This window comes from Streptomyces fumanus (assembly GCF_014655295.1).
Taxonomy (GTDB): Bacteria; Actinomycetota; Actinomycetes; order Streptomycetales; family Streptomycetaceae; genus Streptomyces; species Streptomyces fumanus.
The window spans coordinates 113,818-344,503 of the sequence record NZ_BNBI01000007.1 but is presented as its reverse complement, the minus strand read 5'-3'; the positions used below and the strand labels follow the sequence as shown (position 1 = coordinate 344,503).

The window sequence follows — 230,686 nt, the reverse complement described above, 5'->3', positions numbered from 1 at the left end:
GAGGGTGCGCAGGGTGCAGCCGAAGGCCGGGGAGTACTCGGCGAGCAGTTCCAGGGTGGGCCGGGAGGCGGCGGAGAGCCGGATGATGTTGTCCTTGTTCTGCCGCAGGAACGCGGTCAGGTCCTCGGCCGTCCTGGTGGTGGCGCCGAGCGTGCCGGCCAGTTCGCTCTCCTGCTCGGCCAGGGTGCCGCTGGTGGTGGTGAAGTCGGTGAGGGCGGTGAGGATGTCCGGGGCGGCGTCGGCGTAGATCCGGCCGACCTTCACGAGCTGTTTCAGGTCGCGGTTGAGGGTGGGCAGGTGGGGGTTGAACTCGCGCAGGTGGCCGTCGAGGAGGGCGAGGGTCTCGCCGAGCCGGTCGCCGCGTCCCTCCAGGGCCCGGGAGACGGCGGAGAGGGTGGCGGCGAGCTTCTGCGGCTGCACGGCGGTGAGCATGGGCAGCACGTTGTCCAGCACCTGCTGGAGTTCGACGGCGCCGGCCGAGCGGTCCTGCGGGACGACCGACCCGGCGGCCAGGGGGCGCGAGGAGGGCGCGGCGGGCGGGACGAGGGCGACGAAGCGTTCGCCTAACAGGGTGGTCGGCAGCATCTGGGCGCGCACATCGGCCGGTATGTCGCGCAGCGCGCCGGGCCGCAGGGCCAGGGTGAGCCGGACGCCGTCGCCGGCCGGATGGATCTCGCGGACCTCGCCGACGACGACGCCGCGCAGCTTCACCTCGGCGCCCGGCCGCATCTCGTTGCCGACGCTGCCGGTCTCCACGTACACCGGGTCGGAGTCGGTGAACCGCTTGTCGTAGACGGCGACCGCCAGCCACACCAGCAGGGCGGGGACCACCAGGAAGACCACTCCGGCGAGCCGGCGGCGCACGGTCGCGCCGCGGGCCGGGTGCGCTGCGCTCATGTCACCCCGCCACCTTCACGGTCGTGGTGGCGCCCCACAGGGCCAGCGACAGGAAGAAGTCGGTGACGCTGATCAGCACGATCGCGTTGCGCACCGACCGGCCGACGGCCACACCGACACCGGCCGGGCCGCCGGAGGCGCGGTAGCCGTAGTAGCAGTGGGCGACGATCACCATGACGCTGAAGATCAGCACCTTCAGGACGGAGAGCAGGACGTCCGTCGGGGACAGGAACAGGTTGAAGTAGTGGTCGTAGGTGCCCCGGGACTGGCCGTTGAACAGGACCGTGACGTAGCGGGAGGCCAGGTAGGAGGAGAGCAGCCCGATCGCGTACAACGGGACGATGGCGACGACCCCGGCGATGATGCGGGTGGTGACCAGGTAGGGCAGGGAGCGGATGCCCATGCCTTCGAGGGCGTCGACCTCCTCGTTGATGCGCATGGCGCCGAGCTGGGCGGTGAAGCCGGCGCCGACGGTCGCGGAGAGGGCGAGCCCGGAGACCAGCGGGGCGATCTCGCGGGTGTTGAAGTACGCGGAGACGAACCCGGTGAAGGCGGCGGTGCCGATCTGGTCCAGCGCCGCGTACCCCTGGAGTCCGACGACGGTCCCGGTGAACAGGGTCATCGCGATCATCACGCCGATGGTGCCGCCGACCACCCCGAGGCCGCCGGTGCCGAAGGCGACCTCGGCGAGCAGGCGCTGCACTTCTCTGAGGTACCGGTGCAGGGTGCGCGGGACCCACAGCAGGGAGCGTACGTAGAACAGGAGCTGGTCGCCGGAGCGGTCGAGCCAGACGAGCGGGGAGGCCACGGACCTCAGCCTCCCTTCGGGGGTACGAGCTGGAGGTAGACGCCCGTCATCACCATGTTGACGAAGAAGAGCAGGAGGAAGGTGATGACGACGGACTGGTTGACGGCGTCGCCGACGCCCTTGGGGCCGCCGCGCGGGTTGAGGCCCCGGTAGGCGGCGACCACACCGGCGATGAACCCGAAGACCAGCGCCTTGAGTTCGCTGACGTACAGGTCGGGAAGCTGGGCGAGGGCGGAGAAGCTGGAGAGGTAGGCGCCGGGGGTGCCGTCCTGGAGGAAGACGTTGAAGGCGTAGCCGCCGAGGATGCCGACCACCGAGATCAGGCCGTTGAGGAGGACCGCGACGCCCATGGTGGCCAGGACCCGGGGCACCACCAGGCGCTGCACGGGTGAGACGCCCATGACCTCCATGGCGTCCAGTTCCTCGCGGATGGTGCGCGAGCCGAGGTCGGCGCAGATCGCGGAGCCGGCCGCGCCCGCGATCAGCAGGGCGACGATGAGCGGGCTGGCCTGCTGGACGACGGCCAGGACGCTGGCGCCGCCGGTGAAGGACTGGGCGCCGAGCTGCTGGGTGAGCGAGCCGACCTGGAGGGCGATCACGGCGCCGAACGGGATCGAGACCAGGGCGGCGGGCAGGATGGTGACGCTGGCGATGAACCAGAACTGCTCGACGAACTCCCGGAACTGGAACGGGCGCCGGAAGATCGCGCGGGCCACCTCGGCGGCGAGCGCGAAGAGCCGGCCGGTCTGCCGCAGGGCACCGGTGATCATGCGCCGCCCCTGGGGGACGGCAGGGGGAGCGTGTCGGTGGGGGTGCCGGGGGTGCCGGGCGCGCCCGAAGTGCCGGAAGCTCCCGTGGCGTTCGGCGCACCCGGCGTGCCCGACGTGGCGTACGTGCGCTCGATGGCCGCGCGGGCGGCGGCGGGCAGCCGGTCGAGCATGCCCAGGACCCGCTCCCGGCGCCGGGCGACGGCGCGGCGCGGCGGAAGCCCGGGGGACGGCTCCAACTGCGGGACGATCTCCCGCGGCCGGTCGGCGTCCGCGCCCCCCGGTGCCGCGGCCTCGGCGGCGAGCGTGGCGGCGTCCTTCTCCTCCGACATCCCGATCGGGCCCTCGCGGCGGCCGGCCAGGAACTGCGCCACGACCGGTTCCTCGCTGGTGAGCAGCACCTCGCGCGGGCCGAAGGTGACCAGTTCGCGCCGGAAGAGCATGCCCATGTTGTCGGGGACGGTGGCGGCGATGTCGAGGTTGTGGGTGACGATCAGCATCGTCGCGTCGATCTGCGCGTTCAGGTCGATCAGCAACTGGGAGAGGTAGGCGGTGCGGACGGGGTCGAGCCCGGAGTCGGGTTCGTCGCAGAGGATGATCTGCGGGTCGAGCACCAGCGCGCGGGCGAGTCCGGCCCGCTTGCGCATGCCGCCGCTGATCTCCCCCGGCAGTTTGCCCTCGGCGCCCAGCAACCCGACGACCTCGATCCGCTCCATGACGATACGGCGGATCTCGGACTCCTTCTTCCGGGTGTGCTCGCGCAGCGGAAAGGCGATGTTGTCGAAGAGGGACATGGAACCGAAAAGGGCGCCGTCCTGGAACATGAGCCCGAACTTTTTCCGGGTCTCGTAAATATCCCGCTCCGGGCTGTTCACCATGTCGACGCCGTCGATGAGGACCCGGCCGTGCTCCGGCTTCAGCAGTCCGATGAGCGACTTGAGGAACACGGTCTTTCCGGTGCCGGACGGACCGAGCATGACGCTGACCTCTCCGGCCGGCAGCGTAAGGCTCACGTCCCGCCAGATCTGCTGCCTGCCGAACGACTTGGTGAGCCCCTCGACCACCACTTCGATTCCCATATCACCTCCAAAGAGAGCGAGGCCGGTGCGCATCGCGCGGCGCACGTCGAGCCGGTGCCCGGTCCACTGACAACAGACGGGCGCCGGGCCCCGCCGCCCTCTTCGTTCCTCACCGGTTCTTTGTCACCGCGCAGACACCTCCGGTCGCGGACTTTGTCCGCGCGGTGCGGGGCGGGGCCGCACCGCTCCCCGGGAGGCGGGGAGCCGCGCGGTTCCGCCGGCGGATGTCCGGCCCGCAGGAGGGCAGGGCCGGAATCCGTCCGTCGCGCCTCCTCGGCTCGGGGGCACCCACCAGGAGATCAGCGCCGCAGTCGGCACGCTACGACCGAGTAACCTGAGGGGGCAAGAGAAGGGCCGGAGTTTCCCGAAGGATTGGGCGCGGCCACCGCGACTTTGTCAGCGCGGCGACAAACAGCGCTCCTCCCTTTGTCATCCGGTGAGCAATACGGGCCCGCGCACCGGCCGGGGAACACGCTCCGGCCGCCGCCGGCCGGCCCGGCGCCGGCCCCGGCGGTGGCGCCTTCCTTAGCACCGGGTGACTAAGCCGGAGATCGGACTGCTCACCTCGGGAACAGGTATTCCGACCTCTTCAAAGAATCATGGTCGGCGCCATTGTTCGGCTAAGTTTCCCGCAAGTAACGTCATGGCTCGCGGTCGAGTCGTCACGGGCCGCGGACCGCCCGTTCTCCCACCCCACGGTCACGGGCGCGATCCCCTTCCGCCGGTCAATTCACAAGGGAGTCCCCACCCATGAAGAAACACCTGACCAGAATCGCCGTCGTGGCGGGCGCGGGCGCCGCCGCCTTCGGCATGGCCGTCGCCCCCGCCTCGGCGGTCCCCTCCACGGTCTGGACCGTCACCCCGTCACCGGCCAACTTCACGGCGAACAACAGCGGCAACATCGTGCTGACCGCCAACATCCCGATGACGTGTACGACGTCCAGCGCCTCGGGCACGATGTCCAGCGCGACCGGCAACCCCGCGACGGTGGCCAGCATCAACGCCATCAACTTCGGCACCAGCACCTCGCCGTGCACCAGTGTCCTGGGCAACGTCACGACCGTGGCGACCACGCCCTGGACCGTCGTCGCCCAGGACTACACCGCCTCCACCGGGGTGACCAAGGGCTACGTCGGCAACGTCAAGGCGAAGGTGACCGCCGGGGCCTGCGTGTTCAACGTGCAGGGCAAGGCCACCGCCACCTACACCAACTCCACCGGCATCCTCTCGGTCAACAGTGTGAGCGGCGATCTGACCGTCACCTCCGCCTCGGGCTGCGGCACCGTGGTCACCACCTCCACCAAGCCCACCTTCAAGGGCAACTACGCGGTCAAGGTGTCGGGCACCAGCACCATCCCGACGATCGTCGGGTCCAACCCGTAAGCGGCGCACGGCTCGCCGCCGCCCGGCCGGTGACACCGGCCGGGCGCGCGGGCCGTCCCGCCCCCGGCCGTGGCACGATCCGAGCGGAGTTGACAGATGACAGGCCCCCGCAGCGCCGTCCGACGGACGGCCCGCAGCCGCGCCCGGAGCGCGGTGATCGCCGCGTTCGTCGTGCTGGCCGCCACCGTGCCGGTGGCGGCCGGGGCGACCGGTACGCAGGAGATCGACGCCGCGCTGCCGTACGTATGCCTGTTCCCGTCCGGGGAGCAGTCGGCGACGGTCCGGGTGGCGGCGGGCCTGCCGGAGCGGGTGGCGGCCGGTGAGCCGATCGAACCGTCCGGGGTGAGCACCACCGTCGAGCTGCCCGAGCCGGCGGTGGCGGACCTCGCGGCGCTGGGCGCGGCCGGTGTCCGCGCGGCGACCCGGCTCACGGTCGGCGTCACCCAGGGCGAGGCCACCGCCGAGGCGGTCTGGCGCGGCGGCACCGAGCCCACTGCCCTGCCCGCGACCGGGCCGCTGGAGCTGACCGCGACGGGGGACGTCCCCTCCGTGACCGGCCAGGGCTCGGGCGAACTGACCCTGACCGCGGGCGGCTTCGCGCTGGACCTGGCCCTGACCACCGCGGACGGCACCGCCACCGACCCCGCTTCGGTGACCGTGGACTGCGCACTCGCCGAGGACGCCCCGGACGGGGGCCGGCTGGCCGGCGTACAGGTCGGCACCGGCGAGGACGGCGGCGGCACCCAGACCCCGGGCGACGACGCGACGTCCGCGGCGCCCTCCGCCACCGGCACGCCGGGTGAGCCCGCGCCGGAGACCCCCGGGGACGGCCCGGCGGACCGGCAGGGCGAGCGCGCCCCGAAGGCCGGTGAGCCCGCGCCGGGCGGTGCGACCGCCGAGCGCACCGCGCCGACCTGCAAGTACGACGAGAAGTACCCGGCCGGTCCGATGTCGCTGGACGCCTACATCACCGGCTACTCCAACGTGAACAAGCTGGACGGCGCCGCCCTGATTCCGCCGTTCTGCACGCTCATCACCCAGGGCGAGCCGCAGTTCGAGTTCTTCCCGGACTTCAGCGGTGCCACCATCACCCAGCACTCCACCGCCGACCTGTGGTACCAGCAGCGCAAGCAGACACCGCCGTTCAAGGGGACCTTCCTCGCCTTCGACTTCACCCCGACGACGGCCACCATGGTGCTGGAGCAGACGGGCCCGATGACCATCGACTCGCACGGCACCACCGACTTCGCGTTCACCAGCACGGACACCTACGTCCGGGCACCGATCGTGCTCCGGGTGACCGCCCTGGAGGTCAACGGCACCCCGCTGGACGTGGGGACCAAGTGCCGGACCAGGACCTCCCTCGCCTCCGAGGACCCGGAGCCGGAGAAGTACCCCGGTGACCACCTGGTCCTGCACGGCCGGGGCGAACAGGTCACCGGCCAGCCCGCCACCGGCTATCTGCTGCTGTCCGGCGGCCCGCTGACCGGTGAGGTCGACATCCCGGCCTTCACCGGCTGCGTCACGGCCGACGGCGAGAACCTGGACCGCCTGCTCACCGCCTCGGTCTCCGGCCCCGGCAACTACGTCAAGATGATCCAGGGGCAGGCGTGCTTCGTCTCCGCCGACGTGCTCAACCCGGACGAATGCACCGAGGACGGCCAGCCCAAGAAGGTCCCCGTAGCCGAACGCTGATCTCTTCCTCCCTCTCCCCCGATCCGGAAGGCCACATGATGCGGTTCCCCCTAGGCGCCAGAGTCGCCACCACCGCCACCGCTGTCGGCACCGCCCTGGGCGCGTTCGCCGCCATGGGCACCGCCACCGCGGCGGCGGCCGTACCGAACGGCGAGTGGGCGCCCTTCACCCGCTGTCCCGTGGACGCCCCGGCCATGCTCGCCGCCGACGGCCTGGCCCGCACCCCGCAGTGCGTGGTGTCCACCTCGCCGAGCGGCTCGATCAAACTGGGCAAGACCACCGTGACCACGGGCCGGACCAACCTCCAGATCGGCGTCGTGCAGAACTCCGACGGCACCAGTACGGTGGTGGCCCCCTCCGGCGGTGCCCTCGTCGCCGACTCCGCGACCGTCCCCGGCGGACTGCTGGGGCTGATGTGCCCGAGCAACGTGCCCGCGATCACCGCCATCTGCGAGCAGCTCAACAACAGCACCCTCAACAAGATCACCGCGACGGTGGAGTCCGTCGGCACCCCCTACGCCTTCGACCAGACCGCCGGCATCCTCACCGACCAGCCGATCGTGGCCATACCGGTCCGCATCCACCTGGAGAACCCCTTCCTCGGCAGCAAGTGCTACATCGGCACCGCGGCCAACCCGGTCGTCCTGCGCCCGGAGAACCGGCAGTTCCCCGAGTTCGGCATGTCGTTCTTCCGGGGTGACGGCACGGTCGCCGAGGACGGCGAGATGAGCCGCATCAACCTCACCGGGGCCACGCAGAACGACAGCACCTTCGCCGTGCCCGGCGCCAGCGGCTGCGGACTGGGCCTGCTCGGCCTGATCGACGCGGCGGTCAACGCCAAGACCGGGCTGCCCTCCCCCGCCGGGAACAACAGCCTGACCCTCAACGACACCCGGACCCACCTCGCCGGTCTCACCGCCCCCGGCACCTTCGCCCCCGACGCCGGCAAGCGCCTCTCGCAGAACTGGCACTCCGCCGTCGGCTAGCCGGCCGGGGACGGCGATTCTCGGCCGTCCCGGCAGCGTTGTCACGCCGCCCGGCACCGAAATGTGCACGGACTGTGTACGTCGCACCGAAGTTGTCTTAGCTTCAGCAGCCGAGACACGCGTACCTCAGGTCCGGTCGTGTGTCCCTTCCGTGAAGACCCGGGACACACGACCGGTGCACCGTGGGCACCGGAGAGCAAGGGACGGCACTCATGGCTTCAAGCACGCGACCGCCGGACGTCGGTGAACCGCTCGAACCCCTTCCCAAGGAGTTCGCCGCCTTCATGAGACCCGAGTTACCCGGGCTCCTGCAGGAGATCGGCGCCGAGGTCACCAGGGCCTACCCGGTGTACGGGCGGTTGCTCAACGGCCCCTACGCCGCCGCCATCCGGCAGGGCGTCGAGCAGGCCCTGTACGCCTTCGTGGACCGCGTCGCCGACCCCGGCAAGAACGCGGTGCTCCGCGACGAACTGCTGCGCAAGTTCGGCCGCGTGGAAGCCTACGAGGGCCGCGAACTGGACACCCTGCAGGGCGCGTACCGGCTCGGCGCCCGCATCGCCCTGCGCCGCGCGAAGGCGCTGGGCCAGCAGTACCAGCTCTCCCCCGCCCTGATCCTCGCCTTCGCCGACGCGCTGTTCGCCTACGTCGACGAACTGGAGCGGATCTCCCGCGAGGGCTACGTCGAAGTGCAGTCGCGGGCCTTCTCCGAGGTGCCGGCGCGGCGCCGGCGGCTGCTCCACCTCATCCTGGCCGCTCCCCCGCTGCCCCAGACCCTCACCGGGCTCTGCGAGGCCGCCGCCTGGCACCTGCCCGCCGAGGTCACCCTGGTCGCCCTGCGCTCCCCGGTCCCCGAACACCTGGAGGCGGGGCTGGCCGACGACGTGCTGTTCGACCTGGACGTCCCGCAGCCGCACCTGCTGGTGCCCGGCGGCCTCACCCCGGAGCGCCTGGCCATGCTGGACGCCGCGCTGGGCGACTGCCACGCCGTGCTGGGGCTGACCGTGCCCCTGGCGCAGGCGGCCGACTCCCTGCGCTGGGCGCGCCGCGTGCTGAACCTGATCGACGAGGGAGTGGTGGCCGACGCCCCCGTGGTGCGCTGCGCGGACCACCTGGTGACGCTGTGGCTGCTGTCGGACCCGGCGCTGGTGTCGCACATCGCGGCCGGGGAGCTGGCCCCGATCGACGACCTCCCGGCCAGCCGCCGCGACCGGCTCGTGGAGACCCTGCGGGTGCACGTCTCCACGCGGGCCCCGGCGGAACAGGTCGGCGAACTGCTGGGGGTGCACGCGCAGACCGTCCGGTACCGCCTGCGCAACCTGGACGCCCTGCTGGGCGACCGCCTCGCCGACCCCGACCACCGCTTCGCCCTGGAAGCCTCGCTGCGCGCCCTGCACCTGCTCTCCCGCGGCGCCGGCGAGTAAAGGGGCTTTCACGTCCCGCCGGTGTCGTCCGGGGCGGGGGCCCGCGGAAGGCGCAGCTCGAAGCAGGCCCCCAGGGTGCGGGGGGTGAGGGTGAGGGTGCCGCCGTGGCGGTGGGCCAGGTCGCGGGCGATGGCCAGGCCCAGGCCGGTGCCGCCGTGGTCGCGGGAGCGGGCGTCGTCGAGCCGGACGAAGCGTTCGAAGACGCGCTCGGCGTCCTCGGGGGGCACGCCCGGCCCGTCGTCGTGCACGGTGAGGACGGTCCGGTCGTCCTCGTCGCGGACGGTGAGCTGGACGCGGTGGGCGGCGTGCCGGACGGCGTTGTCGACGAGGTTGCGCAGCAGCCGTTCCAGCTCGTCCGGGTTCCCCCGGACGTACGCGGGGGCGGCGCCGTCGCAGGTGAGGGTCAACGGCCGGTCGGCAGGCGGGTACTGCTCGGTCAGCCGGGCGGCCAGGGCGGCGAGGTCGACGGCTGCGGCGCCCGCCCCGGGGGCGCGGGTGTCGAGGCGGGCGAGGAGCAGCAGGTCCTCGGCGAGGGCCTGGAGGCGGCGGGTCTGCCGGGCGGCGGTGGTGGCCGTGGCGGGCCAGTCGGTGCGGTCCGGGTAGGCGAGGGCGACCTCCAGGCTGGCCAGCAGGGTGGCGAGCGGGCTGCGCAGTTCGTGGGCGGCGTCCGCGACGAAGCGGCGCTGCTGCGCGGCGGCCTGCTCCAGACGGTGCAGGGTGGTGTTGATGGTGGTGGCCAGGGCGGTGATCTCGTGTCCCGTGGCGGGGACGGTGACGCGTTCGCGGGGGTCGCTCGGGGTGACCGAGGCGGTGAGGACCCGGATGGCCTCGACCGGCCGCAGCGCGATCCGTACGGCGAAGTAGGCGACGGCGGCGGTCAGGACGAGGCCGGCCAGCCCGGCGGGCAGCAGCAGCCGGTCGATGGTCCTGGTGAGCGCCTCGGCCGTGTCCGGGAGCACCACCACGTAGACGCGCAGGGTGGCGCCGGCGGGGACGCCGAGCGCGGCGGCCTCCTCGCCGGTCAGGTCGTCGGCGCCGAGGTCGGTGAACATGACCAGGTAGGTGCCGCCCGCCCGGCCGAACCGGTCGCCGGGTTGCTCGTCGCGGCGCTCCGGCAGCCGCAGGGGCCGGGTGGTCGTCAGCCCGGGGTCCCCGGCCCCCGACGGGGCGGGCAGCACGTGCCGGGTGCCGGGGTCGTAGGACTCCATGCCCCCGCCGTAGGCGACGGCGGAGCGCCGGCCGGCGGCGACCACCTCGTACGGCACGGCGTTGCGGCGCACCGGGACCACCCCCTCGGCGACCTGGTCGACGAGGGTCCGGAGCTGTGTCTCGGCCTGCTTGCGGGCGATGTTCGCGGCCTCGCGGGAGACATCGTGGTGGATCCACCAGCCGACGGCGACCAGGGCGACGGCGGTGGCGAGGGCGGCGGCCAGCGCCGCCCGGGCCCGTACCGAACGCGGCCACCGGCGGCGCCGCGGCTCAGTCGCGTTCACGGTCGTCCACCAGCCGGTAGCCGATGCCCCGTACGGTCTGCAGGGACCGCCGCCGGAACGCGGCGTCCACCTTCTTGCGCAGGGCGCTGACGCGCGCCTCCACCAGGTTGGGGTCCTCGGCCTCGTCGGGCCACGCGTGGTAGAGCAGGTCCGCTTTGGAGACCGCCTGGCCCGCCCGGCGGGCCAGCAGCTCCAGCACGGCGAACTCCCTGGGGGTGAGGTCCACCCGGGTGCCGGCCCGGCGGCAGACCCGGGCGGCGACGTCCAGCGAGAGGTCGCCCACCGCGAGGACCGGCGGGGCGACCGCGGCGGCCCGCCGGACCAGGGCCCGCAGCCGGGCGACGAGCACCAGGTAGGAGAAGGGTTTGACCAGGTAGTCGTCGGCGCCCGTGTCCAGGGCCTCGGCCTGGTCCCAGTCGCCGTCCTTGGCGGTGAGGATCAGGATGGGAGTGGCGATCCCCTCCCGGCGCAACTGGGCGCAGACCTTGTAGCCGTTGAGCCCGGGCAGCATCAAGTCCAGGACGATCAGGGCGTATTCGCCGGTCCGGGCCATCCACAGCCCCTGCCGGCCGTCGTGCGAGAGGTCGACGCTGTACCCCTCGGCGGTCAGGCCGGTGTGCAGGGTGCGGGCCAGGTCCACCTCGTCTTCGACCACCAGAATGCGCATGCGGTGCAGCCTCGCACAGCGCCGGGCCGCCTTCCTGATCGGCCGGTCAGGTCGGGTCAGCGGCCGGTCAACGAGGTCCGGGCAGGCTGCGGGGGCATTCCGGCCCACCGTGGAAAGGCCCGTCGCCGATGTCCCTCGACACCCGTGTCCCCGCCGTGCCCGGCACGGTCCTCCCCGCCGTACCGGCCCGGCGGCCGGCGCGCCCCGCCACGGCCGTCGTCGTCGCCGCGCCCGTGTCGCTCTCCGTCGCCCTGGGGCTCTGGGGCATCCGCCGGCAGAACACCCTGTGGGGGGACGAGGTCGTCACCCGGCAGTTCGCGCACCGCGATCTGTCCCAGATATGGCAGACCGTCCAGCACATCGACCTGGTCCACGCCCTGTACTACGTCGTGATGCACGGGGTGTTCGGTCTCTTCGGCGGCGGGCTGCTGCCGTTGCGGCTGCCGTCCGTGCTGGCCATGTCGGTGGCGGCGGGCGGGGTCGGGCTGCTGGCGCTGCGCCTGGCCGGACCCCGGGCCGGGCTGCTGGCCGGGCTGGTGTTCGCGGTGCTGCCGCAGGTGCAGAAGTACGCGCAGGAGGGCCGCTCGTACGCCATGGTCTGCGCGCTGGTCACCTGGGCCACGTACGCGCTCGTGGCGGGCGTCGCGCGGCGCGGCCGGTGGCGGTGGGCGGTCTACGGCTCGCTGATGCTGACCGCCTGTCTCCTGCACGAGTTCGCGGTGCTGGCCCTGGTCGCGCACGGGGTCACCCTGGCCGTCTCCCGGGTGACCCGGCCGGTGCTGCGGGCGTGGAGCGCCGCTGCCGCGGGCGTGCTGGCCGGGCTGTCGCCGCTGGTGGTGCTCAGTGCGCGGCAGGCGGAGCAGGTGTCCTGGATCGGCGGGCCGGTGCGGATGCGCTACTTCCTGGTGGTGGCGGCCCTGGGCCTGGCGTGCGCCCTGGTGCCGCTGGGGACCCGGGGGCCGGTACGGCTCACCGCGCTGGCCGTGCCGATCCTGGTGCTCCCGGGCCTTGTGCTGCTGCTCGCCACACCGGTCAAGCCCCTGTTCGTCGACCGGTACGTGCTCTACGCCAACATCGGGGCCGCCCTGCTGCTGGGCGCCTGGACGGACCGGTTCCTGCGGCGGCGGTCCACCCGCACGGCGTGCGTCGCGGCGGTCGCCGTGCTGGCCGCGCTGGTCCCGCCGAGCCTCGCGCTGCGCACGCCCGGCAGCCGCAGCAACGACGCCACCGCCATCGGCGCCGCCGTCCGCGCGGCCGGCCGCCCCGGCGACGGGCTGCTCCACCTCCCCGGCCAGTACCGGTTCCTGGCCTCGGCCGACCCCGAGGACACCCGGTTCCTGACCGACCTGGCCCTGGCCCGGGACGCCGTCTCGTCCGACACCCTCGCCGGCGTCGAACTCCCCGCCCGGCGGATCGCGGCACGGATGCTGGCCTTCGACCGGATCGTGGTGGTCCAGGCGACGGGTGCGCACTCCCTGGCCGGCCCCCGGGAGCGGGCGAAGACGGGCACCCTGCGGCGCCACTTCCGCGCGGCCGGAACGGTCCGGGTCAGCGGGGCGCGCGTCACCGTCTACGTCCGCCACCGCGGACCGGCTCCCCGCCCCGCGGCCTGCCCGGAAGCACACCGGTCGCCCGGGTGCGCGGTGAGGACAGAGCGCGTGCGCGGGGACGCAAGACCGCCGGCGTGACCGCCGTAGCGTGGCCGGTGCCCCCTGGACCCACGCGTCCGGTGGGACGCACCGCCGGCCGGTCCGGCCCGTTCACGACCTCTCAGGAGTTCCCATGTCTCACGCCTTCGAGCCGGTCACGCCGGTCCTGGAACCGGCCGCCGCCGCGTTCGCCGAGGCCACCGACACCCCGCCCTACCTGGCCGACCTGGGCCCGGTCGAGGGACGCAAGACGGTGGACCAGGTGCAGTCCGGGGAGGTCGCCAAGCCCGCGGTGGACGAGGAGTGGGTCACCGTCGAGGGCGGCCCCACCGGTTCCGTACGGGCCCGGATCGTCCGGCCCGCGGGCGCCGAGGGCACCCTGCCGGTGGTCCTCTACATCCACGGGGCCGGCTGGGTCTTCGGCAACGCCCACACCCACGACCGCCTGGTCCGCGAACTCGCCGTCGGCGCCGGGGCGGCCGTGGTCTTCCCCGAGTACGACCTCTCGCCCGAGGTCCGCTACCCGGTGGCGATCGAGCAGAACTACGCCGTCGCCCGGTGGATCGTGCGGGAGGGTGCCGCCAAGGGCCTGGACGCCTCGCGCCTGGCGGTGGCCGGCGACTCGGTCGGCGGCAACATGAGCGCGGCGCTGACCCTGATGGCCAAGGAACGCGGCGATGTCCCCCTGGTGCAGCAGGTGCTGTTCTACCCGGTCACCGACGCCAGCTTCGACACCGGCTCCTACCACCAGTTCGCGGAAGGGTACTTCCTGCGCCGCGACGGCATGCAGTGGTTCTGGGACCAGTACACGACCGACGAGGCCCAGCGCGCCGAGATCACCGCCTCCCCGCTGCGCGCCACCACCGAGCAGCTCACCGGGCTGCCCCCGGCGCTGGTCATCACCGCCGAGGCCGACGTGCTGCGCGACGAGGGCGAGGCGTACGCCGCGAAGCTGCGCGGGGCCGGGGTCGCCGTCACCGCCCTGCGGGTCGGGGGCGTCATCCACGACTTCGTGATGCTCAACGCCCTGCGCGAGACGTACGGCGCCGAGCTGGCGATCACCACGGCGACCCGCACCCTGCGCGACGCGCTGCACGCCTGACCTCGCGGGCCCGCACGGCGGAAGGCGGTCGGCCGACCGGTCGGCCGGCCGCCTTCCGCGCGTCGTGGCCGAGCACCTTCCTCCGTCTTCGAAGAGAAACGAGTCCGATCATGTCCCGTTCCGAGCAGCCCACCGTCGTCCTGGTGCACGGGGCGTTCGCCGACGCCTCCAGCTACGCCGCCGTCATCCCCGGGCTGCTGAAGCGCGGCCTGAAGGTGGTCGCACCGGCCGTCCCCAATCGCAGCCTCCTCGGCGACGCGGCCTACATCGCCTCCGTCGTACGGCAGATCGACGGCCCGGTCGTCCTGGTGGGCCACTCCTACGGCGGCGCCGTGATCACGGTGGCCGGTGTGGAGGACAACGTCCGCGCCCTGGTGTACCTGTCGGGTTACGCCCTGGAGGTCGGCGAGAGCCTGGGCGAGCTGCAGGGCCGGTTCCCCGACTCCGACCTGGCGGCGGCCCTGGTCTACACCCCGTTCCCGGTCGAGGGCTCGGACACCCCGGGCACCGATGTGTCGGTCGAGCCGGACAAGTTCCCCGCGATCTTCGCCGCGGATGTCGACCCGGACCTCGCCAGGGTGCTCGCGGTCTCCCAGCGGCCCCTCGCCGCGCAGGCGTTCGCCGAGGCCGCCCCGGCCGCCGCGTGGAAGACCAAGCCGTCCTTCGGCGTCGTGTCGTCCGCGGACCGCACGATCAACCCGGACGTGGAGCGCTTCGGCTACCGGCGGGCCGGCATGACCACCATCGAGGTCGACTCCTCCCACCTGGTGATGCTCGCCCACCCGGGACGCGTCGTCGCCTTCATCGGGGAAGCCGTCGAGGCCGCCTCCGCGTGACACCGCCCCGCCTTTCGCCGCGCCTCAAGAGAGAGCCAACGATGAACACACCCGTCTCCCGTCGCACCGTGACCGCGTCCGTGCTCGCCGGTGCCGCCGCCCTGGGCACCTCCGGCGTCGCGCACGCGGCACCGGCCGAGCGCCCGGCGGACGCCCCCGCGTCCCGGGGCGAGCACTCCCCGCCCACCGTCGTCCTGGTTCACGGCGCCTTCACCGACGCGTCGAGCTGGTCCGCCGTCATCACGAGACTGCACCAGCGGGGACACCGCGTGGTGGCCCCGCCCGTCCCGCTGCGCGGGCTGGCGAGCGACGCCGCCTACCTCCGCAGCGTCCTGGACGGCATCGACGGGCCCGTCCTGCTGGTCGGCCACTCCTACGGCGGTTCCGTCATCAGCCGGGCCGCGGTCGGCGCCGCCCGGGTCAAGGGGCTGGTCTACATCGCGGCCTTCGTCCCGGAGCCCGGCGAGAGCGCCGCGGAGCTGAGCGCCAAGTACCCGGGCAGTTCCCTGGCCGACACCACCGTCGTACAGAAGTACCCGCTCCCCGGCGGCGGCACGGGCGACGAACTGCTCATCCGGCAGGACCTGTTCCACCGGCAGTTCGCGGCCGGGGTGCCCGGCACCACCGCGCGGACGCTCGCGGCGGGGCAGCGCCCCGTCACGGTGGCGGCGCTGAACGAGAAGGCCACCGCGGCCGCCTGGAAGACGCTGCCCACCTGGTACCTCATCGCCACCGAGGACCGCAACATCCCGCCGCGGGCGCAGCGCTGGATGGCCTCGCGCGCCCGGGCCCGCACCGTCTCCGTGCAGGCCCCGCACGCCGTCTCGGTGAGCGACCCCCGCCCGGTGAGCGACCTGATCCACGACGCGGCGCTCGCGGTGCGCGCCGGTCACTGAGCGGCTCCGGCGCCACCCGTCCGTGTCCACCGCCCCGCAGGTGTTCCGCCTCCCCACCGGCCGATGCTCCGGCGCCGTACTTCGTACGACATGCGTGCGATAGTTGACCTCCGGCGCGCCTCGCGTGCCGGGTCGGCATGGATGGACCCCGGTTCCGGCCGGGTGCTGGTGGACGGAAGGAACGCTTGTGGCGGCGGATCGAGCGCTGTCCAGAAGCGGTCTGCGCGGCCGGGAGGCCGAGCTGGAGAGGCTTCGGGCGCTGGTCGGCTCGGTGGCGCGGCCCTGGCGCTGATCGGGGGCGAGGCGGGCATCGGCAAGACGGCCCTGCTCGGTGACCTCGCCGAGCGGGCCGGGGAAGCCGGTTTCTCCGTCGGTCTGGGCAAGGCCGACGAACTGCACCACCTGGTGCCGCTCTCCTCGCTGACGGCCTGTCTCACGTACGGCGAGCGGCCGCTGCTGTCCGAGGACGCGCTCGCTCCTCTGTCCCGCGGGCACGACCAGCGGATCTGGCTGGTGCAGCACCTGGCGGAGCGGATCGAGGCGCGGGCCGCCCTGGCCCCGGTCCTCATCGGCCTGGACGACGTGCAGTGGGCCGATCCGCTGAGCCGGTTCGTCCTGAAGCACCTCCCGGCGAGACTGCGTACCTCCCCGGTGCTGTGGCTGCTGGCCGGCCGGCAGGGCCCGGCCCAGGCGGCGGACGAGATCCTCACCGTGGCGGCCCCGGCCCCGCCGACGGTGACCGTGCGGCTGGGCCCGCTGTCGGACACCGCCATCGGGGAGCTGGCCGGTGACGTCCTGGGCGGGAGGGCCGACGCCCGGGTGCGGGAACTGCTCGAAGGCGCCGGGGGGAATCCGTTCCTCGCCGTCGAGATGCTCTCGGGGCTGCGGGCCGGGGACCCCGGGCGGCGCGCGGTACCCCCGGGGCTGGTGGTCGGCGTGCGCGGCCGACTCGCCCCGCTCTCCCCCGGAACACTGGGCTTCCTCCAGGTGGGCGCCGTGCTGGGGCGCAGGTTCCGGTTCCAGGACGCCGCCGCGCTGAGCGACCGGTCCCCGGCCGCCCTGGTCGAGGTGCTGGGCGAGGCGGTGCGTGCCGGGCTGCTCGCCGACGAGGGGGACTTCCTGGTCTTCCGGCACGACCTGCTCCGGCAGGCGGTCTACGCCGACATGCCGCCCTCGGCCCGCCGGGCCCTGCACCGCGAGGCCGCCCGGCACCTGGTCGCCACCGGCCACCGGCCCATCGACGCCGTCGCCCACCTGCTCACCGGCGCGCTCCCCGGCGACGAGGAGGCGGGCCTGCTGCTGGCGCGGGCCGCCGACGACGTGCTGCCCGTGACGCCCGCCCTCGCGGCCGACCTGCTCGTCCGGGCGCTGGAGCTGACGCCCCCGCAGCGGCCCGCCGCGTTCGACGTGGGTGAGCGGGCGATCCTCGCCCTGGCCCGGGCGGGCCGTGACCGGGAGGCCCTGGAGACCGGGGAACGGCTGCTGGCGCGGCAGCCGCCGCTGGACGTGTTCGGCCGCCTCCAGGCGGCCATCGGCACCACCCTGTGGAACCTGGACCGGGCCGAGGAGCTGCGCCGGCGGATCGAGGCCGCGCTCGCCGTCGGCGGCGCCGCCCCGGAGACCAGGGCACGGCTGACGGCCCTGCGGGCGCTGGCCCTGTCCCGCGGCGACGACCTGGCCGCGGCGCGGGCGGCGGGCGGGACCGCGCTGCGGGAGGCCACCGCGACCGGCGACCGGCAGGCCCATGTGCAGGCCCTCTTCGGGCTCGGTGAGACCGCGCTCAACGCGGGCGACACCACCGAGGCGCTGAAACGTTTCGCTGCTCTCGGTGCGGTGGACCCCGCCTACCTCCCCGAGGAGATCGTGGCCCACCAGCACCTGGACGACTTCGCGTCCGCCGAGCGGCTTCTGCTGCGGGCCACCGCCCAGGACGGCGCGTACCGCCAGGCCATGCTGATGTGGGCCCAGGGGCAGCAGCACCTGGGGCTCGGGCGGCTCGACGACGCGGAGGCCGACCTGGTCACCATGGAGCGCCTGGAGGACGAGGTGGAGGTCCCCGTCCAGCAGGTGAACGGCCGGGTGGTCCGTTCGCGGATCGGCCTGCTGCGCGGCGACCCGCCGGCGGCGCGGCGCGATCTGGCGGCGGCGCGGGAACGGCTGGCGGTGAAGCCCAACCCCGGGAACACGGCGGTCGTGGACTACCTGGAAGCGCTGCACGCGGACGCCTCGGGAGAGCGCGCACGGGCCGCCGAGCGACTGCGGCGGGTCCAGCGGCACGACGGGTTCATGCGCTGGCGTCTGCTGCGCTCCTGGGTGGACGAGGCGGTCCGCATCGCCCTGCACAGCGGCGACCGGGACCTGGCGGCGGAGCTCGCCGGGCAGGCCGAGGCGTACGCCGCCCGCAATCCGGGGGTGCCCACGGCCACCGGTCTGGCCGCGCAGGCCCGCGGGCTGGTCGCCGGCGACGTGGCGGCGCTGCGGCGTGCCGTGGCCCTCCTCCAGGACGGTCCCCGGCCGCTGAACCTGGCCTCGGCCCGCACCGACCTGGGTGCCGCGCTGCTGGCGGCCGGGGCGCGGGCGGAGGCGGTGGACGCCCTGACCCGGGCGCGGGCCGCATTCGCCGAGGCGGGCGCGCACGGCGCGGCGGCGCGGGTCCAGAACCTGCTGCGGCGCGCGGGCGGGCAGGCCCGCCGGGCGCCCGGCGGGCCGCGTCCGGCGCACGGCTGGGAGGCGCTCACGGCCTCGGAGCGCAAGGTCGCGCGGCTGATCGCCGAGGGTCACACCAACCGGTCGGCGGCCGATCTGCTCGTGGTGTCGCCGCACACCGTCAACACCCATCTGTCGTCCGTCTTCCGCAAGCTGTCGGTCAACTCCCGGGTGCAGCTCGCCCACGTGGTCCTCGCCTCCGGCGACGACTGACCCGCCGGCACGCGGGGGCGTGCGGTCCCGGCGGCGACCGCAGGGAGTCCTACGGTTCGCCCCCTCGGGCCGCGATGCGCCGGCCCTCCGCCAGGGCCTGCTCGGGGGTCTCCCGGCCGGTCAGGGCGAGCTGGATCGCGGTGTAGATACCGGTGGCGGTGCGCGGCCAGCGTGCGCCGGTGCGCTCGGTGCGCGGCCGGGCCGTCCGGACGCTGTCGACGAAGGCGGCCAGCTCCGGCGACCGTCGCGCATAGGTCCGGGCGACCTCGGTCCGGGCCGGGACGGTGTGGTACTGCTCGGCGACGGTGAGCGAGTGCCGGGGACCGGTCAGGCAGCCGAGCACCTGGGCGGCCTTCTCCTGCCGGGCCTCGGACGCGGTCCTCGGGACGGTCCACAGCTCTCCGCCGAGCGGGGTGACCAGGGTCTGCCCCGGTGCGCGCACCGGCACGGGGGCCACGCCCCAGCGCAGGCCGCGCACCCGTTCCAGCGCGGAGATCCGCCACGGACCGTTGATCATCATGGCGGTCCGGCCGGACGCGAACCGGTCGTGCAGGTCGGCCTGGTTCCAGGTGAGCACCGACCGCGACATGGAGCCGTCGCGCAGCAGGTCGGTCCAGAGCCGCAGCGCCTGGGCGGCCTCGGGGCTGGTCAGCTCCGTCTCCGTACCGCCGTTGGACCACAGGAACGGCAGGAACTGCCAACTGCTCTCGAAGGTGGCGTCGGCGTCGACCGCCATGCCGTAGCGGCCGGGACGGGTCAGCTCGGCCGCCGCCTTCCTCAGCTCGTCCCAGGTGCGCGGCACCGTGACCCCGGCCTCGTCGAGCATGTCCTTGTTGTAGAAGAGGGCGACGGTGTTGACGGCGGGTGTCACGCCGTACACCTCTCCCTGGTAGGTGCCCGCGGACAGGATGCCCTCGGCGTACCCGTCGAGGTCCACGCCGTACTGCCGCAGCGGGGTCAGGGCGCCGGTCGCGGCGATCCGCTGGACGTCGGGGTTGTCCAGCATCAGCAGGTCGGGAAGGGTGCGGGAGGACGCCTGCCGCAGGACGGTGGTGACCAGCGAGGGCCCCGGGACGCTGCGGTGCTCGATCCGTACCCCGGCCTGCTCGCCGCACTCCTGGAGCAGCGCGCCCCACTGGGCGTGTTCGGTGGCGTCGGTGTAGTAGTCCAGCACGGTCAGGGTGGGGGAGCCGGAGTCCTCGGTGTCCGCGCACCCGGACGCGGTCACGGCGAGGGCGAGGGCGGCGAGGAGCGCGGCCGTCCGCCGCCGCGCCGAGGACCTGGCTGCTGCGCCCATGGTGGTGCCTTCCGGGGGTTGTGCGAGAGGTCAGCATCCTAAACCGCAGGTGGGGGGCGGTGCGGGGGCGGGCGGGTGCTCATCGGTGCGGCCGGTGGGTGTCCTCGTCCCCGGTGGCCCGGGCGGTGGCCTCGCGGATCATGGCCGCCACGGCGGCGGGCCGGGACAGCGGCACCGCGTGGGAGGCGTCCAGCACGTGTTCGGTGGCCGCCATGCGCTGCGCCATGAAGCGCTGGGCGGTGGGGTTGAGCAGCCGGTCGGCACCGGCGATGGCGTACCAGGCGGGCAGGCCCGCCCAGGCCGGCTCCCCCGGGGTGTCGGTGAGCGCGCCCAAGGTGATCGGGCGCTGCCGGGCGAGCAGTGCCGCGCGGACGGCGTCCGGCAGGTCGGCGGCGTACGCCGGGCCGAACCGCTCGGCGCGCAGGAGCAGTTCGCGCTCCCGGCCGGCGGGGTCCCGCCCGAGGGCGGCCGGGTCGGCGGTGAGGGACGAGCCCAGCAGCGGCATCGCCGGGAACCGGCCGGTGACGTCGAGCACGCACTCCCCGGCGTCCAGTCCGAACCCGGCCACGTAGCACAGGGCCACGACCTCGTCGGTGCCGGTCGCGGCCTGGGTGACCACCGCGCCGCCGTAGCCGTGCCCGACCAGCACCACGGGGGCGCCCGCCCGGCGCACGGCGTCCTGCAGGCGGGCGGCGTCCTGCGCCAGCCCGCGCAAGTGGAGGTCCGGCGCGTGCACGGCCAGGCCGCCGGCGGTGAGCAGGCCGGTGACCGCCGTCCAGACCGAGGCGTCGGCGAACGCCCCGTGCGCGAGCACCACGGCCGGCCGGGCCGGCCGCCTCACGCGACCGTACCGAGCGGGCCGCCCAGCCGGCCGCGGACACCGGACGGCGGGGCGAGGCGCGGGCGCACCGGCCACACCTCCGCCGGCGGTCCGGCGACCGGCTCCGGACGGGCGGCACCGCCGCCTTCCAGAGCCGAGCGCCGCCACTCCGCCGGGGACATGCCGTACATGGCGCGGAAGGCGCGGCTGAAGTGGGCGGGGCTGGTGAAGCCCCACTGGCGGGCCACGGCGGAGACGGTCCGGCCCGCCGCCTGCCGGCGGGCCAGCTCGCGGCGGCACTCCTGGAGCCGGCGGCGCCGCACCCAGCGGCTCACGGTGGTGTCCTCGTGCTCGAACAGCCGGTGCAGATAGCGGACGGAGATCCGGTGCGCCCGCGCGATGGACTCCGGGGTCAGGTCCGGGTCGCCGAGGTGGCGGTCGATGTGCTCCCGGATCCGGGCCAGCAGGTCCCGCGCGGTGTCCGGTACGTCCGCCGCCCCGTCGTGCAGCCGCTCCTGGGCCAGTACGGAGATCAGGTCGACGACATGCCGTACCAGCGCCTCGCCCGTGCCGCGGGCCAGGGCCGGGGCGGTGTCCACCATCTGGGTCAGCAGCGGCCGCAGCAGTGCCCCGGAGGGGGTGCCGGGCAGTGCCGGGGCGGTCGTCAGCCGGCGCAGGTCGCCCTCGGCCAGGCCGAGGAGCCGGCGGGGCACCACGAGGCACTTGACGTGGTAGCCGCGCAGGAAGTCGATGCGCGTGGGCCGGGCCAGGTCGCAGAAGCCGGTCGCCCCCGGGACCAGATGGGTGCTCCCCTCCCCCTGGTCGACGACCAGGAGTCCCTCGACCGGTGTCACGACGACCAGCGGCCGGTCCCCGTGGGGGGCGTCCGGACGGGCGGCGGGCCAGCGCAGGCGCATCCGTCCGCCGCGCACGGTGGCGGCCCGTACCCGGCCGAGCCGGGAGGTGCTCAGGGTTCCCTCGCCCTCGCCGCGCGGGACGGACACCTCCGCGGCGGCGAAGGTGTCCGACACGGCGTCGTGCCAGCAGGCCGTCCCGCGGTGTTCGGGGACGGCTTCGGTGGTGGGGAAGGCTCCCATCGGCGGTTCTCCTCGTTCCCGGGGTCGCGACGCGCGGCGCCGTGTGTCGGTGCCGCTCGGCCGGTGTGCCTGCGGACACCGTGCCGCGTCCACCGGGTCCGGCGCCTCACGTGAACGTGCCAACTACCGAGGGTGAGGGCCGGTCACCGCGGTGCCGGTCACTCCTCCAGGGTGCGCAGCCGCACCGCGTACCGTTCGTGGACGTCCGCCACGAACTCCGGGCCCCCGGCGGCGGGGATCCGCCGTTCCCACCAGTGGTCGCTGCCGGGGCGGACCAGCGGGCCCTCGCCGATCAGCGCGCGGAACCGGTCGTCGACGAGCCCGACCCGCCGGGCGAACGGCTCGTACACCGGGCCGTGCCGCGCCTCGGGGTCGCCGAGGACCTTGTGCAGCAGGGTGCGGACGGAGAGGTCGTCGAGGTACTCGGAGAAGTCGAGCGCGTATCCCTCCTCGCACTCCTCCACGAACCCCTCCCACTGGGCGAGGGCCTGCGCCGGGCGGGGCGGGGAGGCCCAGCCCGCGGCGCGGGCGATCCGCTGGAACGTCTCGGTGAAACCGGGGTCGGCGAAGGTCACTTGAACTGGCTCCAGAAGTACTCGACCGGGTCGCCCTTGGGCCGGAAGAAGGTGGAGATGGTGCCCGAGGAGTTCATGTAGCCGAAGTATCCGGTCTTCGGGTCGACCCGGAACATCCCGCCGCTCGAACTCGGCAGGGAGATCGATCCCTCCGGTCCGGCTCCGGACATGAACTGCTGGGCGGCCTCACGGTAGCGCGTACGGCCGTTGGGGCCCTTGAACTCCGGCATGTTGCCGCCCCCGTCGACCGCCTTCACCTTGCCCTTGTTGCCGGCCTGCACGCCCAGGACGTGCTTGGCGTAGTGCCGGTTGGCCGACTGCACGGAGTTGAAGTTGGGCCGGCGGGCCGGGGCGCTCACGCCCTTGCGCAGCTCGTTGTGCCCGAAGATGGCGGCCAGCGCCGAGGGCACCTGGTACTCGTCGCTGTAGACGTTGTACCCGTGCTTGGCCACCCAGATGTCGAACTGGTTGCCGTAGTCGCAGCCCTCGGTTCCGGGGCCCCCGTTCCAGCAGTCGTCGTCCCAGATCCAGCCGGCGTACTCGACGGCGTGCGGGACGTTGCTGATGGCGCCGTAGAAGACCTCGCCGACCCCGCGGCAGACCTTGGACAGGAAGCCCCAGTCCTTGCAGCCGTCGTCGATGTGGACGGCCTTCTTCTGCGAGGAGCCGCCGCCCCCGCCGCCGGAGTAGCCGGACCCGCCGCCGCTGTGGCCGCCGCCCCCGCCGCCGCCGCTCGCGGTGCCGCCGGTGTACTCCGGGCACTGCGGGTTGATCAGGCTCGGGCAGGCGTACACCGGCTTGACGGCCTCGCCGGGGCGGCCGTTGCCGGGGGTGCCGTCGGGGCGGGTCGGGCAGGCCACGCCGAACTGCGGGCCGCAGGCCAGGCCCATACCGCTGGCGTCGGCCTGGGTGACCGGGTTCTGCGAGGCGTAGCTGTAGCCGTTGAGGGTCTGCGGGATGTCGGTCTGCAGCAGCGGGTCGACGCTGAGGAACTGGCCGATGGACGGGTCGTACTCGCGGGCGCCGAGGTGGGTGAGGCCGGTGCCGGTGTCGGTGCTCCTGCCGAGGAACCCCTTGTCGTCCGGCCAGTCCGCCGGGCCGCTGCCGCGTTCGGTGCCGAAGGGGGTGAGGTAGCGCTTGGTCAGCGCCTGGGTGTCGGCGGTGATGGCCGCCGTGGCGGTGTCGTGCTGGTCGCCCGCCAGGTAGGTGGTCTTCTCCGTGCCGGACTCGTTGCTGCGCAGGGCGACCGTGGTGTCCCCGTGCGTGTAGTAGCGGTTGGCCCAGGTCCTGCCGCCCTTGACGTGGACCTCGGTGGCGCCGAGGTACAGGACGGTCTCGCCGCCGGCGGAGGTGTCGCGGCGGATCAGCAGGTTGCCGTCGGCCCCGTAGAGGTAGTCGGTGGCGCGGGCGGCGCCGGTGGGGTCCTCGGTCAGCCGGGTGAGCCGGCCCTCGCTGTCCCAGTCGAGCTTCTGGGTGGTGGTGCCGTCGGGGCGCCGGGTGGTGTTGCCGTCGGCGTCGTAGCCGTACTCGGCGCTCGCTCCGGCGCAGGTGCCGGTGGTGGTGGCGAGGAGGGTGTGCGGCTGGACGGTGCCTTCCCGGTAGCAGTAGGTGGTGGTCGCCGCGCCGTCGGTGCCGTGGGTGGTCTCGGTGCTGCGCTGCCCGGCGGAGTCGTAGGTGTAGCTCGTCCAGTAGGGGGCCGCGCCGCCGAGACCGGCGGTGCTGCGTCCGCCGGGCGCGCAGTCGCCGGAGGCGGGCGTCCACGCCTCGGTCAGGCGCTGGTAGCCGTCGTGCTCGAAGCACTGGGTGTCGGCCTTGCCGGTGCCCGCGAGGGTGGTGGTGTCGGAGATCTTGGTGACGTTGCCGGCGTCGTCGTAGGTGTAGCGCAGGTTGAGCGCGTCGTAGGCGTGGGTCTGGGCGCGTACCTGGGTGCGCAGCAGGCGGTGGGTGCCGTCCTCGTAGTCGTTGACGACGTCGACCTTGTCGCTGCCGGTGGCGTCGGAGACGCCGAGCCGCAGGGTGGAGACCTGGCCCAGGTCGGTGTAGGTGGTGCCCAGGACGATGCCCTTGCCGCCGGCGGTGAGGGTGGTGGGCAGGCCCTGCGCGGAGTAGTCGTACTCGACGGTCTCGGCCGAAAGGCCGCCGGCCGCGGGTTCGGTGGTCTGCTCCAGGGTGCCGTCGGTCTTGTAGTGGGCGGTGGACTCCAGCACGTTGGAGGGCACCGCCTTGCCGGTCACCAGGGCGTCGTCGGCGGGCAGGGTGAGCTTGGAGCCGGTGATGTGGTAGCGGCTGTCGTACTCGGTGACGGCCTGGGTGTACGCCTTGCCGCCGGCCCCGCCGACGTACCGCGTGGAGGTGGCGGGCTTGCCCTTGCCCGAGGCCACCGTGTCGTAGGTGAAGTGGGTGAGCTTGTTGGCGTCCGTCTTCTGGGCGGCCAGCACCGACGCGCTGGTCAGGTCGGCGCCGGGGGCCGACTTCCAGGTGTCGGTGACCCGGCCGAGCACGTCGTACCCGGTGATCACGGCCTGGCCGCCGGCCGACTTCGACCACGCCTCCTGGTCGAGGGCCGTGTACCCGGTGGTGGTGGTGCCCTTGTCGGGGTCGGTGGCGGAGACCTCGCGGCCGTACAGGTCGTAGCCGTAGGACCAGACCGCGCCGTCCGGGCCGGTGATCGTCTTCTGCTTGCCGCCGGGGGTGTACGTGAACCGGGTCCGCGCGTACACGGCGCCCACCCCGCCGCCGTACTCGCTGTCGGCGGGCGAGGTGCTCGCGTACTGGCGGGTCTCGACGGTGCGGCCGAGGGCGTCGGTGACGGTGCGGTTCGCCGAGCCGCCGGGGGCGGCGCTGGTGGCGGTGGAGTCACCGGTGTAGGTGGTGGTGGTCTGCCACTTCTGCACGCCGCCGACCAGGAAGGTGGTCGTGGCCGGGCGGCCGGCGGCGTCGTAGCCGGTGCGGGTGAGGCTGGGTGCCTCGCCGTACTCGGCCTGGGTGTACGTCCCGGAGGGCGCGGCGCTGTCGAAGATGTCGGCGTACGCCTCGTAGGCCAGGCCCCGGCTGTCGTACCGGGTGTCGGTGAGGATCCGGCCGCCGGTGGCGCCGGGCTGCTGGGTCTGCAGGGTGCGCAGCAGCGAGTCGTAGATGGTGTACGTCGTGGAGTAGGTGGTGCCGTCCGCGCGCAGGGTGCCCATGGAGGTCCAGGACGGGGCGGTGCGGGAGACGGAGTAGCCGAAGACGTAGCTGGCGCTCTGGCCGCCGGAGCGGTTGCGGTTGGGCAGCCACACCGAGGTGGTGCGGCCCAGCGCGTCGTAGGCGGTCTCGGTGATCCGGTTGTTGGGGTCGAAGGTCTTGGTGGTCAGGCCCCGGGCCGGGTCGATGTAGGCGTAGGTGCTGTAGAGCTTGGCGTCCTTGGTCTGGGTGCGGGTGAGCGGGCCGGTGTCGGCGGGGGTGTAGGTGACGGTGGTCGGGTTGCCGGCCGGGTCGGTGGTGGTGAGCGGGCGGCCGAGGGCGTCGTAGGTGATGCGGCTGACGGTCGCCCAGGACGACGGGGCGCGCTCGCCGCCGGTGACCGCGGCCGGGTAGGCGGCGGCGCGGCCGTTCCAGGTGGCCTCGCCCTTGGTGGGGGTCTGGGCGGCGGTCCACGCGGTGGCGTCGGCCTTGTCGAAGACGGTGGCCGTGTCGGTGACCACGTCGCCGGGGGTCGCCGCGCTCGTGGGCAGGGACAGGTCGGCCTCGGCGACCGAGCAGGCCCGGCCGACGGTGCGGGTGCGTGAGGTGAGGGAGTTGATGCCCAGGCTGTCGTTGCGGGCGTACCAGGTGCGGGTGCAGGTCTCGTCGCCGGTCCTGGCGGTGTCGCCGGTGTCGTCGGACTTCACGGCCATGCCGTAGTCGTCGTAGGTGGTGGTGACGGCGGCGGAGCGCCACTTCTGGGTGGCGGTGAGGTAGGTGTGCGCGGTGGCCCGGCCGGTGCGCACGTAGTACGCCTCGGTGTCGGCGTAGGACTTGTGCTGGGTGGCGGTGCGCTTCGACCAGGGGTCGTTGACGGTGACCGTGATCGGGGTCGCGCCGTTGTAGGTGATCTCCTGGCGGAGGAACCCGGCGTACTGCTCGCTGTCGGTCTGGTCGGGCACGTCCAGGCCGGTGAGGTCCTTGCCGGGCACGGTGGCGGTGCGGCGGGCGTCGGGGTCCGGTGTGCCGTCGGCGGCCAGCAGGCGGTCGCCGTTCATGCCCTGGAGGTAGACGGAGGTCTTCTTCGACAGGTCGGTGCCGGAGCCCTGGGTGACGGTGACGGTGCGGTAGCCGCGCCAGACCGACCAGGTGCGCTCGTCGGCGGGGGTGAACGGCGAGTCGTTGTAGTGCCAGGCCGGGCCGTCGTAGCTGTAGTGGCTCTCCATGGTGGCGCCGTGGCCGGTGGGGTCGCTGGTGACCACGTCGGTGACGCGGTACTTGTGGAACCAGTCGAGGGAGGCTTCCTCGGCGCCGTTGACGTGCCAGTACTGCGGGTAGCAGGAGGACGTGTTCCGGTCCTCGGCGGCGGGCATGGCGCTGCCCCGGACGCACTCCTGGCCGGAGAGGGTGACGTCGGTGATGGCGCCGGTCTCGGTGGTGACGGTGCGGATCCGGGGCCGGGTCAGCGGCAGGACGTCGTCCCGGTCGCCGTCGACCCGGTTGGGCCGCATGTCGTAGGTGAAGGTGACCGGGTCCAGGGTGATGTCGGTGCCGTTCCGGCCGGTGCGCCGGAGGCTCTTGAGGGTGAGGGTCTGGTCGGTGGTGTCGCCGATGTCGCCGCCGTCCAGGTACTGCTGGGTCAGCTCCCAGGTGTCGACGGGGGTGAAGGCGCCGGTGGCGGCGGACCAGACGGAGGTGTCGATCTTCGTGAGCCGTTTGCGGGTGAAGAACGCCGGTCCGGTCGCCGGGCAGTCCTTGCCGGCCGCGCAGATCGCGTCGAAGGGGACGTCCGGCCAGTTGGGGGCGGTGGAGTCGGTCAGCTCGGAGCAGTCGGCGGCGGTGCAGCGCTCGGCGTACCCGAAGTCGACCTTGCCGGAGGTGACCCCGGTGAACAGGGCGTCGGCCCGCTGCCCGTAGAGGATCTTGTCGAGGCGGCCGCCCCGGGTGTAGGAGGCGGTGGCGGTGCTCGCGCCGTTCTTGGCGTAGGAGTTGGTCTCCTTGGTGTACCAGTACGACATGGCGTTGTCGTGCAGGTCCTCGACGTAGTCCAGGTTCCACCGCCATGCCTGGGTGAGCGAGCGGTCGGCGAACGTGCCGCCCTGGCTGTAGCCGGGCTCCCCGGAGTCGTCGCCGAAGACCGGGACCGTCCATACCGAGTTGGTGCGCTCGGTGCCGGCGCCGGGCAGCTTGTTCAGGCCGAAGACGTACCGGGTGCCGTCGCCGGTGGTGACGGTCCAGTGCTCGCCGTTGTCGTCGCCGTTGTCGGCGCCGGTGGCCAGGGTGACCGTGGAGGCGTCGTCGTTCTTCAGCCGCCACGTGCCCGTGGTGTCGTCCTTGACCAGTTCGGAGGACTTGCCGTTGAGGACCAGGCTGGCGTTGTCGAACTTCCAGCACAGGTCGAACTTGTCCTTCTGCCCGTCCTCGTCGCAGGAGCCGTAGGTGCGCTCGATGTAGGAGTGGGCGGAGGTGTTGAAGCCCTCGCCGATCGGGGTGGTCTGGTTGTTGGTGGACGCCGTGCGGCCGTCCACCGACCCGGAGTCGTAGGCCAGGGACAGGTCGGGTGAGGGGCCCGGCGCCGGGGGGACCTCCAGGGGGTAGGACCAGGTGAAGGCGCCGGAGGAGCCGCCGGCCTCCCAGGTGGCCGAGGGCGACAACGGGGTGGCCGCGTAGGTGCCGGACCCGGACGCGGACTCGCCCGAGGTGGTCGCCGCCAGGGCCAGCACGGTGGGCGCGCCGGCCGGCAGGGCGACCGTGCCGGTGACGGTCCGCCGGGCGATGTCGTTGGCCGACGCCACCTCGATGGTGGTGCGGCACTCGGTCCTCGCCGGTGTGGTCAGCGCGCAGCGCGGCAACTTCACCAGGCCGAGCCGTCCGGACCAGCCGCCGCCGTACGCGGAGGCGAAGGCGCCGTAGTCCACGCTGATGTCGGCGGTGCCGGCCCCGGTGGCCTCGGCGGTGAGCAGCACGCCCCGGACACCGGCGTCGGCGGCGGCCCGGTGACCGAGCACCCGCACCCGCGCCGTGCCCTCGGCGGGCGCGCCGCCGCTCCCGGCCGCCGTGACGGCGACGGGCAGGTCACCGACCGGCGTCGTGGCGACGGCCCCGGCCTTGGTCCTGGCCCCAGGACCGCCCCGGGGGGTGACGGGCACCCGGCCGGTCGCGGCGCGGGGCCAGACGGCCCGCTGCTCGGAGCGGGCCCGCTCGGCCTGCGCCGTGTTCCGGGCACGGACGGTCTCGGCCCGGCGGCGTTCCGCGCGGGCGCCGAGTCCGGTCACCGCCTCGGTGTCGGTGATCTCCCGCTGCCACAGGGGCTTCAGGTGGTCCGGGGCTTGCGCGGCCTGTGCCACCGGTGTGAGACCGAGCCCGGTCACCGCCACCGTCACCGCCAGGAACAGCCCGTGGGCGGCGCGGGCGGACCGGCGGCCGCCGCGGGACGTACGTCGTGCGAACACCAACAACCCCCATCAGGGTCACGGATCGACTGAGGAAGCGAGCGGCCGGGTGCGGGCGCCGCGCGGTGCGGTACGAGGGAGAGCGGTACGGGAGGGGGCGGCCGGCGCCCCGGGGGCGCCGGCCGCGGGGTGCCGGGTCAGCCGGACACGTCGTCGTTCTCGTCGTCCTGGGCGACGCCGACCATGTCGCCGACCTGGTCGCCGTCGGCGGCGGCGCCGGCCCAGACCCGGATGTCGGTGATCCGGCCGGGCAGGTAGTGCCCCCAGGTCTTGTTCACGAAGCCCTTGCCGCCGGCCAGTTCACCGGAGCCCACGACCGCGGTGTACGGGGTGTCCACCCCGTTGCGGGTGCCGGCGAGGTAGAGCCGGATGGTGCCCTCCTGGGCGTCGTACACCCCGGTCAGGCGGACCGCGCCACCGGCCGCCGCCTCCTCGGAGTCGACCGCGGTGAACGAGCCGTCGGCGTTGAGCCGGCCGAACCGCCAGAACCCGACGGGCCGGGTCAGCAGGTCGCCGGTCTCCTCGTCGATGTACTCCTCGGCGCCGGTGCGCTGGTACCACAGGCCCCAGGCCGAGCCGTCGGCGGTGCGCTGGCCGAGGATCTGGGCGGTGTAGCCGTCCGCCTTGCCGTTGAGGGCCGTCTGGTTCAGCTCGACCTCGGTGGTGACGGTGAAGGACTCGCGGTCGTCGACGACCGGGCCCGGCGCGGTGACCGCGTCGTCGGTGCCGTCCAGCACGATCGCGTCGTCGGTGACCGCGGCGCCGCCGGTCATCCGCAGGGTGCGGCCGTAGCCGCTGACCGTGTCGGTGAGGTCGGCGGTGCCGGTGCTGCCGCGCGGCTGCCAGGAGGCCATGAGTTCCACGGCCCGGGCGCTGCCGTCCGGGGTGAGCAGCTTGGCCGTCTTGGCGACCTCCGCGTCCGGCAGCGCGGTCTGGTAGGCGGCGACCTCGTCGACGCGGCCCTTCCAGTAGTTCATGTACGTGCCGTTGTAGCCGCCGGCCCGGCCGACCTGGAAGGCGCCGTCCACCACGGTGGCCCGGCCGGCCTCGGGGACCGGTACGGGGTCGCCCTGCCGCCTGCCGTTGACGAAGAGGCTCAGGGTGTGCGCCTCGCCGTCGTAGACGCCGGCCAGGTGGGTCCAGGTCTTCAGGGTGAGGCCCGGGGTGGCGTCGGCGTTGGCGCCGATGTACTTGCGGGTGCCGTTCTCCCACCAGTGCATGAGGAACACCCAGCGGCCGACGCCCGGCGAGTAGTACAGCGAGAAGCCCTTGTTGTCGCTGCCGGTCTGGGAGAGCACCGTGCGGAAGGCGGTGTCGTCGGTCGGGTAGGCCCAGGCCGACACCGTGAAGGAGGACTGGGTGTTGACCACCGGCCCGGCGGAGTCGGCGTACCCGGTCTGCTGGGCGGTGTTGGCGGTGTCGTTCAGCCACAGGGAGCGGCCGTTGTCGCCGGTGCGGGAGTACGAGGACCAGCCCGCCCCGGAGGTGCGCAGGGTGAGGGGGTGCCGGCTGCCCGGCGCGGTGCCGGTGTCGGCCGCGGCGGTCGCGCCCGAGCCGGGGGCGGCGTCGTCGAAGTGCCAGAGCCCGGTGGGGCCTTCGCCCTCGGCGACGTTGAAGCGGACCGCGGTGGTCTCCCCCGACTGGCCGCTGCCGACGCTGTCGACGGCGCGGACGTAGAGGACCTGGACGCCGGAGAGGGCCGGTTTGACCGAGCGGGTGAGGGTGCCGGTGGCGGACGCCTTGGTCCAGGACCGGTCGGTGGCGAGCTTGTACTCGAAGGCGACGACGTTGTTGTCGGCGGAGTTCTTGGTGAAGGTGAACTGGCCCGCGATCCCCGGTCCGCCGGTCGCCGCGCCGCAGCCGTCCCCGTCGTCGGGGCACACCGCGTACACCGCCCCGGCGGGGGTGGTGACGGCCGGTGCCTTCGGACGGGTGGAGTCGACGGTGAAGTAGCACCAGCCCTTGGTGGTCACCGTGCTGTGGCTCTCGATCTGGGCGGCGCCGTTGTCGTAGTAGGAGCGGGTGAACACCGCCATGCGGTACGCGGTGTTCTGGGCGAGGGTGACCGGGGAGTCCACGCTGACCGTGGCGTTGTCGCCGACGTAGCCGCTGGACGGGCGGACCGGCTCGGTGGCCACCGCGGTCCAGCCGTCGGCCGTCCGGCGCTGCACGTAGAAGTGGGCGCGCAGGCTCGCCCCGCCCTCGCCGCCGGGGGCGGCCTGCACCCGGGCGCTGAACCGGGGGGTGGGGTCGGAGATCCACGCCGGGTCCGCGGCGTCGGTCTCGCAGGAGGACGCCACCGTGGGCACGGTGGGTACGTCCGGCAGGCCCACGTAGGTGACGGCGAGCACCGCGTCGTTGCGGAACCGCTTCCACGCGGAGGCGTCCGTCTCGTCCTTGGCCTTGAGCATCAGCGTCAGCCGGGAGAACTTGCCGTCGGCGAAGCCGCGGACCGTCGGGGTGAGGTTCTCGTAGCTCTCCTTCGGGTCGTCGTTGAACTCGATGGGAGCCGCGGGGGTGTCGGGGTCGCAGGAGGAGCCGCGGCCCGCGGAGACGTTCCGGTCGCCCAGCAGGTCCAGTGCGCTGGGGCGCGAGGCCCAGGTGGTGGACGAGGAGATGTTGTCGGTCCGGTAGAGCTGCACCCACCTGGGGTCGCACTGGAACGCCCACGGCTCGGTCACCCGGAAGGTGGCGTCCAGCACCCGCTTGCCCTTGAGGTTCGCCGGGGAGAACTCGAAGTAGAGGCGCTGGGTGTAGCCCGGACCGCAGTAGTAGCCGCCCCAGGTGCCGCACTTGCCGACGCCCTTGCCCAGGTCGTCCTCGCCGTTGCCCCACCCGTAGGAGGCGTAGCCGTCCGACCGCAGCAGGGTGCGCTCGGCCTCGCCCCAGCTCACCGTGGGGTCGATGTAGAGCGGGTAGTGCCCGGCCTCGGTGCCGGCCAGCAGGGCGGGGTCGGGGGTGACGGTGAGCGAGTCGGCGTCGACCTGGACGTCCATCGGCCTGACGGTGTCACCGGCCAGCGGTTCGGTGCCGCGCTCGGCGCCGTCGCCGCCCTCGCCGGGGGCGGGGGGTGTGTCGGCGGTGCGGTACGACGACTGCAGTGCCGTGGACGGCTTCGCGGGGGCGGTGCCGGCGGAGTCCCACATCTGGGCCCGGGGGGCGCGGAACACCCAGTTGCCGTCGGCGTCCACGGCGTCGTAGCCGCCGCTGTTGTTCTCGACGACGCTCAGCCCGGAGGTGCGCAGCGCGTACTCGATCCGCTTGAGTCCGGGCTGTGCGGCGGCCTGCGGGGTCTTGACGACCAGGACGTGGCGGAAGCCCTCGGTGGAGGCCGTCACCTTGAGGTCGACGTCCTTGAGGACCTCGCGGTAGACCGCGCTGGTCCCGTCCAGTTCGGGTGCGGGCAGGGTGCCGGGCCAGCCCAGGGCGAGGGACCGGCCGCCGTCCTCGATGCGGGCCAGTGGCGCGTCGGCGCCGCCGCCGGAGAACTCCATGCCGACCGCGGCGGCCCGGGGCGCCACCGTGCCGTCCGCCCGGCGCTCCAGGGTCGGATCCGGGGTCCGCCAGCCGCCGTCGGCCGTGGCCACCCGGACCGGTACCGCCGACTGCTCCAGCGTGAACGTCTCGCCGTCCGGGTTGGCGTACACGGTGGTGTCCGGGGACCGTTCGCCCACCACCTCGACGCGTTCGCCCGTCTCGCCGGCCCGTGCCAGTGCCCGCGCGGCCTCGTCGCGCGGGGTGCCGGCGGTGGGGGCGGGGTCCGCCCCGGTGGTCGCCGTGGCCGTGGCGGGCAGCGGGCCCAGCAGCAGCGCGGCAGTGGTCAGGATCAGTAGTCCACGACGCGGTCCACCGCGTCTTCGGGAACGCCTCCGCACCGGGCCCCATCCCTTCGTCCGTATGCCACGCCGTGGCACCCCAGCCCTTGATCGCCGTCACATAGAACATCAACTTCCTGCACATGACAAGCACAGTTTTGAGGGGGGTAAACAGGGTCTGACCTGCGTAAACATCGGGAGATCACCGGGTGAACACCGGGGGGCGGGGCGGCCCCGGGAAGCCGGAAGCGGGCCGCCGGTCAGGCCGGCGGGCCGCTTCTCGGGGAGTGGGCCGGATCGGGGAGCGGGTCAGACGGCCCTGCGGCGCACGCCCGCCGCGGCCACCACCGCGCCCAGCACGCAGAGCACGCCGGCGACCAGGACGGAGGTGTGGACGCCGTTCATGAACGCCTGGTGGCTGCCGTCGGCGACGGCCGCCTTGAGCTGGGCCGGCATGGAGTCGGAGACCGGCGCGACACCCATCGCCACCGCGTCCTTCGCCTCCGCCAGCCCCGTGGCCGCCGTCGCCGGCACCCCGGCGGAGGTCAGCTCGCCGGTGAGGGTGGTGCCGACGCGGCTGCTGATCAGCGACACCAGCACGGAGGTGCCGAGCGCGCCGCCGATCTGCAGAGCGGTCGCCTGCAGGCCGCCCGCGACCCCGCCGTCCCTGACCGGGGCGTTGCCGACGATGGCGTCCGAGGAGGACGACATCACCATGCCGACGCCGAGGCCGAGCGCGATGAACGGCGGCCACATCGTGGCGTACGAGGAGTCGGCGCTCCAGGTGAGCATGGTGAAGCAGGCGGCGGCCTGGAGGACCATGCCGAGCGGCATGGTCAGCCGGGGCCCGAACCGGTCGGTGAGCGCCGCGCCCAGCGGGGAGGCGACGACCGAGGCGAGGCTGAGCGGCAGGGTGCGCACACCGGCCTCGACGGGGGTGAAGCCGCGCACGTTCTGCAGGTAGAGCATGACGAAGAAGATCACGCCGAGCAGGACGAAGAAGTTCAGCGCGGTGATGACCGTGCCGATGGTCAGCGCCGGGTTGCGGAACAGGCGCATCGGCAGCAGCGGGGCGGCCACCCGGGTCTCGTAGTAGCCGAAGACCAGCAGGATCACCACGCCGGCCGCGATGGCGCCGAGGGTGCCGCCGGAGGTCCAGCCCCAGGTCTCGCCCTTGACCACGCCGAAGACGACGGCGAGCAGCCCGAGGGCGAGCAGGACGACGCCGGGGATGTCGAACTTCTCGTCCTTGGCGGCGCCGTTCTTGCTCTGCGGCAGGACCAGGGCGCTGAACAGGATCGCGATGACGCCGATGGGGGCGTTGATGTAGAAGACGGACTCCCAGTCGACGTGCTGGACGAGCAGCCCGCCGACGATGGGCCCGAGGGCGGTGGAGACGGAGGAGACCATGGCCCAGATGCCGACCGCCATGCCGAACTTCTTCGGCGGGAAGACGGCCCGCAGCATGCCGAGGGTGTTGGGCATCAGCAGCGCGCCGAAGAAGCCCTGGACGGCGCGGAAGGCGATGACGCCCTCGATGGAGCCGGACAGGCCGATGGCGACGGAGGCCAGGGTGAAGCCGGCGACGCCGATCAGGTAGAAGGTGCGGCGGCCGAAGCGGTCGCCGAGCTTGCCGCCGAGGATCAGGGCGGCGGCGAGGGCCAGCAGATAGGCGTTGGTGACCCACTGCAGGTCGGCGGTGGAGGCGTTCAGGTCGCGGCCGATCTCCGGGTTGGCGATGGAGACGACCGAGCCGTCCAAGCCGACCATGAACAGGCCGAAGGCGACGGCGACCAGGGTGAGCCAGGGGTTGCCGCGCCGGCCGGCCGGCCGGTCCTGGGGCGGGTCCTGCCGCGGCGGGGCGGCGGAGTGGGCGGGAGCGGAGGGCATGACGGTGCCTGTCCTTCACGGGTGTGGGTACGGAACGCGGACGGGACGGAGGGGCCCGTGCGCGAGGCAGAGGAGAAACCGGTGGCCGGGGCGCGGCGGACGCGCCGGCCCGCCACCGCGCGCACCGGTCCGGGCAGGGACCGGCGCGCGGGGTCAGCGGCGGGGGCTCAGGTGCCGGTCGAGTGAGTCGAGCGCGCCCAGGGCGGAGCCGAGGGCGTCCAGCTCACCGTCGGTCAGGGCGCGCAGCGCCCGGCTGAGGTGGGCGCTGATCAGGCCCTCGACCTCGGTGAGCGCCTGCCGGGAGGCCGGCGTGAGGTGCAGGTGCGCGACCCGCTTGTCGGACGGGTCCGGTCGGCGCTGGAGGAGACCCTGCTCGGTCAACTGGGTGACCAGCGCGCTGACGTTGTTCGGCTTCATCAGCAGGGCCTCGGCGGCGGCACGAACGGTCACGCCGTCGTGTTCCTCGACGTGCCGCAGCAGCGCCAACTGCGCCTCGGGCGGCTTGGGGTGCGGGTAGTGCCGCGACACCTGCCGCTCCAGGGCCCGGGCGAGCGACGGCAGGGACGACCCGAGGCGGGCGGCCACGTGGTCGATGTCCTGCGCGGACGCGGTGTGCTCGGGCATACCCGACAATGTACGTATGACTCGATACCTATGTCAAAGTAGGTACCACCGGGGGCGAGCAAGCGGGCAGAGCGGGGGCCGGGCCCGTCTGGGCTAAGCTGTAAGCGGAACATCGCTCCTGTTACCCGGGGCGCCCCCGACCGGAAGGAGAACGCGGTGGTGACCGCGGACGAGGCCGGCGGCCGGCCGCCGGGCCGGAGCAAGCGGGCCGACGCGCAGCGCAACCAGCGCAAGCTGCTGACCGCCGCCGCCGAGGTGTTCGCCGTCTCGGGGGTCGACGCGCCGATCCGGGAGATCGCGGCCCGCGCGGGCGTCGGCATGGGCACCATCTACCGCCACTTCCCCACCCGGGCCGATCTCGTCGTCGCCGTCTACCGCCACCAGGTGGAGGCGTGCGCGGAGGCCGGCCCCCGGCTGCTCGCCGAGGCCGGCTCGCCGTACGCCGCGCTGCGGCAGTGGATCGACCTCTTCGTGGACTTCCTGGTCACCAAGCACGGCCTCGCCAACGCGCTGATGCCGGACGCCGAGGGCTTCGCGACCCTGCACACCTACTTCGTCGACCGTCTGCTGCCGGTCGCCGAGCGGCTGCTCGACGCCGCGGCCGAGGCCGGCGAGATCGAACCCGGTACGGACCCGTACCACCTGATGCGCGGCGTCGGGAACCTCTGCGTCGGCCGGGACAGCGACCCCCGCTACGACCCCCGCCCGCTGATCGCCCTCCTGCTGCGCGGGCTCCGGCGGGCGCCCCGGGCCTGACCGCCGACGCCCGTGCGGCCGAGGACCGGTCGCTGTCCGCCCGTAAGCCGCCGTCCGCACGTCCGCCACCCGCCGTTGGGCCGGGGCGGGGAGGCTCCCGGGATGTGACGGAAGCCGTGACTGCCCCGACAGCCGTACGACGTCTGCCCGACGCTCCCCCCGCCGCCGGAGCCCCGCCGCGGCGGTCCCGGCGCCGGGTGCCGGTCCGCCCGGTGCTCTGTCTGCTGCCGCCGCTGCTCGTCGCCGTGGTGGCGGTGCGGCACCGGTCGGTGCTCACCGAGGGGTTCGGCCACCTCGCCGGCGCCCGCTGGCCGTGGCTGCTGGCCGCGGCCGGCGTGACCTGTCTGACCTGGGTCGCCGCCGCCTGCACCCGGCAGGGGGCGGTGGTGCGGCGGCTGCCCCGGCGGCAACTGCTGGCCGTCCAGTTCGCGGCGGGCGCGGCCAACCACCTGCTGCCCACCGGGCTGGGCGCGAGCGCGGTCAACCTGCGGTTCCTGACGGTGTGCGGGGTGCCGCCGGCCCGTTCCTCGGCGGCGCTCGCCCTGTATCTGCTGGCCGAGAGCGTCGGCCGGGTCGCCCTGCTGGGCGGGCTGCTGCTCGCGTTCCCCGGGGCGCTGCGCCCGGCGGCGCTGCTGCCCGAGGGGGCGCTCGGGCCGCTGCTGCTCGCCGGGGCGGCGGCGCTGGCGGTGGCGGCGGGCGTACCGGCGCTGGTCCCCCGGGTGCGCGTGGCTCTGGTGTCGTTCCTGCGCACGGCGCTCGGCGAGGCGCGTTCGGTGCACGCCCGTCCGGCCCGGGCGCTGGCCCTGTGGGGCGGGGCGCTGGCCTTCCCGGCGCTGCAGGCGGCCGGGCTGGTGCTGGTGGGGCGGGCCCTGGCGCTGCCGGTGCCGGCCGCGCACCTGGCGGTGGCGTACCTCGCGGCGACGGTCGCGGTCGCGCTGGTGCCGACCCCGGGCGGCCTCGGCTCGGTCGAGACGGCGCTGGTGGTGGCCCTGGTCGCGGCGGGCGGCCCGGCGGCGCTGTCGACGGCGGTGGTGCTGGCCTACCGGACCGTCACCGTCTGGCTGCCGCTGCTGCCCGGCGCGCTGACCCTGGGGGCGCTGGTCCGCCTGAAGGTGATCTGACCCGTCGGCACCGGACCGGCCGGCGTGAGGACATACGGGCGTACGGGCTACAGGGGCACGGAAGGACGGACGCGGTACGGCCCGCCCGCCGGGATGCGGCAGGATGAGCGGTCGCGTCACTCGAACAGCGTGCCGAACGCCTGTCGAGCGGCGTGCAAGTCCCCCCGGAATCGAGCAGGTGACGACGTGACGAGACTTCACATCCGGCCGTCGGCGGGCACTTCCGCCGCCGTTCCCGTCCCCGGAGGTGACCGGTGATCCGTGACCTCACCGTGGACCACCTGGTGTTCGCCGGCATCGCGCTGGCCGCCGGGCTGATCGGCGCCTTCCTGGCGCGGATGCTGCTGCGCTGGCTCGGCAAGCACGCCGGCCGCACCCGCTGGAGCGGCGACGACGTGATCGTGGACGCGCTGCGCTCGGTGGTGCCGTGGGCCGCCGTGCTGAGCGGCGCGGCGGGCGCCGCGGCGGCGCTGCCGCTGACCCGGACGGTGCAGCACAACGTCAACCAGGGGCTGACGGTGCTGTTCATCGCCGTGGTGACGGTGTCGGCGGCCCGGGTCGTGGCCGGCCTGGTGCGGACGGTGACGACGTCCCGCTCCGGGGTCGCCGGATCGGCCACGATCTTCGTCAACATCACCCGGGTCCTGGTGCTGGCCATCGGCTTCCTGGTGATGCTGCAGACCCTCGGCATCTCCATCGCGCCGATGCTGACCGCGCTGGGCGTGGGCGGTCTGGCGGTCGCCCTGGCGTTGCAGGACACCCTCGCCAACCTCTTCGCGGGCCTCCACATCCTCGCCTCCAAGACCGTGCAGCCCGGTGACTACATCCGGCTCAGCAGCGGCGAGGAGGGCTATGTGGAGGACATCAACTGGCGGCAGACCACCGTCAGCGACCTGTCCAACAACCTGATCGTGATCCCCAACGGGCAGCTCGCCAAGACCAACATGACCAACTTCATGCGGCCCGAGCAGCGGCTGACCATCACGGTCCAGGTCGGGGTGGCGTACGACAGCGATCTGGAGCAGGTGGAGCGGGTGACCGCCGAGGTGGTCACCGAGGTGATGACGGAGATCACCGGGGCCGTCCCGGAGCACGAGCCGGCCGTCCGCTTCCACACCTTCGGCGACTCCCGGATCGGCTTCACGGTGGTCCTGGGCGTGGGCGAGTTCAGCGACCAGTACCGGATCAAGCACGAGTTCATCAAGAAGCTGCACCGGCGCTACCGCGAGGAGGGCATCCGCATCCCCTCGCCGGCCCGGACCGTCGCCCTCCAGCAGGGCGCCGTGGTCTTCCCGCACCAGCGCAGCGGCGAGGAGATCACCGCGCACTGAGCCGGACCCCGAACCGGCGGGGGCCGTCCGGAATCTCCCGGCGGCCCCTGTCGAGTCAGGGTCGATCACGAGATATCTTGATGTCGAGCAATGTTGCAGACGTGGAGCGGAGCACCCGGTGACTGACTCGACCATCATCTATACGCACACTGACGAGGCCCCGGCCCTGGCGACGTATTCCTTCCTGCCGGTGATCCGGGCCTACGCCGCGCAGGCGGGCGTCGCGGTGGAGACCCGCGACATCTCGCTGGCCGGGCGCATCATCGCCGTGTTCCCGGAGTACCTCACCGAGGACCAGCGCATCCCGGACGCCCTGGCGGAGCTGGGCGAGCTGGCCAAGACGCCCGCGGCCAACATCATCAAGCTGCCGAACATCTCGGCGTCGATCCCCCAGCTCAAGGCCGCCGTCGCCGAGCTGCAGGGCCAGGGCTACGCGCTGCCGGACTACCCGGACGACCCGAAGACCGACGAGGAGCGCGAGATCCGCGCCCGCTACGACAAGGTCAAGGGCTCCGCGGTCAACCCGGTGCTGCGCGAGGGCAACTCCGACCGGCGCGCCCCGGCCTCGGTGAAGAACTACGCCAAGGCCCACCCGCACCGCATGGGCGCCTGGACCCCCGAGTCCAAGACCAATGTCGCGACCATGGGCGAGAACGACTTCCGCTCCACCGAGAAGTCCGTGGTCATCGCCGAGGACGGCACCCTGCGCATCGAGCTGGTCGGCGACGACGGCTCCACCACCGTGCTGCGCGAGTCGGTACCGGTCAAGCAGGGCGAGGTCGTCGACGCCTCGGTGCTGCGGGTGGCCGCGCTGCGCGAGTTCCTCACCGCGCAGGTCGCCCGCGCCAAGCAGGAGGGCGTGCTGTTCTCCGTGCATCTGAAGGCCACGATGATGAAGGTCTCCGACCCGATCATCTTCGGTCACGTGGTGCGCGCCTTCTTCCCGAAGACGTTCGCGCAGTACGGCGAGACGCTCGCCAAGGCCGGGCTCACCCCGAACGACGGCCTGGGCGGCATCTACAAGGGCCTGGAGTCGCTGCCCGAGGGCGCCGAGATCAAGGCGTCCTTCGACGCCGAGCTGGCCGAGGGCCCGGAGCTGGCGATGGTCGACTCCGACAAGGGCATCACCAACCTGCACGTCCCCTCGGACGTCATCATCGACGCCTCGATGCCGGCGATGATCCGCACCTCCGGCCACATGTGGGGCCCGGACGGGCAGGAGCACGACGCCCTCGCGGTCATCCCGGACTCCTCCTACGCCGGCGTGTACCAGGCCGTCATCGAGGACTGCCGGGCCAACGGCGCCTACGACCCGTCCACCATGGGCTCGGTGCCGAACGTGGGCCTGATGGCGCAGAAGGCCGAGGAGTACGGCAGCCACGACAAGACCTTCGAGATCCCGGTCACCGGCACCGTCCGCCTGGTCGACGGCGACGGCACCGCCCTCATCGAGCAGACCGTCTCCGCCGGTGACATCTTCCGCGCCTGCCAGACCAAGGACGCCCCGATCCGGGACTGGGTCAAGCTGGCCGTCACCCGCGCCCGCGCCACCGGCGACCCGGCCGTGTTCTGGCTGGACGAGACCCGCGCCCACGACGCCAACCTGATCGCCAAGGTGAAGCAGTACCTGCCGGAGCACGACACCGAGGGCCTGGACATCCGGATCCTCGACCCGGTCGCGGCGACCAAGCTGTCGGTGGAGCGCATCCGCCGCGGCGAGAACACCATCTCGGTCACCGGCAACGTGCTGCGCGACTACCTCACCGACCTCTTCCCCATCCTGGAGCTGGGCACCAGCGCCAAGATGCTCTCGGTGGTCCCGCTGATGGCGGGCGGCGGCCTGTTCGAGACCGGCGCCGGCGGCTCCGCGCCCAAGCACGTCCAGCAGTTGGTCAAGGAGAACTACCTGCGCTGGGACTCCCTGGGCGAGTTCTTCGCCCTGGTGCCGTCCCTGGAGCAGTACGCCGAGGCCACCGGCAACACCCGCGCCAAGGTCCTCGCCGACGCCCTCGACCGCGCCACCGCGACCTTCCTGGAGGAGGACAAGTCCCCGACCCGGCGGGTCGGCGGCATCGACAACCGCGGCAGCCACTTCTACCTGTCCCTGTACTGGGCGCAGGAGCTGGCGCGGCAGACCGAGGACGCCGACCTGGCCAAGACCTTCGCGCCGCTGGCGGAGAAGCTCGCCGCCGACGAGGCGAAGATCGTCGAGGAGCTGAACGCCGTACAGGGCGAGCCGGCCGACATCGGCGGCTACTACCAGCCCGACCCGGCCAAGGCCGAGCGGGTGATGCGCCCGTCGGCGACCTGGAACGAGGCGCTGGCCTCCCTCGCCTGATCCCCGCCGACCCCACGGGCACCCCGTCGGCCTCCCGCGCGGAGGCGGCGGGGTGTCCGTCTTCCCGACCGACCGGAGCGGCCCCGCCGATGACCGACGCCCCGTCCTCCTTCGCGCTGCTGCCCGGCGCCCCGCACTCCCCCGTGATCCTGCACGTCCCGCACTCCGCCCGGCGGATCCCGCCCGACGTGCGGTCCGGCATCGTGCTGGACGACGCGGAACTGGAGCGGGAGCTGGACCACCTCACCGACGCGCACACCGCCGAACTGGCCGAGGCGGCGGCCGGACTCGCCGGGACCCGGCCCTGGCGGTTCGTCAACCGGCTCTCCCGGCTGGTCGTCGACCCCGAGCGGTTCCCGGACGAACGGGAGGAGATGACGGCCGTCGGCATGGGCGCGGTCTACACCCGGACCGCGCACGGTGCCGAGCTGCGGCCCGCGGACACCGACCCGGAGCCGCTGATCGAGCGGTACTTCCGGCCGTACGCGCGGGCGATGACCGAGGCGGTCGCCGGCCGGCTCGCCGCCACCGGCCGGGCGGTGATCGTCGACGTGCACTCCTACCCCGGCGAGCGGCTGCCGTACGAGCTGCACGGCGACGGCCCGCGCCCGCCGGTCTGCCTGGGCACCGACGCCTTCCACACCTCGCCCGGACTGCTCGCCGCCGCGCGGGAGGCGTTCGCCGGGTGCGGGGGGACGGGCCTGGACAGCCCGTTCGCGGGGACGTACGTACCGCTGGAGTTCTACGGCCGGCGGGCCGAGGTCGGCGCGCTGATGGTGGAGATCCGCCGGGACACCTACATGAGGGAGCCGGGCGGCCCGGCCGGCCCCGGTCTGGGCAGGCTGGCCGGGGCGCTGGCGGCGCTGGTCGACGCGGTCTCGCACTGACCGGCGGGCGCCCGCCGCGGGGACGGGCGCCCGCGGGTCAGGCGCGCAGCCACTCGGTGACGACGACCTCGCCGCCCGCCCGCAGGCGCAGCGCGAACGGGCCGGCCGGTGCCACGTCGGCGGTGAACCGGCCCAGGTCGTCCGCGGCGAGCGGACGGGCGGTCCCCGGTCCGCTCAGCACCTCGATCCGGGCCGGCTGCGGCGGCAGCACCTGGCCGATCAGCCCCTGCGCGCTCACCTCCACGTCGAGGCTCACCTCGCCCGCGTGGAAGGTCAGCATCCGCGGCGGGTCGCTCTCGCCCCGTACCGGGATGCCGTCGATCAGCGAGTCGAAGGTCAGCTCGGCCAGGCGCGCGTCCAGGTCGTGCAGCGCGAACGCCTCGACGGCGAGCCGGCTCAGCTCGGCCGGCACCGGGTCCAGGATGGCCGCCGCCCGGCGCAGCTCCTCCTCCAGCGGCGACTCCTCGAACCCGCCGTCGTCGTGCGTACCCCGCTCGTTCATACCGCCCCCCGTGATTCGAGCCGGGCCCGCAGTCGGCGCAGGCAGCGCTGGCGCGTCGGCCCGATGCTGCCCACGGCGATGCCCAGCGCCGCCGACACCTCCTGGTAACTGGGCTGCGGCGACGCGATCAGCACGCGCAGCAACTGCCGGCACCGCTCGCCCAGCGCCTCGAACTCCTGCCACAGCCTGCGGACCCGCTCGCTCTGCGCGGCGGCCTCCTCGGAGTCGAGCACCGACTCCTCCGGCGTGCGGTCCTCGCTGACCCGGTCCAGCACCTGCGGGTCGTCGGTCGGGGTCCAGCGGCGCGAGGCCCGGAACACCTTCAGGCACTCGTGCCGCGCGGTGCTCGCCAGCCAGGAGCCGGCCTTCTCCGGCTCCCGCAGCCGGCCCAGGTGCTGGGCGAAACGGAACCAGGCCGTCTGGTACACCTCGTGCGCGTCGGCGTCGGACAGCCCGTGCGCGCGCACCACCGACCAGACCAGCGGGCCCAGCCCTTCCACCAGCGCCTTCCAGGCCCCCGCGTCACCGTCGGCGGCGGACTGGACGAGCGCGCCGACATCTGTACGGTCCACGGTTCCACCCCTCGTGTACGACACGTCATCGTACGCCGTGGAGGGGGCCCTTCCGCCCGTCATGCGGCCTCGTCCGGCGGATCGACCGGCACCGGGCGCCACGTGGGCGGCAGCAGCGCCGGTACGTGCGCCCCGCGCACCTCGGCGTACTCGGCGTTGGCCGCGAGGAGCTGGGCGCGGGCCTTGCGCGGGTCGGCCTCGCCCTGGGCGGTCATGTGGGCGGCGACCAGGCCGGCCGCCACGGGGGCGGCGAAGGACGTGCCGCTCCACTGCGCGTACCCCTCGAACATCACCTGGTCCGGCTTGCCGGGGACCTCGCCCGGCTCGCTGAGCACACCGGTGTGCCGGGGCGTCCGGCAGGTGCAGGAGTAGCCGAAGCCGTACCGGCAGGTGTCGTAGGTGGAGTGCTGGTAGACGTACGGCACCGGCGTACGGAATCCGGTGAGGGCGCTGACCAGGCGCTCACCGGGGGCGTACGCCTTGACCCAGGCGCCGTGGTTGGTGAAGCAGGCGCCGTACTCGCCGTCGCCGCGCAGCGCGCCGACCGACAGCACCGCGCTCTCCCAGCCGGGCAGGTCGGCGTAGGCGGCGGGCCAGAACGGGGTGGCGCTGCCGTTGTTGCCGGCGGCGGCGACCAGCAGGGTCTCCTGGTCGCGCAGTTCCTCCATGAACGCCTGGATGCCGAGCAGGCCGTCGGTGCGGCCGTTGGAGGTGCCGGCGGAGAGGCTGAGGACGGCGGGCCAGCCGCCCTGGTCCACGGCCTCGAACAGCTTGGCGCCGAACTCGGACTCCAGGATCGCCCCGGCGTCGTTGAGGGTGTTGCGCACGGTGATGTCCGTGTTGGGCGCGACGGCCGCGAGCAGTCCGGCGATGAACGTGCCGTGGCCGACGTACTGCTGGAGCACGCCGGCCTCGTCGCACTCCTGGATCTGGGCGTCGCCGCGGGTGTGGGCCAGCAGCGGGCAGTCGCGGTGGTCGGCCATCAGGCCGGTGTCGACGACCAGGACGCCGACCGCCGTCTCCGGGTCGTACGGTGTGCCGGCCGGGGCGGGGTTGGGCTGCTCGGAGCGGGGCACGGGCACCGGCTCGTCGCCGGGGCAGGCGTTCACCGCGATGTGCACGACGTGGTTGCGGCTGACCAGTCTGCGTCCCGTGCGGCTCTCCGCCGCCCGCAGCGAGCGCAGCGCGTTGGCCACGGCCGGGTCGCCTCTGTGGTCGCCCCGAGCGGGGTCGCCGACCTGGATGCGGGTGACGCCGGTGCGGTTGGTCTCCGGGCCGGCCCGGCGCACGTGCTCGGCGGTGAGGCCGGGGGCGGCGGTGAAGTGCTCGCGGACCGTGTCCTCGACGAGGCGGGCCTCCTCGCCGTCGCGGGCCAGGACGACGCCCTTCTCGTAGAAGAACTCGGCGGAGTCGTCCGGGCCCATCGCCAGGGGGACGTCGGGCATCGAGCGCTGGATCTGGTCGAACTGCTCGCGGAATCGCTGTGGTGGCGCCATGGCGGATCCTCCTACTGAGCCGGCGGTCGTCAATCAGAGTCCGCTTGCCGTCGATTGATACAGACACGAACCTGTGGGGCGCGGTTGCGGAGCACTACCATCCATGGGGTGACAGCGGGAAGCGACTCGGTTCTCGAACTGCTGCCGATGGTGTTCGCCGCCCCGAACGAGGCACTGGCGAGGGCGGAGAAGGTGCTCGGCGCCGCTCCGCCGCCGCTGCACGCCTCGGTCGCCCACCAGGTGATCGGCATCTGGCAGCGGGACTTCGGCGACACCCGCCTGGCCCTGGACCATCTGCGGCGCGCCCGTGACCTGGCGGCCGGCGCCGACTCGGCCGACCGGGAGGCGGACGTCCTGGCCACCCTGGGGGTCGCACTGGTGCACGCGGGGCGCACCCGGGACGGGCTGGCCGCGTTCGAGCGGGGCGTGCGCCGGGGCATGGGGCACACCAGGGCGCGGGTGCTGTACCGGCGGGCGTACGTCTGGTGGGTGCTGGGCCGGCACGGCGAGGCGCTGGAGGACGTGCGCCGGGCGATTCCCGTGCTGCGGCAGGCCGACGACACGATCTGGACGGCGCGGGCGCTGACCCTGCGGGCCACCGTCCATCTGGCGCTGGGCGCGGTGGACCGGGCGGACGCCGACTTCACGGCGGCGGAGGCGCTGTGGGACACCACCGGCCAGGAGCACGACAAGGCCGACGCGGTGGAGAGCCGAGGGCTGGCCGCGTTCCGGTCCGGGGACATCCCGGCCGCGCTGAAGCTGCTGGACGAGGCCGAGGTGCGGTACGCGGCGCTGGGTACGCCGACGTTCGTGCTGAACATCCGGCGCTGCGAGGTCCTGATGGCGGCCGGGCTGGCCTCCGAGGCGCTGGCCGAGGCGGACGCCGCGATCGCCGTGCTGGACCGCATCGGCGGGCAGTCCACCCGCAAGGCGGAACTGCTGCTGGTCGCGGCGCGGGCCGCGCAGTCGGCGGGGGACGCGCAGACCGCGATAGCCCGCGCGGCGGTCGCCGTACGGCTGTTCGCGGCGCAGCGCCGCACCTGGTACGAGACGCACGCCCGGCTGGTGCTGATCGAGGCCCGGGTGGCGACCGGGCGGGCCTCGGGGCGGCTGGTCGGGGAGGCGGCGGCGGTGGCGGAGAAGCTGGCCTCGTTCGGGGCGCCGGCCGCGCCGGAGGCGTCGCTGCTGGCCGGGCGGATCGCGCTGAGCCTGGACTGGACGGCGGACGCGGAGCGGCATCTGTCGGTGGCCGCCCGCAGCCGGCACAACGGGCCGCCGCTGGCCCGGATGACCGGCTGGGCGGCGCAGGCGCTGCGGGCCCGGGCGGCCGGGTCGACGCGGGGCGTGCTGGAGGCGTGCCGGCGCGGTCTGGACGTGCTGGACGACCACCGGATGACGCTGGGCGCCTCGGAGCTGCGGGCCCGTGCCACCGCGCAGGGCGCGGAGCTGGCGGCGCTGGCGCAGAAGGCGTCGCTCGCCTCGGGCGGGCCGCGGCGGCTGCTGGTGTGGAGCGAGCGGTGGCGGGCGACGGTGCTGGCCGCGCCGCCCACCCGGCCGCCCGCCGATCCGGCGCTGCTCGGCGACCTCACCGCGTTCCGGGTCATCGCGGCCCGCGCGGAGAGCGCCCGGATGGAGGGGCGGCCGGTCGCCGCGCTGGAGCGGGAGCAGCGGCGCCTGGAGCGGGAGGTGCGCTCGCGGACCCTGCACATGCGGGGCGAGGCGCCCGGCGGCGGCGACCGGTTCGACGTCGGCCGGCTGCTGGCGGCGCTCGGCGACGACGTACGGCTGGTGGAGCTGGCCGTGCTCGACGGGCGGGTGCAGGTGCTGCTGTGCGGGCAGGGGCGGGTGCGGCGGTTCGAGGGCGGGCTGCTGGCGGAGGCGGAGCGGGAGGCCGCGCATGTGCAGGCCGGGCTGCGGCGGCTGGCCCACCCGGGCGCGGAGGCGCGGCTTCCGCTGGTGGAGGCGGCGGGGCGGCGCCTGGAGGAGCTGCTGTTCGGGCCGGCGGCGGCCCAGCTCGGCTCCGGTCCGGTGGTCGTGGTGCCGCCGGCCCGGCTGCACATGGTGCCCTGGGCGCTGCTGCCCGCGCTGCGGGACCGGGTGCTCAGCGTGTCCCCGTCGGCGAGCAGTTGGCTGCGCGCCCGGTGGACCGCGCCGCCGCCCGGGGGCCGCCATGTCCTGGTGCGCGGTCCGGGGCTGGCCAGCGGGGGCGCGGAGGTGCCGCCGCTCGCGCAGGGGTACGGCAGTGGCCGCGGCGCCGGCGGGGACGGGCGGCCGGTGGTGCTGGAGGGGGACGGGGCGCGGGTGCCGCGGGTGCTGCGGGAGCTGGACGGGGCGGCGCTGGCGCACATCGCGGCGCACGGCACGTTCCGCGCGGACAGCCCGCTGTTCTCGTCGCTGCGGATGGCGGACGGGCCGCTGATCGTCCATGACTTCGAGCGCCTGGACCGCAGCCCGTACCGGATCATCCTGTCCTGCTGCGACACCGCCCGGTTCGCGTCCGTCGGCGCGGACGAGCTGCTCGGGCTGGTCACGGCCCTGCTGCCGCTCGGCACGGCCGGGGTGGTGGCGTGCAGCGCGCCGGTCAACGACGCGGCGGTGGTGCCGCTGATGCTCGCCCTGCACAAGGGCCTGGGCGCCGGGCTCTCGCTGGCCGAGGCGCTGCGCGACGCGCGGGCGGCGCTGCCGGGCGACGCGGTGCACCAGGCGACCGGGTGGGCGTTCTCGGCGTTCGGGGCGGCCTGAGTCTCACGCGGGCTGCGCCTCGGGGAGGTCCACCAGCCAGGGCAGGGTGGCGCGGTCGCCGACGCCGAGGCGGGCGTAGGCGCTGTAGAGGTGGTTGCCGACGGTGCGCACGGAGAGGGTGAGGCGTTCGGCGATCTGCCGGTTGCTCAGGCCGGCGGCGGCCAGGGTGACGATCTGCCGCTGGCGGGCGGTGAGTTCGCCGAGGACCAGGCCGGACAGGGCCGGGGTGCGGGCGCCCTGGCAGCGCCGGGCCAGGGCGACGGCCCGGGTGCGGGCGGTGCGGGCGGCGGCCGGGTCGCGGTGCGCGGCGGCGGCCTGGGCGTGCGCCTCGGCGGCGAACAGCAGGAAGCCCCGCTGCCGCAGTTCCCCGGCCGCCCGGTCCAGGGCGGGTCCGTCGCGCCGGGCCAGGGCGTCGGCGTGCGCGGCGAACACCCCGCCCAGCCGCCCGGCGGCCCGCTCGGGCGCGCCGAGCCGTACGGCGTCGTAGGCGTCCTCGGCGACGGCCGCGACCGCCCCGGCCAGGTCTCCGCGCGCGGCGGCGGCCCAGACCGGCGCGGCGGCCGGGTCCCCGGCGCCCGGGGGCCCGCACTGGGCGGCGGCCAGGGCGAGTTCCGTACGGCAGGCGGGGTCGTCCGGGGTGCCGCGCAGGCCCTCGCGGGCCCAGGCGGCGGCCTCCTTGAGCCGGCCGCCGAGCCGGGCGAAGCGGGCCCGCACCGCCGCGTCGGGGGCGGGCAGTCCCGCGCCCTCGGCGACCAGCCACTCCCCCACCGGCGCGGCGGCCGGGCGGACGTCGTCGCGTTCGGTCCGGCGGGTCAGGGCGGCGGTCTCGGCGGCCAGGGCGGGAGCGCACCGGTCGTCGGCGGCGCGGGCCAGTCTGCGGGCGCGCAGTGTGCCGGCCGTGGCGCGCAGCACGGGGCCGTGCAGCGGGTGGGCGAGGCGGGTGCCGCCGTCGTCGTCGACGAGGACCAGTCCTGCGGCCTCCAGTCGCTCCAGGACCCGGACGTCGAGGCCGTCCAGGTCCCAGTGGAGCGGCAGGGGTTCGGCGAAGGCGAGCCGCTGGAGGGTCTCGCGCTCCTCGTCGGACCAGCGGTCGAGGTCCGGGGCGAGCCGCTCGCGCACGGCGGCGGTGACCGGCACCGGTCCCCGCCAGGCCCACTGGCCGGTCTCCGGAAGGGCGCCGGGCGGGGTCCGCTCGCGCATCGCGGCCAGCAGTTCGCGCAGCAGCCGCAGATCGCCCCGGCACAGCCGGTGCAGCCGGCCGGCGGTGAGCGGCTCGGGCGGGCCCCCGAGGGCCGCCGCGAGCAGGTCGGCGGTGTCCTCGGGGGGCAGCGCTTCGAGGGCGAGCCGGGGCAGGAGTTCGCCGGTCCACAGCCGGGAGACGGCCTCCGGTACGGCGGTGCCGTCGGCGGCGACGACCAGCAGCCGGGTGCGGCCGTGCACGGCCATCTGGTGGACCAGGGCGGCGGAGGCGTCGTCGAGCCAGTGCGCGTCGTCGACCAGCAGCAGCCGTACGCCGGTCAGCGACCGGACGGCGCGGTGCAGCGTGACCGGCTCGGGCAGCAGGTGGGCGAAGGCGGCGAAGGGCAGGTGCCGGGTCTCGGGCGTCCCGGCCACCCGGATGTGGTCGGTGCCCCGGACCGCCTCGGTGACCAGCCGGGTCTTGCCGTACCCGGCCGGGCCGGTGACCACCAGGCCGGGGCGGCCGGCGGTCAGGGACCGGCGTACCAGCTCCCGTTCTGCCACACGCCCGGTGAACGGCCAGGGCGGGGCGGGCGCCGGGGCGCCCGGGGCGGGGATCGTCGCGTCGAGAGTCGTCACGAGAACAGGAGCCGGCGTACTCATGTTTGATACAGGGTGACTTGAGTAGATCCCGACTCAGGTGCCGGGAGCGACGGGAGGGCACGCTGTCGTTCATGACCGTTCGCTACTGCTCGCTCGCGCAGCAGCCCGCTCCCGCGTATCCGCCGGGGCTGGCCGCCGAGCGGCTCGGCGCGCTCGTCGGCGGGCGGCGGATCTGGGTCAACGGCACGGTGCTGCACTACTACTTCTTCGACGCCGGCACCGACGCCTCGGTGATCACGGTCCCGGGGACCGGCCGGACCCGGCGGGTGCCCTGGGCGGGGGACGCGGCCCAGCGCGACGTGGTGCGGGACTGCTTCCGGGAGTGGCAGGACCTCGGCATCGGGCTGGTCTTCACCGAGGTCGGCGACCGTTCCGAGGCCGAGCTGCGGATCGGGTTCCAGGAGGGGGACGGCTCCTGGTCGGCGGTCGGCAAGGACGCGCTGCGGGTGGGGACGCACGAGCGCACCATGAACTTCGGCTGGGACCTGACCGCGCCCGGGGAGCGCGGCACGGCCCTGCACCAGATCGGGCACGTGCTCGGCATGCTGCACGAGCACCAGAGCCCGTTCGCCGGGCTGCACTGGGACGACGAGGCGGTCTACGCCGAGCTGGCCGGCCCGCCGCACCACTGGAGCCGGGAGCGGACGGACGCCAACATCCTGCGCAAGCTGGACCCGGACGAGGCCAACGGGACCGTCTGGGACCCGCAGTCGGTCATGCAGTACCCGTTCCCGCCGGGGCTGATCCTGGAGCCGGAGCAGTACCGCGGGGGCGTGCATCCGCCGGGCACGCTGTCCGCCGCCGACAAGGAGTGGGTGCTGCGCTGGTACCCGCCGGCCGACCCGTCCGGGCCGCCCGCGCTGGTGCCGTTCCGTTCCGTGCCGCTCGGTCTCGGCCCGGGCGAGCAGGCCGACTTCGTGATCGAACCGCCCCAGACCCGCGAGTACACCGTGGGCGCCTTCGGGGACGGGGACGCGGTCGTCGTGGTCTTCGAGGAGCGGGACGCCGAGCCCCGCTACCTCGCCGGACGGGACGACGGCGGCACCCCGCACAACGCCACCATCAGGGCGCGGCTCGTCAAGGGCCGCCGCTATGTCGTCCGAGTGCGCCTGTACTCCTCGTGGGGTCCGGGCGAGACCGCGGTCATGTGCTGGTGACAGCACGGCCGCGGGCCACCACAGACCGGCGCCGGGGGAGCGGCCGGCCCGTCACCTCTGGGGGAGGGAGACGGGCCGGCCGCGTCGCGCCGGGTCCGCCGTACGGGGGTCGGCGGACCGACGGGCGAAGGCGGCTCCGCACCGGGGAGCCGCCTTCGCGGGGGCCGGGCCGGCGGCCCCGGGCCGGACGGCGTTCCGCGCGTTAGCCTGGAAGGTACGTGCGCACCGGCGGGACGAGGCGCGTCATGGAACCGTGGCTGATCTGGCTGATCGCCGGGGCCGTGCTGGCCGTGGCGGAGATCCTCACGCTCACCGCCGCGCTCGGCATGCTGGGCGTCGCCGCCGTGCTCACCGCCGGGACCGCCGCGCTCGGCCTCCCGCCGCCGCTGCAGTTCGTGGTCTACGCCGTCCTCGCCACGGTCACCGTGCTGTTCGTCCGCCCGGTCGCGCTGCGTCACCTGACCCGGCCGCAGCCGGCCCGGTTCGGGATCGACGCGCTGGTCGGCAAGGCCGCGTACACCGTCACCGAGGTGACGGCCACCGGCGGCCGGGTCCGCATCGACGGAGAGGAGTGGACGGCCCGCCCCTACGACGAGACGCTGGTGATCGCGCCGGGAGCGGCCGTCGACGTCATCCGGATCAGCGGCACCACCGCCTTCGTCTACCCCCGGGACTGAAGCCATGGACGTCACCGCGCCGGTCGTCGCCGGCCTGATCGTCGCGCTGATCGCGATCTTCACCGTGGTACGGGCGGTGCGCATCGTGCCCCAGGCACGCGCCCGCAACGTCGAGCGGCTGGGCCGCTACCACCGCACCCTGACCCCGGGGCTGAGCCTGGTCATCCCCTTCATCGACCGGGTGCATCCGCTGATCGACCTGCGGGAACAGGTCGTCTCCTTCACGCCCCAGCCGGTGATCACCGAGGACAACCTGGTCGTGGAGATCGACACCGTGCTGTACTTCCAGGTCACCGATCCCCGGGCGGCGTTCTACGAGATCGCCAACTTCCTGCAGGGCGTCGAACAGCTCACCGTCACCACCCTGCGCAACGTGGTGGGCTCGATGGACCTGGAGAAGACCCTCACCTCCCGCGACACCATCAACAGCCAGCTCCGCGGCGTGCTGGACGAGGCCACCGGCAAGTGGGGGCTGCGGGTGAACCGGGTGGAGATCAAGGCGATCGACCCGCCGCAGTCCATCAAGGACGCGATGCAGAAGCAGATGCGGGCCGAGCGGGACAAGCGGGCCGCGGTGCTGGGCGCCGAGGGGCAGCGCCAGTCGCAGATCCTCACCGCCGAGGGCGACAAGCAGGCCGCCGTGCTGCGCGCCGAGGGCAACCGGACCGCCGCGATCCTCCAGGCCGAGGGCCAGTCCCGGGCGATCGACGAGGTGTTCCAGGCGGTGCACCGCAACGACCCCGACCCCAAGCTCCTCGCCTACCAGTACCTCCAGGCGCTGCCCCAGTTGGCACAGGGCGAGGGCAACAACTTCTGGGTGATCCCCAGCGAGATCACCACCGCGCTGCAGGGCGTCTCCCGGGCCTTCGGCGAGACGCTGCCGCCGTCGCCGGCCACCCGCGAGAAGCCGCCGGACGACGACATGACCGCCCGGGCCGCCGACGACTCGGCGCGGGCGGCCCAGGCCGCGGCCGAGGCGCTGGCCGACGCCGCGCGGGCCGACGCCGCCCCCTCCCCCGGCACGGCCCCGCCGCGCTGACGGCACCGGAGCGGCGGCGCGCTCACCGCGGTTCCTCGGCGAAGAAGTCCACGATCGCGGCGTTCACCTCCTCGGGCCGCTCCAGATAGCCGTAGTGGCCGCAGCCGGGGATCTCCGTGTAGCGGGCGCCGGGCACGGCGTCGGCGATCTCCCGGCACAGGTGCGGGCGGACCACCAGGTCGTCCTGGAAGCCGATCACCAGGCAGGGGCGGTCGATCGCGCGGTACTGCGGCAGCCGGTTCGGGATCAGGTCCAGGCCGAGCTGGGCGCGGACCGCCGAGCGGTCGACCATCGACAGTTCGAGGACGCCGAGCCAGTCGCGCAGCTTCTCGTCGTCGTTGAGGGTGCGCGGTGAGAGGTTCTGCAGGGCCTGGATGTAGGCCGCGTACCCGGGCGGGATCTTCGTACCGCTGTCGGCGAGTTCGATGTCGCCGGCCGTCATCGCGGCGATCAGGGCGTCGGTGCGACCGCTGCTCGCCATCAGCACCGCCCGGGTGACCAGGTCGGGCCGGGCCAGCAGGAGTTCCTGGACGACGATGCCGCCCAGCGAGTAGCCGACCACCCGGCAGGGACCGGCGCCGAGGTACTCGATCAGGCCGGCCACGTCGGCGGCCATGTCGTCCAGGGTGAAGCCCCCGGGGCCCGCGTCGGTCGGCGGGATGCCCCGGTTGTCCAGGGTGATCACCCGGTGCCCGGCCGCGGTGAGCGCCGGCACCTGGTGGGTGCGCCAGACCCGTCCGGGGGCGCCGGTGCCGGTGACCATCACCACCGGGGTGCCGGTTCCGTACACGTCGTAGCCGAGGTCGATTCCGTTGATCCGCGCGACGGGCATCGGCGTCCTTCCTTCCTGGGGGTCGGCGGGGCCGGGCCGCCGGCCGGGGGGTCCTCCCGCCGGCGGCCCGGCCGTCAGGGCCGGGTCACCGGCCGGTCCACACCGGTTCCCGGTGCTCGGCGAAGGCCCGGGGGCCCTCCACGGCGTCGCCGCTGCGCATCCGGCGCTCCTCCCAGACGTACCGGGTGGCGAACGCCTCCGGCAGCGGCTGGTCCAGGGAGCGCAGCACCGACTCCTTGACGGCCCGCACCGCCAGGGGCGCGCTGCGGACCAGGTCGTCCGTCCACTCGTCGACCCGCCGGTCCAGCTCCCCGGGCTCGGCGACCTCGTTGACCAGCCCGAACCGCAGGGCGGTCGCCGCGTCCATCCGGCGTCCGGTGAGCAGGTACCCCATGGCCTGCTTCAGGGGCATCTGGCGGGCCAGCCGGAAGGCCCCGCCCGCGCCGGGCACCAGCCCGAGCCGGACCTCCGGCAGCGCGAACACCGCGTCGTGCGCGGCGATCACCAGGTCGCAGGCGAGGACCAGTTCGAAGCCGCCGCCCAGGGCGTACCCGTTGACCCGGGCCACCACCGGCTTGGACAGGTCGAACCGCTCGGTCAGCCGGGGCCAGCCGGGCCGGTCCCGGCTACCGAACGTGGTCGGCGGCTCCCCCGCCGCGTCGAGGCGGGCCCGCTCCTTGAGGTCCTGCCCGACGGAGAAGGCCCGGTCGCCGGCGCCGGTCAGCACCACCGCCCGGACGTCGTCGTCGGCCTCCACCTCGTCCCAGACACCCGCGAGTTCCTCGTGGGTGCGCAGGTCCATCGCGTTGAGCACCTCGGGACGGTCCAGGGTGACCCGGGCGACGTGGTCCTTCTTCTCGTAGCGGACCCGGGGCCGGTCGTCGTCGCTCACGCCGGCCCCGCGGCGAACCGGCCGACCTTGTGGATCACGTCCTCGCCGTACAGCCGCAGCGCCTGCTGGAAGGCGAACTCCGCCATGTACGCGCGGAACGCGTCCTCCGGCTCCTCCGCCAGGTTGAGCATCCGGCGGTTGGCGAGGACCGCCTCGCCGTCCAGCCGGTCCAGGCTCCGCTCCACGGCGGCGTCCAGCTCGGCCGGTTCCACCACCTCGTCGACGAGCAGCCTCGCCTGGGGTTCGGTGGCCCAGATCCGGCGGCCCTCCAGGATCACCTGCCGGGACAGCCGGGGCCCGACGTACCGGCTGAACCGGAAGTTGGAGGCGCCGGGGATGATGCCCTCCTTCGCCGCGGGCAGGCTGAGGTAGGCGTCGGAGGCGGCGATCACGTGGTCGAAGGCGAGCAGCAACTGGGTGCCGCCGCCGATCGCGAAGCCGTCCACCACCGCCACCCACGGCTTCTCCACGTGCCGGACGTGCCACGCGCCCCCGTCGTCGGTGCGCAGGCCCCGGATCAGCTTGTGGATGTAGCCCAGTTCCCGGCGGAGCAGGAAGTCGACCAGGGAGATGTCGCCGGAGCTGAGGTTCTTGAGGTTGATGCCGGCGCTGAACACCCGGCGGCCCCGGTAGCGCGGGTGGCTCATCTCGCCGCCGCGCAGCAGGCCCACCCGTACGGACGGGTCGAGCAGGGCCAGGTCGACGGCGGTCTCCATGTCGTCGACCTGCTGGTTGTCCTCGGCGTTGAGGCGGTCCTCCCGGCACATGGTCAGCCGGGCCACGCCGTCCCGGCGCTCCAGGCGCACGGCCTCCATCTCCAGCACGCCGGTGCGCAGGAACTCCGGCAGCAGGCGCAGCGCACGGGCCGTCGGCCGGAGCATCGCGTCCATCAGGTGCGGGCCGGCCACGGGTGAGCGCAGGACGGCGCGCAGGAAGATGCCCTGGTCGATCTCGTGGCCGTCCTTGTCGGCCTGGGTGCGGGCGCGTTCCCGGGCGAGCAGGTCGGCGTCCGGCACCAGGCCGGGGAAGGCCGCCGCCGCGGCCTCGACCAGGTCCTCGATCCGCAGGGACCGGGAACGGCCCTCGGTGAGCCGGTCGTACACGGCGTCGGCGTGGTCGTCGAGGAACCGGGCGCGGGCCGCGCGGGCGGTGTCCTTGGCCGCTTCCGCCTCGGCCCGCTGCCCGGGGGTGCGCTCGGTCGGGGAGGGCAGCGCCGCCAGCACCGCCGTCTCCCGGCCGGCCGCCTCCGCCAGGGCCGGCCACCCGTCGAGGGCGGCCGGGTCCGCGTCCGGGGCCGCGCTCATGCGGCCTCCTCGGCGGCGGTGCGGCGCAGGCTGCGGTCGCAGGCGGCCAGGTGCGGGCCGAGCGCGTCCTCGAAGCTGGTGGTGGCCGCGTCGAACAGGAGCTGGCGGCGGATGGCGAGTTCCTTGCCGGACAGCCCGGCCAGCCGCTGTGCCGTCGCGGCGGCGGCGCCGTCCAGGTCGTCGGTCAGCTCGTCGGCCACGCCCAGCATCAGCGCCTCGGACGCCTTGACCGGCTGCCCGAACAGCACGGCCCGGCGGGTGCGGGCCGAGCCGGCGAGCTGCACCAGCCGGAACATGGCCAGCCCCGGCCAGGTCGACTCGCCGTCGAACGGCAGCAGCAGCCGGGTGTCCCGGGTGGCGATCCTGATGTCGGCGGCGAGGAAGGCGTCCAGGGCCTGCCCGCCGCAGTCCCCGGAGGCCAGCGCGACCGTCGCGGCCGGCAGCCGCTCCAGGCGGCGCAGCGCCCGCTCCCACTTGGTGACCAGGGCGACGGTCAGCCCGTCCGTCCAGTCGGGCCCGGGCGCGCCGCTGACCTTCAGGGTCACCGTGCCGGCCTCGCCCCGGTCCTCGGCCCGGTCGCACAGGCCGGTGATGTCCCGGACCGCCGCGAGCGACAGCGGCTGCGTCCCGTCGATGCTCAGCGTCAGTGCGTCGCTCATGTCCCTCACCGTGTCGTCCCCCACTGTCTGCTCCCCCGTCTTCACCACTGGACCAGCGCCGTCTCGAGCGTGGACCCCGGTCCCATGGTCATCAGCACGCCGTAGTCGCCGGGCCGGGTGACCTGCTCGTCGAGCAGCCTTTCGTACGAGAAGATGAACGATCCGCTGGACACATTGCCGTAGTCCCGCAGCACGCCGACGGTGTGCCGCAGGTCGTAGCGGGTCAGGCCCAGGTTGACGATGACCGCGTCGATGACCTTCTTGCCGCCGGAGTGCACCAGCCAGTGCCGGATGTCGCTGCGGCGCAGCCCGGTGTCGCCCAGCAGCCGGTCGACCACGATCTCGGCGTGCGCGCCGACGACGTACGGGATCTGCGGGTCGAGGTAGAAGCTGAAGCGGTCCAGCTCGCGGTCCCAGTCGTAGCGCATCGCGTCGACCGCTTCGGGGATGATGCAACTGGCCAGCTTGAGGATGGTCGGCCCCTCCGAGGTGCCGGACGCCTCGTCGCCGGGCCCGGACATCAGGGCGATGGCGCCGGCGCCGTCGCCGAAGAGGCTGTTGACGACCGCGGTGCGCATCGAGGAGTCCATCGCGTACGCGGCGGAGCACGCCTCGGTGCAGAGCACCACGGCGAGTTCGCCCGGGTGGGCGGCGGACCAGCCGGAGACGACGTTGAGCGCGTTGAGTCCGGCGTTGCAGCCCATGCCGACGATGTCGCTGCGGCTGCAGTGCCGGTCGATGCCCAGCTCGCGGATCATCAGGGCGCTCAGGCCCGGGGTGAGGAAGCCGGTGGAGGAGACGCAGCACAGGTGGCGCAGGTCGGAGAGTTCGGCGCCGGCCCGCTTCAGGCAGGCGTTCAGGGCGTCGACGCCCATCCGCACGGCCATCGACTTGTGCTTGTCCAGCAGGTCGCCCTGCGGCTCGGGGTTGCGGACACCGTCGGCGTCCGGGTCGGGCAGGGTCAGGTGGCGCGTGTCGATGGCGCTGTTGACGAAGACGGAGCGGATCTTCGGATCGGTGATCCCGAAGGCGTCGAGCACCTCCGTCTGGGTGTAGATCGTGTCGGACGCCGCTGTCCCCACCCCGACGATCCGGGGCCGGTACGGCGTCTTCAGCGCGCCGTCGCCGGTCAGGACCGGGGTCTCGGCTCGGTCCATGATGATGGTCATCTGTAGGTCCACCCCCACATGCGCGGCCTGCTGCGCGGTTTTGTCGTACTGCTGCTGCCGGTCACTTGCTTCGCCTTTCCGATCGCTTCATCGATCGCTTTCCGACCACTGGACGGATCGTTCTGCCGTTCGTTTCCCGACGGCTTTCCCGGCGGATGTCCCGATGGTTTTCCGGCGGGGATACCGGCGGCTTTCCCGGTGGCTTGCCCGATTGCTTTTCCGTTGGCTTTTCCGGAATGTTCCCGGGTGTGCTCCCGGGCGTCATCCTCTATGGCTCTGCGCCTCGATGAACCGCGCGAGCCGCGCGGTTCCCTCTTCGATCTCCGCGGTCGTCAGATAACTCGTGGAGAGGCGGAGGGCGTACTGCCCGCCGCCCTGCGGATAGAAGTAACGCATCGGCGTCCAGATGACGCCGAAGTCCTGTGCGGAACGGGTCAGCGCCGCGTCGTCCGCCCGGAACGGCACGTGCACGCTGAGGAAGAATCCGCCGGCGGGCTCGTTCCAGCGCACGCCCAGCTCCGCGCGGCGGGCGGCCGGGATACGGGCGTCCAGCGCGCGCAGCGTGGTGCGCATGGCGTCGCCGTAGTAGGCGGCCGCGTCGGCGTTCAGGACGGAGAGCCGGCCCTCGGCGGCCAGCAGGGCGCCGGCCACCGCGGCCTGGCTCAGCGACGAGGTGTTCACCGTCACCATGCTCTTGATCTTGACGAGTTCGGCGGCGAGCAGCCCGGTCCGCCCCTCGTCGTCCACCACCGGCTGGTCGGCCACGGCGAAGCCGACCCGGGCGCCGGGGAAGACGGTCTTGGCGAAGGACCCCAGGTGGACCACCGAACGCGAGGTGTCCAGGGACTTCAGCGTCGGCGGCGGCGTGCCCGGGCTGACCCGGCGGTAGGGGCTGTCCTCGATGATCAGGACGCCGTAGCGCTCCGCGAGGGCGAGCAGCTCCCGGCGGGTCGCCTCGTCCAGGGTGGCGCCGGAGGGGTTGGAGTGGTCGGGGATGACGTAGAAGGCGCGGGGGCGGCGGCCGCGGGCGTGCTCGCGCAGGATCGCCGCCTCCAGGTCGGCGCTGCGGAAGCCGTCCGCGCGCTCCTCGACCGCGGTCACCGGCACGTCCAGCAGCTTCGCCGCACCGGTGATGCCGACGTAGCAGGGGCTCGCCGCGAGCAGGACGTCGTCGGGGCCGGCCATGAGGGCGCGCAGCACCAGCAGCATGGCCTCCTGCGCGCCGACCGTGACGACGATCGACTCGGGGGGTACGTCGATGCCCTCGTCGGCGCGCAGCGAGTCGGCGACGATCTCGCGGATCTGCCCGGCGGTGGGCCCGTACTGGTACATCGCGGTACGGATGTCCTGGGGCGTGCTGCCCTGGGCGGCCAGGTGGTCGAGGTAGCCGCGGACGTAGGTGAAGATCCGCTCGGTCTCGAAGAACCCGTCGTAGGGGCGGCCCGGGGCGAAGGAGATCGCGTCCGGGTAGCGGTGGGTGATCTCGTTGAGGAAGTTCATGGTGTCCAGCACGGGGTCGGACACGCTGGCGTGCAGATCGGCCCTGCGCAGGGGGCCGTCCGGGGCGGCGGGGACGGGGGCGGGCGGGGGCGCGGGGGCGGTGCCGGGCAGGGGTGTGACCGTCACCGGGTGGGGGGCGGTGCGCAGGACGGAGGGGCGGGCCTCGGTCACCGTGGGGGTGCCGGTGAAGGCCATCGCGGCCGTCAGCTCGCCGACCAGGCCGGTCAGCGCCGCGGTGACGCCGGCCTCGCCGCCGGTGAGCAGGGCGTCCAGGACCGGGCGGCCGAGGAGGACCGCGTCGGCGCCGGAGGCGAGGGCGGTCAGGACGTCGGCGCCGCGCCGGACGCCGCCCTCCAGCAGCACCGGGCGGCCCCCGGTCGTGGCGGCCGCGACCGCGGGCAGCGTCGCCAGGCGGTCGGTGACCAGGCCGTCGGCCCCGGCGTCGACGGCCCGGACGGCGTCCCGCGCGGTGCGGACCCCGGCGACCAGCAGCGGCAGCCCGCAGGCCGCGCGCAGACGCTCCAGGTCGGCCCAGTCGGCGGCGGCCCGCAGCCCGGACCCGGTGACCGGGGCGGGGGCGGCCCCGGTCTGCGGGCCCAGGGCGAGGACGAGGGCGGTGTACCCGGCGTCCTGGGCGCCGGCGGCGATCCGCCGCGCGGTGTCGTCGTCCTCGAAGGCATACGTCCGCAGCCACAGCGGTGTCTCCGGGGCCGCCGGGCCGGAGCCGGGGGTGAGGGCGCTGACCACGGCGGGCAGTCCCGCGCCGCCCGCCGCGCCGAGCACGGCGGGCAGCGCATCCGGCCGGACCAGCCCGGCGAGCGGGCCGACGGCCAGCGGCGCCGCCCAGTTGCGGCCGAGGATCTTCGCGGCGGTGTCGGGCGGGCCCGAACGGCTGGGCGCGCCCTGCTTCAGCCCCGCGCGGTCGAACGCCGCCCGGTTCGCGGCCGAGGCGTTTTCCGCCCGTGCCAGGAAATCCACGACAAGCGGATCCAGATCTTCCCGTGCCTTGTCTTCCGGACGGCTTGCGGTCATGGATTTACCCCCGTACGGAATCGGTCACGGAATCGGGCGGGAAAGCGGCTCTCGCAGGGCGATTTCGGCAGCCAGGATCACACGCCGCCGACCCCGGTCACAACGCTGTCCAACAGACCGGTATCCACGGTTGGACGGGCCCCCTCCTCACCGCCCGTTCGGTGAGCAGGGGGCTTCGCCGAGCCGGGCCAGTGACGCCGGAAGTTCACCACGGCTGCGCACTTTCAACTTCCGGTAAATTTTGGTGAGATGCTGTTCCACCGTGCTCACCGTGATGAAAAGGCGGTCGGCGATCTCCCGGTTGGTGCAGCCGGCGGCGGCCAGGGCGCCCACCCGCCGTTCGGCCTCGGTGAGTTCGGGCGGCGGCGCCTCGTCCGGGGCGGGCCGGTGCGCCGCGTGACCGCCGTGCGAGCGGGGTGCCGGGGCGGGCGGTGGCTGCGGGGCGTCCCGCGCCGCGTCGAGGTACGTCCACAGCGAGGCCACCGGGCGGGGCATCTCGGACGGCAGGTCCCGGCGTACCACGGCGGTACGCGCGGTCTCCAGGTCGGCCAGCGCGCGGCCGGTCTCCAGCCGGTCGCCGCAGGCCCTCAGGACCCGTACCGCCTCGCGCAGCAGCGGCAGCCGGTCCCGGGGCGGGCTGACCGCGGCCAGGCGGCGCAGCGCGACGCCCCGGGCGTGGCCGGGCCCCTCGCCGAGCCGGGCCAGGTGCTCCACGGTCACGGCGCGGGCCTTGTGCGGGTCGCCCAGGGTGAGCAGGGCGGCGCTCACGTCGTTGCGCCAGTCCACGAACTCCGGCGCGTCCAGCTTCCACTTGACCATGAGTTCCCCGCAGGACTCGAAGTTGCGCAGCGCCGCGCGGGGGCGGGCGATGGCCAACTGGTAGCGGCCGAACGCCTGGAGGTACGGCAGGGTGAACGGCGTCCCGAACATGGCCACCGGCACCGGCAGGTCGAGGTAGGACCGCGCGGTCTCCAGGTCGCCGAGTTCGGTCGCGGCACGGACCGCCAGGGACAGCGGCAGCCCGATCGTGATGCCCCACGCCTCCGGGGTGGCCAGGCTCAGGGCGGTCCGCGCGGCCTCGCTCGCCGTGGCCGGGTCGCCGCGCCGCAGGGCGAAGGCCGCGCGGGCCGTCTCCAGCAGCGCCCGGCGCATCGGCACACCCCGGTTCCAGGGCTCCCGGAGCAGCTTCTCCGCCCAGTCGCCGGCCTCCTCCAGGCGGTAGGTGTGGGCCAGCAGGATCAGCGCGGCCAGCACCGAGGTGACGGAGGTGTCCGCGCGGGCGGCTCCCAGCACCCGGTCGGCGAGCCGGTCCCCGTCGTCGCCGGTGAGCCCGGCGGAGAGCGCGAGGAAGGTGCGCGGCGACAGGGGGGCGGGCTCGGGCGGTTCGGCACCGGCCGGGGGGACGCCCGCGGGGCCGGCCGCGGCGGGGCGGGCGGGGCCGACCGAGGCGGACGTGCCGGACGAGGCGGACGTGCCGGACGAGGCGGACGTGCCGGTGAAGGTGTCCGGGCCGGCGGAGGTGCCCGGGTCGGCGGGGTCGAGGGAGGCGAGCGGGTCGACCGGGCCGGGTGGGGTCATGCCGGGGCGGAGGCCCGGGCAGCAGAAGGAGAGGCTGAGGCGGACCAGGGCGAGGTCGGGGCGGACCGTGGAGGAGGGCCGTCCGGTGCCGTCCCAGACGTCCGCCCCCGCGGCGGCCGCCTGCCGTTCGACGGTCCGCAGCAGCGCGTCGGCGCGGCCGAACTCGCCCCGCCAGACGAGCTGGCGGACCGGCACCAGCGCCTCGGACCCGGTGAGCAGCCCGGCCCGCACCATGCGGCTGAGCTGCGGCAGGTACCGGGACGCCTTCGCCGGGTCGATGAGCCACTGGGCCTCGGCGAGGGCGGCGGTGACCTCCGCCTCCTGCACGGCGTCCGCGCAGATGCCGGAGGCGTGCCGCAGGTACTCGACGCAGGCGGTGATGTCACCGGCGTTCAGGGCCTCGCGGGCGGCCTCGATGAGGATGCCGGGCTGCCAGGGGGCGCCGGCCGGATCACCGGCGGCGAGCAACTGGTCGGCGACCGCGGTGGCGACGGCCCCGCTCTCCAGCAGCAGTTCGGCGGCGCGGGCGCGCAGCGTGCCGAGCCGCTGGGCCGGGATGTCGCCGAGCACGGCCGGGCGGACCTGCTCGTGCCGGAACCGCAGGTCCTCCAGGAGCCCGGCGGCGCGCAGATCGGCCAGGCTGCGGCGGACGGAGGTGGCGTGGTCGCCGAGGAGCCCGGCGATCAGGGACGGGGTGGCCGACTCGCCGAGCACCGCGATGGCGCGGGCCACCGCGAGCAACGCGGGCTCGCAGCGGTGCAGACAGCGCAGCACGGCCCGCCGGAAGGCACCGCCGGGCACCGGGGCGCCGGCCTCCGGGGGTTCCGGGGCCGGCCCGCTCCTTCCCGGCCCGCCGGGGCGGGTCGCGCGTTCGGTGCCGTCCTCGATCAGCGCGTGCAGCAGCAGGGGGTTGCCCCCGCTGGTCCTGACCCACGTTTCGGCGTTCTCCCGTGCCGCCGAACCGAGGGCCGGATGCCGCGCCAGTTGCCCGGCGACCCCGTCGGGGGTGAGCGGGCCGAGGCGTATCCGGTGTGCGTGGGGAAGGTGCAGGATCTCCGCGTGGAAGTCGGCGAGGACTCTCTCGTGGCAGGAGGCTTCGGTCAGCACGATCAGGACGGCCACCGAGTCGATACGGCGTATCAGGTATCTCAGACACCGCAGGGACGCCTCGTCCGCGAAGTGCGCGTCGTCGACGCTGATGACCAGCGGCCGGCGCCGGGCGACACCGGTGACGGCGCGGTGGATGCGCTGCATCAGGCTGAGCAGCGCCCGGCCGTCCTCGCCGTCCGGCACCTCCGGGGCCGGGACGGTGCCGCCGTCCGGCGGGAACTGTTCGCCGATCAGGCCGACCGCGCGGATCGCGTCGATCAACTGGTCGACGAGGCCGAGGCGGTCGAGCCGTTCACCGGCCGAGGCGGTCAGCGGCAGGAAGTAGCCGCCCTGCTGGGTGACCCAGTCGGCGAAGGGACGGATCAGCGCCGTCTTGCCGCACCCCACCGGTCCGTCGGCCACCACGACCGCGCCCCGGCCGTTCGTACACTCTGCGTAGCGACGCTTCAGCAGTCGCAGTTCTCCGTCTCGTTCACTGAGATTCACAGGCACCCCCGTACCTTGCGCACGCCTCGCGGCGCGGTGTCCACGCTGTCGGCGCCGTTCCACCGGTGCCGGCGGCTTGCAATGTGTCCAGCAATTGAGAAGAAAAGCAATAGTGGCTTCTGACCTGCGGAGATATGGGAGGTGGGGGGCGGTCTCCGATATCGATCCGAAGAGCAGGACTCGGCCAAAAAATATAGCATCCAATTCGAGCCCGCGCGGGCCCCTCTATACCACGGCGGTCGGCGGCGAGCCGCCCGCCGCGGGCAGGAAACTGTCCTGATCCCTCTTCTTGACCGGGCGGCGGAATGGGCCCGGACCGGTGCCGCGGCACCGTCCTCGGCGCACCGCCCGCCCCCCGGCCGACCGGCCGGTTCCCGACACCCGGCGCGGAGTGCGCGGAGCGGACCCGGTGTTCGAGCGCGACGATTATTTTCGGCCACCCTGTGTGTTTCCTGTGAAGCGCGCCGGGCGCTCCGCGAAACATTCGGACCGCCATAGTTCAATCACGTACTACCGCGTCCGCCCGCCGAAAGAGGAATGATCAGCTCCATCCGGGAATGGGCATACGAGAAAACCGCCGTGAGAAAGACTTCTCACGGCGGCCGGTGCCCGGCGGTGGACCGGGCTCAGCTAATCTGTGCGACCTCCTCCTCGACCCGGACGGCGAACTCCGACCAGAGGTCGGCGAACTGCCGCGCCAGATCGGCGATGATGTTGCTGCAGTGCGGCGGAACGTTGTCGATGATGGCTTCCCACTCGTCCTTGCTCAGGGTGTGCAGAGCGAGGATGCGCAGGAGATTCCGGCCGGTGTCGGTGAACCGGAGCGCGGGATCGTCCTTCAGCCGTTTCACCAGCGCCGCCCGGTCCGGGACCGCCCTGGGCTGTCCCCGGCCGGCCGGCCGCGCGAGTCCGAGGGCCCTGAATCCCTTGCGGACCACGACGTCCCGCCCCTGCTCGGGGTCCTTCCGGCGCAGGTGCTGCCGGGGCAGCGGGTCCTCGCCGTTGCGCAGCCGGTTGCGTACGTCGCGGGCCGTCTCCGGCGAGATGCCCGCCGCGCGGGCCACCTGGCGCAGCGACAGCTCCGGGTTCTCCGTGAGGAGTTCCCCCGCGATGATGCGGCCGGCGCTGCCGTCCACGGGACGCAGCCGGCCGTCCTGACCCAGCCGGCGGCCCACCGTTTCCGGCTCCCGGCCGTCCCGCCTGCGGATGTCGCCGACGGTTCCCGGGGAGATCCCGGTGACCGAGGCGACCCTGCGGTCCGACCACTGCGGCCGGGAGGCGATGATGCGCTCCGCGGCCCGCTTGCGGTCCGCCAGCGTCAGCGGCAGACCGTGGGCGGCATTGAGCTTGACCGCCAGGACGAACGCCGCCGCCTCGTCCCCGTCGAAGAACCGGGCGGCGATCGTGCTGTCCCCGCGCGACTGGGCCGCCTTCAGCCTGTGGAAGCCGTCGATGACCCGCATGGTCGGCCGGTGCACGGTGATCGGCGGCAGCGGCTCCTGGGCCGCGGCCAGCGCCTCGATGTGCTCCGCCGACTCCCCTGCCAACCGTGGCGATCCTGCCAGGCTCAGCGAGCTGATCTCGATCTCCACGAGAGGTTGCTGATTGATTTCCTCCTCTTCGGGTTCCACCCCGGCTCCTCACCTGCCCCGTTGGTGCGGCCGACGATCGCCGTCCGCGAGAGATACTTCTGCCCCACCATGTCTTCCGCAGCGAATCAACGCTCTCTCCCCAAGAGTTGCGGAATTCATTCGGTAAATGACGTGCTGTGCAGCGGAATTGCGCTCTCCGAAGACATGCCCGAAATTATCAGGCCGGTTTCCTGGCCGAAACCCCTGTCTGCGGCGGCGACCCCTAAGGGGTTGACGCCGCGGGCGGGGCCGGTCTCCGCCCCTCCGGGACGGGTGGGGCGGCCGGGCAGCGAACCGATCTGTGACGGTGTTGTGACCGAAGTGTTGCTAGAACCATTCAGTTCCTGTCCCCACCGGAGCAACTGGAGCAGAAGCGGATGACGCATCGTTTACGCACGCTGACCGCCATCGCGGCGACCACCGCCCTGGCCTTCGTGTCCAACGCCTCGGGCACGGCGCCGGACGCACGGGCCGCGGCCACCGCCGACCCCGTCCCCGAGCTGCGGCCGGGCGACCTCGCGACCACCCCGGGCACGACGGAACCGCCGGCCGCCAACATCCTGGTGCGCCGCCCGGGGCGGGCCCACGGAGACATCTTCGTCACCCCCCAGGGCATGAACAACGCCACCCGCGGCCCGCAGATCATGGACGACCGGGGCCGGCCCATCTGGTTCCGCGAACTGCCGGAGAACTACTTCGCCACCGACCTCAGAGTCCAGGAGTACCAGGGCAAGAAGGTGCTGACCTGGTGGGAGGGGCAGGCCACCAACACCGGCAAGGGCACCGGCATCGGCTACATCGCGGACGAGAACTACAGAATCATCGCCACCGTCCAGACCCCGGACGTCCGGCAGGTGATGGACCTCCACGAGTTCACGCTGACCCCCCAGGGCACCGCGCTGATCGTCAGCTACCAGCAGAAGCCGTACGACCTGAGCCAGGCGGGCGGCGCCAAGGACGGCAGGGTCGTCGACAGCGTGGTACAGGAGATCGACATCGCCACCGGCGAGAAACTGCTGAACTGGAGCGCGCTGGAGCACGTGCCGGTCACCGACTCCGACCTGCGTACGCCCCCCGACGGCACCGCGCCGTACGACTTCCTGCACGTGAACTCCGTCGGTCTCGACACCGACGGCAACCTGCTGATCTCCGGCAACGCCGCCAGCACGGTCTACAAGGTGGACCGGAAGACCGGCGGGATCATCTGGCGGCTGGGCGGCCGGCACAGCGACTTCCGGCTCGGCATCGGCGCCCGGTTCCAGTGGCAGCACGACGTGCGGGCCGCCGGTCACCACACCTACCGGATCTACGACAACGCCACCCCCAACGGCCTGCAGGGATACGAGTCGAGGGTCGCCTGGATCAGGATCGACCCCAAGACCCGCACCGCCGAACTGGTCCGCCAACTGACCCACCCGGACAAGATGTCCACCATGCGCGAGGGCGGCAGCCAGAGCCTGCCCAACGGGAACACCTTCGTCTGCTGGGCGGCCTCCGTGCCCGGCCGGATCTCCGAGTTCTCGCGCGACGGCAGGCTGATCTTCGACGCCACCTTCACCAACTCCCGCGATACCGCCAGCTACCGCGCCTACCGCCTGGACTGGGACGGCACGTCGCTGGCCAAGCCCAAGCTGCTCACCGAGGACGCCGCCGAGGGAACGGTCAGGGCCAACTGGAACGGCGCCTCGGACGTGTCCCGCTGGCGGCTGCTGGCCGGCGGCGCCACCGGGGCCCTGAAGCCGGTCGCGACCGCGGACTGGGACGGCTTCGACACCCCGATCACCGTGCCCGCCCGGGCCCGCGACGCCGACCGGCTCCAGGTACAGGCACTCGACGCCCGCGGCCACGTGGTCGGCACCTCGGCCGTCACCCCCGCCGGCGCGGACCAGGACGGATGACCCCCATGCCGGACGCGTGTATCACCGACATCGCCTTCCGCACCCCGCCGCTGGTGAGCACGGCGGAACTCGCCGGCCACGTCGCGGCCGACCCCGGCGGTGACGCCGTCGCCCGGGTCGTCGCCAACTCCGCCATCGCCACCAAGGGCATGGCGGTCGACCCCCGCGCCGAGGACCCCCGGCAGTGGTCCACCCGGCAGCGGATGGACCGCGGTCTGACCGAGGCCACCCGGCTCGGCGCCGCGACCGTACGAGAAGTCCTCGACGCGGCCGGGCTGCGCCCGCAGGACATCGGCCTGCTGGCCACCGTCACCACCACGACCCACTCCGCTCCCGGCCTGGACGCCCTCGCGCCGCTCCTCGGCATGCGGGAGAACACGGAGATCCTCTCCCTGGGCCCGATGGGCTGCTACGCCGCCGTACCGGCCCTGACCACCTGCGCCCACTGGGTCGCGGCGCGCGGCCGGCCCGCCGTGCTGCTCGCGGTCGACCTGTTCTCCCCTCACCTCCAGCCGCCGCCCTACGACAAGGAGGCGGCGGTCGTGCTGACCCTGTTCGGCGACGGTGCCGCCGCGGTCGTGCTGCGGCCGGACACCCCGGGTACGCCCGGGGCGCGGGTGGTCGACGCCGAGCAACTGACCGTCCCCGCGCACGCCGAGGACCTCCAGGTGCACCTCGGCGACCTGGGGCTGCGGATCCGGCTGGCGCCGACCATGCCCGACGTGGTCGCCTCCGCGGTCGGCCTGCCGGCCAAGGAACTGCTCGCCCGCAACGGCCTGGCCTGGGAGGACATCGCCTGGTGGGCGGTGCACCCGGGCGGGCGGCGCATCCTGGACCGGGTCGAGGAGGCGATCGGCCTGCCGGCGGACTCGGTGGCCGTGGCCCGGTCGGTGATGCGCGAGTACGGCAACACCGCGGCTCCCGCCGTGCTGGGTGTGCTGGGACGATTGCAGCGCACCCGGCCGCTGGGCCCCGGCCGGTACGGCGTGGTCCTGGCCTTCGGTCCGGGCGCCACGATCTGGGCGGTCCTGCTGTGCGGCTCCTGAGCCGCCGCTCCCCCGCCCCCCGACCGCACGTCCGTCCCGTACGAGGAGGAACCATGGTGGAGATCTTCGGCGCCGGATTCGGCCGGACCGGAACCCTGTCGCTGAGAACCGCACTCGAGCGGCTCGGTTTCGGCCCCTGTCATCACATGCTGCATCTCCTGGAGTGTCCGGACGCCGTTCCGCTGTGGCGGGCCGCCGCCCGCGGCGAGTCGGTGGACTGGGCCCGGGTGTACCAGGGATACCGGTCCAGCGTGGACTGGCCGGGCGCCGCGTTCTGGCGCGAGATCACCGGGGCGTTCCCGGCGGCGAAGGTGATCCTGACCGTGCGGGACCCGGAGTCCTGGTACGCCAGCGCCGCGAGCAGCATCCACGCCGCGGCCACGGCCCCGGTGCCCGAGGACGCCGACCCCGGCTTCGCCGAGGTGCGGCAGATGTCGCTGGACGTGGTCTGGAACGGCGTCTTCGACGGCCGGTTCACCGACAAGGAGCACGCCATCCGGGTGTTCGAGGAGCACAACGCCGCGGTGCGCCGGGAGATCGACCCGGAGCGGCTGCTGGTCTTCGAGGTCGGCCAGGGCTGGGAGCCGCTGTGCGCGTTCCTCGGCGTGCCGGTGCCCGACGAACCGTTCCCGCGCAGCAACGACCGGGCCGCGTTCGCCCGGCTCATGGAGGACCGCCGGGCGGCCCACTGAACGACCGGAACATGAGGCGTCCCCGGCGGGAATCTCCCGCCGGGGACGTTTCACGTGCGGTGGCGCTCGCTAGGAGGGGTGCTGGCCCGGCTCCCCGTGCGGGCCGGGACCGTGGAACATCGGCCCGGGACCGGGACCGCCGGGGCCGGGGCCGTGGAACACCGGACCCGGACCGCCGGGTCCGCCGGGGCCGGGGCCACCGGGGCCGGGACCGTGGAACACCGGACCGGGACCGCCCGGACCGCCGGGGCCGGGGCCGTGGAACACCGGGCCCGGACCGCCCGGACCGCCCATGAAGTGGCCGGGGGCGCCCGCCGGTTCGGGGACGCGCTCGGGCTCCGGGGCGTCGCCGTTCAGGGCCGGCCGGCGGGAGAACTGGGTGCGGTACAGCTCGGCGTACAGGCCGTCGAGGGCGAGCAGCTCGTCGTGGGTGCCGCTCTCCACGATCCGGCCCTCGTCGACCACCAGGATCTGGTCGGCGTCCCGGATCGTGGACAGCCGGTGCGCGATGACCAGCGAGGTCCGGCCGGCGAGGGCGGTCTTCAGCGCCCGCTGCAGCGCGGCCTCCGACTCGGAGTCCAGGTGCGCGGTGGCCTCGTCGAGGACGACGACGGGCGGTGCCTTCAGCAGCAGCCGGGCCATCGCGATGCGCTGCTTCTCACCGCCGGACAGCCGGTAGCCGCGGTCACCGACCATGGTGTCCAGGCCGTTGGGCAGCGACTCCACCAGCTTCCAGATCTGCGCCGCCCGGCACGCCTCGATCAGTTGCTGCTCGGTGGCGTCGGGGCGGGCGTACAGCAGGTTCTCGCGGATGGTGGTGTGGTACAGGTGCGAGTCCTGGGTGACCATGCCGACCGTGGCGTTCAGCGACTCCAGCGTCAGGTCCCGCAGGTCGTGGCCGTCGATGCGCACCACGCCCTCGTTCGGGTCGTACAGCCGGGGCACCAGGTGGGTCAGCGTGGTCTTGCCCGCGCCGGACGGGCCGACCAGTGCGGTCAGCTTGCCGGCGGGCGCGGTGAAGCTGAGGTCGCGCAGCGTCCAGTCGTTGTCCGTGTCGCGGTCGTGCGAGGGCATCGCGATGGATTCCAGGGAGGCCAGCGAGACGTCGGCGGCCTTCGGGTAGCGGAAGGACACGCCCTGGAACTCGATCTCGGGTGCCTCGACCTGCTCGCCCTGGGCCTTCGGCAGCGCCACGGCGCCGGGCTTCTCGGCGATCAGCGGCTTGAGGTCGAGCACCTCGAACAGCCGGTCGAAGCTGACCAGCGCGGTCATCGCGTCGGCCTGGGCGTTGGACAACTGCCCGACCGGGCCCATCAGCCGGGTGAGCAGGGTGGCCATGGCGACCAGGGTGCCGATCTGGAAGGAACCGTCGATCGCCAGCTTGCCGCCGATGCCGTATACGGCCGCGGTGGCGATCGAGCCGACGAACATGGTGGTGAGGAACAGCATCTTCATGGCGACGGAGTTGCGGACGCCGATGTCGCGTCCCCGGGCGGCCAGCTTCGCGTAGCCGCGGGTCTCCTTGTCGGGCCGGCCGTACAGCTTGGCGAGCAGCGCGCCGCTGACGTTGAAGCGCTCGTGCATCATCGAGCCCATGTCGGCGTTGGCCTGCATGTGCTGACGCACCAGTGCCTGCATCCGGCGGCCGATGAGCCGGCCGGGGAGGATGAAGAACGGCACGAGCAGCAGCGAGAAGAGCGTGATCGTCCAGGACAGGTAGAACATGGTCGCCAGGACGAAGACCATGGTCAGTCCGGCGGAGACGACCGTCGACAGCAGTTGGGTGACGGCCTGCTGGGCGCCGATCACATCGGTGTTGAGCCGGCTGACCAGGGCGCCGGTCTGGGCGCGGGTGAAGAAGGCCAGCGGCTGGCGCTGCACATGGTCGAAGACCTTGGTGCGCAGATCGTAGATCAGGCCCTCGCTGACCTGGGCGGAGTACCAGGACTCGCCGAGGCCCACGAGGGCGGCGACGGCCGCGAGGACCGCGACGGCCACGGCCAGCCAGACGACGACCGAGGTGTCCCCCGCCAGGATCCCGTCGTCGATCAGGTACTTGAGCAGCAGCGGCGGGGCGACCGCGCAGCCGGCGTTGAGCGTGGTGAGGACCAGGAGACAGCCTATGCTGCGGCGGTGCGGCCTGGTGTAAGGGAGAATCCGTTTCGCCGTGCCGGGCTTGGCTCGCTGATTCTTGATCGAGGAGTCGGGCCCGTCACTTCTGATGATCATCGGCCCTGGGCCACCCATCATGGCCACAGATACCACCTCTGTCTCGTAGTCACCGTCGGGTGGCCTTGGTTAGCGGGCCGCTTCGGATTTCCGCATGGCGTCGATGAGGCTTTGCGGACGCATATCCTGCCAGTTCTCCTCGATGTACGCCATGCACTCCTTTCGGTTGCTCTCGCCGAATGCCACCCGCCAGCCGGGCGGCACTTCGGCGAATGCGGGCCAGAGCGAGTGCTGGTTCTCTTTGTTCACCAGCACCAGGAAAGATCCGTTTTCGTCGTCGAACGGATTCGCCATCACTGCTCCCGTGGGTTTTTGTGCCGGAATAGGCGTGAAACACGCTAACCGAACCCCCGAACGACCAACAAGGCGTTGCCGGTCGGGCACCGCGGGCCGCGTATTACGGGAATTCACCGCGCGCACTTCCCGCGCGGTTTCGCGTCAGGATCACATGAACCCGGGTAGGGCGACAGCGTGTCCAAGTGCTCGATCCGAGCACTTGGACAGGAGCGGTGCCCCCGCCGGCGGGGGATTGCGACGGAGGCACCGCGGTCTAGAGGGTGACGCTACGTAGTCGCCAGGGCCTCCGTCGGAGGCAGCCGGGCGGCGCGTACGGCGGGGTAGAAACCCGCCAGGCCGCCGATGACGAGGGTGGCGCCGATACCGCCGGCCATGGCCCACAGCGGCACCACCGCGGCCCAGCCCTGATAGGCGGCGAATCCGACGGTGACCCCGATGCCGAGGAGGACGCCGCCCAGGCCGCCGAGGGCGGACAGCAGCAGGGCCTCGGCGAGGAACTGGGTGCGGATCTGCCCGCGGGTGGCGCCCAGCGCCCGGCGCAGGCCGATCTCGGAGCGCCGCTCCAGCACCGAGATGACCATGGTGTTGGCCACGCCGACGCCGCCGACCAGGAGGGCGACGCCGCCCAGGCCGAGCAGCAGTCCGCTCAGCGCGTCGTCGGTGGCGTGCTTGGCCGCCAGCGCGTCCGAGGGCCGGGAGACATCGGCCTCGTTGGGGCTCTCGGGGTTGGCGGTGGCGCCCAGTACGGCCTGGACGTCCTCGACCTCGGACTCCTCGGCGCGGGTGTAGATCGTCGTCGGGTAGCCGTCGAAGCCCAGCTTCTCCTCGGCGACGGACCAGCCGACCAGCGCGGACGAGTCCAGGTCGGGGACGAGTTCGTTGGGGGCGAGGATACCGACGACGGTGAACCAGCGGTTGCCGAGCCAGATCTGCACGTCCTGCCCGGTCTGGTGCACACCGAGCTGCTCCGCGGCCGACGAACCGAGCACGACGGCCGGGTACTTGCTGGTGGCACCGTTCAGCCACTGCCCGGTGGCGAGCTCGGCCCCGGTGGTCTCGGGCAGGTCGGTGCGGGCCGCGCTCACGGTGAGCCCCTTGGACTCCTCCTTGGGGATGCGGTCGTTGCGGTAGACCTTGGCGTCCGTGCCGCCCAGGGCGGAGACCGACTCGACGGCCGGGATGTTCCCGATCATCTCCACGGCCTCCTCGGGCAGATGGGCCTCGTCACCGCTGAGCGAGGTGCCGGGGCTGACCGTGAGCAGGTTGGTGCCGAGCGCCGCCAGCTTGCGGTTGAGGTCCTCCTGCGAGGAGGTGGAGATGCCCACCACGCCGATCATCGCGGCGATGCCGATGGCGATGCCCAGGGCCGACAGGAACACCCGCATGGGCCGGGAGCGCAGTCCCCAGCCGCCGACCCGGGCCACGTCGGCGGGGCTCAGCCGGGCGGCCTTGGGCCGGGGCGGCGGCGGCAGGTCGGCCCAGGGCCGGTCGGCCGGCGTGCGTTCCCTCGTCGGGTGCGGTGCGGTCATCGTGCGGCCCCTTCCGGCAGCGCGGCGGTGGTCACCGCGGCGGAGGCGGAGTCGTGCTCGATGAGGCCGTCCTTGACCCGGACCTCGCGCGGCAGGGACGCCGCGATGTCCCGGTCGTGGGTGATGACCACCACGGTGGTCCCGGCCTCGTGCAGTTCGTGCAGCAGTTCCATCACCACCGCACCGGACCGGGAGTCCAGCGCTCCGGTCGGCTCGTCGGCCAGCAGCAGCGGCGGATCGCCCACCACCGCGCGGGCGATCGCCACCCGCTGCTTCTCACCCCCGGAGAGCTGGTGCGGCTCGTGGTAGAGCCGGTGGCCCAGACCCACCCGGCGCAGCGCCCGTTCGGCGACCCGGCGGCGCTCGCGGCGCGGTTTGCCGCTGTAGAGCAGGCCGTCGGCGACGCTGTCGATGGCCGGGACGCCGCCGGCGAGGTGGAAGTGCTGGAAGACGAAGCCGATGGTGCCGGCCCGCAGCGCGGACAGCTCCCGGTCGGTCAGTTGCTCGACGTCGTGCCCGGTGATGCGGACCGTGCCGCCCGAGGGGCGGTCCAGGGTGCCCATGATGTTGAGCATCGTGGACTTGCCCGAGCCGGACGGGCCGACCACCGCGAGGAGTTCGCCGCGCTGGATCACCAGGTCGGCCGACCGGAGCGCGACGACATCGCCGTACGTCTTCGACACCCCGGTCAGCTCGACCACCGGATGGGTCAGGCCGGTCACTTCGGGACCCCCACGACCGTGCCCTCGGTGATGCCGGCGCCGGACACCTCGACCATGCCGCCCGCGAACATGCCGAGCTCGACCGGGCGGTACTGCGACTTCCCGTTCGTCACGACCTCCACGACGTATCCGCCGTCGCGTTCGGCCAGCAGGGCGTTGACCGGGACCGCCAGCACGTTCTCCCGGGTCTGGTCCTTCAGCTCCACGTCGACCGCGGCGGCCTGGTAACGGCCCAGCTTCTTCTGGTCCTTCACCTTCAGCTCCACGGGGAGGGTGGCCTCCTTGGAGGTGTCGGTGCCGGCCGAGGCGCCGTCGCTGTCCGGGGTGGTGGGGGTGCCGACGTCCGTCACCACGGCCTCGACCTCGGTGTCGTCGGGCAGGGTCACCGTGGCCTTGGTGCCCTTCTCCACCTGGTCCTCGTAGTCGACGTCGAGGTCGAGGGTGATCATGCGTTCGGTGCCGGTCCAGGTCAGGATGTCGCCGCTGACGGCGTCTCCCGGGGCGAGCTTCGCCTTGGCCACGCGCCGGGCGCCGTCGGCGACCACCGCGTCACCGGGGCCCACCGTCCCGGTCTCGTCCCGGCCCAGGTCGTCCTGCCACTCCTCGACGGCGGCGGCGGTGGTGGAGGTGTACTCGTCGTCCACCGTGAAGCCGTCGTAGCCGAGCTCGGAGAGGTTCTCCTCCAGCATCTTCACGTCGCTGCCCTCGCTGCCGTCGCTCAGCGTCCGGTACAGGGGCGTGGAGCCGTACAGCAGGGGGACCTTCTCCTGGTCGACCTTGTAGACGGTCTCGCCGCGGTCGATGACCGTGCCGTCGTCGGGCAGCCAGGTCACGATGCCCGCGCCGGCACCGCCTGCGGAGGAGTCGCCCTGCGCGGGCTGGCCGCCGGGGCTGGACTGGCCGCTGGACCCGTCGCCCGCGGCGGGGGCCCGTACGGCGGTCTCCTCGCCGTAGCCGAGGTTGCCGTCGACCGTCTCGGTGCTGGTCAGCGTGGTGCGCTGGACCTTCGCCGTGGCCACCGGGCCGGACGGGGCGGCGCTCGAACCCTCGTCGTCACCGCCGCCGCCCAGGGCCCCGGTGGCGGCCACGCCGGCCGCGGCGGCGACCGCGATCGCGATCAGCACGAGCAGGGTCGTACGGACCGGGCGGCGCCTGCGGGTGCTCTCCTCCGGGGCGTCGGGGGTGCCGGCTCCGTCGTGGTGCGCGGCGAGGACACCCGGTGGTTCGTCCGGTGTCCCGCCGGCCACCTCGGCGGAGTGGCGCAGTTCCAGGGAGCCGGGCGGATCGCCGGTCGCCTGCCTGCCGTCGGTCTCGTCGATGCTGGTCACTGGCCACCGCCCCTGCGGAGCATGAGGGAGCCGCCGGGGTTCTTGTCCATGCACTTCTGCTGGGCCTCGTTGAAGGCCGGGTCACCCGGGGAGACGCCGGCGGCCTCGGCGTCGACGATGAGCTGGCCGCCCTCGATCTTCGGGTCCTCCATCTTGGGCACGCCGTTCTCGCGCATGCACTTGGCCCACTCGGCGACCTTCGCGGAGTCGATCTCCCCGCCGCCCCGGGCCTGCTGGCCCTGCGGCATCAGGTCACGGCAGGCGTCCATGGCCTTCTGGAAGTCCGGGTCGTTGGGGTCGACGCCCTGACCCGGGACGATCTGCACCCGGCCGTTGCCGTCCTCCTTCGGGTCCGGGTAGTCGGGCACACCGTTCTCGCGCATGCACTTGGCGTGGGCGAGGGCCTGCTCGAACCCGCTCTTGGGAGAGGCACTGGTCGAACTCGACGCGTTGTCCGAGGAGTCGTCGTCGGAGCAGCCGGTGAGCAGGGCACCGACCAGGATCGCTGACGCGGCAAGCAGGGTGTGGGCGCTGAGGCGCTTGTGTGTGATGGGCATGGGAAAAGTTCTACGCGGCTTCCGGTCACACGGCGGATACAGCGCGGGGGGTTTCCAAAGGCCCTTCCCCGACCCGGGCCGCACCCCGTCCCACCTGGGGAAACGGCAGCGGGCCGCCGCCCGGTGACCTGGTGTGTCACCGGGTGGCGGCCCGTGATGGCCGTTTCGCTCCGTTTTCAACCGTGGCTGGTCTCGGTCACCAGCAGGGTGATCGCGCCGGTGGGGCATCTGCGGGCCGCGGCCCGCACGGAAGCGGCCTGCTCCGCGGCGGGCCGGGGCTCCAGCAGCAGTACCTTCCCGTCGTCCTCCGACTGGTCGAAGACCGCGGGCAGGAACAGCGCGCACTGGCCCGTACCGGCGCACCTGTCACGGTCGACACGTAGTTCCATGGTCCGTCCTCTCGCTGTCCGTCCGTCACCGCTCGTCCGGTGCCGTCACCGCTCGTCCGGTGCCGTCATCGCCGTGGCCTTCGTCGTCGCCGGGGTCCTCGTCGTCGCCGGGTGCGGGTCACCACTCGACCGGGAGGGTCTCGATGCCGTGCTGGGGTGCCAGCAGCCGGAAGCGCAGCTCCTCGGGGGGTACGGCGAGCCGGAGGCCGGGGAAGCGGTCGAGCAGCCCCCGGTAGGCGATCCGGAGCTGCATACGGGCCAGGGCGGCGCCGAGGCAGAAGTGGATGCCGTGTCCCAGGGCCATGTGGCTGCCGGGTTCCCGGGTGATGTCGAGGGTGTCCGGCGGCTCGCCGGGCGCGGTGGCGCGGTGCGCGGCGAACAGGGAACAGCCCACCACCTCGCCCTCCTTGATCACCTGGCCGCCGATGGTGACGTCCTCCAGGGCGGTGCGGGGCGAGGCGACGGAGACCACCGAGACGTAGCGCAGGAGTTCCTCGACCGCGTTCTCCATCAGCTCGGGCCGCTCGCGGAGCCGGCCGAACTGGTCGGGGTGGACCAGCAGGGCCAGCGCGCCCAGTCCCAGCATCTCCGAGGCGTTCTCCAGCTCGCCGGCGATCACCGACGAGCAGATGCCGGCGAGTTCCTGGTCGGTCAGGCCGCTGCCGTGCCGCTGGATCAGGGTGCTGAGCAGGTCCTCGCCGGGGTCGCGGCGCTTCTGCGCGACGATCCGGTCCATGTAGGCGTTGAACGCCTTGCGGGCCGCGGTCCGCTTCGGGCTGCGCCGGGCCGCTCTGATGTCCGTCATCCGCGCCAACTGGGGCAGGTCGTCGCGCGGTATGCCGAGCACCGCGCAGCCGACCAGGCCGGAGACCGGCCGGGCGAAGTGCTTCATCAGGTCGGCCGGGCGGCCGGCCTTCTCCAGGACGTCCAGTTGCCCGGTGACGATCCGCTCGATGGCGGGTTCCAGGGCGCGCATCCGGCGGACCGTGAAGTCCGGGGTGAGTTTCTGCCGCAGCTTGGTGTGTTCGGGCAGGTCGTACATGAGCAGGTTGCCCGGCTCGGGGCGGGGGCGGGGCAGGTCGGGGTTCTCCTGCGGCGGCCGGGTGCTGAACCGCTCGGTGTCGCCGAGGATCGCGCGCACCTCGTCACGCCCGACGGCGATCCAGTCGTACACCTCGCTGCCGGTGTTGCGGTAGACCGGTGTCCGGGCGGCGAGCTGGCCCAGTTCGGCGACGGGTTCGAGTATGTCCCGGCGTTTGTACACGGGGACGTCGGGCGGGTTCGACATGCAGGGGTCCCTTTCCTCTGCTCGTGCTCACTGCGTCCTGGGGGCGGTCCGGCGGGCTACCACTCCACGGGCAGCGACTCCATGCCGAAGGTGGCCAGCCTGGGCGACCGGAACCGCAGCTCCGCCGCCGGTACGCCGAGCCGCAGCCCGGGGAACCGCTGGAGCAGCGCGGCCAGCGCGATCCGCAGTTCCAGGCGGGCCAGCGCGGCACCGACGCAGTGGTGGATGCCGTGTCCGAAGGACATGTGGCCGGGGTTCTCGCGGGTCAGGTCGAGCCGGTCGTCGGCGGTGCGGTTGACCGACAGCAGGGAGCAGGTCAGGATCTGGCCCGCCTTGATGACGTGCTCGCCGATGGTGACGTCCTCCAGGGCGGTGCGCGGGGAGGCGATCGGCACCACGGTGGTGTAGCGGATGAGTTCCTCGACGGCGTTGTCCATCAGCTCCGGTTCGGCGCGCAGCCGTTCGGTCTGCTCCGGGTGGGTCAGCAGGGCCACCACGGCCAGGCCGATGGTGCCGGCCATGTTCTCCAGGCCGGCGGCGATGACGGAGGCGCAGATGCCGACCAGTTCCTTGTCGGTGACCTCGTCGCCGTGGTCGCGGATCAGCATGCTGAGCATGTCGTCGGTCTGGTGGCGGCGCTTCTGCTTCACGAACCGGGCCAGGTAGCCGTCGAAGGCGTTGGCCGCGGTGTTGCGGGCCTTGTGGCTGCCGTCGGCGCGGCGGCTGAGGTCCAGGGTGCGGGCCAGTTCGGCCTGGTCGTCCCGGGGGACGCCGAGGAGGGCGCAGCCGACCAGGCCGGGGATCGGCCAGGCGAAGTGCCGCATCAGGTCGGCCGGCCGGCCGGCGCGTTCCATGACGTCGAGCCGGTCCGCGACGATCTTCTCGATGAGCGGTTCCATCCGGCGCATCCGCCGGACGGTGAATTCCGGGGTCAGCATCCGCCGCAGCCGGGTGTGCTCCGGCGGGTCGTACATCAGCGGGTTGCCGATCTGCACCAGGCGCCGGGAGTCCTCCAGGCTCTCCGCGGGCGGCCGGGTGGAGAACCGGGCGGAGTCGCCGAGGATGCCCCGTACCTCGTCGTGGCCGGTGACCAGCCAGTCGTGGCGGCCGGGCGAGGTGTCGGGCACGAAGGGTGCCTCGACGCTCATGCGGGTCAGTTCGGGCTGGGGGTCGAGCCCGTCCCGGCGGTGGAGATCGAAGAAGTCGCCCGAGAACGACTCCACTGGCTTCGGCATGCGAGTCCCTTTCTGCGTGGCCCCGCGCGGGGGCCGTCCTGAGCGCGGTCGGAGGGGGCGGGGCACGGCGGGCCGCAGCGGCCGTGCCCCGCCGGCGGGTCAGTCCCGGGGGCGGCCGGTGGCGGGCCCGAGCTTGCGGGCGAGGACCTCGCCGACCACCGACACGCTCGCCGACTGGAGCATGTCGTTGTGGGTGACGGCGACTTCGTGCGTCTCCACGCTGCCCGCGGTGTAAGCCTTCCAGCTCTCCTCCGCGTCCAACAGGGGCATCTCCTCGGGCCGGTCCTCGGTGGCGGCGAACAGCAGCAGGTCGCCCTGGATGCGCCGGGGCCGGTGGTCCAGCGCCAGTTCGGCGAGGTGGCGCATGACCTGTTCCATGTTCTTCAGGAACGGGCCCGCCATGGCCGGGGTGGCGCCGGCCTCGTCGGGCGAGGTGCGCAGCGCCTGCTGTTCCGGTGCGCCGCGGCCCTCCCGGTCGGTCCCGGTGGCGTCCCCGTCGTGCAGGGTCCGGCCGGCGGCTCCCGGGTAGGCGTCCAGCAGGGCCACGAGGGCGACCTCCTCGCCCTGCTCCTCCAGGTGGGCGGCGACGGCCTGGGCGACGACGCCGCCGAAGGACCAGCCGAGCAGGTGGTAGGGCCCGCTGGGCTGCACCGTGCGGATCTGTCCGGCGTAGTCGGCGGCCATCTCCTCGATGCTGCCCGGCATGGTGTCGGGGTCGGTCAGGCCGCGCGCCTGGACGCCGTAGACCGGCTGGTCGTCCGGGAGATGCCGGAGCAGGGCCGCGTAGCCCCAGCTCAGTCCGGTGTTGTGGTGGAGGCAGAACAGCGGCGGGCGGTCGCCGGCGGTCCGCAGCGGCAGCAGCACCTCCAGGTCGTCCCGCTTGCGCAGGGCGCGCGGGGAGGCCGTGACGGCCTCGTCGAGGTCCTGGGCCCTGCCGCGTACGGTCACCAGGCCGGCGGTGGTCCGTCTGGCCCGCAGGCCGGTACGGAACATGCGGGCGCCGTCGGTCGCGAACGGGCAGGCGACGAAGTGCCCGGCGGTCGCCCCGGGGGCGTCCGCGTAGCCGCGGGCGAGGGAGACACCGGCCACGTAGACGTCGCCGACGACGCCGGCCGGGACCGGCCGCAGCCGCTCGTCCAGGACGTACACCCGGGTGTTGCGCACCGGAGTGCCGGTGGGCACCTCGGACGGCAGCGCCTCCTCGGGCGTACTGCGGTGGTCCAGCCAGGTGCCGCCGGTCTCGGGGGCGCCGAGGACGCTGAGCAGGCCGGTCCGCGGGTGTGCGGAGCGCCACCGTGCCGTGTCCTCGATGCTCGTGGGCTCGGCGGTGTCGAGCACGACGACCTCCTCCAGCGGTGTGGCCGTGCCCGGGTCGGTGACGGTGGGCAGCAGTTCCCTGCTGGTGACCAGGCGGGGGGCGCCGTTCCACCGGTCGGGGTGCCAGGGCGCGGGTGCCTCGTCCGCCGGGGGCAGTCCGAAGCGGACGGCGCCGCCCGCGGTGAGCGTGGCCAGGAGCGGGACCACCAGGTCGGCCGCCGCGACCCGGGTGTCCAGGAGCAGCCCCTGCGCGGTGTCGGCGGTGTCCTGGTGGTGGGTGATCTGGTTGACCAGGGCGCGGTGGTCGACCAGGACCCGGCCGGCCGGACCGGCGTCCACGACGAGCGCGGTGTGCCCGGGCAGCGGCGCCCGGCGCGGACCGGAGGCGTCCCGCGCCGGGTCCTGTCCCGCCTCGTCGTCGACGCGGAGGACGGGAACGGCGGTGCCGTCGCCGGGCAGTGCGGGGGCCGGGTCCGTGTGCGCGTCGGTGACCAGGGCGACGGGGCGGGCCGCGTCGGCCGTGTTCCAGGGCCGGCCGGGGTCCGTGAGCAGGGGCGCGGCGCCGGTCTTGAGGATGCCGAGCAGGGCGACGGCCAGCCGGACACCGGGTGCCATGGCGACCGTGACCACGTCGTCCGGTCCGGCACCCAGGCGGTGCAGCCGGTCGGCGACGCGCTCGGCGGCGGCGTCCAGGCGGCGGTAGGTGAAGGAGTCGTCCGCGTCGCTGACGCCGAGGGCGTCGGGCGTACGGGCAATCTGCCCGGCCAGCAGGTCCACCACGGTGGTGTCCGGTACCGGGGCCGCCGTGTCGTTCCAGGCGTCGACCAGTTGCCGGTGTTCGGACTCGCCGAGCAGGATGTCCAGCCCGCTCAGGGTGATGTCGGGGTCGGCACCGGCCTGGTCGAGGACGCGGACGAGGCGCCGGGCGAACGCCTCGGCGGTGGACCGGTCGAACAGTTCGGCGGCGTAGAGCAGGGTGCCGTCGAAGCCGTCCGGGGCGCCGTCGTCCTCGTGGCGTTCGGTGAGGCTGATCGACAGGTCCAGTTCGGTGGCGAGGACCTGCGGCGGCAGGGTGTCCGTGTTCAGTCCGGGCAGTTCGGAGGTGTCCCACTTCTCCGCCGCGTCGTCCAGTACTTCGAGCATGACCTGGAAGACGGGGTGCGCGGCCGTCGACGACGACAGGGAGAGCACCTCGACCAGGCGGTCGAAGGGCACGTCCTGGTAGAGCCCGGCCTCCTGGTCGGTCTCCCGGACCCGGCCGAGCATCTCGCGGAAGGTGGGGTCGCCGCCGCTGTCGGTGCGCAGCGGCAGCTTGCCGGCGAACGGGCCGACGACGCCTTCCAGGTCGCCGTCGGCGTCCACGCGGGGCAGTACCGTGCCGAGGGTCAGGTCGGTTCCGGCGCCGAGCCGGGCGAGGAGCATCGCCAGGGCCGCGTGCACCACCATGAAGGCCGTGGCGCCGATGGGTTCGGCCGCCTTCATGAGCCGCCGGTGCGTCTCGGCCGCCACCTCCACCGGCAGCGACCCGGCGACGTGGACGGGGTGCGGGGGCCGCGCCCGGTCCAGCGGCAGCGGGGTCTCGGCCGCCGCCCCGGCCAGGGCCTGGCGCCAGTAGGCGATCTGGTCGCCGATCAGGCTCTCGTCCTGCTCTTCGCCCTTGAGCAGTTCCCGCTCCCACAGGGCGTAGTGCGGGAACTGCAGGGGCAGGGGGGCGCGTTCCGAGGCGCGGCCCTCGCGGCGTGCGCCGTAGGCCGCCGCCAGGTCGCGGACGAGCAGGTCGGACGAGGCGTCGTCCACGCCGATCCGGTGCAGGACGAGCAGCAGTACGTGCTCGGTGTCCGACAGCGCGAACAGGTACGGCGCCCACGGCGTCTCCCGCGCGAGGTCGAACCGGTGCCCGGAGTGGGTGGCGAGGAGGGCGGGCAGCTCGTCCTCGGTCGCGGGGATCACCGGCAGCGCCGGGCGGGCGTCGTCGGGGTCCAGGAGGTGCTGGTGGAGTTCGCTGCCCACCTCGCCGACGAACCGGGTCCGCAGGATGTCGTGCCGGGCCGCCACGTCACCGAGCGCGGCCTGGAGCGCCTCCCGGTCGAGGGTGCCGCCGAGCCGCAGCGCGACGGTCGTCCGCTGGGCGGCGCTGCCGGGGTTGGCCCGGGCCTTGCGCCAGGTGCTGAGCTGGCCGGCGGTGACGGGCACGTCCTGGTCGTGGTCGACGGCGCGCAGCGGCGGGCGCACCTTGGAGCCGAGGAGCCGTGCCACGCCGATCGGGGTCGGCGCGCCGAAGAAGTCCTTCATGACCAGCTCGGCGCCGAGTTCGGTGCGGATGCGTCCGGCGAGGTGCATGGCGAGCGCGGAGTTGCCGCCGAGGTCGAAGAAGTTGGAGTCCGCGCCGACCCGGTCGACCTGGAGGACCTCGGCGAACAGGTCGCAGAGGATCGCCTGCACTTCGCCGACGGGCATCAGGGCGGAGGCGCGCTCGCCGAAGTCGGGCACCGGCAGCGCGTTCCGGTCCAGTTTGCCGTTGGCGGTCAGCGGCAGCGCGTCCAGGACCATGACGGCCGCCGGGACCATGTAGTCGGGCAGGGTCTTGCCCACGTGCTCGCGCAACTGCCCTTCGTCGAGGTCCTCGGCGCCGGAGACGACGTACCCGATGAGCCGCTGGTCGCCGGGGCGGTCCTCGCGGACGACGACGGCGGCCTGGGTGACCTCGGGGTGTGCGGCGAGCACGGACTCGACCTCGCCGGGCTCGACGCGGAAGCCGCGGATCTTGACCTGCTCGTCGGCACGGCCGGCGAACTCCAGCAGCCCGTCCGGCGTCCAGCGGGCCAGGTCGCCCGAGCGGTACATACGGGTGCCCTCGGCGAACGGGCAGGCGACGAACCGCTCGGCGGTCAGATCGGGCCGGTTGTCGTAGCCCCGGGCCAGGCCCGGACCGGCCACGTACAGCTCCCCCACCGCGCCGACCGGGGCCGGCTTGAGGAAGGCGTCCAGGACGAAGACCTGGGTGTTGCCGATGGGCGAGCCGATGGCCGGGGGCGCGTCCTCCGGGGTGATCCCCTCGTCCAGCAGCGTGGCCGTCGAGATGACCGTCGCCTCGGTCGGGCCGTAGGTGTTCCACACCCGGGCCCCGGCCTGCCAGCGGGCGGCCAGGTCGGAGGTGAGGCGTTCGGCGCCCAGCACCCAGTTGCCGACGCCGGGCACATCGGCCGGGTCCAGCACACCGAGCAGGGACGGGACGACGCTGGCGACCCGCACGCCGGCCGCGCGGATCATCTCGGCCAGCGCGCCGGGCTCGGTACGCTCCTCGCTCGACGCGATGGCGAGGGTGCCACCGCCGCCCAGCGTCACCGCCACGTCCAGCACGGCGGCATCGAAGCTGAACGACGCGAACTGGAGCGCCACCGTGCCGGGTTCCACGCCGAGCACCGGACGCATCGCCCCGGCGAGGTTGGCGATGCCCCGGTGGGCGACGGCGACGCCCTTGGGGCGGCCCGTGGAGCCGGAGGTGTAGATGACGTAGGCGAGCTGGTCCGGGTCCACGGCGGTGTGCAGCGGCTCCGCCGCTCCGTCGGCCGACTCCAGCAGCACCACCTCCGCGCCGGGCGGGACCTGGTCCGCCGTCTCCGCGGTGGCCAGCACCACCGACGCGCCGCTGTCACCGACCATGTAGGCGAGCCGGTCCGCCGGGTACTGCGGGTCCAGCGGTACGTAGGCGCCCCCGGCCTTCCACACCGCCAGCAGGGCCACCACCATGTCGACGCCGCGTGGCAGGAACAGGCCGACCCGGCTCTCCCGGCCCACACCGAGACCGGCCAGGTGCCGGGCCAGGCGCCCGGCGCGGGCGTCCAGCTCCGCGTACGTCAGGGCGTCGGCGCCGCCGCGTACCGCGGTGACGCCGGGGGTCCGCTCGGTCCAGTCGCGGAACAGCTCCAGCACGGTGTCCGCCGGGACCGGCCGGGCCGTGTCGTTCCAGTCGCGGACGACCCGGGCGCGCTCGGTGTCCTGGAGGACGTCGATGTCGCTGAGGCGGATCCGCGGGTCGGCGGCGATCTGCTCCAGCACCCGGGCGAACCGCCCGGCGAGGGCCTGTGCCGTCGCGTCGTCGAACAGGTCGGCGGCGTACAGGAAGCCACCGCCGAGGCCGGCCGGGGAACCGTCCGCCGCGCGCCGCTCGTTGAGCGTCACCGACAGGTCGAAGCGGGCCGGCGGCGCGGACTGCGGGGGCACCGCCTCCACGTCGAGGCCGGGGAGTTCCCAGCGGGCCTCGGGGACGTTCTGGAGGGCCAGCATGACCTGGAACAGCGGGTTCCGGGACGAGGACCGGGCCGGGTTCAGCTCGTCCACCAGCCGCTCGAACGGCACGTCCTGATGCGCGTACGCCGCCAGATCCGTCTCCCGCACCCGCGCCAGCAGCTCCGCGAAGGTCGGATCACCGCTCAAGTCGGTCCGCAGGACGAGGGTGTTGACGAAGAAGCCGGACAACTCCTCCAGTTGCGCGTCCGAGCGGCCCGCGATCGGTGTACCGAGCGGGATGTCCTCACCGGCACCCATCCGGGACAGCAGCACCGCCAGAGCGGCGTGGACCACCATGAACATGGTCGACCGACCCCGCGCGGCCAGCTCCACCAGCTTCCCGTGCGTCTCCGCGCCGACGTCGACCGGAGCGAGACCGCTGCGGAAGGACGGCGTGGCGGGGCGGGGCCGGTCGGTGGGCAGGACGAGTTCCTGCGGCGCGCCCGAGAGCGCGGTGCGCCAGTGGTCGAGCTGCGCGCGGATCAGGCTGTCGGGGTCGTCCAGATCGCCGAGGACCTCGCGCTGCCACAGCGCGTAGTCCGCGTACTGCACGGCCAGCGGACGCCACCCCGGCTCACCGCCCGTGCGGCGGGCCGTGTACGCGGCCTCCAGATCCCGCGCCAGCACGCCCATCGACCAGCCGTCCGAGGCGATGTGGTGCGTGACCAGCAGCAGCACGTACTCGTCGGCGCCCAGCTTCAACAGGCGCACCCGCCACGGCAGATCGACGCGTACGTCGAAGCCGCGCCCGGCGTGTTCCGCCATCACCTCGCGCCAGTCCTCGGCCGCGCCGACCTCCACGGTCACCAGCGGCGGCCGGCCGACCTCGCCCTCCAGCACCCGCTGGTACGGCACGCCCTCCACGTCCGGGAAGACCGTCCGCAGGCTCTCGTGCCGGTCCGCGACATCGCCGAGGGCCGCCTCCAGCGCCTCGACGTCCAGTTCGCCGGTGATGCGCAGGGCGAGGGGGAGGTTGTAGGCGCCCGCGGCGGCGGAGCCGGGTTCGTCGGCGTCCATGCGGTTCAGCAGCCACATCCGGTGCTGGGCGAAGGACAGGGGCAGCCGTTCCGGGCGTTCCCGCCGTGCCAGCGGCACCCGTGAGCCGTCGTCGGTGGCGTCGATCACCCGTGCCACCCCGGCCACGGTCGGCGCGGTGAACAGGTCGCGGATGCTGATCTCCGCCTCCAGCACCGACCGCACCCGGGCGATCAGCCGCATCGCCAGCAGCGAGTCACCGCCGAGGTCGAAGAACGACGCCTCCGCGCCGACCCGTTCCAGTCCCAGCACCTCGCCGAACAGGCCGCTGAGGACCACTTCGGTGGGTGTCTCGGGGGCGCGGCCCTCGGCCGACGCGGTCAGCTCGGGGGCGGGCAGGGCGGCGCGGTCGAGCTTGCCGTTGGCGGTCAGCGGCAGGGCGTCGAGGACCATCACGGCCGCCGGGACCATGTAGTCGGGCAGGCGGTGTCCGGCGTACTCGCGCAGCGCCGCCGTGTCGAACTCGGTGCCGCCGCCGACGGGGACGACGTACCCGGCGAGCCGCTGGTCGCCGGGGCGGTCCTCGCGGACCACGACGGCGGCCTGGGCGACCTCGGGGTGCGCGGCGAGCACGGACTCGACCTCGCCGGGCTCGACGCGGAAGCCGCGGATCTTGACCTGCTCGTCGGCACGGCCGGCGAACTCCAGCAGCCCGTCCGGCGTCCAGCGGGCCAGGTCGCCCGACCGGTACATACGGGTGCCCTCGGTGAACGGGCAGGCCACGAACCGCTCGGCGGTCAGATCGGGCCGGTTGTCGTAGCCCCGGGCCAGGCCCGGACCGGCCACGTACAGCTCCCCCACCGCGCCGACCGGGGCCGGCTTGAGGAAGGCGTCCAGGACGAAGACCTGGGTGTTGCCGATGGGCGAGCCGATGGCCGGGGGCGCGTCCTCCGGGCCGATGCCCTCGGGGAGCAGTGTGGCCGTGGAGATGACGGTGGCCTCGGTCGGGCCGTACGTGTTCCACACCCGGGCCCCGGCGCGCCAGCGGGCGGCCAGGTCGGGGGTCAGGCGTTCGGCGCCCAGGACCCAGTTGCGTACGCCGGGTACCTCGGCCGGGTCGAGCACGCTCAGCAGGGACGGGACGACGCTGGCGACCTGGACCCCGGATCTGCGGATCATCTCGGACAGGGCGGCGGGTTCGGTACGTTCCTCGCTGGTGGCGATGGCGAGGGTGCCACCGCCGCCGAGGGTGACCGCCACGTCGAGGACCGCCGCGTCGAAGCTGAACGAGGCGAACTGGAGCGCTACCGTGCCGGGTTCGACGCCGAGGACCGGGCGCATCGCCTCGGCCAGGTTGGCGACTCCGCCGTGCGCGACCGCCACACCCTTCGGCCGGCCCGTCGAACCGGAGGTGTAGATGACGTAGGCGAGCTGGTCGGGCGTCACCTGTCGGTCCAGCGGTTCCGCCGGACCCTCGATCGACCGGTCGACCAGCACCACGTCGATGCCGGACGGAACCAGCTCGGTCGTGGCCGACTCGGCCAGCACCACCGACAGACCACTGTCGGTGATCATGTAGGCGAGCCGGTCCGCCGGGTACTGCGGGTCCAGCGGTACGTAGGCGCCCCCGGCCTTCCACACCGCCAGCAGGGCCACCACCATGTCGACGCCGCGCGGCAGGAACAGGCCGACCCGGCTCTCCGGGCCGACGCCGAGGCCGGTCAGGTGCCGGGCGAGGGTGTTCGTCCGGGCGTCCAGTTCGGCGTAGGTCAGGGTCTCGGAGCCGCCGCGCACGGCGACGGCCTCCGGGGAACGCTCCACCCAGCTCCGGATCAGCTCGGGGACCGTGTCCGACGGCACCGGTCGGCGGGTGTCGTTCCACAGCTCGGTGACGAGGGCGCGCTCGGACGCCTCCAGGACGTCGATGTCGCTGAGCCGGATCCGCGCGTTGACGGCGACCTGTTCCAGGACCCGGGCGAGGCGCCCGGCCAGGGACCGTGCCGTGGTCTCGTCGAAGAGGTCGGCGGCGTAGAGGATGCCGCCGCCGAGGCCGGCCGGGGAACCGTCCGGTGCGCGCCGCTCGTTGAGCGTCACGGACAGGTCGAAGCGGGCCGGGGGCGCGGACTGCGGGGGCACCGCCTCCACGTCGAGGCCGGGGAGTTCCCAGCGGGCCTCGGGGACGTTCTGGAGGGCCAGCATGACCTGGAACAGCGGGTTCCGGGAGGACGACCGCACCGGGTTCAGCTCGTCCACCAGCCGCTCGAACGGCACGTCCTGATGCGCGTACGCGGCCAGGTCGGTCTCCCGCACCCGGGCCAGCAGCTCCGCGAAGGTCGGGTCGCCGCTCAGGTCGGTGCGCAGGACGAGGGTGTTGACGAAGAAGCCGGACAGCTCCTCCAGTTGCGCGTCCGAGCGGCCCGCGATCGGTGTGCCCAGCGGGATGTCGTCGCCCGCGCCCATCCGGGACAGCAGCACCGCCAGGGCCGCGTGGACCACCATGAACATCGTCGACCGGCCCCGCGCGGCCAGCTCCACCAGCTTCCCGTGGGTCGCCGCGTCCACGCCGACGGGTACCGCGCCGCTGCGGAACGACGGGAGCGCCGGGCGCGGCCGGTCGGCCGGGAGCGCGATCTCCTGGGGGCTGCCGGCCAGGGTGTCCCGCCAGTGGGCGAGCTGGTCGCTGATGAGGCTCTTGGGATCGTCGAGGTCGCCGAGGACCTCGCGCTGCCACAGCGCGTAGTCCGCGTACTGCACGGCCAGCGGACGCCAGCCCGGCTCACCGCCCGTGCGGCGGGCCGTGTACGCGGCCTCCAGATCCCGCGCCAGCACGCCCATCGACCAGCCGTCCGAGGCGATGTGGTGGGCGACCAGCAGCAGCACGTGGTCGTCGGCGCCCAGCTTCAGCAGCCGGGCCCGCCACGGCAGGTCCACCCGCACGTCGAAGCCGCGCCCGGCCTGTTCGGCGAGGACCTCGCGCCAGTCCTCGGCCGGGTCCACCTCCACCGTCACCAGCGGCGGTCGGCCCGCCGGGCCCTCCAGCACCCGCTGGTAGGGCACCCCGTCCACGTCCGGGAAGACCGTCCGCAGGCTCTCGTGCCGGTCCGCGACATCGCCGAGGGCCGCCTCCAGCGCCTCGATGTCGGGTGCGCCGGTGAGGCGGAGGGCGAAGGGGAGGTTGTAGGCGCCCGCGGCGCCGGAGCCCGCTTCGGAGTCCGCCATCCGGTTGAGGAACCACATGCGCTGCTGGGCGTAGGACAGCGGCACCCGCTCGGGGCGTTCCACCGCCCGCAGCGGGACGCGCGCGGCGGAGTCGGCGGCGTCGATCAGGCGTGCCGCGGCGGCGACCGTGGGCGCGGTGAACAGGTCGCGGATGCCGATCTCCGCCTCCAGCACCGACCGCACCCGGGCGATCAGCCGCATCGCCAGCAGCGAGTCACCGCCGAGGTCGAAGAACGACGCCTCCGCGCCGACCCGTTCCAGCCCCAGCACCTCGCCGAACAGGCCGCTGAGGACCTCCTCGGTCGGGGTGGCGGGGGCGCGGCCGGTGCGGGCCGCGAGGTCGGGGGCGGGCAGGGCGGCGCGGTCGAGCTTGCCGTTGACCGTGAGCGGGAGGGCGTCCAGGGTGACGACCGCCGCGGGGACCATGTACTCGGGCAGGTGGCCGCCGGTGGACTCGCGCAGGGCCGCGGTGTCGAGGGTGCGGCCGGGGTGGGCGACGACGTAGGCGACGAGCCGCTGGTCGCCGGGGCGGTCCTCGCGGACCACGACGGCGGCCTGGGCGACCTCGGGGTGCGCGGCGAGCACGGACTCGACCTCGCCCAGTTCGACGCGGAAGCCGCGGATCTTGACCTGCTCGTCGGCACGGCCGGCGAACTCCAGCAGCCCGTCCGGCGTCCAGCGGGCCAGGTCGCCCGAGCGGTACATGCGGCCGCCGTCGGCGAACGGGCAGGCGATGAACCGCTCGGCGGTCAGGCCGGGACGCTGGTCGTAGCCCCGGGCCAGGCCCGCGCCCGCGACGTACAGCTCGCCGACCGCGCCGACCGGGACGGGGCGCAGGAAGGCGTCCAGGACGTAGACCCGGGTGTTGCCGATGGGTGAGCCGATCGGCGGCGGGGCGTCGTCGGCGCTGAGGCCCTCCTTCAGGGGGGTGGCCGTGGAGATGACGGTCGCCTCGGTGGGGCCGTAGGTGTTCCACACCCGGGCCCCGGCGCGCCAGCGGGCGGCCAGCGGGGCGCTGAGGCGTTCGGCACCGAGGACCCAGTTCTCGACGCCGGGGACGGTTTCCGGCTCCAGGACGCCGAGGAGGGACGGGACGACGCTGGCGACCTGGACGCCGGCCGTGCGGATCAGCTCGGCGAGGGCGCCGGGCTCGGTGCGTTCCTCGGCGGTGGCGATGGCGAGGGTGCCGCCGGCTCCGAGGGTGACGGCGATGTCGAGGACGGCCGCGTCGAAGCTGAACGAGGCGAACTGCAAGGCCACCGTGCCGGGTTCGACGCCGAGCACCGGGCGCATCACCTCGGCGAGGTTGGCGACCCCGCCGTGGGCGACGGCCACGCCCTTGGGGCGGCCGGTCGAGCCGGAGGTGTAGATGACGTAGGCGAGCTGGGCCGGGTCGGGGAGTGTGCCGAGCGGTTCGGCGGACTCCTCGGGCGGCTCGTGCACCAGGACCACGTCCACGCCGTCCGGGACCTGTCCGGCCGTGCCGGGGGTGGCCAGCACCAGACGGGCGCCGCTGTCGTCCACCATGTAGGCGATCCGGTCGGCCGGGTACTCCGGGTCCAGCGGTACGTACGCTCCCCCGGCCTTCCACACCGCGAGCAGGGCGGTGACCATGTCGACGCCGCGGGGCAGGCAGAGGCCGACCCGGCTCTCCGGGCCGACGCCCAGTCGGGCGAGGTGCCGGGCGAGGCGGTCGGCCCGCGCGTCGAGTTCGCCGTAGGTGAGGGCCTCGGCGCCGCCGCGTACGGCGAGTGCGTGGGGGGTGCTCGCGGCGCGTGCGGTGAACAGCTCCAGCGCGGAGCGGGCCGGTACGGGGCGTGCGGTGTCGTTCCAGCGTTCGGTGACCAGGGCGCGTTCCGCCTCGCTCAGCAGGTCCACGTCCGCGACCGTGGCGCCGGGGTCGGCGGCGATCCGGGTCAGCACCCGGACCAGGCGTTCGTGGACGGCCCGCGCGGCGTCCTCGTCGAAGACGTCCAGGCGGTGGTCGAGCTTGCACTCCATCCGGTCGTCGCCGGGGACGACCAGCAGGGTGAGCGGGTAGTGCGCGGACTCCTGGGCGCCGGCGAAGCCGATGGCGAAGCTGGTCTCGGTGGGCGGGTCGGTGGGGGTGCGCGGGTAGCTCTCGTAGACGACGAGGGTGTCGAAGGTGGCGCCGGGGCCGGCCACCCGTTGCACCTCGGGCAGCCCGAGGTGCTGGTGGGACATGAGCGCGGACTGGCGTTCCTGGAGGTCGGTGAGCAGGTCGAGGAGGGGCCTGCCGCCGTCCAGGGCGACGCGTACCGGCAGGGTGTTCATGGTCAGGCCGACCATCGACTCGACGCCGGGCAGGTCGGTGGGGCGGCCCGCCGAGGTGGCGCCGAACACCACGTCGCGGCGGCCGGTGAGCCGGGCCAGGACCAGCGCCCAGGCGCCCTGGACGACGGTGTTGACGGTGAGGTCGTGGCGGCGGGCCAGCGCGGTCAGGCCCTGGGCGACGTCCTGGGGTATCTCCGCGCTCAGGGTGCCGAAGGCGGCGGTCGTGCCGGGCGGGCCGGCCGGTGCCACCAGGGTGGGCTCGTCGGCGCCGGCCAGTTCCGCGCGCCAGGCGGCGCGGGCGGCGTCCTTGTCCTGCCGGTTCAGCCAGGCCAGGTAGTCGCGGTAGGAGGTGGTGGGGGGCAGCCCGTCGGTGGTGCCGCCGGCCTGGTAGGCGGCGTACATCTCGTTGATGAGGACGGGCAGGGACCAGCCGTCCATGAGGATGTGGTGGCTGGTGAGGACCAGGTGGTGCCGGTCGCCGGGGAGGCGGATCAGGAGCAGCCGCAGCAGGGGCGCGGTGGCCAGGTCGAAGCGGCGTTCCTGTTCCTCGGCGGCCAGCTTGTCGCGGGCGGCGCGGGCCTCGGCCTCGGGCAGGGCCGAGAGGTCGGCCTCGCGCCAGGGCAGGGTCACCTCCCGGGCGATGACCTGGACCGTCTGCCCGGAGGTGCGGCGCCGGAAGCCGGCCCGCAGCACGGCGTGCCGGGCCAGCAGGGCCTCCCACGATCTGCGCAGCCTGCCGGCGTCGACCGGTCCGGTCAGTTCGAGGGTCCGCTGGCCCTGGTAGGCGTCGGGTCCCTGGTCGTCGAAGGTGGCGTGGAACAGCATCCCCTCCTGCAACGGCGACAGCGGCCACACGTCTTCGACATGGGATCGGGTCATCGCTTGTCTTCTCCTCACAACGACTGGTTCTGCAGCGGGACTGACTGTTCTTCGGCGAACTCGGCTTCCAGGTCGTCCACTTCGTCCTGGGCCAGGGCGAGGAGGGGGAAGTCGGAGGGGGTGTGGCCGCCGGCGGCGGGGTCGGTGGTGTGGGCGGCGAGCCCGGCGAGCAGTTCGAGCCAGGTCCGGCCGAGCCGTTCCGCCCGGTCCTCGGTGAGCAGCTCGCCGGGCCAGCTCAGGGTGACGGTCAGCTCGGTCCCGTGGGGGGCGTCCCGGACGACGGCGACCGCTTCCAGGGCGTGCGCGGCGGGCCGGTCCGGGTGGCCGGACCCGCCGACCGCGTGTTCCCCGGCCGGCTGCCAGGGGCGGACGGGTCCGGAGGGGCCGCCGGCGGGGAACCGGCCCAGGTAGTTGAAGCCGATCTGCGGTGCGGGCAGCGCGGCCAGCACGGGGGCGGTCTCGGGGTTGAGGTGGCGCAGCAGGCCGTGGCCGAGTCCGTCGCCCGGCACCTTCTGGAGCTGGTCCTTGACGGTCTTGAGCAGGGCGCCGGCCGCCGCCGTCCCGGTCCTGGCCCGGGGCAGGTCCAGGCCGGTCAGGTCGAGCCGGGCCGGGTGGCCGCTGGTGAACCAGCCCACGGTGCGGGAGAGGTCGGCTCCGTCCAGCGGTTCGCGGCCGTGGCCCTCGATGTCGACCAGGACCCCGGGGTCGGTGCCCGGCCGCCAGTGGGCGACGGCACCGGCCAGCGTGGCCAGCAGCACCTCGTGGACACCGCAGTGGAAGAGGGCGGTGGTCCGTGCGGTGAGCGTGGCGGCCTGCTCCGGCGGTACCGTCCAGGAGCGGGCCCGCAGGGTGCGGGCGGTGTCCCGGGCGGGGTCCAGCGCGCGCCCGCCCAGGGTGGGTTCGGGGCGGCCCAGCAGGGCGGTCCAGTCGTCGAGTTCGGCGCGGCGCCGCTCGCCGCGGGCCTGTGCGGTGAGCAGGCCCGCCCAGCTCCGGAACGAGGTGCCCACCGGGTCCAGCTCCGGTGCCCGGCCGGCCGCCGCGGCCTCGCAGGCGGCCTGGAGGTCGGGCAGCAGGATCCGCCACGACACCCCGTCCACCGCGAGGTGGTGCACGACCAGCACCAGCCGCCCCACCCGGTCCGGTCCGGCGTCCAGCCAGACCGCCCGCAGGACCGGCCCGGTGCGGGGGTCGATCTCCTCGGCCGCCGCCCGGGCGGCGTCCCCGGCCAGTTGGTCCAGGTCGGTGTCGGCGGCGGTGGCGGCGTCGACGCGGGAGACCAGCGTCGCCGCGTCCACCGAGCCGCGCTCACCGACCGTCAGCACCGGCCCGTCCGCCCCCTCGGGGGTGACGACCCGGGCGCGCAGCATGTCGTGGGTGTCGAGTACGGCGCTCAGGGCGGCGGTCAGCGTCCGGGTGCCGAGGTCCGCCGGGGCGCCGACGACCGACCACTGGGTGAACCGGGCGGCGGTCGCCCAGGGCCCCTCGGCGCGCATCGCCGGGGTCCACGGCACCTCGCCGGTGCCCACGTCGGCGATGTCCGCGCGGTCCGCGCCGGCCGCCTCCACCACGCGGGCGAGCCGCTCGGGCGTCTTGTGCTCGAACACCTGCCGGGGGGTGATCGTCCAGCCCGCGCGCCGGGCCCGGGACGCCAACTGCATCGACATGATGGAGTCGCCGCCCAGTTCGAAGAAGGACGCGTCGGCGCCGACCCGTGCCACGCCGAGGACCTCGGCGAACAACTCGCACAGGGCCGTCTCCAGCGGCCCGCGCGGGGCCCGTCCGGCGCTGTCGCCGCCGTACTCGGGGGCGGGCAGCGCCGCCCGGTCGACCTTGCCGTTCACCGTCAGCGGCAGCGCGGCCAGCGGCACGATCGCGGACGGCACCATGTACTCGGGCAGCAGGCGGGCGGCGTGCTCGCGGAGCTGCCGGGCGTCGGTCTCCGGGACGACGTAGGCGACGAGCCGCCGGTCCCCGGGCCGGTCCTCCCGTACGACGGCGGTGGCCTGGGTGACGCCGGGGTGCGCGGCGAGCACCGACTCGACCTCACCCATCTCCACCCGGAAGCCGCGGATCTTGACCTGTTCGTCGGCGCGGCCGGCGAACTCCAGCGATCCGTCGGCCGTCCAGCGGGCCAGGTCCCCGGAGCGGTACATCCGGCCGCCCTCGGTGAACGGGCAGGCCACGAACCGCTCGGCGGTCAGGCCGGGACGCTGGTCGTAGCCGCGGGCCAGCCCGGCGCCGGCCACGTACAGCTCGCCCGTGGTACCGGGCGGGACGGGGCGCAGGGTGTCGTCCAGGACGTAGACCCGGGCGTTGCCGATGGGCGGTCCGATGGGCGGGGGCGCGTCCTCCGCGCCGATGCCGTCGGGGAGCAGGGTGGCCGTGGAGATGACGGTCGCCTCGGTGGGCCCGTAGGTGTTCCAGACCCGGGCCGTGGCCCGCCAGCGGGCGGCCAGGCCGGCGCTGAGCCGTTCGGCGCCCAGCACCCAGTTGCGCACGCCGGGCACCTCGGCCGGGTCGAGGGCGCCCAGGAGGGACGGGACGACGCTGGCGACCTGGACCCCGGTGTCGCGGATCATCCGGGTGAGCGCGGCGGGTTCGGTGCGCTCCTCGGCGGTGGCGATGGCGAGGGTGCCCCCGCCGCCGAGGGTGACCGCCACGTCGAGGACCGCCGCGTCGAAGCTGAACGAGGCGAACTGGAGGGCCACCGTGCCGGGTTCGACGCCGAGGACCGGGCGCATCACCTGGGCCAGGTTGGCCACCCCGGCGTGTTGGACGGCCACGCCCTTGGGGCGGCCCGTGGAGCCGGACGTGTAGATGACGTAGGCGAGCCGGGCCGGGTCGGCGGCGGTGTCCAGCGGCACGTCCGGCCCGTCGGCGGGCCGGTCCAGCAGGACCGACTGCACCCCGTCCGGCACCCGGGCCGCCGTCGCGGAGGTGGCCAGCACCAGGGCCGCGCCGCTGTCCTCGACCATGTAGGCGAGCCGGTCCGCCGGGTACTCCGGGTCCAGCGGCACATAGGCGCCCCCGGCCTTCCACACGGCCAGCAGCGCCACCACCATGTCGACGCCGCGCGGCAGGCACAGGCCCACCCGGCCGGCGCCCGCCAGCGACCGGGCCAGCCGGCCGGCCCGGGCGTCCAGCTCCGCGTACGTGAGCGACTCGGCGCCCGCGCGCACCGCCACCGCGTCCGGTGTGCGCGCCACCCACTGCCGGAACAGGTCCAGCACGGTCCCCGGGGCCACCGGCCGCCCGGTGTCGTTGAACCGCTCGACCACCTGGGACCGCTCGGCCGCGTCGAGCAGGTCGATGTCGGCGACCCGGGCGTCCGGGTCGGCCACCAGGTGTTCCAGGACGCGGACGAGGCGGTGCCCGATGCGGGTCGCGGCCTCCTCGTCGTACAGGTCGGGCCGGTGGGTGACCACGATCTGCAGGGCGTCCTCGGGGACGATGCCCAGGGTGAGGGGGAAGTTGGTCGCCTCGTGGGTGTCCATGCCGAAGAAGGTGAGGGCGTCCGGGTCGGGTTCCCCGGCCGGGGGGCGCGGATAGTTCTCGTACACCATGAGGGTGTCGAAGGTGGCGCCCGGTCCGGCGATCCGCTGGATCTCGGCGAGGCCGAGGTGCTGGTGGGCCAGGAGCGCGGACTGGCGGGCCTGGAGGCCGGTGAGCAGCTCCAGGACCGGGCGGGCGCTGTCGAGGGTGACGCGGACCGGCAGGGTGTTGATGAGCAGCCCGACCATCGACTCCACCCCGGGCAGTTCGGGCGGGCGGCCGGCCACGGTGGTGCCGAAGACCACGTCGTCGCGGCGGGTGAGCCGGGCCAGCACCAGCGCCCAGGCGCCCTGGACGACGGTGTTGACGGTCAGGCCGTGCCGGCGGGCCAGGTCGGTCAGCGCTCCGGTGGTGGCCGTGGAGAGCCCGACCCGGGTGTCGCGCGGGAGGACGGCGGCCCGCGCGGGGTCGGCGGGTGCCACGAGGGTCGGCTCCTCCAGGCCGGCCAGTTCGGCCCGCCAGGCGGCGCGGGCCGCGTCCTTGTCCTGGCGGTGCAGCCAGGCCAGGTACTCGCGGTAGGAGGCGACGGGCGGCAGCACGCGGACGTCGCCGCCGGCCTCGTACACGGTGGCGAGCTCGTCCAGCAGGACGGGCATCGACCAGCCGTCCATCAGGATGTGGTGGGTGGTCACGACCAGCCGGTGGCTGCGGTCGCCGAGGCGGACCAGCAGCAGCTTCAGCAGCGGGGGGACGGCCGGGTCGAGGCGCTGCGCGCGTTCGGCGGCGGCGAGTCTTCGGACCTCGGCGTCCGGGTCGGGCCCGGGGTGCCCGGAGAGGTCGGCCTCGCGCCAGGGCAGGGCGACCTCGCGGGTGATGAGCTGGACGGCCTCGCCGGTCTTGCGCTGGTGGAAGCTGGCCCGCAGGGCGGCGTGGCGGCCGAGGAGGGCTGCCCAGCAGGCGCGGTAGCGGGCGACGTCGAGGGGGCCTTCGATGCCGATGATCGACTGCATGCCGTAGACGTCGGGGCCTTCGTCGTCGTAGGCGGCGTGGAACAGCATCCCCTCCTGGAGGGGCGACAGCGGCCACACTTCCGCGAGGGCGGAGCCCTTGGCGGGTGTTGAAGACTTCACAGGGACCGTCCTCCATCGAGTTCTTCTGCTATCGCTTCGAGTTCGTCGACTTCGTCCTGTCCGAGTTCGAGGAGCGGGAAGTCGGAGGGGGTGTGGCCGCCGGCGGCCGGGTCGGTGGTGTGGTCGGCGAGGCCACCGAGCAGGTCCAGCCAGGTCCGGCCGAGGCGTTCCGCGTCGTCGTCCGTGAGCAGGGCCGCCGGCCAGCCCAGGGTGATGGTCAGTTCCGGGCCCTCGGGGGTGTCGGTGACGACGGCGGTGGCGTCCAGGGCGTGCATGGCGGGCATGGCCGGGTCGACGGCGCCGCCGAGGGCGGTGTCCCCGGCGAGCTGCCAGGGGCCGACCGGGCCGGTGCGGGTGCCGGCGGTGAACCGGCCGAGGTAGTTGAAGCCGATCTGGGGGCTGGGCAGGGCGGCCAGCACGGGGGCGGACTCGGGGTCGAGGTGGCGCAGCAGTTCGTAGCCGAGTCCGTCGCCGGGGACGGCCTGCGCCTGTTCCTTGACGGCCTTGAGCAGGTCACCGGCGGCGGGCCGGCCCGCGAGGGCGGCGTCGAGGTCGGTGTCCCCGGTGCTCAGCCGGACGGGGTGGCTGCTGGTGAACCAGCCCACCGTGCGGGAGAGGTCGACTCCTTCCATGGGTTCGCGGCCGTGTCCCTCGACGTCCACGAGGACGTCGGTCGCGGTGCCGGGCCGCCAGTGTGCGACGGCACCGGCCAGGGTGGCCAGCAGCACCTCGTGGACACCGCAGTGGAAGAGGGCCGTGGTGGCCCCGGTGAGGGTGGCGGAGCGGTCGGCGGGGACGGTCCAGGAGCGGCGGCGCAGGGTGCCGGCGGTGTCCCGGGCGGGGTCCAGCGGCCGTCGGCCGAGGGTGGGTTCGCCGTGCCGGAGCAGGGCGGTCCACGCGTCCAGTTCGGCGCGGCGCTCGCTGCCGCGGGCCTGTTCGGCGAGGAGGTTCGCCCAGCGGCGGAACGAGGTGGGCACCGGGTCGAGTTCGGGCCGCCGGCCGGCCGCCACCGCCTCGCAGGCGGCCTGGAGGTCGGGCAGCAGCACCCGCCACGACACCCCGTCCACCGCGAGGTGATGCACCACCAGCACCACCCGCCCCACCCGACCGGGACCGGCATCGAGCCACACGGCCCGCACCACCACCCCCGCCCCCGGATCGAGCAACTCCACGGCCTCCCGCGCCGCATCCCCCGCCACCCGGTCCAGCGACTCCTCCGATACGCCGGTGGCGTCGACCCGGACGACCAGCGCCCCCGCATCGACCGCACCCCGCTCCCGCACCGTCAGCACCGGCCCGTCCGCACCGGCGACCACCTGCGCCCGCAGCATGTCGTGCGCGTCCACCACCGCACCCAGCCCGGCCGCCAGCGTCCCGGTACCGAGCCCGGCCGGCGCACCGACCACGGTCCACTGCGCGAACCGGGCTCCGGCGCTCTGGGCGCCGAGGGCGCGCATCACCGGCGTCCAGGGGACCTCGCCCACGCCGATGTCCTCGGGGGCGTCCGCACCGCCGCCGGCGGCGGCCACGACCAGGGCGAGCCGCTCGGGCGTCTTCTCCTCGAAGACCTGCCGGGGCGTGAGCACCCAGCCCGCCCGCCGGGCCCGGGACGCCAACTGCATCGACATGATCGAGTCGCCGCCGAGGGTGAAGAAGTCGTCCTCCACGCCGACCCGTTCCAGGCCGAGCACCTCGGCGAACAGGGCGCACAGCGCGGCCTCGGTGTCCGTCCTCGGCTCCCGCGCGGAGACCAGTCCGCCGAAGTCCGGGGCGGGCAGCGCGGCCCGGTCGACCTTGCCGTTGACGGTCATGGGCAGGTGGTCCAGCGGCATGACGGCCGCCGGCACCATGTACTCGGGCAGGGCCGCGGCGACGTGCTCGCGCAGCTCGGTCCGCAGGGCGTCCAGCGGCTCGCCGCCGGTGGTGTCGGTGACCACGTAGGCGACCAGGCGCTTGTCGCCGGGCCCGTCACCGGAGGCGAGGACCACGGCCTGGGCGACCCGGGGGTGGGTGGCGAGGACGGACTCGATCTCGCCGGGCTCGATCCGGTAGCCGCGTACCTTCACCTGGGTGTCGGCGCGGCCCACGAACAGCAACTGGCCCCCGGTGGTCCAGCGGACCAGGTCACCGGTGCGGTACATCCGCTCGCCCGGCAGGTACGGACAGGGCACGAACCGCTCCGCGGTCAGCCCGGGGCGGCCGTGGTAGCCGCGGGCCAGGCCGGGCCCGGCGACGTACAGCTCACCGGCGGCGCCGGGCGGGACGGGCTGGAGGAACTCGTCCAGCACGTACGACCGGGTGTTGGTGACCGGGCGGCCGATGGGGACGCTGTCGCCGAGGCCGGGCGCGAGCGGCGGGCTCATCGCCGCGCAGACGGTCACCTCGGTCGGGCCGTAGGCGTTGACCAGCCGCAGCCTGGTCGACCAGCGCTCGGCGAGCGGCACCGGGCACGCCTCACCGGCGACGGCGACGGTCTCCAGGGCGTCCGGGAGGCTGTCCTCGACGGCGAGCACGCTCGGCGGGACGGTCACGTGGGTGGTGCCGGTGCGGCGGACGACGTCACCGAGGGAGGCGCGCGGCGGCAGTTCCTCGGTGCCGACCACCACCAGCGTGGCGCCGGACAGGAACGCCATGCACAGCTCGGAGACGGCCGCGTCGAAGCTGAGCGAGGCGAACTGCAGCACCCGGGCCCGGGGGTGGACGCCGAACCGGTCGATCTGGGCCTCGGCGAGGTTGGCCAGCCCGGTGTGGGAGACCACCACGCCCTTGGGGCGGCCGGTGGAGCCCGAGGTGTAGATGACGTACGCGGCGTGCGCGAGGGCCAGCGGCGCGGTCCGTTCGGCGTCGGACAGGTAGCCCGGGGTGTGCCGGGCCACGGCCGCGGCGGTCTCCGGGTCGTCCAGCGGCACGATCTGCCCGGATGTGCCCGCCGGGAGCACGTCGCGGGTGGCGCGGGTGCACAGGATCACGTCGGGACCGGCGTCGTCCAGGACGTACGCGATGCGCTCGGCCGGGTAGTTGGGGTCGACGGGCACGAAGACCCCGCCGGCCAGGGAGACCGCGAGCAGGGCGATCACGACGGCGGCCGACCGTTCGACGACGACGGCGACCCGGCGCTCCGGTCCGACGCCCGCGGCGACCAGGTGCCGGGCCAGGCGGCCCGCCTCGGCCTCCAGCGCCGCGTAGGACAGGGTGCGGCCGTCGGCGTCGAGGGCGACGGCGTCCGGGGTCAGCCGCACCTGCCGGGCGAACAGCTCGGGCAGGGTCGCGCCGGGCACCCGCGCGGCGATGTCCTGCCACTCCCGCGTCACCCGGTCCCGCCGGGTGCCGTCCAGGACGCTCACCCGGGCCACGGGCACGGTCGGGTCGGCCGCGAACTGCTCCAGCACGTGCCGGAGTTGGCCGAGGATGTCCTCGGCGCGGGCCCGGTCGTACACGTCGGGCCGGTAGTCGAGCTGGGTCTCCAGCCGGGCGCCGGGGCCGACGATCAGGCCGAGCGGGTAGTGGCTGGCGTCCCGTGACTCGCCGCCGGGGCGGATGGTCAGGGTGTCGGGGTCGGGGGCCTCCTCGGGGGTGCGCGGGTAGTTCTCGTAGACGACGAGGGTGTCGAACTCGGCGCCCGGACCGGCGATCCGGTTGATCTCGGCCAGGCCCAGGTGCTGGTGGCCGAGCAGGTCGACCTGCTGGCGCTGGAGCGCGCTCAGCATGGCCAGCACGGACTGCCCGGCCACCAGCGGCACCCGTACCGGCAGGGTGTTGATGAACAGGCCGATGGCGGTCTCCGCGCCGGGCAGCTCGGGTGGCCGGCCGGCGACCGTGGTGCCGAAGACCACGTCGGTGCGGCCGGACAGACGGGCCAGGACCAGCGCCCACGCGCCCTGGACGACGGTGGCCATGGTCAGGCCGTGCCGGCGGGCCAGCGCGTCGAGTGCGGCGGTGAGTTCCTCGTCGTACTCGGTGCGGACCATGTCGGGCCGGACCGGGGTGGCGACCGTGTCGGTGGGCACCACGAGGGTGGGTTCGTCGGCGCCCGCGAGTTCGGTCCGCCACGCGGTGTGCGCGGCCGTCCGGTCCTGTCCGCCGAGCCAGGCCAGGTAGTCCCGGTAGGAGGTGGCGGGCGGCAGCGCGCTCGGGTCGCCGCCGGCCGCGTACACCCGGGACAGGTCGTCGAGCAGCACCGGCAGCGACCAGCCGTCCACGATGATGTGGTGGGTGGTCATCAGCAGGCGGTGGCGGCGCTCGCCGAGGCGGATCAGCAGCAGCCTGAGCAGGGGCGGCCGGGTCAGGTCGAAGCCCGCGGCGAGTTCGGCGTCGCCGAGCCGCGCCGTCTCGGCCGCCGCCTCGGCCTCGTCCAGCCCGCTGAGGTCGGCCTCCCGCCAGGGCAGCGCCGGGTCGCGGACGACGACCTGGACGGCCTCGCCGCTGGTACGGCGGTGGAAGCCGGCCCGCAGGATCGGGTGCCGGGTCAGGACGGCCTGCCACGAGGCCCGCAGCCTGGCCACGTCGAGCGGTCCGTCGAGGGCGAGGGCGCGCTGCCCGGCGTACACGTCGGCGCCGGACTCGTCGTAGGCCGCGTGGAACAGCAGACCTTCCTGCAGGGGGGAGAGCGGCCATACGTCTTCCAGCCCGGTCACCGTGGCCTCCAGCTCGTCCACGGTGTCCTGGCCGAGGCCCGCCAGCGGGAAGTCGGACGGGGTGCGGCCGCCCGCGCCGGGGGTGGTGGTGTGCGCGGCGAGCCCGGCGAGCAGGTCCAGCCAGACCTGGCCGAGCCGGGTCACCTCGTCCTCGGTGAGCAGGGCGCCGGGCCAGCTCAGGGTGAGGGTCAGTTCGGGTCCGTCCGGGGTGTCCCGGACGACCGCGCCGACGTCCAGGGCGTGGGTGGCCGGCGCGTCGGGGTCGGCGGCGCCGCCGACCGCGGACTCGCCCGCCATCTGCCACGGCCCGGTCGCCCCGGCCGGGGCGCCCGCCGTGAACCGGCCCAGGTAGTTGAAGCCGATCTGCGGGACCGGCAGCGCGGCCAGCGCCGGGCCGGACTCCGGGTCGAGGTGGCGCAGCAGTCCGTGGCCGAGGCCGTCGCCGGGCACGGCCCGCAGTTGTTCCTTGACGGCCTTGAGCAGCAGCCCCGCCGCCCGGCCGCCGCGCGCCGCCTCGGCGGTGTCGGCTCCGGCGGTGTCCAGTTGGATCGGGTGCACGGTGGTGAACCAGCCGACCGTGCGGGACAGGTCGATCCCGTCCCCGGGCTCGCGGCCGTGGCCCTCGATGTCCAGCAGGGTCGTGGTGTCCTGGCCGGGCCGCCAGTCGGCGACGGCTCCGGCGAGGGTGGCCAGCAGCACGTCGTGGACTCCGCAGTGGAAGGCGCCGGGGGTGCGTCCGGTGAGGACGGCGGTGTGCGCGGCGGGCACGGTCAGGGTGTGCCGGCGCAGGGTGCGCACGGTGTCCCGGGCCGGGTCGAGGGGGCGCCGGCCCAGGACCGGCTCGGGCCGGGTGCCGATCAGGGCGGTCCAGTCGGCGAGTTCGGCGCGGCGGTCCGCGGAGCGGGCCTGCCGGGCGAGTTCCAGGGCCCAGGACCGGAAGGAGGTGGGCACCGGGTCGAGTTCGGGCCGCCGGCCGGCCGCCACCGCCTCGCAGGCGGCCTGGAGGTCGGGCAGCAGCACCCGCCACGACACCCCGTCCACCGCGAGGTGGTGCACGACCAGCACCACCCGCCCCACCCGACCGGGACCGGCATCGAGCCACACGGCCCGCACCACCACCCCCGCCCCCGGATCGAGCAACTCCACGGCCTCCCGCGCCGCATCCCCCGCCACCCGGTCCAGCGACTCCTCCGATACGCCGGTGGCGTCGACCCGGGAAACCAGCGCCCCCGCATCGACCGCACCCCGCTCCCGCACCGTCAGCACCGGCCCGTCCGCACCGGCGACCACCTGCGCCCGCAGCATGTCGTGCGCGTCCACCACCGCACCCAGCCCGGCCGCCAGCGTCTCGATGCCGAGCCCGGCCGGCGCGCCGGCCACGGTCCACTGCGCGAACCGGGACCGGGTGGCCGCCTCGCCCATCCAGCGGGTGATCGGCGTCCAGGGCACCTCGCCGGCGTCCTGCCCGGAGCGCCCGGCCGCGTCCTCGGCCCGCGCGTCGCCGCCGGCCCGCTGGGCGACCAGCGCCAGGCGTTCCGGGGTCTTCTCCTCGAAGATCTGCCGGGGTGTGAGCACCCAGCCGGCCCGCCGGGCCCGGGTCGCCAACTGCATCGACATGATGGAGTCGCCGCCCAGGGCGAAGAAGCTGTCGTCGACGCCGACCCGCTCCAGCCCCAGCACCTCGGCGAGGAGCGCGCACAGCTCCGCCTCCGCCTCCGTGCGGGGTGCGCGGCCGGTCACCAGTCCGCCGAAGTCCGGGGCGGGCAGCGCGGCCCGGTCGACCTTGCCGTTGACGGTCACCGGGAGGGCGTCGAGCACCAGCACCACCGCCGGGACCAGGTGTTCCGGCAGCACCTCGGCCAGCCCGGCGCGCAGCGCCTCCCCGTCCAGGGCACTCCCGGCGCCGGGCACGGCGTAGCCCACGAGCCGCTTCTCGCCCGGCCGGTCCTCGCGGACCAGCACCGCGGCCTGACCGACCCCGGGCCGGCCGGCCAGCACCGCCTCCACCTCGCCCGGCTCCACTCGGAAGCCGCGCAGCTTCACCTGCGCGTCCACCCGGCCGGCGAACTCCAGCACCCCGCCGTCGGTCCAGCGGGCCAGGTCACCGGTGCGGTACATCCGCTCACCGGCGGCGAACGGGCAGGCCACCAGCCGCTCGGCCGTCAGCCCCGGCCGCCCGGTGTACCCGCGGGCCAGCCCCGCGCCCGCGAGGTACAGCTCGCCCGGCACCCCGACCGGCACCGGCCGCAGGAACCCGTCGAGGACATACACCCGTACGCCGTCCAGCGGGCTGCCGATCGGTACGGCCGCCGGCACCGCGGCGTCCGGTTCCATGCGGTACGAGGTCGCGAACGTCGTCGTCTCCGTCGGCCCGTACCCGTCGACCACCACGATCCCCGGGCATGCCTCGCGCACCCGGCGCACGGCCTCCGCCCGGACCACGTCACCGCCGGTCCACACCTCGCGCAGACCGGCCAGGCTGCCCGGGTCGTCCTGCGCGAACAGGTGGAACAGGGCCGCGGTGAGCCACATCGCGGTGACGCCGTGCCGGGCCACCGTCTCGCGCAGCACCGCCGCCGTCAGCGCACCCGGGGGCGCGATGACGACCCGGCCGCCGGAGAGCAGCGGCGCCCACATCTCGTACGTCGACGCGTCGAACGTCTGCGGCGAGTGCACCAGCACGCACTCGTGGCCCCGCGCGAACCGGCTGTCCCGGGCCAGCGCCACCACATCGGCCTGGGTGATCTCCACGCCCTTCGGGACACCGGTGGAACCGGAGGTGTACATCACGTAGGCGAGGTCGTCGGGGGCCGGGCGGACCGAGGCCGGCACGGGCGCGCCGGGCCGGTCGGAGTCGGCCAGCAGGTCGCGTACGGCGGTGATCCAGGCGCCGGTCAGCTCGGGCAGGTCGCGGTCCGTGACGGTGAGCGCGGCGCCTTCGAGGACCAGCCGGGTACGGGTGACCGGCCAGTCCGGGCCGGCCGGGACGTACCCGGCGCCGGCCTTGGCGATCCCGAGCAGCACGGCGACCACCTCGGCCGACCGGTCCATCACCACACCGACCCGGTCGCCCCGGCGCACCCCCCGGTCCAGCAGCCCGCGGGCCACCCGGTCGGCGAGCCGGTCCAGTTCGGCGTACGACCACTGCCGGTCGCCGTCGACCACGGCCACGGCGTCCGGTGAACGCCGCTCCCGCTCCGCGAAGACGGCGGGCAGGGTGCCGGGCACGCGGTCGCGGCCGGTGTCGTTCCACCGCTCCAGGAGCAGCGCCCGTTCGGCGTCGCCGAGGGTGTCGATCCGGGCGAGGGGCGTGCGGGGCGCGGCCGTCATCCGCTCCAGCAGCCGCATCAGCCGGTCGGTGAGCGCCTCGGCCGCCCCGGCGGTGAGCACGTCCGACCGGTAGGTGAGCCGGACCCGCAGTCCGCCGACCGGGTCGACGACCACCCAGAGCGGGTAGTTCACCGACTCGCGCGTCCCGGCCTCGGTGACCCGCACCCCGGCGGCGCCGAACTCCCGGGTGTGCTCCGCGGTGCCGTCGGGCTCCGCCTTCGCTCCCGTGGGGAAGTTCTCGTAGGCGAGCAGGGTGTCGAAGGTGGCGCCGGGCCCGGCCAGCCGCTGGATCTCGGTGAGCCCGAGGTGCTGGTGGTCCAGCAGCGCGGCCTGCTGCGCCCGGAGCGCGGCCAGCACGTCGGCGAAGGTGTCGGCCGGGTCCAGGACGACCCGTACCGGGACGGTGTTGATGAACAGCCCCAGCATGTCCCGCATCCCCGGCAGCTCCGCCGGCCGGCCCGCCACCGTGGTGCCGAACACCACGTCGTGCCGCCCGGTCAGTTGCCCGAGCACGACGGCCCAGACCGCCTGGAACACGGTGTTCACCGTCACGTCGTGGCCCCGGGCCAGCTCGTCCAGGGCACCGAGGAGCGCGCCGCTGGCCCGGCGCTGCACGGCACCGGTGCTCTCCGTCGTGCCGTCGGTGTCGCCCGGCGCGACGAGGGTCGGCTCCTCCGCGTCGGCGAGCGCCTCCCGCCAGGCGGCACGGGCGGCGTCCTTGTCCTGCCGCTCCAGCCAGGCCAGGTAGTCCCGGTAGGGCGCCACCGCCGGCAGCCCGCTCGCGCTGCCGCCTGCCTCGTAGCAGGCCCACAGTTCGCGCATGAGGATGGGCAGGGACCAGCCGTCCAGCAGGATGTGATGCAGCGTCACCATCATGCGGTGCCGGTCGGTCCCCAGCTTGACCAGGAGGACCCGCAGCAGCGGGGGGTGCGCGAGGTCGAAGCGCCGGGCGCGTTCCTCGGCGCCGATCCGGTCCGCCTCGGCGCGTGCGGTGTCCTCGTCCAGGTGGGTGAGGTCCTCCGCGCGCCAGGGCAGCGCCACCCGCCCGTGGATCACCTGCACCGGCTCCGACACGCCCGCGAGCTGCCGGAACGCGGCCCGGAGGGTGGGGTGCCGGTCGAGCAGCGCCTGCCAGGACGCCCGCAGCCGCGCCGCGTCGACGTCCCCCTCCAGGGTGAGGACCATCTGCTCGACGTACACGTCCTCGGCCTGCTCGTCGAAGAGGGCGTGGAAGAGCAGACCCTCTTGCAGCGGCGAGACGGGCAGTACGTCGGTGAGGTCGGGGGCCGCGGCCTCCAGCTCCTCGATCTGGTCCTGGTCGAGAGCGATCAGGGGGAAGTCGGACGGGGTGTGCCCGCCGCCGCCGTGCCGGGTCGCCGCCAGGGCGGTGAGCATCTGCGCCCAGGTGTCCAGCAGGTCCTGGGCGTCGGCCTGGTCCAGCAGACGCTCGGGCCAGGCGAGGGTGAGGGTCAGCTCCGGGCCGGTGCCGGGACGGTCGTGGACCATGCCGAGGATCTCCAGGGCATGCATCACGGGGACTTGCGGGTCCCCGCTCTTCGCCGCCATCGCCTCGTCGGTGGGCTGCCAGAGGGCGGGGGTGCTGCCTGCGGGGACCCGGCCCAGGTAGTTGAAGCCGATCTGGGCGTGGGGCAGGGCGGCCAGGGTGTCGTCGGAGCTGAGGTAGCGCAGGATGCCGTACCCCAGACCGTCGCCGGGGACGGCCCGGAGCTGCTCCTTGACCCGCTTGAGGAGGCGTCCTGCGGCTGTGTCGTCGGTGCGGATGGTGTTCGGGTCGAGGTCGCCGATGTCCAGGCGCACGGGGTGCACGTTGGTGAACCAGCCCACCGTGCGGGAGAGGTCCATCTCCGGGGTCAGCGGCAGTCGGCCGTGGCCCTCGACATCGACCAGGATGCGCCGGGTTCCCCGCCAGGCGGCGACCGCCGCGGCGAGACCGGTCAGCAGTACGTCGTCCACACCCGCGTGGAAGGCCGCCGGGACCTGCGTCAGCAGGGCCGAGGTCACCTCGGCGGGAACCGTCACCGAGACATCCGTGACCGTGGACTGCACATCACGGTCGACGTCGACCGTGACCAAGGTGTCGTGCTCGCTGAGGAGGTCCGTCCACTGGGGCAGCTCGACCAGCCGGTCCGGGGCCTGCGCCTCCAGCTCGCGCGCCCAGTGCCGGAAGGAGGTCGGTACGGTGGCCAGTTCCGGGGTACGCCCCGCCGTCAGCGCCTCGTACGCCTCGGCAAGATCCGGCACCAACGCCTGCCAGGAGACGGTGTCCACCACCAAGTGGTGCACCACCAGCAACAACCGGCCGACCTCGTCCGGCCCGGCGTCCAGCCAGACGGCTTGCAGCATGACGCCGGCCGACGGGGAGATCCGGTCGATGGCCGACTCCAGTTGTTCGGCCAGGACGGTCGTCAGGTCGGCCGCGGGCACCTCGACCCGGCGCACCCAGTCCTCGACGGGCACGGCACCCGGCCCGGGCACCACCAGGTGCGTCTCCGCCTCCAGCCTGGCCCGCAGTACGTCGTGGTGCTCGACCACCGTGCGCAGGGCACCGACCAGGGCGTCGAAGTCCAGCCCGGCCGGTGTCCGCACGGCACCGGTCTGGACGACCGCGTGCAGCCGGTCGGTACCGGTGCGCTCCAGCAGCTCGCGCATGACCGGTGTCAGGGGGATCTCGCCGGTGCCGGGGAGTCCGGTGCCGGGACGGGCGCCGTCCGTGGTGGTGGCGACCGTCGCCAGTCCGGCCGGGGTGCGCTGCTCGAACACCTGCCGGGAACTGATCACCAAGCCCGCCCGGCGGGCGTTCGACACCAGCAGCATCGACATGATCGAGTCGCCGCCCAGCTCGAAGAAACTGTCCTCGACCCCGACCTCCGCCAGGCCCAGCACCTCGGCGAACAGGGCGCACAGCGTCTCTTCGGCCCCCGACACCGGTACACGGCCCCCGGCGCCGGTCTCGGTCTCGGGGGCGGGCAGTGCCTTGCGGTCCACCTTGCCGTTCACCGTCAGCGGCAGCGCCGCCAGCGGCACGATCACGGACGGGACCATGTACTCGGGCAGAAGACCGGCCGCGTGCTCCCGCATCTGCCGTGCCTCGACCTCCGGGACGACGTAGGCGACCAGCCGCTTGTCCTCCTGGACGGTCACCACCGCCTGCCGCACCTCCGGGTGTGAGGCGAGGACGGATTCGACCTCGCCCAACTCCACCCGGAAGCCCCGGATCTTGACCTGTTCGTCGGCGCGGCCGGCGAACTCCAGCAGCCCGTCCGGCGTCCACCGCGCCAGGTCACCGGAGCGGTACATGCGGGTGCCGTCGGCGAACGGGCACGCCACGAACCGCTCCGCCGTCAGGTCCGGACGGCCGTTGTACCCACGCGCCAGACCCGCGCCGGTCACGTACAACTCGCCGGTCACGCCGGGCGGTACGGGACGCAGGAAGTCGTCCAGGACGTAGACCTGGGTGTTGCGGATCGGGGAGCCGATGGCCGGGGGCGTGTCCTCCGACCCGATGCCCTCGGGGAGCAGCGTGGCCGTGGAGATGACGGTCGCCTCGGTGGGGCCGTACGTGTTCCAGACGCGGGCTGCTGCCCGCCAGCGGGCGGCGAGGTCGGAGGTGAGGCGTTCGGCGCCCAGCACCCAGTTCTCGACGCCGGGGACATCGGCCGGGTCCAGGACGCCGAGGAGGGACGGGACGACGCTGGCGACCTGGACGCCGGTGTCGCGGATCATCCGGGTGAGCGCGGCGGGTTCCGTCCGCTCCTCGGTGGTGGCGATGGCGAGGGTGCCTCCGCCGCCGAGGGTGACCGCCACGTCGAGCACGGCGGCGTCGAAGCTGAACGAGGCGAACTGGAGCGCCACCGTGCCGGGTTCGACGCCGAGCACCGGACGCATCGCCTCGGCCAGGCTGGCGACCCCGCCGTGGGCCACGGTCACGCCCTTGGGGCGGCCCGTGGAGCCGGAGGTGTAGATGACGTAGGCGAGCTGGGCCGGGTTGAGGGGCGTGTTGAAGGGTTCGGCCGATTCCTCGGTGGCTCGGTCGACCAGCACCGCGTCGATGCCGGAGGGCACCAGCTCAACCGTGGTCGACTCGGTCAGCACCACCGACGCCCCGCTGTCGGCGATCATGTAGGCCAGCCGGTCCGCCGGGTACTCCGGGTCCAGCGGCACATACGCGCCCCCGGCCTTCCACACGCCGAGCAGGGCCACCAGCATGTCGACGCCGCGCGGCAGGAGCAGCCCGACGCGGCTCTCCGTGCCGACCCCGAGGTCCACCAGGTGCCGGGCGAGCCGGTTGGCCCGCGCGTCCAGCTCCCCGTACGTCAGGGCCTCGGTGCCGCCGCGCACCGCCACCGCGTCCGGCGTACGCGCCACCCATCCGCGGAACAGGTCCAGCACCGTGCCGGCGGACACGGGCCGACGCGTGTCGTTCCAGCGCTCGATCACCAGGGCGGTCTCCGACGCGTCCAGCAGCTCTATCGTGCTGGTCCGGGCCGTCGGGTCGGCCGCGAACTGCCGCAGGACCCGCACCAGCCGTTCGACCAGGGCGTGGGCCGCCGCCTCGGTGAACAGGTCCGGCCGGTAGTCGAGCCGCAGGGCCAGATCGTCGGCCGGGTTCACACCGAGCGCCAGCGCGAAGCTGGTCGACTCGCGCATCCGGCTGTCCGTGAGGGTCAGCCCGGCGGCGGTGGGCGGTCCGGCCGGGTCCTCGGGGAAGTTCTCGTAGGCGAGCAGGGTGTCGAAGGTCGCGCCCGGACCGGCGAGCCGCTGAATGCCGTTGAGGGTGAGGTGCTGGTGGTCCAGGAGCGCGGACTGCCGGTCCTGGAGCGTGGCCAGGACATCGGCGACGGTGTGCGCCGCGTCGAAGGTGACACGCACCGGGACCGTGTTCAGGAACAGACCCAGCATCTCCTCCATGCCCGGCAGCTCCGCCGGGCGCCCGGCGACCGTGGCCCCGAAGACGACATCGCGCCGCCCGGCCAACTGCCCCACCATCAGCGCCCACGCCGCCTGCACCACCGTGTTCAGGGTCACGCCCCGGGCCCGGGCGAGGGCGTCCAGGTCTCCGGCCAGTTCGGCGCCCACCCTGCGGGACACGGCGAGGGACGTGGTGACCGTCTCCCGGTCGGCCGGCGCGACGAGGGTCGGCTCCTCCAGACCGGCGAGCGCCTGCCGCCACGCGTGACGGGCGGCGTCCTTGTCCTGCCGCTCCAGCCAGGCCAGGTAGTCCCGGTAGGGCGCCACCGCCGGCAGCCCGCTCGCGCTGCCGCCCGCCTCGTAGCAGGCCCACAGCTCCCGCATCAGCACCGGAAGCGACCAGCCGTCGAGCAGCGAGTGGTGCAGCGTGATCATCATGCGGTGCCGGTCGGTTCCCAGCTTGACCAGAAGGACCCGCAGCAGCGGAGGGTGCGCGAGGTCGAAGCGCCGGGCACGTTCCTCGATGCCGATACGGTCCGACTCGGCCCAGGCCGCGTCCGGGTCGAGCCCGGACAGATTCTCGGCACGCCAGGGCAGCGTCGCCCGGCCGTGGATCACCTGCACCGGCTGCGGCATCCCGGCCAACTGCCGGAACCCGATCCGCAGCGTCGGGTGCCGGTCGAGCAGGGCCTGCCAGGACGCCCGCAACAGGTCGGCGTCCAGCGGTCCTTCCAGGGTGTGCACGATCTGCTCGACGTACACGTCCTCGGCCTGCTCGTCGAAGAGGGCGTGGAAGAGCAGACCCTCTTGCAGCGGCGAGACGGGCAGTACTTCGGTGAGGTCGGGGGCCGCGGCCTCCAGCTCCTCGATCTGGGCCTGGTCGAGGGCGATCAGGGGGAAGTCGGACGGGGTGTGCCCACCGCCGCCGTGCGGGGCCGCCGCCAGGGCGGTGAGCATCTGCGCCCAGGTGTCCAACAGGTCTTGGGCGTCGGCCTGGTCCAGCAGACGCTCGGGCCAGGCGAGGGTGAGGGTCAGCTCCGGGCCGGTGCCGGGACGGTCGTGGACCATGCCCAGGATCTCCAGGGCATGCATCACGGGGGCTTGCGGGTCCCCGCTCTTCGCCGCCATCGCCTCGTCGGTGGGCTGCCAGGAGGCGGGGGTGCTGCCTGCGGGGACCCGGCCCAGGTAGTTGAAGCCGATCTGGGCGTGGGGCAGGGCGGCCAAAGTGTCGTCGGAGCTGAGGTAGCGCAGGATGCCGTACCCCAGACCGTCGCCGGGGACTGCCCGGAGCTGCTCCTTGACCCGCTTGAGCAGACGCCCTGCGGCTGTGTCGTCGGTGCGGATGGTGTTCGGGTCGAAATCGCCGATGTCCAGGCGCACGGGGTGCACGTTGGTGAACCAGCCGACCGTGCGGGAGAGGTCCATCTCCGGGGTCAGCGGCAGTCGGCCGTGACCCTCGACATCGACCAGGATGCGCCGGGTTCCCCGCCAGGCGGCGACCGCCGCGGCGAGACCGGTGAGCAGTACGTCGTCCACGCCCGCGTGGAAGGCGGCCGGGACCTGCGTGAGCAGGGCCGAGGTCACTTCAGCGGGCACGGTGACCGAGACATCCGTGACCGTGGACTGCACGTCACGCTCGACATCGACGGTCACCAAGGCGTGTTGCACGCTGAGGAGTTGAGACCACTCGGGCAGCTCGGCCAGCCGTTCGGAAGCCTGTGCCTCCAGCTCGCGCGCCCAGTGCCGGAAGGAGGTCGGTACGGCAGCCAACTCCGGGGTACGCCCCGCCGTCAGCGCCTCGTACGCCTCGGCAAGATCCGGCACCAACGCCTGCCACGACACCGTGTCCACCACCAAGTGGTGCACGACCAGCAGCAACCGGCCGGCCTCGTCCGGCCCGGCGTCCAGCCACACCGCCTGGAGCATCACTCCGGCGTGCGGGTCCAACCGCTCCACCGCCGCGGGAACCTGCTCGTCCAAGGCGGTCGACAGGTCCGCCGCCGACACCTCGACCCGGCGCACCCAGTCCTCGACGGGCACGGCACCCGGCTCGGGCACCACCAGGTGCGTCTCCGCCTCCAGCCTGGCCCGCAGTACGTCGTGGTGCTCGACCACCGTGCGCAGGGCACCGACCAGGGCGTCGAAGTCCAGCCCGGCCGGAACGACCACCACACCCGGCTGCACGACCCGGCCGAGGCCCTCCCGGCCGACCCGCGCCACCAACTCCCGCATGACCGGCGTCAACGGGATCTCACCGACGCCGGGCGCACCGGCACCGGGCCGTGCCCCGTCCGCCGTCGTCGCCACCGACGCCAGTCCGGCCGGCGTGCGCTGCTCGAAGACCTGCCGGGAGCTGATCACCAGCCCCGTCCGGCGGGCGTTCGACACCAGCAGCATCGACATGATCGAGTCGCCGCCCAGCTCGAAGAAACTGTCCTCGACCCCGACCTCCGCCAGGCCCAGCACCTCGGCGAACAGGGCGCACAGCGTCTCCTCGGCCGCCGACACCGGTACACGGCCCCCGGCGCCGGTCTCGGCCTCGGGGGCGGGCAGCGCCTTGCGGTCCACCTTGCCGTTCACCGTCAGCGGCAGCGCCGCCAGCGGCACGATCACGGACGGGACCATGTACTCGGGCAGAAGACCGGCCGCGTGCTCCCGCACCCGCCGGGCCTCGACCTCCGGGACGACATACGCGACCAGCCGCTTGTCCTCCTGGACGGTCACCACCGCCTGCCGCACCTCCGGATGCGAGGCCAACACCGACTCGACCTCGCCCAACTCCACCCGGAACCCACGGATCTTCACCTGCTCATCCGCCCGACCCGCGAACTCCAGCAGCCCGTCCGGCGTCCACCGCGCCAGGTCACCCGACCGGTACATCCGGCCGCCCTCGGCGAACGGGCACGCCACGAACCGCTCCGCCGTCAGGTCCGGACGGCCGTTGTACCCACGCGCCAGACCCGCACCGGTCACATACAGCTCACCCGTCACACCAGGCGGTACGGGACGCAGGTACTCGTCCAGCACGTACACCCGCGTGTTCCCGATCGGCCCACCGATGGCCGGCGGCGCGTCCTCCGACCCGATGCCCTCGGGGAGCAGCGTGGCCGTGGAGATGACGGTCGCCTCGGTCGGCCCGTACGTGTTCCACACCCGCGCCCCGTCCCGCCACCGAGCCGCCAGGTCGGCGCTGAGCCGCTCCGCACCCAGCACCCAGTTCCGTACGCCCGGCACCTCGGCCGGGTCGAGCACGCCCAGCAGCGACGGCACGACACTCGCGACCTGCACACCCGCCCTGCGGATCATCTCCACCAGCGCGCCAGGCTCCGTACGCTCCTCACTCGACGCGATGGCAAGCGTGCCACCACCGCCCAGCGTCACCGCCACATCCAGCACCGCGGCATCGAAGCTGAACGACGCGAACTGCAACGCCACCGTCCCCGGCTCCACGCCCAGCACCGGACGCATCACCTCGGCCAGGTTCGCCACCCCACCGTGCTCGACCGCCACACCCTTCGGCCGGCCCGTCGAACCCGACGTGTAGATCACGTACGCGAGCTGGTCAGGGGTGACCCGTGTGTCCAGCGGCTCCGCCGAACCCTCGACCGACCGGTCGACCAGCATCACATCGACACCGGACGGAACCAGCGCAGCCGTGGCCGACTCGGCCAACACCACCGACACACCACTGTCAGCGACCATGTACGCCAGCCGGTCCACCGGATACTCCGGGTCCAGCGGCACATACGCACCTCCGGCCCGCCACACCCCGAGTTGCGCGACGACCGAGTCGACACCCCGCGGCAGCAGCAGCCCGACGCGGCTCTCCGCGCCGACGCCCAGGCCCGTCAGGTGCCGGGCCAGCCGGTTCGCCCGCGCGTCCAGTTCGGCGTACGTGAGCGCCTCCGCGCCCGCGCGCACCGCCACCGCGTCCGGCGTACGCGCCACCCACTGCCCGAACAGGTCCAGCAGCGTGCTCGCGGAGACGGGCCGTGCGGTGTCGTTCCACCGCTCGGTGACGAGGGCGCGCTCCGCCGGCATCAGCGTGTCGAGGTCGCCCACGCGCACCTCGGGGTCGGCCGCGAACTGTTCCAGTACGCGGATCAGCCGGTCGGTCACGGCACGGACGGTGTCCTCGGTGAACACGTCGGGCCGGTAGTCCAGCCGCAGGTGGAGGCCGTCGGCCGGGTTGACGCCCAGGGCGAGGGCGAAGTTGGTCGACTCCCGCATGGCGGTGTCCGCGAGGGTGAGTCCCTCGGCGGACGGCGGGCCGGCCGGGTCGCCGGGGTAGTTCTCGTAGGCCATGAGGGTGTCGAAGGTGGCGCCCGGTCCGGCGAGCCGCTGGATCTCGGTGAGGCCGAGGTGCTGGTGGTCGAGGAGCGCGGACTGCTGGGCGTGGAGTGCGGCCAGGACGTCGGCCACCGTGCGCCCGGCGTCGAGGGCGACCCGTACCGGGACCGTGTTCAGGAACAGGCCCAGCATGTCCTCCATGCCGGGCAGCTCCGCCGGCCGACCGGCGACCGTGGCGCCGAAGACGACATCGCGCCGCCCGGCCAACTGCCCCACGACCACCGCCCACGCGGCCTGTACCACCGTGTTCAGGGTCACGCCCCGGGTCCGCGCGAGGGCGTCCAGGGCGTGGGCGAGCCGGTCGTCCGCCGTCGTGCCGACCATGCGGGTGAGGACCGGGTCGGTGCCGGTGGTCTGCCCGGCGACGAGGGTCGGCTCGTCCGCCCCGGCGAGCGCCTGCCGCCAGGCGGCACGGGCGGCGTCCTTGTCCTGCCGCGTCAACCAGGCCAGGTAGTCGCGGTAGGGCGCCACCGGCGGCAGTCCGCTCGCGCTGCCGCCTGCCTCGTAGCAAGCCCACAGTTCGCGCATGAGGATGGGCAGGGACCAGCCGTCCAGCAGGATGTGGTGAAGCGTCATCACCATGCGGTGCCGGTTCGGGCTGAGCTTGACCAGGGCGATGCGCAGCAGGGGCGGCCAGCTCACGTCGAGGCGCCGGGCGCGTTCCTCGACGCCGATGCGGTCGGATTCGGCCCAGGCGGCGTCCGCGTCCAGGTCGGACACGTCTTCCGCGCGCCAGGGGAGGTCGGCGCGGTCGTGCACGATCTGGACCGGCCGGTCGAGGCCGGCCACCTGCCGGAAGCCGACCCGGAGTGTCGGGTGGCGGTCGATCAGCGCCTGCCAGGACGTCCGCAGCCGGGCCGGGTGCAGGGGGCCGTCGAGGGTGAGGACGATCTGCTCGACGTAGACGTCCTCCGTCCGCTCGTCGAAGAGGGCGTGGAAGAGGAAGCCCTCCTGCAACGGTGACACCGGCAGCACCTCGGCGAGGTCCGGTACCGCGGCCTCCAGTTCCTCCACCTGGGTCTGGTCCAGCGTGACCAGGGGGAAGTCCGACGGGGTGCGGCCGCCGCCGCGCTGGGCCGCCAGGCCGGTGAGCATCGCGGCCCAGGTGTCCAGCAGGGCTTGCGCGTCGGCCGGGTCGAGCAGCCGTTCCGGCCAGGCCAGTCGCAGCGTCAGCTCGGGGCCGCCGGGGCGGTCGTGCACCATGCCGAGGACTTCGAGGGCGTGCATCACCGGGGCCTGCGGGTCACCGCCCTTGCCGAGCACCTCGTCGGTGGGCTGCCATACGCCGCCACCGCTCGCCGGGACACGGCCCAGGTAGTTGAAGCCGATCTGGGCGTGCGGGAGGTCGGCGCCGGCGAGGTGGCGGAGCATCCCGTAGCCCAGGCCGTCGCCCGGAACCGCCCGCACCTGCTCCTTCACCCGCTTCAGCAACCGCCCCGCAGCCGCACCACCAGCCCGCACCTCACCCGCGTCCACCGACCCCGCGTCCACACGCACCGGATGCACACTCGTGAACCACCCCACCGTCCGCGACAGATCCATCTCCGCCGCCCACGGCACCCGCCCATGCCCCTCCACATCGACCAGGAACCCACCGACCCCCCGCCACTCCCCCACAGCCGCCGCCAACCCCGCCAGCAGCACATCGTCCACACCCGCATGGAACGCCGCCGGCACCCGCGTCAACAACGCCGACGTCACCTCGGCAGGCACCGTCACCGACACCTCACGCACCGAAGCCTGCACATCCCGCACCGCGTCCACCGGGGCCGCCGTCAGCAGCGGATCACCACCGCCCAGCAGCTCCGTCCAGCGCGGCAGCTCCGCCAGCCGCTCCGCGCTCCCGGCCCGCGCCTCCAGCTCCCGCGCCCAGTGCCGGAACGACGTGGGCACCGCGGCCAGCTCCGGCACCCGCCCCGCCGCCAGCGCCTCGTACGCCTCCGCCAGATCCGGCAGCAGGGTCTGCCACGACACCGTGTCGACCACCAGGTGGTCCACGACGAGCAGCAGCCGCCCGTCCTGGTCCGGTCCGGCGTCCAGCCACACCGCCTGGAGCATCACCCCGGCGGCCGGGGAGATCCGGTCGGTCGCCCGGGCCAGTTGCTCGTCCAGGGCGGCCGTCAGGTCGGCGCCGGTGACATCGACCCGGCGCACCCACTCCTCCACCGGTACGGAACCCGGCTCCGGCACCACCAGCCGCCACCGCTCGCCCGACTCCAGCCCGGCCCGCAGTACGTCATGGTGGTCCACCACCGCACGCACCGCCGCCACCAGCGCGGCGAAGTCCAGCCCGGCCGGGACGGTGACGACGCCGGGCTGCACGACCCGGCCGATGCCGTTCCGCCCGACCCGGCCGGCGAGTTCGCGCATGACCGGCGTCAGCGGAATCGCGCCGGTGCCCGGGACGGTGGCGTCGGCCACCATGTCGTCCGCCGCGACGGCGACGGTCGCCAGACGGGCGGGCGTGCGCTGCTCGAAGACCTGCCGGGAACTGATCACCAGCCCCGCCCGGCGGGCGTTCGACACCAGCAGCATCGACATGATCGAGTCGCCGCCCAGCTCGAAGAACGACGCGTCGACCCCGACCCGCTCCAGGCCGAGCACCTCGCCGAACAGGCCGCACAGCAGCGCCTCGGCCGGTGTCTCGGGGGCGCGGCCCTCGCCCTGGGCGGCCGTCTCGGGGGCGGGCAGCGCCTTGCGGTCGACCTTGCCGTTCACCGTCAGCGGCAGCGCGTCGAGGACCATGATCGCGGCCGGGACCATGTACTCGGGTGACGTACGGGCCACGTGCTCGCGCAGCTCCTGCGGGTCGGCCTCCCGTCCTTCGGGGACGACGTACCCCACGAGCCGCTTGTCGCCGGGCCGGTCCTCGCGTACGACGACGGCGGCCTGCCGTACCTCCGGGTGCGAGGCGAGCACGGACTCGACCTCGCCGGGCTCGACCCGGAAGCCGCGGATCTTCACCTGCTCGTCCGCCCGGCCGGCGAACTCCAGCGACCCGTCGGCCGTCCACCGCGCCAGGTCACCGGAGCGGTACATCCGCCCGCCCTTGTCGAACGGGCACGCCACGAACCGCTCGGCGGTCAGGTCCGGCCGGTTGTGGTAACCCCGGGCCAACCCGGCACCGGTCACATACAGCTCACCCGTCACACCGGGCGGTACGGGACGCAGGAAGTCGTCCAGGACGTAGACCCGGGCATTGCCGATCGGTCCGCCGATGGCCGGGGGTGTGTCCTCCGACCCGATGCCCTCGGGGAGCAGCGTGGCCGTGGAGATGACGGTCGCCTCGGTCGGGCCGTACGTGTTCCACACCCGCGTCCGCGCACGCCAGCGGGCCGCGAGGTCGGCGCTGAGCCGCTCGGCGCCCAGCACCCAGTTCCGTACACCGGGCACCTGGGCCGGGTCGAGCACGCCCAGCAGCGACGGCACGACACTGGCGACCTCGACGCCCGCGTTGCGGATCATCTCCACCAGCGCGCCCGGCTCCGTACGCTCCTCACTCGACGCGATGGCAAGCGTGCCACCGCCCCCCAGCGTCACCGCCACGTCCAGCACCGCGGCATCGAAGCTGAACGACGCGAACTGCAACGCCACCGTCCCCGGCTCCACGCCCAGCACCGGACGCATCACCTCGGCCAGGTTCGCCACCCCACCGTGCTCGACCGCCACACCCTTCGGCCGGCCCGTCGAACCGGACGTGTAGATCACGTACGCGAGCTGGTCAGGGGAGACCTGTGTGTCCAGCGGTTCCGCCGATTCCTCGACCGACCGGTCGACCAGCATCACATCGACACCGGACGGAACCAGCGCAGCCGTGGTCGACTCGGCCAGCACCACCGACACACCACTGTCAGCGACCATGTACGCCAACCGGTCCGCCGGATACTCCGGATCCAGCGGCACATACGCACCCCCCGCCTTCCACACCGCCAGCAACCCCACCACCATCTCCACCCCACGCGGCAGACACAGCCCCACCCGCTCCACACCCACCAACCGCCGCGCCAGCACATCCGACCGCGCGTCCAACTCCGCATACGTCAACGCCTCCGCACCCCCGCGCACCGCCACCACCCCCGGCGTACGCACCACCCACCCCCGGAACAACTCCAGCACCGACCCCGCCGACACCGACCGCCCCGTGTCGTTGAAGTGCTCGACCACCTGGGAGCGCACGGCGGGTTCCAGTACGTCGATGTCGCTGACGCGCATGTCGGGGTCGGTCCGCATCTGTTCCAGCACGCGGACGAGGCGTCGGCTCATCCGGGTGACCTCGTGCCGCTCGAACACGTCGGGCCGGAAGTCGAGGCGGAGTTCGAGCCCGGTGCCCGGGGTGACACCCAGGGCGAGGGCGAAGTTGGTCGACTCGCGCAGTTCGGTGCCGGCGAGGGTCAGGCCCTCGACGGACGGCGGTACGGCGGGGTCGCCGGGGTAGTTCTCGAACGCCATCAGGGTGTCGAAGGTGGCGCCCGGTCCGGCCAGCCGCTGGATCTCGGTGAGTCCGAGGTGCTGGTGCTCCAGCAGCGCGGACTGCCTCCCCTGGAGCGCGGCCAGCACCTCGCCGACGCTCTGTTCCGCGTCGAAGGTGACCCGGACGGGGACCGTGTTCAGGAACAGACCGAGCATGTCCGCCATGCCCGGCAGCTCCGCCGGCCGGCCCGCCACCGTCGCGCCGAAGACGATGTCACGCCGCCCGGCCAACTGCCCCACGACCACCGCCCACGCGAACTGCACCACCGTGTTCAGCGTGACGCCCCGCGCGCGGGCCAACTCGCCGAGCGCGGCGGCCAGTTCCTCGCCGGTCCGGGTGGTCACCCGGTCGAGCACGGCCGAGGCGGGGAGGGTGCGGTCGACGGGGGCGACGAGGGTGGGTTCCTCGACGCCGTCGAGGGCCTCGCGCCAGGCTCGGCGGGCGGCGTCCCGGTCGCGGCCGGCGAGCCAGGCGGCGTAGTCGCGGTAGGGCACCACGGCCGGCAGTGCGCCGGCGTCGCCGCCCGCCGCGTAGCAGGCCCACAGCTCGCGCATGAGGATCGGCAGCGACCAGCCGTCCAGCAGCAGGTGGTGCAGGGTCACGATCATGCGGGTCCGGTCGTGTCCGGCGTCGACCAGGGCGACCTTCAGCAGCGGCGGGCGGGCGAGGTCGAAGCGCCGGGCGCGTTCCTCGGCGGCGATGCGGTCGGACTCGGCCCAGGCGGCGTCCGCGTCCAGGGCGGACAGGTCCTCCTCGCGCCAGGGCAGTTCGGCGTTCCGTACGACGGTCTGTACGGGCTGGTCCGTGCCGGCCGGTTGCCGGAAGCCGACCCGCAGGGTCTGGTGCCGGTCGAGCAGCGCCTGCCAGGACGCCCGCATGGTCGGGGCGTCGACCCGGCCGTGCAGGTCGACGACCATCTGCTCGACGTAGAGGTCCTCGGCCTGCTCGTCGAAGAGGGCGTGGAAGAGCAGCCCTTCCTGGAGCGGTGACACCGGCAGTACGTCGACCAGTCCGGGCAGGTCCGCTTCGAGTTCGTCGATCCGTTCCTGGTCGAGAGTGACCAGGGGGAAGTCGGACGGGGTGTGTCCGCCGTCGTGCCGGGCCGCGAGGCCGGTGAGCATCGCGGCCCAGGTGTCCAGCAGGGCCTGGGCGTCGGCCGGGTCGAGCAGCCGCTCGGGCCAGGCGAGGGTCAGGGTCAGTTCGGGGCCCGTGGGCAGGTCGCGCACCATGCCGAGGACTTCCAGGGCGTGCATCACCGGAGCCTGCGCGGCGCTGCCCTTGCCGAAGCTGTCGGCGGTCATCCGCCAGTCGCCGTCCCGGCCGCCGAAGCGCCCGAGGTAGTTGAAGCCGATCTGGGCGTGCGGGAGTTCGGCGCCGGCGAGATGGCGGAGCATGCCATAACCCAGGCCGTCACCCGGAACCGCCCGCACCTGCTCCTTCACCCGCTTCAGCAGCCGCCCCGCGGCCACACCACCAGCCCGCACCTCACCCGCATCCACCGACCCCGCGTCCAGACGCACCGGATGCACACTCGTGAACCACCCCACCGTCCGCGACAGATCCATCTCCGCCGCCCACGGCACCCGCCCATGCCCCTCCACATCGACCAGGAACCCACCGACCCCCCGCCACTCCCCCACAGCCGCCGCCAACCCCGCCAGCAGCACATCGTCCACACCCGCATGGAACGCCGCCGGCACCCGCGTCAACAACGCCGACGTCACCTCGGCAGGCACCGTCACCGACACCTCACGCACCGAAGCCTGCACATCCCGCGTGACATCGACGGGCGCGACGGTCAGCAGCGGATCGGCACCGCCCAGCGCCTCCGTCCAGCGCGACAGCTCCGCCAGCCGCTCCTGGCTCCCGGCCCGCGCCGCCAGCTCCCGCGCCCACTGCCGGAACGACGTGGGCACCACCGCCAGCTCCGGCACCCGCCCCGCCGCCACCGCCTCGTACGCCTCCGCCAGATCCGGCACCAGGACACGCCAGGAGACACCGTCGACGGACAAGTGATGGACGACGAGGAGGAGTTGACCGTGCGCTTCGGGTCCGGCGTCCAGCCACACCGCCTGGAGCATCACCCCGGCGTGGGGGTCGAGCCGTTCCACCGCCGCACGGGTCTGCTCTTCGAGGGCGGTCCTCGGGTCACCGGCCACCGCGACCCGGCGCACCCACTCCTCCACCGGTACGGAACCCGGCTCCGGCACCACCAGCCGCCACCGCTCGCCCGACTCCAGCCCGGCCCGCAGCACGTCATGGCGGTCCACCACCGCACGCACCGCCGCCACCAGCGCGGCGAAGTCCAGCCCGGCCGGCACCGGCACCGCGGCGGACTGGAACACCTCGCGCAGGTCGTCGGCGGCGACCCGCTCCACCAGTTCCCGCATGACGGGTGTCAGCGGCACCTCGCCCACGGCGGCGCCGTCGGAGCGCACGCCTCCGTCCAGGGGGACGGCCACCGCCGCCAGGCCCGCCACCGTGCGCTGCTGGAACACCTCACGGGTGGTGAGCACCAGGCCGGCGCGGCGGGCGCCGGACACCAGCAGCATGGAGAGGATCGAGTCGCCGCCCAGCTCGAAGAAGCTGTCCTCGACCCCGACCTCCGCGACGCCGAGCACCTCGGCGAACAGCGCGCACAGCGTCTCCTCGGCCGCCGTCTCGGGCGCCCGTCCGCGCGGACGGGACTCCGCCTCGGGGGCGGGCAGTGCCTTGCGGTCGACCTTGCCGTTCACCGTCAGCGGCAGCGCGGCCAGCGGCACGACCAGCGGGACCATGTACTCGGGCAGCCGCCCGCCCGCGAACTCCCGGAGCCCCGCGCTGTCGAGGCCCTCGGCCCGCGCGGGCACCACGTAGGCGACCAGCCGCCGGTCACCGGGCCGGTCCTCGCGTACGACGACGGCGGCCTGCCGCACCTCCGGGTGCGAGGCCAGAACGGACTCGATCTCCCCCAGCTCCACCCGGAACCCACGGATCTTCACCTGCTCGTCCGCACGACCGGCGAACTCCAGCAGCCCGTCCGGCGTCCACCGCGCCAGGTCACCGGAGCGGTACATCCGCCCGCCCTCGGCGAACGGGCACGCCACGAACCGCTCCGCCGTCAGGTCCGGACGGCCGTTGTACCCACGCGCCAGTCCGGCGCCCGCCACGTACAACTCCCCGACGACGCCCGCCGGGACCGAGCGCAGGAACTCGTCCAGCACGAACACCTGGGCGTTCCCGATGGGAGCACCGATCACCGGGGCCGGGTCCTCCGACCCGATGCCCTCGGGGAGCAGCGTGGCCGTGGAGATGACGGTCGCCTCGGTCGGCCCGTACGTGTTCCACACCCGCGCCCCGGCCCGCCACCGAGCCGCCAGATCGGCGCTGAGCCGCTCCGCACCCAGCACCCAGTTCCGTACACCGGACACCTCGGCCGGGTCGAGCACGCCCAGCAGCGACGGCACGACACTCGCGACCTGCACGCCCGCCCTGCGGATCATCTCCACCAGCGCGCCCGGCTCCGTACGCTCCTCACTCGACGCGATGGCAAGCGTGCCACCGCCCCCCAGCGTCACCGCCACATCCAGCACCGCGGCGTCGAAGCTGAACGACGCGAACTGGAGCGCCACCGTCCCCGGCTCCACGCCCAGCACCGGACGCATCACCTCGGCCAGGTTCGCCACCCCACCGTGCTCGACCGCCACACCCTTCGGCCGACCCGTCGAACCGGACGTGTAGATCACATAGGCGAGTTGCCGCGGGTCGATCACCGTGTCCAGCGGCTCCGCCGATTCCTCGACCGACCGGTCGATCAGCATCACCTCAACACCGGACGGAACCAGCGCAGCCGTGGCCGACTCGGCCAGCACCACCGACACACCACTGTCAGCAACCATGTACGCCAACCGGTCCGCCGGATACTCCGGATCCAGCGGCACATACGCACCCCCGGCCTTCCACACCGCCAGCAACCCCACCACCATCTCCACCCCACGCGGCAGACACAGCCCCACCCGCTCCACACCCACCAACCGCCGCGCCAGCACATCCGACCGCGCATCCAACTCCCCGTACGTCAACGCCTCCGCACCCCCGCGCACCGCCACCACCCCCGGCGTACGCACCACCCACCCCCGGAACAACCCCAGCACCGACCCCGCCGACACCGACCGCCCCGTGTCGCCCGGCTCCGTCCGGGGCCCGGCCGTGGCAGGGCCGGTGATGTGGGCCACGGGCGCGGTGGGCCGGGTCACCGCGTCCTCGATGAACGTGAGGAAGGAGCGCAGTGCGCCCTCGACCCATGCCTGGTCGTAGAGCGCGGAGTTGGCCTCGAAGGTGACCAGCATGTCGTCGTCGCCGGTGCTGCCGTCCACGACGACGCCGAAGTCCTCGACGCGTCGGCTGGGCACGTCCCGGACGACGCCCCGGGCGGGGCCGAAGCGGAGGTCGCCGCCGGAGGGGACGATGTTGACGTACGGGCCGAAGTGCCAGCGGTCGCCCTCGGGCCAGCCGAGTTCGCGGCGGAGCCGTTCGCCGCGGAACCGCTGGTGGGCCAGGACGTCCCGGACCTCGTGGTCGGCGGCCCCGGCGATGTCCAGGAGGCTCGATCCGGGGTCGAGGGTGAGGCGGAGGGGCAGGAGGTTGGCCATCGTGCGGGGCGTGCGGGTGGCGGGCTCGTCGGCCCGGCCGGTCACGGGGAGGCTGAGGACGATGTCTCCGGCCCCGGTGAGGGCGGCCGTGAAGGCTCCGACGGCGGCGATGAGCAACCGGGAGGTGCGCAGTCCGGCCTGGTCGGCGGCGGTGCGCAGGGCGGTGACGGCGGTGGGTGAGAGCCGGCCGGTCCGCCGCAGGACCTCGCCGTCGGCGGAGGGTACGGAGCGGTATCCGGGGACGCTGCCGAGTGCGGGGCGGTCCGCGAAATGCCGGTGCCAGTACTGGCGGTCGTCGGTGAAATCGGTGGAGTCGCGGTAAAGGGATTCCTGCTCGGTGATGTCGCGCAGGGCGGCGAAGGGGCTTTCCGGGAGGCTTTCGCCGGCGGTGAGCGCGGAATATATGTCAGCGGCCCGCCGGGCGACAAGGGTGCAGGCGAACCCGTCCATCAAAAGGTGGTTGTAGCACTGGAACCAGAGGTGCCGGTCGGGGGCGAGCCGGAAAAGGACGAAGGAGAAAAGGGTGTCGCCGGTGGCATCCTTGACACGTTCGAGTTCGGCGCGTACGCGTCTTTCGGCGCTCGCCCGGGGGTCGGGTTCGGCCTGGAGGTCGACGAGGGGAAGGTGCCACTCGGGCGGGCCGGTGAAGGTCTGGGTCACCCCGTCACCGTCCTCGTCGAACCGGGCGCCGAGCACGGTGGTCTCGGCGACGGTCCGGCGCAGGGCGTCCTCGAACACGGCCACGTCGAGGGGGCCGGTGATCTCGACGCGCTGGCCGACGTTGTAGAGCGCGCGGGAACTGTCCATGCGCTGCGCCAGCCAGATGCCTTCCTGGCATTCGGACAAGGGCAGGGTGAAACCGGCCTGACCGTTCATCTTTCCCCTCTCAATGAGCAGCACGCCGATTCGCTGCCCGCAATGCGTATGCCGATCGTGTGCCGACGTTCGACGCCCGTTCTCGCCGTCATCGGGGCGCACTTCACCGCAGCGGGAAAGCGTGGCGGGAATGTCCGCGGTGTCAGTGTCGGTGGTCGAGTCGCGTGGCCGGCAGCCGATGATTCAATGCCGAATCCGCTCGTTCAGAACGATACCCATCGGGTGCGGTGAAGCCCACCGACCGACGTCCGCGGTGTCCTTCGCACCCGTCTGTGTCCGGGCTGTCCAACTGGCCGTTCTGCACGCTTGGACGGCGTCCCCGGGGGGCCGGCTCAGACGTGGGCGGTGCCGGTCCGGGGCCGCTTGGGGCGGTGCGGGGCCGGTGCGGGGGCGCGCAGCGGGAAGGCGGCTTCCACGATGAGGCCGCCGTCGGGGCGGGCCTGGGCGGTGAGGGTCGCGTCGTGGGCCGTGGCGATGGCCCGCACGATGGACAGGCCGAGGCCGTGGTGGCCGTCGCCGGTGGTGCGGCGCAGTCGGTTGAACGGTTCGAAGAGCCGGTCGACCTGGTCGGGCGGGACGTCGGGCCCGGTGTTGGAGACGGTGAGCACGGCGTGTTCGGCGGTGCTGTGGGTGGTGACCTCGACGTAGCCGCCCGGGATGTTGTAGTAGGTGGCGTTGTCGACGAGGTTGACGATCAGCCGGTCCACGAGGGCGGCGTCGCCGGCGGTGGGCGCGGGTGCGGTCTCGCCGTCGATCCGTACGCCGCGCAGCTCGGCCCGGGGGCGCAGGGCGAGGAGTGCCTCCTCGGTGAGGTCGGCGAGGTCGAGGGGTTCGGAACGGTCCACTCCGCGCTCGCTGTTGGCGAGGGTCAGCAAGGATTCCAGCAGGCTGCCCTGCTGTTTGCTGATCTTGAGGAGGCGTTCGAAGTTGGCTTTGAAGGAGTCGACGGTGGCGTCGCGGTCGATCAGTGACTCCTCCAGGAGGGCGCGTTCCAGGGTGAGGGGGGTGCGCAGTTCGTGGGCGGCGTTGGCGATGAACCGCTTGTGGGACTCCAGGGCCCGCTCCAGCCGGCCGAGGAGGCCGTCGACGCTGTCGGCGAGCTGTTTCATCTCGTCGGCGGGTCCGTCGACGGCGAGCCGTTCGTGGACGTTGTGGGCGGAGATCTGGCGGATGGAGGCGGTCATCGTGCGCAGCGGGCGCAGGATGCGTCCGGCCACCAGCCAGCCGAGGACCATGGAGATGACGGCCATGATGGCCAGGGCGACGCCGGACTGGACCAGCAGGTCGTGCATCTGGGCGTCGTGCTGGCGGGCGGCCTGGGCGCGCAGTTCCCGGGCCAGGTCGCCGAGCCCGCCGCGCAGCCCGGGGAAGGGGCCGGGGCCGGGACGGATCTCGACCTCGGGTTTCTGGTCGGGGCCGCCGGTGTGCACGGAGACGAACCGGCCCGCGGAGTTGTCCACGAGCAGATAGGTGATGGTCAGCAGGACGGCGCCGGTGGCGAGGAAGAGGACGCCGAACAGCAGGGTGAGCCGGGCGCGGGCCCGCCGGGGGGTCACCCGGCGGGTGAGGCGGCGCACGATCCTGGTGCCCAGCGGGCCGTGCGGGGGGTGCGGGCGCCGGGGCATCTCAGATCCGGTAGCCGCGGCGGGGGACGGTCCGCAGGATCGAGGGGTCGACGAGTTTGGACCGCAGGCGGTTGATGGTCGCCTTGACGGTGGTGGTGAGCGGGTCGGCGGCCTCGTCCCACACCTTCTGCAGCAGTTCGTCGGCGGGCACCACCCGGCCCTCGGCGGCCAGCAGGTACTCCAGTACGGCGAACTCCTTGGCGGTGAGCGGCAGTTGCCGACCGGCGTGGGTGGCGGTGCGCCGGGCGGGGTCGAGCCGCAGGTCGCCGTGGACCAGGACCGGTTCGTGGGTGGGCTGGGAGCGCCGGGCCAGGGCGCGGATGCGGGCGACCAGTTCGGCGTAGGCGAAGGGCTTGGGGAGGTAGTCGTCGGCGCCGAGGCCGAGGCCCTCGATGCGGTCGGCGATGGTACCGGAGGCGGTCAGCATCAGGACGCGGGCGCGGACGGACCGGGCGCCCAGTTCGCCGCACACGTCGTCGCCGTGCACCTTGGGCAGGTCCCGGTCGAGGACGATGACGTCGTAGTCGACCTCGTCGGCGCGGGCGAGGGCGGCGGCGCCGTCGTAGGCGACGTCGACGGCCATGCCCTCGCGGCGCAGGACGCGGGTCACCGAGTCCGCGAGTTCCACGTGGTCCTCGACCACCAGCAACCTCATGTCTTCCCCCTCGTACGGCGCTCCCGGACGGCGGCCGGCTGCGGCGGCCCGCCGGGCGGCGGTGCACAGCGTGCCGACCGCCCGGTCACAGGCCGGTTACAGCGTGCGCTCGGCCCCCAGGATGGCACCGACCGGGCCGGCCGGGCCACGGGGAAAGGCCACGGACAGGCGCAGTCCGCCCTCCTCGCCGGGGGCCGCGTCGATGTCGGCGCCGTGCGCGGTGGCGACGGCGGCCACGATGGACAGGCCCAGGCCGTGGCCGTCGGGGGTGCCGACGCGGGACTCCAGCCGCTGGAAGGGCTGGAAGAGCGCGGGGATGCTGTCCGGGGGGATCTCGGGGCCGCTGTTGGCGACGACCAGGGTGGGCCGGCCGGCGCGGGTGCCGGTGGACACGGTGATCCGGCCGCCGTCGGGGGTGTAGCGCAGCGCGTTCTCCACCAGGTTGGTGACCAGGCGTTCGACGAGCCGGGCGTCGCCCTGGGTGTCGGCGGTGTCGAGGGAGGTCTCGACGCGCAGGCCGAGGCGGGACGGGTCGGGGCAGCGTTCGTCGAGGACGCCGGCGGTGACCTCGGCGAGGTCGACGGGGCCCGTGCGGTCCAGGCCGCGCTGGCTGCTGGCGAGGGTGAGGAGTCCCTCGATCAGGCGTTCCTGGTTCTCGCCGGCCGCGACGACCCGTTCGCACAGGGCGCGCAGGGACTTGGCGTCGGCGTCCGGGTCGGACAGCTCGACCTCGATCATGGCGCGTTGCAGGGTGAGGGGGGTGCGCAGTTCGTGGGAGGCGTTGGCGACGAAGCGGCGCTGGGCGTCGAAGGCCGCCTCCAGCCGGGCCAGCAGTCCGTCGAAGGTGTCGCCGAGGCCCTTGAGTTCGTCGGCGGGGCCGGTGACCGCCAGCCGTTCGTGCAGGTTGTGCTCGGAGATGCGGCGGGCCTTGTCGGCCATCTCGCTGACGGGGCGCAGGACGCGTCCGGCCATCACCCAGCCCAGGGCGACGGACACCCCGGTCATGACGCCCAGGGCGATGCCGGACTCGGTGAGCAGGGCGCGCAGTTCGGCCTCGTGCTGCCGGGAGACCAGGTGCTCGATGTCGGTGGTGGAGCGGCCCAGGGTGGGTGAGCCGGGGGTGCCGCTCAGTTCCTGCTTGGTGGTGACGCGGGTGTCCTTGGCGACGGGGCTGCGGGCCACCAGGAGGTAGGTGATGGCCAGCAGCGCCACGCCGGAGAGCAGGAACAGCAGTCCGTAGAGCAGGGTCAGGCGGAGCCGGGCCGACCAGCGCAGGCGGGGGCGCCGGGAGGTGCGGGCGGCTTCAGATGCGGTATCCGGCATGGGGCACCGTTTCGATGACGGACGGCTCCCCCAGCTTGCGGCGGAGCCGGCTGACGGTGACCTTGACCGTGTTGGTGAAGGGGTCGGCGGCCTCGTCCCAGGCCCGCTCCAGCAGTTCCTCGGCGGAGACGACGGCGCCCCGGGCGGCGAGGAGCAGTTCCAGGACGGCCATTTCCTTCGGGGTGAGGTCGAGGCGGCGCCCGGCGCGGCGGGCGACGCCCTGCGCCGGGATCAGGGAGATGTCGCCGTGGGTGAGGACGGGCGGCACCGCGGGCTGATCGCGTCTGGCGAGGGCCTGCACACGGGCCCGCAGTTCGGCGAACGCGAACGGTTTGGGCAGGTAGTCGTCGGCGCCCAGGCCGAGCCCGTCGACGCGGTCGGCGATGGAGGCGGCGGCGGTGAGCATCAGGACGCGCGCCTCGCCGCCGTCCTTCGTCAGCTCCCGGCACACCTCGTCGCCGTGCAGACGGGGCAGGTCGCGGTCGAGGACGATGACGTCGTAGTCGGTCTGTGCGGCGCGGTCCAGTGCCTGTTCGCCGTCGAAGGCGAGGTCGACGTCCATGCCGTCCCGGCGCAGACCCGTCGCCACGGTCTCGGCCAGTTCCCGGTGGTCTTCCACGATCAGCACTCGCATGACCCTCACCCTGGCAGAGCGGCGATAACGCTGACGTAACAGATTTTGTTCCCTCAGTGTAACCGCCGGCCCGGTGCCCGCCCCGGACGGCCGGACGCGGCCGGGGGCCGGCGGGGCGGGGTCGAACTTCCGTGTGGAAGGCAAGAGTTCGTGGCCGCCGGGATATCGATGCGGTCCCAACCGGTGCGGGACCGTGGGGTGATGGTCCCGCGCGTGCTACTTTCGCGCACGACCCTGGCGTCTGATCACTCACGGGGGCGTGGATGGCGGACCGTGAACTCCACGGGTACGGGCACCTGCTGGACTCCTACGTCCCCCGGGCGATCGGACTGAACGCCCGGGGCCGCGGGGTCCGGCCCGCCCATCCCCGCGGGGCTCCGGTGCTCCGGATCTACGGGGGGCGCGGCACCGGCAAGACGGCGGTCTGCCGGAGGCTGCACGACACCCACGTCAACCGCGTGCACGTCGCCCTGTGGCCGATGACCGACCGGAGCGCTTCGCCGGCCGCGCCGGGCGACGAGGCGGGGCTGCTGGCGTCCCGGCCGCTGGCGGCGCTGGCCTGGCTGGTGCACGAACTCGACGCCGAGGTCCCGTCGTTCGGCCGCATCCCGTTCCCCCGCTTCACCTACGGCCTGGTCGCCGCCACCGTCTGGCAGGACGCCGCGCCGGCCGCCGACGGGCCGACGGTGGCGGAGCTGGCCGATTTCCAGGACCGCAAGGCCGCCCTGGTGGCCGCGCTCGCCGCCGGTCCGGGCAGGGCTCCGGTGGTGCAGCGCTTCGGGGCGTTCGCGGAGGCGCTGCTGCCGCTGGTGAGCTGGCTCGCCCCGGCGCTGGCACCGCTGGAGGACCTGCTGCGGCAGTTCGTCCGGCAGGCGTCCGGCGGTACCCGGCCGCACGCGGCGGCCCTGCGCTGGTGGGACGGCCAGGACCTGCGGGTCGCGGGCACCGGCATCGAGCGGGTGCTGCGTTATGCGCAGACCCTGCACCACCAGGTCCCGGCGACCGCCCGCGGCAAACTGGAGGAGCAACTGGCCGCCGCGTTCCTCGCCGACATCGACGCCTACCACCGGCGCCCCCACCTGCTCAGCAGACCGCTGCCGCTGATCGTCCTGGACGACACCCACACCGGCACCGGCGAGCGGCTGTTCGACCTGCTGATGACCGCGTACGCCACCGCCGCGGGGCCCGACAACGCGCGCGGCGCGGAGGTGCGCCGCCCGGTCCTGGTCACCACCGTGCTGGCCGCGGCGCCCCCGCCCGGGGCGGCCCGGCAGCGGCCGGTGGAGCTGTCCCGGCTCGGCACGCTGGACTGGCGCGGCCCGGGCAGCGAGTCGCCCGAGGAGTGGCAGGTGTGGGTGAGGGCCCCGGCCCTGCGGGCGGACGCCATCGCCCCCGCCCTCGGCGCCGACTGCCCGCGCGGCCTGCCCAATGTGATCGAGCAGATCAGCGCGGGCCGTGCCGGTCTGGCCGGGCCGCTGGTGGAAGCCGCCGAACGGGACCTGCTCGCCGGGGAGCACAGTCTGCTGCGCCGCCGCGGGCCCGCCGCACTGGGCCGTACGCTGCTCGCCCTGCCCCCGGCCGGACCGGCGGCGGCCGGCGACCGGACCGTCGCCGACGTCCTGCTGCGCTACCTGGTGCCCGACCCGGAGCTGATCGCCCCGCTGCTGCGCCGGGCTGTGCTGGTGAGCCCCGACGACGTGCCGTACGCCCCGGTGTCCGGTGACGAACCGGACCGGGTGTCGGCGTTCCTGCGCGCCGGGCACTGGGAGCGGTCGCCGTGGGCGTCCGGGGCGGACGGTCCGGGACCGGTGCCCCCGGTCGCCGACCGGGCGCTGCGGGAACTGCTGCTGCACCGGCTGCGCGCCGAGTGCTCCCCGGCACCCGGCCGGCCCGACGCCCACCTGGTCTGGACCCGGCTGCACTCGGCCGCCCTGGACGACGAGCGGGTGCCGGAGGCGGTGCGGCTGCACCACGCCCTGGCCCTGGGCCGCCGGGAGCGGGCGGTGTCCGGGCTGCACGCGCTGCTGCGGGTCCTGGACCGGCCGGCGTGGCTGGCCGCCGTGCAGCTCGTCTGCGCCGCCCCGCACCCGCCGGACGGCTACCCGGAGCGGCACCCCGAACCCCCTGAGCTGTGCCGGACCTGCCTGGACCGGCCGGCCGAGGGCGGCGGCCCGCACCGGGACATCGCCCGGCTGGTCACCCTGCTGTGGGACCTGTCGACGCTCTCCTCGCTCTACCCGGACGACCCCGACAGCCCCGACAACCGGCTGCGGCTGCTGCTCACCGGCTCCCACCTCGCCGACGACGAGGGGGTCACCGCGGAGGCCGCCCGGCGCTGGCCCGCGCTGCTGGCCCGGGGGCGCAGGGTGCCCGAACTGCCCGTACCACCGACCGGAAGGGGAAACTGACGTGGCGGCACCCCGGTTCTGGCCCTCCTACCTGCTGATCGGCGGCCCGGTCCTGCTCCTCGCCGTCCTGGGGCTGGCCCTGTGGCTGGGCTGGCGGGCCGGTCTCGTCCCCGTCGTGCGCGGCGTCCTGGTCGCCGTCTGCGCGGTCCTCGCGGCCGGCGCGGTCGGGGTGATCGTGTGGGCGGCCGGGCTGCCCGACTACTGCCAGAGCGGCAACGAGCGGCTGGTCGAGGAGGACGGCCAGTGCGTGGGCGTCAGCGACGGCAGCTTCGTCTTCGACCAGCGGCTGGCCGCCGTGTCGGACCGGATAGCGCGGCTCAACGACCAGGTCACCGGGGGCGGCACAGCGTACGCCACGATCGCCCTGATGATCCCCATGACACCGGACGAGGACAGCGAGGCGGAGCGCGCGCAGCTCCTGCGCGAGGTCCAGGGCGCCTATCTCGCCCAGTACCAGGCCAATGTGGTCCGCAAGGAGGACATCCCGATCCGGCTGGTCCTCGCCAACCCCGGCCGGGACCTGGACCACGGGCGGCAGGTGGCCGACTGGCTGGCCGAGATGGCCCGCTCCCCCGAGGACCGGCTGCGGGTGGTGTTCGGGTTCAACCTCAGTGTCGCGGCGAACGCCGACACCATCGGCTACCTCACCCGGGAGAAGCACATCCCCGTGGTGGGCGGGCCGATCACCGCCACCGGCCTGGCCAACGACGCGCACGGCCGCTACCCGGGGCTGGTGAAGGTGGTGCCGTCCAACCTGGACCAGGCCAACGCCCTGCGCTCCTACCTCGGCGAGGACGCCGCCAAGACCTTCCTCATCCAGGACCGCAGCAGCACCGACCTGTACTCCGAGTCGCTGCGCGCGGCCTTCGGCGAGGTGACCCGGGGCTCGGCCAGCGATCCGCAGGAGTACGACCCGACGCAGGTGACCAAGAACGACTTCGCGATGATGGTCAACAACCTCTGCGACTCCGAGGCCACCACCATCTACTTCGCCGGCCGGCCGCCCGCGCTGGCGCTGCTGATCAACGCGCTCGGCGACCGCGGCTGCAAGCAGCGGCACTTCCGGGTCGTCACCGTCTCCGGGGCCTCGACGATCGCCCTGGAACCGGACCTGGACTGGGGGGCGCTCACCCGGGGCAAGGGCCTGACCGTGGAGTACGCCACCATCACCCACCCGGACGCCTGGGCCGCCCCGAAGAAGGCCGGCGACCCCGAGCCGCCCACCACCGGCGGCTCCCCCGACGCCCTGGCCGCCCTCACCGACCTGCTCGAGGCCAACCCCCCGGAGCGGATCGGCCCGACCGACCTGTCCGACGGCCGCACCATCACCATGTACGACTCCGCGCTCACCGCCGTCACCGGCATCATGAAGCGGGGCGTTGCCAAGGGCGAGGTGCCGACGCTCTCCGGCATCGAGGAGACCTGGCGGCGGCTGCGCGGCGCGCACAGCGTGAAGGGGGCCAGCGGCTGGATCTGCCTGGACAACAACGGCACCCCGTACGACAAGGCGGTGGCCATCGTCCGGCTGGTGCCCTCGGGCGGCGACAGCGCGGGCGGGCACCTCGACTTCCAGGGCATCGCCTGGCCGACCGGCAAGCCGCTGACCGCGAAGCGGTGCGCGGACATACGGGGCTGACACCGGTACGGGCCCGGTCCGCGCGGCTCGCGGCCGGGGCGCGCGCCGCGATGGTGATCACATTGCGAGACACCGTTGCGAAACGCCCCTGACCAGGCGTCTCCTCGCACAGTGATGAGTGAACGACCCGAACCCCGCAGTACCGACGACGCCGGCGGCGACCGCTCCGCCCGGCGTGCCGTCACCGTCTTCCCCGTCCTGGTCCTCCTGGCCGGTGCCCTCGGCCTGCTGCTGCCGGACGGCTTCGCCGGGTGGGGCGAGGCGGTGCCGTACCTGCTGGGCGTGGTGATGTTCTGCATGGGCGTCACCATGACCCCGCGGGACTTCCGCGGCGTGGCCCAGCGGCCCTGGGCGGTGGCCCTCGGACTGGTGGCGCACTACGTCATCATGCCGGGCCTGGGCTGGGCCATCGCCCACCTGCTGAGCCTGCCCCCGCAGTTGGCCGCGGGCGTCATCCTGGTGGGCTGCGCGCCCAGCGGCACGGCGTCCAACGTGGTGACGTATCTGGCGCGCGGCGATGTCGCCCTGTCCGTGTCGGTCGCCACCGTCTCGACCCTGGTCGCCCCGCTGGTCACCCCGCCGCTGACGCTGCTGCTGGCCGGTGCCTATCTGCCCGTCGACGCCGGTTCGATGGTCACCGACATCCTCAAGACGGTGCTGCTGCCGGTCCTCGCCGGCCTGGTCGTCCGGCTGGCCGCGGGCCGGTACGTCGCCCGGGCGCTGCCCGTGCTGCCGTGGCTGTCGGCGCTCACCGTCGCCGTCATCGTGACCATGGTGGTGGCGGGCAGCGCCGGTGCCATCAAGTCGGCGGCCGGACTGGTCTTCGTCGCGGTGGTGCTGCACAACGGCCTCGGTCTGGCGCTGGGGTACGGGGCCGGGCGGCTCGCCCGGCTCGGCGAACCGGCCGGCCGGGCGATGGCCTTCGAGGTCGGCATGCAGAACTCCGGTCTGGCCGCGTCCCTCGCCACCGCCCACTTCAGCCCCCTCGCCGCGCTCCCGGCCGCGATCTTCTCCGTCTGGCACAACGTCTCCGGCGCCCTGACCGCCGCCTGGTTCTCCCGCCGCCCCCGCTGACCCCGGCGGGCCGGGCGGGGGCCGCTCCGTGGGCGGCGAGCACCGAGCCGCCGGCGGCCGGCCGCGCGGGTCAGTCGCGCAGCGCCTCGATCACACTGGTGAGATGGGCGCGGACGGCCTCCTCGGCCGCCCGCGGGTCCCTGGCCTCGATCGCCTCGATCATGGCCAGGTGCTCCTTCAGGGACTGCTGGGGCCGGCCCGGCCGCAGCGCCAACTGGAAGCGGTGCCGCACCAGTTGGGCGTTGAGCCGCTCCAGCAGTTCCACGGCCGTCCGCTGGCCGGAGAACTCCCGGATGCGGGTGTGCAGTTCGTGGTTCAGCTCCGAGTAGGTCAGCGGATCGCCGCCGGCCACCGCCTTGCGCATCGCCGTGCCCAGTTCCTTCAGCTCGGCGAGCTGCGCGTCGTCGACGGCGGCCGCCGCCTTCGCCGCGCACAGCCCTTCGAGGACCAGACGGCACTCGGTGATGGCGACGGCTTCCTCGACGGTCACCACCCGGACCCGGGAGCCGCGGTTGCGGATGCGCTCGACCAGCCCCTGCGCTTCGAGGTCGATCAGCGCGGCCCGGATGCTGGCCCGGGTCACACCGAACTGCTCGGCCAGCTCGTTCTCCACCAGCCGCTGGGCCGGTGCCATCTCGCCGCGCAGGATCGCCTGCCGCAACTGCCCGAGGGCGAGCCGCTTGGCCTGCTCCCCGGTGCTCGGACGGGCTTGTTCCGGCATGGTGCCCTCCCTGGATGAGTGCCTGTCGAACGTAGATCCAGCCACACAAGATCGTCAACAATATCGGTCGCCGTATCCGGTCGCCTCACGCCCCGGAGGGCGCCGCCGTGGTGCCGCGGATCTCCAGCGTGGGCGCGGTGAGCTGGACGCTCCCCGCCGCGCCGGGCGCCGCCAGCCGGTCCAGCAGACAGCGGGCGGCGCGGCGGCCGACCTCGTGGCCGGCGCTGTCGACGGTGGTCAGCCACAGGTGCCGCAGCCTGGCCAGGCCGGTGTTGTCGTAGCCGACCACGGACAGGTCCCGGGGCACCCGCAGGCCCAGTTCGTCCGCCGCCGACAGCACACCGACGCAGGCGATGTCGTTGACCGCGAAGACGGCGGTGGGGCGGCCGGGGCGGGCCAGCAGCCGTACGGTGGCGCGGTGGCCGCCCTCCTCGGTCATGTCGCTCGGCTCCACCACCGCCCGCCCGGCCAGGCCGTGCGCCGCCATCGCCGACGCGAAGCCGCGCCGGCGCAGGGCGCCCACCTCCCCGTACCCCGCGATGTGCGCGATGTCCCGGTGGCCGAGGCCGATGAGGTGCTCGGTGGCCAGCCGCGCCCCGCGCTCGTCGTCCCCGGCCACCACGTCCACGCCGGGCGGCACGGCCTCCCGGGCGCCGGCGACCACCACGGGGACGCGTCCGGCGACCGCGTCGAGGGCGGCCGGGTCGGGCAGGGTGCCGACCACCACCAGGCCGTCCACGCCGAGGTCGGTCAGGGGGCCGGCGGGGTCCTGGCCGGTGCGGCGGTTGAGGCGGGCGTCGGCCAGCAGCATGTAGAGGCCGTGGTGGTGCAGCAGGGAGTTCAGGCCGTCGAGGAGGTCCACGAACCAGGGGTTGCGCAGGTCGTTGAGGAGGACGCCGACCGTGCGGGTGCGCTGTTCGCTGAGGCTGCGGGCCGCCGCGTTGGGCCGGTAGCCCAGCTCCCGCACCGCCTCCAGCACGGCCTGGCGCTTCTCGGTGCGCACCCGGTCGGAGCCGCGCAGCACCAGCGACACCAGTGACTTGGAGACACCGGCCCGCTCGGCCACGTCCCGGATGGTCGGCTGCTTCATGGCTGGACCGTTCCACGGCACAGATCGGCTGTCAAAGCCTTGACACCGTGCGGAGACGGCCCCGAGGGTGGCGGATACAGGCTGTGGACCGGTCCAACGAAGGGCTCGCGTGGTTCTCATGGTGGATGCGCTCGGGGTCGCCGTCGTCGGTTTCGGCTGGATGGGCCGGGTGCACACCCAGGCGTACGCCCGGGTCCGCCACCACTATCCGCTGCTGCCGCTGCGCCCGGAGCCGGTCGCGGTCGCCGACGAGGTGCCGGGGCGGGCGGAGGAGGCCGCCGCCCGGTTCGGGTTCGCGTCGGCCACCCGGGACTGGCGGGAGGTCGCCGCCGATCCCCGGGTCGGGGCGGTCAGTGTCACCGCGCCGAACTTCCTGCACCGCGAGATCGGCGTCGCCATGGCCGAGGCGGGCAAGCACCTCTGGATCGAGAAGCCGGTCGGCCTCACCGCCGCCGACGCCCGCGCGGTGGCCGACGCGGTCGCCGCGTCCGGCGTGCGGAGCGCGGTCGGCTTCAACTACCGCAACGCGCCCGCCGTGGAGGCCGCCCGCGAGCTGATCGCGGCCGGTGGCATCGGCACCGTCACCCATGTCCGCATCCGGTTGTTCAGCGACTACGCCGCCCATCCGGAGGCGGCGCTGACCTGGCGGTTCCAGCGGGAGCGGGGCGGCAGCGGGGTGCTGGGCGACCTGGCCTCGCACGGCGCGGACCTCGCCTGGTTCCTGCTCGGCGACATCGCCGCGCTCACCGCGGACACGGCGGTCTTCGTGCCCGAGCGGGCCCACCCGGCCGCCGCCACCGCCGGTCACGCCCGGGCGGCGGGCGGTCCGCCGGGTCCGGTGGAGAACGAGGACTACGTCTCCTGCCTGCTGCGGTTCGCCTGCGGCGCCCGCGGCGTACTGGAGGCGTGCCGGGTCTCGGTCGGCGAGCAGAACGCCTACGGCTTCGAGGTGCACGGCACCCGGGGCGCGGTGTTCTGGGACTTCCGCCGCATGAACGAACTCGGCGTCAGCCGCGGCACCGCCTACCAGGACCAGCCGGTCAGCACGGTGTACGTCGGTCCCGGCCACGGCGAGTTCGGCGCCTTCCAGCCGGGCGCCGCCAATGCCATGGGCTACGACGACCTGAAGGTGGTCGAGGCGTACCGCTTCCTGCGGTCGGTCGCCGAGGGCGCCCCGTACGGTGCCACGCTCACCGACGCGGTGCGCGCGGCGACCGTGCTGGACGCCATGGCCCGCTCGGCCCGCGACGGCACCTGGGTGAGCGTCGACCCGGTCGCGTGACCTGCCGAGCCTCACAAGGACCCGCAAGGACCCGTAAGGAGCACCCCATGCGCATCGGCATCCTCGGTCTCGGTCGGATCGGTGTCTTCCATGCCGAGACCCTCGCGGGGCTCGGCGCGGTCGAGGCCCTCGTCGTCTGCGATCCGGTGGCGGGGGCCGCGCGGGCCGCCGCCGAGCGGTTCGGGGCCCGGGTCGTGGACTCCCCCGGGGCGCTGCTGGCCGCCGGGGTGGACGGGCTGGTCGTCGCGGCGGCCACGGACGCGCACCCGGCGCTGATCCGGGCCGGGGTCGCGGCGGGGGTGCCGGTGTTCTGCGAGAAGCCGGTGGCCCGGACCATGGCCGAGGCCGTCCAGGTGCTGAAGGCGGTCGCGGGGCGGGACGTGCCGGTGCAGATCGGCTTCAACCGGCGCTTCGACGCCGGGTTCACGGCGGCCCGGCGGGCGGTGCGCTCCGGGGAACTGGGCCCGCTGCACACCGTACGGTCGACCACCCTTGACCCGGCGCCGCCACCGCCCGCGTACGTCGCCGCGTCCGGGGGGATCTTCCGGGACTGCTCGGTGCACGACTTCGACATGATCCGCTGGGTGACCGGCCGCGAGGTGCGGGAGGTGTACGCCGTCGGCGGCAACCGGGGGGCCGCGTACATCCGTCAGGCCGGGGACGCCGACACCACCGGCGCGGTCCTCACCCTGGACGACGGCACGATCGCGCTGGTGTCCAGCAGCCGGCACAACGGGCGCGGCCATGACGTGCGGATGGAGCTGCACGGGTTCGCCGACTCCCTCGCGGTGGGCCTGGAGGACCGGCTGCCGCTGCGCTCGGCCGAGCCCGGGGCGAGTTTCCCCTCCGGGGTGCCGCACGACTTCTTCATGGACCGTTTCGCGGCCGCCTACCGGGCCGAACTCACCGCGTTCACCGAGGTCGTCGCCGGGGTCCGGCCCTCGCCGTGCCCGATCGAGGAGGCGCTGGAGGCGGGCTGGATCGCGGAGGCGTGCGCGCTGTCGCTGCGCGAGCACCGTCCGGTGCCGGTGGCGGAGGTGCGGCGGGCCTGAGCCGGCCCGCCGCCGGGTCAGGCCCCGCAGGAGCGCAGGAACCGGCGGGTGCGTACCGCGATGGGCAGCGGCCGGTCCGGGGCGCAGGGGTACATGTCCTGCTCGACGATGGCGAACAGGTCGACGCCGAGCCGCTGGGCGGCGGCCAGCACCGGTTCCAGCGCGGGCACCCCGCCCGGTGGTTCGCACATCACCCCGCGCCGGACGGCCGGCCCGAACGGCAGCCCCTGCTCGCGCACGTCGGCGAGGACGGCGGGGTCGACCTGCTTGAGGTGCAGGTAGCCGATGCGTTCGCCGTAGGTCTCGATGAGCCGGACGCTGTCGCCGCCGCAGTAGGCGTAGTGGCCGGTGTCCAGGCAGAGGCTGACGAGGTCGGGGTCGGTGGCGTCGAGGAAGCGTTCGACGTGTTCCTCGGTGTCCAGGTGGGTGTCGGCGTGCGGGTGGACGACGATGTCCAGGCCGTAGGTGTCCCGCACCTCGCGGCCGAGGCGGGCCATGCCCTCGGTGAGGTGGGCCCACTGCTCTCGGGTCAGCTCCGGGGGTTCCAGGATCTCGGCGGTCTTGTCGTCGCGCCAGAAGGAGGGGATGACGACCAGGTGCCGGGCGCCCATCGCCTGGGTGAGGGACGCCACCCGGCCGACCTGTTCGCGCACGGCGTCCCAGGCGGCGGGGCCGCGGTGCAGTCCGCAGAAGACGGTGCCCGCGGAGACCTTCAGGCCGCGCCGGTCCACCTCGTCGGTGAGGCGGGCGGGGTCGGTGGGCAGATAGCCGTAGGGGCCCATTTCGATCCAGGAGTAGCCGGCCTCGGCGACCTCGTCCAGGAAGCGTTCCCAGGGCACCTGGTGGGGGTCGTCGGGGAACCAGACGCCCCAGGAGTCGGGGGCGGAGCCGACCCGGATGCGGTCGAGCGCGGCGGCCATGTCAGGTGGTCCCTTCCCTCGGGGAGGATACGGAGCGCGGGTCCCGCTGGTCGGGGAGGGGCGCCGGATCGGCTCCGCCGGCCCGCGCCAGCTCGTGTTCGAGGACGGCGAGTTCGGTGCCGCCCGCCATGTGGTGGGTGAGGTCCTCCAGGGTGATCTCGCCGCGGGCGGCGGAGAGTTCGAGGGTGCCCAGGCGCAGCACGCTGAAGTGGTCGCCGACCAGGTAGGCGTGGTGGGGGTTGTGGGTGATGAGGACGACGCCGAGGCCGCGTTCGCGGGCGGCGGCGACGTACTTGAGGACCACCCCGGACTGTTTGACGCCGAGGGCGGCGGTGGGCTCGTCGAGGATGAGGACGCGGGCGCCGAAGTGGACGGCGCGGGCGATGGCGACGCACTGGCGCTGGCCGCCGGAAAGGGTGCCGATGGGCTGGTCCAGGTCGTCCAGGGCGATGCCCAGGGCGCGCAGTTCCTGGTCGGCGGTCCGTTTCATCCGGGCGATGTCGAGGCGGCGGACGGGCCAGGGTCCCCTGGTGAGTTCGGAGCCGAGGAAGAAGTTCCGCCACACCGGCATCAGCGGGACGGTCGCCAGGTCCTGGTAGACGGCGGCGATGCCGCGGTCCAGGGCCTCGCGGGGGGTGGTGAAGCGGACCGGCGCGCCGTCGACGAGGAACTCGCCCTCGGTGTGCTGGTGCAGCCCGGAGATGATCTTGATGAGGGTGGACTTGCCGGCGCCGTTGTCGCCGAGCACGCAGCTCACCCGGCCTGCGTGGACCGCGAGGTCGACACCGTGCAGGGCGCGCAGGGTGCCGTAGGACTTGCCGGCGCCGCGCAGTTCGGCCAAGGGGGAGTCGGTCATGTGCTCACCTCCGGGTCGCCGTGCGGCGGACCCACAGATTGACGAGGACGGCGCCGAGCAGCATCACGCCGAGGAAGGTCTTGAACCAGTCGGGGTTCCACCCGGCGTAGACGATGCCCTGGTTGACCATCCCGAACATGAAGGCGCCGAAGACCGGGCCGATCGCGGAGCCGTAGCCGCCGGTCAGCAGGCAGCCGCCGATGACGGCGGCGGCGATGTAGATCAGCTCCTGGCCGACGCCCTCGCCGGACTGCACGGTGTTGAAGGAGAACAACTGGTGCATGCCGACGAACCAGGCGCCGAAGCCGACCAGCATGAACAGCGAGACCTTGGTGAAGGTGACGGGCACCCCGACCGCGCGGGCGCTGTCCCGGTCGCCGCCGACGGCGAAGACCCAGTTGCCGTACCGGGTGCGCAGCAGCACCCAGGTGGCCAGGGCGGCGAAGACCAGCCACCACACCACCGTGATCTTCACCTGGACGCCGCCGACGCCGAAGGAGGACGCGAAGAGGGCCTTGGCCTGGCCGAAGCCGTCCATGTCGCTGATGTCGTCGGTGGCGACGTTGCCGGTGACGGCTTTGGTGACGGCGAGGTTGGCGCCCTGCAGGATCAGGAAGGTGCCGAGGGTGACGAGGAAGCTCGGCAGTCCGGTCCTCACCAGCAGCCAGCCGTTAAACGCGCCGACGGCCAGCGAGACCACCAGGGCGGCCAGTACGCCCGTCCAGACGTTCAGGGTGAGCTGGTAGCTGAGCATGCTCGCGGTGAGCGCCGAGGAGACCACGGCGACCCCGGAGGACAGGTCGAACTCGCCGCCGATCATCAGCAGCGCCACCGGCAGCGCCATGATGCCGATGGTCGAGGACTGGTAGAGCACCGTCGCCAGGGAGCCGCCCTGGCGGAGCGAGGGGGCGGCGATCAGGAAGAAGACGAACACGGCGACCGCGCCGAGGAACACCCCGACCTCGGGCCGGGCCAGCAGCCGGAGCGCCAGGGGGCGTTGCCGGGTCCGTCCGCCGGCGGGTCCCGGCCCGGGGGCCGGCGGTACGGTGACCGCGGGTCCGGCGGCGCTCATCACCGGGTGCCCTTCGCGGCGAAGGCGGCGACCCGCTCGACGTTGGTCCGGTCCACGAACGCCGGTCCGGTGAGCACCGGTTGCTCGCCGCCGCCGCTGTAGTTGCCGTTGTTCTCGTACAGCCACAGGCCGTCGACGGCCAGGTAGCCCTGGAGGTAGGGCTGCTGGTCGACGGCGAACTCGATGTCGCCCGCGCGGACGGCGGCGGCCAGGTCCTTGTTGAGGTCGAAGGTGGCGACCTTCGCCTTGCCGCCGGTCTCGTCGACCGACTGCACCGCGGTCATCGCGAAGGGCGCGCCGAGGGTGACCACGTGGTCGATGCCGGTGTCCTGCTTGAGCTTGGCGGTGATGGTGGACTGCACGGACGGCATGTCGGTGCCGTTGACGTAAAGGTTCTCGATGGTGCCGTCGAAGGTCCGCTTCACCCCGTCGCAGCGCTGGGTGAGGCCGACGTTGCCCTGCTCGTGGACGACGCAGACGGCCTTCTCGGCGCCGGCCTCGTCGAGTCTCCGGCCGAACGCCTCGCCCGCCACGCCCTCGTCCTGCCCGAAGAACTCCAGCAGGCCCATCTTCTTCCAGTCGCTCAGCCCGGAGTTGAGGCCGACGACGGGTATCCCGGCCCGCCGGGCCTTGGCGAGGACGCTGCGCAGGGCGTCGGGCTTGGCGAGGGTGACCGCGATGCCGTCGACCTTCTGGTCGATGGCGTTCTGCACCAGGTTGGCCTGGTTGCCGGCGTTGGGGTCGTGGGAGTAGACGAGCTTGACGTTGTCCTTGGCGGCGGCCGCCTCGGCGCCCTTGCGGACGATGTCCCAGAAGGTGTCGCCGGGGGCCTGGTGGGTGACCAGGGCGACCGTCATACGGGGCGTGGCCGCCCGGCCGGCGGAGGCGCCGCCGGCCCCCTCCTCGTCGGCCTGCTTGCCCCCGGAACCGCTGGAGCAGCTTGCGAGGGTGAGGGCCGCCGCCGCGGCCAGGGCGAGTGCGGGGGCGAACCGGCGGGAGCGGGCGTGCGAAGAGCGGTCCATCTTTGCTGCACCTCACTGTGCGACGGGGAACCGTGTGCCGAGAGGAGACGGCCTTGCACTGGGACCGGATACAAGTCCTTGGGGCCTCCCCTGTCAAGGCTTTGTCAAGACATCATTTCGCCAACAAGTCCGAATGTCCGTACATACAGTTGACACGGGCGTCCAGGGGTCCTACATGTGGGAGGCGGCAGGCCCCCGCCCACCCCGAGGAGCGTTGCACATGGCCGACTCAGCCCGGCGTTTCGACCTGATCACGATGGGCCGCATCGGGGTCGATCTCTACCCCCTGCAGACGGGCGTATCCCTGGCGGAGGTCCGGACCTTCGGCAAGTTCCTCGGCGGATCGGCCGCCAACGTCGCGGTCGCCGCGGCCCGGCTCGGCCGGGCGGCGGCCGTGATCAGCCGCACCGGCGACGACCCGTTCGGCGCCTATCTGCACCGGGCGCTCGCGGAGTTCGGGGTGGACGACCGCTGGGTCACGCCGGTCGGCGCGTACCCGACACCGGTCACCTTCTGCGAACTCTTCCCGCCGGACGACTTCCCGCTCTACTTCTACCGGCTGCCCAAGGCCCCCGACCTGGAGATCGCCGCCGGCGACCTGGACCTCGACGCGATCCGCGCCGCCCGCGTCTTCTGGGTCACCGGCACGGGCCTGAGCGAGGAGCCGAGCCGCTCCGCCACCCTCGCCGCCCTCGCGGCCCGCGCCCGGACCGGCACCACCGTCTTCGACCTGGACTGGCGCCCCATGTTCTGGCCCGACCCGGGCACCGCCCGTCCGCACTACACCGAGGCCCTGCGCCACACCACCGTCGCGGTCGGCAACCTCGACGAGTGCGAGATCGCCACCGGTGTCCGCGAGCCCCGGGCCTGCGCCGAGGCGCTGCTGGCGGCCGGGGTGGAGCTGGCCGTCGTCAAGCAGGGCCCGCGGGGCGTCCTCGCGGTGCACCGGGACGGCACGGAGGTACGGGCCCGGCCGGTGCCGGTGGAGGTGGTCAACGGCCTCGGCGCGGGCGACGCGTTCGGCGGCGCCCTCGTCCACGGCCTGCTGGCCGGCTGGGAGCTGGAGCGGACCGTGCGGTACGCCAACGCGGCCGGCGCCCTCGTCGCCTCCCGGCTGGCCTGCTCCGCCGCGATGCCCGCCCCGGACGAGATCGACACCCTCCTGACCACGGACGGAACCGCCTCATGACCCTCGGCATCCCCGACCTCACCGCGGTCCGGGCCCGGCACCCCGAGGCGGTCGCCGAGGCGGCCGCCCGCCGGGTGCGCCGCCCGCTGCTCGGCACCGGCGGCCGGCTGATGATCGTCGCCGCCGACCATCCGGCGCGCGGCGCGCTCGGCGTCGGCGACCGCCGGCTCGCCATGGCCAACCGCGCCGACCTGCTGGAACGGCTGTGCACCGCGCTGTCCCGCCCCGGCGTGGACGGGGTGCTCGCCACCGCCGACGTGCTGGAGGACCTGCTGCTGCTCGGCGCGCTGGAGAACAAGGTCGTCATGGGCTCGATGAACCGCGGTGGACTGGCGGGCGCCGCCTTCGAGATGGACGACCGGTTCACCGGCCACCGCGCCGAGGACCTCGCCCGGTTCCGCTTCGACGCGGGCAAGCTGCTGCTGCGCGTCGACTACGCCGACCCGGGCTCGCTGGCCACCCTGGAGGCCGCCGCCCGTGCCGTGGACGCGATGGCCGCGCACCGGCTGCCGGTCTTCGTCGAGCCGTTCATCTGCCGCCGGGTGGACGGCCGGATACGCACCGACCTCTCGCCGGAGGCGGTCACCCGGTCCATCGCCATCGCCTCCGGGCTGGGCGGCACCTCCGCCTACACCTGGCTGAAACTCCCCGTCACCCACGACCCCGGCGACATGGCCGAGGTGCTCCAGAGCTCCACCCTGCCGGCGGTCCTGCTCGGCGGCGAGGTGGGCGACGACCAGGAGGGGACGTACGAACGATGGCGCAAGGCGCTGCGGCTGCCCACCGTACGGGGCCTGGTCGCCGGCCGGTCGCTGCTGTACCCGGCGCGGGGCAGTGTGGAGGAGGCGGTGGACACGGCGGTGGGGCTGCTGTGACGCGGGTGACGGTTGCGCAGCCTGTGACACGCGCGGCACGAGTGCCCTGTGACTGTGCCGACGGCCCGACGCCCCGGCGCTCCGACGGCCCGACGAGGAGGAGACCCCGATGACGCACCACCTTTCCGCGGGCACGGCACGCAGCGGCCCCTACTCCGTGCACGTCACCCCCGAGTCCGCGGGCTGGGGGTACTCCGCCCTGCGGGTGCTGCCGCTGCCGCCGGGCGGTTCGCACACCTTCGGCACCGGCGACAGCGAGTGGATCGTGCTGCCGCTCGCCGGGAGCTGCACGGTCACGGTCGACGGCACCGCCTTCCGGCTCACCGGCCGCCGCGATGTGTTCAGCGGCGTCAGCGACTTCGCGTACGCGCCGAGGGACGCCCGGGTCACCGTCGACTCCCCCGGCGGCGGCCGGTTCGCGCTCACCGGCGCCCGCTGCGACCGGCGACTGCCCGCCCGCTACGGCCCGGCCTCCGGGGTCCCGGTGGAGCTGCGCGGCACCGGCAACTGCTCCCGCCAGGTCAACAACTTCGCCGCGGCCGGCGTCTTCGAGTGCGCCAACCTCATCGCCGTGGAGGTGCTCACCCCGGACGGCAACTGGTCGTCCTTCCCGCCGCACAAGCACGACGAGCACCGGCCCGGCGAGGAGTCGGAGCTGGAGGAGATCTACTACTACGAGTTCACCGGCCACGACGGCACCCCCGGCCTCGGCTACCAGCGGGTCTCCCCCTCCGGGCGGGGCCGGGGCACGGACCTGCTGGCCGAGGTGCGCGACGGCGACGTCGTACTGATCCCCGACGGCTGGCACGGGCCGTCGATGGCCGTGCCCGGCCACCACATGTACTACCTCAACGTCATGGCCGGACCCGGCGAGGACCGGGCCTGGCTGATCCGCGACCACCCCGGCCACGCCTGGGTCCGCGACACCTGGCCGGACCGGCCGGCCGACCCCCGACTGCCCCTCTACACCGCTCCGGAGAGGTCCGCATGAGCGCCCGCACCCGCCGACTGACCACCGCCCAGGCCCTGGTGCGGTTCCTCGCCGCCCAGTACACCGAACGGGACGGCGTACGGCACCGGCTGATCACCGGCACCTGGGGGGTCTTCGGCCACGGCAACGTGGCCGGGATCGGCCAGGCCCTGGTCGAGTACGCCGATGTCATGCCGTTCCACCAGGGCCGCAACGAACAGGCCATGGTGCACGCCGCCGTCGGCCACGCCCGGCACCTCGACCGGCTCTCCGCGCAGGCGGTGACCACCTCGATCGGCCCCGGCGCCACCAACCTGGTCACCGGCGCCGCCCTCGCCACCATCAACCGGCTGCCCGTCCTGCTGCTGCCCGGCGACTACTTCGCCTCGCACGCCGCCGATCCGCTGCTCCAGCAACTGGAGCACCCCCTCGCGGGCGATGCGTCGGTCAACGACACGCTGCGGCCGGTCTCCCGGTACTTCGACCGGATCACCCGCCCCGAGGCACTGATCCCCGCCGCGCTCAACGCCATGCGGGTGCTCGCCGACCCGGCCGAGACCGGGGCCGTGACGCTCGCGCTGCCGCAGGACGTGCAGGCCGAGGCGGCCGACTGGCCGGAGGAGTTCTTCGCCGACCGGGTCTGGCGGGTCCGCCGCCCCGCCCCCGACCCGCTGGAACTGGCCGACGCCGCGCAGACGATCCGGTCCGCCGCCCGGCCGCTGATCGTCGCGGGCGGCGGCGTCCACCACAGCGCCGCCGAGGAGGCGCTGGAGGCCCTGGCCGACGCCACCGGCATCCCGGTCGCCGCCACCCAGGCCGGCAAGGGCTCGCTGCGCCACGACCACCCCGCCGACCTCGGCGCCGTCGGCCACACCGGCACCGCCGTCGCCGACGCCCTGGCCCGCACCGCCGACCTGGTGATCGGCGTCGGCACCCGCCACACCGACTTCACCACCGCCTCCGGCACCCTCTTCCAGCACCCCGCCGTCCGCTTCCTCAACCTCAACATCACCGGCTTCGACGCCCACAAGCTCGCCGCCCGCACCCTGGTCTGCGACGCCCGGACCGGCCTCGAACTGCTCACCGAGGCACTGTCCGGGTACCGCGTGGACCCGGCGTACGAGGCGGAGTACCGGGCCGGCAAGGAGCGCTGGGACCGGGTCGTCGAGGCCGCCTTCCACGGCGCCGACGACGCCGTGCCGACCCAGACACAGGTGCTCGGCGCGCTGGACGCGGTGGTCGGCGACACCGACGTGGTGCTCAACGCGGCCGGTTCCCTCCCCGGCGACCTGCACAAACTCTGGCGGGCCCGGTCCCCGCGCCAGTACCACCTGGAGTACGGCTACTCCTGCATGGGGTACGAGATCCCGGCCGCGATCGGCGTCCAGCTTGCCGCGCCCGGCACCCCGGTGTGGGCGCTGGTCGGCGACGGCACCTATCTGATGAACCCCACCGAGATCGTCACCGCCGTGCAGGAGCGGCTGCCCGTCAAGCTGGTCCTGGTGCAGAACCACGGGTACGCCTCCATCGGCGGCCTCTCCGAGTCGGTGGGCGCCGAGCGGTTCGGCACCGACTACCGCCACCGCGCCCCCGACGGCACCTTCACCGGCGACCCGCTCCCGGTGGACCTCGCGGCCAACGCGGCCAGCCTCGGCATGGACGTGCTGCGCGCCAAGACCCTGCGCGAGCTGCGCGCGGCCCTCGCGACCGCGCGGGCGGCGACCCGGCCGACGTGCGTGTACGTCGAGACCGACCCGGCGCCGACCGCGCCGCCCGCCGAGGCGTGGTGGGACGTGCCGGTCGCCGAGGTGTCCTCCCGGGCACCCGCGACGGCCGCCCGGGAGGAGTACGTCCGCGCGCTCGCCGACCGCCGCCGCCACCTGTGACGGACCTGGACCTGCCGGTCCGTCAGTGCGCCGCGTCGAGCCGGGCCCGCTGCTCGGCGGTCAGCTCCAGGTCGGCGGCGGCCAGGTTCTCCTCCAGTTGCGCCACCGAGGAGGCCCCCGCCAGCGGGACGATCCCGGCGCCGATCTGCCAGGCCAGGACCACCTGGTTGGGGGTGGCGCCGGTCTCCCTGGCCACCTCGCGGAGCACCGCCAGCCGGGCGGGCGTGCCGGGGTGGTCGTAGTCCGGCGGCAGCGGCTTGTCGTCGCGTACGTAGGCGCCGGTCAGCAGCGGCGAGTAGGCGACCAGCGTCAGACCGGGCTCGGCCCGCAGATAGCCGAGGAGTTCGGGCCCCGCGTGCCCGAGGCTGCCGTCGGGGAAGAGGTCGCTCGGCACGTCGAACCGGGGCCGCAGCAGGCTGTGCTGGTACTGGAGCACCTCGTACCCCGGGACCCCCGCCGCGGCGGCCAGCGCGCGGGCCCGCTCCACCCGCCACATCGCCTGGTTGCTGACGCCGAGCAGCCCGGCGGTGCCCTCGGCGACGAGCGCGCCGAACGCCTCGACGGTCTCGCGCTGCGGCACGGTGAAGTCGTCGATGTGCGCGTACAGCAGGTCCAGCCGCTCCACCCCGAGCCGGTCCCGGCTGCGCTCGGCGGACTCGCGGATCACCTTCGCCGACAGGCCCTCGGGGTTGTCGGTGTAGCTGGTGCCGGGGGCCAGGGGGCGGGCGCCGAGCTTGGTGGCGATGACGATCTCGTCACCGACGCCCCGGCTGCGCCGCCACCGCCCGAGCAGGGTCTCGCTCTGCCCGCCCTGACCGCCGTCGACCCAGAACGCGTAGTTGTCGGACGTGTCGATGAAGTTCCCGCCGGCCTCGACGTAGCGGTCGAGCACGGCGAAGGAGGTCTTCTCGTCCGTCACCGATCCGAACAGCATGGCTCCGAGGGCGAGCACGCTCACCTCGCGGCGGGTGGCCGGATCGCTGCCGATGGTGCGGTACTTCATGGGGGCTCCTCCCGTGCGCGCCCGGCTCCTCCGGGCACGAACGGGAGTCTTCAGCTTGCAGCGCGCTCGAAGTCAAGCGCCGGTGCGGGGCCTCCCCGCGCGCCCTCCCCGTCCGGGTGAACCGCGGACCGTCTGCGCCGGTGCGGGGGGCGGGGCTGGGACTCTCGGAAACGGCGCCCGTGCAGCGGCGCCGCATTCCCTGACCCGATCAAGGAGCCCGCGTGCGTATCCGACACCTGGTCACCGGCACCCTCTCCGCCTTCGCCCTCGCGCTCACCCCGCTGGGCACGGTGGCCGTCACCCCCGCGACCGCCGCCCCGTGCGGCTTCTACGAGACCAGCACCGACGCCTACTACAACCACTGCACCTCGGACGGCTCCCACGTCGTCATCAAGGTCCGCGTCGCCAGGGCGAAGGACCGCGAGCAGTGTGTCGGCCCCGGCCGGACCTGGCTGGGCAAGGCGGACAAGATCCAGGGCGCCCACTACGTCAACCGCACCTGCTGACCCCCGCGCCGGGCCCGGGTCTCCCCCGGGCCCGGCCCTCGGCCCCGTGCCTCAGCGGACGAGACCGATCGCCTCGATCTCGATCATCCACTCGGGGTCGGCGAGCGAGGAGACCTCGACGAACGACTCCGCGAGGTGCGGCTCGTCCGGGAAGTACTCCGCGCGCAACCGGGCGAAGACGTCCTGCCGCGTGATGTCGGTGACGAACACGGTGGCCTTGACGGTGTCGGCCAGGCTGGAGCCCGCGTTCTCCAGCACCGTGGCGAGGTTCGCCAGCGCCTGACGGGCCTGAGCCTCGAAGTCCCCCACGCCGACCGTGACCCCCCGGGCGTCGATCGGGGCCTGCCCCGAGGTGAAGACCAGGTTCCCGACCCGGACACCGAGCGATATACCGGCCGACTCGTACCAGTCGGGCTCCGCGGACACACGCACGCGTTCGACGGCTGACTGTGCAACGGACACGATGATGACTCTCCCTCGAGTTCACAGCTCCTGCGCCGAGTGCCGCGACCGCCACCCGACGTGATCACCTTCGACAGCCACGGCGGGACCTGATCCATTCCTGGCAGCCGGGGAATCACGTCGGCCGCCATTGACCCTCACCGTAGTGAGTGATTAAGTACTCACATGAAGACGCAGCAACGTCACCTGTCCACGGCCGAGGAGCGACGGGAGACGGTCCTGCGCACCGCCATCGGCGCCTTCGCGGCCCGGGGCTACTTCGGGACCACCACGACGGAGGTGGCGAAGGCCGCCGGCATCTCGCAGGCGTACGTCTACCGCCTCTTCCCGAACAAGGAAGCCCTGTTCGCCGCGGTCGTCGAGCACTGCTTCGTCCGCGTCCGCGCCGCCCTCGAAGGCGGTGCGGCGAAGGCCGAGAGCAGCTCACCCGAGGCCGTACTCGCCTCCATGGGCGACGCCTACGCCCGCCTGATCAGCGACAACGACCTGATGCTGGTCCAACTGCACGCCCAGGCCGCCGCGGTCTCCGAGCCGGCGATCAGGGAGACGGTCCGCGCGGGGTACGCCCGCACGGTCGAGTACGTGCGCAGCGCCTCCGGCGGCGACGACGAGCAGGTGCAGCGGTTCTTCGCCACCGGGATGCTCTGCCACCTGCTGGTCTCCATCGACGCCGAGTCGGTCTCGGCCCCCTGGACCCGCACCCTGACCGCGGGGATCACCCACTACTGACCGGGGCGGCCCCGGGACCCGGATACGAAACCCGGACAGCCGCTCAGGGAGACGGCATCGTCCGCGTCATGGCCGGTCACGGACGCTCTCTCCGGGATGAAGGTCGCCCTGGTCGGGCCGGTGCCCGGGGACTGGCCGGTTTGGGGCTGGTTCGGGTGACGCCGTGCGGCGAGGCTGGCCCGGCGTACAGCAGCGCGCACCCGACAGACCGGAGGAAAGCGATGAGACAGCCCCTACGCCGCGTGACGGCGGCGTGCGCGACGGCTCTGGCCGCGGCCGTCGTAGCCGTCGGCGCCCCGGCACAGGCCGCGCAGGCGTCGACCACCGCCCACTGCCCGACGTCGACATCCTTTGCCCTGCTGCCCTCCGGCAGCGGCTTCCTCTTCCCCAACCTGTTCGTCTCGAAGTCCGCATGCGGCTTCGTCGACGGCGGCGCCCCGTACTACTTCACGATCGACAAGGCGACGAGCAACGCATCGGTGCTCGGGAATCCGCCGCGCCCGTACGTCTTCTACAACCTGTCCCTGGTGTGCTCCACCGTGACCGTCAACGGCGACAGCGTGTACGCGACCGGGTGCGGACCGGCATGATCAAGGGCCGGTCTCGGATCTCTCCGAAACCGGCCCTGACCTGCGACTCTCACGAGTCGGGACGACAGGATTTGAACCTGCGACCCCTTGACCCCCAGTCAAGTGCGCTACCAAGCTGCGCCACGTCCCGATGCGTCGTCGCCCGGTGTTCCGTGCGGTGACGCGGACAGAACTTTACCGCACGCCCCGCCGTGCGGTGAAAACGCGTCGGCGCGGCACAATCGGGTCATGGACAGCTCACGCCAGGGCCGCGACCGCGACGACGAGGGGCGGGCCCGCAACGCCCGGCCGCGCGACGGGCTCGGGCGCCCCCTGCCGTACGGCGCGCAGGGCGTGCCCCGGCAGCCCGAGGGTGTGGTGCGCGCCCCCGAGGAGACCGTGGCCGAGGCGCAGAAGCTGCTGGACGAGGGCAAGCCGTTCCACGCGCACGAGGTGTTCGAGGACGCCTGGAAGTCGGGGCCGGCGGAGGAGCGGGAGCTGTGGCGGGGGCTGGCCCAGCTCGCGGTGGGGCTCACGCACGCGGCCCGGGGCAATACGACCGGCGGTGCCCGGCTGCTGCGGCGCGGGGCCGGGGCGGTGCGGGCCTGGGCGTCCGGCGCGGCGCGGCCCCGGCCGTACGGGATGAACCTCGCGTCGGTCGCCGGGTGGGCCCGGGAGCTGGCGGCCGACGTGGAGCGGCACGCGGCTCCCGTCGACGCGGCCGCGCGGGCGCCCCGGCTGCGGGGGTGAGGCGAGGCCCGGCGGCGGCGGTGCGCCGGGCGTACGGCAGACTCGGGGCGTGCGGACTATTCATGTCATCGGTATCGGTGCGGGCGACCCCGAGCAGCTCACCCTCCAGGCGGTCCGGGCGCTGCGGGACACCGACGTGTTCTTCGTGCTGGACAAGGGCGAGGCCAAGGCGGACCTGGTACGGCTGCGGCACGACATCCTCCGCACCCATGTCCCGGAGGGCACCTACCGGGTCGTCGAGGCCCGGGACCCGGAGCGGGACCGGGGCGCGAGCGGGGCGGCGTACTCCCCCGCCGTCGGCGACTGGCGCAGCGCCCGCGCCGGGATCTACCAGGAGCTGATCGCCGGGGAACTGGGCGAGGACGAGACCGGCGCGTTCCTGGTGTGGGGCGATCCGGCGCTGTACGACAGCACGCTGGGCATCCTGGAGGAGATCCTGGAGCGCGGCGCGGTGACGTTCGCGTACGACGTGGTGCCCGGCATCAGCAGTGTGTCCGCGCTGGTCGCCCGGCACCGCACGGGGCTGAACCGGGTGGCGCGGCCGGTGCAGATCACCACCGGGCGGCGGCTCGCGGAGGGGCTGCCCGAGGGGGTGGACGACGTGGTGGTGATGCTGGACGCCCACCAGACCTTCCGGCGCTACGCCGACCAGGACATCGACATCTACTGGGGCGCGTACATCGGCACCCCCGACGAGATCCTGGTCTCCGGCCCGATCGCCGAGGCCGCCCCCCGCATCGAGCAACTGCGCGCCGAGGCCCGGGAGCGCAAGGGCTGGATCATGGACACGTATCTGCTGCGCCGGGGCCCCGGGAAGTAGCCCACCCGGGCGGACCGCTCCCCCATGCGCGGGCCGGGCACCGGTGTGATCGTGGCCGTGTGACAGTCGCCGAGGAAACGCCGCGCAGTGCCCCCGCCCAGCCTCCCGTACTGGACCGCCGGCGCCGCAACGTCGTCTTCGTCACGATCATGCTCGGCATGCTGCTCGCGGCCCTGGACCAGACGATCGTCGGCACGGCCCTGCCGACGATCGTGTCGGACCTGGGCGGCGCCGAGCACATGTCGTGGGTGGTGACCTCGTATCTGCTGGCGGAGACCGTCGCGACGGTGCTGGTCGGCAAGTTCGGTGACGTGTTCGGCCGCAAGGTGGTCTTCCAGGTCTCCGCGATCGTCTTCATCGTCGGGTCGTTCCTGTGCGGCCTGGCCACCGACATGACGCTGCTGATCCTGTGGCGGGCGATGCAGGGGGTCGGCGCGGGCGGGCTGATGGTGACCGCGATGGCGCTGATCGCCGATGTGATCCCGCTGCGCGAGCGCGGCAAGTACCAGGGCGCGATCGGGGCCGTGTTCGGGGTGTCGACGGTGATCGGGCCGCTGCTGGGCGGGCTGTTCACCGACCATCTGTCGTGGCGCTGGGCGTTCTACGTGAACGTGCCGATCGCGGTCGTCGTCGTGATCGCCGCCGCCCGGACCATCCCGGTGGTGAGGTCGGCCGTCCGCCCGGTCATCGACTACCTGGGGATCGCGCTGGTCGCGATCGGCTCCAGCGCGCTGATCCTGGCGACGAGCTGGGGCGGCAACCAGTACGCCTGGGGCTCGGCGGTGATCATCGGCCTGTTCGCGGGCGGGCTGATCGCGCTCGCGCTGTTCTGCCTGGCGGAGACCCGGGCGGCCGAGCCGATGCTGCCGATGCGGCTGTTCGCCAACCCGGTGTTCACGGTCTGCTCGATCCTCAGCTTCATCGTCGGCTTCGCGATGCTCGGCGCGCTGACCTATCTGCCGACCTACCTCCAGTACGTGGACGGCGACTCGGCGACGGTCTCCGGGGTGCGGACGCTGCCGATGGTGACCGGGCTGCTGATCGCCTCGGTGTTCAGCGGCAGCATGGTGAGCCGGACCGGGCGCTACCGGCTGTTCCCGATCGCCGGCACGGTGGTGATGGGCGTCGGCCTGTACCTGATGTCCCTGATGGGGCCGTCGACGGGCGCGCTGCTGGAGTCGGTGTACATGTTCGTGCTGGGCGCCGGGATCGGCCTGTGCATGCAGGTGCTGACGATCGCCGTGCAGAACACCGTCGACTACGCCGACCTCGGCACCGCCACCTCGGGCGTCACCTTCTTCCGTACGCTGGGCAGCTCCTTCGGCACCGCCGTGTTCGGCACGATCTACGCCAACGCCCTCGCCCCCGACCTGCGGGACGGCATCGCCCGCGCGGCGGCCACGGGCACCGCCGACCCCTCGGTGATCCAGCGGGCGGCGACCAGCCCGGAGGGGCTGCACCGGTTGCCGGCGCGGGCGGCGGACCCGATCGTCGGGGCGTACGCGGACACCATCCAGACCGTTTTCCTGTGGACGGTGCCGGTCGCGGCGCTCGGCTTCCTCGTCGCCCTGTTCCTCAAGCAGGTGCGGCTGCGCGACAGCGCGCGGGCGGGCTCCACCGATATGGGCGAGGGCTTCGCGCAGCCGCACGACGCCGACTCGCGGCGGGTGCTGGAGGCGTCGATCGGGAAGATCATCGGGCGTACCCGGCTGGACACCGCGCGGCGGATCATCGCGGACAGCGACACCAGGCTGGACGTCGCGGGGGCGTGGGCGGTGATGCAGGTCGAGCTGTTCACGCGGCTGGTCGGGCACGCCAGCCTGGGGCTGATCGCGGCGCGCCGGCGGATGCCGCCGGAGGTGCTGCTGCCGGTGTTCGACCGGATGGTCGAGGAGGGGTATCTGACCCGGCACGGTTCGCTGCTGTCGCACACCGCGGCGGGGGCGCGGGAGGCGGCCGTGATCGCGGACGCCTGGACGGACTGGCTGGAGGACCGGGTGGAGCGGGACATCGGGCGGCCGTCGGACGCGGAGGTCCGGGTGGCGGTGGACGCGATCGCGAAGCGGCTGCTGGTGGAGGACCTGAGCAGCGGGCTGCCGGACCGGACGCGCCGGCCGGCCGGCGCCCACGCCGGGAGCTGACCGCGGGGTCCGCTTCAGCGCAGCAGCAGTTGCAGCCCGCCGACGACCGTCGCCGCGATCACCAGTCGCTCGAACAGCCGCTGGTTGATCCGGTTCACGGCCCACTTGCCGAACAGCGCACCCGGCGCCACGAACAGCACGAGAGCGGCGTCGAGCAGCAGCGACCGCGCGTCGATCAGCCCCAGGCCCACGCTGAACGGCAGCTTCGAGACGTTGACGATCAGGAAGAAGAACGCCGAGGTGCCCAGGAAGCCCAGCTTCCGGAAGCCCGCGGACAGCAGGTACATCGCCATCACCGGGCCGCCCGCGTTGGCCACCATCGTGGTGAACCCGCCGAGCACCCCGTACGAACGGGCCTTGATCCGCCCCGACCGGGAGGCGACACCCCCCGCGTCCGCCTCCGGTGACTCCCCCGCCTGTGCCGTGCGCCGGCGCCACACCGTCACCCCGGCCATCGCCAGCAGGATCACCCCGATGGAGACCCGGACCGCGCCGTCGTCGGCGAACATCAGGAACACCGTGCCGGTCACCACCCCGGCGCCGACCGCCGGGAACAGCCGCCACAGCGTCGGCCAGTGCGCGTGCCGCCGGTAGGTCAGCACCGCCAGCACGTCCCCGGCGATCAGCACCGGCAGCAGTACCCCGGTGGAGGCGCGGGCGGGCAGCACCGCCGCGAAGATCGCGAGGCTGACCGTGTTGGCCCCGCTCACGGCGGTCTTGGAGAAGCCGACGAGCAGGGCCGCGCAGGCCAGCGCCGCGAATCCCCAGGGGGTGACGTGCCACAGAGTCATCGTGTCCATGCGGACACCGATGCTATGCGGGCCCGGTGGACGTACCTAACCGGCGGTTACGGCGGGGGCGTACCGCGCCCGCAGTTCCCGCTTGAGGACCTTCAGGCTCGGGCCCAGCGGCAGCGCGTCGGTGAACTCCACGCGCCGCGGGTACTTGTGCCGGCCGAGGTTCTACTTGGACCACTCGGTGACGGCGGCGGCGTCCGGGACCGCGTCCGGGGCGGGCACGACCACCGCGCAGACCTCCTCGCCGTGCAGATCGTCGGGCAGGCCGATGACGGCGACCTGGGCGACGCCGGGGTGGCGCATCAGGACCTCCTCGACCTCGCGCGGATAGACGTTGTAGCCGCCGCGGATGATCACGTCCTTCTTGCGGTCGACGATGCGCAGGAAGCCCTCGTCGTCCTTGGTGCCCAGGTCCCCGGTGCGGAACCAGCCGTCGACCAGCGCCTCGGCGGTGGCCTCGGGGCGGCCCAGGTACCCGGAGAACACGTTGTGGCCCCGGACGACGACCTCGCCCAGTTCGCCGGGCGGCAGCAGCTCGATCCGTCCCTCCACCTCGGAGCGGGCGATCTCCACGTCGACGCCCCACAGGGGGTGGCCGATCGTGCCGGGTTTGGCGCCGAACACCGGCTGGTTGACCGACGCCGCCGGGGAGGTCTCGGACAGCCCGTACCCCTCGTAGATCTTCGCGCCGAACGCGGCCTCGAACCGCTCCAGCACCGCGACCGGCAGCGAGGCGCCGCCGGAGATGCAGATCCGCAGCTCGGGCAGGGCGCCGGCGTCGGCCGCCGCGGCGGCGAGGGCGACGAACATGGTGGGGACGCCGTGGAAGGTGTTGACCTTCTCCCGCACCATCAGCTCGATCGCCCGCGCCGCGTCGAAGCGGGGCAGCAGGACCAGGGTGGCGCCCGCGCGCCAGGTGGAGTTCATCGAGACGGTCTGGCCGAAGGCGTGGAACAGCGGCAGCGCGCCGAGCGCCACGTCGCCGGGCCGTACGTCGTTGGCGTCGAAGGCGTTGACGGTCGCGTTCATCACCAGATTGAAGTGGCTGAGCACCGCGCCCTTGGGGACGCCGGTGGTGCCGCTGGTGTAGAAGACGACGGCCGGGTCGTCGGCGTCGCGGGTGACGTACGTCGGCAGCGGCTCGGCGCCGGCGGCCAGCTCGGCGAACTCCTCGCCCAGCGTCACCACCCGCACCCCGGCGGCGCGGGCGGCGGCGGCCCCGGTCTCCGCCTGCGCGGGGTGGCAGAGCAGCAGGGTGGCGCCGCTGTCGGCGAGGACGTGCCCGACCTCCTCGGCCGACAGCAGCAGGTGCACCGGTACGACCACACCGCCGGCCGCGGCGATCGCGAAGTACGCCTGCGGGAACTCGGCGGTGTTGGGCGCCATCAGCGCGACCCGGTCCCCCGGCCGCACGCCCAGGCCGGCGAGGGCACCGGCGCGGGCCAGGGCCCGCTGCCACACCTCGGCGAAGGTCAGGCGCAGATCGCCCTCGACGAGCGCCTCCTTGTGGGGGCGGCGCCGGGCGTTCTCGGCGAGGACGGCTGCGACGGAAAGGGTTGCCATGGGGTGTTGCTCCGTTTCCTGACTGCGGCTCTGGGTGGGGAAGGGGCGCGTCGGCGGGTCAGTGCCGTTCGACCAGCACCGCGCTGCCCTGCCCCACGCCGACGCACATGGTGGCCAGCCCGCGGGCCGCTCCCGTGCGGCGCATGCGGTGGAGCAGGGTGGTGAGGATGCGGGCGCCCGAGCAGCCGAGCGGGTGGCCCAGCGCGATGGCGCCGCCGTAGGGGTTGACCAGCGCGGGGTCGATGCCAAGCTGGTCGACGCAGGCGAGGGTCTGGGCCGCGAACGCCTCGTTGAACTCGGCTTCCTCGATGTCGCCGACGCTCCAGCGGGCGCGGTCCAGCGCCTTGCGGGTGGCGGGGACCGGGCCGATGCCCATCACGTCGGGGTGGACGCCCGCGGAGGCACCGGCGACATAGCGGCCCAGGGACTCCAGACCCAGCTCGTCGAGGGCGTCCTCGCTGACCAGGACGAGACCGGCGGCGCCGTCGTTCATCGGGGAGGCGTTGCCCGCGGTGACGGTGCCGCCGGGGCGGAACACCGGCTTGAGGCGGGCCAGCTTCTCCAGGGAGGTGTCCTCGCGGACGCACTCGTCGGCGGTGACGGTGACGCCGTCGGGGCGCTCGACGGGGAGCAGCTCGTCGTCGAAGCGGCCGTCCTTGCGGGCCTCGGCGGCCAGGCGGTGGCTGCGCAGCGCGAACTCGTCCTGGCGTTCCCGCCCGATGCCGTACCGCTCGGCGACCTCCTCGGCGGTCTCTCCCATGGCGAGCAGTCCGTGCAGGTCCTTCATCGCCGGGTTGACCAGCCGCCAGCCGAGCCGGGTGTCGGCGGTCTCCATGCGGTGCGGCAGGGCCTCGTCGGGCCGGGGCAGCACGAAGGGGGCGCGGCTCATCGACTCCGAGCCGCCCGCCACGACGATGTCGGCCTCGCCGGCGGCGATGGCGCGGGCGGCGGTGGTGACGGCCTCCAGGCCCGAGGCGCACAGGCGGTTGACGGTGGCGCCGGGGACGGACTCGGGCAGGCCGGCGAGGAGGGCGGCCATGCGGGCGACGTTGCGGTTGTCCTCGCCGGCCTGGTTGGCGGCGCCCCAGTAGACGTCGTCGACGCGGGCCGGGTCCAGCGCGGGCAGGTCGGCGACCAGGGCCCGGACGACGGTGGCGGCGAGGTCGTCGGGCCGTACGCCGGACAGGGCGCCGCGGAGCTTGCCGATGGGGGTGCGGCGAGCGGCCGCGAAGTGTACGGGGCGCAACGGGGACTCCTGACCGTCGTCGCGCGGTCCGCGACGACCGTTAATTAGCACTGCTAGTTTTGGACTATAGACCGCCGGGCGGCTCCCTGGGAAGATCCTCCGTCGGACCTTCACCGAGGAAGCCGGAGGAACCATGGCCGAGGCCCGCGCACACGTCCTCACCGGAGCCCGCGGCCGGATCACGGTCCACGCGTGGTCCGCGCCGAGCCCCCGCTACGTGGCCCTGCTGGTGCACGGCTACGGCGAGCACGCCGGCCGGTACGCCGGGGTCGCCGGGGCGCTCACCGCGCACGGTGCGGCGGTGTACGCGCCCGATCACGCCGGGCACGGGAGGTCGGACGGCGAGCGGGTGCTGGTCGAGGACTTCGAGGACCTGGTCGGCGATGTGCGCCGGACGGCGGAACGGGCCCGCGACGCCCATCCGGGGCTGCCGGTCGTCATGGTCGGGCACTCGATGGGCGGGCTGATCGCCGCGCGGTACGCCCAGCGCCACCGGGGCGAGCTGTCCGCGCTGGTGCTGTCCGGGCCGGTGATCGGCGACTGGGAGCTGCCCCGGCGGCTGCTCGCCCTGGAGGAGATCCCGGACACGCCGATCAGCCCGTCCGCGCTCTCCCGGGACCCGGCGGTGGGCGCCGAGTACGCGGCGGACCCGCTGGTGTGGCACGGCCCGATGAAGCGGCCCACGGTGGAGGCGTTCGCCCGGATGCTGGAGACCGTCGCCGGGGGCGGGTCGGCCGGACCGGTCCCGCTGCTGTGGCTGCACGGCTCCGACGACCGGCTGGTGCCGCTGTCCGGCAGCCGCCCCGGCGTGGAGCGGCTGGCCGGCGGGGAGCCGACCGCGCGGATCTACCCGGGCGCCCGGCACGAGGTGTTCCTGGAGACCAACCGGGCCGAGGTCCTGGCCGACCTCACCGGCTTCCTGGACGACGTGCTGCCGCACTGAGCCCGCGCACCGGCCGCGTCCGAGCCCGCGCCCGGCCCGTGTTTGCGCTGGTGACCCGGGGGCACCCGCGTTCACGGAGGCGTTGCGCCGCGCGGCCCGCGTGACGGCCGTTGACGGCCGTGAGCGCGCCGGGAAGCCCGCGACGCCACCCCCGTACCACCGGAGTCGACGCGTCAAGGAGCGGCACTGTATGACTGTCGTGAAGAGCACGATCCCCGAATCGGCCCGCCAGGTCACCGGGGACGCCCTGCAGGGCACCCTCGTGGATCTGCTCGGACTGTCCCTGATCGGCAAGCAGGCCCACTGGAACATCGTGGGGCCGCGGTTCCGGTCGATCCACCTCCAGCTCGATGAACTGGTCAGCGCGGCGCGGTCGTTCGCGGACACCGTCGCCGAGCGGTCCGCGGCGCTGGGCATCCCGGCCGACGGCCGCCCGGAGACCATCGCGTCCGCGTTCACCCTGCCCGGCCCGAAGGACGGCTGGGTGCGGGACAGCGATGTCGTCGGGCTGATGGTCGAGGCGCTGGAGGCGGCCATCGCCAAGCTGCGCGAGCGGATCGCGGCCACCGAGGAGGCGGACCCGGTCACCCAGGACCTGCTGATCAGCATCACCGCCGACCTGGAGAAGCAGCGCTGGATGTTCGACGCCGAGAACTGGCCGAGGGACAACTGACCACCGGCCGGACCGTACGTACGCACGACGGGAAGGGGCACGCTCATGGCCGACGCCCTGGAACTGGACACGCTGTGGGAGGACTTCCACCGCGTGGTGAACATGACCTCCGCCGAACTCGCGGACTGGCTGCGGGTCCGCGACGCCGGTGAGACGACCGAGCCGCTGCCGGGCGAGGCGGGACCGGCCACCGGCCGGCACGTGCTGGCGATCCTGCGCAAGCGCCGCACCGACCTGACCGAGGACGACGTCCGCGTGATGCGCGAGGTCGTGGAGACGGTCACCGCGGAGACGGACGTGGAGAACGAGCCCGCCGCCCAGGACGCCGACCGCCGGCACCGCCTGATGACGCTCGGCCACGACCCGCTCAAGGCATAGCCGTGGGGCGCCGGGGGGAACGTCCTCGCACCGCGTCGGCGAGGGCCGCCGGTCGAATCGACCGGCGGCCCTCGCCGACGCGTTGGCGCGCGCACGGACAGCGGTCCGCACCGCCCGGACGGCGTGGGACCGGTCACAGTCGGCCCGGAGCGGCTCCCGGGCGACGCGAGACGCTGAAAGTATGATCAAGCGATGTCTGACATGACCGAAACCACGCCGGGCTGGATGACGACCGACGAACTCGAGTCGGCGCGCGCCCGCATGCCCATCCTGTACGTCGACGCCGTCCCCGTCCGGGTCGACGACAGCGGCGAAGTCACCAGTGTCGGCCTGCTGCTGCGCATCGGGCCCGACGGGACGGTCAGCCGGACCCTGGTCTCGGGCCGGGTGCTGCACCACGAGCGGGTCCGGGACGCCCTGCTGCGCCATCTGGAGAAGGACCTCGGCCCGGTGGCGCTGCCCCGGGTGCCGGCCTCGCTCCAGCCGTTCACGGTCGCGGAGTACTTCCCGACGCAGGGCATCACCCCGTACCACGACCCCCGCCAGCACGCGGTGTCGCTCGCCTACGTGGTGCCGGTGACCGGGGACTGCCGGCCCCGGCAGGACGCGCTGGACCTGGTCTGGTTCACCCCCCAGGAGGCGCTGTCACCGGCGGTGCAGAGCGAGATGCCGGGCGGCCACGGGGTGCTGCTCAAGCAGGCGCTGGCCCACGTGGGCTGCGTGGGCTGACCGGCCGCCCGGGCCTCGTCAGCGCTGCTCCTCGTCGCTGAGCTGCGGGTCCAGGTCGTCGCGGAGCAGCCCCCGGCTGCCCGTCTGACCGGTCCGGTACGCCGAGCGCGCCACCAGGTGGGAGGCGACCGGGCCGGTGAGGAACTGGAAGAACGCGATCAGCGCCAGGGTGCCCAGGTCGATGCCGTGCCGCAGGCGCAGCGCGACACCGGCGAGGACCAGCAGCATGCCGAGGGTCTGCGGCTTGGTCGCGGCGTGACTGCGGGCGAGCACGTCGGGGAAGCGCAGCATCCCGATCACGCCGAGCAGGGACTGCAGGCAGCCGAGGAACAGCAGCAGCGCGCCGATCAGGTCGGCCGTCTCGGCGAGGGCGTTCACCGGTGGTCCTCCGTGCCGTCCGGGCGGCGCGCGGGCCGGTCGCGCACCGCGATGAACCGGGCGATGCCCACCGACCCGGTGAAGCCGAGGAAGGCGAGCACCAGCATCACGGGGAAGTAGAACGGGTCGCCGTCCCGGGCGGACCGGACGCCGATGCCGGCGACGATCAGCGCGGCGGCCACGTCCAGGGCGACGGCGCGGTCCAGCATCGAGGGCCCGTACCAGATGCGGTACAGCAGCAGGGCGCCCGCGGCGACGATCATCGCCAGCGCGGCGGTCAGCAGGGCGTCCTCGACGGTGTGCAGGGTGCTCACGGCGACTGCTCCTCCTCCGGTGCGGGCCGGGCGGCCAGGGCGATGTCCTCGGCGGTGCCGAAGGCGCGGGCGACCAGTTCCTCCGTCCGCCACACCGAGCGTCTGGCGGCCGCGATCGCGCCGGGGTCGTCGGCGTCCAGGACGTGCAGGAACAGGGTGGCGGTGGCGCGGCGCACCTCGATGACGGAGCCGCCGGGCACGTTCGAGACGGCGACGGCGGTGGAGGTCAGCATCAGATCGCTGCGGCAGCGCAGCGGCACGGCGACGACCGCCGCCCTCAGCGGGCCCCGGGTGAAGATCTGCCGGGTGACGGAGAGGCTGGAGGAGTACATGTCGTACAGCAGACAGGCGACGAGGCGGAGGATGCCCAGGGGGCGCAGCCGCAGTCCGAGGTCGACGGCGGGCAGCGGGAAGGCGAGGCAGACGACGACCGCGACGAGGACGCCGTTGACCAGGTTGGCCCAGGACAGGGTGCCCCACAGCAGGACCCAGATGACGGTGAGCCAGGCGATGAGCGGCAGGTCCAGGACCCGGCGGCCGGAGCCGATCCTGAGGGTCCCGCGGTGGGACGGGCGGTCGCTCACCGGCCGAGCACCGCCTCGATGTAGGGGGTACGGGCGATCAGTTCGGCTGCGGCGTGGTCGGTGAAGGTGGTCAGGGGGCCGCCGAGGACGGTGTAGAGCAGGCCGAGGGCGACGGCGGCGCAGGTGGCGGTCACCATGGGCCAGGGCGGGTGCCGGGTGGTGGTGATGGACCGGCCGAGCAGACCGGCGGTGACCACGGCCCCGGCGGGGGCGGGGCGGCGGCTCCCGGTGCCGCCGGACTCCGTGTCGCCGTCGTCGCCGTCGTCGCCGTCGTCGTCCTCCTCCGACTCCAGGACCACGCCCTCCTCCTCGGTGCCGGGCGGCGCCTGCCGCCAGAACGCCAGGTTCCACACCTTGGCCATGACGTAGAGGGTGAGCAGGCTGGTCGCGGCGGACCCGGCGACCAGCGTCCAGGCCCAGGCGCCGCCGTGGTCGACGCCCGCCCGCATCAGGCCGAGCTTGCCGATGAACCCGGACAGCGGCGGGATGCCGGCCAGGTTCATGGCCGGGACGAAGAACAGCACGGCGAGCAGCGGCGCGGACCGGGCGAGGCCGCCGAGGCGGGTGAGTTCCGTGGTGCCGTCGCGCCGCTCGATGAGCCCGGCGACGAGGAATAGGGTGGTCTGCACGGTGATGTGGTGGGCCACGTACACGATCGCCGCGCCCAGCGCGGCGCGTCCGGCGAGGCCGATCCCGAAGACCATGTAGCCGATGTGGCTGATCAGGGTGAAGGTCAGCACGCGTTTGAGGTCGGTCTGCGCGACCGCGCCGAGGATGCCGACCGCCATCGAGGCGAGGGCGGCCAGCATCAGCAGGTCGCCGAGGCGGTGGCCGGGGAAGAGCAGGGTCTGGGTGCGCAGCATCGCGTAGACGCCGACCTTGGTGAGCAGGCCCGCGAAGACGGCGGTGACCGGGGCGGGCGCGGTCGGGTAGGAGTCGGGCAGCCAGGCCGCGAGCGGGAAGACGGCCGCCTTGATCGCGAAGACGGTGAGCAGCATCGCCTCCAGCAGGGTACGCACCCCGAGCGGGATCTCCTGGAGCCGGCCGGCCAGTTGCGCGAAGTTGACGGTGCCGGCGACCGCGTAGGTCATGGCGATGGCGACGAGGAACAGCGTCGAGGAGAACAGCGAGACGATCACGTACGTCGATCCGGCCCGGACGCGGGTGGCGGTGCCGCCGATGGTGAGCAGGACGTAGCTGGCGACCAGCATGATCTCGAAGCCGACGTAGAGGTTGACGAGGTCGCCGGCGAGGAAGGTGCAGGAGACGCCGGCCACCAGGATCAGGTAGGCGGGGTGGAAGACGCCCACGGGGGTCCGCTCGTCGCGGTCGGCCATGCCCTGGCCCAGCGAGTACAGGTGGACGAGCAGGGTGATGGCGCTGGAGACGGTGAGCATCAGCCCGGCGAGGCGGTCGGCGACGAGGGTGACGCCGAGCGGCGGGGCGAAGTCGCCGAGGTCGACGTGGAGCGGGCCGTGGCGGTCGGCGGCGATCATGAGGGTGACGGAGAGCGCGCAGACGGCGCCGAGCACGGCGAGGCTGACCAGGCGCTTGAACCGGCGCAGCCGGGGGCCGAGGGCGAGCTCCAGGCCGGTGACGCACAGGGGCAGCAGGACGGGGAGCGGGACGAGCGCGTTCACCTGGTTCCTTCCGTGCCGGGGCCCTCGGGGTCGTCGGGCTGACCGGGCCGGCCGGGTGACCGGTCGGGGGTGCCGTCGGTCCCGTCCTCGGGTTCGCGGCCGCTCTCCCCGGGGTCGTTGGAGGGTCCGGCGTCGTGGGCGGGGGCCGGTCCGGGCCGGCCGGCCGGGTCGGTGGTGCCCTGTTCCCGGCCGGCCCGGTAGTCCTCGGGGTCGGCGCCGAGGATGTCGTTCCAGAGGTTGCCGGAGACGTCGTTGGCCCTGGCCTGGTAGGCGCGTTCCTCCCGCAGCCGGTCGCGCAGCCGTCTGCGGGCGGCGCGGTAGCGGGCGCGCTGTTCCTGGGTGGTGCCGCGCTCGGCCCGGGCCCGGCGGTAGCGGGCGCGCAGTTCGCCGCGCCGGTGCAGCACCTCGGCGCGCAGCGCGACCAGCCGGTCCTCGGCGTCGTCGCTGATCTCGTCGGAGCCGGTGACCTGGTGGCTGCGGTAGGCCAGGGAGAGCAGGAAAGCGGTGGTGGCCAGGGAGATGACGATCGCGGTGAGCGCGATGGCCTGCGGCAGCGGGTCGGTGACCCGGTTGCGCACGACGTGCGGGTACAGCAGCGGCGCCTCGCCCGCGCTGCCGGTGGAGGTGAGGACCAGCAGGTTGACGCCGTTGCCGAGGACGACGGCGCCGAGCAGCACCCGGGTCAGGGACCGGGTCAGCAGCAGCACCCCGCCGACGGCGCTGAGCACGGCGGCGGTCACCAGGAGGGCCAGGCTGACGGTCACGCGGTGCCCGCCTCCCGCCGGTGGCGCTGGGCGGCGGCGCGTTCGATCTGCCGGTCGATCCGGGCGCCGAGGGCGCGCACGATGTCGAGGACCACGCCGAGGACGAGGAGGTAGACGCCGCAGTCGAAGAGGACGGCGGTGCTCAGGTGGGCGTCGCCCCACACCGGGAGGTGGCCGTGCCAGGTCCAGCCGTGCAGCACGGTGCCCTGGGCCAGCCCGCCCAGCCCGACCCCGGTGGAGACGACCATGCCGAGGCCGGTGAAGAGGCCGGGGGCGAAGGGCGCGGCGTCGGCGAGTTCGTGCCGTCCGCCGGCCAGGTAGCGGGTGATGAAGGCGACCCCGGCGACCAGGCCGGCGACGAAGCCGCCGCCGGGCAGGTTCTCCGCGCACATCAGCAGGTAGACGGAGAGCACCAGGATCGGGTGGAAGATCAGCCGGGCGACCACTTCGAGGACGATGGAGCGGCGTTCGGGGGCGAGGGTGTCGCCGGCCGCGAGCCAGGTCCGCTCGGGGGCGCCCTCGTCGCCGCTGGGCAGTCCGGCCAGGCTGCCCGGGGGCAGGCTCCAGGCGGTGGGCGCGGCGCTGCCCGGGGGGTCGCCGGGCGCCGGTGGTGCGGGCCGGTCGGTGCGCCGGTGCAGGTAGATGAGGCTGGTGACGCCGATCGCGGCGGCGGCGAGCACCGCGGACTCCCCCATGGTGTCCCAGGCCCGCAGGTCCACGAGGATGGTGGCGACGACGTCCTTCAGGCCGTGGTGGGCGACCTCCTCGACCATCGCCGATCCGGCGGTGCCACCCCGCCGGTGCCCCGCCATGATCCACAGCACCGTGGCGACGGCGGCGCCGCCCGCCAGGGCCAGCGGCATCCGCAGCACGCGGCGGCGCAGACGGACGCTCTCCTCGAACCGCACCGGCATCCGCCGCAGCACCAGGACGAACACGATCATGGCGACGGTCTCCACGCAGAACTGGGTGACCGCGAGGTCGGGGGCGCCCTGCACCACGAACAGCAGCGCGGTGCCGTAGCCGGTGAGCCCGGCCAGCACCACGGCCTTCATCCGGCGCCGGGCGCCCAGGCAGAGCAGGGCGGCGGCGCAGGTCAGCAGGGCGACGGCAGCCTGCACCGGGGTGTCCCAGGGCCGGGGGGCGGGGGCCCCGGTCCAGGGCCGGTCGGTGCCGAGGACGGCGATCTGCCCGGCGAGGACCACGGCGAGGGCGGTCATCAGGTACACCGACAGGGAGCCGCGCTGTACGAACCCGGTGCACTGCAGGGCGGCGCGTTCCAGGGCGAGCAGCAGCCGTCCGAAGGTCCGGTCGGCGGGGCGCCAGGCCAGCGCCCGCCCGACGCGGACGACCGGACCGGCGGCCAGGAACAGCAGCCCGCCGCCCGCCCAGGCCGCGGCGGACAGCCAGAGGGCGGGGCCCGTCCCGTGCCAGAGCGCCAGGTGGTACGGGTGCGCGGGCGCCGGGAACTGCCCCGCGTACGCGCCGAGCAGCCCGTTCAGCCATCCGGTGCCGGGGCCCAGGACCAGGCAGGCGAGGGCGAGCACGGCGGGCGGCGCGAGGAAGGCGGCGGGGACGCGGTGCGCGCGGCTGCCGGGGACGCCGGGTTTGCGGGCGAAGGCGCCCCACAGGTAGCGCAGGGTGTACGCGGTGGTCAGCGCCGATCCGAGGACGGTCGCGGCGAGCGCCCACCGGTCGGCGGCGCCGCCGTCCAGCAGCGTCTGGAACGCGGCCTCCTTGGCGGCGAACCCGAGCAGCGGCGGTACGGCGGCCATGGACAGCCCGGCGACCACGGCGACCGCGCACACGGCGGGCAGCTCGCGCCCCAGCCCGGACAGTCTGCGCAGGTCACGGGTGCCGGCCGCGTGGTCGATGATCCCGGTGACGAGGAACAGGGGCGCCTTGAACAGGGCGTGGGCGAGGAGCATGGCGGTGCCGGCCAGGGCCGTGTCGTGCCGGCCGGCGCCGGTGAGCACCGTCAGGAAGCCGAGCTGGCTCACCGTGCCGTGGGCGAGGACGAGCTTGAGGTCGCACAGGCGCAGCGCCCGCCAGCCCCCGAGCAGCATCGTGGCGCCGCCGAGCACCAGCAGCAGCGGCCGCCAGGGGGTGACCTCGGCGAGCGCCGGGGCGAGCCGGGCCACCAGGTAGACACCGGCCTTCACCATGGCGGCGGCGTGCAGATAGGCGCTGACCGGGGTGGGGGCGGCCATCGCGTTCGGCAGCCACAGGCTGAACGGCCAGACCGCCGACTTGGACAGCGCCCCGACCAGGATCAGCACGACGGCCGCCGACAGCGCCGCCGACGCGGGCGGCGGGTCGGCGAGGATCGCCGAGATACGGTACGTACCGGCCTGCCGGCCCAGCAGCAGGAAGCCGGTCAGCATGGTCAGCCCGCCGAGCGTGGTCACCGTCAGGGCCTGCAGGGCGCTGCGCCGGTTCCCCTTGCGGTCGCTGCTCTGGCCGATCAGCAGGTACGAGAAGACGGTCGTCAGTTCCCAGAAGACGTACAGCAGGATCAGGTCGTCGGCGAGGACCAGGCCGAGCATCGCCCCGGCGAAGGCGAGCAGGTTGCCCGCGAACCGGCCCAGGTCCGGCGTCCGGTCGTCGAAGTACCGGGCGCAGTACACCAGGACCAGGGCGCCCACCCCGGCGGCGAGCAGCACCATCAGCTCGGCGAGGGCGTCCAGGCGCAGCGCCCAGTCGACGCGGTAGGCGGGCAGCCAGGTCCACCGCTCGGTGTCGGCGCCGCCCCCGGCGGCGGTGCGCCACCGGGTGGCCGCCCAGACGGCGGCGGCCAGCGGCGGCAGGGCCAGCACCGGGAACGCGCCGGTTCCGTACCGCCTCACCAGCGGCGCGGCGAACAGCGCGAGCGCGAAGTGGCCGAGGACGAGCGCGGTCACGCGCGACCGGACGGGGGCGGGGCAACGGAAGGACAGAGCACCCAACAGTGATATATCGCCCGTGCCGCCGCACCGCCCAGGCACGCCGCGACGGGCCGGGGCGGTGCGGGTCCGCGGGGTGCCGGGTCAGATCTGGTTCTCGCCGCCGTCGACGTACAGGTTGGCCCCGAGGACGAAGCTGGCCTGCTCGGAGGCGAGGAAGACCACCGCCTGGGCGACCTCCTCCGGGCGGCCCACCCGGCCGAGCGGCACACCGGCGGCGAACTGCTCCTTGTCGACCGGCGCGTCCCCGGTGATCGCGTCGGCTCCGGGGGTGTCGATGGGGCCCGGGGAGACCGCGTTGACGCGGATGCCGCGGTCCTTGAGCTCGTTGGCCCAGGTCCGGGCGAAGGACCGGACGGCCGCCTTGGAGGCGGCGTACGCGCCGAAGGCGGCGACCCCGTCGTCGGCGCGGACCGAGGAGTTCAGGATCACCGACGCGCCGTCGTTGAGCAGGGGCAGCGCCTTCTGCACGGTGAACAGGGTGCCGCGCACATTGACGCCGAAGATCTCGTCGATGTGCTGTTCGGTGGTCTGCTCCAGGGTCGCGAAGGAGCCGGTGCCCGCGTTGGCGAAGAGCACGTCCAGGCCGCGGCCCCGGGCGCGGACCGCGTCGTACAGGCGGTCCAGGTCGGCCGGGTCGGAGACGTCCCCGGCCACCGCGGTCGCCTTCGTCGCGCCGATGGTCTTCACGGCCTCGTCCAGCGCGGTCGCGCGCCGCCCGGTGATGAACACGTGCGCACCCTCGGCCGCCAGTCGTACGGCGGTGGCCAGACCGATGCCGGTGCTGCCGCCGGTGACCACGGCGGTCTTGCCCTCGAACTGTCCCATGATTCTGACCTCCATCAATTTCGGTACCGATCGGTACTGAAAGTGACCGTAGCATCCCTTCGAACCGATCGGTACAGAAGGGTTAGGATCGATGGCATGGAGACGCGACGGAAGGCACCGGTCGGCCGCCCGAGGGGGTTCGACGCCGACGCGGCCCTGGAACGCGCGATGCGGGTCTTCTGGGAGCAGGGCTACGAGGGCGCCAGCCTCACCGACCTGACCAAGGCCATGGGGATCACCCGCACCAGCATGTACGCGGCCTTCGGCAACAAGGAGGAGCTGTTCCGCAGGGCCCTGGAGCGCTACACGGCGGGTCCCGCCTCCTACGCGGCGCGGGCGGTGCGGGAGCCGACCGCCCGGCAGGTGGCCACCGCGTTCCTGACCGGCTCGGTCGGGGCCACCACGCACCCCGACCACCCCGCCGGGTGCCTGGGCGTCCAGGGCTGCCTCGCCGCCGGTGAGCCGGGGCGCGCCGCCCGGGACGCCCTGACGGCCTGGCGCGACGAGGGCGTCGCCCTGCTCCGCGACCGGCTCCGGCGCGCCCGTGCCGAAGGGGACCTGCCCGCCGGTGCCGACCCGGACGTCCTCGCCCGGTACCTCATGACGGTGGCGAACGGCATCGCCGTCCAGGCCGTCGGCGGCGTCCCACCGGAGGAGCTGCGGCGGGTGGCCGACCTGGCCCTGCTGGGCTGGCCGTCCTCCTGACGGCGGCGGGCCGGGCGGGCGGGTAAGTCACAGCGGCCGGCGGGTCGCACCGGCCGGCGAGTCAGGCCGGTCGGCAGGCCGCACCCGCCGGCGCGTCAGGCGTGGTCGCGCCAGCCCGCGTCGAGCAGGTCGAAGGCCCGGTCGACGACCTCTTCGGCGTCCTCGCGTCCGCGGGCGGCGTGCGGGGCGGCCAGGGCGAGGTGGGCGAGGGCGGCGCAGGCGGCGTCGCCCGCGGGGCGGCCGCTCTCCTCGGCGATGACCCGGGCCAGGGCGGCGGTGTGGCGCAGCCACATGGCCTGGTGGTAGTCGCGCAGCGCCGGGGTGCTGTCGACCAGCTCCAGGAAGGCCGCGAACTCCGGGTCCCCGCCGGCACCCGCCCGGCGGTGGCGCAGGGCGTGCTCGCGCAGGGCGTCCGGGATCGACCGGCCCCGGGGCCGCTCGCGGACGGCGGCGAGCAGACCGGCCTCCAGGTCGGCCTCCCGGTCGAAGACCAGGGCCTCCTTGCCCGGGAAGTGCTTGAACAGCGTGGTGGTGGACACGTCGGCGGCGTCCGCGATCTCCCGGATGCCGACGTCGTCGTAGCCGCGCTCCAGGAACAGGCGCAGCGCGGCGTCGGCGATGGCCTGGCGGGTGGCGGCCTTCTTGCGCTCCCGGCGCCCCACGGGGGCCGGGGCGGTACCGCTGCGCTCACTGCTGTCGGGCATGGCAGCGACTCTATCCCATGGATTGCCTCGTGCAAAAAGTTGAGCTGTTGCACTTATGGACTCGTTGTGCTCTGCTGGTGCGGCGGTCGGGCACAGGTCCGGCCGCCGCCTCCTCACCCACGATCGGAGCCTCACCATGCCCACTCCCGCCGCCGCCCGTATCGCCGTCGTCGGAGCCGGCCCCGGCGGTCTGACCTGCGCGCGCATCCTCCAGCGGCACGGCATCGGCGTCACCGTGTACGACCGGGACCCCGGTCCTGGCGCCCGCGACCAGGGCGGCTCGCTCGACCTGCACGAGGACGACGGCCAGATCGCCCTGCGGGAAGCCGGACTCCTGGAGGAGTTCCACCGCCGCTCCCGGCCCGAGGGACAGGAGATGCGCCAACTGGACCACGCCACCGGCGCGATCGGCTTCCACCACGTCCCCGCCGAGGGCGAGCGGTTCAAGCCCGAGATCGACCGCGGCCACCTGCGCGAACTGCTCCTGGACTCGCTCCGGCCGGGCACGGTGCGCTGGGGCTGCGCCCTGCGCTCCGTCGAAGGCCCCGCCGAGGGCCCCCGCCGGCTGCGCTTCGCCGACGGCACCACCGTCGAGGCCGACCTCGTCATCGGCGCCGACGGCGCCTGGTCCACGGTCCGCCGCGCCGTCTCCGACGCCGTCCCCCGCTACACCGGCATCAGCTTCCTGGAGGCGTGGTTCCACGGCACCGACGACCGCCACGCCGACATCGCCGAACTCGTCGGCCTGGGCAGCACCCTGGCGGCGGACGGGGAACGGGGCCTGTTCGCCCAGCGCAACAGCGGCGGCCACCTGCGGGTCTACGTGATGCAGCGCGTCCCCGCCGACTGGATCGCCCGGGCCGGGCTCACCGCCGAGGACACCGACGGCATCCGCGCCCTCCTGCTGGACCGCTACCGCGCCTGGTCGCCCGGCCTGCGCAGGCTGCTTACCGACAACGACGGCCCGTACGTGGACCGCCCCCTGTACGCCCTGCCCGTCCCCCACACCTGGGAGCCCGACCCCACCGTCACCCTGCTCGGCGACGCCGCCCACCTCATGCCCCCGCTCGGCGTCGGCGTCAACCTCGCCCTGCTCGACGCCGCCGAGCTCGCCCTCGCCCTGGCCGGTCACCACACCGTCGCCGACGCGCTGCGGGCGTACGAGAAGACGATGCTGCCCCGGTCCGCGCGGATGCAGCACGCCCTGGACGGGCACGCCCAGGACCTGCTCTCCGCCGAACCCCACGGCCCCGGCGGCGACGGCCCCGGCGGCGACGGCCCCCGCTGACCGGCGGGCCGGCTCAGGCGACCGGCCGCCCCGCGTCACCGGCCGGGCCGAGCAGCGCGGCCAGCTCCCGTTTGAGCACCTTGCCGCTCGGCCCCAGGGGCAGCCGGTCGAGGAAGACCACCCGCCGGGGGCGCCGGTAGGCCGCGATGTGGCGTTCGCCCCAGGCCAGCAGGGTCTCCGCCAGCTTCTCGTCCGGCCGCAGTCCGTCCCTCGGCACGATCACGGCGCACACCTCCTGGCCGAGGGCCGGGTCCGGGAGCCCGACCACCGCGACCCGGGCGACCGCCGGGTGCCTCAGCAGCGCGTCCTCCACCTCCCGGGGGTAGACGTTGTACCCGCCCCGCAGGATCACGTCCTTCTTGCGGTCGACGACGGTCAGATACCCCTCGTCGTCCAGCGTCCCCAGGTCCCCGGTGCGGAACCAGCCGTCGACGAACGCGGCGGCGGTGGCACCGGGGTCGTCCACGTATCCGGCCATCAGATTGTGCCCGCGGACGACGATCTCGCCGACCTCCCCGGCGGGCAGCGGCTCCAGGGCGTCCTCGGCCCCGGGGCGGGTGACGGCGACCTCGACGCCCCAGACCGGCTTGCCGACCGTGCCGGGTCTCCTCGGCAGGCCGGGCTGGTTGTAGGCGACGCAGGGGGAGGTCTCGGTGAGGCCGTACCCCTCGTGGACCGGGCAGCCGAAGGCGGCCTCGAACGCGGCGAGGGTCTCCACCGGCAGGGCCGAGCCCCCGGAGTAGGCGCGCTCCAGCCCCGGTCGGCCGGGGCGGCGGGCGGCCGCCTCGACGAGGGCGAGGTACATGGTGGGCACGCCCATCAGGACCGTGCACCCCTCGGCCTCCATCAGGTCCAGCGCCTCCTCGGCGGTGAACCTGCCCATCAGGACCAGCCTGGCCCCGGCCCGGAACGTCGTGCCCATGCCGCAGATCTGGCCGAAGGTGTGGGACAGCGGCAGACAGCCGAGCAGCACGTCGGCCGGGCGCATCGCGAAGGGGGAGAGCATCGTCGTGGTCACGTTCATCACCAGGTTGAGGTGGGTGAGCGCGGCGCCCTTGGGGCGGCCGGTGGTGCCGGAGGTGTAGAGGACCACCGCGATGTCGTCCGGGGAGCGCGGCACCGGCCCGGCGATCGGCGCGGCCCCGGCGGCGAGTTCGTCGAGCGCGGGGTGCGGGCCGGGTCCGGCGCCCGCGCCGACGGTGAGGACGCGGGCGCCCGCCGCCTCGGCCGCGGGTTCCGCCTCCCCCAGCGACCCGGCCGAGCAGACCAGCAGCCGGGCCTTGGCGTGCCGCAGGATGTAGGCGATGTCGTCGCTCTTCAGCAGCACGTTCACGGGTACCGCGGTCGCGCCCAGCGCGAGGACCGCGAAGTAGGCCACCGGGAAGTGCGGCGAGTTGTGCACCAGCAGCCCGATCCGGTCGCCGGGGCCCGCCCCCCGCTCGCGCAGCACCGCCGCGTACCGCAGCGCCGAGTGCCAGAGCGCCCCGTAGGTGATCCGCTCGGCGCCGCTGACCAGTGCGAGGTGATCGGGCCGGCGTTCCGCGGAGTCCGAAAGGATCGTGGCCGCCGAAAGCGTCGCATTCCCGTAAGTGCTCATCACCACTCCGCTTCCTTTTCCGGTGATCGGTGATTACCGGCCGTACGGCAGCAGTTGACGACTTCTGTGCAAGGTCCGCGGTGGATCCTAGGATGAGCCCGACCCGTTGGGAAGCGAAAAGGAGCGGAACATGGACTCGTCCGTCTACATGGACTTCTTCGCGCGCCTCGCCCAGGAAACCGGTGATCGTAAGCGGGAATTCCTCGAACTGGGCCGCAGGGCGGGCCGGTTCCCCATGGCGAGCACCTCGGATGGCGAGATTTCCCTCTGGTGCAGCAACGACTACCTGGGTATGGGCCAGCATCCGGATGTCCTGGACGCGATGAAGCGCGCGGTGGACGAATACGGCGGCGGATCAGGCGGTTCCCGGAACATCGGCGGCACGAACCACTGCCATGTGGATCTGGAACGCGAGTTGGCCGATCTGCACGGCAAGGAGGACGCCGTTCTCTTCGCCTCGGGATATTCGGCCAATGAGGGATCACTGTCGGTGCTCGCCGGTGTCATCGACGACTGCCAGGCGTTCTCGGATTCGGCGAACCACGCGTCCATCATCGACGGATTACGGCACAGCGGTGCCCGCAAGCACATATTCCGGCACAATGACGGGCAACACCTGGAGGAGTTGCTGGCCGCGGTCGATCCGGACCGGCCGAAACTCGTCGTCCTGGAGTCCGTGCACTCGATGCGCGGCGACATCGCGCCCCTGGCGGAGGTCGCCGGCCTGGCCAAGCGGTACGGAGCCGTCACGTTCCTCGACGAGGTGCACGCGGTCGGCATGTACGGGCCGCAGGGCGCGGGCATCGCGGCCCGTGCCGGGCTCGACTCGGAGTTCACGGTGGTGATGGGGACCCTCGCCAAAGCCTTCGGCATGACCGGCGGTTATGTCGCGGGACCGGCGGTGCTCATGGACGCGGTACGGACGCACGCCCGTTCGTTCATCTTCACCACGGCGCTGCCGCCCGCGGTCGCGGCGGGCGCGCTCGCCGCGGTACGGCATCTGCGGCGCTCGGACACGGAGCGGGAGCGCCTGGCGCGCAACGCCCGGCTGATGCACGGTCTGCTGCGGGAGCGCGGCATCCCGGTGCTGTCGGACGAGTCCCACATCGTGCCCGTGCTGGTCGGCGAGGACCGGTTGTGCCGGCGGATGTCGGCCCTGCTGCTGGCCCGGCACGGCGCGTACGTCCAGGCCATCGACGCGCCCAGTGTCCCGGTGGGTGAGGAGATCCTGCGGGTCGCGCCCTCGGCGGTGCACGAGCCCGGGGAGATCCGCCGGTTCGTGGACGCCCTGGACGGCATCTGGTCCGAGCTGGGGGCGGCCCGGCGGGGCTGAGGCCCCGGGGAGCTCAGCGCCCGGGCGGGCCGGGTGCGGTGGGCCCGGGAGTCCCGGTCCCGTCCGCCCGCGCCGTTCCGGTCAGGATCCGGTCCAGCTCGGCGGAGGCCGCCCTGACCTCGTCGAAGGTGCCCGACGCCTCCACCCGTCCGTCCACGAGCACCACCACGCGGTCGGCCGCGCGCAGCACCGCCGGCCGGTGGGAGACCGCGAGCACGGTCCGCGTCCCGCTCAGCAGCCTCTCCCACAGCAGGCGCTCGGTCCCTGGGTCCAGGGCGCTCGACACGTCGTCCAGCACCAGCAGTTCGGGTGCGCCCGCCAGCATCCGGGCGAGCGCGGCGCGCTGGATCTGCCCGCCCGACAGGCGCAGGCCGCGCGGGCCCACCACGGTGTCCGCACCGTCCCGCATCGCCGCCAGGTCGGGCTCCATCACGGCGAGGCGGACCGCCTCCTCGAAGGCCGCGTCGTCGCGGCCCAGCAGGACGTTCTCCCGGACCGTCCCGCTGAACAGCCTCGGCACCTGCGGCGTGTACCCGCAGCGGGGCGCCACCAGGAAGGACGCGGGGTCGGCGACGGGTTCGCCGTTCCACAGCAGGGTGCCTCCGTCGCGCGGCAGCAGTCCGAGCACGGCCCGCACCAGGGTGCTCTTGCCGGCGCCGACCCGGCCGGTGACCACGGTGACGGTGTGCCGCTCCACCACCAGGTCCACGTCGGCTATGCCGTGCGGGGAGCCGGGGTGACGGGCCGTCAGGCCACGGACGGTCAGCTCCCGCAGGGGCGGTACCCGTGCGGGTGCCGGGGGCGGGGCGGGCCGGGGGCTGCCGTCCGCCTCGGGCGCGGGGGGCCGGCCCGACCGCTCCAGGGACCACCGCAGCCGGCCGCCGAGGAAGCCGGTGATCCGTCCCAGCGCCACGGAGACCCGTTGCAGCCGTACCGACAGCATGCCGATCGACCCGAGGGCCTCGGTGAGCACCTGCAGGTAGAAGGCGAACAGCGCGAGGTCGCCGACGCCGAAGGCCCCCTCGTCCGCCCGGCCCGCGACCAGCAGGAGGACCAGCGCGACGCCGATCGGGGCCGCGTTGCCGATCACCGTGCGCTGCACCACGGCGTACAGCTCCTCCCGTACGGCGGCCCGGGCCCGGACGCCGTTCAGCCGGCCGACGTGCGCGGCGACCCGTCCCTCGGCGGCGGCGGCCTGCACCGCGCCGACGGCGCCCACCATCTCCCGCAGGGCCCCCGCCACCTCGCCGGACGCGGCCCGGGTGGCGCGGCGGTAGCGCAGGAACCGGCTGTGGGTCAGCGCGGTGACCAGCGTCAGCAGGACCAGGAGGGCGAGCAGGGCGCCGGTGACCACGGCGTCGACGCGTGCCATCACCGTGACCGACGCGCCGACGAACAGCCAGTGGGCCAGGTTGGTCGGCGCCCAGGCGACGAAGAACCCGGTCTCGTCGACGTCCTCGCCCACCGTGCGCAGCGACTCGCCGGGCGTGGTGCGGGCGGTCACCTCCGGACCGCGCAGCGCCGAGCCGAGCAGGGCCTGCCGCAACCGGGCGGTGGTGCCGTACTGGACCCGCGGCTCCAGCCTGTTGACGATGACGCCGAACTGGACGACCAGCCGCCCCGCCTCGATCCCGGCCACCAGCGCGATCACCAGCCAGGCGCCGCCGTCCGCGCCGAGGGCGTCGAACAGCCGCTGGAACAGCAGCCCCACCGCGAGGGTGCCCAGCCGCAGCAGGACCCAGAGCCCGGTGAGGGTCCAGTAGGCGCGGGCGGAGCCGCGCAGCACGGCCCCGAGCCGCCCCGGCACCGACCGCCGCTCCCCGTCCCTCACCGGGCGGCCCCCGCGGTGCGCAGCAGCTCGCGGAAGTGCGACGCGGGGTCGGCGGCGAGCACGGTCCGCTCGCCCTCCTCGACGACCTTGCCGTCCTCCAGCACCAGGATCCGGTCGGCGGTGCGCAGCAGGTGCGGGCGGTGCTCGACCACGACGGCGGTCCGGCCGGCCAGGAGCCGCTCCAGCGCGGGCACCAGCAGCCGCTCGCTGTACGGGTCCAGCCGGGCGGTCGGCTCGTCCAGCAGGACCAGTCCCGGGTCGCGCAGGAACACCCGGGCCAGCGCGAGCTGCTGCTCCTCGCCCGCGGACATGCCGCGGGCGCCCGCCCCGAGCAGGGTGTCCAGGCCGTCGGGCAGGGAGCGCAGCCAGGGGCCGAGGCCCGCCTCGCCCAGCGCGGCGCGCAGCCGGTCGTCGGGGACGGCGGAGTCGAAGAAGGTGAGGTTGTCGCGGAGCGCGGCGTGGAAGACGTGCACCTCCTGCGTGACCAGCGCGACCCGGCCGCGCAGCGCCCGCGGGTCGAGTTCGGCCACGTCCACCCCGCCGGCCGACACCGTGCCGCTCCCCGGCCGGTGCAGCCCGAACAGCAGCCTCACCACGGTGGACTTGCCGCATCCGGTGCGGCCCACCACGCCGAGGCGTTCACCGGGGCGCAGGGTGAAGGAGACGTCCCGCAGCACCGGTTCGCCGGGGTCGTAGCAGAAGGAGACCCGGTCGAAGCGGACGCCGGGCCGCCCGGGCGGCAGGGTCCGGTCGCCGGTGCGGGGCGCCGCCGGGTGGTCCAGCAGGTCCTTCAGCCGGTGGACGCCGGCGGCGGCGTCCTCCAGGTCGCGGAAGCGGGTGGTGACCGCCAGCAGGGGGCGGCGCAGCAGCATGGCGTAGGACAGGGCGGCGAAGGCCGTGCCGGTGGAGAGCTGGCCGCGGGCGTGCAGCCAGGCGCTGACCGCCAGGGCGAGGACGACACCGGCGGCGGACAGGCTCTGCACGGTGGCGGGCCAGCGGGCCGAGGCGCGGGCGGCCTGGCGGGCCCTGCGGTACAGGTCGTCCTGGCGCCGGCCGAGTTCGCGCAGCGTGTACCGCGCGGCCCCGTTGACGCGCAGGTCCTCGGCGGCCGCGAGGCGCTCCTCCAGGAAGCCCTGGAGGTCGGCCGCCGCCCGCTGCCGCGCGGTGACGTAGGGCATGGCGTGGCCCACCAGGGCCCGCAGCAGCACCAGGGTGCCGGCCGCGAACGGGGCGAAGACCAGGGCCAGCCGCCACTCCAGCCGGAACAGGGCGGCGAGGATGCCGGCGATCAGCAGCGCCTGCGCCAGCAGTTCCAGCAGCAGCGCCGACATCACCGCGGCGAGCCGGGTGACATCGCCGTCCATCCGCTCGACCAGCTCACCGGGGGGATGCCCGCGGTAGAACTCCGGCGGCCGGCTCAGGCAGTGCGCGACCAGGTCCGCGCGGAGCCGGTCGGTGCTGCGCCAGGCCAGTTGCGAGGACAGCGCCTCGGTGGCCGTGGTGACCACCAGGACGCCCAGGGCGGCGGCCAGGGACCAGGCGGCGAGGCCCGTCAGCGCGCCGCCGGAGCCGCCCGAGAGCGTGCCGTCGACGAAGGCGCGCAGCAGGTAGGGCGCCACGAGCTGGAGGGTGATCCCGGCGGGGACCAGTACGGCCAGCAGCGTCATGGCGGTCCGCTCGCCGCGCAGGTAGCGGACGAGCACGGAAAGCTGCCGCAACGGACTGCCTGCCACGGTGTCCCTCCCCCATTCGCCCGGCGGCGAACGGCCAGCATAAAGTCCGCTACGGCCCCCTGTGAATGACACGGTAATGCCGATTTCCGCCCCTTCCCGGGGGACCTTGTATCCTCCTATTGCTCGTGATTGACGCGTGCTGTTACACTCCCCAGGTCTCTCGGTCCGGACATACGTTTCCCGACGCCGAAATCCTGGTCAGCCGCACTCTCCCCCGTCGCACGGACACGGGCGTGACGAGCGGTTGCGCGGTCGGTCCGGTCGATCCGGAGGCAGCCACGCGTACGTGCACCGACTGCACCGCCCAGCACCGCCTTGATCAGTCTCATCTGAGCGAAACAAGGGGGATTCGTGTCGAGCGACATACGCGGAACGGACCCGATGGACGGCGACGTCCTGGTCACCGGTGCGGCCGGTTTCATCGGATCTCATCTCGTGACGGAATTACGGAGTTCCGGAAGAAACGTCGTGGCGTTGGACCGCAGGCCCTTTCCGGATCATCCGGAGCGGCGGTCACCGGGCCTTTCCGGTTCCCTCCGGACGATACGCGGTGATCTCAACTCACTGCCGCTGGCGGATTGTCTGGAAAACACCTCGACGGTGTTCCACCTGGCCGCATTACCCGGGGTCCGCCCGTCGTGGACCCAATTCCCCGAGTACCTCCAGTGCAACGTACTGGCCACCCAGCGGCTGCTGGACGCCTGCGTCCAGGCCGGGGTGGCCCGCGTGGTGGTCGCCTCCTCGTCCAGCGTGTACGGCGGCGCGGACGGCCCGATGAGCGAGGACGACCTGCCGCGCCCGCTCTCCCCCTACGGGGTCACCAAGCTCGCCGCGGAGCGGCTGGCCCTGGCCTTCGCCGCCCGGGGCGACGCCGAACTGTCCGTCGGCGCCCTGCGGTTCTTCACCGTCTACGGCCCCGGGCAGCGTGCGGACATGTTCATCTCCCGCCTGATCCGGTCGACGCTGCGCCACGAGCCCGTGGAGATCTACGGCGACGGCACCCAGCTCCGGGACTTCACCCACGTGTCCGACGTGGTGCGCGCGCTGGTGCTGGCCGCGGCGGTCCGGGACCGGGGCAGCACGGTGCTGAACATCGGCACCGGCAGCGCCGTCTCGGTCAACGAAGTGGTGTCGATGACCGCCGAGCTGACCGGATCGCGCCCCTGCACCTCCTACGGCGCGCCCCGCATCGGCGACGTCCGCTCCACCACCGCCGATGTCCGGCGGGCGGCCCGGGTGCTGGGCTTCACCGCCCGGACCGGGCTGCGCGAGGGACTCGCCACCCAGATCGAGGCGACCCGGCGGTCCCTGGCCCGCGAGGCCCAGGACGCCGTCGCGGTCGGCGGGTCCACGGCGTCCGCGCCGCGACGGTAGCCGGCATGTGCGGCTTCGTCGGGTTCAGTGACGCCGGCGCCGGCCGGGAGGAGACGCGGGCCACGGCCGAGCACATGCTCGCCGCCGTGGCGCACCGCGGCCCCGACGGCTCGGGCCGGCTGCACCACCGGGGCGTCACCCTCGCGCACTGCGCCCTCACCTTCACCGACCCCGACCACGGCACGCAGCCGTTCGTCTCCGCGTCCGGCGCGACCGCCCTGGTGTTCAACGGCGAGATCTACAACCACGCCGACCTGCGCGCCGAACTGCGGGCCGCCGGGGTCGCGCTGCGCACCGGCAGCGACACCGAGGTGCTGGTGGAGCTGTACGAGCTGCGGGGCACGGGGATGTTCGACCGGCTGCGGGGCATGTTCGCCTTCGCCCTGCACGACGCCCGCACCGGCACCACCGTGCTGGCCCGCGACCCGATGGGCAAGAAGCCCCTCTACTACACCCGGGTACCGGACGGCATCGCCTTCGCCTCCGAACTCACCGCCCTGCTGCGGCACCCCGCCGCGCCCCGCGACCCCGACCTCGGGGCGCTCGCCGACTACCTGGTGTTCCAGGCGTTCTGCGCTCCCGCCTCGGCCGTGCGGGGGGTGCGCAAGGTACGCCCGGGAAGCTGGGTCGCCCATGAGCGCGGGCGGCTGCGGGAGACCGAGTTCTGGCGGCCCCGCCTGACCTCCGGCACCGGGACGCGCCGGGGCCCCGGACTGCGGGAGGCCGAGCGGCGGTTCGAGGAGCTGTTCCGGGCCGCCGTGGCCCGCCGGGTCACCAGCACCGACCGCCGCCTGGGCGTGCTGCTCAGCGGCGGGCTGGACTCCAGCGCGGTGGCCGCGGTGGCCCAGCAGCTCCAGCCGGGCCAGCCGGTGCCCACCTTCAGCGCCGGGTTCGCCGACCCGGACTTCGACGAGAGCGGCCACGCCCTGGCGGTGGCCCGCCACCTCGGCACCGAGCACCACGTCGTCCGGATCGGCGGCCCGGAGCTGGCGGGCGTGGTGGAGTCCGAACTGGCGCACGCCGACGAGCCGCTGGCCGATCCCTCGCTGCTGCCGATGCGCCTGGTCTGCCGGGCCGCCCGCGCCCATGTGCGGGGCGCCCTGACCGGTGACGGCGCCGACGAACTGCTCCTGGGGTACCGCTACTTCCAGGCCGAGCGGGCGATCGAGCTGGCGCTGCGCGTGCTGCCGGCCCCCAGGCTGGAGGCCCTGGTCCGGCAGCTCGCGCGCCATCTGCCGGCCCGGTCCGGCAACCTGCCCGTGGCGGCGGCCCTCGGACTGCTGGCCAAGGGACTGCGCGCCGCGCCGGAACACCGCTTCTACCTGTCGACGGCGCCCTTCGCCCCGGGCGAGCTGCCCCGTCTGCTCACCCCGGAGGCCGGGGCCGAGCTGGCCGGGCACGACCCGTTCGCCGAGGTCGCGCGCCTCCTGCGGGACCAGCCCGGCCTCTCCCCGGTGCAGTCGAGCCAGCTCGCCGTGACGGCGCACTTCCTGCGGGACGTGATCCTCACCAAGACCGACCGGGGCGGGATGCGCAGCGCCCTCGAACTGCGCTCGCCCTTCCTCGACCTGGACCTGGTCGAGTACGGCAACTCACTGCCCACCGGGCTGAAACTGCGCCGGTTCACCGGCAAGTTCCTGCTGCGGCGGATCGCCGCCGACTGGCTCCCGCCGGCCGTCGTCCGCAGGACCAAGCTGGGCTTCCGCGCGCCGATGGCCGCGCTGCTCCGCGGCGAGCTGCGGCCGCTGCTGCTGGACACCCTCTCCGCGCCGGCGCTGCGCCGCGGCGGTGTGTTCGACACCGGGGCGGTGCGCCTGCTGGTCGACGACCACCTCGGCGGCCGGCGGGACACCTCCCGCAAGCTGTGGGCCCTCCTGGTCCACCAGCTCTGGGCCGGGAACCTGACGGCCCGGCCCCGCTCCTGCGAGTCCCCCGCGTATCCGGCCCGCTCCTAGGAGAACCATGGCTGCTCCCGACCGACCGCTCGTCCACGTGCTCTCCCCCCGCACCTGGGGCGAGTTCGGCAACTACCTGGCCGCGACGCGTTTCTCCCGCGCCCTGCGGAGCGTGCTCGACGCGGAGGTGACCCTGCTGGAGGCGGAGCCGATCCTGCCGTGGATCGGCGAGGCCGGGGCGGAGATCCGGACCATCTCCCTGGAGAGCCCCGACGCGGACGTCCGCAACCAGCGGTACATGGCCCTCATGGACCGCCTCCAGGCACGCTTCCCGGAGGGTTTCGAGGCCGATCCCACCCCCGCCCAGCGGGCCGACCTGGAGCCCCTCACCCGGCATCTGGGCGAGGCCGCCCCGGACGTGGTGGTCGGCACCAAGGGCTTCGTGGCGCGGCTGTGCGTGGCCGCCGTCCGGCTCGCCGGGACCTCCACCCGGGTGGTCAGCCACGTCACCAACCCCGGGCTGCTGCAGTTGCCGCTGCACCGCAGCCGCTATCCCGACCTGACGCTGGTCGGCTTCCCCCGGGCGAAGGAGCACCTGGTCGAGACGGCCGGCGCCGATCCGGACCGGGTGCGGGTGGTGGGGCCGCTCGTCGCCCAGCACGACCTGCGGGACTTCATGACCGGCGACTCGGCCGGCGCCGACTCCGGCCCCTGGGGCGACGACGAGGGCCCGGACCGCCCCCGGGTGATCATCTTCTCCAACCGGGGCGGGGAGACGTACCCGGAGCTGGTGCGGCGACTCGCCGACCGGCACCCGGACATCGACCTGGTCTTCGTCGGCTACGGCGACCCCGAGCTGGCCCGCCGCACCGCCGCCCTGGGCCGGCCGCACTGGCGGTTCCACAGCGTGCTCAGCCAGCGCGAGTACTTCGACTACATCCGCCGCGCCTCCCGCTCCCGGTACGGGCTCCTCGTCTCCAAGGCCGGCCCCAACACCACCCTGGAGGCGGCCTACTTCGGCATCCCGGTGCTGATGCTGGAATCCGGGCTGCCGATGGAGCGGTGGGTGCCCGGCCTGATCGACGAGGAGGGGCTGGGCCGCGCCTGCGCCACCCCCGGGGAACTCTTCGCCACGGCGGACGACTGGCTGTCCCGCCCGGCGGTGATCGAGGGGCACAAGAAGGCCGCCCTCGCCTTCGCCGACTCCGTGCTGGACCAGGACGCGGTGACGGAACGGATCGGGGCCGCCGTCCGGCCGCTGCTGGACGCCCGGTGACCCCCCGCCGCGACACCGCCCCCGCCCCCCGCCTCCTGCTGGTCGCGGGGGCCGGCGGGGTGCGCGCCGAGGGCGACAAGGAGGTGCGCCTGGGGCACCCCCTCACCGGCGACCACCTGGCCCCCGGCCCGCCGGCCGAGGGCGTCTTCGCCGGCTGGCGCTGGGACGGCGAGCGCCTGCTGGCCCGCAACGACCGGTACGGCATCTTCCCGCTGTTCTACCGGTCCGGCGGGGCCTCGCTCGCCCTCTCCCCCGACCCGCTGGCGCTGCTGCCCGCCGACGGGCCCGCCGAGCTGGACCACGACGCGCTGGCCGTCTTCCTGCGGCTGGGCTTCTTCCTCGCCGAGGACACCGCCTTCGCCGGCATCCGCGCGCTGCCCCCGGCGGCCACGCTGACCTGGGAGACGGGCCGGACGCGCCTGCGGCACGGGGAGCCGCCGCGCCCCGGGCCCGCCGCACTGACCGAGACGCAGGCGGTGGACGGCTTCATCGACCTGTTCCGCGCCGCGGTGGCCCGCCGGGCGCCCGGCGAACCGTACGAGCTGCCGCTCAGCGGCGGCCGGGACTCGCGGCACATCCTGCTCGAACTGTGCCGTCTGGGGACACCACCGCGGCGGTGCGTGAGCGGTGCGAAGTTCCCGCCCGACCCGGGGGCCGACGCCCGGGTCGCGGCCGTCCTCGCCGGCCGGCTGGGTCTGCCGCACACGGTGGTGCCGCGTCCACGGGCGCAGTTCCGCGCCGAGCTGACCGCGCTGACCGCGCAGGGCATGACGACCCTGGACGGCGCCTGGACCCAGCCGCTGCTGGCGTACCTGCGCCGCCACAGCCGCCTTGCCTACGACGGCCTGGGCGGCGGGGAACTGGCCCAGAACCCCAGCGTCGCCTTCATCCGCGCCCACCCCTACGACCCCGCCCATCTGCCGGACCTCGCCGACCGGTTGCTGGACGCGGGCCGGACCGGGCCGTACGTGGAACACCTGCTGGGTCCGCGCACCGCCGTGCTGTGGAGCAGACGGGCCGCCCGGCGCCGCCTGGTCACCGAGCTGGCCCGGCACGCGGACAGCGCCTGCCCCCTCAGCTCCTTCTTCTTCTGGAACCGGACCCGCCGCTCGATCTCGGCGGCCCCGTTCGCGCTGGGCGACGGACGGCTCGTGACGCACACCCCCTACCTCGACCACGCCCTCTTCGACCACCTCGCCTCGGTGCCCCGCCGGTTCCTGATCGACGGCACCTTCCACGACCGGGCGCTGCACCGGGCCTTCCCCGAACACGCCGGCCTCGGCTTCGCCTCGGCGGTGCCGCAGCGGCACGGGCCCGCGCTGGCCGCGCACCGGCTGGCGTACCTGCTGTCGTTCCTCGCGCACGCGGTGGCCGTGGAACCGCAGTGGTGGCGCGGCCCCGACCGCTTCCTGCACCGCCTGCTGGCCGCGGGGCGGGGGCCCGGGGCGCCGCAGCGCGTCAGCCGGCTCCAGCCCCTGGCGCTCTATCTGCTGCGACTGGAGGACCTCGCCACCGGGCGGGCCGGCCGCCGCTCCTAGCGGCCGCACCCGCACCGCCGCCCCACCCGCGCACCGCACCGACCACGGCCGCAGGGCCCAGAAGGAGCGCACCACATGCGAAAGACACTGCCCGTGATCAGCACAGGTCCCGCCGCGGGGACGGCCTCGGGCGGCTGCTCGGCCACGGCCGCGGCCCCGGCCCGCTCGGCCCTGCCGCTGTGGCGCAAGCGCAGGCTGCGCATCGCCCTGGTGCGCCACCACGACCTGTGCCTGAACACCCGTCAGATCGCCCGGGTCCAGAAGCGGGCCGGGGTCCTGCCCCACCTCGGGCTGGGCTACATCCACACCGCGCTGAAGACGGCCGGGTTCCACCACGTCATCCAGGTGGACACCCCCGCCCTCGGCCTGGACAGCGAGGGGCTGCGCCGGCTGCTCGCGGACTTCGGGCCGGACCTGGTCGGGGTGAGCACCACGACACCCGGACTGCCCGGTGCCGTCGAGGCGTGCGAGGCGGCCAAGAGCACCGGGGCCAAGGTGATCCTGGGCGGGCCGCACACGGAGGTGTACGCGCACGAGAACCTCGTCCACGACTGCATCGACTACATCGGCGTCGGCGAAGGCATCACGATCATGCCGGAGCTGGCGGAGGCGATGGAGCGCGGCGAGGACCCCGAGGGCATCCGGGGCCTGGTGACCCGCAAGCACGACGGCGGGGCCGCGCCCATGGTGAACCTGGAGGAGGTCGGCTGGCCCGAGCGCTCCGGCCTGCCGATGGACCGCTACTACTCCATCATGGCCCCGCGGCCGTTCGCCACGATGATCTCCAGCCGCGGCTGCCCCTTCAAGTGCAGCTTCTGCTTCAAGCAGGCGGTGGACAAGAAGTCCATGTACCGCAGCCCCGAGGACGTCGTCGGCGAGATGACGGAGCTGAAGGAGCGGTGGGGGGTGAAGGAGATCATGTTCTACGACGACGTGTTCACCCTGCACCGCGGCCGGGTGCGGGAGATCTGCGCGCTCATCGGGGAGCGGGGCCTGAAGGTCCGGTGGGAGGCGCCCACCCGCGTCGACCTGGTGCCCGAGCCGCTGCTGAAGGCGATGGCCGGGGCCGGGTGCGTACGCCTGCGGTTCGGCATCGAGCACGGCGACAGCGAGATCCTGCAGCGGATGCGCAAGGAGAGCGACCTGGAGAAGATCGAGAAGGCGGTCACCGACGCGCACGACGCCGGGATCAAGGGCTTCGGGTACTTCATCGTCGGCTGGCTCGACGAGACCCGGGAGCAGTTCCGCCGGACCGTCGACCTCGCCTGCCGGCTCCCGCTGGACTACGCCAGCTTCTACACCGCGACGCCGCTGCCCGGCACCCCGCTGCACACCGAGTCCGTGGCGGCCGGCCGCATCCCGCCCGACTACTGGGACCGGTTCGTGCGCGGCGAGTTCGACGCGCGGATCGGCTACCTGGTGCCGGACGCGCAGGAGCGCGCGCAGCGGGCGTACCGGTCGTTCTTCATGCGCCGTTCGATGGTCAAGCCGCTGCTGACGCACATGGCGGTGACCGGCCAGTGGCGCAACACCCTGGACGGTCTGCGCAGCCTGCACCGGTCCACGTCCAACACCGACCGTGACTTCTGAGCCCGCGGCCCCGGCCGCCCCGCGCCCGCCGGCCCGCCCGGGGCCGCCGGTGCCGCTCAACCGCCCGCTGGGGCCGGGCCGGCGCCGCCCGGCCGGCGAGGGCCCGCTGACGCACCATCTGCGCCGCACGATGGCCCGGGGTTTCCGGCCGCCCGCCTCCTGGGACGTGCCGGTCCGGTACCTGCTGCCGGGACGGCCGCAGGACGGGACCGGGCGGCCCGAGGAGGCTGCGGCGGCGCTGCGCACGCCCCCCGGACGGCCGGGCATCGCGATGGTCGTGCCGACCTATGTCACCCGGACCGGCCTGGCGCGGCAGCGCGAGTGGTTCGGCGCCCTGCTGGACCAGGCGGCCACGGCGGCCCGGGACCATCCCCGAGTGCCGCTGGTGCTGTTCGTCGGCATGCAGTGGTCGTCGGCCGGTGAGGAGACGGAGTCGCTGCGGCGGCTGCGGGTCCTGCTGGAGGACGCCCGCGCCAGGCTGCCCGGGCTGCGGGTGTGCGGACTGTCGCTGCCCGGTCCGGGCAAGCCGCGCACCCTCAACGGGGCCATCGCGGTCGCCGAGCTGCTCGGCTGCGCGGGCGTCGGGTGGGCCGACGACGACGTGGTCCTGGCCGAGGGCTGCCTGTCCGCGCTGGTACGGGACTTCCTGGCGGCGGGGTGCCGGGGCGCGGTCGGCGCGACCAAGATCGCGCACACCCACACGTACGCCACCTCCCGGCTGCTGTCCCGGGCCAAGGCGATCGCCGCGCCGGCCACCGGTTATCCGCACGGCTGCTGCCTGCTGGTCGCCACCGACGTGGTCTCCGGCGGGCTGCCGGGACGCTATCTCTCCGACGACGGCTATGTGTGCTACCGGCTCCTCGACCCCGCGCTGCCCGACCCGCTGGCCCAGTTGCGGCTGGTTCCGGACGCCCGGTGCCACTACTACGTGGCGGGGCCGGCCGGCGAGACCCGCCGCCGGATCCGCCGGCTGCTGCTCAACCACCTCGTCGACGTGGCCGACTGGCCGCTGCCCGTGGTCCGGTACTACATCGGTCACGTCCTCTTCGGCGGCATGTGGCCCCTGACCGGCTTCGACTCCTCCCGCGGGGTCCGGCACGGCGTGCAGAAGGCGCTCATCAAGTGGCTGTACTTCGCGTGGTTCGCGGGCGTCGGCGGCGAGCTGTACGCGCGCGGGCTGCTGGGCCGGCCGCTGCGCGGCATCGAGTGGGCCCCGTACTCGGACATCCGCAGGCTCACCCCGTCGTCCTCCTCGTCGTCCCCGTCCTCCCCGTCACCGTCCGATGCGTCCGGGCCGTCCTCCTCCATGCCTCAGGAGAGCTGATGAAGGTACTCTCGCTCCACTCCGCCGGGCACGACACCGGCGTCGCCTACTTCGAGGACGGGCAACTGGTCTTCGCCGTCGAGACCGAGCGGCTCACCCGGGTCAAGCACGACCACCGCAGCGACGTGGCCCTGCGGCACGTGCTGGCGCAGGAGTGCGTGGACGCCGACGGCATCGACCTGGTGGCGGTGAGCACCCCGGTGCGCAGCGGGCTGCTGCGCATCCCCGACCTGGACCGGGCCCTGGAGCGGACGGCGGCGGGCGCGCCGCACCACCGGACCGTCTGCGAGATGCTGGGCCGCCGGGTGGAGTGCGTGGTGGTCACCCACGAGGTCTCGCACGGGGCGCTGGCCGCCCACTACGCGGGCTGGCAGGAGGGCACCGTCGTCCTCGTCAACGAGGGCCGCGGACAGGTCACCCGCAGCTCCCTGTTCCGGGTGTCCGAGGGGGCGCTGGAGTGGATCGGCAAGGATCCGCTGCCCTGGTACGGCAACGGCTTCGGGTGGACGGCCATCGGCTACCTCCTCGGTTTCGGGCCGAGCCCCAGCGTGGCCGGCAAGGTGATGGCCCTGGGCGGCTACGGGCAGCCCGACGACCGCATCCGCGAACAGTTGCTGGCGGTCGACCCCGATGTGATGAACGACCGGGAACTGGCCGAGCGGGTCCGCGCGGACCTCGCCGCCCGGCCCGAGTTCGACTCCGGGTTCGAGACGGCCGCGCACGTGGTGGCGACGTTCCAGGAGATGTTCACCGAGGCCGTCCGGGAGGTCCTGGACCGGCAGGTGACGCGCACGGACGCGGGGGTGGGCCCGATCGCCCTCGGCGGCGGCTGCGCCCTGAACATCGTGGCCAACTCGGCGCTGCGGGCGCACTTCGGGCGGGACATCGCCGTCCCGCCCGCCTGCGGGGACGCGGGGCACCTGGCCGGGGCCGGCGTCTACGCGCTGGCGCAGGTGGCCGGCGTACGGCCGGAGCCGTTCGACGTGTACCGCAACGGCGAGGGCGACAGCCGCGCCGAGGTCCTGGACGCGGTGGAGCGCGCGGGGCTGCGGGCCGTCGACTACGACCGGTCCGAGGTCGCGGGGGTGCTGGCGGCCGGTGGTGTGGTGGCGCTGACGCGGGGGGCGGCGGAGCTGGGGCCGCGCGCCCTGGGGCACCGGTCGCTGCTGGGTTCGCCCTCGGTGCCGGGGATGCGCGCGCGCATGAGCGAGAAGCTGAAGCAGCGCGAGTGGTACCGGCCGCTGGGCGCCGTGCTGCGCGAGGAGCGGTTCGCCGCGCTGTACCCGGGGCAGTTTCCGTCGCCGTACATGCTCTTCGAGTACCCGCTGCCGGAGCGGGTCGCGCCCGAGGCCCGGCACGTCAACGGCACCTGCCGGATCCAGACCCTGGGCCCCGGCGAGGAGCAACTGTACGGTCTGCTCGGCGCGTTCGAGGCGCTGACCGGGGAGCCCGCGCTGATCAACACCTCGCTCAACGGGCCGGGCCGGCCCATCGCGCACACCGCCCGGGACGTGCTCGATGACTTCGCGCACACGGACGTCGACCTGTTCGTCTTCGACGACCTGATGGTGCGGGGCGACGCGGCCCGCTGACGCCGGGCGGCCGGCCGGCGGCGTACCGGCCGGCCGCCGGTCAGCTCTCCAGGTGCCGGGGGACCAGCCGGGTCAGCACGTCGTCGGTGTAGAGGTGGACGACCGGTACCAGACCGGGGGCGCCGGGCGGGGTGCGGACGGCGGCCAGTGCCCGCCCGCGCAGTTCCTCCAGGTGGTCCACGACGTCCTGGCCGGTCACCGCTCCGGTCCGCATCAGGTGCCCGAGGTTGCCGTCCCGCTCGCCGTCGCGGTCGTAGTCGGTCAGGTCGTCGGCCGTGGTGATGGTCAGCGCGAACGCCTCCGCGAACTCCCGTACCGCGTCGCGTGGTTGGCCCTGGTCGCCGCAGACGGCGGCGAGGGCCCCGTAGCGGCCCAGGAAGGCGGCGCCGTAGGTGTCCGCGTGGGCGCGCCACTCCTGGAGGCTGGTCGCCCGGCTGCGCTTGGTGCCTATCTGCCCGCCGCACAGGTGGACGGCGTCCCGCTCCAGGATGTCCGTCACCGCCTTGGGGTCGTGGGCGAGCGCGGCCAGTTCGTGCAGGGCGCGCAGGTGCAGGCGGAGGCAGACGCAGGCGAGTTCGACCCGGTCCAGGCCGGTGTCGTCGTCCATCAGGTCGTCGAGGAGCTTCATGGCGACGATGTCGAGGGCCAGCGCGCGGGAGACCGCGGCCCGCCGCCCCGGGTCGGCCGTCCACTCGGTGAGGAAGTGGGGCACCCGCAGATACAGGCGGAGGGCGGCGGTGTGGGCCACCAGCTCCGGCGATCCGCCGGTGCCGGCCACGCACCGGGTGACGTGGTCGCGGTTGGCGGCCTCGGCGGCGAGCATGGACCGCGTGTACGCGTCGGGCAGGGCGGTGACCGGGGCCGCCGTCACCGCCCGCTCCCGGGGCGGGTGCCGCCGATCTCGGCGAGGGTGGCCCGCCAGTCCGGGTGCTCCAGCGCCCCGGCGAAGCCCACGTGGTCGGCCCCGCTGTCGAGGTAGTCGCTGACCTGCCGGCCGGTGCGGACGTTGCCGCTGACGAAGAGGACCTGGTCGGGGCCGAGTCCCTTGTGGAAGTGGCGGACGACCTCCAGCGGCACATGGTCGTTGCGGGAGTACAGGTAGACCATGTGGAAGCCGAAGGTCCGGGTGACGTGCAGGTGCCGGTCGATCTCCTCGGTGCCGGCGGTGTTCACCGGCACGGTGCCCAGCAGCTCCCCGGTGCGCCGGTCGTCGCCGAAGGTGAGGGCGGCGGTGAGGATCAGTTCGGGCCACTCCTCGCGGGGTATCCGGCCGGGGCAGGCGTCCAGGGTCTCCAGGAAGCTCTTCCACACGTAGTAGTCGTCGCCGGAGCCCAGCAGCGCGGGCAGCAGCATGGCGTCGGCGCCCCGGACCACCGGGAAACCGGAGCCCGGCCGGGGCGGGAAGTGCAGCACCACCGGCAGCGGTGTGACCGCCTTGACCGCCGCCACGTACGGCTCCATGTGCGACTCGAAGGACTCGTAGTCGGTGCTGGCCAGAATGACGGCGGCGAAGCCCAGCCTGGTGAGCTCCGCCGCCTTCTCCACCGCTTCCGTCACCGGCACCTTGAAGGGGTCGATGATGTGGACGGGGCCCGGGTGGGCGCGCAGCCGGGCGAGGACCCGCCCGGGGCGCCACAGCGGTGGTGCGGCCGGGAGTCCGGTGTGATGGTCGAGCCGCGGTAAGGCGTTCACCAGCGTCTTCCCCCTTGTCGTCCGGGCGGGTCGCGCGACGGGGCGCCGGCCGCGTCACGCGTTCGGGTGAGGTGTCGCGCGTTCGGGCGGAGGTGCGGGGTGGTGCCCTGGTTCTGGGGATCGTCCGCCGGCCGGCCCGCGCGGGGTCCGGCACGGCACGCCGGTGCCGCGGCGGGCGGCCACTAGGCCGGCGTCGCCTCGCGGTGTTCCGTCAGGCCCGCGCCGGGAGCCACCGGAGCGTTCCGGTGTCCGCTGCGGTGCGGGGAAAGAGGAGCGCTCCGGAATCCTTCGGTGGGCCCGTCGGCGCATTCACCGGTGGACGAACCAAGGGCGTCGTTCACGTGCTCCCCTTCCATTGGAGAGACGGACAGCGAGGCCACCGGGCCGCGTGGCGAACAGGGAGCGGCAGGGCGGTTGCCGATACTACACGCGTTCGTTTCCACGGGGTAGGGATGCTTTCCCCGCCGGTTATGGAAGCCCGTTCACAGGGAAGTCGGCCGCGGCAAAGCGGGAACGCCCCGGCGTGTTTGCCGCGCGGGGCGTTTCCCGTGGTCCGGGGCGTAATTCAGGCGAATTGCAGATGGCGCCGGCGCCGCAATCGGCCCGCCGTCACACAGCCGCTCGCCACCATCAGCAGCAGCGTCACGCCGAGGGCGTGGGCCGCCCCGGAGCCGAGCGAACCGGCACCGGCGCCGTCGACGGCGTACGTGATGATCTCCCGGGTCGACCAGAAGGGCAGCACCTTGGCCGAATCCTTGGCCGGGTCCATCACCATCTGGGCGCCGATGACGGAGATGAGCAGCAGGGCGCCCTCCATGTCCCGGGGCACCACCGCCCCCAGCAGCAGCCCCAGGGGCACGGCGACCAGCGTGGTCAGGGCCAGTTCCAGCAGGACGGCCCGCGGGTGCGCCAGGTCCTGCCCGACCAGCACGACCACGGCGTACAGGGCGCTGACGCCCAGCCCGGCGGCGAGCAGGGCCAGCAGCCGGCCCGCGAAGAGCTGGAGCGGGCGGAACCCGGACAGGGCGAGCAGCGGTTCGATCTCCCGGCCGCCGACCGTGGAGAAGAGGGCGGCGGCGCTGACCGCGAAGCCCACGCCGAGGCTGGCGAAGCGGACCGCCTGCCCGGTCTGGTCGTAGCGGCCGAGGTAGAAGACGAGCGGGACCAGCAGCAGCAGGCCCAGCACGCCCCGCCGGCGCAGCAGTTCGCGGAGGGTGGCGTCCGCCATCCGCAGGGTGGCCGTCATCGGATGCCCCTGTCCTTGCCGGGGGTGAGGTCCAGCACCTGGTCCACCCGGTCGAGTCGGTTGAGCATGTGGGTGACCACGACGACGGCCCGGCCGGCCTCGCGCCAGGCCCAGACGCTGCGCCAGAAGTCCACGTACGAACCGCGGTCGAACCCCTGGTAGGGCTCGTCGAGGAGCAGCAGGTCGGGGTCGCCGAGGGCGGAGAGCACGACGTTCAGCTTCTGCCGGGTGCCGCCCGACAGGTCCTTGGCGAGGACGCCGCGCGCGGGGGACCAGTCGAGTTCGCCGGCGAGTCTGCGTCCCCGGCGGTCGGACTCCCGGCGGCTCAGGCCCCGGCCGGTGCCGAAGAGGGTGAAGTGCTCCCCCGGGGTCAGGAAACCCATGACGCCGGCGTTCTGCGGGCAGTAGCCGACGCTGCCGGAGACGGTGACCCGCCCCTTGTCGGGGGAGATCAGGCCGGCGCAGATCTTCAGCAGGGTGGACTTGCCCGCGCCGTTGCCGCCGACGATCGCGGCGACCTCGCCCGCGCGCACGACGAGGTCCACACCGGTCAGGACCCGGCGGCGTCTGTAACGCTTCACGATGCCCCGCGCGTGCAGCACGATCTTGCGGTCGGCGGGCTCGGCCGTGCCGCGGAACTCCTCCCGGGCACCGGCGGAATAGCCCATGACTGTCACCTTTCTGTCGACCGCGGCGAACGGCACGCAATGCGGCCCCGATGGTCAGCATTCGTGACCCCGGCCGGGTCCCCGGCCCGGCCGGAACGCGCGGACTCAGCCTGCCACACGCGGTGTACGGGGCGGCCAGGATCGCGATTCCCCCTGGAACTCCGAGTCCTCGCGGGCCGGTTCCGGGGGATTGTACGGGCGGCCGGCCGGGGCCGGAGTGCCGTCCCTCCGTATTTCGGCCAACTGACTTATGGGCCCGGAACCGCTCTTGCAGGCCCGCCGGGAAGCTGGTTAGCGTACCGGACCAGCCACATTCATCGCTCACTTGTGCGGTGCCCGCATCAGCGTCTGATGCCTCTCCCCCGGTGTTCGCCGCCGGGACGAGGCCGGTGGGCCGCACCCCGGGTCGGAGCCAGCGGTATGTCCGTCCGGAACGACGAAGGGGACGTGGATGCGCGGGGCGACCGGGGACCGTCGGATGTGGTGGCAACGGGCGGTGGCCCGCGGTTTCGCACCGCCGCCCGCCCGTCCCACCCCCTACGTCCTGGTGGGGCGCGACGGGCCCGGCTCGGACGTGCGCGGCGAGGTGCGCGCGGACGGGGTGCGCGGTGCGCGGCCCGGCACGGCGGCCTTCCCGCTGCCCTCCGGTGGCCTCGGGGTGCTGCTGCCCACCTATGTGGGGCGGTGCGACGCCGCCGCGCACGAGCGGACGTTCCGTCATGTGCTGGACGCCCTGGCGGAGGTGCGGCGGGCCCACCCGTCGCTGCCGCTGTCGCTGTGGGTGGGCCTGCAGTACGGGCCCGGGGAGGACGAGGAGGCGCTGCGCAGGCTGCGCGGGCTGCCCGGGCTGGTCCCCGAGGGCCTCGGCCTCACCCTGGTCGGCCTGGCCCTGCCCGGGCCGGGGAAGCTGCGCACGGTCACTACGGTGCTGCGGCTCTCCGTCGGTCTGGGGTACTCGGGCTGGCTCTGGACCGACGACGACATCGAGATCGCCCCCGGCTGCCTCGCCCTGCTGGTCTCCCGGTTCCTGGAGCGCGGGGCGCGGGGCGCGGTCGGGGCGCACTCGGTGGCGCTGCCCCGGGAGACGGCCACCTCGCAGGCCATGGACCGGGTCTCGGGCGTCACCGCGCCGCCGAAGCCCTGCCCGGCGGCGGCCTGTCTGGTGGTCGCCACCGACGTGCTGGGCACCGGCATCCCGGTCAGACGGCTGACCGACGACGGATACGTGGTGTTCGAACTGCTCGACGCCGAGGCACCCGATCCGCTGCACGACCTCGAAGTGCTGCCCGAGGCCCGGATCAGCTTCTACCGCGTCAGCCGCACCCACGACACCTTCCAGCGGCTGCGCCGCTCCCTCTACAGCCATGTCACCTGCGTCGCCGACTACCCCTGGCCCACCGCGCGGGTCTACCTGACCCGGGTCCTCTTCCACGGCTTGTGGCCGCTCGCGGCCTGGGACGGCAGCCGCGGTCCGGTGCGCGGGGCGCAGCGCTGGCTGGTCAAGGGGGTGCACTTCGCGTGGTTCTGCGGGGTGGCCGGCTCGCTGGCGGTGCGCGGTGCGACCGGCCGGCCCCGGCGGCAGGTGGCCTGGGGCGACGAGGGCGACTACCGCAGCCCCACCGTCGGGGAACCGGCGGCGGGAGCGACCGCCGGGCACTGACACACGCGGCCGCCCCCGAGCGGCCCGGAAGGAGACCCGATGGCGACAGCCGGTCCGGCCCGGGCGGCGGTGACCGTCATCCTGCCGCACTACGACTGCGCGGCGTACCTGGGCACGGCCGTCGCGTCGGTGCTCGCCCAGGACCGTCCCGACCTCCGGCTGACGGTGGTGGACGACTGCTCACCGCACGACCGGTGGGTCCCCGCACTCCGCCCGTACGCCCGCGATCCCCGGCTGACGGTGCTGCGCACCTCCCGCAACGTCGGCCATCTGCGGATCAAGAACAAGGTCCTGGAGTCGGTGGACACCCCCTACGTGGCCTTCCAGGACACCGACGACATCAGCCTGCCGGGCCGGCTCCGCCACCAACTGGCCCTGCTGGAGCGGGACCGCGCCGACCTGGTCGGGTGCGCCTACTCCTACATCGACGAGGCCGGGCGCACCACGGGGCGGCGCCGGATGCCCCGCAACGGCAACCTGTGGATGCGGCTGGGCCGGACGACCGTGCTGCTGCATCCGTCCTCGGTGGTCCGGCGTTCGGTGCTGGAGACCCTCGGCGGTTTCGACGGCACGGTCCGGCTGGGCGCCGACACCGACTTCCACCTGCGGGCGGCCCGCCTGTACCGGCTGCGCAGCGTGCGCAAGGTGCTCTACCGGTACCGGATCTGGCCCAAGTCGCTCACCCAGGCGCCCGGCACCGGGTTCGGGTCCGCCGAGCGCCGGGCGTACACGGAGGCGATGACCGCCCAGGAGCAGCGGCGGCGCCGGGCCCGTACCCGTGAGGAGCTGCTGCCGCTGCTGATCGCCCCGCCCAACGACATCGACTTCACCCTGACCCCGGTCGACATCGGTTAGGGGCGGAGGTGGACGGCGTGGACGACGCCTCGGCGGCGGGGATCGCGGTGGTGGTGGCCGACCCGGACGGCGGGGCGGAGCGCACGGTGCGCAGCCTGCTCGCCCAGACGGTACGGCCCGTCTCCGTGACGGTGGTGACGACGGCCCGGTCGGACGCCCCCCGCCCCGGCCGCGGCTCCGGGGGCCCGGACACCCCGGTGGCACCGGCCGTACGGACCCTGCGGTGTGCCCCCGAGGACCTCGGACCGGTGTGCGCCGACGCGGCCAGGGACGCGCGGGCGCCGTACGTCACCGTGCTGCGCGGCGGCGACGAGGCCCTCCCCCGCTGCCTGGAGCACCTGTCGCGGGCGGCCCGCGACGGCGGCGGGGGCGCCCCGGCCGGCCTGGTGCTGTGCGGCACGCTGGTCCTGCGGGACGACGGCCGCGTGGACGGCTTCACCCTGCCGCCCCCGGCGGACGGCTCCCGGGATCTCGGGGACGGCGTCCGCCTGGTGCGGCGCGAGCTGCTGGACACGGACCCCGGCACGGTGGTCGAGGTCACCGTGCCGATGCTGCTGGTCCGCCGGCCGGCCGGCTCCGCCGGGAACCGGGCCGCCGCCCTGGAACCCCTCCTGCGTACCCGGGCGGTCCGGGGGCGCGTGTACCGGCCGCCGCCCGCCGCACCGCGCGACGGAAGCGTGCCCCGGCTGGTGTCGGTGGTCGTCCCGGTGCGCGACGGCGCCCGCACGCTCGCCGCCCAGTTGACCGCGCTGTCCCGGCAGACCGGCGCCGTCCCCTACGAGGTCCTGGTCGTCGACAACGGCTCCACGGACGCCACCCGCGAGGTGGCCGAACGGGCCCGCGCCGCACTGCCGGACCTGCGGATCGTCGACGCGTCCGAGCGCCCCGGGGAGAGTTACGCCCGCAACCGGGGCATCGCCGCGGCCCGCGGCGACTTCATCGCGTTCTGCGACGCCGACGACCTCGCGGGCACCGGCTGGCTGGCCGCGATGGCGGAGGCGGCCAAGGAGGCCGACCTGGTGGGCGGCGGCCTGGACACGTCCGTCCTCAGCCCGGCCCACACCGAGGAGCAGCCGCTGCCGATGGACGCGCAGACCGACTTCCTGCCGTTCGCCCGGGGGGCCAACTGCGGTGTCTGGAAGGACGTGCTGACGGCGGTGGGCCACTGGGACGAGCGCTACCGGGGCGGCGGGGAGGACATGGACCTCTCCTGGCGGGTCCAGCTCTGCGGCTACCGCGTCCGTTACGCGGGCGACGCCACCATGCACTACCGGCTGCGGGACGAACTGACCGCGCTGGCCCGGCAGAAGTGGAACTACGGCCGCTCCGGCGCCCAGTTGTACGCCGCGTACCGCCACGCCGGGTTCCGGCGGCGGCCGGGCCGGGTGGTGGCCGGCAACTGGTGCTGGCTGCTGCTGCACGTCCCGGACCTGCTGCGATCGCCCGCGCTGCGCCGGCGCTACGTCCGCTACGGGGCGCGGCTGGCCGGGTTCCTGGCGGGGAGCGTGCGGTGGCGGGTGCCGTACCTGTGAGGCCCGTACCCGTACGGCCACGGTTGCGGTAGCGGCCCGGCAGGACGTACGCGGACCGGCGCGCCGGGCGGGTGCGGCGCGCCGGGCGGATGCGGCGCGCCGGGCGGGTGCGGCGCGCCGGCCGCGCGCGGTCAGGCCGGCCAGCGGCCGGGTTCCGGTGTCATGGAACCGCCCTCCATGGCCCGGCAGGTGGCCCGCAGGGCGGCGACGACGGCGTCGTCCTCCGCCCAGGCGTCGAGGTCGGGGCCGTCCCCGGCCTTCAGGGCGGGCACCGGCACCTCCATGATCTTCGGGTGCACGTACCGGACCGGTGTCTCGGAGGCGGCCACCAGGGACTCGGTGAGCTTCTCCCCCGGTCTCAGTCCGATGTAGTGGACCGGGAGTTCCGCGCCCGTCTGCGCGATCGCTCTGCGGGCGATGTCGAGGATCCGGACCTGCTCCCCCATGTCCAGGACCAGGGCGTGGCCGACGCTGCCCAGCGCCGCCGACTGGATGACCAGTTCCACGGCCTCCTGCACGGTCATCAGATAGCGGGTCACCCCGGGATGGGTGACCGTCACCGGCATCCCGGCCGCGATCTGGCGGGCGAAGACGTCGAGGAAGGAGCCCTGGCAGCCGAGCACGTTGCCGAACCGCACGCTCACGTACGGCCGGCCCGCCTGGATGGCGGCCGCCGCGGTGAGTCCCTCGGCTATGCGCTTGGAGTAGCCCAGCACCCCGACCGGGTCGACCGCCTTGTCGGTCGAGATGTTCACCAGGAACGCCACGTCCGCGGCGAGTGCCGCGTCCAGGACCGCCCGGGTGCCGAACACGTTCGTCTTGACGGCCTCACCGGGGAACTCCTCCAGGATCGGCACCCACTTGAGGGCCGCCGCGTGGAAGACGATGTCCGGCCGGCACCGGCGGAAGAGCCGCATCAGCCCCCGGGAGTCCCTGATGTCGGCGAGGAGGATGGCGGGGCGCACCGAGGAGGGGCCGGCCGCGACGCTGCCGGCCGCCAGGTGGAGGGCCGTCTCGTTGCGGTCGAGCATCAGCAGGCTCTCGGGTCCCCACCGGCCGAGCTGCCGGCACAGCTCCGAGCCGATGTAGCCGCCGGCCCCGGTGACCAGGACGCGCCGGCCGCGCAGGAATCCGGCGCTGCTCTCCAGACCGGTCCTTATCCGCTGCCGGCCGAGGATCCTCTCGATGTCCAGGGCGGGAGGGTCGCCGGTTGGCGGGTGCGCACCATACCCTGCGGAGTTTTCGTCAGACATGCAGTCACTCTTCCTTCGAGACAAGAGCCATGACTGATGTGTCGACCGACACGACGAACCGGTCCGACGTATCGTCTTGGTGCTTTCTTCGCCGACACCCTTGCGTTGCCTCCCGGGAAGCCGCGTCCGGGGAGCACGTTCCGGCGGCCGTGCGCCGCCTGTCGCACCGGCTCCGTCGACGTCGGGCGGGTCCGCGTGGACGTCCGAGGCGGCCGGGACCGTCACCTTATCGGGGGCCGGACCGGCGCGGGGCGGTTTCCCCGGCCACCGCCGGACGCCCCCGGCGGCACCGGGCGGTAAACCGGGGCGCCTCACGGAGCGTCGGCGCCGAGGAACTCGCGGGCGCCCCGCAGCCGGGTCCGCACCCGGGCCCGGGTGGCGTCGGTGACGAGGCGGATGTCCAGTCCGCCCGGGGGGTCCACGTCGCTGCGCAGCCCGGGCGGCAGCCGGGCGGGGTCGAGTCCGTCCCGCCGGGCGATGAGGACGCCCAGCTCGTGACGGTTCATCGGGTCCGGTCCGGCCGCGTGGAACACACCGGACCCGTCCGACTCCGTGATCTCCAGCAGTACGGAGGCCAGGTCGTCGACGTGGACCGGGCAGCGGACGTCGTCCGTGAACAGGACGCCGGTGCGGGTACCGGCCACCAGGGCGTGCACGGCCCTCTCGTGCGCGGACCGGCCGTGCCCCACGATGAGCGAGGTGCGCACCACGGCGGCCCCGGGCACCCCCACCCTGACGGCCGTCTCCGCCGCGGCCTTGGCGGCTCCGTAACGGGAGACGGGGTCGGGCAGCGCGTCCTCGCGGTAGTGGACGGCGGCTCCGGAGAACACCGCGTCGGAGGAGACGTGCACCAGCCGGCACCCGGCCCGGGCCACCGCGAGGGCCAGTTGGACCGCGCCGTCGGCCGTCACCGCCCAGTCGGCGTGCCCGCCGGCCGCGTTGATCACCGCGGCGGGCCGGGCCCGGTCCAGCACCTGCGCCACCCGGCCGGGGTCACGCAGATCGGCCCGGTACCAGGTGACCGAGGGCAGGTCCGCCGGGCGGGTCAGGTAGGTGGCTGCGGCGTCCCATCCGGCGGCCACGGCCCGACGGAGCACTTCACGGCCGAGGAACCCGCTCCCGCCGACGACCAGCACTCTCACGCATCGCCCCCCTGACGCCCGGCGTGCGCCGACCGCTCCCGGGAGGACGGGGACGGGCCGCGCAACCGTGTCGAGCCGTGCTTCCGTGTCGAGCCGTGCTTCCTGGGGGCCGATGCTACTGAAGACGGCGGGCCACGGGGAGGTCACGCGCGAGCCCGCTTCACCCGGCCCCGCCGGCCGGCGGCACCGGGGTTCCGAACCGGCCCGCTCCCTCCTGGCCCACCTGGACGGCTTCGGCGATGTCCCCTGCCACCCGGGCCTCGAAAACCGCCGTGGTTACCGGCGCGGCACGGGAGAATGACCGCCATGGAAGAACTGATCGGTCGGCCGCACCAGCAGGCGAGCGAGGTGCTGATCGAGGCGGAGCGTCGCCCGCGGCCCGTCGTACGCCTGCTCGCCCTGCCGTACTCGGACCGGCCCGGCCACCGCGCTGCGCGGCGACCGTAGCCCACCACCGCCCGGACGGAGGGAGAACCGCATGTGGCCCACGATCGTGGCCGTCCTCGGCACCCTCGCCGGTGTCGCGCTGACCAGCGCCACCCAGCACCTCACACAGCGTCAGGCCCTCGCCGACCAGCACCGCCGCGAGGTCACGGACGCCATCAAGCACGTGCTGGAGACGGTGCTGGCCTACCGCGAGCTGTACTGGTCCGGGATCGACAAGGCCCGCGCGGGCGACACCGCGGGGCTGGCGTGGGAGATCTACTCCGGCCCCCGCACAGCGATCACCACCGCCCGCGACCACCTCGGCCTCCTCGCCGACGACGAGGCGCTGCTCGCCGCCGCGGAGGCGGCCGCGTGGGCGGCGATCGACCTGAACGACATCCCGCTCGGCCCTGCCAGTGACGGCCGGTTCACGGACGACGTGGAGGCGGCGCTGGACGCCGGACGCGACCGCGCCCGCGTCGCTCACACCGCGCTCGTCCAGGCCGGCCGGGCCTACCTGCACAGCCGCCGGTGACCGGCGGACCACGCCCCCTACCGCTTCCGAAGCAGGCGTGAGGGGGGCTGGATGGGCCGCCGCAACACCTCACCTCCCCGGTGGATCCGGTGGATTCGGTGGATTCGATGGATTAGGTGGATTCGGTGGATTCTGTGGTGCGGGTGGCCGCATCTGCGGCAGTGTCGGTGCCGACGCCCTGCCCTGGGCGCGCCCGGGCGGGTTCGGCATGCGATGCGGGAGGGCTTGATGGGCGTGGGCGAGCGGGAGTCGTGGACGACGGAGGAGTTCGGCACGTCGCACGAGGGCGCGGTCGGTGTGCTGCTGGCCGACGGCAGCGTGCCGGACCCTGTCCACCTCGACATGACCTCTGCGGGCAGCGGACGGGAAGTGTCGCAGTGGAGCGTCTACGACGGGGGCGGCGGTGTCGTGAAGGCACCACGGGCCGCCGCGCTGCGGGCTGTCTGCTCCTGCGGCTGGAGCGGCCCGCCCCACTCCTTGCGGTGGGAGGAGTTCGACGAGCGGGACCTGGCCGAAGCAGGCGGGGACGTGGCGGATACGTGCGCCCAGGAATGGGACGTACACATCGTGGAGGTGGAGCGGTCGGCCATCACCGTGCCGGAGCCCCTGGCCGAACTGCTCGCGCGGGTCGAGTCGGAGATCGAGAGGCTGGCGAGAACGACACCGCTCGCGGCCCTGCGGGCCGCACGCCGGCTGGAGGTGATCGCCGCGCAGACGGCGTACTGGCCGGCCCTGGACGCCGGCCGCGACGCCACCGGTGAGCAGACGGCCGCGGCCCTGGGACTGAACGAGGACGCCGCGCACGACCTGCTGGCCCGCTTCGGCCGCCTGCGCCATGACCACTAGGCAGAGCCTGGCCCCGGTCGATGAGGCGGAGGGTGCAGAGGACGGCATGCCTCAGGAGAGCGCGGCATCACAGGAACCGGTACGACTTGAAGAGGAAGGTGACGGTGCTGCCGGGGGAGACGGGATTGGCGAGCACGGCGCAACTGGTGTCGGTGTAGAGGACGACGGTGGCATCGGTCTGGTTGTCGACACTGGTGCCAAGCGTGGAGACCAGCTTGCAGGTGCCTCTTTCGGGGTTGCTGACCTGCTGGCTGCCACCGACGAGATCGGTGTAGTAGAAGGTGCCGTTGGCGTGGCCGGTGGTGGCCATGGCCTGTCCGGTGGCCAGAAGCGTGGCAGCGGTGCCAGCGGCCAGGGCGAGCGCGGTGCGGCGTATGACGGGCATGTCGTTTCCTGTCGTCGAGGACGGTTGAGACAGCCCCAACTGTGAAGGACGCAAGGGTGTTCGAGGAGGGAGTGCGTGGGCCGAGACATGGTGCGGCCATCACACAGGGTGTGAAATCGCCCGGCCCCGGCTTGCCCGAGTTCGACGAGCGCTTCCCCTGGTTCATCGATCCCTGGGGCAAGAGCCCCGGCTTCACCTGCGTCATCGGCTACGACGACGGCCGGCCGGCTTCGTCTACGGCCGCGCACGCCGATCACCCACTGGCACACCGTGTGGTCCCCAACTGGTCCCCAAGCACCCACTCCATACCGCCGTTCCGCGAGGTGACAGCACCGTCCGCGTCGTAATCGACCCGCTCCTCCAACGGCACATCGACGACGCCCGCCAGTTGGTGGTCGTCCTGCAGCTCTGCATCGAGGAAGACGTGGACCCCCTCTTCGGCTGACACCAGCCGGTTTTACCAGCTCACCGGTCAGCAGTTACGGGACAGCCCTTAGTCAGGACACCCTCGTGCAGCCTTTTCGGGTGCAGAACTCGTGGGCCACGGGACTGCCGGATTCGTCGGACATGTAAATGTCGACCCGCTGGACACCGCCCGCCGTCGTCAGCCGCAGCCCCATGGTGAACGGCTGATTCGGCCCGCCCGCGTACGCCCAGGCACTGCATTGGTCAGCCGTTCCCGCATCACCGTTCGAACCATTGACGCAGATCTTGCGGGCGCCGCTCGCCGCGTGTACGGCGCCGGAGACGGTGGCCGTGTATCCGTCGGTGAAGTGGATCGTCCCAGAGGTGGTGCTGGCGCCGTAAGCCATACCGAAGGACATGTTCACGTCGTCGGCGGTGGCGTATGCCGGACCGGCGGCGCTTCCGATCGCCGTACAGGCCGCGGTCAACACGGCCATGGTGAATGCACGCATGTGGTCCCTTCCGCCTCACGCGACTTCAGTCTTCGGGAAGTGCTCGCGCAGGCTGCGGTCCGGCGACCGGATCGCAGCCCGCGGTACCTACGGGCCGCCGCCGGTCACCAATCCCTCGTGCAGCCGTTGCGCGTGCAGTGTTCCTGCGCCACGTTGGTGCCGTCCTCGTCGTACATGTAGATGTAGACCCGCTGAATGCCGCCCGGCACCGTCAGTCGCAATCCGATGGTGAAGGGCTGGTTCGGTCCGCCCGCGTACGCCCAGTTGCTGCAGTCGCCGTTGTCATAGGCGGAGCCGTTCTCGCCGGAGACGCAGACGCGGCGGGCGCCGCTCGCCGCGTGTACGGCGCCGGAGACGGTGGCCGAGTATCCGTCGGTGAAGTGGATCGTTCCGGAGGTGGTGCTGGCGCCGTAGGACATGCCGAAGGACATGTTCACGTCGCTGGCCGTGGCGTGGGCCGGCGCGGCGGCCAGACCGATCGTCGCGACCGCCGCGGTGGCCATCGTCAGGAGAGCTTTTCGCATCGGGCACCTTCCTTCTTGGATGAACGTCACGTGAACACCGAATTCGTCGAATTGCTCACGGCTTCAGGCGTCTCACGCGGAAGGAAGTTATAGGCGGCCCTTGTCGGGCGTCGTCCATCACTCGGTTGACGTTCCCCTCAACCGGGCGCGGTAGTTGCGCACCGCATACAACATGCGCGGTACCTCTGTCACCTGCTCGTCGCTTGCCTGTAGCACCATATTCGATGAGTGTTCAGCATCGCTACGGCGAGCCGCAGACCGCGCCGAGCCCGGCGGGAAACGCGGTGGCGGCCGGGTACGTTCCGCATCGAATCGGTAAACGCCGCTCATGCTCAGCGGCGGGACCCCACCCTGGACGCATGATTTCGACGAACAGCAGTGCGGGCCCCGCGGCCATCAGCCTGACCAGAATGCAGGAGAAAGCCCCTGACCTGGTCAGCCTGTACAAGACGGCCGATGCCAGGGTGCGCAGGCACGGGCTGGCTCTGTCGGAACGTGTCGTCATGTACAACGGCCTCGATGTCGAGGAATGGCTGCGCAGCCGCCGTACCGTCCCGGGCAGGGAAGTCCATGGCCGGCGCTCCACGGTGAAGAACACCATCGCCGTCCTGGTCCGCGTTTCATGGAGCAGGCCGTCCGCGACGGCATCATCGAGGTCGATCCCGCCCGCGTCACCGGCTGGCAGAAGCTCTACAAGCGGGCCCAGGACGAACTCCTCAACCCACGGGCGCTCGCCCTGCCCGACTGGGAGACCCTCCTCCGGCTGGCCTACGCGCTCGTGGCCGCCTCCTACGATCACTACCGCGCCTGGGGAGACGTCGTCCTCTTCGCCGCCTGCACCGCCGCCCGGATCGGCGAAGTCTCCGGATGCCGCATCGCAGACATCGACACCGACCAGTGGGTCTGGACCGTACAGCGCCAGACCACTCCCGCCCCCGGCGGACTGACCGACAAGGGCACCAAAGGCGGACTGACCTGGTTCGCCGACGCAGGCGTGCCCGTCCACGTCCTGCGACACATCGCCGGCCACGGCTCGCTCGTCACCACCCAGCGCTACCTCCACCCCGACGTCCGCAGCATCACAGCCGCCGGTACCGCGCTCTCCGCACACCTCACCGCGCTCCGCGCCCCTCGCTCGCTCCCCAGCCCGATCGTCATGACCCGCTGACCCGGTCAAGGACGCCAGGTACCCCGCTGGTCCTCAAGTGGTCCCCAGAAATGATCAAGGGCCGGTTTCGGATGTCTCCGAAACCGGCCCTGACCTGCGACTCTCACGAGTCGGGACGACAGGATTTGAACCTGCGACCCCTTGACCCCCAGTCAAGTGCGCTACCAAGCTGCGCCACGTCCCGATGCCCGTCTGACCTGGGGTTTCCCCCGGCCGAACGCGCAGGAAAACCATACCGCACTCGGAGCGGTGATCGTGAACCGCATTTCCGCCGCCCGGCGCTTGACCTCAAGTTTGGTCGAGGTTGCACGATCGTCCGCATGACGACCATCGAAGAACGCGGGCGTACGTACGGGTACGCCGACCTGCCCGCACTGATGCGGCGGATGACGGGGGACGAGAAGCACGGACCGGCGGCCACGTCGACCCTGGACGTGCTGTGGGTGCTCTACGACCGGGTGCTGCGGGTCGGTCCGGAGGGCATGGACGACCCGGGGCGGGACCGGTTCCTGCTGTCGAAGGGGCACGGGCCGATGGCTTACTACGCCGTACTCGCCGCCAAGGGTTTCCTCCCCGTGGAGTGGCTGGACGGCTTCGGCGCCTACGACTCGCCGCTCGGGCACCATCCGGACCGGACGCTGGTGCCGGGGGCCGAGATCGGCAGCGGGTCGCTGGGCCACGGGCTGCCGATCGCGGTGGGCACGGCGCTGGGCCTGCGCGCCCAGGGGCTGGACGCGGCGCGGGTCTGGGTGCTGATCGGGGACGCCGAACTGGACGAGGGCAGCAACCACGAGGCGATCGCCTTCGCCGGGCCCGCCGGGCTGGAACGGCTGCACACCGTCGTCGTCGACAACGCCTCCGCCACCCATGCCCGGCCCGGCGGGATCGCCGCCCGGTTCGAGGCGGCGGGCTGGTCGGCGGTGACCGTGGACGGCCGGGACCACGAGGCGCTGTACGCCGCGTTCACCGCACCGCACCCGGGCCGCCCCCATGTGGTGGTGGCCCGCGTGGAACCGAAGTCCGCCTGACCCCGCCCCCCTTCGGAAGGAACCCTCATGGACACCATGCGCGACCGATTCGCCCCCGTCGTCTCCCGGTTGCTGGACGAGGACCCGCGTGTCGCCGTGGTCCTCGCCGAGATCGGCGTGGACGGCTTCGCCGAGGCCCGGCGCCGGCATCCGGACCGGGTGATCAACGTCGGCATCCGGGAGCAGCTTCTCGTCGGTGCCGCCGCGGGGCTGGCGCTGACCGGGCTGCGGCCCGTCGTGCACACCTTCGCCAGCTTCCTCGTCGAGCGGCCCTTCGAGCAGGTCAAACTGGACCTCGGGCACCAGGACGCGGGCGCTGTCCTGGTGAGCGCCGCCGCGTCCTTCGACTGGCCCGCCGGCGGCTACACCCACATGGCGCCGGGCGACGTGGCGCTCCTCGACACCCTCGACGGCTGGACCGTGCACGTGCCCGGCCATCCCGACGAGGCCGCGGCCCTGCTGCGGCACGCGGTCGCCGCCGGGGACGACAAGGTGTACGTACGGCTGTCGGTGCAGTCGAACGGCGAGGGGCTGCCGGTCGACGGGGCGCGGTTCCGTACCGTGCGCGAGGGCGGCTCCGGTGTCGTGGTCGCCGTCGGGCCGATGCTCGACGCGGTGCTGGCCGCCACCGAGGGCCTCGACACCACCGTGCTGTACGCCACGACCGTCCGGCCCTTCGACGCGGAGGCGCTGCGCCGGGCGGTGCGGGTGGCGCGCCCGGACGTGGTCCTGGTCGAGCCGTACCTCGCGGGCACCTCCACGGCCGCCGCGAGCGACGCCCTGTCCGACGTACCGCACCGGGTCCTCGGCCTGGGCGTCGGCCGCCGTGAGCTGCGCCGGTACGGGCAGTTGGCGGAGCACATCGCCGCGCACGGGCTGGACGCCCGGTCGCTGCGGGAGCGGATCGGGGGGTTCCTGGAGGCAGGGGTGCGGGCCTGAGCGGTTCGGTCGGCGGTGGGATTCCGGCGGGGTGCGGCTCTGACGGGCTCGTTCGGCAGCGGAGGCGCGGACTGGGGGCTCGGTGGGCAGTCGGACGTCAGCGGGGTATCGGCTCGGTGGGCGGGTCGGCCCGGGGCAGGTCGCGGATCGGCGGGCTGGCGAGCAGGGCGAGGACGACGACGAGGCTGGTGACGCCGGCGGCGAGCAGGACCTGCTCGGTGCCGAGCAGGGACGCGGCGGGGCCCGCGAGGGCCTGGCCGACCGGCATCATCGCGAGGGAGCCCGCCACGTCGTAGGCGTGGATGCGGTTCAGGACCTCGGGCGGGACCTGGGTCTGCACGGTGGTCGCCCACATCACGCCCCAGAAGGAGAGCCCGGCCCCGGCGACCGCCGCGCCCGCCGCCATCGCGGACACGCCGAGCCCGGCGCCGACGGACGCGGGAAAGACGGCGAAGCCGACGAGGGCGACCGCCCCGGCGCGCAGCATCCGCCGGGGGCGCAGTCTGAGGGCGAGCAGGCCGCCGACGACGGTGCCGGCGCCGAGGGCGCTGTTGATCAGGCCGTAGGCGCCCGGGCCGTGCTGCTGGACGACCTCCGTGGCCACCAGGGGGACGGTCGGGCCCCATACGGCGATCATGTAGACGCACCAGACGAGGATGACGCCCCAGAGCCAGGAGCGGGAGCGGAACTCCCGCCAGCCCTCGACCAGATCGGCCCGGAACGCCCGCGCACCGGCGCCCGGGGCGCGGCGGCTCTCCGGTGCGAGCGGGGGCAGCCGGAGCAGCAGCAGGCAGAGGGCGCTGATCGCGTACGTGGCCGCGTGGGCGGCGAAGACGCCGCCGGGCGAGGCCAGGCCGACCAGGACCCCGGCGACCGCGGGTCCGGCCAACTGGGCCGCGGACTCGGCGACTCTGATGGCGCCGTTGGCCCCCTGCACGTCGGTGGCGAGACGGGGCACGGTGCTGGCGACGCCGGGCTGGAACACGGCGCCCGCGACACCGTTGGCGAAGCCGATCGCGCAGATCTCCCACAGCACGACGTGACCGGAGAAGAACAGGGCGGCGGTGAGGGCCTGGGTGCCGAGCCGCACCAGGTCCGCGCCGATCATCAGCCGGCGGGTGCTGAAGCGGTCGGCGATGACACCGCCGAAGACCACCAGTCCGGCGAACGCGGCGGCCGTCGCGGCCATGGCGAGGCCGACCGCGCCCGCCCCGTACCCGTGTTGCAGCAGGCCGGCGGCGAGCGCCACGGGCAGCATGGTGTCGCCGAGCCGGGCGACGGCACGGGCGACGAAGAACAGCCCGAAGTCCCGCGACCACAGTCCCCGCGCCGCCCCGTCCCGCCGGACCCGCACCCCCTCGGGCCCGGCCGCGCGGGCGTCGGCCGGGTCCTCGCAGCCGGTGTCCGGCGTGCCCTCCGCGCCCGGCTGCGACGACGTGCCGTTCATCCTCGCGCGTCCCCCTCCCCCACCGTCCCCCGGCAGTCCCGGCGGCACCCGGGGTCCCCTCCCGCCCCGCCTGCCGCTGATGCCTTCGGATCATGTCACGGGGCACTGACAACACCCGAGGGGTTTTCAGCCGCCGGTCGGGAGGCCCAGCCGGGGGTACGCCTCCAGCAGGCGGGACGGGGCCGCCTGGCGCCAGGAGTCGGCGAGGATGTCCCGCAGTTCCGCCTCGCCCTCCAGGGCGGCGAGCCGGACCCGCACCCAGGCGAACTGGGCCTCGTGCCCGGCGATCCAGAACTTCTCCGGCTCGGCGAGGGCCAGTTCGTCGCGCTCCTCCTTCGGGCAGCGCACGGCGATGGACGTCTCGTCCTCCGGCAGGGTGGCGAACATCTTGCCCGCGACCCGGAAGGTGGGCATGCTCCAGGCGGTCTTCTCCGTGGTGTCCGGCAGGGACAGGGCGATACGGCGTACGTCTTCGGCGTCCGGCATGTGAGGCACGGTAACCTCCGGCACTGACAACCGGCGGCGGGCGCCCGCGCCGACGAGCGACGGCGGCCCGTGGATCAAGCCACCGCCCCAGCGGTAGCGACCGGCGGTGAGCCGTCACCCCCGATCCGCTTGAAGTACAGCGTCGTCGGGCGCAGTACCCCGTCCGGGCTCGCCGCGTAGTCGGGGATGACGCCGGCGCGGGTCCAGCCCGCGCTGCGGTAGAGGTGTTCGGCGGGGCTGTCGGTCTCCGTGTCGAGGTGGAGCAGGGTGATGCCGGACGCGGCGGCGGCCTCCTCGGCGGTGGTCAGGAGGGTGCGGCCGAGGCCCCGGCCACGGGCCTCGCGGTGCACCATCAGCTTGACCAGTTCGGCGCGGTGCCGGCTGTTGGGCTTGTCGGGGAGGGCCAGACTGACGGTCCCGGTCACCCGCCCGTCCTGGTGCGCCACCCACACGGCGAGCGCCCCGGCGGCCACGGCGTCGGCCCGCCGGCGCCACCACGCGAGCGCCTCGGCCCGCTCCAGCGGGGCGAGGAATCCGATCGAGGCCCCGCCGTGCACGGTGTCGGTCAGCAGGTCGGCCAGGCCCTCCACGTAGTGCGGGAGTTCGGTCGCGTTCAGGCGGGTCACCGTCATGGCAGCACCACCGCCAGCACGTACCGCGTGTCCTCGGGGCCGGGGCACCGGAACCGGGTCGGTCCCCAGACCCGCAGCCGCAGGCAGTCGCCGGGGCCGACGCGGTGGACCGTGTCCCGGTCGGTGACCTCCAGCGTCCCGTCCAGGACCCAGATGTGCTGCTCCAGACCGGGCACGGGCGGCCGGTCGTACGCCAGGTCGGCGCCGGCGGTGAGCCGTGCCTCCACGAGTTCGCCGCGCAGTCCGGCGTGCGGCGGGGAGACGGACCGGCGGACGAACCCGGAGCCGCGGTCCTCCCAGACCGGCTGGTCGGCGGCGCGGACCAGCGGCGCGGGGCGGGCCTCGACCTCGCTGAGCAACTGGGACATGGTCCGTCCGTGGACCGCGCACAGACGGTTCAGCAGGGAGGCGGTGGGGCTGATCTCGGCCCGCTCGGCGCGGGACAGCGTGGACCGGCTCACTCCGGTGCGTTCCGCCAGCTCGCCCAGGGACCAGCCCCGTTCGGCCCGCAGTTCGGCCAGCCGGGCACCTAGCCGCGCGTCCACCGGATCCGGAGCGGCCCGCTCCTGAGCCCCCGGTGCCGGAGGCGAGGCCGGGGCTCTGTCCGGTCCGTCCGCCGGTTCGCTCACCTCAGTCGTGCGTCTCATATCCGGGACGCTATCCCAGATGTGAGACGTACAGGTTACGGAATCCTCACTGACCTCACTGCCCCGCCGCCGTCTCCAGCGCGTCCAGCACCGGCCGGATCAGCGGATGCCGCTCCGCGCCCCGGCGTACGGCGGCGAAGACCCGGCGCGTGGGCGCGACCCCGTCGACCGGGCGGACGACCACGCCGGTGAGGTCCACGCCGCGCAGCGCCGAGCGCGGGACGAGGGCCACGCCCGCCCCCGCCGAGGCGAGGGCGACCACCGCGCGGAAGTCGTCCGAGGAGTGCTCGGGGCTCGGCTGGAACCCGGCGCTCTCGCAGGCCAGCATGACCACGTCGTGGCAGGGGTTGCCGGGGTAGGGCCCGATCCACGGGTCCTTGGCCAGCTCCGCGAGCGGCACCTCCTCGGCGCCCGCCAGGCGGTGGGTGACCGGGACGACCGCGTCGAAGGGCTCGGCGTACAGCGGGACGTGGGCCAGCCGCGGGTCGTCGGCGGGCGGCGCCCCGCGGTACTCGACGGCGACCGCCACGTCGACCTGCCGGTCCAGCAGCATCGGCAGGCTGGCGTCGCCCTCGGCGTCCTGGACGCGCAGCCTGATGCCGGGCGCGGTGCGGGCCAGCCGGGTCACCGCGGGCGCGACCACCTGGGCGATGCCGGTGGCGAAGGCGGCGACGGTGACCGTGCCGGCCCGGCCGCCGGCGTACGCGGCCAGCTCGGCCTCGGCCCGCTCCAGTTGGGCGAGGACGGCGTTGGTGTGGGCGAGCAGGATCTCGCCGGCCGGGGTGAGCCGTACGCCCTTGGCGCCGCGCTCGACCAGGCGGTGGCCGGTCTCCTGCTCCAGGGCGGACAGTTGCTGGGAGACCGCCGAGGGGGTGAGGTACAGCGCGGCGGCAGCCGCCGTCACCGTGCGGTGGTCGGCCACCGCCCGGAGGATGTGCAGCCGCCGCGCCTCGATCATGTGGACGATTATCGCAACCGGTCAGACGCCCGGTTCCGGTCGCGTCCCCGTGGCGGCTTCCACGGCCCCCGAGGCGTCCAGCTCCCCCCGCGCCGCCACGAAGGCCGCCACCGCGCGGTGCACGTCCTGCGTCGAGTGGGCCGCCGACAACTGGACGCGGATGCGGGCCTGGCCCTGCGGGACGACCGGGTAGGAGAAGCCGATCACGTACACGCCGCGCTCCAGGAGCAGCTCGGCCAGCCGGCCGGCCCGGGCCGCGTCGCCGATCATGACCGGCGCGATGGCGTGGTCGCCGGGCAGCACGTCGAAGCCCTCCTCGGTCATCCGGCGCCGGAACAGCGCCGTGTTCTCGGCCAGCCGCACCCGCAGGTCGTCGGCCGATTCGAGGAGGTCGAGGACCTTGAGCGACGCCGCGGCGATCACCGGGGCGAGCGTGTTGGAGAACAGGTACGGCCGGGAGCGCTGGCGCAGCAGGGCGACGATCTCCGCGCGGGCGGCGACGTATCCGCCGGAGGCGCCGCCGAGGGCCTTGCCGAGGGTGCCGGTGAGGATGTCGACGCGGTCCATGACGCCGTGCAGCTCGGGGGTGCCGCGGCCGCCCGGTCCGACGAAGCCGACGGCGTGGGAGTCGTCGACCATGACCATCGCGTCGTACCGGTCGGCGAGGTCGCAGATCTCGCGCAGCGGGGCCACGTAGCCGTCCATGGAGAACACGCCGTCGGTGACGATCAGCTTCCGGCGGGCCCCGGACGCCTCCTTCAACTGGCGTTCCAGGTCGGCGAGGTCGCGGTTGGCGTAGCGCAGGCGGCGGGCCTTGGACAGGCGGATGCCGTCGATGATGGAGGCGTGGTTGAGGGCGTCGGAGATCACCGCGTCCTCGGGGCCGAGCAGCGTCTCGAAGACGCCGCCGTTGGCGTCGAAGCAGGAGGAGTACAGGATCGTGTCCTCCTGGCCGAGGAACGCCGACAGCCGGGCCTCCAGTTCCTTGTGCACCTCCTGGGTGCCGCAGATGAAGCGGACCGAGGCCATGCCGTAGCCCCAGCGGTCCAGGGCCTCATGGGCGGCGGCGATCACCTCGGGGTGGTCGGCGAGGCCGAGGTAGTTGTTGGCGCAGAAGTTGAGGACCTCGCCGGGACGGCCGCCCGCGGTGACGGCGACCGTCGCCGACTGGGGGGTGCCGATGACGCGCTCGGGCTTGTGCAGTCCGGCGGCGCGGATCTCGTCGAGGGTGGCGCGCAGGTCGGCGCGTACGGAGTCGAACATGTCAGGGCTCCAGGAGGTTCAGAGGGTCCAGTCGAGGATGACCTTGCCGCCGCGGCCGCTCGCGGCGTCGGCGAAGGCGGCCTCGTGGTCGCGGTGGGAGTAGCGTCCGGTGATCACGGGGGCGAGGTCGAGGCCGCCCTCCAGCAGCACCGACATGGCGTACCAGGTCTCGAACATCTCCCGGCCGTAGATGCCCTTGATGGTGATCATGGAGGTGACGACGCGGGCCCAGTCGACCGGGAACTCCTCGGACGGCAGGCCGAGCATCGCGATCCGGCCGCCGTGCGTCATGTTGGCGAGCATGTCGCGCAGCGCCTCGGGGCGGCCGGACATCTCCAGGCCGATGTCGAAGCCCTCGCGCAGGCCGAGGGCGCGCTGTCCGTCGGCGATGGCGGCGCCGGAGACGTTCAGGGCGAGGCTGACGCCGATCTTGCGGGCCAGCTCCAGCCGTTCCTCGCTGACGTCGGTGATCACGACGTTGCGGGCGCCGGCGTGCCGGGCGACGGCGGCGGCCATCAGGCCGATCGGTCCGGCGCCGGTGACCAGGACGTCCTCGCCGACCAGCGGGAAGGACAGGGCGGTGTGCACGGCGTTGCCGAACGGGTCGAAGATCGCGGCCACGTCGAGGTCGACGGGGACGCGGTGCACCCACACATTGGACGCGGGCAGGGCGACGTACTCGGCGAAGGCCCCGTCCCGGCCGACGCCGAGCCCGACCGTCGCGCGGCACAGGTGCCGGCGTCCGGCCAGGCAGTTGCGGCACTTTCCGCAGACCAGGTGGCCCTCGCCGCTGACCAGGTCGCCGGCCGCGATCTCGGTGACGTTCCGGCCGGTCCCGACGACCTCGCCGACGAACTCGTGCCCGACCACCAGCGGGGCGCGCACGGCCTGCCGGGCCCAGCCGTCCCAGTCGCGGATGTGCAGGTCGGTGCCGCAGATGCCGGTGCGCAGCACCTTGATGAGGACGTCGTCGGGTCCGACGGCGGGCTCCGGTACGTCCGCGAGCCACAGCCCGGGCTCCGCCTTCTCCTTGACCAGCGCCTTCAACGCTAGGGCTCCTGACGGGTGCGGCCCCGGCGCGCGGGCACGCCGGGGCGGCCCGCGTCCGGGGAGATGAGGGGGATCGCACAGCAATCTGCCGTACGCCGCCGGGCGCGGTCCATCGAGGTTTTCTTAACCCGGACCGCAGCTTTCCTTCACGCCGCGGCGGTGCCTCACAGCGGCAGGCCGTCGTCCGCGCTGCGTTCGATACGGGCCACCAGGTCGGCCGCCGCCGACTTGACGGTCTCCAGCCCGGCCCGCCCCCACGGCCGGGGCCGTACGTCGGCGGCGGCGACCGTGCCCAGGACGGTGCCGGTGCTGTCGATGAGCGGGGCGCCCAGGTAGGAGCGGATGCCGAACGCGTCGACGACCGGGTTGCCCGCGAACCGCGGGTAGTCCCGCACGTCCTCCAGGGCCAGCGCCCGCCGCCGGGCGACGACATGCGGGCAGAAGCCGTGGTCGCGCGGCTGGAACCGGCCGAACTCCAGGCCGGTGCCGTCGCCCCGCGTCACCGGGGGCGCCTCGGGCCTGCGCAGCCCGGCGAAGAACTGCCCGTTGTCGACCGGGAAGTTGACCATGGCGTACGGGGCTCCGGTCAGCTCGGCCAGGCCGTCGGCGAAGGCGTCGAGCGCGGCTTCCGGGCGCCGGCCGAGGCCGAGCAGGCGCAGCCGCCGGGTCCGGGCGGGGCCCTCCGGGTCCTCGGGGGTGAGCAGCAGCCGTCCGACCGGGCGCGGCGGGTCGTAGCTCATGGGCGGGCTCCGGCGCTGTGGGCGTACGACATCAGCGGCTCCCTGGCGGTGTGTGTGGGCGGGTCACATGGGGGCGCCATACCCCGTGGCGGGGGCCGGCGTGTGGGCGATGAGATGGCGTACGAGGGTCAGCAGGGTCTGTACGCCGGAGCTGGAGATCCGGGCGTCGCAGCGCACGACGGGGATCTCCGCGGGCAGGTCGATGGCCAGGCGGATCTCCTCGGTGTCGTAGCGGTGGGCGCCGTCGAACTCGTTGACGGCGACGACGAAGGCCAGTCCGCGCTGTTCGAAGAAGTCGATGGCGGCGAAGGACTCCTCCAGACGGCGGGTGTCGGCGAGGACGACCGCGCCGAGAGCGCCCTCGCACAACTCGTCCCACAGGAACCAGAACCGCTCCTGTCCGGGGGTGCCGAACAGGTACAGCACGTGGTCCGGGCCGAGGGTGATGCGGCCGAAGTCCATCGCGACGGTGGTCTCCAGCTTGTTCTCGATGCCGTCGAGGCGGTCGGTGCCGGCGCTGACGGTGGTGAGGAGTTCCTCGGTGCTCAGCGGCGCGATCTCGCTGACCGCGCCGACGAACGTGGTCTTGCCCACGCCGAAGCCGCCCGCGACCAGGATCTTCAGCGCGGTCGGGAACGGGTCGGCGCCGGCGGTGTGGTCAGAGCTGTCGTCGTAGTCCATCGAGCACTGCCTCCAGTAGGGCCCGGTCCGTCGGGGTGTGGTGGAACGAGGCGGGTGGCTTCGCGGTCAGTGCCCCGCAGTCGAACAGGTCCGACAGCAGCACCTTGGTGACCGCCACCGGCAGCCTCAGACGGGCGGCGACCTCGGCGACCGGGACGGGCACCCGGCACAGGTCGAGGGCCTGGGTGTGCTCGGGACCGAGGTAGCCGAAGGGGGTGGTTCCGGTGGCCATGACCTGGGACATCAGGTCGAGGGCGACGGTGGGCCGGGTGCGGCCGTTGCTCACCGTGAACGGGCGCACCAGCCGTCCGGCCGCCTCGTCGAGCCAGGGCCCGTCGCCGACCGCCGCCACGCTCAGGACCTCATCGCCGGGGATGCCGGGGTGGTCGCGGAGGCCGGTGACTGCGCGCCGTGCTGCCGGGGCGGGGTCACCAGGTAGGGCCGCACGCTCTTGACCAGCATCGCCATCTCGTAACCGAGGACCGCCGCGTCGGCCTCGCGCCCGGCGAGCACGGCGAGACAGGTGCCGGAACCGGCGGTGGTGACGAACAGCAGGGTCGAGTCGAGTTCGACCACGACCTGCCGTACGTCACCGCCGTCACCGAACCGGACTCCGGCGCTCCGGCCGAGGGAGTACAGGCCGGAGGCCAGCGCGGCCATGTGATCGGCGCTGTCGGCGTCCAGGCCGTGGACCGACTTCACCAGCCCGTCGCAGGACAGCAGCACCGCGCTGGTCGTGTGCGGCACCCGCTGGACGAGGCCGCTCATCAGCCAGTCGAGGTCGGATACCTGGCCGGTCGGCGCATCGCTCGCCATGGTGGATCGACTCCTTGGGGTACGAAGGTTCGCGGGGGCGCGTGGGCTCATGGGGGGTGGCGCGGGGGTGTGCGGGGTGGTGCGGGGGGTGGTCATCCGGCCGGGGCGCTCCCATCGGGCCGGGTGGTGTGGTCGGCACGGGACGCGAGGACGGACCGCGCCGCACTGAGGTGGGTCAGGTCGTGCGGGTCGGCGGTGTCGGCGGGCTCGGTCCGCTGTGCCGCCTCGGCGAGACCGATGCCGCGCTGGAAGGCGGCCATCAGACCGGGGTCGTGGCCGACGTGCTGGTCGTCGTCCGGCCGGGGGGCGGGGCCCTCGCGCAACTGGGGCACCAGGTGCTCCTGGGCACGGCGGCGCGGCAGCCGGGGTTTGCCCATGGTGCCGCGCACGGCGGCGTGGCGCGGCACGGGCGGGGTGTCCGCGTGCTCGGCGAGCGCCTGCCGGTCGTCCGGCCGGATCCCGGGGACGGCCTCGGCGGGATTGGCCCGCGCCGGGTGAGCCCCGCGCACGGGCAAGGGCGGCGGCGCCTCACCGCCGTCCACCGCAGAAGGCGGAGCCGGTGCCGACCGGGGCGGCGGTACGAGCATCGGCCCACCGCCGTCGGTGCCGTACCCGGACGCCGGTACGGCAGCCTGCCCGTCACCGCCGGTGCCGTACCCGCCGGCCGCGTCGGCCGCCGTCCCGGCCTCCGCCGCCCCGGCCTCCCCCGCCCCCAGCAACGCCTGCGGTACCACCAGCACCGCCTGCACCCCGCCGTAGATGTTGGTCTGGAGCCGGACGCTGATGCCGTGCCGCCTGGCCAACTGGGAGACGACGAACAACCCGATCCGGCCGTCCGCCAGCAGGTGGGCGACGTTGACCTGGTCGGGGTCGGCGAGCAGGGCGTTCATCCGGTGCTGTTCGACGACCGGCATGCCCAGGCCCCGGTCCTCCACCTCGACCGCGAGCCCGGAGGTGACGAGGCCGGCGCGGAGCAGTACTTGGGTGTGGGGGGCGGAGAACACGGTGGCGTTCTCCACGAGTTCGGCCAGCAGATGGATGACGTCGGCGACGGCGTGGCCGCGCAGTTCGCCGTCGACGGGCGGCACGAGCCGGACCCGGGAGTACTGCTCGACCTCGGCGATGGCCGAGCGCAGCACCTCGGTCATGGGGACCGGGTTGCTCCACTGCCGGCGGGAGACGGCGCCGCCGAGCACGGCGAGGTTCTCGGCGTGGCGGCGGACCCGGGTGGCGAGGTGGTCGACGTGGAAGAGGCCCTTGAGCAGGTCGGGGTCCTCCTGCTCGTTCTCCAGTTCGTCGAGGATGGAGATCTCCCGGTGCACCAGTGACTGCAGGCGCCGGGCGAGGTTGACGAAGACCTCCAGCTTCTGTTCGCTGCCCGCCTGGCTGGACAACTGGGCGGCCCGGACGACGGCGGAGACGGCGGTGTCGTGAGCGCGGGACAGGTCGGCGGCGAGCAGTTCGAACTCGTCGGCGTCGTCCGGTGGTCCGCCGCGCGGCTTGCGCCGGGGCGGGGCCTCGCCGCGGCGCAACGCCTCGACCAGGGCGTTCAGTTCGTTCTCCCCGCGGGCGGTGGAGCGGCGCAGGGCGCCGACGCGCTCGCGTACGGAGCGGGCGGCCCGGTCGGCGGCGACGGCGGCCACGGCCACGGCGGCGACGGTCACGCAGAGGGCGCCGGCCAGGACGCCCCACAGGGCGGGACCGGGCGGGGTTCCGGCGGACCGGACGGTGAACAGCACGGCCGCGCAGGCGCTGAGGGCGACCGCGACCGGCGGCAGCACGGCGAGCCGCAGCAGGTGGGGCCGTATCGGGGTCTCGGGCAGCGCGGGAGCGGTACGGGCGGCCGGCCGGCCGTGCCGCCCGCCCTCACGGCGGTCTGCGCGCGCGGCCGGGGCGCGGAGGTGAGACATCGGTGTCCTTGTACTGGTCCGTCGTACGGGTCCGTCGGGCTCGCGGTGTCGGCCGAGCAGACCGGTATACGGCCGTGTGTCGCCCGACGGACACTCACGGTAGTCGGCCACGACACACCGGCGACGGGCGTTGCGGAACTCCTCCAGGCAACGTCCCACTCTGGTATGACGCTTCGTACGACAGACCGATAACCGCCCGTTCCCGCAGCGAGATCGCGACTCGCCCCCAAGTCGCAGTGCCCGATGACCGACAGGACCGGCTCGCCCGGTGTCCGGCGGGACACCGGACCTGGCCGGACGGCACCGTGTCGACGGGCCGCCCGGCCGGAACCGCAAGGGTTGTCACGCCTTGTCGGTGTGCCATCCGCTGCAGTCGAAGGCGCCCTTGGTGCTGTTGTGCTGGCAGGCCCGGTAGCGGACGGCGGTGCCTTCGGCGATCTCGTAGTTGACGGTGACCGGAGCGGCGTCGTAGCCCTTGGCGTTGATCACGTCGTCGTAGGGGTACCAGACGCCACCGGACTTGATGTCGATCTGCCCGATGGTGCCGACGCCGTTGGAGGCGTAGTCGTGGACCACGAAGACCTCCCCGTACGACTTGAAGTCGACGGCCGCCTCGCAGCCCGGGTTGCACACGCTGCCGTCGGCGGAGGCGACCGGCGCTCCGATGAACAGGGTGGTGCCGATGGCCCCGGCGGTGCCCAGTGCGGCGGCGAGATATCTGATGCGCACGGTGTTCTCCTCTTCCTCGATGCGGGTCGCGGGGGCTGATGCGTGTGAGGTGCCGGGTGTCCGACCCCCGTCGCGGCCACCCGGTGCCTCACAACGTACGGAGCCGTCTCGACCGCCACATCAGGGCTGGCCCTGAGACGCTGTCAGACACGCAGCCAGGCCAGCACCGCGAGGACGCGGCGGTGGTCGTCGGGGGTGGGTTCCAGGCAGAGCTTGCCGAATACGCTGCGCACATGGGTCTCCAGGGTCTTGCCGCTGACCCGCAATCGGCGGGCGATGGCCTCGTTGGAGCGGCCCTCGGCCATCAGCCCCAGCACTTCCCGCTCGCGCGGGGTGAGCGCGTCGAGGGTGTCCCCGGGCCGGGCCCGGTTCATCAGCCGTTCCACGATCCGGGGGTCCACCGCCGAGCCACCCGTGGCCACCCGCCGCAGCGCGTCCAGGAGTTCGTCCGCGTCCGCGACCCGGTCCTTGAGGAGATAGCCGAAGCCGCGCGGGTCGCGGGCCAGCGCGCGCACCGGGTCGCCGGTCTCCACGTACTGCGACAACAGCAGCACACCGGTCCCGGGACAGCGGGCCCGGACGGCGCGGGCCGCGCGCAGTCCCTCGTCGGTATGGGTCGGCGGCATCCGGATGTCGAGCAGCACGGCGTCGGGCCGCTGCGCCACGACCAGTTCCAGAAGCCGTTCGGCGTCCGGCAGTTCGGCGACCACCTCGATGCCGAAGTCGTCCAGCAGGCGGGCCAGCCCCTGGCGCAGCAGCGCGGAGTCCTCGGCGACGATCACCCGCACGGAAGCTCCGCCCGTATCCGGGTGCCGTCCCCGGGCGCGCTGGAGACCTCCAGGGTGCCGCCGATCGCGGCCACCCGGTCGGCGAGGCCGCGCAGGCCGCCGCCTGCCGGATCGGCGCCGCCCCTGCCGTCGTCGCTCACCTCCACGACCAGCCGTCCACCGACCGGCCGGACGGTCACGCCGACGGCCCGGGGGCGGGCGTGCCGCATCGCGTTCCCCACCGCCTCGCACACCACGAAGTACGCCGTGCTCTCCACCAGTTCGGGATACCGTTCGGGCCCGGCGGCCACCACGACCGGTACCGGGCACCGCTCGGCCAAGGCGGTCACGGCGGGCCCGAGCCCGGCACGGGCCAGGACTGCCGGGTGGATGCCGTGGGCCAGGTCGCGCAGTTCCTCCAGAGCCTCGCGCAGGGTGCGTTCGGTCTCGGCCACGTCCGAGCGCAGGGCCGCGTCGCCGTCGGCCAGCCGGGCCCGGAGCCGGGCCAGCCCCATCAGCGCGAAGACGAGCCTGGCCTGGGCGCCGTCGTGCAGATCGCGCTCCAGTCGGCGCCGCTCGTCGTCGGCCGCGCGCAACAGCCGCCGCTGGGCCTCCCGGGCCCGGGACGCGAGGGCGTCGCTCTCCCTGCGCAGGCGGCTGTCGCGCAGGCACAGCCGCAGCGCAGCGCTCACCGCGCGCATCAGATGCGGGTCGCTGTGCAGCGCGCTGTCGTGCACGAGCAGCGCCTCCGGCGCCCCGCGTCCGTCGCGCACGACGGTCACGGCCTGTCCGCGCGGGCCGGCCCGGTACGGGGCGACCTCCATGGACTCGGCGTCCCTCGATCCGCTGTCGGCCGTGGCGTCACGGCCGTCGTCCGCGGTGGACGGACCTACGGCGCCGGACGCGATCCGTACGGGGGCGCCGCCGGGGTCGGTGAAGACGGCGCCGTGCCGTCCCGTACTCCCCGAGCACAGCGCCAGCCGGAGCGTCGGATCGCCGAGCGCCCGGCGCAGTTCCTCCTGGAGCCGCCGGGGCGTGGGGTCATCGCCGGCCGCGATCACCAGTCCGCCCACCGAGGCTCGCCGCAGCCGCATCCGCAGCAAGCCGATCAGGAAGGTGACGGGTACGGCGACCTGGCTGAGATCGGAGGGTACGGTCAGGTAGGTGTCGGCACCGGCGAGCGTGTCCGGAGTCAGCACGTGAAGGACTTCCCAGCCGACGAATGCCACGGCCAGGGCGACAGCCACCCACGCGGGCAGCAGGATGCGGCGCCGGGCGAGCCCGCTCGTCCGCCACCGCCGTACCAGGGACACGAGCACCGCGACGGTGAGCACGACCCCGGCCCACCGGTACGCCAGGTCGGCCACCGCGAAGAACCGGTGGTCGTGGACGAGGAGCAGCGCGTTGGGACCGCACCGGCCGCAGGCCAGATAGCTGGCGTCGGCCCCTTCCACGGCCGGGTCGTAGGCGAGGGTGCGCACCAGTCCGCCCACGGCGACAAGTGCGTACCCGGTACGGATCACCCACCGCTCGCTCCTGTCGTCGGCCCGTCCCTCGGGGTAGACCAGCAGCAGGTGGGCCAGCACGGCGAGGTTGAGGGCCTCGCCCCAGGCGCCGAGCGCGAAGACGATGGGCACGCCGGTTCCCTGGAGGTTGCCGACGAACCAGGTAACCCCTTCGGCGAGCATGAGCCGCCCCGTCGGGTTGGCGGGCCGCAGCCACCAGGCCACCGACCCGGCCCCGGCGAACGACCAGCCGACCGCCAGATCCCGCGCCACGTCCGCCGGTCCGGCCCCCGCCCGCAGATACGCCCAGGAGCCCACGGCCCCGGCGCTGACCGCCCCGGCCGCCGCCACCGACCACTCCGCCGTCCGGTGCCCGCTCGCTGCCCGCACCGCTCACCACCCCCGCCGCGCTGTCCCCCGCCTTCACGCACCCGTCATCATCCGGATCCCCGACGACACCGGGCGAGGCTCTTTTGCGCCACGGCCCGAGGGGGGCCGGACGGCGGGTATCAGGTCACCGCTCGCCGGCGAGGTCGAGGTCGTCCTGGCGCGTCCCGGCCGCCCCGCGCACGGTCCAGGTGCGGGCGATCGGCCCGGACACCGCCCGCCACCACGGCTCCACCGGCAGCTCCCCCGCCGGTTCGAACGGCTCGCCCGGCCGCGGGAACGCCACCGCCACCCCCGCGCCCCCGGCCGCGTCCTTCATCCACTCCCCCGGCTCGGCCCAGGCGTGCGGGGCGAGGTTGAAGGTGCCCCAGTGGATCGGCAGCAGCACGCCCGCGTCGGCCGCGCCGCCCTGGAGGTCGAGGTGGGCGCGGAGGCCCTCCTCGGGCGTCATGTGGATGTCGGGCCAGAACTCCGCGTAGGCGCCGACCTGGATCATCGTGGCGTCGAAGGGGCCGTGGGCGGCGCCGATGTCCCGGAAGCCCTCGAAGTAGCCGGTGTCGCCGCTGTGGTAGACCCGGTGGTCCGGCCCGGCGACGACCCAGGAGGCCCAGAGGGTGTGCTGGGTGTTGCGCAGGCCCCGGCCGCAGAAGTGGCGGGCCGGAGTGGCGGTGAGGGTGAGGCCGCCGACCTTCGTCTCCTCGTGCCAGTCCAGCTCGCGCAGCTTGTCGGCGGGCACGCCCCAGCGCTCCAGGTGGGCGCCGACGCCCAGGGGCACGGCGAACAGGGTGTCCGTGCGGGCCAGCGCCTGGATGGTGGGCAGGTCCAGGTGGTCGTAGTGGTCGTGGGAGATGACGACGACGTCGACCGGGCCGAGGGCGGCCAGCGGCAGCGGCACGGGGTGCAGCCGCTTGGGTCCCGCGAAGGGCACCGGGGAACAGCGCTCGCCCCAGACCGGGTCGAACAGCACCCGCCGCCCGTCGATCTCGGCCAGCACACTGGAGTGCCCCGCCCAGGTCAGCCGCAGTCCGGTGGCCGGCGGGCGGGCGAGGTCGGCGACGGTGGTGGGGTGGACGGGGATGTTGCCCGCGGGGGCGCGGCGGGCGCGTGCCTCGCGGTCGAGGTAGACGCCGGCGAACTTGGAGGCCGAGCCGGAGGGCCGGGTCCGGGCCGGTCCGCCGGGGTTCTGGAACACGCCGTCGGCGAAGTGCGGTGATCGGCGGATGCGTGCCATGCGCTCGCCGCTCGGGTCCGCGCCGAAGGCCAGGGGCCGCGGCACACGGAGCCCGGGGCTCGGGGAACGGAAACCGGCCACGGTACCTCCAGGTGGAGTAGTTCGGACTCTCATTATGGTCGGCCGGTACGACACTTCACGGCCGGCCGGTACGACGCTCCGGCCGCCGGGGGGCCGCCCCCGCCGCCGTTCCCCGCGCGGCGGGAGACCGCTCAGGCCACCGCCGCGATCCGGGTCCTGATGTCGGCCGGCGACAGCGTTCCCTTGGCCCGCACGTGGTCGCCGGAGGACTGGCCGCGCAGCCGCCGCCCGATCCACGGCACCAGGTGCTCGCGCGCCCAGTGGACGTCGTCCCGCCGGACCTCCAGCGTGCCGCGCGGCGGCAGCGGGGGCCAGGGCTGCTCGGGGTCGGCCGGCACCGGCAGACCGAGGGCCTGCCCGGCGCGCAGCGCCACGCGCGTGTGCCCCTCGGGCGAGAGGTGCAGCCGGTCGCGGTCCCAGGCCCGGCGGTCCTGGACGCTGCGCAGCGACCACAGGTCGAGCACGGGGCAGCCGTAGCGGTCGGCGACGGCGCGGACATGCCCGTTGTAGGTGGCGATCTTGCCGCGCAGGTGCTTGAGGACGGGTACCCGGCGGGTGTCGAACCCGGTGGTCACCAGGACCGTGCCGGCGGTCGCGGCAAGGGCGGCGACCGCGCGTTCGAACCGTTCGGCCACCTCGTCGGGGTCGGTGCCGGGCCGGATGATGTCGTTGCCGCCGGCACAGAAGGAGACCAGGTCGGGGGCGAGTTCCACCGCCTGCGGCACTTGGTCCGCGACGATCTGGTCGAGCAGTTTCCCGCGCACGGCCAGGTTGGTGTAGGTGAAGTCGCCCTCGGGTCGCCGGTCGGCGAGCAGGACGGCGAGGCGGTCGGCCCAGCCGACGAACGCCCCGTCGGGGCCGGGGTCGCCGACGCCCTCGGTGAAGCTGTCCCCCACCGCCACGTACGACCCGATCACTGCTCTGCTGTCACTCTTCGAATCGTCTGCCACGTCGGACCATGATTCACCGTGGATTGTGACCTACGCGACCGTAGGAGGGGGTTGACGTGCGGTGATATAGGCCACTCGTAAAGGGTTGGCCAACTCCGGAATAACGGCCGCCCGGCGCCGGACGCGGCGAAGGCCGGACCCGGGGAGCGGGTCCGGCCTTCGGCGGTACGGGCGGTGCGGGCGGGTGGGTCAGACGGAGACGCCGTGCGCGCGCAGGTAGGCGAGCGGGTCCACGTCGGAGCCGTAGTCCGGGGTGGTGCGGATCTCGAAGTGCAGGTGCGGGCCGGTCACGTTGCCGGTGGCGCCGGAGAGTCCGATCTGCTGCCCGGCGGTCACGGTCTGGCCGCTGGAGACGGAGAGCGCGGACAGGTGGGCGTACTGGGCGTAGTAGCCGTCGGCGAGCTTGATGACGACCTGGTTGCCGTAGGCGCCGCCCCACCCGGCGGAGACGACGGTGCCCGCGCCGACGGCCTTCAGCGAGGTGCCGGTCGGGACGACGAAGTCGGTGCCGGTGTGGTAGCCGCTGGACCACATGCTGCCGGACTGGTGGTACGGGGTGCCGACGGTACCGGCGGCCACCGGGGAGACGTAACCGCTGGAGGTTCCGGTGGTCTGCGCGGCGGACCCCGAGGACTCGGCGGACTCCGCGGACTCCGCGGACGTGGACTGCGAGGAGTCCGCGGTAGACGACGGCTTCGCGGCGGACCCGGACGGCTTCTCGGCCGACCGGGACGGCTTCTCGGCGGACTCCGTGGCCTTCTGGGCCGTGGCCGGGCCGACGAGGGAGAGCTTCAGTCCGGGGTGGATCAGCGACGGGTCGGAGCCGACGGCTTCGCGGTTGTCCTCGTACAGCTTCTTCCAGCCGCCGCTGACCTTCTGCTCGTCGGCGATCTTCTTCAGGTAGTCGCCGGTGCGCACGGTGTACGTCCGCTTTTCCGAGGCGCCGCCGGAATTCTTCTCGGCGGCCTTCTGCGCGGCGGCCGGAAGGGACTGCACGGCCTTTTCGGAAACGGAATGGGCGGGGGCCGCGTGGGCTCCCGCGGCCCCCATGAGGGGAAGCGCGAGCGCCGCGCCGCCGGTTCCGGCGACGGCGATGGTGCGGGTCAGACGCTGGGTCCTGGTACGACGATGCTTACCCTTCGCGGGCATGGCGAATTCCTCTCCGGCGCCTACGAGGTGAGCTGTCGGGTGCGGGCTGGAGCTGCCCGGCCGCGTCGGAACGCGGCTTTACCCCTAGCCGTTCCGGGAACCGGAACAGGCGGAATTCCTGTGGGTCCCCCGTTCCTGCCGTTACGGGTCGTGGATGGGTGCGGGCTCCGGTCGGCGGCAGGATTAGGCGTCCGTCCGGATCGGAGGTGAACGTAAGGGACCGGGACGCACAGGGACAAGCCTGTGGTTGCCGGTAAAGCCGTTTTCCGTGATCGTTTATGGGATTCCGCCGTCACCCTCCGTGGATTCCGGGGTCCGCGGCGGACGGGAACGCCCTTGAGAAAGGCGCGAATTACGTGAACATGGCGTGCGACGCACCGTCAGGGATATGACGCTGCTCACGCACCCCTGCCACCGGCGCTTTTATTCCGGACCGAGCGGGAATGATGCCGCCAATTCGGACAGAAAGCCCAGATGCGGGCGCTTTCGGTGAATCGGGGCCGGGGATGGCGGGCGGGCCATGCCGTATCGTCGGGGGACGCCCGCCGACGAGCCGCGTCCGCGGGAGGCAGTGGGAGGAGTCCACGTGACGCAGCAGGTCCCGTCGACCGAGCCCGAGCTGGCCGGGGTGCGTAATTTCCGTGACGTGGGCGGGCTGCCCACCGTGGACGGCCGCCGGGTGCGGTACGGAGTCCTCTTCCGCAGCGGCCACCTGGCCCACGCCACCGAGGAGGACGCGGCGTTCCTCGCCGGTCTGGGCCTGCACACGGTCTTCGACTTCCGCAACGCCGCCGACCAGCGGCTGGAGGGCCCCGACGTGGCGCTCCCGGGCGTGCGCAATGTGAACCTGCCGCTGTCCGACCCCGCCGACGGCGCCGAGTTCTGGCGGATGGTCCGCGACGGCGACCTCGACCAGCTCCGGGGCATCCTCGCCGACGGCAAGGGCGCGGCCCGGATGATCGCCTCGTACCGCAGGATCGTCACCGAGCGGACCGCCGAGCACTCCCGGGTGCTGCGCGCGCTCGCCGAGGACAGCGTCCCGGCGCTGATGCACTGCGCGGCCGGCAAGGACCGCGCGGGCCTGTCGATCGCGGTGACGCTGCTCGCCCTGGGCGTCGAGCGGGAGGCCATCGTCGAGGACTACCTGAAGTCCAACGCCACGCACCGCCGGTACAAGGTGCGCCGCAGCGGTGCGGCGGAGTCGGCCTACTCCCCCGAGGTGATGGAGCTGCTGAGCCCGCTGTTCGACGCCCGCGCCGAGTACCTGACGGCGGCGTTCGAGGCGATCGAGGAGACCTGGGGCGGCGTCGACGCCTATTTGGAGCGCGGCCTGGGCGTCACTCCTCAGCTCCGCGACCGCCTGCGTGCCCGTCTGCTCGACTGAGCCGCCCGCCCCGGCCGCCGGGCTACTTGGCGCCGACCTCGAACAGCAGGTAGACGAAGGCCGCGAACACGTGCCCGACGGCGATGTAGATGATCAGCCGTACCCACAGCGCGCGGGGGAACTTCTCCTCCATGTCCCTCACGGGGTGCCTCCGTTCGTCGGCCCCAGGCACAGCGCGGCCGTGGGACTCTGCAGCAGGGTGTGGACGAAGAGCAGGTCGACGCCGCCGTCGTCCTCGGCGGCGATCCGGTGCGGGGTCAGCGAGTCGAAGTGCGCGCCGTCCCCGGGCCCGAGCCGGTGCACCGCGTCCCCGAGGCGCAGCCGCAGCTCGCCCCGCAGGACGTGCAGCCACTCCTCGCCGGGGTGCACCCGCACGATGTCGCCCTGCGAGCCGTGCGGCACATGGACCCGCAGCGCCTGCATCCCCCGGCCGGGGGCGCCGGCCTGCCAGTACGTCCAGCCGCCCGCCCGGGTCGGTTCCATGTCCTCGGCCCGGATCACGGCGTCCCGGTCGGCGGCCGTCTCGCCGAGCAGCTCGGAGACGGTCGTACCGTAGGTCCTGGCGAGGGCGAGCAGCATCGGCAGCGAGGGCTGGCGCTGCCCGGTCTCCAGCCGGGACAGATGGGCGGGCGAGAGTCCGGCGGTGCGGGCCGCCGCCTCCAGGGTGAGGGCGGCCCGCCGGCGCAGGGCCCGCAGTTGCGGCGCCATGACGGGCACCGCTTCGGCGGGCCCGTCCGGCGGTGCGGGCTCGGGTGGGTTCATGCCTCCATTGAGCCCGAGATGTGCCTCAGAGGCAATTTCCTTGCCCCACAGGCAAAAGCCGTCACCGGTGGGCGACGGCCTGCTTCACCAGGGTCCGGCCGAAGTCCCACATCAGACCGCCGCCGCTGTGCGCGTCGTCCATCACCTCGGTGAAGGCGTCCACGAACCGGTCCACCTCCCGCTCCCCGATGATCAGCGGCGGGATCAGCTTGATGACCTCCAGGTGGTCGCCGGAGACCTGGGTGAGGATGCGGTGGCGCTGGAGCAGCGGCACGACCACCATCTGCGCGAAGAGTCCCTTGCGGGCGGCCTGGAGCATGGCCCAGCGGGAGCGCAGCTTCAGCGACTTCGGCCGGCCGAACTCGATGCCGATCATCAGCCCCCGGCCGCGTACGTCGGCGAGCAGTTCGTACTTGTCGATCAGCGCCGCCAGCCGGGACCTCAGGCGCTCGCCGGTGGCCGCCGCGCCGGCGACGATCCCCTCGTCCTCCATGACGTGCAGCACCGCGAGGCCGGCCGCCATGGCCTGGGCGTTGGAACCGAAGCTCGCCGAGTGGACCAGCACCCGGTCCATCGACGAGTACACCTTCTTGAAGATCCAGTCCTTGCCGAGCGTGGCGCCGACCGGCACATAGCCGCCGGAGAGCGCCTTGGCCACGCAGACCAGGTCGGGTTCGACGCCCGCCTCGTGCTGGTAGGCGTAGAAGGCGCCGGTGCGGCCGAGGCCGGTCTGCACCTCGTCGGCGATGAGCAGCGCCTTGTGCCGGTGCAGCAGCTCCTGCGCGGCCCGCAGATAGCCGGGCGGGGCCTCGTGCACGCCCTTGCCCTGGATGGGCTCCACGATCAGCGCGGCCACGTCGCCCGAGCGCAGCTCCCGGGCGAGCGCGTCGAGGTCGCCGAGGGGTACGGCGGTGTCGGGCAGCAGCGGGGCGAAGCCGTCCCGGAAGCCGGTCTCGCCGTTGACCGAGAGCGACCCGGTGGTCAGGCCGTGGAAGGCGTGCGCGCAGTACAGGACGCGGGGCTTGCCGGTGGCGTACCGGGCGAACTTCAGGGCGGTCTCGACCGCCTCCGTACCGCTGTTGCCGAAGAACACCCGGTCCAGATGGGGGCTGTAGGACAGCAGTTTCTCGGCGAGCAGGCCGGGCAGCGGCTGGCAGTCGAAGCGGGTCAGGTCGGCGAGGGAGGCGTCGAGGACGTCGTGCAGCGCCTTGCGGACGACCGGGTGGTGGCGGCCGAGGCCCATCACGCCGAACCCGGCGAGCATGTCGAGGTAGTCGTTGCCGTCCGCGTCCCAGAAGTAGGCGCCCTCGCCGCGCTCGTAGACCTTGTCGAAGCCGATGGTGCGCAGCATGCGCGGGAGCTGGTGGTTGAGGTGCCGGGTGTGCAGCTCGTACCGCTCGGCCCCGCGCTCGGCCAGCAGCGCGCCGAGGTCGAACTCCTTCGTCATTCAGTTTTCTCCTTGCCCTGGCGTGACGGCCCGGTCGTGGTCCGTCCGCTGGTCCTTGACGGCCAGGCTGGCGCTGATCCGGCCGGCGATCTCCACCGGGGTGAGGCCGATGTCGGCGAGCACCTCGGCGCGTTTGGCGTGCGCGAGGAACTGCTCCGGGATGCCGAACCGGCGTACGGGTACGTCGACTTCGGCGTCGCCCAGGGCCAGCGCCACCGCGGAGCCGACGCCGGCCGCGCGGCTGTTGTCCTCGACCACGGCGACCAGGCGGTGCCGGGCGGCGAGGCCGGGCAGCGCGGGGTCGACCGGTTTGACCCAGCGCGGGTCGACCACCGTGCACCCGATGCCCCGGGCCGCCAGCAGCTCGGCGGCCTGGAGGCAGACCGGGGCCAGCACGCCGACGGCGACGAGCAGCACCTCGGGGTCGTCCGCCCGGTGCAGCACGTCGAGGCCGCCGATCCGGTCCACCGCGGGGACGACGGGCCCCACCGACTCCTTGGGGAAGCGCACCAGCGTCGGCGCGTCGTCCACGGCGACGGCCTCGCGCAACTGGGCGCGGAGCTGGTCGGCGTCGCGCGGGGCGGCGATCCGCAGGCCGGGCACGACCTGGAGGATCGACAGGTCCCACATGCCGTTGTGGGAGGCGCCGTCGGCGCCGGTGACGCCGGCCCGGTCCAGCACGAAGGTGACGCCGCAGCGGTGCAGGGCGACGTCCATCAGCAACTGGTCGAAGGCGCGGTTGAGGAAGGTGGCGTAGACGGCGACGACCGGGTGGAGTCCGCCGGTGGCCAGGCCGGCCGCGGAGACGGCGGCGTGCTGCTCGGCGATGCCCACGTCCCAGACCCGGTCGGGGAACCGCTCGGCGAACCGGCCCAGCCCCACCGGGTGCAGCATGGCCGCGGTGATCGCCACCACGTCCGCGCGCTCCTCGCCGATCCGGACCATCTCCTCGCCGAACACCGAGGTCCACGACGGCCCGCCCGCGGGCGCCAGCGGCTCGCAGGTCAGCGGGTCCATCGCGCCGACGGCGTGGAAGTGGTCCTCCTCGTGGGCGAGGGCCGGTTCGTAGCCGCGGCCCTTCTCGGTGAGGCAGTGCACCAGGACCGGCCCGTGGAAGCGTTTGGCCCGGCGCAGCGCCGACTCCACGGCCCCGATGTCGTGCCCGTCGATCGGGCCGACGTACTTCAGCCCGAGGTCCTCGAACAGGCCCTGCGGGGCGAAGGCGTCCTTGAAGCCCTTCTTCGCGCCGTGCAGCGCCTCGTAGACGGTGTTGCCGACCACGGGCGTGCGCTGGAGCACGTCCTTGCCCCAGGCCAGCATCTTCTCGTAGCCGTCGGTGGTGCGCAGGGTCGCCAGGTGGTTGGCGAGGCCGCCGATGGTGGGCGCGTAGGACCGCTCGTTGTCGTTGACGACGATGATCAGCGGGCGGTCCTTGGCGGCGGCGATGTTGTTCAGCGCCTCCCAGGCCATGCCGCCGGTGAGCGCCCCGTCGCCGATGACGGCGACCACATGGCCTCTGAGGCCCTGTACGTCACGGGCCTTGGCGAGGCCGTCGGCCCAGCCGAGGGCGGTGGAGGCGTGGCTGTTCTCGATGACGTCGTGCTCGGACTCCTCGCGGGAGGGGTAGCCCGACAGACCGCCCTTGCCGCGCAGCTTGGAGAAGTCCTGACGCCCGGTCAGCAGCTTGTGGACGTAGCTCTGGTGGCCGGTGTCCCACAGGATGCGGTCGGCCGGTGACTCGAAGACCCGGTGCAGCGCGACGGTGAGTTCGACCACCCCCAGATTGGGTCCGAGGTGACCGCCGGTCCGGGCCACCGCGTGCACCAGGAACTCGCGTATCTCCTCGGACAGTCGGCCCAGTTCGGCCGCGGACAGCGCCTTCAGGTCGCGTGGTCCCCGGATGTTCTCCAGAATCGTCACGCTCGGCCCCCTTCGGTCCGTGTTCTTCAGTTCACGGTGACGGCCGGCTCCCCCGACACGCCGTCCTTCTCCATCTGTTCGGCGATCTTCATCGCCTCGTCGATCAGCGTCTCCACGATCTTCGACTCGGGTACGGTCCGGACGACCTGGCCCTTGACGAAGATCTGCCCCTTGCCGTTGCCGGAGGCGACACCGAGGTCGGCCTCCCGGGCCTCGCCGGGCCCGTTGACCACACAGCCCATCACGGCGACGCGCAGCGGCACTTCCATGCCCTCCAGGCCCGCGGTGACCTCCTCGGCGAGCTTGTAGACGTCGACCTGGGCCCGGCCGCAGGAGGGACAGGAGACGATCTCCAGGCCGCGCTGCTTGAGGTTGAGGGACTCCAGGATCTGGTTGCCGACCTTGACCTCCTCCACCGGCGGGGCGCTGAGCGACACCCGGATGGTGTCGCCGATGCCCTGGGAGAGCAGGGCCCCGAAGGCGACGGCCGACTTGATCGTGCCCTGGAACGCCGGGCCGGCCTCCGTCACCCCGAGGTGCAGCGGGTAGTCGCACTGGGCGGCGAGCTGCCGGTACGCCTCGATCATCACCACCGGGTCGTTGTGCTTCACCGAGATCTTGATGTCCCGGAAGCCGTGCTCCTCGAAGAGCGACGCCTCCCACAGGGCGCTCTCCACCAGCGCCTCCGGGGTGGCCTTGCCGTACTTCTGGAGCAGCCGCCGGTCCAGCGAACCGGCGTTGACGCCGATCCGGATCGGCGTGCCGTGGTCCTTGGCGGCCCTCGCGATCTCCTTGACCTTGTCGTCGAACTGCTTGATGTTGCCCGGGTTCACCCGCACCGCCGCGCACCCGGCCTCGATCGCGGCGAAGACGTACTTGGGCTGGAAGTGGATGTCGGCGATCACCGGGATCTGCGACTTGCGGGCGATCACCGGCAGGGCGTCCGCGTCGTCCTGGGTGGGGCAGGCGACCCGGACGATCTGGCAGCCGGACGCGGTCAGCTCGGCGATCTGCTGGAGGGTGGCGCCGATGTCCGAGGTGCGCGTCGTCGTCATCGACTGCACCGACACGGGGGCGCCGCCCCCGACCGCCACCGGCCCGACCTGGATCCGCCGCGACACGCGCCGCTCGGCGACCGGCCGGACCGGTACCTCGGGGAGCCCCAGGGGCACGGCCGTCATGCCGTCACTCCCGGTTCCCGGAGACCGTCTCGCGCATGGCGCGCAGGGACTCCTTCAGCGACCCCATGGTGGCCAGCACGGCGGTCGGCTCGTAGCCGCAGTGCGCCATGCAGTTGGCGCACCGGGGGTCCTTGCCGCGGCCGTACTTGTCCCAGTCGGTCTTCTCGATCAGCTCCCGGTACGTGGGCACGTACCCGTCGCTCATCAGGTAGCAGGGGCGCTGCCAGCCGAAGAGGGAGTAGTTCGGGATCGCCCACGCGGTGCACGGGAAGTCGACCTTGCCCTCCAGGAAGTCCAGGAACAGCGGCGAGTGGTTGAGCCGCCACTTCCGGCGGTTGCCGCCCCCGAACGCCTTCCGGAACAGCTCGCGGGTCTGCTCCACGCCCAGGAAGTGCTCCTGGTCGGGGGCCTTCTCGTAGGCGTAGGCGGGCGAGATCATCATCTCGTCGACCTTGAGGTCGTCGTTGAGGAAGTCGAGCACCTCGATGACGGTCTGCGGGGTGTCGGTGTTGAAGAAGGTCGAGTTGGTGGTGACCCGGAAGCCGCGCCGCTTGGCCTCCTTGATCGCCGCCACCGCCTCGTCGAAGACGCCCTCCTTCGCCACCGACTCGTCGTGCCGCTCACGCAGCCCGTCGATGTGCACCGCGAAGGCGAAGTACGGGGAGGGCGTGAACTTGTCCATCTTCTTGCGCAGCAGCATCGCGTTGGTGCACAAGAAGACGTATTTTCTCCGGGCCACCAACTGCCGCACGATCTCGTCGATCTGCGGGTGCATCAGCGGTTCGCCGCCGGCGATGGAGACCATCGGCGCACCGGACTCCAGCACCGCTCCCACGGCCTGGGCCACCGGCATGCGCTGCTTGAGCACACCGGCCGGGTGCTGGATCTTGCCGCATCCCTCACATTTGAGATTGCAGGCGAAAAGCGGCTCCAGTTCCACGATGAGCGGGAACTTGTCCCGCTTGCGGAGCTTCTGTTCGGCCAAGTATGTAGCGACCTTGATGGACTGGCGCAGTGGCATGGCCATCTGGCTCACCTCCTGGGGAGCAGCAAAGAACGGTGCCATTCATAGAAAGCGGGAAGGACGGAACGAAGAACGCGGAAGGCCGATATTCCACCGCGCAACGTACCGATCCGGACGAGCTCGTGTTCTGGAGCGTCCACGACCACCCGCACGGCCGCAACCGGGCGCGCGGCCGTGCGTACGGCGCTCAGGAGCGTGGCCGCGGACTCCATGTCGACCGCGATCGCGCCGGTGGCGAGCAGGTCCGCGCGTTCGGGGCCGCGGACCACGTGGTCGGAGCCGGTGAGCGGCCCGGTGTGCACGGTCCGCCCGGGCAGGGTCCGGGCGAGTTCCTTGACCAGCCGGTCGGTGCCGACGCAGCCGACCGTGCCGCGCGGGTCCCGGGTCTCCTCGGCGACCACCAGGTCGCCGGGGTGCATGCCCGGGGCGAGCCCCGCGCAGAAGCCGGTGGCCAGCACGGCGGCGTCGGCGAGCGCAGGGTCGGCCAGGACCCGGGTGACGGACCGCTCGGCCGACCTGGGGCCCATGCCGGTGCGCAGCACGGTCACGGGCCCGCCGGCGCCGCCGCGGTCGCCGGCGCGCAGGGCGAGGTGCTCGATGCCGAGCGCGCAGGCGATCAGCAGCGGTGCCGGGGCGGAGGGGGTGGGCATCAGCCGGCCTTCGCCTCGGCGCGGGTCCGGCCGGCGGTGTGCCGGGTGAGCACGGCGGGCTCCCCGTGCACGTACCGGCCGAGCGCGGTGAGCGGGAAGACCTGGCGGTACAGGTGGTAGTTGATGGAGAAGTCCCAGGGGAAGCCGGTGCCGGTGAAGTACGGCTCGTCCCAGGAGCCGTCCTCGCGCTGGGTGGCGGCCAGCCAGGCGATGCCGCGTTCGACGGCCCTGGACTCCCGTTCCCCGGCCGCCAGCAGGGCCATCAGTGCCCACGCGGTCTGCGAGGCGGTGGAGGCGCCCCGGCCGCTCCACTCCCGGACGTACCGGTAGGAGCGCAGGTCCTCGCCCCAGCCGCCGTCGTCGTTCTGCACCGACTCCAGCCAGGCCACCGCGCGGCGGATCGCCGGGTGCGCGGCGGGCAGTCCGGCGGCGACCAGGGCGGGGACCACCGAGCCGGTGCCGTAGACGTAGTTGACGCCCCAGCGGCCGAACCAGGAGCCGTCCGCCTCCTGTTCGGCGAGCAGCCACTGGATGCCGCGCCGGGTGCGCGGGTCGTGGGCCAGGCCCTCGGCGGCGAGCATCTCCACGACGTGCGCGGTGACGTCGGCCGACGGCGGGTCGATGACCTCGCCGAAGTCGCAGAACGGCAGCCGGTTGGGGAACGGGCTGGTGTTGTCCACGTCGAAGGCGCCCCAGGCGCCGTTCTTCGACTGCATGCCCAGGTTCCAGCGCACCCCGCGGCCGATGGCCTTCTCCACCCGCTCCGGGTCGTGGTGCCGCACCCGGCGCAGCGCCAGGACGACCTCGGCGGTGTCGTCGATGTCGGGGTAGTTGTCGTTGTGGAACTCGAACGCCCAGCCGCCGGGCGGCAGTCCGGGCCGCTTGACCGACCAGTCGCCGGGGCGCACCACCTGTTCGCCGAGCATCCAGTCCGCGGCCTTGACGAGCTGCGGGTGGTCCGCGGGCACCCCGGCGTCGGCCAGCGCGATGGTCGCCAGGCAGGTGTCCCACACCGGGGACTGGCACGCCTCGATCATGCGGGCGCCGTCCTCGCGCCAGACCGCGAACCGGTCCAGGGACTCCAGGCCCGCCCGCATCACGGGGTGTTCGAGGTCGTAGCCCAGCAGGTACAGGGCGATGACCGAGTACACGGCCGGGGGCTGGATGCCGCCCCAGCAGCCGTCGTTCTCCTGCCGCTCGATGATCCAGCGGGCGGCGGCGTTCATCGCGGCGCGGCGCACCTTGCGGGGGGCGACCCGGCGGAAGGCGTGCAGTGCCTTGTCGATGCGCTGGAAGGCGCCGTCCCAGGTCGCGGCGGGGGCGAGCGGGCGGGCCGGGTTGGGGTCCGCGGGGTCGGTGTGCAGCTCGTCGAGGGGGAAGGGGGCGGGGCGGACCGGGCGCTTGGCCGAGACGACGGTCAGCGGCACGATGGTCTGCCGGGCCCAGCAGCCGAAGTCGTAGATGTTCAGCGGCATCCAGGTGGGGAACCAGATGAGTTCCGGCGGGAGTTCGGGCAGGTCCTCCCACTTCCACCAGCCGAACAGGGCGAGCCAGATCCGGGTGAAGACCCGGGTGGCCGCGATGCCGCCGCGGGCCCGGACCCACGCGGCGGCCTTCGCCATGTGCGGCGCGTCGGGCGGGTCGCCGGCCAGTCTCAGGGCCACGTACGCCTCGACGGTGGCGGACAGTTCGCCGGGGCCGCCGTAGAAGGTGGCCCAGGTGCCGTCCTCGCGCTGCTCGCCGCGGATGAACAGGGCGGCGGCGCGCACGGTGTCCTCGTCGAGGATGCCGAGGAACTGGCGGAGCAGCAGGTCTTCGGCGTCCATGGTGACGTTGGTCTCCAGGTCGCCCTTCCACCAGCCCTCCGCGTCCTGCCGGGCGAGCAGGAATTCGGTGGCGCGCCGGGTGGCGCGGGCGGCGGCTTCTTGTACCCCGGTCGCCTCGGGGACGGTGCTGGTGGTGTCACTGGCCGCGGCTGCGCGGGGCGGCAGGGTGGCCCCGGTGCTTCCGTCGGTCGTCGCTGTCATGGCTTCCCCTTCGTGCAGTGTGCGTGTCTGCTGTGGGTCCGCCGTCGGCCGGTGCCCGGGGCACCGGCCGGCGACTACGCGAGGGCTGTTCGACCGATAGCGATCATCTCTTCCGTACGACGACGAAGTCGGCGAGCGCCGTGAACCGGTCCCGGACCGCGCCGGGCATGTCCACCGCGTCGAGGGCCTCGATGGCGATGGTGTGCTGGCGGCGCGCCTCCTGGGCGGTCCACTCGCGCCCGCCCGCCTTCTCGATGAGGGCGGCGCGGGCCGCGAACTCCTCCTCGGAGAAGTTCGCGAAGTCGCTGCTCCCGGCGTCGGCGGCGAGGAGTTCGCCGAGCCGTTCGGCGGCGGCGCCGTCGGCCGCGAGGGCGGCGACGACCGGGAGGGACTTCTTGCGCTGGCGCAGGTCGCTCCAGGTCTGCTTGCCGGTGGCCTCCGGGTCGCCCCAGATGCCCAGCAGGTCGTCGACGGCCTGGAAGGCGAGGCCGAGGTGGTAGCCGTACTTCTCCAGCGCGTCGGCGGTGCGGTCGTCGGCGCCGCCGAGGACCGCGCCGATGGAGCTGGCGCAGGCCAGCAGGGCGCCGGTCTTGTTGCCCTCCATCTCCAGGCACTCCTCGACGCTGACCCGGTCGCGGTGCTCGTAGGAGATGTCCTGGGCCTGGCCGTCGATCAGGGCGCGGGTGGCGCTGGTCAGCCGGCGGGTGGCGCGGCCGGCCTCGACGGTGCCGAGTTCCAGCAGGATCTCGTTGGCCAGCGCGAACAGGGCGTCGCCGACCAGGATGGCCTGGGCGGGGCCGTGCACCTTCCAGACGGTGTCGCGGTGCCGGCGCTGTTCGTCGCCGTCCATCAGGTCGTCGTGCAGCAGCGAGAAGTTGTGGACCAGTTCGACGGCGACCGCGCCGGGCACGCCCGCCTCGGGGGCGCCACCGGTGACCTCGGCGGAGAGCACCGCCAGGGCGGGCCGCACGGCCTTGCCGCCGTCGCCGGCCGCCGGGTTGCCCTGGGCGTCGATCCAGCCGAAGTGGTAGGCGGCGACGGTGTCCATGGGAGGCGCCAGACGGTCGACGGCCGCCCGCAGAACCGGCGTGGCCAGGGTCCGGCCGCGCTCCAGCAGCGCGGTCACGTCCACCGTGGTCCGTCGGTCGGCCGCCGGGGCCGGGGGCACAGTGGGCACAGTCTTTCCTCCAGTTGCGGTACCGGGGG

General features: G+C 73.7%; 160 protein-coding genes, 2 tRNA genes, 1 pseudogene and 1 riboswitch (1 of these 164 cut by a window edge). Of the genes and pseudogenes, 60 read left to right on the top strand and 103 right to left on the bottom strand.

The genetic code is table 11. The features are described 5' to 3' along the window. The 4 genes in view from IE316_RS17750 to IE316_RS17735 are tightly spaced (at most 5 nt apart) and all read right to left on the bottom strand, a layout consistent with a single transcriptional unit that may run on beyond the window. Positions 1–897, bottom strand: the 5' portion of a protein-coding gene (locus tag IE316_RS17750; RefSeq protein WP_190205330.1) for an MCE family protein. Its footprint begins 366 nt before the window's first position; 897 of the gene's 1,263 nt are visible here — the first part of the coding sequence; it begins with the start codon at positions 895–897; its stop codon lies off the left edge, out of view. 1 nt (position 898) lies between these two features. Further along, the gene (locus IE316_RS17745) at positions 899–1,705 is read right to left on the bottom strand and encodes an MlaE family ABC transporter permease (protein ID WP_190205329.1); all 807 of its coding nucleotides are present in this window, start codon (positions 1,703–1,705) and stop codon (positions 899–901) included. A gap of 5 nt (positions 1,706–1,710) precedes the next feature. Continuing rightward, positions 1,711–2,475 carry an MlaE family ABC transporter permease gene (locus IE316_RS17740; RefSeq protein WP_190205328.1) on the bottom strand — a complete coding sequence of 255 codons (765 nt, stop codon included), beginning with the start codon at positions 2,473–2,475 and terminating at the stop codon, positions 1,711–1,713. Continuing rightward, positions 2,472–3,551, bottom strand: a complete 1,080-nt coding sequence (locus tag IE316_RS17735) for an ABC transporter ATP-binding protein (protein ID WP_229910436.1) — start codon at positions 3,549–3,551, stop codon at positions 2,472–2,474. Before IE316_RS17735 ends, IE316_RS17740 begins: the two co-directional genes overlap by 4 nt. 750 nt (positions 3,552–4,301) lie before the next feature. Between IE316_RS17735 and IE316_RS17730 the strand changes: the two genes are divergently transcribed. From IE316_RS17730 to IE316_RS17715, 4 genes are all read left to right on the top strand, one after another. Next, a complete protein-coding gene (locus IE316_RS17730) occupies positions 4,302–4,934 on the top strand; it encodes a hypothetical protein (RefSeq protein WP_190205327.1) in 633 nt (210 codons plus the stop codon). 96 nt (positions 4,935–5,030) lie between these two features. Further along, complete coding sequence (locus IE316_RS17725) at positions 5,031–6,629, top strand: DUF6801 domain-containing protein (protein WP_190205326.1); 1,599 nt, start codon at positions 5,031–5,033, stop codon at positions 6,627–6,629. A gap of 38 nt (positions 6,630–6,667) precedes the next feature. Next, a complete protein-coding gene (locus IE316_RS17720) occupies positions 6,668–7,615 on the top strand; it encodes a hypothetical protein (RefSeq protein WP_190205428.1) in 948 nt (315 codons plus the stop codon). A gap of 212 nt (positions 7,616–7,827) precedes the next feature. Beyond that, positions 7,828–9,036, top strand: coding sequence for a PucR family transcriptional regulator (locus tag IE316_RS17715; RefSeq protein WP_190205325.1), 1,209 nt, complete (start codon positions 7,828–7,830; stop codon positions 9,034–9,036). Positions 9,037–9,044: 8 nt separating this feature from the next. Here the strand turns inward: IE316_RS17715 and IE316_RS17710 are convergent, their stop codons facing one another. Both IE316_RS17710 and IE316_RS17705 read right to left on the bottom strand, forming a co-directional pair. Next, the gene (locus tag IE316_RS17710; RefSeq protein ID WP_190205324.1) at positions 9,045–10,529 is read right to left on the bottom strand and encodes a sensor histidine kinase; all 1,485 of its coding nucleotides are present in this window, start codon (positions 10,527–10,529) and stop codon (positions 9,045–9,047) included. Continuing rightward, a complete protein-coding gene (locus tag IE316_RS17705) occupies positions 10,516–11,196 on the bottom strand; it encodes a response regulator transcription factor (RefSeq protein ID WP_190205323.1) in 681 nt (226 codons plus the stop codon). The genes IE316_RS17710 and IE316_RS17705 overlap by 14 nt, the downstream gene beginning before the upstream one ends. 128 nt (positions 11,197–11,324) lie before the next feature. Between IE316_RS17705 and IE316_RS17700 the strand changes: the two genes are divergently transcribed. The 5 genes from IE316_RS17700 to IE316_RS17680 all read left to right on the top strand — a co-directional run bounded on the left by IE316_RS17700 (position 11,325) and on the right by IE316_RS17680 (position 18,598). Continuing rightward, positions 11,325–12,884 carry a glycosyltransferase family 39 protein gene (locus IE316_RS17700; protein ID WP_190205322.1) on the top strand — a complete coding sequence of 520 codons (1,560 nt, stop codon included), beginning with the start codon at positions 11,325–11,327 and terminating at the stop codon, positions 12,882–12,884. Between the two features lie 94 nt (positions 12,885–12,978). Then, on the top strand, positions 12,979–13,947 hold the full coding sequence (locus tag IE316_RS17695; RefSeq protein WP_190205321.1) for an alpha/beta hydrolase: 969 nt from the start codon (positions 12,979–12,981) through the stop codon (positions 13,945–13,947). Between the two features lie 110 nt (positions 13,948–14,057). Beyond that, positions 14,058–14,783, top strand: coding sequence for an alpha/beta fold hydrolase (locus IE316_RS17690; RefSeq protein ID WP_190205320.1), 726 nt, complete (start codon positions 14,058–14,060; stop codon positions 14,781–14,783). Between the two features lie 41 nt (positions 14,784–14,824). Next, positions 14,825–15,679 carry an alpha/beta fold hydrolase gene (locus tag IE316_RS17685; RefSeq protein WP_190205319.1) on the top strand — a complete coding sequence of 285 codons (855 nt, stop codon included), beginning with the start codon at positions 14,825–14,827 and terminating at the stop codon, positions 15,677–15,679. Positions 15,680–15,820: 141 nt separating this feature from the next. After that, entirely contained in the window at positions 15,821–18,598 is a 2,778-nt protein-coding gene (locus IE316_RS17680) for a helix-turn-helix transcriptional regulator (protein WP_229910435.1), read from the top strand. A gap of 49 nt (positions 18,599–18,647) precedes the next feature. Here the strand turns inward: IE316_RS17680 and IE316_RS17675 are convergent, their stop codons facing one another. The 8 genes from IE316_RS17675 to IE316_RS17640 form a co-directional block, all read right to left on the bottom strand. Further along, entirely contained in the window at positions 18,648–19,895 is a 1,248-nt protein-coding gene (locus tag IE316_RS17675; protein WP_190205318.1) for a sugar ABC transporter substrate-binding protein, read from the bottom strand. Positions 19,896–19,974: 79 nt separating this feature from the next. Next, a complete protein-coding gene (locus IE316_RS17670) occupies positions 19,975–20,736 on the bottom strand; it encodes an alpha/beta hydrolase (RefSeq protein ID WP_229910434.1) in 762 nt (253 codons plus the stop codon). Next, positions 20,733–21,812 carry a helix-turn-helix domain-containing protein gene (locus tag IE316_RS17665; RefSeq protein WP_190205317.1) on the bottom strand — a complete coding sequence of 360 codons (1,080 nt, stop codon included), beginning with the start codon at positions 21,810–21,812 and terminating at the stop codon, positions 20,733–20,735. The genes IE316_RS17670 and IE316_RS17665 overlap by 4 nt, the downstream gene beginning before the upstream one ends. Before the next feature lie 158 nt (positions 21,813–21,970). Continuing rightward, on the bottom strand, positions 21,971–22,387 hold the full coding sequence (locus IE316_RS17660) for a hypothetical protein (protein WP_190205316.1): 417 nt from the start codon (positions 22,385–22,387) through the stop codon (positions 21,971–21,973). Next, complete coding sequence (locus IE316_RS35970) at positions 22,384–29,001, bottom strand: RHS repeat-associated core domain-containing protein (protein WP_268257646.1); 6,618 nt, start codon at positions 28,999–29,001, stop codon at positions 22,384–22,386. Before IE316_RS35970 ends, IE316_RS17660 begins: the two co-directional genes overlap by 4 nt. 137 nt (positions 29,002–29,138) lie before the next feature. Continuing rightward, positions 29,139–32,876 carry a LamG-like jellyroll fold domain-containing protein gene (locus IE316_RS17650; RefSeq protein WP_229910433.1) on the bottom strand — a complete coding sequence of 1,246 codons (3,738 nt, stop codon included), beginning with the start codon at positions 32,874–32,876 and terminating at the stop codon, positions 29,139–29,141. A 249-nt stretch (positions 32,877–33,125) separates the two neighbouring features. Next, positions 33,126–34,706 (bottom strand): MFS transporter, encoded by a 1,581-nt coding sequence (locus IE316_RS17645; RefSeq protein ID WP_190205315.1) that lies wholly within the window; start codon positions 34,704–34,706, stop codon positions 33,126–33,128. Positions 34,707–34,859: 153 nt separating this feature from the next. Next, complete coding sequence (locus IE316_RS17640) at positions 34,860–35,330, bottom strand: MarR family winged helix-turn-helix transcriptional regulator (RefSeq protein ID WP_190205314.1); 471 nt, start codon at positions 35,328–35,330, stop codon at positions 34,860–34,862. Positions 35,331–35,486: 156 nt separating this feature from the next. On the opposite strand from IE316_RS17640, the gene IE316_RS17635 reads away from it, so the two are divergent. From IE316_RS17635 to IE316_RS17615, 5 genes are all read left to right on the top strand, one after another. Continuing rightward, positions 35,487–36,086 carry a TetR/AcrR family transcriptional regulator gene (locus IE316_RS17635; protein WP_190205313.1) on the top strand — a complete coding sequence of 200 codons (600 nt, stop codon included), beginning with the start codon at positions 35,487–35,489 and terminating at the stop codon, positions 36,084–36,086. 221 nt (positions 36,087–36,307) lie between these two features. Then, entirely contained in the window at positions 36,308–37,207 is a 900-nt protein-coding gene (locus tag IE316_RS17630; protein ID WP_190205424.1) for a lysylphosphatidylglycerol synthase transmembrane domain-containing protein, read from the top strand. Between the two features lie 254 nt (positions 37,208–37,461). Beyond that, positions 37,462–38,538 (top strand): mechanosensitive ion channel family protein, encoded by a 1,077-nt coding sequence (locus IE316_RS17625; protein WP_190205312.1) that lies wholly within the window; start codon positions 37,462–37,464, stop codon positions 38,536–38,538. A gap of 118 nt (positions 38,539–38,656) precedes the next feature. Further along, positions 38,657–40,876 (top strand): NADP-dependent isocitrate dehydrogenase, encoded by a 2,220-nt coding sequence (locus IE316_RS17620; protein ID WP_190205311.1) that lies wholly within the window; start codon positions 38,657–38,659, stop codon positions 40,874–40,876. A gap of 89 nt (positions 40,877–40,965) precedes the next feature. Further along, a complete protein-coding gene (locus tag IE316_RS17615; RefSeq protein WP_190205310.1) occupies positions 40,966–41,763 on the top strand; it encodes an N-formylglutamate amidohydrolase in 798 nt (265 codons plus the stop codon). Between the two features lie 37 nt (positions 41,764–41,800). Here IE316_RS17615 and IE316_RS17610 read toward each other — a convergent pair whose 3' ends face one another. Genes IE316_RS17610 through IE316_RS17600 form a run of 3 tightly spaced genes read right to left on the bottom strand, consistent with a single transcriptional unit; the run spans position 41,801 to position 44,333 of the window. Next, the gene (locus IE316_RS17610) at positions 41,801–42,265 is read right to left on the bottom strand and encodes a hypothetical protein (RefSeq protein WP_190205309.1); all 465 of its coding nucleotides are present in this window, start codon (positions 42,263–42,265) and stop codon (positions 41,801–41,803) included. Further along, a complete protein-coding gene (locus IE316_RS17605; protein WP_190205308.1) occupies positions 42,262–42,900 on the bottom strand; it encodes an RNA polymerase sigma factor in 639 nt (212 codons plus the stop codon). Before IE316_RS17605 ends, IE316_RS17610 begins: the two co-directional genes overlap by 4 nt. Continuing rightward, positions 42,897–44,333, bottom strand: coding sequence for a S8/S53 family peptidase (locus IE316_RS17600; RefSeq protein ID WP_190205307.1), 1,437 nt, complete (start codon positions 44,331–44,333; stop codon positions 42,897–42,899). The genes IE316_RS17605 and IE316_RS17600 overlap by 4 nt, the downstream gene beginning before the upstream one ends. 147 nt (positions 44,334–44,480) lie before the next feature. On the opposite strand from IE316_RS17600, the gene IE316_RS17595 reads away from it, so the two are divergent. Beyond that, on the top strand, positions 44,481–47,075 hold the full coding sequence (locus IE316_RS17595; RefSeq protein WP_190205423.1) for a CHAT domain-containing protein: 2,595 nt from the start codon (positions 44,481–44,483) through the stop codon (positions 47,073–47,075). 3 nt (positions 47,076–47,078) lie between these two features. On the opposite strand, the gene IE316_RS17590 is transcribed toward IE316_RS17595, so the two are convergent. After that, positions 47,079–48,917, bottom strand: coding sequence for a LuxR family transcriptional regulator AbsR2 (locus IE316_RS17590; RefSeq protein WP_190205306.1), 1,839 nt, complete (start codon positions 48,915–48,917; stop codon positions 47,079–47,081). A gap of 71 nt (positions 48,918–48,988) precedes the next feature. Here IE316_RS17590 and absR1 point away from each other — a divergent pair, with 71 nt between their 5' ends. The 3 genes from absR1 (at position 48,989) to IE316_RS17575 (ending at position 51,790) form a co-directional block, all read left to right on the top strand. Then, a complete protein-coding gene (absR1, locus tag IE316_RS17585; protein WP_190205305.1) occupies positions 48,989–50,074 on the top strand; it encodes a beta-glucuronidase AbsR1 in 1,086 nt (361 codons plus the stop codon). Between the two features lie 245 nt (positions 50,075–50,319). After that, positions 50,320–50,751, top strand: coding sequence for an NfeD family protein (locus IE316_RS17580; RefSeq protein ID WP_190205304.1), 432 nt, complete (start codon positions 50,320–50,322; stop codon positions 50,749–50,751). 4 nt (positions 50,752–50,755) lie between these two features. Beyond that, on the top strand, positions 50,756–51,790 hold the full coding sequence (locus IE316_RS17575; protein WP_190205303.1) for an SPFH domain-containing protein: 1,035 nt from the start codon (positions 50,756–50,758) through the stop codon (positions 51,788–51,790). A gap of 22 nt (positions 51,791–51,812) precedes the next feature. Here the strand turns inward: IE316_RS17575 and IE316_RS17570 are convergent, their stop codons facing one another. From IE316_RS17570 to IE316_RS17535, 8 genes are all read right to left on the bottom strand, one after another. After that, on the bottom strand, positions 51,813–52,622 hold the full coding sequence (locus IE316_RS17570) for an alpha/beta fold hydrolase (RefSeq protein WP_190205302.1): 810 nt from the start codon (positions 52,620–52,622) through the stop codon (positions 51,813–51,815). A gap of 85 nt (positions 52,623–52,707) precedes the next feature. Next, a complete protein-coding gene (gene dpgD, locus IE316_RS17565; RefSeq protein WP_190205301.1) occupies positions 52,708–53,514 on the bottom strand; it encodes an enoyl-CoA-hydratase DpgD in 807 nt (268 codons plus the stop codon). Beyond that, positions 53,511–54,818: a (3,5-dihydroxyphenyl)acetyl-CoA 1,2-dioxygenase DpgC gene (dpgC, locus tag IE316_RS17560; RefSeq protein ID WP_190205300.1), complete on the bottom strand. Its 1,308-nt coding sequence runs from the start codon at positions 54,816–54,818 to the stop codon at positions 53,511–53,513. The genes dpgD and dpgC overlap by 4 nt, the downstream gene beginning before the upstream one ends. After that, positions 54,815–55,477, bottom strand: a complete 663-nt coding sequence (gene dpgB, locus IE316_RS17555; protein ID WP_190205299.1) for an enoyl-CoA-hydratase DpgB — start codon at positions 55,475–55,477, stop codon at positions 54,815–54,817. The genes dpgC and dpgB overlap by 4 nt, the downstream gene beginning before the upstream one ends. Before the next feature lie 41 nt (positions 55,478–55,518). Beyond that, entirely contained in the window at positions 55,519–56,646 is a 1,128-nt protein-coding gene (dpgA, locus tag IE316_RS17550) for a 3,5-dihydroxyphenylacetyl-CoA synthase DpgA (RefSeq protein WP_190205298.1), read from the bottom strand. 261 nt (positions 56,647–56,907) lie between these two features. Further along, positions 56,908–59,124 (bottom strand): aminotransferase class I/II-fold pyridoxal phosphate-dependent enzyme, encoded by a 2,217-nt coding sequence (locus IE316_RS17545; RefSeq protein WP_229910431.1) that lies wholly within the window; start codon positions 59,122–59,124, stop codon positions 56,908–56,910. A gap of 201 nt (positions 59,125–59,325) precedes the next feature. Next, positions 59,326–62,352 (bottom strand): helix-turn-helix transcriptional regulator, encoded by a 3,027-nt coding sequence (locus IE316_RS17540; RefSeq protein WP_190205296.1) that lies wholly within the window; start codon positions 62,350–62,352, stop codon positions 59,326–59,328. 626 nt (positions 62,353–62,978) lie between these two features. Continuing rightward, positions 62,979–63,983 carry a ParB/RepB/Spo0J family partition protein gene (locus IE316_RS17535; protein WP_190205295.1) on the bottom strand — a complete coding sequence of 335 codons (1,005 nt, stop codon included), beginning with the start codon at positions 63,981–63,983 and terminating at the stop codon, positions 62,979–62,981. Between the two features lie 377 nt (positions 63,984–64,360). On the opposite strand from IE316_RS17535, the gene IE316_RS17530 reads away from it, so the two are divergent. From IE316_RS17530 to IE316_RS17520, 3 genes are read left to right on the top strand one after another with little or no spacing between them, the layout of a single operon-like run. Further along, positions 64,361–65,881 (top strand): arylsulfotransferase family protein, encoded by a 1,521-nt coding sequence (locus IE316_RS17530; protein ID WP_190205294.1) that lies wholly within the window; start codon positions 64,361–64,363, stop codon positions 65,879–65,881. A gap of 5 nt (positions 65,882–65,886) precedes the next feature. Beyond that, positions 65,887–66,927, top strand: coding sequence for a type III polyketide synthase (locus IE316_RS17525; RefSeq protein WP_190205293.1), 1,041 nt, complete (start codon positions 65,887–65,889; stop codon positions 66,925–66,927). A 53-nt stretch (positions 66,928–66,980) separates the two neighbouring features. Next, positions 66,981–67,619 carry a sulfotransferase family protein gene (locus IE316_RS17520; RefSeq protein WP_190205292.1) on the top strand — a complete coding sequence of 213 codons (639 nt, stop codon included), beginning with the start codon at positions 66,981–66,983 and terminating at the stop codon, positions 67,617–67,619. Positions 67,620–67,688: 69 nt separating this feature from the next. On the opposite strand, the gene IE316_RS17515 is transcribed toward IE316_RS17520, so the two are convergent. From IE316_RS17515 to IE316_RS17440, 16 genes are all read right to left on the bottom strand, one after another. Next, positions 67,689–69,848 (bottom strand): ABC transporter ATP-binding protein, encoded by a 2,160-nt coding sequence (locus IE316_RS17515; protein ID WP_229910430.1) that lies wholly within the window; start codon positions 69,846–69,848, stop codon positions 67,689–67,691. Positions 69,849–69,917: 69 nt separating this feature from the next. Continuing rightward, positions 69,918–70,142 (bottom strand): MbtH family protein, encoded by a 225-nt coding sequence (locus tag IE316_RS17510; RefSeq protein WP_308438929.1) that lies wholly within the window; start codon positions 70,140–70,142, stop codon positions 69,918–69,920. 269 nt (positions 70,143–70,411) lie between these two features. After that, the gene (locus IE316_RS17505; protein ID WP_190205291.1) at positions 70,412–71,674 is read right to left on the bottom strand and encodes an ABC transporter permease; all 1,263 of its coding nucleotides are present in this window, start codon (positions 71,672–71,674) and stop codon (positions 70,412–70,414) included. Beyond that, positions 71,671–72,396 carry an ABC transporter ATP-binding protein gene (locus IE316_RS17500; protein WP_229910429.1) on the bottom strand — a complete coding sequence of 242 codons (726 nt, stop codon included), beginning with the start codon at positions 72,394–72,396 and terminating at the stop codon, positions 71,671–71,673. The genes IE316_RS17505 and IE316_RS17500 overlap by 4 nt, the downstream gene beginning before the upstream one ends. After that, positions 72,393–73,724, bottom strand: a complete 1,332-nt coding sequence (locus IE316_RS17495; RefSeq protein ID WP_229910428.1) for a peptidoglycan-binding protein — start codon at positions 73,722–73,724, stop codon at positions 72,393–72,395. The genes IE316_RS17500 and IE316_RS17495 overlap by 4 nt, the downstream gene beginning before the upstream one ends. Beyond that, positions 73,721–74,281, bottom strand: coding sequence for a hypothetical protein (locus IE316_RS17490; protein ID WP_190205290.1), 561 nt, complete (start codon positions 74,279–74,281; stop codon positions 73,721–73,723). Before IE316_RS17490 ends, IE316_RS17495 begins: the two co-directional genes overlap by 4 nt. Positions 74,282–74,457: 176 nt before the next feature. Then, entirely contained in the window at positions 74,458–74,670 is a 213-nt protein-coding gene (locus tag IE316_RS17485; protein WP_190205289.1) for a ferredoxin, read from the bottom strand. 118 nt (positions 74,671–74,788) lie between these two features. Beyond that, on the bottom strand, positions 74,789–75,958 hold the full coding sequence (locus tag IE316_RS17480) for a cytochrome P450 (RefSeq protein ID WP_190205288.1): 1,170 nt from the start codon (positions 75,956–75,958) through the stop codon (positions 74,789–74,791). 56 nt (positions 75,959–76,014) lie between these two features. After that, complete coding sequence (locus IE316_RS17475; RefSeq protein ID WP_190205287.1) at positions 76,015–77,193, bottom strand: cytochrome P450; 1,179 nt, start codon at positions 77,191–77,193, stop codon at positions 76,015–76,017. 99 nt (positions 77,194–77,292) lie between these two features. Further along, positions 77,293–90,168 carry a non-ribosomal peptide synthetase gene (locus tag IE316_RS17470; protein WP_190205286.1) on the bottom strand — a complete coding sequence of 4,292 codons (12,876 nt, stop codon included), beginning with the start codon at positions 90,166–90,168 and terminating at the stop codon, positions 77,293–77,295. A 14-nt stretch (positions 90,169–90,182) separates the two neighbouring features. Further along, positions 90,183–94,790, bottom strand: a complete 4,608-nt coding sequence (locus IE316_RS17465; protein WP_229910427.1) for a non-ribosomal peptide synthetase — start codon at positions 94,788–94,790, stop codon at positions 90,183–90,185. Continuing rightward, entirely contained in the window at positions 94,787–122,011 is a 27,225-nt protein-coding gene (locus IE316_RS17460) for a non-ribosomal peptide synthase/polyketide synthase (RefSeq protein ID WP_190205285.1), read from the bottom strand. Before IE316_RS17460 ends, IE316_RS17465 begins: the two co-directional genes overlap by 4 nt. A 332-nt stretch (positions 122,012–122,343) precedes the next feature. Continuing rightward, positions 122,344–123,636: a sensor histidine kinase gene (locus IE316_RS17455; protein ID WP_190205284.1), complete on the bottom strand. Its 1,293-nt coding sequence runs from the start codon at positions 123,634–123,636 to the stop codon at positions 122,344–122,346. Between the two features lies 1 nt (position 123,637). After that, complete coding sequence (locus IE316_RS17450) at positions 123,638–124,291, bottom strand: response regulator transcription factor (RefSeq protein WP_190205283.1); 654 nt, start codon at positions 124,289–124,291, stop codon at positions 123,638–123,640. Between the two features lie 96 nt (positions 124,292–124,387). Then, positions 124,388–125,614 (bottom strand): sensor histidine kinase, encoded by a 1,227-nt coding sequence (locus tag IE316_RS17445; protein ID WP_190205282.1) that lies wholly within the window; start codon positions 125,612–125,614, stop codon positions 124,388–124,390. Next, the gene (locus IE316_RS17440) at positions 125,595–126,248 is read right to left on the bottom strand and encodes a response regulator transcription factor (protein WP_190205281.1); all 654 of its coding nucleotides are present in this window, start codon (positions 126,246–126,248) and stop codon (positions 125,595–125,597) included. Before IE316_RS17440 ends, IE316_RS17445 begins: the two co-directional genes overlap by 20 nt. A gap of 263 nt (positions 126,249–126,511) precedes the next feature. Here IE316_RS17440 and IE316_RS17435 point away from each other — a divergent pair, with 263 nt between their 5' ends. The 3 genes from IE316_RS17435 (at position 126,512) to IE316_RS17425 (ending at position 131,366) form a co-directional block, all read left to right on the top strand. Beyond that, complete coding sequence (locus tag IE316_RS17435; RefSeq protein ID WP_190205280.1) at positions 126,512–128,656, top strand: hypothetical protein; 2,145 nt, start codon at positions 126,512–126,514, stop codon at positions 128,654–128,656. 1 nt (position 128,657) lies between these two features. Then, entirely contained in the window at positions 128,658–130,292 is a 1,635-nt protein-coding gene (locus IE316_RS17430) for an ABC transporter substrate-binding protein (protein WP_190205279.1), read from the top strand. A 114-nt stretch (positions 130,293–130,406) separates the two neighbouring features. Next, positions 130,407–131,366 (top strand): bile acid:sodium symporter family protein, encoded by a 960-nt coding sequence (locus tag IE316_RS17425; protein WP_190205278.1) that lies wholly within the window; start codon positions 130,407–130,409, stop codon positions 131,364–131,366. Positions 131,367–131,436: 70 nt separating this feature from the next. On the opposite strand, the gene IE316_RS17420 is transcribed toward IE316_RS17425, so the two are convergent. Next, positions 131,437–132,087, bottom strand: a complete 651-nt coding sequence (locus tag IE316_RS17420; RefSeq protein WP_190205277.1) for a GntR family transcriptional regulator — start codon at positions 132,085–132,087, stop codon at positions 131,437–131,439. Positions 132,088–132,172: 85 nt separating this feature from the next. Then, on the bottom strand, positions 132,173–133,177 hold the full coding sequence (locus tag IE316_RS17415) for a LacI family DNA-binding transcriptional regulator (protein WP_190205276.1): 1,005 nt from the start codon (positions 133,175–133,177) through the stop codon (positions 132,173–132,175). Positions 133,178–133,295: 118 nt separating this feature from the next. Here IE316_RS17415 and IE316_RS17410 point away from each other — a divergent pair, with 118 nt between their 5' ends. Together IE316_RS17410 and IE316_RS17405 are read left to right on the top strand one after the other, a co-directional pair. Then, a complete protein-coding gene (locus IE316_RS17410) occupies positions 133,296–134,459 on the top strand; it encodes a Gfo/Idh/MocA family protein (protein ID WP_190205275.1) in 1,164 nt (387 codons plus the stop codon). A gap of 47 nt (positions 134,460–134,506) precedes the next feature. Then, entirely contained in the window at positions 134,507–135,511 is a 1,005-nt protein-coding gene (locus IE316_RS17405; RefSeq protein ID WP_190205274.1) for a Gfo/Idh/MocA family protein, read from the top strand. Between the two features lie 17 nt (positions 135,512–135,528). Here the strand turns inward: IE316_RS17405 and IE316_RS17400 are convergent, their stop codons facing one another. Genes IE316_RS17400 through IE316_RS17385 form a run of 4 tightly spaced genes read right to left on the bottom strand, consistent with a single transcriptional unit; the run spans position 135,529 to position 139,381 of the window. Continuing rightward, the gene (locus IE316_RS17400) at positions 135,529–136,431 is read right to left on the bottom strand and encodes a sugar phosphate isomerase/epimerase family protein (protein ID WP_190205273.1); all 903 of its coding nucleotides are present in this window, start codon (positions 136,429–136,431) and stop codon (positions 135,529–135,531) included. 1 nt (position 136,432) lies between these two features. Beyond that, entirely contained in the window at positions 136,433–137,287 is an 855-nt protein-coding gene (locus tag IE316_RS17395; protein WP_190205272.1) for an ATP-binding cassette domain-containing protein, read from the bottom strand. A gap of 4 nt (positions 137,288–137,291) precedes the next feature. Then, the gene (locus tag IE316_RS17390; protein ID WP_190205271.1) at positions 137,292–138,359 is read right to left on the bottom strand and encodes an ABC transporter permease; all 1,068 of its coding nucleotides are present in this window, start codon (positions 138,357–138,359) and stop codon (positions 137,292–137,294) included. After that, complete coding sequence (locus IE316_RS17385; protein WP_190205270.1) at positions 138,359–139,381, bottom strand: sugar ABC transporter substrate-binding protein; 1,023 nt, start codon at positions 139,379–139,381, stop codon at positions 138,359–138,361. Before IE316_RS17385 ends, IE316_RS17390 begins: the two co-directional genes overlap by 1 nt. 220 nt (positions 139,382–139,601) lie before the next feature. Between IE316_RS17385 and iolC the strand changes: the two genes are divergently transcribed. The 4 genes from iolC to iolD all read left to right on the top strand — a co-directional run bounded on the left by iolC (position 139,602) and on the right by iolD (position 144,301). Next, the gene (gene iolC, locus IE316_RS17380) at positions 139,602–140,570 is read left to right on the top strand and encodes a 5-dehydro-2-deoxygluconokinase (protein WP_190205269.1); all 969 of its coding nucleotides are present in this window, start codon (positions 139,602–139,604) and stop codon (positions 140,568–140,570) included. Further along, a complete protein-coding gene (locus IE316_RS17375) occupies positions 140,567–141,445 on the top strand; it encodes a Cgl0159 family (beta/alpha)8-fold protein (protein ID WP_190205268.1) in 879 nt (292 codons plus the stop codon). The genes iolC and IE316_RS17375 overlap by 4 nt, the downstream gene beginning before the upstream one ends. Positions 141,446–141,554: 109 nt before the next feature. Beyond that, positions 141,555–142,436 (top strand): 5-deoxy-glucuronate isomerase, encoded by an 882-nt coding sequence (gene iolB, locus IE316_RS17370; protein WP_190205267.1) that lies wholly within the window; start codon positions 141,555–141,557, stop codon positions 142,434–142,436. Then, positions 142,433–144,301 (top strand): 3D-(3,5/4)-trihydroxycyclohexane-1,2-dione acylhydrolase (decyclizing), encoded by a 1,869-nt coding sequence (gene iolD, locus IE316_RS17365; RefSeq protein WP_190205266.1) that lies wholly within the window; start codon positions 142,433–142,435, stop codon positions 144,299–144,301. The genes iolB and iolD overlap by 4 nt, the downstream gene beginning before the upstream one ends. 22 nt (positions 144,302–144,323) lie before the next feature. On the opposite strand, the gene IE316_RS17360 is transcribed toward iolD, so the two are convergent. Further along, positions 144,324–145,304 (bottom strand): aldo/keto reductase, encoded by a 981-nt coding sequence (locus IE316_RS17360; RefSeq protein ID WP_190205265.1) that lies wholly within the window; start codon positions 145,302–145,304, stop codon positions 144,324–144,326. Positions 145,305–145,525: 221 nt separating this feature from the next. Between IE316_RS17360 and IE316_RS17355 the strand changes: the two genes are divergently transcribed. Beyond that, on the top strand, positions 145,526–145,810 hold the full coding sequence (locus tag IE316_RS17355) for a DUF6355 family natural product biosynthesis protein (RefSeq protein WP_190205264.1): 285 nt from the start codon (positions 145,526–145,528) through the stop codon (positions 145,808–145,810). Between the two features lie 51 nt (positions 145,811–145,861). Here the strand turns inward: IE316_RS17355 and IE316_RS17350 are convergent, their stop codons facing one another. Further along, positions 145,862–146,272 (bottom strand): RidA family protein, encoded by a 411-nt coding sequence (locus IE316_RS17350; protein ID WP_190205263.1) that lies wholly within the window; start codon positions 146,270–146,272, stop codon positions 145,862–145,864. A gap of 165 nt (positions 146,273–146,437) precedes the next feature. On the opposite strand from IE316_RS17350, the gene IE316_RS17345 reads away from it, so the two are divergent. Both IE316_RS17345 and IE316_RS17340 read left to right on the top strand, forming a co-directional pair. Beyond that, positions 146,438–147,001, top strand: coding sequence for a TetR/AcrR family transcriptional regulator (locus IE316_RS17345; RefSeq protein ID WP_190205262.1), 564 nt, complete (start codon positions 146,438–146,440; stop codon positions 146,999–147,001). A gap of 221 nt (positions 147,002–147,222) precedes the next feature. Continuing rightward, positions 147,223–147,591, top strand: coding sequence for a hypothetical protein (locus IE316_RS17340; protein WP_190205261.1), 369 nt, complete (start codon positions 147,223–147,225; stop codon positions 147,589–147,591). Between the two features lie 56 nt (positions 147,592–147,647). Here the strand turns inward: IE316_RS17340 and IE316_RS17335 are convergent. Then, positions 147,648–147,721 (bottom strand) — tRNA-Pro (locus IE316_RS17335). A 98-nt stretch (positions 147,722–147,819) separates the two neighbouring features. On the opposite strand from IE316_RS17335, the gene IE316_RS17330 reads away from it, so the two are divergent. Genes IE316_RS17330 through IE316_RS17320 form a run of 3 tightly spaced genes read left to right on the top strand, consistent with a single transcriptional unit; the run spans position 147,820 to position 151,281 of the window. Then, positions 147,820–148,320 (top strand): DUF309 domain-containing protein, encoded by a 501-nt coding sequence (locus IE316_RS17330; RefSeq protein ID WP_190205260.1) that lies wholly within the window; start codon positions 147,820–147,822, stop codon positions 148,318–148,320. A gap of 49 nt (positions 148,321–148,369) precedes the next feature. Continuing rightward, a complete protein-coding gene (cobF, locus tag IE316_RS17325) occupies positions 148,370–149,140 on the top strand; it encodes a precorrin-6A synthase (deacetylating) (RefSeq protein WP_190205259.1) in 771 nt (256 codons plus the stop codon). Positions 149,141–149,199: 59 nt separating this feature from the next. Continuing rightward, on the top strand, positions 149,200–151,281 hold the full coding sequence (locus IE316_RS17320; RefSeq protein ID WP_190205258.1) for an MDR family MFS transporter: 2,082 nt from the start codon (positions 149,200–149,202) through the stop codon (positions 151,279–151,281). A 14-nt stretch (positions 151,282–151,295) separates the two neighbouring features. Here IE316_RS17320 and IE316_RS17315 read toward each other — a convergent pair whose 3' ends face one another. The 3 genes and pseudogenes from IE316_RS17315 to IE316_RS17305 form a co-directional block, all read right to left on the bottom strand. Continuing rightward, the gene (locus tag IE316_RS17315) at positions 151,296–152,081 is read right to left on the bottom strand and encodes a sulfite exporter TauE/SafE family protein (RefSeq protein WP_190205257.1); all 786 of its coding nucleotides are present in this window, start codon (positions 152,079–152,081) and stop codon (positions 151,296–151,298) included. A 36-nt stretch (positions 152,082–152,117) separates the two neighbouring features. Then, a pseudogene (locus tag IE316_RS17310) lies at positions 152,118–153,641 on the bottom strand (long-chain-fatty-acid--CoA ligase). A gap of 58 nt (positions 153,642–153,699) precedes the next feature. Continuing rightward, the gene (locus IE316_RS17305; protein ID WP_190205256.1) at positions 153,700–154,887 is read right to left on the bottom strand and encodes a thiolase family protein; all 1,188 of its coding nucleotides are present in this window, start codon (positions 154,885–154,887) and stop codon (positions 153,700–153,702) included. A gap of 133 nt (positions 154,888–155,020) precedes the next feature. Between IE316_RS17305 and IE316_RS17300 the strand changes: the two genes are divergently transcribed. The 4 genes from IE316_RS17300 (at position 155,021) to IE316_RS17285 (ending at position 157,610) form a co-directional block, all read left to right on the top strand. Continuing rightward, complete coding sequence (locus IE316_RS17300; RefSeq protein ID WP_190205255.1) at positions 155,021–155,830, top strand: alpha/beta hydrolase; 810 nt, start codon at positions 155,021–155,023, stop codon at positions 155,828–155,830. 190 nt (positions 155,831–156,020) lie between these two features. Further along, positions 156,021–156,503, top strand: coding sequence for a Dps family protein (locus IE316_RS17295; protein ID WP_190205254.1), 483 nt, complete (start codon positions 156,021–156,023; stop codon positions 156,501–156,503). Positions 156,504–156,548: 45 nt separating this feature from the next. Then, complete coding sequence (locus IE316_RS17290) at positions 156,549–156,881, top strand: DUF3140 domain-containing protein (protein ID WP_190205253.1); 333 nt, start codon at positions 156,549–156,551, stop codon at positions 156,879–156,881. A 201-nt stretch (positions 156,882–157,082) separates the two neighbouring features. Next, positions 157,083–157,610 carry an NUDIX hydrolase family protein gene (locus tag IE316_RS17285; RefSeq protein WP_190205417.1) on the top strand — a complete coding sequence of 176 codons (528 nt, stop codon included), beginning with the start codon at positions 157,083–157,085 and terminating at the stop codon, positions 157,608–157,610. Positions 157,611–157,628: 18 nt separating this feature from the next. Here the strand turns inward: IE316_RS17285 and mnhG are convergent, their stop codons facing one another. From mnhG to IE316_RS17250, 7 genes are all read right to left on the bottom strand, one after another. Beyond that, complete coding sequence (gene mnhG, locus IE316_RS17280) at positions 157,629–157,988, bottom strand: monovalent cation/H(+) antiporter subunit G (protein ID WP_190205252.1); 360 nt, start codon at positions 157,986–157,988, stop codon at positions 157,629–157,631. Continuing rightward, positions 157,985–158,302 (bottom strand): MrpF/PhaF family protein, encoded by a 318-nt coding sequence (locus IE316_RS17275; RefSeq protein WP_190205251.1) that lies wholly within the window; start codon positions 158,300–158,302, stop codon positions 157,985–157,987. Before IE316_RS17275 ends, mnhG begins: the two co-directional genes overlap by 4 nt. Beyond that, positions 158,299–158,886, bottom strand: coding sequence for a Na+/H+ antiporter subunit E (locus IE316_RS17270; protein WP_190205250.1), 588 nt, complete (start codon positions 158,884–158,886; stop codon positions 158,299–158,301). The genes IE316_RS17275 and IE316_RS17270 overlap by 4 nt, the downstream gene beginning before the upstream one ends. Further along, positions 158,883–160,526, bottom strand: a complete 1,644-nt coding sequence (locus tag IE316_RS17265) for a Na+/H+ antiporter subunit D (protein ID WP_190205249.1) — start codon at positions 160,524–160,526, stop codon at positions 158,883–158,885. Before IE316_RS17265 ends, IE316_RS17270 begins: the two co-directional genes overlap by 4 nt. Further along, positions 160,523–161,290, bottom strand: coding sequence for a Na(+)/H(+) antiporter subunit C (locus IE316_RS17260; RefSeq protein ID WP_190205248.1), 768 nt, complete (start codon positions 161,288–161,290; stop codon positions 160,523–160,525). The genes IE316_RS17265 and IE316_RS17260 overlap by 4 nt, the downstream gene beginning before the upstream one ends. Further along, positions 161,287–164,190 carry a Na+/H+ antiporter subunit A gene (locus IE316_RS17255; protein WP_190205247.1) on the bottom strand — a complete coding sequence of 968 codons (2,904 nt, stop codon included), beginning with the start codon at positions 164,188–164,190 and terminating at the stop codon, positions 161,287–161,289. Before IE316_RS17255 ends, IE316_RS17260 begins: the two co-directional genes overlap by 4 nt. A 126-nt stretch (positions 164,191–164,316) precedes the next feature. Further along, entirely contained in the window at positions 164,317–165,060 is a 744-nt protein-coding gene (locus IE316_RS17250) for an SDR family NAD(P)-dependent oxidoreductase (protein WP_190205246.1), read from the bottom strand. Between the two features lie 96 nt (positions 165,061–165,156). Here IE316_RS17250 and IE316_RS17245 point away from each other — a divergent pair, with 96 nt between their 5' ends. Continuing rightward, on the top strand, positions 165,157–165,765 hold the full coding sequence (locus IE316_RS17245) for a TetR/AcrR family transcriptional regulator (protein ID WP_190205245.1): 609 nt from the start codon (positions 165,157–165,159) through the stop codon (positions 165,763–165,765). Between the two features lie 95 nt (positions 165,766–165,860). On the opposite strand, the gene IE316_RS17240 is transcribed toward IE316_RS17245, so the two are convergent. After that, complete coding sequence (locus IE316_RS17240) at positions 165,861–166,469, bottom strand: TetR/AcrR family transcriptional regulator (protein ID WP_190205244.1); 609 nt, start codon at positions 166,467–166,469, stop codon at positions 165,861–165,863. A 136-nt stretch (positions 166,470–166,605) separates the two neighbouring features. On the opposite strand from IE316_RS17240, the gene IE316_RS17235 reads away from it, so the two are divergent. Further along, the gene (locus IE316_RS17235) at positions 166,606–167,757 is read left to right on the top strand and encodes an FAD-dependent oxidoreductase (protein WP_190205243.1); all 1,152 of its coding nucleotides are present in this window, start codon (positions 166,606–166,608) and stop codon (positions 167,755–167,757) included. Positions 167,758–167,770: 13 nt separating this feature from the next. Here the strand turns inward: IE316_RS17235 and IE316_RS17230 are convergent, their stop codons facing one another. Beyond that, the gene (locus IE316_RS17230; protein WP_190205242.1) at positions 167,771–169,354 is read right to left on the bottom strand and encodes a long-chain-fatty-acid--CoA ligase; all 1,584 of its coding nucleotides are present in this window, start codon (positions 169,352–169,354) and stop codon (positions 167,771–167,773) included. A gap of 130 nt (positions 169,355–169,484) precedes the next feature. Between IE316_RS17230 and hemA the strand changes: the two genes are divergently transcribed. Next, positions 169,485–170,687: a 5-aminolevulinate synthase gene (hemA, locus tag IE316_RS17225; RefSeq protein WP_190205241.1), complete on the top strand. Its 1,203-nt coding sequence runs from the start codon at positions 169,485–169,487 to the stop codon at positions 170,685–170,687. Between the two features lie 13 nt (positions 170,688–170,700). Here hemA and IE316_RS17220 read toward each other — a convergent pair whose 3' ends face one another. Then, on the bottom strand, positions 170,701–172,518 hold the full coding sequence (locus tag IE316_RS17220; RefSeq protein WP_229910426.1) for an ATP-binding cassette domain-containing protein: 1,818 nt from the start codon (positions 172,516–172,518) through the stop codon (positions 170,701–170,703). Further along, entirely contained in the window at positions 172,515–174,251 is a 1,737-nt protein-coding gene (locus tag IE316_RS17215; protein ID WP_190205240.1) for an ABC transporter ATP-binding protein, read from the bottom strand. Before IE316_RS17215 ends, IE316_RS17220 begins: the two co-directional genes overlap by 4 nt. Positions 174,252–174,632: 381 nt before the next feature. On the opposite strand from IE316_RS17215, the gene IE316_RS17210 reads away from it, so the two are divergent. The 7 genes from IE316_RS17210 (at position 174,633) to IE316_RS17180 (ending at position 184,840) form a co-directional block, all read left to right on the top strand. Beyond that, positions 174,633–175,625: an NAD-dependent epimerase/dehydratase family protein gene (locus tag IE316_RS17210; protein ID WP_229910451.1), complete on the top strand. Its 993-nt coding sequence runs from the start codon at positions 174,633–174,635 to the stop codon at positions 175,623–175,625. A 5-nt stretch (positions 175,626–175,630) separates the two neighbouring features. Continuing rightward, entirely contained in the window at positions 175,631–177,580 is a 1,950-nt protein-coding gene (asnB, locus tag IE316_RS17205; protein WP_190205239.1) for an asparagine synthase (glutamine-hydrolyzing), read from the top strand. A gap of 7 nt (positions 177,581–177,587) precedes the next feature. Then, positions 177,588–178,796 (top strand): glycosyltransferase family protein, encoded by a 1,209-nt coding sequence (locus tag IE316_RS17200; protein ID WP_190205238.1) that lies wholly within the window; start codon positions 177,588–177,590, stop codon positions 178,794–178,796. Next, complete coding sequence (locus IE316_RS17195; protein ID WP_190205237.1) at positions 178,793–180,334, top strand: asparagine synthetase B family protein; 1,542 nt, start codon at positions 178,793–178,795, stop codon at positions 180,332–180,334. The genes IE316_RS17200 and IE316_RS17195 overlap by 4 nt, the downstream gene beginning before the upstream one ends. Before the next feature lie 75 nt (positions 180,335–180,409). Then, positions 180,410–181,924: a B12-binding domain-containing radical SAM protein gene (locus tag IE316_RS17190; RefSeq protein WP_190205236.1), complete on the top strand. Its 1,515-nt coding sequence runs from the start codon at positions 180,410–180,412 to the stop codon at positions 181,922–181,924. Beyond that, on the top strand, positions 181,914–183,248 hold the full coding sequence (locus tag IE316_RS17185) for a hypothetical protein (protein WP_229910425.1): 1,335 nt from the start codon (positions 181,914–181,916) through the stop codon (positions 183,246–183,248). The genes IE316_RS17190 and IE316_RS17185 overlap by 11 nt, the downstream gene beginning before the upstream one ends. After that, positions 183,248–184,840: a carbamoyltransferase C-terminal domain-containing protein gene (locus IE316_RS17180; RefSeq protein ID WP_190205235.1), complete on the top strand. Its 1,593-nt coding sequence runs from the start codon at positions 183,248–183,250 to the stop codon at positions 184,838–184,840. The genes IE316_RS17185 and IE316_RS17180 overlap by 1 nt, the downstream gene beginning before the upstream one ends. A 40-nt stretch (positions 184,841–184,880) precedes the next feature. Here the strand turns inward: IE316_RS17180 and IE316_RS17175 are convergent, their stop codons facing one another. From IE316_RS17175 to IE316_RS17160, 4 genes are all read right to left on the bottom strand, one after another. Continuing rightward, positions 184,881–185,711 carry a Moenomycin biosynthesis protein MoeN5 gene (locus IE316_RS17175; RefSeq protein WP_229910424.1) on the bottom strand — a complete coding sequence of 277 codons (831 nt, stop codon included), beginning with the start codon at positions 185,709–185,711 and terminating at the stop codon, positions 184,881–184,883. Then, a complete protein-coding gene (locus IE316_RS17170) occupies positions 185,708–186,532 on the bottom strand; it encodes a geranylgeranylglyceryl/heptaprenylglyceryl phosphate synthase (protein WP_190205234.1) in 825 nt (274 codons plus the stop codon). Before IE316_RS17170 ends, IE316_RS17175 begins: the two co-directional genes overlap by 4 nt. 565 nt (positions 186,533–187,097) lie before the next feature. Then, positions 187,098–187,778: a hypothetical protein gene (locus IE316_RS17165; RefSeq protein WP_190205233.1), complete on the bottom strand. Its 681-nt coding sequence runs from the start codon at positions 187,776–187,778 to the stop codon at positions 187,098–187,100. Further along, entirely contained in the window at positions 187,775–188,446 is a 672-nt protein-coding gene (locus IE316_RS17160; protein ID WP_190205232.1) for an ATP-binding cassette domain-containing protein, read from the bottom strand. Before IE316_RS17160 ends, IE316_RS17165 begins: the two co-directional genes overlap by 4 nt. Positions 188,447–188,897: 451 nt before the next feature. Here IE316_RS17160 and IE316_RS17155 point away from each other — a divergent pair, with 451 nt between their 5' ends. The 3 genes from IE316_RS17155 to IE316_RS17145 are packed head-to-tail and all read left to right on the top strand — an operon-like array spanning position 188,898 to position 192,493. Then, on the top strand, positions 188,898–190,106 hold the full coding sequence (locus IE316_RS17155) for a glycosyltransferase family 2 protein (protein WP_190205231.1): 1,209 nt from the start codon (positions 188,898–188,900) through the stop codon (positions 190,104–190,106). Between the two features lie 39 nt (positions 190,107–190,145). After that, positions 190,146–190,961, top strand: a complete 816-nt coding sequence (locus tag IE316_RS17150; protein WP_190205230.1) for a glycosyltransferase family 2 protein — start codon at positions 190,146–190,148, stop codon at positions 190,959–190,961. Positions 190,962–190,978: 17 nt separating this feature from the next. Continuing rightward, positions 190,979–192,493 carry a glycosyltransferase family 2 protein gene (locus IE316_RS17145; RefSeq protein ID WP_190205229.1) on the top strand — a complete coding sequence of 505 codons (1,515 nt, stop codon included), beginning with the start codon at positions 190,979–190,981 and terminating at the stop codon, positions 192,491–192,493. A gap of 131 nt (positions 192,494–192,624) precedes the next feature. Here the strand turns inward: IE316_RS17145 and IE316_RS17140 are convergent, their stop codons facing one another. Both IE316_RS17140 and IE316_RS17135 read right to left on the bottom strand, forming a co-directional pair. Further along, positions 192,625–193,746 carry a polysaccharide biosynthesis protein gene (locus IE316_RS17140; RefSeq protein WP_190205228.1) on the bottom strand — a complete coding sequence of 374 codons (1,122 nt, stop codon included), beginning with the start codon at positions 193,744–193,746 and terminating at the stop codon, positions 192,625–192,627. Positions 193,747–194,057: 311 nt separating this feature from the next. Continuing rightward, a complete protein-coding gene (locus tag IE316_RS17135) occupies positions 194,058–194,888 on the bottom strand; it encodes an SDR family oxidoreductase (protein WP_190205227.1) in 831 nt (276 codons plus the stop codon). Positions 194,889–195,194: 306 nt separating this feature from the next. On the opposite strand from IE316_RS17135, the gene IE316_RS17130 reads away from it, so the two are divergent. The 3 genes from IE316_RS17130 to IE316_RS17120 all read left to right on the top strand — a co-directional run bounded on the left by IE316_RS17130 (position 195,195) and on the right by IE316_RS17120 (position 196,695). Further along, positions 195,195–195,335, top strand: a complete 141-nt coding sequence (locus tag IE316_RS17130; RefSeq protein ID WP_190205226.1) for a hypothetical protein — start codon at positions 195,195–195,197, stop codon at positions 195,333–195,335. A gap of 31 nt (positions 195,336–195,366) precedes the next feature. After that, positions 195,367–195,849 carry a plasmid transfer protein KilB gene (gene kilB / locus IE316_RS17125; protein WP_190205225.1) on the top strand — a complete coding sequence of 161 codons (483 nt, stop codon included), beginning with the start codon at positions 195,367–195,369 and terminating at the stop codon, positions 195,847–195,849. Positions 195,850–196,077: 228 nt separating this feature from the next. Beyond that, the gene (locus IE316_RS17120) at positions 196,078–196,695 is read left to right on the top strand and encodes a hypothetical protein (RefSeq protein ID WP_229910423.1); all 618 of its coding nucleotides are present in this window, start codon (positions 196,078–196,080) and stop codon (positions 196,693–196,695) included. Between the two features lie 67 nt (positions 196,696–196,762). Here IE316_RS17120 and IE316_RS17115 read toward each other — a convergent pair whose 3' ends face one another. From IE316_RS17115 to IE316_RS17100, 4 genes are all read right to left on the bottom strand, one after another. Continuing rightward, on the bottom strand, positions 196,763–197,080 hold the full coding sequence (locus IE316_RS17115) for a hypothetical protein (RefSeq protein WP_190205224.1): 318 nt from the start codon (positions 197,078–197,080) through the stop codon (positions 196,763–196,765). Positions 197,081–197,333: 253 nt separating this feature from the next. Next, positions 197,334–197,528: a hypothetical protein gene (locus tag IE316_RS17110; RefSeq protein ID WP_190205223.1), complete on the bottom strand. Its 195-nt coding sequence runs from the start codon at positions 197,526–197,528 to the stop codon at positions 197,334–197,336. 49 nt (positions 197,529–197,577) lie between these two features. Then, positions 197,578–197,997 carry a hypothetical protein gene (locus tag IE316_RS17105; protein WP_190205222.1) on the bottom strand — a complete coding sequence of 140 codons (420 nt, stop codon included), beginning with the start codon at positions 197,995–197,997 and terminating at the stop codon, positions 197,578–197,580. A gap of 104 nt (positions 197,998–198,101) precedes the next feature. Further along, the gene (locus tag IE316_RS17100; protein WP_190205221.1) at positions 198,102–198,521 is read right to left on the bottom strand and encodes a hypothetical protein; all 420 of its coding nucleotides are present in this window, start codon (positions 198,519–198,521) and stop codon (positions 198,102–198,104) included. Positions 198,522–199,143: 622 nt separating this feature from the next. Here IE316_RS17100 and IE316_RS17095 point away from each other — a divergent pair. Then, a complete protein-coding gene (locus tag IE316_RS17095) occupies positions 199,144–199,689 on the top strand; it encodes a site-specific integrase (protein ID WP_229910422.1) in 546 nt (181 codons plus the stop codon). A gap of 110 nt (positions 199,690–199,799) precedes the next feature. On the opposite strand, the gene IE316_RS17090 is transcribed toward IE316_RS17095, so the two are convergent. Next, positions 199,800–199,873, bottom strand: a tRNA-Pro gene (locus IE316_RS17090). 136 nt (positions 199,874–200,009) lie between these two features. Between IE316_RS17090 and IE316_RS17085 the strand changes: the two genes are divergently transcribed. Both IE316_RS17085 and IE316_RS17080 read left to right on the top strand, forming a co-directional pair. Continuing rightward, entirely contained in the window at positions 200,010–200,717 is a 708-nt protein-coding gene (locus tag IE316_RS17085) for a thiamine pyrophosphate-binding protein (RefSeq protein WP_190205220.1), read from the top strand. Between the two features lie 27 nt (positions 200,718–200,744). Beyond that, entirely contained in the window at positions 200,745–201,656 is a 912-nt protein-coding gene (locus IE316_RS17080; protein ID WP_190205219.1) for a transketolase family protein, read from the top strand. 97 nt (positions 201,657–201,753) lie between these two features. On the opposite strand, the gene IE316_RS17075 is transcribed toward IE316_RS17080, so the two are convergent. From IE316_RS17075 to IE316_RS16990, 18 genes are all read right to left on the bottom strand, one after another. Further along, on the bottom strand, positions 201,754–203,103 hold the full coding sequence (locus tag IE316_RS17075; RefSeq protein WP_190205218.1) for an MFS transporter: 1,350 nt from the start codon (positions 203,101–203,103) through the stop codon (positions 201,754–201,756). 126 nt (positions 203,104–203,229) lie between these two features. Then, positions 203,230–203,589 carry an MmcQ/YjbR family DNA-binding protein gene (locus IE316_RS17070; RefSeq protein WP_190205217.1) on the bottom strand — a complete coding sequence of 120 codons (360 nt, stop codon included), beginning with the start codon at positions 203,587–203,589 and terminating at the stop codon, positions 203,230–203,232. Positions 203,590–203,663: 74 nt separating this feature from the next. Beyond that, on the bottom strand, positions 203,664–204,221 hold the full coding sequence (locus tag IE316_RS17065) for a GNAT family N-acetyltransferase (protein ID WP_190205216.1): 558 nt from the start codon (positions 204,219–204,221) through the stop codon (positions 203,664–203,666). Next, positions 204,218–204,868 (bottom strand): helix-turn-helix domain-containing protein, encoded by a 651-nt coding sequence (locus IE316_RS17060; RefSeq protein ID WP_190205215.1) that lies wholly within the window; start codon positions 204,866–204,868, stop codon positions 204,218–204,220. Before IE316_RS17060 ends, IE316_RS17065 begins: the two co-directional genes overlap by 4 nt. A gap of 55 nt (positions 204,869–204,923) precedes the next feature. After that, positions 204,924–205,826 (bottom strand): LysR family transcriptional regulator, encoded by a 903-nt coding sequence (locus IE316_RS17055; RefSeq protein WP_190205214.1) that lies wholly within the window; start codon positions 205,824–205,826, stop codon positions 204,924–204,926. Positions 205,827–205,847: 21 nt separating this feature from the next. Next, the gene (locus tag IE316_RS17050) at positions 205,848–207,089 is read right to left on the bottom strand and encodes a glycine C-acetyltransferase (RefSeq protein ID WP_190205213.1); all 1,242 of its coding nucleotides are present in this window, start codon (positions 207,087–207,089) and stop codon (positions 205,848–205,850) included. 18 nt (positions 207,090–207,107) lie between these two features. Next, positions 207,108–208,136 (bottom strand): L-threonine 3-dehydrogenase, encoded by a 1,029-nt coding sequence (tdh, locus tag IE316_RS17045; RefSeq protein WP_190205212.1) that lies wholly within the window; start codon positions 208,134–208,136, stop codon positions 207,108–207,110. A 167-nt stretch (positions 208,137–208,303) separates the two neighbouring features. Then, positions 208,304–208,879: a GAF domain-containing protein gene (locus IE316_RS17040; protein ID WP_190205211.1), complete on the bottom strand. Its 576-nt coding sequence runs from the start codon at positions 208,877–208,879 to the stop codon at positions 208,304–208,306. Between the two features lie 63 nt (positions 208,880–208,942). Next, the gene (locus IE316_RS17035) at positions 208,943–209,560 is read right to left on the bottom strand and encodes a GTP-binding protein (protein ID WP_190205210.1); all 618 of its coding nucleotides are present in this window, start codon (positions 209,558–209,560) and stop codon (positions 208,943–208,945) included. Then, on the bottom strand, positions 209,538–209,912 hold the full coding sequence (locus IE316_RS17030; protein WP_190205209.1) for a DUF742 domain-containing protein: 375 nt from the start codon (positions 209,910–209,912) through the stop codon (positions 209,538–209,540). The genes IE316_RS17035 and IE316_RS17030 overlap by 23 nt, the downstream gene beginning before the upstream one ends. A gap of 2 nt (positions 209,913–209,914) precedes the next feature. Further along, on the bottom strand, positions 209,915–210,376 hold the full coding sequence (locus tag IE316_RS17025; protein ID WP_190205208.1) for a roadblock/LC7 domain-containing protein: 462 nt from the start codon (positions 210,374–210,376) through the stop codon (positions 209,915–209,917). A 92-nt stretch (positions 210,377–210,468) separates the two neighbouring features. Further along, on the bottom strand, positions 210,469–212,286 hold the full coding sequence (locus IE316_RS17020) for a sensor histidine kinase (RefSeq protein WP_190205207.1): 1,818 nt from the start codon (positions 212,284–212,286) through the stop codon (positions 210,469–210,471). A gap of 342 nt (positions 212,287–212,628) precedes the next feature. Then, the gene (locus tag IE316_RS17015; RefSeq protein WP_190205206.1) at positions 212,629–213,015 is read right to left on the bottom strand and encodes a hypothetical protein; all 387 of its coding nucleotides are present in this window, start codon (positions 213,013–213,015) and stop codon (positions 212,629–212,631) included. 143 nt (positions 213,016–213,158) lie between these two features. After that, entirely contained in the window at positions 213,159–213,797 is a 639-nt protein-coding gene (locus IE316_RS17010) for a response regulator (RefSeq protein ID WP_190205412.1), read from the bottom strand. Beyond that, positions 213,794–215,677 (bottom strand): sensor histidine kinase, encoded by a 1,884-nt coding sequence (locus IE316_RS35965; protein ID WP_190205205.1) that lies wholly within the window; start codon positions 215,675–215,677, stop codon positions 213,794–213,796. The genes IE316_RS17010 and IE316_RS35965 overlap by 4 nt, the downstream gene beginning before the upstream one ends. 124 nt (positions 215,678–215,801) lie before the next feature. Further along, a complete protein-coding gene (locus IE316_RS17000) occupies positions 215,802–216,986 on the bottom strand; it encodes an MBL fold metallo-hydrolase (RefSeq protein ID WP_190205204.1) in 1,185 nt (394 codons plus the stop codon). A gap of 131 nt (positions 216,987–217,117) precedes the next feature. Beyond that, on the bottom strand, positions 217,118–217,903 hold the full coding sequence (locus IE316_RS16995) for an SGNH/GDSL hydrolase family protein (protein ID WP_190205411.1): 786 nt from the start codon (positions 217,901–217,903) through the stop codon (positions 217,118–217,120). Positions 217,904–218,125: 222 nt separating this feature from the next. Then, positions 218,126–219,085, bottom strand: a complete 960-nt coding sequence (locus tag IE316_RS16990) for a M23 family metallopeptidase (protein WP_190205203.1) — start codon at positions 219,083–219,085, stop codon at positions 218,126–218,128. Positions 219,086–219,089: 4 nt separating this feature from the next. Then, positions 219,090–219,249, bottom strand: a riboswitch (cyclic di-AMP (ydaO/yuaA leader). A gap of 422 nt (positions 219,250–219,671) precedes the next feature. On the opposite strand from IE316_RS16990, the gene IE316_RS16985 reads away from it, so the two are divergent. Beyond that, the gene (locus IE316_RS16985; RefSeq protein WP_190205202.1) at positions 219,672–220,469 is read left to right on the top strand and encodes a tyrosine-protein phosphatase; all 798 of its coding nucleotides are present in this window, start codon (positions 219,672–219,674) and stop codon (positions 220,467–220,469) included. Positions 220,470–220,491: 22 nt separating this feature from the next. On the opposite strand, the gene IE316_RS16980 is transcribed toward IE316_RS16985, so the two are convergent. From IE316_RS16980 to IE316_RS16940, 9 genes are all read right to left on the bottom strand, one after another. Further along, on the bottom strand, positions 220,492–220,611 hold the full coding sequence (locus IE316_RS16980; RefSeq protein WP_190205201.1) for a DUF6126 family protein: 120 nt from the start codon (positions 220,609–220,611) through the stop codon (positions 220,492–220,494). Further along, positions 220,608–221,231: a helix-turn-helix domain-containing protein gene (locus IE316_RS16975; protein ID WP_190205200.1), complete on the bottom strand. Its 624-nt coding sequence runs from the start codon at positions 221,229–221,231 to the stop codon at positions 220,608–220,610. Before IE316_RS16975 ends, IE316_RS16980 begins: the two co-directional genes overlap by 4 nt. Before the next feature lie 61 nt (positions 221,232–221,292). Then, positions 221,293–222,678: an aspartate aminotransferase family protein gene (locus IE316_RS16970; protein WP_190205199.1), complete on the bottom strand. Its 1,386-nt coding sequence runs from the start codon at positions 222,676–222,678 to the stop codon at positions 221,293–221,295. Next, positions 222,679–224,598 carry a 1-deoxy-D-xylulose-5-phosphate synthase gene (gene dxs / locus IE316_RS16965; protein WP_190205198.1) on the bottom strand — a complete coding sequence of 640 codons (1,920 nt, stop codon included), beginning with the start codon at positions 224,596–224,598 and terminating at the stop codon, positions 222,679–222,681. Positions 224,599–224,624: 26 nt separating this feature from the next. Continuing rightward, complete coding sequence (gene ispG / locus IE316_RS16960; RefSeq protein ID WP_190205197.1) at positions 224,625–225,779, bottom strand: flavodoxin-dependent (E)-4-hydroxy-3-methylbut-2-enyl-diphosphate synthase; 1,155 nt, start codon at positions 225,777–225,779, stop codon at positions 224,625–224,627. A 4-nt stretch (positions 225,780–225,783) separates the two neighbouring features. Beyond that, positions 225,784–226,806: an adenosyl-hopene transferase HpnH gene (gene hpnH / locus IE316_RS16955; RefSeq protein WP_190205196.1), complete on the bottom strand. Its 1,023-nt coding sequence runs from the start codon at positions 226,804–226,806 to the stop codon at positions 225,784–225,786. Between the two features lie 5 nt (positions 226,807–226,811). Further along, entirely contained in the window at positions 226,812–227,453 is a 642-nt protein-coding gene (locus tag IE316_RS16950; protein ID WP_190205195.1) for a phosphorylase family protein, read from the bottom strand. Further along, positions 227,453–229,480, bottom strand: a complete 2,028-nt coding sequence (gene shc, locus IE316_RS16945) for a squalene--hopene cyclase (protein WP_190205194.1) — start codon at positions 229,478–229,480, stop codon at positions 227,453–227,455. The genes IE316_RS16950 and shc overlap by 1 nt, the downstream gene beginning before the upstream one ends. A 103-nt stretch (positions 229,481–229,583) precedes the next feature. Continuing rightward, positions 229,584–230,648, bottom strand: coding sequence for a polyprenyl synthetase family protein (locus IE316_RS16940; protein WP_190205410.1), 1,065 nt, complete (start codon positions 230,646–230,648; stop codon positions 229,584–229,586). Positions 230,649–230,686 lie beyond the last annotated feature (38 nt).

Coding starts and splice junctions, on each gene's coding strand:
- IE316_RS16970 (WP_190205199.1), bottom strand. CDS start 222,678: ATGACGAAGGAGTTCGACCTCGGCGCGCTGCTGGCCGAGCGCGGGGCC.
- absR1 (WP_190205305.1), top strand. CDS start 48,989: ATGACCGTTCGCTACTGCTCGCTCGCGCAGCAGCCCGCTCCCGCGTAT.
- IE316_RS17410 (WP_190205275.1), top strand. CDS start 133,296: ATGGTGGATGCGCTCGGGGTCGCCGTCGTCGGTTTCGGCTGGATGGGC.
- IE316_RS17070 (WP_190205217.1), bottom strand. CDS start 203,589: ATGCCGGACGCCGAAGACGTACGCCGTATCGCCCTGTCCCTGCCGGAC.
- IE316_RS17485 (WP_190205289.1), bottom strand. CDS start 74,670: ATGGAACTACGTGTCGACCGTGACAGGTGCGCCGGTACGGGCCAGTGC.
- IE316_RS17435 (WP_190205280.1), top strand. CDS start 126,512: ATGGCGGACCGTGAACTCCACGGGTACGGGCACCTGCTGGACTCCTAC.
- IE316_RS17475 (WP_190205287.1), bottom strand. CDS start 77,193: ATGCCGAAGCCAGTGGAGTCGTTCTCGGGCGACTTCTTCGATCTCCAC.
- IE316_RS17570 (WP_190205302.1), bottom strand. CDS start 52,622: ATGCCCGTCGCGCGGATCAACGGAATCGACCTCGGCTACGACGTGTAC.
- IE316_RS17680 (WP_229910435.1), top strand. CDS start 15,821: ATGGACCCCGGTTCCGGCCGGGTGCTGGTGGACGGAAGGAACGCTTGT.
- IE316_RS17645 (WP_190205315.1), bottom strand. CDS start 34,706: ATGCCCTCCGCTCCCGCCCACTCCGCCGCCCCGCCGCGGCAGGACCCG.
- IE316_RS17420 (WP_190205277.1), bottom strand. CDS start 132,087: ATGCCGGAACAAGCCCGTCCGAGCACCGGGGAGCAGGCCAAGCGGCTC.
- IE316_RS17235 (WP_190205243.1), top strand. CDS start 166,606: ATGCCCACTCCCGCCGCCGCCCGTATCGCCGTCGTCGGAGCCGGCCCC.
- IE316_RS17400 (WP_190205273.1), bottom strand. CDS start 136,431: ATGGCCGCCGCGCTCGACCGCATCCGGGTCGGCTCCGCCCCCGACTCC.
- IE316_RS17460 (WP_190205285.1), bottom strand. CDS start 122,011: ATGAACGGTCAGGCCGGTTTCACCCTGCCCTTGTCCGAATGCCAGGAA.
- IE316_RS17165 (WP_190205233.1), bottom strand. CDS start 187,778: ATGACGGCCACCCTGCGGATGGCGGACGCCACCCTCCGCGAACTGCTG.
- IE316_RS17505 (WP_190205291.1), bottom strand. CDS start 71,674: ATGACCGCACCGCACCCGACGAGGGAACGCACGCCGGCCGACCGGCCC.
- IE316_RS17605 (WP_190205308.1), bottom strand. CDS start 42,900: ATGACGGGCGGAAGGGCCCCCTCCACGGCGTACGATGACGTGTCGTAC.
- IE316_RS17530 (WP_190205294.1), top strand. CDS start 64,361: ATGACGCATCGTTTACGCACGCTGACCGCCATCGCGGCGACCACCGCC.
- IE316_RS17155 (WP_190205231.1), top strand. CDS start 188,898: ATGCGCGGGGCGACCGGGGACCGTCGGATGTGGTGGCAACGGGCGGTG.
- IE316_RS17095 (WP_229910422.1), top strand. CDS start 199,144: ATGGAGCAGGCCGTCCGCGACGGCATCATCGAGGTCGATCCCGCCCGC.
- IE316_RS17300 (WP_190205255.1), top strand. CDS start 155,021: ATGGCCGAGGCCCGCGCACACGTCCTCACCGGAGCCCGCGGCCGGATC.
- IE316_RS17330 (WP_190205260.1), top strand. CDS start 147,820: ATGGACAGCTCACGCCAGGGCCGCGACCGCGACGACGAGGGGCGGGCC.
- IE316_RS17245 (WP_190205245.1), top strand. CDS start 165,157: ATGGAGACGCGACGGAAGGCACCGGTCGGCCGCCCGAGGGGGTTCGAC.
- IE316_RS16975 (WP_190205200.1), bottom strand. CDS start 221,231: ATGAACCCACCCGAGCCCGCACCGCCGGACGGGCCCGCCGAAGCGGTG.
- IE316_RS17295 (WP_190205254.1), top strand. CDS start 156,021: ATGACTGTCGTGAAGAGCACGATCCCCGAATCGGCCCGCCAGGTCACC.
- IE316_RS17285 (WP_190205417.1), top strand. CDS start 157,083: ATGACCGAAACCACGCCGGGCTGGATGACGACCGACGAACTCGAGTCG.
- IE316_RS17395 (WP_190205272.1), bottom strand. CDS start 137,287: ATGACCGACTCCCCCTTGGCCGAACTGCGCGGCGCCGGCAAGTCCTAC.
- dpgA (WP_190205298.1), bottom strand. CDS start 56,646: ATGACCATCATCATGGACCGAGCCGAGACCCCGGTCCTGACCGGCGAC.
- IE316_RS17120 (WP_229910423.1), top strand. CDS start 196,078: ATGGGCGTGGGCGAGCGGGAGTCGTGGACGACGGAGGAGTTCGGCACG.
- IE316_RS16990 (WP_190205203.1), bottom strand. CDS start 219,085: ATGCCCGCGAAGGGTAAGCATCGTCGTACCAGGACCCAGCGTCTGACC.
- IE316_RS17715 (WP_190205325.1), top strand. CDS start 7,828: ATGGCTTCAAGCACGCGACCGCCGGACGTCGGTGAACCGCTCGAACCC.
- IE316_RS17345 (WP_190205262.1), top strand. CDS start 146,438: ATGAAGACGCAGCAACGTCACCTGTCCACGGCCGAGGAGCGACGGGAG.
- IE316_RS17375 (WP_190205268.1), top strand. CDS start 140,567: ATGACCCTCGGCATCCCCGACCTCACCGCGGTCCGGGCCCGGCACCCC.
- IE316_RS17700 (WP_190205322.1), top strand. CDS start 11,325: ATGTCCCTCGACACCCGTGTCCCCGCCGTGCCCGGCACGGTCCTCCCC.
- IE316_RS17440 (WP_190205281.1), bottom strand. CDS start 126,248: ATGCGAGTGCTGATCGTGGAAGACCACCGGGAACTGGCCGAGACCGTG.
- IE316_RS17340 (WP_190205261.1), top strand. CDS start 147,223: ATGAGACAGCCCCTACGCCGCGTGACGGCGGCGTGCGCGACGGCTCTG.
- hpnH (WP_190205196.1), bottom strand. CDS start 226,806: ATGGCCATGCCACTGCGCCAGTCCATCAAGGTCGCTACATACTTGGCC.
- IE316_RS17415 (WP_190205276.1), bottom strand. CDS start 133,177: ATGAAGCAGCCGACCATCCGGGACGTGGCCGAGCGGGCCGGTGTCTCC.
- IE316_RS17040 (WP_190205211.1), bottom strand. CDS start 208,879: ATGAGCTACGACCCGCCGCGCCCGGTCGGACGGCTGCTGCTCACCCCC.
- IE316_RS17725 (WP_190205326.1), top strand. CDS start 5,031: ATGACAGGCCCCCGCAGCGCCGTCCGACGGACGGCCCGCAGCCGCGCC.
- ispG (WP_190205197.1), bottom strand. CDS start 225,779: ATGACGGCCGTGCCCCTGGGGCTCCCCGAGGTACCGGTCCGGCCGGTC.
- IE316_RS17055 (WP_190205214.1), bottom strand. CDS start 205,826: ATGATCGAGGCGCGGCGGCTGCACATCCTCCGGGCGGTGGCCGACCAC.
- IE316_RS17085 (WP_190205220.1), top strand. CDS start 200,010: ATGACGACCATCGAAGAACGCGGGCGTACGTACGGGTACGCCGACCTG.
- IE316_RS17020 (WP_190205207.1), bottom strand. CDS start 212,286: ATGTCTCACCTCCGCGCCCCGGCCGCGCGCGCAGACCGCCGTGAGGGC.
- IE316_RS17515 (WP_229910430.1), bottom strand. CDS start 69,848: ATGATCATCAGAAGTGACGGGCCCGACTCCTCGATCAAGAATCAGCGA.
- IE316_RS17470 (WP_190205286.1), bottom strand. CDS start 90,168: ATGACCCGATCCCATGTCGAAGACGTGTGGCCGCTGTCGCCGTTGCAG.
- IE316_RS17315 (WP_190205257.1), bottom strand. CDS start 152,081: ATGGACACGATGACTCTGTGGCACGTCACCCCCTGGGGATTCGCGGCG.
- IE316_RS17190 (WP_190205236.1), top strand. CDS start 180,410: ATGCGAAAGACACTGCCCGTGATCAGCACAGGTCCCGCCGCGGGGACG.
- IE316_RS17735 (WP_229910436.1), bottom strand. CDS start 3,551: ATGGGAATCGAAGTGGTGGTCGAGGGGCTCACCAAGTCGTTCGGCAGG.
- IE316_RS17580 (WP_190205304.1), top strand. CDS start 50,320: ATGGAACCGTGGCTGATCTGGCTGATCGCCGGGGCCGTGCTGGCCGTG.
- IE316_RS17490 (WP_190205290.1), bottom strand. CDS start 74,281: ATGCCCATCACACACAAGCGCCTCAGCGCCCACACCCTGCTTGCCGCG.
- IE316_RS17240 (WP_190205244.1), bottom strand. CDS start 166,469: ATGCCCGACAGCAGTGAGCGCAGCGGTACCGCCCCGGCCCCCGTGGGG.
- IE316_RS17615 (WP_190205310.1), top strand. CDS start 40,966: ATGACCGACGCCCCGTCCTCCTTCGCGCTGCTGCCCGGCGCCCCGCAC.
- IE316_RS17100 (WP_190205221.1), bottom strand. CDS start 198,521: ATGCGAAAAGCTCTCCTGACGATGGCCACCGCGGCGGTCGCGACGATC.
- IE316_RS17520 (WP_190205292.1), top strand. CDS start 66,981: ATGGTGGAGATCTTCGGCGCCGGATTCGGCCGGACCGGAACCCTGTCG.
- IE316_RS17385 (WP_190205270.1), bottom strand. CDS start 139,381: ATGGACCGCTCTTCGCACGCCCGCTCCCGCCGGTTCGCCCCCGCACTC.
- IE316_RS17080 (WP_190205219.1), top strand. CDS start 200,745: ATGGACACCATGCGCGACCGATTCGCCCCCGTCGTCTCCCGGTTGCTG.
- hemA (WP_190205241.1), top strand. CDS start 169,485: ATGGACTCGTCCGTCTACATGGACTTCTTCGCGCGCCTCGCCCAGGAA.
- IE316_RS17425 (WP_190205278.1), top strand. CDS start 130,407: ATGAGTGAACGACCCGAACCCCGCAGTACCGACGACGCCGGCGGCGAC.
- IE316_RS17160 (WP_190205232.1), bottom strand. CDS start 188,446: ATGGGCTATTCCGCCGGTGCCCGGGAGGAGTTCCGCGGCACGGCCGAG.
- IE316_RS17065 (WP_190205216.1), bottom strand. CDS start 204,221: ATGACGGTGACCCGCCTGAACGCGACCGAACTCCCGCACTACGTGGAG.
- asnB (WP_190205239.1), top strand. CDS start 175,631: ATGTGCGGCTTCGTCGGGTTCAGTGACGCCGGCGCCGGCCGGGAGGAG.
- IE316_RS17130 (WP_190205226.1), top strand. CDS start 195,195: ATGGAAGAACTGATCGGTCGGCCGCACCAGCAGGCGAGCGAGGTGCTG.
- kilB (WP_190205225.1), top strand. CDS start 195,367: ATGTGGCCCACGATCGTGGCCGTCCTCGGCACCCTCGCCGGTGTCGCG.
- IE316_RS16950 (WP_190205195.1), bottom strand. CDS start 227,453: ATGCCCACCCCCTCCGCCCCGGCACCGCTGCTGATCGCCTGCGCGCTC.
- IE316_RS17445 (WP_190205282.1), bottom strand. CDS start 125,614: ATGCCGGATACCGCATCTGAAGCCGCCCGCACCTCCCGGCGCCCCCGC.
- IE316_RS17250 (WP_190205246.1), bottom strand. CDS start 165,060: ATGGGACAGTTCGAGGGCAAGACCGCCGTGGTCACCGGCGGCAGCACC.
- IE316_RS17675 (WP_190205318.1), bottom strand. CDS start 19,895: ATGGGCGCAGCAGCCAGGTCCTCGGCGCGGCGGCGGACGGCCGCGCTC.
- IE316_RS17050 (WP_190205213.1), bottom strand. CDS start 207,089: ATGTTCGACTCCGTACGCGCCGACCTGCGCGCCACCCTCGACGAGATC.
- IE316_RS17115 (WP_190205224.1), bottom strand. CDS start 197,080: ATGCCCGTCATACGCCGCACCGCGCTCGCCCTGGCCGCTGGCACCGCT.
- IE316_RS17575 (WP_190205303.1), top strand. CDS start 50,756: ATGGACGTCACCGCGCCGGTCGTCGCCGGCCTGATCGTCGCGCTGATC.
- IE316_RS17140 (WP_190205228.1), bottom strand. CDS start 193,746: ATGTCTGACGAAAACTCCGCAGGGTATGGTGCGCACCCGCCAACCGGC.
- IE316_RS17105 (WP_190205222.1), bottom strand. CDS start 197,997: ATGCGTGCATTCACCATGGCCGTGTTGACCGCGGCCTGTACGGCGATC.
- IE316_RS17290 (WP_190205253.1), top strand. CDS start 156,549: ATGGCCGACGCCCTGGAACTGGACACGCTGTGGGAGGACTTCCACCGC.
- IE316_RS17705 (WP_190205323.1), bottom strand. CDS start 11,196: ATGCGCATTCTGGTGGTCGAAGACGAGGTGGACCTGGCCCGCACCCTG.
- IE316_RS17610 (WP_190205309.1), bottom strand. CDS start 42,265: ATGAACGAGCGGGGTACGCACGACGACGGCGGGTTCGAGGAGTCGCCG.
- IE316_RS17740 (WP_190205328.1), bottom strand. CDS start 2,475: ATGATCACCGGTGCCCTGCGGCAGACCGGCCGGCTCTTCGCGCTCGCC.
- IE316_RS17060 (WP_190205215.1), bottom strand. CDS start 204,868: ATGAGACGCACGACTGAGGTGAGCGAACCGGCGGACGGACCGGACAGA.
- iolC (WP_190205269.1), top strand. CDS start 139,602: ATGGCCGACTCAGCCCGGCGTTTCGACCTGATCACGATGGGCCGCATC.
- IE316_RS17150 (WP_190205230.1), top strand. CDS start 190,146: ATGGCGACAGCCGGTCCGGCCCGGGCGGCGGTGACCGTCATCCTGCCG.
- IE316_RS17200 (WP_190205238.1), top strand. CDS start 177,588: ATGGCTGCTCCCGACCGACCGCTCGTCCACGTGCTCTCCCCCCGCACC.
- IE316_RS17595 (WP_190205423.1), top strand. CDS start 44,481: ATGGTGTTCGCCGCCCCGAACGAGGCACTGGCGAGGGCGGAGAAGGTG.
- shc (WP_190205194.1), bottom strand. CDS start 229,480: ATGACAGCGACGACCGACGGAAGCACCGGGGCCACCCTGCCGCCCCGC.
- iolD (WP_190205266.1), top strand. CDS start 142,433: ATGAGCGCCCGCACCCGCCGACTGACCACCGCCCAGGCCCTGGTGCGG.
- dpgB (WP_190205299.1), bottom strand. CDS start 55,477: ATGAGCGACGCACTGACGCTGAGCATCGACGGGACGCAGCCGCTGTCG.
- IE316_RS17730 (WP_190205327.1), top strand. CDS start 4,302: ATGAAGAAACACCTGACCAGAATCGCCGTCGTGGCGGGCGCGGGCGCC.
- IE316_RS17035 (WP_190205210.1), bottom strand. CDS start 209,560: ATGGACTACGACGACAGCTCTGACCACACCGCCGGCGCCGACCCGTTC.
- IE316_RS17590 (WP_190205306.1), bottom strand. CDS start 48,917: ATGAGTACGCCGGCTCCTGTTCTCGTGACGACTCTCGACGCGACGATC.
- IE316_RS17455 (WP_190205284.1), bottom strand. CDS start 123,636: ATGCCCCGGCGCCCGCACCCCCCGCACGGCCCGCTGGGCACCAGGATC.
- IE316_RS17720 (WP_190205428.1), top strand. CDS start 6,668: ATGCGGTTCCCCCTAGGCGCCAGAGTCGCCACCACCGCCACCGCTGTC.
- IE316_RS17390 (WP_190205271.1), bottom strand. CDS start 138,359: ATGAGCGCCGCCGGACCCGCGGTCACCGTACCGCCGGCCCCCGGGCCG.
- IE316_RS17450 (WP_190205283.1), bottom strand. CDS start 124,291: ATGAGGTTGCTGGTGGTCGAGGACCACGTGGAACTCGCGGACTCGGTG.
- IE316_RS17180 (WP_190205235.1), top strand. CDS start 183,248: ATGAAGGTACTCTCGCTCCACTCCGCCGGGCACGACACCGGCGTCGCC.
- IE316_RS17230 (WP_190205242.1), bottom strand. CDS start 169,354: ATGAGCACTTACGGGAATGCGACGCTTTCGGCGGCCACGATCCTTTCG.
- IE316_RS17665 (WP_190205317.1), bottom strand. CDS start 21,812: ATGGGAGCCTTCCCCACCACCGAAGCCGTCCCCGAACACCGCGGGACG.
- dpgC (WP_190205300.1), bottom strand. CDS start 54,818: ATGAGCGCGGCCCCGGACGCGGACCCGGCCGCCCTCGACGGGTGGCCG.
- IE316_RS17210 (WP_229910451.1), top strand. CDS start 174,633: ATGGACGGCGACGTCCTGGTCACCGGTGCGGCCGGTTTCATCGGATCT.
- IE316_RS17075 (WP_190205218.1), bottom strand. CDS start 203,103: ATGAACGGCACGTCGTCGCAGCCGGGCGCGGAGGGCACGCCGGACACC.
- IE316_RS17685 (WP_190205319.1), top strand. CDS start 14,825: ATGAACACACCCGTCTCCCGTCGCACCGTGACCGCGTCCGTGCTCGCC.
- IE316_RS17600 (WP_190205307.1), bottom strand. CDS start 44,333: ATGGCGCCACCACAGCGATTCCGCGAGCAGTTCGACCAGATCCAGCGC.
- IE316_RS17405 (WP_190205274.1), top strand. CDS start 134,507: ATGCGCATCGGCATCCTCGGTCTCGGTCGGATCGGTGTCTTCCATGCC.
- IE316_RS17695 (WP_190205321.1), top strand. CDS start 12,979: ATGTCTCACGCCTTCGAGCCGGTCACGCCGGTCCTGGAACCGGCCGCC.
- IE316_RS17360 (WP_190205265.1), bottom strand. CDS start 145,304: ATGAAGTACCGCACCATCGGCAGCGATCCGGCCACCCGCCGCGAGGTG.
- IE316_RS17510 (WP_308438929.1), bottom strand. CDS start 70,142: ATGGCGAATCCGTTCGACGACGAAAACGGATCTTTCCTGGTGCTGGTG.
- IE316_RS17025 (WP_190205208.1), bottom strand. CDS start 210,376: ATGGCGAGCGATGCGCCGACCGGCCAGGTATCCGACCTCGACTGGCTG.
- IE316_RS17690 (WP_190205320.1), top strand. CDS start 14,058: ATGTCCCGTTCCGAGCAGCCCACCGTCGTCCTGGTGCACGGGGCGTTC.
- IE316_RS17640 (WP_190205314.1), bottom strand. CDS start 35,330: ATGCCCGAGCACACCGCGTCCGCGCAGGACATCGACCACGTGGCCGCC.
- IE316_RS17525 (WP_190205293.1), top strand. CDS start 65,887: ATGCCGGACGCGTGTATCACCGACATCGCCTTCCGCACCCCGCCGCTG.
- iolB (WP_190205267.1), top strand. CDS start 141,555: ATGACGCACCACCTTTCCGCGGGCACGGCACGCAGCGGCCCCTACTCC.
- IE316_RS17480 (WP_190205288.1), bottom strand. CDS start 75,958: ATGTCGAACCCGCCCGACGTCCCCGTGTACAAACGCCGGGACATACTC.